This window comes from Limnohabitans sp. Bal53, assembly GCF_003063355.1.
Lineage (GTDB): Bacteria > Pseudomonadota > Gammaproteobacteria > Burkholderiales > Burkholderiaceae_C > Limnohabitans_A.
Genome location: NZ_NESH01000003.1, coordinates 1 through 219,375 on the forward strand (window position 1 = coordinate 1; position 219,375 = coordinate 219,375).

The window sequence follows — 219,375 nt, forward strand, 5'->3', positions numbered from 1 at the left end:
TGGTGACAACGTGTCGATCACTGTGAAGTTGATCAACCCCATTGCGATGGAAGAAGGCTTGCGCTTTGCCATCCGCGAAGGTGGCCGCACCGTTGGCGCGGGCGTCGTTGCCAAGATCATTGCTTAATTCTTTTGTGGCGCAGCAGCGCATTGGCCTGGCCAATGCGTAACTGCAAGCAGAAACTCACCACAAGGAATTGACATGTCATCCAAGCAAAAAATCCGCATCCGCCTGAAGGCGTTTGACTACAAACTGATCGACCAGTCCGCTGCCGAGATCGTTGACACCGCCAAGCGCACCGGCGCGATTGTCAAGGGCCCCGTGCCTTTGCCAACACGCATGAAGCGTTTTGACATCCTGCGCTCACCGCACGTCAACAAGACCAGCCGTGACCAGTTGGAAATCCGTACGCACCAGCGTTTGATGGACATCGTGGACCCCACAGACAAGACTGTGGACGCCCTGATGAAACTCGATCTGCCCGCTGGCGTGGACGTCGAAATCAAGCTGCAGTAATGCGGTTTGGGGTGGTCGCTAGGCCATCCAAAACTTGAAACAAGGCCCGATTTGCCAGAAATGGCAAGTCGGGCTATAATTTCAGGCTCACCTCTTTTGGGGTGAGATTTATTAACAGTCTTTCACACACCAAACGGGGCTGCCAATTGAAGTGGCCTCGGTGAAAGTTTTGGAGAAAACAATGAGTCTGAGCAACTCCCTCGGGTTGCTGGGTCGCAAGGTGGGCATGATGCGTCTGTTCACTGATGATGGGGATTCAGTTCCTGTCACAGTGTTGGATGTGTCTAACAACCGTGTATCCCAGGTCAAAACCCAAGAGAACGATGGCTATGTCGCTTTGCAAGTGACATTTGGTGCCCGCAAGGCATCGCGCGTGACCAAGCCCATCGCTGGTCACCTGGCCAAAGCCGGTGTGGAAGCCGGTGAAATCATTCAAGAATTCCGCGTGACCGCTGACACGGCCGCCCAGTACGCCGCTGGCGCCACTGTGCCCGTGGCTGCTGTGTTTGCTGTGGGCCAGAAAGTGGACGTGCAAGGCACTTCCATCGGTAAAGGCTTCACCGGCACGATCAAGCGTCACAACTTCAAGTCGCAGCGCGCATCGCACGGTAACAGCCGTTCGCACAACGTGCCTGGTTCGATTTCGATGGCGCAAGATCCCGGCCGCGTGTTCCCTGGCAAGAAAATGTCGGGCCACCTCGGTGACGTGACTTGCACTACGCAGAACCTCGCCGTGATCCGCGTTGACGAAGCCCGTGGTCTGTTGATGATCAAGGGTGCCATTCCCGGTTCCAAAGGTGGTTTCGTGACAGTGCGTCCCGCCGTTAAAGTTAAAGGAGCGAACTGATGCAGCTCGAACTCCTGAACGACCAAGGTCAAGCCGCTTCCAAAGTGGACGCGCCCGAGACTGTGTTCGGTCGTGAATACAACGAAGCCCTGATTCACCAGATCGTGGTGGCTTATCAGGCCAATGCCCGTCAAGGCACCCGCGCTCAAAAGGACCGTGAACAAGTTCACCACTCCACTAAGAAGCCTTTTAAACAAAAAGGCACTGGTCGCGCTCGTGCTGGCATGACTTCCTCGCCTTTGTGGCGTGGCGGTGGTCGGATTTTCCCGAACATGCCCGACGAAAACTTCACCCAGAAGATCAACAAGAAGATGTACCGCGCGGGTATGGCTTCGATCTTCTCCCAGTTGGCCCGCGAAGGCCGTCTGGCTGTGGTGGATTCCTTCAAAGTTGAGACACCCAAAACCAAGCAGCTCGCTGCCAAGTTCAAGGCCATGAGTCTCGACAACGTGCTGGTGATCGCCGACGAAGTCGACGAAAACCTGTACTTGGCATCGCGCAACCTGATCAACATCCTGATTGTTGAGCCGCGTTACGCTGATCCCGTGTCTTTGGTGAACTTCAAGAAAGTCCTCGTGACCAAAGGTGCCATGGACAAACTCAAGGAGATGTTTGCATGAGCGCCGTGAAGTTTGACGAAGGTCGTCTGATGTCCGTGCTGGTTGCGCCCATCGTGTCCGAAAAGGCCACCATGGTTGCTGAAAAGTCCAACACCGTGACATTCAAAGTGCTGCAGGACGCTACCAAGCCTGAAATCAAAGCCGCTGTGCAATTGATGTTCAAGGTTGAGGTCAAAGGCGTGTCTGTGGTGAATACCAAGGGCAAGACCAAGCGTTTTGGCAAGACCATTGGCCGTCGCGACAACGTTCGCAAGGCTTATGTCACGCTGCAACCAGGTCAAGAGCTGAACCTGTCTGGGGAGGCTGCGTAATCATGGCTGTCATCAAGATCAAACCGACATCCCCAGGCCGTCGTGGCGTGGTGAAGGTCACCCGTGACCACCTGCACAAAGGTGAAGGCTACGCTCCGTTGCTGGAACCCCAGCACCAGAAGTCGGGCCGTAACAACAACGGTCACATCACAACGCGCCACAAAGGCGGTGGTCACAAGCACCACTACCGCGTGGTCGATTTCAAGCGCAACAAAGACGCGATCCCGGCGAAAGTCGAGCGCATCGAGTACGACCCAAACCGTACTGCGCACATTGCTTTGCTGTGCTACGCCGATGGCGAGCGCCGTTACATCATTGCCCCTCGTGGCATTGAGACCGGTGCAACCCTGATGTCGGGCCCAGAAGCGCCGATCCGCGCTGGCAACACTTTGCCAATCCGCAACATCCCCGTGGGTTCGACCATCCATTGCATCGAGCTCAAGCCCGGTGCTGGTGCACAGATCGCCCGCTCGGCTGGTGCTTCGGCCACATTGTTGGCTCGCGAAGGCATCTACGCTCAAGTGCGTATGCGCTCCGGTGAAGTTCGCAAGATCCACATCGAGTGCCGTGCAACCATTGGTGAAGTCGCCAACGAAGAGCACAGCCTGCGCCAATTGGGCAAGGCCGGTGTCAAGCGTTGGATGGGTATCCGCCCAACCGTTCGTGGCGTGGCCATGAACCCAGTGGATCACCCGCACGGTGGTGGCGAAGGCCGTACCGGCGAAGGCCGTCATGCAGTAGACCCGTGGGGCAACCTCACCAAGGGCTACCGTACCCGTAACAACAAGCGCACACAGGTCATGATCGTGTCGCGTCGCAAGAAGTAAGGGTTAGACAATGACACGCTCTCTCAAAAAGGGTCCATTCGTTGACCACCACTTGTTGGCCAAGGTTGAAAAAGCCGTTGCCACCAAAGACAAAAAGCCCGTCAAGACATGGTCGCGTCGCTCCATGGTTTTGCCCGATTTCATCGGTCTGACCATCGCCGTTCACAACGGCAAGCAACACGTTCCTGTTTATGTGACCGACCAAATGGTTGGCCACAAATTGGGCGAATTCGCATTGACCCGGACATTCAAGGGTCACCCTGCGGACAAAAAAGTCCAGAAGAAATAAGGAAAGACCATGGAAACACGTGCAGTCCTCCGGGGCGTCCGTTTGTCGGTCGATAAAGGCCGCCTGGTCGCCGATTTGATTCGCGGTAAAAAAGTGGATCAAGCTCTGAACATTTTGACTTTCACGCAGAAAAAAGCTGCGGGCATCGTCAAGAAGGTTCTCGAGTCCGCCATCGCCAACGCTGAACACAACGACGGCGCCGACATCGACGAATTGAAGGTGAAAACCATCTACGTCGAACAAGGCACCACGCTCAAGCGTTTCACCGCCCGCGCCAAAGGCCGTGGCAACCGCATCAGCAAACCCACATGCCATGTGTATGTGACGGTCGGCAACTAAGCCAGGGAAGAAACATGGGACAAAAAATCCATCCTACCGGCTTCCGTTTGGCCGTCAGCCGTAACTGGTCCAGCCGTTGGTACGCCAGCAACAAAGACTTCGCCGGCATGCTGGCCGAAGACATCAAGGTGCGTGAGTACCTCAAGGCCAAGCTCAAGAACGCTGCGGTTTCCCGCGTGCTGATCGAGCGTCCAGCCAAGAGCGCCCGCATCACCATCTTCTCGGCTCGTCCAGGTGTGGTGATCGGCAAAAAAGGCGAAGACATCGAGTTGCTCAAGAAAGAACTCGCTGCGCGTCTGGGCGTGCCTGTTGCGGTCAACATCGAAGAAGTGCGCAAGCCTGAAATCGATGCCCAACTGATCGCTGACAGCATCACCCAACAGCTCGAAAAGCGGATCATGTTCCGCCGCGCCATGAAACGCGCCATGCAAAACGCCATGCGTCTGGGTGCCCAAGGCATCAAGATCATGTCGGCTGGCCGTCTGAACGGCATCGAAATTGCGCGTACTGAGTGGTACCGCGAAGGCCGTGTGCCATTGCACACCCTGCGCGCTGACATCGACTACGCCACTTCGGAAGCCAAGACCACCTACGGCGTCATCGGCGTCAAGGTATGGGTCTACAAGGGCGACACTTTGGGTCGCAACGATGCGCCAGCTTTGGCTGAGCCTCGTGCCGAAGAAGAGCGCCGTCCGCGTGGTCCACGTCGTGATGCCCGTCCTGGTGAGCGCCCCGCAGGCGATCGCCGTGGCGGTCCACGTCGCCCCGCTGGCACCAACACAGCACCCACCGACGGCAGCGACAAGCCTGCCGGCGCGGGTGGTGATGCCAAACCCGCCGTTAAGCGCGTACGCACAGTCGCCGCGCCAGCTGCAGCAGCTGACGGTCAATAAGGAGTAACAACATGCTGCAACCTGCTCGCAGAAAGTTCCGCAAGGAACAGAAGGGCCGCAACACCGGCGTCGCTACCCGTGGCAACACGGTGGCGTTCGGTGACTTCGGTCTGAAGTCCACTGATCGCGGCCGTCTGACGGCCCGCCAGATCGAAGCCGCACGTCGTGCGATTTCCCGTCACGTCAAACGTGGTGGTCGTATCTGGATTCGTGTGTTCCCTGACAAGCCGATTTCCACCAAGCCTGCTGAAGTGCGTATGGGTAACGGTAAAGGTAACCCCGAGTACTACGTGGCTGAGATCCAACCCGGTAAGGTGCTCTACGAAATCGTAGGCGTGCCAGAAGAGTTGGCCCGTGAAGCCTTCAAATTGGCCGCTGCCAAGTTGCCTCTGCGTACCACTTTTGTGGCCCGCATGATTGGCCAATAATTCAGGAGAAATAAGAAATGAATGCTGCTGAATTGCGCCAAAAAGACGTTGCTGGTGTGAAAGACGAAATCAAAGCGCTGCAAAAAGCCCACTTTGGCCTTCGTATGCAAAAAGCCACACAACAACTCGGCAACACCGGTACGCTGAGCGAAACTCGCCGTGCCATCGCCCGTGCCAAAACCATTCTTGCCCAAAAGCAAGCCGCCAAGTAAGGAGTGACCATGACGGAAGCTAAAACATCCCTCAAGCGCACCTTGATTGGCAAGGTGGTCAGCGACAAGCGCGCCAAGACCGTGACCGTGCTGGTTGAGCGTCGTGTGAAACACGCCCTCTACGGCAAGATCGTGGCCAAGTCGAGCAAGTACCACGCGCACGACGAAACAGGTGAGTTCCACCTGGGCGACACCATCGAAATCACGGAAAGCCGTCCGATTTCGAAGACCAAAAACTGGGTTGCTACGCGCCTGGTTCAGAAAGCTGCTGCCGTTTAAGCCCTTCAGGCCAACTGCTGCAAACTTTTTGAAAACGACCCACAATGGTGGGTCGTTTTTTTTTACCCAGGCCATTTCGCCACATCACAACAAGGAGCACAACATGATCAAAGTCGGAGATACATTACCCGCAGCCACACTGATGGAATACGTCGAAGTGGAAGGCAACGGTTGCAGCATTGGCCCCAATCCCGTCGATGTGGCCAAGGCCACAGCCGGCAAGACCATCGCCCTGTTTGCTTTGCCAGGTGCTTTCACGCCCACCTGCTCGGTCAAACACGTACCAGGCTATGTGGAAAACCATGATGCCTTGAAGGCCGCTGGCGTGGATGAGATCTGGTGCGTGAGCGTGAACGACGCTTTCGTGATGGGTGCATGGGCACGCGAACAAAAGACGGGCACCAAAGTGCGCATGTTGGGAGATGGCAGTGGCGACTTCAGCAAAGCTACAGGCTTGACGCTGGACCTGACAGCACGTGGCATGGGTGTGCGCAGTAACCGTTATTCCATGCTCGTCAAAGACGGCAAGGTGGCTACTTTGAACGTGGAAGGCCCTGGTAAATTTGAAGTCAGCGATGCAGGAACACTGCTGGCGCAAGCCAAGGCTTGAGCCTTGTCAAGCCGATCAAAAAGGGACCTTGGGTCCTTTTTTTATGGATGCACGTTGACTGGATGCCTCACGACAGATCGATTAGATAATGTCTACTTTGAGGTAATGAGCGCCAGCGTGAGGGTTGTGGTAATAGGGTGGAATCTCGAAAAAGCCTAAATCCTCGTACAAGGCGCGAGCGGCTTCCATGTCGTCTAAGGTGTCGAGCAAAACACAGTGATAGGCCGCAGCGCGTGCTGCATCCAGGATCGCTTCGGTCAGCAGGCGGCCCAATCCCAATCCCCGATAGGCTGGGCGCACATACAGGCGTTTCATCTCGGCGGCATTGGCGTAATCGCTGGCATCGAAGGGTCGCAAGGCGCAGCACCCTGCCACTTCGCCGTCGACCCAGGCCAGAAGCAAGGCGCCACGGGGGTCGGTGTACTCACCGGGTAGGGCATCCAGCTCCTGCTCAAAATCCTGAAAACACAAATCCACATTCAGACTGGCCGCGTATTCCATGAAGATGGAGCGCGTAGCCAGCAGGTCGGCGGTGTGAGCGGGGCTGCGCAGCACAATGACAGGTGAATCAGGTGATGAATTCAAGGGGGTCTTCCTCCGCAGATACACAGTGTATAGGCAAGATCAAGTACCCCATAACAGCAGGCCATAAACGGACAAGGCCGACAGGCCCAAGATCAACAAGGCGACAAGACGATGAGGCCAATGGTCGCGAGAGGCAGGCACGGGTTGCGGCAGTGTTTTGTCACCGTGCAGCATGGCGGGCACCAAGGGTGGGTGCTTTTTAAAGCGATGCCAAAGCAGAGCCAGGAGGTGCAAGACCACCAAGGCCAAAATGATCAGCTTGCCCCAATGTTTGTGCCAAGCCGAGGCCCATGACACCCAGCTACCAGAGACCAGTGCAGTCAAAGGCCCGGAATTGGCGATCTCGTCATCACTGATCAAACCAGTAGAGACTTGAAACAAAACAAAAAACAGCATGGCAAGAATGGACCAAGAGCCCAGCGGGTTGTGCCCGGCTTCAGTCCGTTCGTTGGCGCGTGTTTGCAAATAGGCCAAGGCATGTCGTGGGTGCAAGGACAAACTGGACCAGCGTGACCAGTGCCCACCTACAAACCCCCAAGCCAGCCTGAAAAGCACCAAAGTCAATACGGCATAGCCCAAGCGGAAATGCCAAACCATGGCATTGCCCCCGACATTGCCCGTGATGAACAAACCAACCACACAAGCGGCCAAAGCCCAATGAAAAAAGCGGGTGGGCAGATCCCAAATGCGAACGGTGAACATGAACACTTTCAAAGCTGCGGGAATCAGAAAACTATGAGAAACTGAATGAAGGATAAATCCTTTTAACCCGTAAACCATGATGTGAGTCAAACATGAAATACACAACGAGCTGCGCAAGTGCTTTGTTACTGCTGGCGATGGGCTTGCCCGCACAAGCGCAATTTGCCAAACCGGAAGATGCCATCAAATACCGAAAGGCCAGTTTCACGGTGATGGCAGCACATTTCGGCCGAATCGGTGCCATGGCCAATGGACGAGTACCCTACGACGCCAAGGCCGCAGCCGAAAACGCCGACGTGGTGGCCACCCTGTCCAAGCTGCCTTGGGCTGCTTTTGGTGAAGGCACAGACAAGGGTGACACCCGCGCGAAGCCCGAGATCTGGAAAGAAGCTGGCAAGTACAAAGAAGCGGCTGACAAAATGCAAGCCGAGATCGTGAAGCTCAACACCGCAGCCAAAGCGGGCAACATCGATGCTTTGAAAGCCGCTTTTGGCCCAGCCGCCGCCTCGTGCAAAGCCTGCCACGACAACTTCCGCAAGGATTAAAAGCAGCGCAGTCAAGCCGCTGGATTTCCAAAAAACAACCGGGTCAGCGCGGCCCGGTTGCAGGTGTGAGGGACAAGTGAATCAGGATTCTGCCAACAGCTTGTCGATCAACTGGTGCAATTCGACAAAATTAGGCGTCCCGACAAACCGTTTCACAACTTCGCCACGTTTGTTCACCAAAAAGGTGGTGGGTGTGAGTTTGACATCGCCCCAAGCGCGCGCTACGCCCCCAGTGTTGTCAATCGCCACTTTGAAGGGCAATTGACGTGACTGGGCAAAATTGACCACATAGCTGGGTGGGTCGTAGCTCATGGCCACGGCCACGGTTTCATAGCCCCGGTCCTTGAACTTGTTGTAAGTGGAGACCAGCTCGGGCATTTCGGCCACGCACGAAGTGCAACTGGTGGCCCAAAAATTAACCAAAGATACTTTTCCTTGCAATTGCTGAGTGCTGACGGTGCTGCCGTCGAGTAAAACAAAGGAAGATTCGGGCGCACGCTCACCCGCGCAGCCCCACAGGGCCAGCAGCAAGCCGAGCGCGCAAGCACCCTTCAACATACGACGGCCCACAGGCTGCACATTCCAGGGAGTATTCAGATGGTTCTTCATCGCAGAAAGTTTAATACGTTCGCCATGTCCTCGGGTATTTTGGCCATTGTCCCCGCGCATGGCTTCAGTTTGAGGGACTTGAGTGATGGGGATGCCTCACAAGGCTTGAAACTGGCCTTGGAAAAAGGCACCAGAGCCGCAATCGGTTTACTCGGTGTGGAGGACGGTTTCATGGGCAACGACAAAGTGCGCATTGGCTTGCCGAAGGCCTTGAACAAGGGCGCGAGAATGCTCAAAACGCTGGGCATGGGCCAGCAACTCGATGCTTTGACCTTGCAAATGAACCGCGCCGCAGAACAAGCTGTGCCATTGGCCCAAAAGGCCTTGATGCAGTCAATACAGGCCATGTCGGTGAAAGATGCCAAGACCATTTTGAGGGGTGGCGATACTGCGGTCACACAGTTCTTTGTGGACAAGACACGTGCGCCCTTGAGTGCGCAATTTCTGCCCCAGGTCAAACAGGTTCTGGGGCAATTGGGCGTGGTGGAGCAGTTCAATGCAGTGGCGGGCAAGTTGTCCGGCATGGGTCTGGTGCCCAAAGACAAGGCATTGTTGGAAAACCACGTCACCGATAAAGCCCTCGATGGGCTTTATTTCATGATCGGCGAAGAGGAAAAGAAGATCCGCCAAAACCCGGCTGAGGCCGGCAGTGCCTTGCTCAGCAAGGTGTTTGGCGCTTTGCGTTGAATGTGCCGCGCAGGGGCAAAACGTAAAAGGCTTTAGAGCAAAGACAACAAGTGTTGGACCAAGCCATCCGGGTCACTGACCATGGGGTCATGACCGGTGTGCATCTCCAGCACTTGTGAGCCTGGCAGCCAAGCGCCATCCCAAAACTTGGGGTCTGCCATGCGCAATCGGCTGACGTCGATGGTGCCCAATGGCGGTGTGGTGCAGTTGATGAATGTGCGCGGTACACGGGCCACGCGTTGGGGATCAAAGTCGAGGACTTGGGTGTAGGGGCCGCCTGGGTGCGGGGTTTGGCGTCTTTGGACCCAGGCGTGGTCAGCATCACTCAGGCCAAAAACCGACGGGTCAGGCGCAGGAAAGGCGTGCAAGGGATGGGCTTGCGCCGCAGCGATTCGGGCGTTTCGGGTGACGCTGGCGTGGGTGCTGCTCCAGCTTTCTCCGGGTTTGGGGAGCACCGCATCCAAATAAACCAGGTGGCGCAGCCTTTCGGGCCTGCGGTCGGCCACGGCGGTGCCCAGCATGCCGGCATACGAGTGCACCACCAGTACCACGTCATCCATCTCTTCGGCGTCCATGGCGGCCATCACGTCGGTGATGTGCGTTTCAAGATCAATACCCGGCTGCAACAGGTGCGAGCGCTCACCCACGCCTGTCAGGGTGACGGCATGGACGCGGTGACCCGCACCGATGAGGCCCGGCACCACACGCTGCCAACACCAGGCCCCATGCCAAGCGCCATGCACCAGCAAAAAGTTAGCCATCAGATGACCCCTTTGCCGCGAAGATGGCCGAGTTGTTCAGCATTCAAGCCCAGCACTTCGCCCAAGACTTCGGCGGTGTGCTGGCCCAGCATGGGAGGCGGCAAGTCCTGACGCACTGGGGTGCGGCTCATTTTGATCGGACTGGCCACCAGTTTCAGGTCGGGTTTGATCGGATGCTGCCAATCCTGCACCATGCCACGGGCCTGAATTTGCGGGTCCACAAAGACTTCGCTCAGGGTGTTGATGGCCCCGCAGGGCACCTTGGCCGCTTCGAGGGCCGCCAACCAGTCGGCTTTGGTGCGGGTTTTGAGGATGCCCTCCAGCAAGGGCACCAAAGTGTCGCGGTGGCGAACACGTTGGGTGTTTTGCGCGTAGCGCGGGTCTTGCGCCAGTTCGGGGCAGCCGGCGACGGTACAAAACTTGACAAACTGACCGTCGTTGCCCACGGCCAAAATCAAGTGGTCGCGGCTGCCAGGGGCAGCGCCCGGTGGGGCCATGACCTCGAACACCTGGTAGGGCACGATGTTTTGGTGCGCGTTGCCAGCGCGGCCCGGCGTTTTGCCGCTGACCAGGTAATTGGAGCCCAAATTGGCCAGCATCGCGACTTGCGTGTCCAGCAAGGCCATGTCGACCTGCTGGCCTTCACCCGTGCGCTCGGCGTGGCGCAGGGCCGCCAAAATCGCCACGGTGGCGTACATGCCGGTGAACAGGTCGGCCACCGCCACGCCCACTTTTTGGGGGCCGCCACCCAAGTCGTCGCGCTCACCGGTCACGCTCATCAGGCCGCCGATGCCTTGCACGGCATAGTCGTAACCCGCTCGCTCACGGTAAGGGCCGGTTTGGCCAAAGCCGGTCACGCTGCAATAGACCAGCTTGGGGTTCAGGGCGATCAGGCTGGCGTAGTCCAAGCCGTAACGGGCCATGTCGCCGACCTTGAAGTTCTCCACAAACACATCGCAGTGGCGAACCAGTTCGCGGATCAATGCTTGGCCCTCGGGCTGGGCGATGTCGCACGTCACCGATCGCTTGTTGCGGTTGGCGCCCAGATAGTAAGCGGCCTCAGCGCTGTCTTGGCCTTGGGCGTCTTTCAAAAAGGGTGGCCCCCAGGTGCGGGTGTCGTCGCCTGTGCCAGGGCGTTCGATCTTGATGACATCGGCCCCCAGATCGGCCAAGGTCTGGGTACACCAGGGGCCCGCCAGAACGCGGGAGAGGTCGAGAACGCGGATGCCGTCGAGTGAATTCATGGAGCACATTGTCGCCAAAACCCAATGCGTCCGCTGATCAGGATAATCACCCCATGCGAATCCATTCTTCGGCCTTGGTGGCCTGTCTTTTCGGGGCCCTGACTTTGAGCGCTTGCAGCCCTGCCCAAAACTGGCGCGATGTCGCTTTTGAGGGCACTGCCCTCAAAGCGCAATTGCCCTGCAAACCCGACCGCACCACCCGCAGCGTGCCCATGGGGGGCGTACCTGTGGACTTGCAAGTGGTCGGATGCGAAAGCGGCTCGGCCATCGTGGCGGTGATGAGTGCGGCCTTGCCTGCCGGCTCTGATGCCAGCGCGGTCATGGCCGCTTGGCAAAAGGCCACCTTGGACAATGCCCGTGTGGCTCAGCCCTTGGCGGCCGGGCAGCAGCAGGCTTGGCCGCGACCGGGCCAGTTGCCCTTGGCGACGGCTGTGCGGGTGCAAGCCCCGGGCCTGCGGGCCAGCGGCGAGCCGGTGAACATGGACGCCGTGTGGGGTGCTGTGGCCGAAGGTGAGCGGGTGCGGCTGGTCCATGCCGTGGTCTACGACGACAAAATCACGGCGCAATTGGCCAGCACGTTGTTTGAAAGCATCCGACCATGAGCTCCACCTTGAGCGGCAACACCTTGGCGCATCCTGACCACTTGCCGCGCCGCATGGCGGTGGTGGTGTTTTTGGCTTTTGCGCTGGCCTATTTCTTCTCGGCCCTGGTGCGGGCCATCACCGCCACCTTGTCGCCCACCCTGACCACCGAATTCAGCTTGAGTGCGCAAGACCTCGGCCTGCTGGCAGGGGGGTACTTTTTAGGCTTTTCGCTGACGCAGCTGCCTTTGGGGCGCTGGTTGGACCAGCACGGTCCGAAAAAAGTCATCCTGGCTTTTTTGAGTTTTGCGGTGCTCGGTTGTCTGGCCTTTGCTTGGGCCGACAGTTTTCATGGCCTGCTGGCCGCACGCGTGTTGTGCGGCATGGGCGTGAGCGCTTGCCTCATGGCGCCGCTGACGGGTTACCGCCGCTGGTTTGATGCCAGCACCCAACTGCGAACCAACTCCTGGATGCTGATGACCGGCTCTTTGGGCATGCTGGCGGCCACCTTGCCGGTGCAATGGCTCATGCCCATCTGGGGCTGGCGCGCCCTGTTTGTGATGTTGGGCGTGATGATCGCCATCGCGATGCTCTTGATTGCTCTGTTGGTGCCGGTGTGGAAAACAGCCACGCAGACGGCCGCTGCGGCGCAGACGCCGCCCGACGACGACGGCAGTTACCGCGAGATCTGGCGCAGCGCTTATTTTTGGCGCATGATGCCGATCGGCTTTTTCAGCTACGGCGGCATGGTGGCCATCCAGACTTTGTGGGCGGGGCCCTGGATGACGCAGGTGGCGGGCTGGACGGCGGCGGAGGCTGCATCCGGCCTGTTCCTCATCAACTTGGCCATGTTGGTCACCTTTTGGGTGTGGGGCCTGATCACGCCGGGTCTGGCACGCCGGGGCATTCCGGTCGAGCGGCTGATTGCCTGGGGCTTGCCCTTGAGTTTCGGGGTCATCGGGGCGCTGGTCTGGATGGGGCCAAGCGTGGGGGCTGGTGCTGCCGTGGGCGTTGCGCTGTTGTGTGTGACCAGCACCTTTGTGGCGCTGGCCCAACCCGCTGTGGGCATGGCTTTCCCCTCGCATTTGGCCGGTCGTGCCTTGTCGGCCTACAACTTGGTGATTTTTGCGGGCATTTTTGTGGTGCAGTGGGGCATCGGCCTGTTGGTCGATGCCGGGCGTGGCTTGGGGCTTGCCAACACGCAGGCATACCAAGTGGCATTGGCCTGTTTTGGACTGAGTTCGGTCGCATCGTGGGCCTATTTTTTGCTCAAAAAACCAGTCCAGAGTCGATAATCGGATCCCACCATGATCGGCATCCTCATCATCGCCCACGCACCGCTTGCCACGGCCTTGCGCGAGTGCGCCCTGCACGTCTTTCCCGATTGCGCTAATGGCGTGCTGGCGCTGGACGTGTTGCCCCATGACGCGCCTGAAGACAGTCTGGCTCAGGCCCGAGCCGCCATGGCCGCACTGAACACGAGCGATGTACTGCTGCTCAGTGACGTGTTTGGCGCCACGCCCTGCAACGTGGCCCAGCAGCTCGGTGATGGACTGCACACGCGCTTAGTGGCCGGGGCCAACTTGCCCATGCTGCTGCGCAGCGTGTGCTATCGCCACGAAAGCCTGGAAGCCTTGGCCGCACGCGCCCATGCAGGCGGCACCCAGGGCGTGATGCCCGTGGGCAGTACCGCCCCCCAAAATCAAACCGGACAGAGACATGCCCCAAGCCACCGTGACCATCAGCAATAAATTGGGCCTGCACGCCCGCGCTTCGGCCAAATTGACCAAGTTGGCAGGCAGCTTTCCGTGCGAAGTTTGGATGAGCAAAGGTGAACGCCGGATCAATGCCAAAAGCATCATGGGTGTGATGATGTTGGCGGCCGGACTGGGCAGCGAGGTGATGGTCGAGACCTTGGGCGAACGCGAGGCAGAGGCCTTGACGGCCCTATTGGTGCTGATCAACGACAAGTTTGGCGAAGGCGAATAAGCCATGACCTTCAGCATCCATGGCTTGGCGGTTGCGCGTGGCATCGCCATCGGGCGTGCCGTTCTGGTGGCCTCCAGCCGCGTCGATGTCGCGCACTACTTCGTCAAGCCCGACCAAGTCACCAGCGAGATTCAACGCTTGCGCGTGGCCCGCGAAGCGGTGGTCGACGAGCTGCAGCGCCTGCAAAAAGACATGCCCAAGGACGCCCCCCACGAGTTGGCGGCTTTGCTGGATGTGCACCTGATGCTGCTGCAAGACGAGGAACTGACCTCAGGGGTGGTGCACTGGATCAAGACACGCCTGTACAACGCCGAGTGGGCGTTGACCAGTCAACTCGACATCATCGTGCGCCAGTTCGAGGAAATGGAAGACCCTTACTTGCGCGAACGCAAGGCCGACATGGAGCAAGTGGGCGAGCGGGTGCTGCACTGCCTCAAGGGCACCGGAACCTTGGTGGCGCAAGCCAAGCGGCCCCAAAGACCTCAACAAGAGTTGCAATTGGGCGATACCGATGTGCCCTTGGTGCTGGTGGCGCATGACCTGTCGCCCGCCGACATGCTGCAGTTCAAACAAAGCGTGTTCACCGGCTTTGTGACCGATGTCGGCGGCAAGACCTCGCACACAGCCATCGTGGCGCGCAGCCTCGACATTCCTGCGGTGGTGGGTGCGCGCACTGCCAGCCAGCTGGTCAAACAAGACGATTGGGTCATCATCGATGGTGATGCGGGCGTGGTCATCGTGGACCCTTCGCCCATCATCCTGGCCGATTACGGGTTCAAACAGCGTCAGGGCGACCTGGAGCGCGAGCGCCTGGCGCGTTTGCGCCACACCCCGTCTGTCACGCTCGACGGTCAAAAAATCGAGCTGCTGGCCAATATTGAAATGCCCGAAGACACCGCAGCAGCCCTCACCGCTGGTGCGGTCGGCGTGGGTTTGTTCCGCAGTGAATTCCTGTTCATGGGCCGCCAAGGCCATTTGCCTGACGAAGAAGAGCAGTACCAGGCCTACCGCCGTGCGGTGGATGGCATGAACGGTTTGCCCGTGACCATCCGTACGGTGGATGTGGGGGCCGACAAGCCGCTCGATGAAACCCGTCACGAAGCTTCACACCTGAACCCAGCCCTGGGTTTGCGTGCCATCCGCTGGTGCTTGGCCGATCCGGCCATGTTCCTCACGCAGCTGCGCGCCATCTTGCGCGCTGCTGCCCATGGGCAGGTGAATTTGCTGATTCCCATGCTGGCCCACGGCAGCGAAATACGCCAAACATTGGCCTTGGTCGATCAGGCCCGACAGGAGTTGGATCGGCGCGGACAGGTTCACGGCCCGGTCCGGTTGGGCGCGATGATCGAAATCCCGGCGGCCGCTTTGTCTTTGCGCCTGTTCCTCAAGCACTTTGACTTCTTGTCCATTGGCACCAACGACCTGATCCAGTACACCTTGGCGATTGACCGGGCCGATGAGTCGGTCGCCCATCTTTACGACCCGCTGCACCCGGCCGTGCTGCGCCTGATCGCCGACACCATTGCCGAGTGCCAGCGCCAGGGCAAGAGTGTGTCGGTGTGCGGCGAAATGGCAGGCGATGTGGCCATGACCCGTTTGCTGCTGGGCTTGGGCCTGCGCAGCTTTTCCATGCACCCCTCGCAAATTCTGGCGGTCAAGCAACAGGTGCTGCGCTCGGACAGCAGCAAACTTGCCCCTTGGGCTGCACAGGTGCTGGACAGCGAAGAACCGGCCGCTTGCCTGAACCCTTAAGTCGGCTGCGGGACACCGGGCAGGGCCTGCCCGGTGGCGGTTTCACTGGGCTTTGATTTTGTCTTGCGTGCGGGTGTCGAAATCGCTCGGGTCATGGCGTTCGTGCAGCTGAGACTCGGGCGCACCCATCACTCGGTTGACCATGCGCCCTCGTTTCACAGCAGGGCGTTGTGCCAGCTCTTCTGCCCAGCGCTGAACATGGGCGTATTCCTGAACCTGCAAGAATTCGCCGGCTTCATACAGGAGACCTTTGGCCAAGGCGCCATACCAAGGCCAGATGGCGATGTCGGCGATCGTGTAGTCGTCGCCTGAGATGAACCGGTTCTCGGACAAGCGGCGGTCCAGCACATCCATCTCGCGCTTGACCTCCATGGCAAAACGGTCAATGGCGTATTCGATCTTGAATGGGGCGTAGGCATAAAAATGTCCGAAACCACCGCCCAAATAAGGGGCGCTGCCCATTTGCCAAAACAGCCATGACAAGCACTCGGCACGTTTTGCTGGATCGGTGGGGACCAAAGCGCCAAATTTTTCGGCCAGGTACAGCAAGATGGCGCCTGACTCGAACACCCGCACGGGCTGTTCGCCACTGCAATCGAGCAGTGCTGGAATCTTGGAGTTGGGGTTCACGCCCACAAAGCCGCTGCTGAATTGTTGACCCTCGTGGATGCGGATCAACCAGGCATCGTATTCGGCGCCCGCATGTCCCAGGGCCAACAATTCTTCGAGCATGACGGTGACCTTGACGCCGTTGGGCGTGCCCAGCGAATACAGCTGCAAGGGGTGTTTGCCGCGCGGCAAGTCTTGTTCGTGTGTGGCCCCCGAGATGGGGCGATTGATGTTGGCAAATTGTCCGCCATTGGCCTTGTTCCAAGTCCAGACTTTGGGGGGCGTGTAGACGGTGGTGTCAGCGGTGTTGTCGGTCATGGGGGGCCTTGGATGAAGTCGGGTGGGCGAGGGCGGGTCAGGATTTTTCTGCCAAGCTCAGATTTGCCGAATGCGCTTGCTGGTCGGCGTGGTAGCTGGATCTGACCATCGCGCCCACTGCAGCGTGGCTGAATCCCATTTCGTAGGCCTTGGCCTCGAACATTTTGAAGGTGTCGGGGTGCACGTAGCGACGCACCGGCAGGTGGCTGTTGCTGGGGGCGAGGTACTGCCCAATGGTCAGCATCTCGATGTTGTGCGCACGCATGTCGCGCATGACTTCGAGGATTTCTTCGTCGGTCTCGCCTAAGCCGACCATCAGGCCGCTCTTGGTTGGGACATTCGGGAACAGTGCCTTGAATTTTTTCAGCAGGTTCAGCGAGAACTGGTAATCGGAGCCGGGGCGGGCTTCTTTGTACAAGCGCGGCACGGTTTCCATGTTGTGGTTCATCACATCGGGCGGCGCGGCCTTCAGGATCTCGAGGGCGCGGTCGTCGCGGCCGCGGAAGTCGGGCACCAGCACTTCGATTTGGGTGGTGGGCGAGAGCTCACGGGTTTTGCGGATGCATTCCACAAAGTGTCCAGCGCCGCCGTCGCGCAGGTCATCGCGGTCCACACTGGTAATCACCACGTATTGCAGTTTGAGCTGCGAAATGGTCATGGCCAGGTTGTCGGGTTCGTTCACATCCAGGGGGTCGGGGCGGCCGTGGCCTACATCGCAAAACGGGCAGCGCCGTGTGCATTTGTCGCCCATGATCATGAAGGTGGCCGTGCCCTTACCAAAGCATTCGCCGATGTTGGGGCAACTGGCCTCTTCGCAGACGGTCACCAGTTTGTTGGCGCGCAGCACGTCTTTGATTTCGTAAAAACGGGTGGTGGGCGAGCCCGCTTTGACGCGGATCCAATCGGGCTTTTTCAGCACCTCGGCCTGCTCCACCTTGACCGGGATGCGCGAGAGTTTGGCTGCGGCCTTTTGTTTGGCCATGGGGTCGTAGTTTTCAACGCTTTGCGCTTCGCGCACCACGGAGCGTTCGGTGGGGGTGTTGCTCATCGGATTCTTTCGGTCGCCGTTCGGCGGCAGGTCAAAGGGGCGTTTCACAGTCGGGCGGCGAGTTGGCCTGCCAGCACTCGGGCAGCATCTTCCCAGGTGGTTTCAACACCGATTGTAAAAAGGTCCACGGTTTTTAAGCCGGCATAACCACAGGGGTTGATACGCTCAAAGGGTTGAAGGTCCATGGCCACGTTCAGGGCCGCGCCGTGGTAGGTGCAGTGGCGGCTGACTTTGATGCCCAAAGCGCTGATTTTTCCCAGCCCCTTGAACGGGTCGCCCGCCGGGGCCGGGCCTACCAGGGCCGCGTGGCTGAAAGGGTCGTCCAGTCGCACATAAATACCCGGGGCACCCGTGACGCGGTGGCCCGTCACGCCGAAGTGCGCCAGGGTGCGGATGACCGATTCTTCCAGCTTGAAGACGTATTCCTTGACGTAGTACCCGGCCCGTTGCAGGTTGACCAGAGGGTAAGCCATGACTTGGCCGGGGCCGTGGAAAGTGACTTGCCCGCCCCGGTTGGTTTGAACCACCGGAATGTCGCCGGGCATCAACAGGTGCGAGGCCTGGCCCGCCAGCCCTTGGGTGAACACGGGCGGGTGCTCGCACAGCCAAAGTTCATTGGGCGTGTCCGGGGTGCGGTTGGCCGTGAAGGCCTGCATGGCTTCGTAGGTCGGCCAGTAGTCCACTTGCCCAAGAAGCCGGATGTCCATGCTCAAAGCACGATTTTGACCATGGGGTGCGAGGTCAAGGCACGGTAAAGGTCGTCAAGTTGTTCGCGGCTGGTGGCCGTGATGTTGAGCGTCACGCCCAGGTAGTTGCCGCCTTTGCTGGGGCGCAACTCGATCGTGGCGGGGTCAAATCCGGGGTCGAACTGCAGGGCCACTTGGCACAGGGCTTCGGCAAAGCCGTCGACCATGGCACCCATGACCTTGATCGGAAAGACCGAGGGGTACTCGATCAGGGTGTCTTTGCGCGGGTCGATGTCTGCGGGGGGTGTGATGGAAGCGCTCATAAAAAAGTCCCTTGGGCCCGCTAGCTTAACGCCAGACGATGACCGCCAAAACCGCCAGCCAGCCCAAGGCAAAATTGGTCAGCACCAGAGGGTGAATTTGCCCCAAAGCCTTGCCGGCTGCAGGCCAATCCGAAGCTGCCACGGCAGCTTTCAAGCGGCGAAAGGGCGCAAACCAGATGTGGGCAAAAATCAGGCACATCAACAGACCCAGGGCGGACATGGCGTGCCAACCTGTCGGGGCGAGCTTCATGTCGGCCATCGACAGCATCCAGAAACCGGTGGCCAGAATCAGGGCGATCGAGATCCAGACCATGGTGAAAAACCGTGTCAGGACAGCGCACATCAAGCTCAGGCGCTCGGGTGGTGCCATCTGGGCAATGACCACCGGGCGCAGCGCCAGAATGACCAGGGCCATCCCGCCCAGCCAGACAATGCCCGCTGCCAAGTGGAAAAATTTGAACCATTCGTACATGTTGAGGCCAATAAAAAAGGGTGAAACAGGGGTGTTCCCGATGGGGCGAAGGCCGATTGTCGCTGCTGCACATGGCCGCACCGACAGTGGGCCTATTGAGGTGTGCTCAAAAAAAGTCAGGACGCACGGGTTTCTACGTATAATCGTAGGCTTTGCAGGATTTGCCGTGTTCGTAACCCCGGTGTAATTTGAGATGACCAAAATCGCCTCAACCCCTAAAACGGGTGTTCAACCAGGTTTGCATCCAGATACGCCAGATGCTGCAGATGAAGGTCTCGAACCCGAATTCAAGCCCCTGAGCGCACAAGAGGCGCAGATCTGGCGACGACACAACCCTCAGGCTTCGCCTTGGCGTGTGTTGTTCTTGCAGGTGGGGGTGGGTGCTTTGATGGCGCTCTTGACGGGGCTGTTCACGGGTAAGTGGGCACTCGCCGCGTCGTTGGCTTGGGGTTCGGTGGCTGTGGTGGTTCCTGCTGTGGTGTTTGTGCGGGCCTTGAGCCGGCAAATGCGGCGCACCCAGCCAGGCTCAGCTTTGATGGGCCTGATGGTGTGGGAGTTGGTCAAGATTGTCTTGACCGTGGCGTTGCTTTTGGCAGCGCCCAAAGTGATTTCTGATTTGAGCTGGCTTGCCTTGGTGGCCGGTTTCGTGGTGACGATGAAGGTGTACTGGCTGGCCATGGCGCTGGGCTGGATGCAACGCAAATCTAAACCGACCCTTTTTTGAACTGATTGGTGATTTATGGCTGCTGAAAACGCTGGCGCACACGCCCCAACGGCTGGAGAGTACATCCAGCATCACTTGCAACACCTGCAAATGAACTTCTCATTTGAAGGCGTCAAGCAGACGAGCATCGTGGACTTCAGTTTGTTCAACCTTGACTCGGTGGTTTATTCCATCCTGATGGGTGTGATCGGCTGCTGGTTTTTGTGGGCAGGTGCCCGCAAAGCCACTTCGGGTGTGCCCGGACGCTTTCAAGCTGCTGTCGAAATCTTGTCTGAAATGGTTGAAAACCAGGCCAAGGGCGTGATCCACAACGCCAAAAGCCGCAAACTCATTTCTCCCTTGGCGTTGACGGTGTTCGTCTGGATTTTCCTGATGAACTTCATGGACATGATCCCTGTGGACTTGATTCCACAAATCTGGCATTCGGCCGGTCCTGCTTTGGGCTTCAAGGATTACATGCGTGTGGTGGCCACCGCTGACCTGTCCACCACTTTGGGCCTGTCGTCTTCAGTGCTGCTCATCTGCCTCTTTTACAACATCAAAATCAAGGGCTTGGGCGGCTGGGCTCATGAACTGATCGCTGCACCTTTCGGTAACCACTGGGCCCTGTGGCCAGTGAACTTCCTGATGCAGATGATTGAATATCTGGCCAAGACGGTCTCGCACGGCATGCGACTGTTTGGCAACATGTTTGCGGGTGAGTTGGTGTTCATGTTGATTGCCCTCATGGGTGGCGGCTGGGCATTGTCAGCAACCGGTGTGGGCTTGGCCATTGGTCATGTCATCGCTGGTACCGTGTGGACACTGTTCCACATCATGGTCATCACCTTGCAAGCCTTCATCTTTATGATGTTGACGCTGATCTACACAGGTCAAGCGCACGACGCACATTGATGACTCTTTTTCCCTCGTTTCTCGTTTCTTTTTCTCTTCACTTTTAGGAGCTTCTCATGGAAAACATTCTCGGCCTGGTGGCATTGGCATGTGGTTTGATCGTTGGTCTGGGTGCTATCGGCGCTTCCATCGGTATCGCTTTGATGGGCGGCAAATTCCTCGAGTCTTCTGCTCGCCAACCTGAGTTGATGAACGAACTGCAGACCAAGATGTTCATCTTGGCCGGTCTGATCGACGCTGCGTTCCTGATCGGTGTGGCCATCGCTTTGCTGTTCGCATTCGCCAACCCCTTCGTTCTGTAATCCACGGACCTCTTCCAACAGAAGAAGGAAACAACCGTGAACATTAACGCTACGCTGTTCATTCAGATGGTCGTTTTTGGGGTTCTGGTGTGGTTCACGATGAAATTCGTGTGGCCCCCGATCACAAAAGCGCTCGACGAAAGAGCACAAAAAATCGCTGACGGCCTCGCTGCCGCCGACAAAGCCAAAGCCGAACTCTCCAGCGCCAATGCGCGTGTCGAGTCCGAGTTGGCCAAGTCGCGCAATGAGACGGCTTCGCGCTTGGCTGACGCCGAGCGCCGTGCAAATGGCATCGTTGACGAAGCCAAAGCACGCGCCACCGAAGAAGGCAACAAGATCATCGCCGCTGCCAAGGCCGAAGCCGAGCAGCAAACAGTCAAGGCCCGCGAAGCTCTGCGTGAGCAAGTCGCTGCCCTGGCTGTCAAAGGTGCCGAGCAGATTCTCCGCAAGGAAGTCAATGCCGGTGTCCACGCTGATCTGCTGAGCCGCCTCAAGACCGAGCTGTAAAAAGCTCCAGCCAGAGAAGACCATGGCAGAACTTGCTACCATCGCCCGCCCTTATGCCGAAGCGCTGTTCAAGGCGCAGGCATCCGATCTTGCTGGCACGGCCACTTGGCTGGATGAACTTGCCGCCGTTGCCGACAACGCGCAACTGCAGCAATTCATCGACAGCCCCAAAGTGTCCGATGAGCAGGCGTTTGACCTGATCTCTGGTGTGGTGCGCACAGCACTGCCCGAGGCTGGCAAGAACTTCCTGCGCCTGGTGATCGAAAACCGCCGTCTCAGTGCGCTGCCTGTGGTTGCACAGCAGTACCGAGCCCTCATGAATGCACAAGGTGGCACCGCTGACGCGGTGGTCTACAGTGCATTTCCCATCGACGCCTCGGCTTTGGCCGACTTGTCGTCCACGCTCGAAAAACGCTTTGCGCGCAAGCTCAATGTGAGCGTCGAGCTCGATGCAGCCTTGATTGGCGGCATCCGTGTGGTGGTGGGCGACGAGGTACTCGATACCTCTGTCAAGGCCCGACTGGAACAAATGAAATCGGCCCTCACCGCTTAAGCGGGTGAGACCGGACATATTTAAAGAAAGAAGGAAAGAGTCATGCAACTCAATCCCGCAGAAATTTCTGAACTGATCAAGAGCCGCATTGAAGGGCTGTCCGCCAGCGCCGATATCCGCAACCAGGGCACCGTGGTGTCCGTGACCGACGGTATCGTTCGCGTGCACGGCCTGTCCGATGTGATGCAGGGCGAGATGCTCGAATTCCCGGCTACCGCTGACGGTGCAGCCACTTACGGTTTGGCCCTGAACCTCGAGCGTGACTCGGTGGGCGCCGTGATTTTGGGCGAGTACGAGCACATCTCTGAAGGCGACACGGTCAAGTGCACCGGCCGCATTCTGGAAGTGCCCGTTGGCCCTGAATTGATTGGCCGCGTGGTGAACGCTTTGGGTCAGCCCATTGACGGCAAAGGCCCGATCAACGCCAAGATGACCGACGTGATCGAAAAAGTCGCCCCTGGCGTGATCGCACGTAAATCGGTTGACCAACCCATGCAAACCGGCCTGAAGTCGATCGACTCCATGGTACCCGTGGGCCGTGGTCAGCGCGAATTGATCATTGGTGACCGTCAGACTGGCAAAACAGCCGTCGCGATTGACGCGATCATCAACCAAAAAGGTCAGAACATGACCTGCGTTTACGTCGCGATTGGCCAAAAAGCCTCGTCGATCAAAAACGTGGTGCGCGCTCTGGAACAAGCTGGCGCGATGGAATACACCATCGTGGTGGCCGCTTCCGCCTCCGAATCCGCTGCCATGCAGTACGTGTCGGCCTACTCTGGCTGCACCATGGGCGAATACTTCCGTGACCGTGGCGAAGACGCTTTGATCGTTTATGACGATCTGTCCAAGCAAGCCGTGGCTTACCGTCAAGTGTCGTTGCTGCTGCGCCGTCCACCAGGCCGCGAAGCCTATCCTGGCGACGTGTTCTATCTCCACAGCCGTTTGCTCGAGCGCGCAGCACGCGTGAACGCCGACTACGTCGAAGCCTTCACCAAAGGTGCTGTGACAGGCAAAACAGGTTCTTTGACAGCTTTGCCTATCATTGAAACCCAAGCCGGTGACGTGTCTGCTTTCGTGCCCACCAACGTGATTTCGATCACCGACGGTCAGATCTTCTTGGAAACCTCGTTGTTCAACGCCGGCATCCGCCCTGCGATCAACGCCGGTGTTTCGGTGTCCCGCGTCGGTAGCTCGGCTCAGACCAAGATCATCAAAGGCCAGTCCGGCGGTATCCGTACCGACTTGGCCCAGTACCGTGAATTGGCTGCGTTTGCACAGTTCGCTTCCGATCTGGACGAGTCCACACGCAAGCAACTCGACCGTGGTGCCCGTGTGACCGAATTGCTCAAGCAAGCCCAGTACAGCCCACTTTCCATCAGCCTGATGGGTGCCAGCCTGTTTGCAGTGAACAAGGGCTACATGGACGACATCGATGTCAAGAAAGTCTTGGCCTTCGAGCACGGCTTGCACGCTTACCTGAAGGACTCGTGCGCCGCATTGCTGGCCAAGATCGAAAGCTCCAAAGCGCTGGACAAAGAGGCAGAAGCCGAATTGAACACTGCCGTGGCCGCTTTCAAGAAAAGCTTTGCTTAATTTCTACCTGATCAAAAGGAGCCTCTGATGGCATCGGGCAAGGAACTACGCACCAAGATCAAATCGGTGGAAAACACCAAGAAGATCACCAAGGCCATGGAGATGATTTCCGTCTCCAAAATGCGCAAAGCGCAGGAGCGTATGCGCACGGCCCGGCCTTACAGCGAGAAGATTCGCACCATTGCGACCCATCTCGGTCAGGCCAACCCTGAGTACGTGCACCCCTTCATGCAGCGCAACGACGGCAAGTCGGTGGGCTTCATTGTGGTGACAACGGACAAGGGTTTGTGCGGTGGCTTGAACACCAACTTGTTGCGCGCGGTGACAGCTCAACTGCGTGAAACACAAGCCCAAGGCAAAACGCCCATGGCGGTGGCCATCGGCGGCAAAGGCCTCGGTTTTCTGAACCGGGTCAATGCCAAGGTGGTGGCGCATGTGACGCAATTGGGTGACAAGCCACACCTGGACAAGCTGATTGGCCCCGTCAAGGTGCTGCTCGATGCTTACGCTGCCGGTGAAGTGAGCGCTGTGTACCTGTGCTACAACAAGTTTGTCAGCACGATGGCGCAAGAGCCCACCATCGACATGCTGCTGCCTTTGTCTGCGGCTGACATGCAGGCCGAGACAAAAGCAGCGGGTCACACGCACGCTTGGGATTACATCTACGAGCCCGATGCCCAGACGGTCATTGATGAGCTGTTGGTCCGCTATGCAGAAGCTTTGGCTTACCAGGCCGTGGCTGAAAACATGGCTTCCGAGCACGCCGCCCGTATGGTGGCCATGAAGGCAGCGACCGACAACGCCGGCAATGTGATCGGCGAGCTCAAGCTCGTCTACAACAAGACCCGTCAAGCCGCCATCACCAAAGAACTGTCGGAAATCGTCTCTGGCGCAGCCGCGATCAGCGGTTGATTCCCAGTTCTGCAAATTCAAATTATTTGGAGCGAAAAATGCAAGCCCAAGGAAAAATTGTTCAGTGTATTGGCGCTGTGGTCGACGTGGAATTCCCACGCAACCAGATGCCCAAAGTTTATGACGCGCTCAAAATGGAAGGCTCCGCGCTGACCCTGGAAGTGCAGCAGCAACTCGGCGACGGCATCGTGCGCACCATTGCGCTCGGTTCTTCCGACGGCTTGCGTCGTGGTTTGATGGTGTCCAACACCGGCAACCCCATCACCGTCCCCGTGGGCAAAGCCACATTGGGCCGCATCATGGACGTGTTGGGTGCGCCCATCGACGAGCGTGGTCCTGTGAGCCAGGAACTGACGGCTTCCATCCACCGCAAGGCCCCAGCCTATGACGAGCTGAGCCCATCACAAGAGCTGCTGGAAACCGGCATCAAGGTGATTGACTTGGTGTGCCCCTTCGCCAAAGGCGGTAAGGTCGGTTTGTTCGGTGGTGCCGGTGTGGGCAAGACCGTGAACATGATGGAACTCATCAACAACATCGCCAAGGCGCACAGCGGTTTGTCCGTGTTCGCTGGTGTGGGTGAGCGTACCCGTGAAGGTAACGACTTCTACCACGAGATGGCCGACTCCGGCGTTGTGAACCTCGAGAACCTGCCTGAGTCCAAAGTGGCCATGGTGTACGGTCAGATGAACGAGCCACCAGGCAACCGTTTGCGCGTCGCTTTGACCGGCTTGACCATTGCCGAATCCTTCCGTGACGAAGGCAAAGACGTGTTGTTCTTTGTGGACAACATCTACCGTTACACATTGGCCGGTACCGAAGTTTCCGCCTTGTTGGGTCGTATGCCTTCTGCTGTGGGTTACCAGCCCACACTGGCCGAAGAGATGGGCCGTCTGCAAGAACGTATCACTTCGACCAAAGTCGGTTCGATCACATCGATTCAGGCCGTTTACGTGCCAGCCGATGACTTGACCGATCCATCGCCAGCGACCACTTTCGCTCACTTGGATTCGACCGTTGTGTTGTCCCGTGACATCGCATCGCTCGGTATCTACCCCGCTGTGGATCCTTTGGACTCCACCAGCCGTCAGCTCGATCCATTGGTGGTCGGTCAAGACCACTACGAAACAGCCCGCGCTGTGCAAGGCACATTGCAGCGTTACCGTGAACTGCGCGACATCATTGCCATCATGGGCATGGACGACTTGGCACCTGAAGACAAGTTGGCCGTGGCCCGTGCTCGTAAGATCCAGCGTTTCCTGTCGCAGCCGTTCCACGTTGCGGAAGTGTTCACTGGCTCACCCGGCAAGTACGTCACGCTGGCCGAAACCATCCGTGGTTTCAAGATGATTGTGGCTGGCGAGTGCGATCACTTGCCAGAGCAAGCTTTCTACATGGTCGGCACCATCGACGAAGCTTTCGAGAAGGCCAAAAAGGCCGCTTAAAGCTGTGCTTCGGGGGGGTATCACCCCCTCGATGCCTGCTTCAAAGCACCTTTTTAAGGAGTAAACATGAACACCATCCACGTTGATGTGGTCAGTGCCGAAGAGTCCATCTGGTCGGGTGAAGCCCGCTTTGTGGCTTTGCCCGGTGAGTCTGGCGAGCTGGGAATTTACCCACGCCACACACCGCTGATCACCCGCATCAAGGCCGGGTCGGTACGCATCGAGAAGGCTGACGGCGGCGAAGAGTTCGTTTTCGTGGCCGGTGGCATTCTGGAAGTGCAGCCCGACTGCGTGACCGTGATGTCGGACACCGCGATTCGCGGCAAAGACCTCGACGAAGAAAAAGCCAACGCCGCCAAGCAATTGGCCGAAGAAGCGCTGCGCAGCGCCAAGAGCGAGATCGATTTGGCTGTGGCCCAATCTGAATTGGCTGTTCTGGCGGCCCAGTTGTCGGCCCTTCGGAAATACCGCAAAAAATAATTTTTTGGCTGAACAACGGTCTGTTTTTGGAAACCTGAAGCAGACGCATAACCCGGCGCAGTTCACTGTGTCCGGGTTTTTTTGTCTGTTGAATCAGCGGTGGCAAGGTAAGTCAACACACATGGCAGGGCCAGCTAAACAAGGCAAAATGAAGTGATGCATTTTTGGAACAAGACAAGCCCATGAAACGCGCCAAATTTCAGGCAGCCGTGCTTGGCGGCACGCCCGATGACATCGAACAAGCCTTTTACGAAGCTCTGCACAACGCCGACATCGAGCAGCTCATGTCGTGCTGGGCGGAAGAGGATGACATCGTGTGTGTGCACCCAGGCGGCGCACGCATGATCGGTGTGGGGGCGATTCGGGCCACATTTGAAGCCATGTTCAACAATGGCAGTGTGCAAGCCTTTCCGGAGCGTGTGCACAAAGTGGAGTCCTTGGCCAGTTCGGTGCACCACTTGATCGAAAGGGTGGAGGTCATCACGCCACAAGGAGCGAGGCAAGCCTATGTGATTGCCACCAACGTGTACCACAAGACCCCACAAGGCTGGCGCATGGTGGCCCATCACGCCAGTCCTGGCACGCCCAACGACGCGGCCGATGTGAGTGCCAAGCCCACGGTTTTGCACTGAGGACTGCATGCTGTATCAAGCTCCCGCCTGGCTTCCAGGTGGACACGCCCAAACCATCTGGCCTGCCCTGTACGCTCGAAGAAACCGGGGGCCCCTCAAGCCTTTGATGCGAGCGCGATGGACCACACCCGACGGCGATTTTTTGGATGTCGACATGCAAGGTGCCAGCCGACCTGATCGGCCCTTGTTGGTCCTGTTTCATGGTTTGGAGGGCTCTTCGGGTAGCCACTATGCACAGGCTTTTGCAGACTGGGCTGCAGAGCACGACTTGAATTGGGCATTGCCGCATTTTCGAGGCTGCAGTGGCGAATTGAACCAAGCGCCGCGCGCTTACCACTCTGGTGACCATGAAGAGATTGACTGGATACTTCAGCGGCTTCGCCATGAACACCGAGCGCAGGGTGGGCAAACACTGGTCGCAGCAGGTGTGTCTTTGGGCGGTAATGCTTTGATGCGTTGGGCAGCTGAGCACGGCCAGCAAGCATGTCGGCAAGCAGATGCGGTGGCCTGCATCTGCTCGCCATTGGACTTGATGCAAAGCGGTCTGGCGATTGGGCGTGGGCTGAACCGTTTCATTTACACACCGATGTTTTTGCGCAGCATGAAACCTAAAGCGCTGGCCAAGTGGGCGCAATACCCGGGCTTGTTCGACAAAGATGCCCTATTGGCCGCCAAAGACCTGTTCAGCTTTGACAATGTTTTCACAGCGCCTTTGCATGGATTCAAAAACACCGAGGATTACTGGCGCCGCGCATCGGCCAAAGCCTTGATGCGTGACATCCGCGTGCCTGCGTTGGCGCTCAATGCTTTGAACGACCCCTTTGTGCCGGCGCAAAGTTTGCCGGGACCGGGTGATGTGTCCTCCAGCGTGTGTTTGTGGCAGCCAGCACAGGGTGGCCATGTGGGCTTTGCGCAAGGCAGCTGGCCAGCCCACGTCAGGGGCATGCCCGATGCGGTGGGTGCGTGGTTGTTGCAAGCTGGAGGACTGCAAGTGAAACAAGAGGAATCAAAAAATGGATGACATGGTTCGTCAAGCCATGGCCAAGTGGCCTGATGTGCCAGATTGTTTCGGATGGTTGGGCCTCGACAGCCGAGGGCACTGGTGGATGCGCGATGACAGGGCGCAGTCGTTGGGTTCGTTTCAGAGCGGACTACCCGGTGCAAAGGGCTCTTTGTTGAGGCACGAAAAACTGATTGATTTCATCCACCGCAACTACGAAGCCGATGCACAGGGACGCTGGTATTTTCAGAATGGACCACAGAGGGTGTACATCGAGCTTGAAGCAACCCCCCACGTTTGGCGATTGAGCGACCAGTTTGAAGTGCATTCACACACGGGTGTTGGGGTCAAAGCAGACCTATGCCTTGTGGATGAAACAGGCCGGGTGTACCTGGACACAGCACAAGGTCTGGGTTTGGTGCACAGCCTCGATGTGGAACGTGTGGCCAATGCTTTGGACTTGAATTTATGGCCTTTACGCGATTGCGTCGCTAGCGAATTGCCGAAAATCTACGGCTACGTCACGAGTCCGCAAGAGGCGTGGTTGGGACACCAACAGACATAAAAAAACCGGCTGATGAAGCCGGTTTTAAAGTGTCTGCCCAGGGGGCTTACTTGGCCGCTTCGGGCGCTTTGGGCTCATCGAATTTGCCGCCACCAGCGTTGCTCAGGTAAACCACAGCACGTGCAATTTCGGTGTCATTGAAATCACCGCCGCCTTGTGCACCCATGGCACCTTTGCCTTTGAGGGCTGAAGTGACGAGACCTTCCAGGCCTTGGCCCAAGCGAGCACCCCAAGCTCCGGCATCGGCAAATTTGGGGGCACCAGCGGCACCGGCGGCATGACAGGCAGCGCATTGAGCTTTGTAAACTTCTTCGCCAGATTTGAGGGGGCGATTGGCATCACGCACTTCAACAGCACCCACCTTCTGGATGCGCATGGCCGTGGCTTTTTCGGTATCAACCGCACCTGCGGCAGGTTTGTTGGCCGAAGTCACGTAGTACACCAAGCCAATGATGATGAACACGGGGATGACGAAAGAGGCCAAACTCAGCAAAAGCATCTGCTTGGGGGTTTTGACCGGGCCGGTGTGGGCTTCGTGTTGATCGTGGCTGTTGTCGCTCATGAGGTCCTCTGTAAGGGCGTGGCCACAGGGGCCAATGTGTTGATCGAAATCAACCGCAGATTATAGCGTTCCACCCTTCATCGAGCTTGCAAAAACGAACAAGCACAGACGCAGGCGTGAGATAATTCGGCTCTGCCAAGTGCGGCTGTAGCTCAGTGGATAGAGTATTGGCCTCCGAAGCCAAGGGTCGTGGGTTCGATCCCCGCCAGCCGCACCAAGCAACCACCAGGCACTAGCGTCAGACTTTTCTGATCAGCTGCCTTAAGCCTTGCAAGAAGCGATCACCCCGGTCAAATAAGCATGCAACCATATCGGTGACATGGGGCCAGAGACCACTTGGATCAAAGAACTTGCGCCGGCAGGCATGCTGGCCTTCAGATCCTTCTCTGAGGTGATCAAAACCACTGACAGCGGCGCGTTGCCGCGTTGGTTGAAGTTCTCAAGTGCTTGTAGAGTTTTTTCCTGTTGTCCTCTGGGCATGGACATTTCCACCACCATCATGTCGGGTTTGTTGCTCGACAATTCCAGCAGCGCCTCGGTCACCGAATCGAAAAACTGCACATCGAGTTCCAAATTCCACTGTGAGCACTCGGCAGTCAGCGATTGGAACAAAGCGGGAGTTTCAACCACAACAGTGACATTTGGCTTGTGGGAAGCTTTGGCGTGAGAACCCACCACATGCCGAGAAAAGTTTTGGTAATCCAGAATCGAATCCAAGGAAATGCGGCGGTGTCCACCGCGTGTTTTCCAGCCTTTCAAATCACCTTGGTCAACCAGGGTCTGCACCAAAGTGGTGGATAAACCGAGCATGCGTGCAGCCTCAGCCGTACTCAAGAACTGGGGTGTTGGCGAGGCCTTTTTGCTTGGCATCGTCGATTTGGCTTGATCCTGTTTGCGATCTGCTTCGATCACATCGGAGGTGACATTGGACATATGGAGATCCTGCTGTGGGTGATGGGATTAACGTTCGCGCAAAGCTTGGGTAACGTTTTGAAGAGGTCGGAAAATGTATTCAAGAACTGTTTTGTAACCCGTGCGAATTTCCACCGAAGCGGTCATGCCTGGTGAAGGTGTCAAGAGCAAACCGTTGCGCAAATCCGTGGGCTCTTTCACGCGAACGATGATCCGATAGAAGCCTTCTTCGAGCTCAACGGGGTTCCCCGGTTTTTTTTGCTTTTCATCGCGCAAAGTGTCTGGACTCAAATGTTCCAGCACCCCTTCAAGGCCTCCATACTTGTTGAAGTCGTATGCAGACAGCTTCACCACGGCAGCTTGTCCGACTTTCAAAAACGCGACTTCGGAGGGCTTGACGTAGGCTTCCACCAGCATTTCGTCTTCGGTCGGAACAATTTCCAAAATGGGTTGACCAGCTTGAACAACACCGCCAACGGTGGTGATTTGTACGTTCTTGACCACCCCCTTCATCGGAGAGCGAACTGTGGTTCGGCGAAAGGCATCCTCTCTCGCAGACGCGTTTTCCTTGGTTTGAGAGAGCTCTGATGCGACCCGTGTCAGCTCGTTGTTGGCATCTGTGAGGTAACGGTTTTGGCGTTCAGCCCGTTGTCCCATCAGGTCCGACTGTTGGCGCTTGAGGCGCAGCAACTCGACTTCTGACATCACACCCTGGCGCACCATGGGTTCGGTGATGGTCAATTCCCGGGTGACTGCAGCCAGCGAGGAGTCCAGCGCGTGCAGTGACTGTGTCAAAGAACGCTTGCGGGCATTGAACGCCTGCAATTCTTGATGCATCAAGTCTGGGTGTTCATTGAGCTCTGGAGGGAAAACCAGCGCAGTGCCATATGCTTCAGCCTTGAGGCGAGCGGCCAATGCCGTTAAGGCCAGTAACTTTTCCTGAGCCTCGCGGAAAACAGCGCCCGAGCGTGCATCGTCGATGCGCAAAAGAATTTGGTCTTTCTCCACCACGCTGCCTTCGCGCACAAACATTTCGCTCAAGACGCCAGAGTCAAGACTCTGGATCACTTGCTCACGGCTGGAAGGGATCACTTTCCCTTGGCCTCGGGTGATCTCATCGAGCTCAAAAACGGCCGCCCACACCAAAGCCAAGAGCAAAGTCAGACCGGTCGCCCAGACCAAGGTCTGGCTGGCACGTCGCTCATCGTCCTCCACGGTGTTGACACCAAAGCCTGCGCGGCTGGCCCTGTACTTGATCATGCAGATACTCCCTGATTTTTGACGCCATTGACATCAATGCCGCGGGATAACTTGTCAATCATTTCCTGTTTAGGTCCGATCGCCACACATTGGCCGCTGTCAACCACCGCGATCAAATCCACCCACTCCAAGAGTTGAGGTCTGTGGGTGGCCATCAAAAGAGTTCGACCGCGCAACCAGTCCTTGAGGACAGCAATGACGCGTGCTTCGGTGTTCTGATCCATGTTCGAGGTGGGCTCATCCATGAACACCAATTGCGGGTTGCGCAGCATCATGCGCGCGATGGACAGCAACTGGCGCTGGCCACCAGACAAACCGCCGCCAGCTTCTGTCACAGGCATGTCCAGACCCAAGGGGTGACTGGCCACGATGTCATAGATGTTCAAGGCTTTGAGGACGTCAATGATCTTGACATCGGTGATCCAGCTGTCGGCCAAGATCAAGTTATCTCGAACTGTGCCCATGAATAATTGGGGGTCTTGACCCACATAGCCCATGCGGCTGCGCACTTCGGTCGGCTCGATTTGCTGTAAATCCACACCGTCCAAACGAACATTGCCAGCGCCGGGCGCATACAGACCCGCCATCAGCCGCAGCAAGGTGCTTTTGCCGCTGCCAACCCGACCGAGCAGGGCGACCTTTTGACCCGGCGAGATTTGCATCGACAGTTTTTTGATGACCGGTATCTTGTGCTCGCCAGGATAGGCAAACTCCAGAGCGTCGGCCTGCAAACCGCCTTGGATGCTTTCGGGGACGAGGTAATTGCGCCCATGGCTGCGATCGCGTGGGCGTTTCATCAAACCATCGAGTGTTTCCAGCGAAGTGGCCGCTTGTTGGTAGCGTGACGCCAGCGACATGACGCTGGCCAAAGGTGCAATGGCACGGCCCGACAAAATCACAGAGGCGATCAGGCCGCCCAGAGTCAGTTGGTTGGCGTGAATCAGGTACACACCACCGACCACCATGGCCACGGTGATCAGTTGTTGGATGGAGGTTGTGAAACCCATGATCCAATTGGTCAGACTGCGGATGCGTTTGTAGGACTCTGCACCCGCGAGGTTGGACATCTCCCAGCGACGCTGCAAATAGCTTTCGGCGTTGTGCGCCTTGAGCAACTCCAGGTTGAGGACGGACTCCACCAAAACGCTTTGCTTGTCGCCCGATTCCTTCATGTTTTCGCGCATGGCGGTCATCAAAGGTTTTTGTGCCACCAAACCGATGATGATCAGCAAGGGAACAGCCAAGGCAGGTATCCAGACCAGGGGCCCGCCCACCATGGCGATCAACACCAGAAACATCAAGACAAACGGCATGTCGGCCAACAGCACCAAGGAGGCCGATGAAAAGAAGTCGCGCAAAGATTCGAAGTCGCGCATGGAGCTGGCAAAAATACCCACCGATTGCGGGCGGTGCTCCAGCCGAATGGCCATGATCTCGCGCAGCAAAGTGGCATTGATGGCCAAGTCGGCTTTTTTGCCACCCAAATCCACCAGGCGAGCTTTGAGCCAGCGCATGATGAATTCCAGAAAAATCGCCACCGTGGTGCCAATCGCCAAGGTCCACAAAGACGTGTAGGCACCCGTTGGGACCACGCGGTCGTAGACGTTCATGGTGAAAAAGATGGTGGCCAGCGTGAGGATGTTGGCCACCACCGTGGCGACCATGGACTCCACATAAAAAGCCCGAAAACGCCACAAAGTGCCCCAAAACCAATTGAATGCAGAGCCTTGCATGGGGGTCAAGGTCTGGTCATGGCGTGTGGGCGGCAACTTCAGGGCCAAAACCTCTGGGCGTGCCAAAGCTTGCAATTCGGCCAAAGGAATGCGTTGGTCTTCCATGCCTTGATCGGCCCACATGACGATCGCATCGTTGCCCTGGATGTTGCGCAGCACACAGGCGCGTCCATCGATCAAAGGCATCAGCACGGGCAAAACGTAATGTGGAATCTCGGACAAACGCACCCGTGACCAAGCGGCCATCAGGCCGTTTTTGTGGGCCATATCAGGGTAGGCGGCCAAGGGCACACGCCCACGGTTATCCAAGGCAAAGCCAGCCCGCATCACTTGATAATGAACCGGGCGACCCAGCAATTTGGCGGCCATGGTCATGCACAGCAACAAGGGGTCCGCCATCGCGTCGGATTTGGAGACGGGCGGGGTCGGCCCCTGCACCGAGGTCGCAGAGGACGTGCCGCCCGAAGTTGGCATGGGAATCAATTTAGCCATGGGGAATCAAGGGTGTGTCGGGGCGTTGATCATTGGGCGGGCGTGGGAACCAAACCAGGTTCGGCTGCAAAACGCTTGGCCAATTCGCCTGTTGACGCGAGCAAGCGCACGCGCGCAAGGCGTTCATCATGAAAAGCTGCACGGGCTGCAGTGCGGTAATTGAAGGTGTCCGCTTGGATGTTCAAGAGATCGAGCAAAGAGCGACGCGCCACGCGAAATTGCTGACGGTAAGCATCCACCAGTTTGTCGCCCACCAGTGACTGGGCGTTGCCGGTGTCAGCGCGCGCTTTGGCCGAAGCCCACTCTTGCCAAGCCAAAGCGGCTTTTTCGCGGGCCAAAAGACGCGCCTCTTCCAGTGCAAACTCGGCAGATTTGACTTGGTTGACAGCACCCTCGACCAATGCAGCGGTGCCACCGCCGTTGTACAAAGGGGCAGTCATTTGGAGTTGGGTCAAGGCATCTTGTTTGCCCGTGATGGTGTTGACCTGACGTGAAACGGTCAGATCGATGGTGGGCCAAAATTGCCCCTTGGCCTGACGAACACTCGCTTGTGCGGCCTGCAGTTGTGCACGCGCTTGCGCAATCGGGGCCAAATCTTCAGAGACCAGAGCCATGGCTTGGGTCAAGGAGTGGGGGATACGACCCAAGACACCCGTGTCCGAAACGGCGGCGTCCAGACCCATGGGCCTTGCAGCCATGTCATCTTTCCAGAAGCGGCGCACCCGCTGAATGGCTTGAGCAAAGTCGGACTTGCGCTGTTGCAAGGCCAAAGTCGCGTTTTCCATGCGGACCACCGCTTGCTCGTAGTCCACTCTGCGGCCTGTATCAGCTTGTGCAATTTTCTGGATGTCGCTCAAGGTTTCGCGGTGCGCGTTCACATTGCGAACAGCCAGGCTATACAAGTCGGCGGTTTTCGCCCAATTGAGATAGGCCTCCGCGGCCAACTGTGCCACTTCATCGAGTGTGTTGGCTTGTAGATGTTCCGAGGCCAATGCCAAAGCTTCAGCGCGCTGGGCCTCTGCTTCAATGCGGCCACCCGACCATAAATTGAGCCGTGCCGTTGGGGAAGTTGCGGTCCGCTCAGTGCCCGGCGGCATGTTGCCAGATGAAAACGCATTGGCCGTGATGCTGACACCCAGCTGTGGGTAGTGGGCGCTGCGAACTTTGGTGATCTCACTTCGGGTCGATGCGGTCCGTGCTGATGCGGACAAGACGGCGGGGTAGGTTTGCAAGGCTTGATTCACCACCTGTGTCAAGGTTTGTGCGTGCACTGCAACAGGCGCGAGCAACGCTGTCAGGATCAGGCAAGCGGTCTGGGATGCGGCAAAAAAACCCATAGACGACCTCTCTTGACGGGAAGATCGAAAAATGTTTTTTTGACATTCAGAGTGAATCATGGAGGTCGAAATACCAACTACGTTAAAAATGAAATTCTCACGAAATAATTTGGTTTGCGAATCCACCAATTGGCGTACCCCTGCCCCAAAAATGCCGAGAATGTTGATTCAGTGTGGAAAAGGTTGGGCCATCCAGGCCCGGATGAAAACGGTCTGCTGAACTGGAAACAGGCTTCAAAAGCAGACCTGTGCACCTGTGCGCGCATCGGCGCTGTACCTAAAGGCTTAGGCGGTGTGCTTTTTCAATGGGATCGAGGCAATTGCTTGGGGTGTTTCGCAATTTCATGAATTTTTGGTTATAAATATAAAATTATAAACAAAAATACTTAATTTTTAGTTAAGCAAGTAGCTATCGACAAAATACATAAGTATTTAGAACGCGGAAATTCAGGAAGCGCTGTGCAAGCGCATTCCACAGCGCTGTGAAATGCGCCCTATCCAACCGTCAAGACCTTGTCGTGCGCAAAGCACCCAAGCGGCTCAGACCCCGTAGCGATCCCGGTAAGCCTGTACATGGCCCAGGTGGGCCTGCAACTCGGGTTGGCTTTGGCGGGCCAAGAAGGCCAGCAAGTCCGACAATTGGGCAATGGTGCACACCTGCATGCCCAAAGAATGGCGCACATATTGAACCGCGCTGTGCGGCACATCCTTGACCGAGCCGTCCGCTTGCTTTTCGGTGGCCATCTCCTGGCGGTCCAGCGCAATGGCGATGGCGTGCGGCGTAGCCCCTGCGGCCCGGATCAGGGCAATGGATTCACGCGCAGCAGTGCCCGCGCTCATCACATCGTCCACGATCAGCACGCGGCCTTGGAGGGGGGCACCCACCAAAGAGCCGCCTTCGCCGTGGTCCTTGGCTTCTTTGCGGTTGTAGGCAAAGGGCACGTTCTTGCCCAGGCGGGCCAGTTCGATGGCCACCGCCGCGCCCAGTGGGATGCCCTTGTAGGCCGGGCCGAAGATCATGTCGAACTCGATGCCGCTGGCGAGCAGGGCTTGTGCATAAAATTGCGCCAGTCGGCTGAGCTTGGCGCCGTCGTCAAACAGACCGGCGTTGAAGAAATAAGGACTCATGCGCCCCGCTTTGGTCTTGAATTGCCCAAAGCGCAAGACGCCCGAATCGACCGCAAACTGCACAAATTCCTGAGCGAGCGCCTGTGTATCGGCGCTGCTTGCCTGTCCTGTCACCATGGGGAAATCCTTGTTCAAACTCACCAGCCTCAACCTCAACGGCATCCGCTCGGCCACGACCAAAGGCGTTGAAGCCTGGCTGGCACAAGAAAAACCCGATTGTATTGGCGTACAAGAGGTCAAGGCCCAGGCTCCGGACGTCGCGGGCAAATTTGAGGCCTTGGCAGGCCTCAAGGGGTATTTCCACTTTGCCCAGAAAAAAGGCTACTCGGGCGTGGGGGTCTACACCCGTCACGAACCCAGCGATGTGGTGGTCGGCTTTGACGGTGGCGAGTTCGATGCCGAGGGCCGGTATGTGGAGCTGCGCTTTGACACGCCCACACGCAAGATGTCCATCATCAGTTGCTACTTCCCCAGCGGCTCATCGGGCCCGGAGCGGCAGGAAGCCAAATTCAGATTTCTGAGCGTGATGTACCCGCACCTGATGGCACTCAAGGGCGAGCGCGAATTCATCGTCTGCAGCGACGTGAACATCGCGCACCAGCAAGCCGACCTGAAAAACTGGCGAAGCAACCAGAAAAACAGCGGCTTCCTGCCCGAAGAGCGCGCCTGGATGACACAACTGACCACCGAAGGTGGCTTGGTGGATGTGTACCGCCGATTGCAGCCACACACCACCGACGATTGCTACACCTGGTGGAGCAACCGGGGCCAAGCCTATGCCAACAACGTGGGCTGGCGTCTGGACTACCACCTGGCCACCCCCGCTGTGGCCGAGACGGCCCGCACCGAGCACATTTACAAAGGCCAGAAGTTCTCTGACCACGCCCCCATCACGATCGGCTACGACATGAGCTTGTGAGGCGCAGTCTGCTTCAAGCGTTGCCGTGCCTCTGGCGCGTGTACGTCAGCATGCGCCCCTTGTAAGCGTCTAAGCCGTCATGTGCGGTCTGGTCCAGCACCTGTTCGTGCATCGCAAAACCCAGTTGCGCCATGTGTTTGTGGAAGGTGGCGCGGTTGCCCCGGTTGGGGTCGATCACCCAGACCTCTGAAGTACGGGCAGCGTGTTCACCGATGAATTGCGCCAGCGTGCCGGCGTCGTCGCGTTCGTAAAGGATGTCGCTGCCCACGATCAGGTCGAACAGACCGGACAAGGGTGCATCATGCGGCCGTGTGAGCACCGGCAGCCCATCTTCACGGGCGACTGCCGTACCCCACAGCCCATGGCAGTAAGGCATGGGCGTCAAACCATTGAGTCGGGTGTTTTCGTCCAAAAAAGCATGTGCCAGCGGGTGGCAGTCGCTGGCCGTGACCTGTGCACCCCGGCGGTGCGCGACCAAACTGGCCAGACCCAAACCACAACCAATTTCCAAAATGCGCTCGCCCGTCACGGGCCGGCGTGCCATGCGCTCGGCCAGACGCATGCCCGAGGGCCAAAGCAGGCCAAACAAGGGCCAGGTGGCCGATGAAATACCCAGATTCAGGGCTTCATCCAGAGGGTCGTGGAACTGTTGTTTGTCAAGCAGGGAGCGGATGAGCAGGTCGTCCACGCCTAAGACCGCAATGCTTTCCTGTTTGGTCAGGTAGCCGGGTGAAGAGGGGTTCAAAAAAGCAATCTGTGCAGCGCGCGTGCAAAAGACCAAAAGGCGCTGGCTGGTTGGACTGTACACCGCGTTGATCAAGGCGACATGCTTGGCCGCAGCGCAAGGCGTGTGTTTTGTGTCGCAGCGAACCGACAAAGCCGACCCTGTCCGCCATGCTGGGCCAGGTGTTCCCCAATCTCGGGGTCTGTCCAGGAAAGACTTTCAATGCTCAAAAAACAATCGACGCTGTGGATGCTCATCTGGGTGGCGCAGGTGTCGTGGGCACAAACCTTGCCCAGTGCGGGCTCGCAGTTGCAACAACTGCCCACGCTGCCCACCCAGCCAGGCAACCTGGAGCCAACGGTTTTGCCCTCAGAAAACTATATATAAATCAGACATGTTCAACACTTTGACTTTAGCGCTCCAGCAAGAGATTTGCATGAATTTCAAACTGTCTTCGTAAGTTCTAAACATTGTTATCACGCTCCATATAATTTGCCCATGCTTCAATACCAAACCATTCCCGTCACGCCCTTTCAGCAAAACTGCTCACTCGTGTGGGACGACCAGAGCCGCCAGGCGGCAGTGATTGATCCGGGGGGGGATCTGGACTTGATTTTGGACGCTGTGCGCCGGCATGGCGTCAAGCTGGAGCAAATCTGGATCACCCATGGTCACCTGGACCACGCCTCGGGCACGGCCGATTTGGCCGAGCAGCTCGGGGACTTGCCCATCATCGGGCCGCACCCTGCAGACCAGTTCTGGATCGACGGTTTGCCGCAGGCCGCTGCAGCGTATGGTTTTCCGCCTGCGCGGGTGTTCAAGCCCACGCGCTGGCTGGCCGATGGCGACACCGTCACGCTGGGGGCGCACACGTTGCAGGTGCGCCACTGCCCGGGCCACACGCCAGGTCATGTGGTGTTTTATTCGCCCGACATCAAGCGCGCTTTTGTAGGGGATGTGCTGTTTGCCGGCAGCATTGGCCGCACCGACTTTCCACAGGGCAACCACGACGACCTGATCGCCAGCATCACCGAGCGTTTGTGGCCCATGGGCAACGACACGGTGTTCATTCCTGGGCACGGGCCTGAGAGCACCTTTGGGCGTGAACGCCAGTCCAACCCCTACGTCGGCGGGACCTGATCTGACTTAACCCTTGCGGGCTTGTTCGTAGAGGTGCTGCACCTTGGGCAGATTGGCCTGCAGCTCTTCGATGCGGTTGTTGCCACTGGGATGGGTCGACAAAAACGACGGCCCGCCATTGCCGCTGGCCGCCTGCATCTTCTGCCACAAGGTGACGCTGGCTTCGGGGCGGTAGCCACCGCGCGCAGCGATCTCCAGGCCCACCAGATCGGACTCGGTCTCGTCGTCGCGGCTGTACTTCAAGGTCAGCAGCTGTGTGCCCAGGTTGGCCGCCGCATCACCCAATGAACCCAGCCCCAACAATTGCGACGCGATCGACAGGCCCAAACCAGTCGCCTGGGTTTTGGCCAGGCGCTCACGGGCATGCTCGCGCAGGGCATGCGCCATCTCGTGTCCCATGATCATGGCCACTTCGTCGTCGTTTAGGCGCAGCTGCTCCAAGATGCCGGTGTAAAAAGCGATCTTGCCGCCAGGCATGCACCAGGCATTGATCTGCTTGCTGCTGATCAGGTTGACCTGCCACTTCCAGTTGCGCGCACGTTTGTTCCAGGGCGTGGTGTGCGGGATGAGTTTTTGGGCGATGGTGTGCAGGCGTTGCAGCTGCGGGTGACCATCGGGTGCCAATGCGCCTTGGGCTCGGGCCTCGCTCAGCACCTGCGTGTATTGTTGGCGGGCCGAATTTTCCAGTGTCTCGGCCGGCACCAGTTTGCGCAAACCCGAGGCCGAGCCCACATCCACCTGGGCCAGGGCCGAGCCTGCCGCGCCAGCGCCTGCTGCCAGCAGGAAAGCCCGCCGGGCTTGCCAGCGAGGCGATGAGGGGGCCACGGCCTCGGTTGGGGCGTGGGCGGAGGCGGTTTTGAGGTTGCAGATCAAGCACATGGTGAACAAATCATAACGAATGCAGCAGGTTTTAACGCCTTGTCGCCAAGCGATGCGTGAGCAAATGTCAACGGCGACAGCGGGCACAGCCGCTGCACGCGCTGCAGTTGATAATTCGTGGATGTCCGAACCTGTTCTTTCAGCTGCTCCCAACAACAACGCGCCGCCCGCCACCGTGCGCACCTGGCGTGAGGCGCTGCGCTTGTATTTGCAGCCGGCGAGCCTTCGCATGCTGGCGCTGGGTTTTGCGGCGGGCTTGCCGCTCTTGCTGGTGCTGGGCACGCTCAGTTTCAGGTTGCGCGAGGCGGGCATTGACCGCAGCACCATCGGTTACCTCAGCTGGGTGGGTCTCGCGTATGGCGTCAAGTGGATGTGGGCCCCGTTGGTGGACCGCATGCCCATTCCCTGGCTCACACGGCAGCTCGGCCGCAGGCGCAGTTGGCTGCTGGTGTCGCAGCTGGTTATTGCGCTCGGGCTCGTGGGCATGGCCCTGAACGACCCATCGCAGTTGCTGGGCCCCTTGGTGGCTTGTGCTTTGGCTGTGGCCATCGCTTCGGCCACACAAGACATTGCGCTGGACGCCTACCGCATCGAGTCCGCCGAGGTGAACGCCCAAGCCGCCTTGGCGGCCAGTTACCAGACGGGTTACCGCCTGGCCATGATCTGGGCCGGGGCGGGTGTTCTGTGGGTGGCAGCCTGGGCCCAGGGCGAGCAAGCCACGGGCTACTCACAATCAGCCTGGCAAGCGGCTTATCTGGTCATGGCGCTGAGCATGCTGCCGGGCATGTGGGTGGTGCTGGCTTCTCCCGAGCCAGTGCCCGCGCCCTTTGCCCCAGCGCGCAACGTAGCCGAGTGGATCAGGGGCGCGGTGGTCGAGCCCTTTGCTGATTTTTGGTTGCGTTACCGCTGGCAGGCGGTGCTGCTGCTGGCGCTGATCGCGGTTTACCGCATCTCCGACGTGGTGATGGGCATCATGGCCAATCCGTTTTATGTGGATATGGGCTTCACCAAAAGCGAAGTGGCCAGCGTGACCAAGGTGTACGGCGTCATCATGACTTTGGTGGGGGCGTTTGTGGGGGGGCTGCTGTCGGCGCGGTTGGGCGTCATGCGTGTGCTCATGCTGGGCGCAGCGCTCAGTGCAGCCAGCAATTTGCTGTTTGTCTGGCTCAGCGGCGTGGGCCACGATGTGCAGGCCCTGGTCTGGGTCATCTCGGCCGACAACCTGGCCAGCGGCATTGCGTCTGCCGCCTTCATCGCCTATTTGTCCTCGCTCACCAACATCAGCTATTCGGCCACGCAATACGCGCTGCTGAGCTCCATGATGCTGCTGCTGCCCAAGTTCATCGCCGGGTTTTCGGGGGAGTTTGTGGATGCCCATGGCTACGCCAGCTTCTTCACCGCCACTGCCTGGCTGGGCTTGCCTGTGCTGGTGCTGGTGGCACTGGCGTCTAGGGTGCACGCGCTCGCGCCGGAACATGGATCGCTTCGTTCCTTGCGATGACGGCGCTCTCGTTACTGCTTGCTAAGTACGCCAGTCCATGGATTGCTTCGTGCCTCGCAATGACATCGGTTTATTGTTTCGTGCCACGCAATGACATCGGACAATTGCTTCGTGACTCGCAATGACACCAATCAATTGCGCCTTGCCTCGCCATGGCCACTGTTTTGTCAAGGCGAGGAGCGAAGCGACGCGGCCATCCATGTTTCGTTTACCAAACTTTACCGTTTGGATATCCCGTGACCCAGAACCAGGGTGGATGATCCAACCATGAATCAACTTTTGATGATCGAAGACGATGTGCGCCTGGCGGGCATGGTGGCGGACTACTTGGGACAAAACGGCTTTGCCGTGGCCCACGCGCCCGATGCCCGCAGCGGCCTGGACCGTTTGCAAACGCCGGGCATCGATTTGGTGGTCCTGGACCTGATGCTGCCTGACATGGACGGCCTGCAGGTGTGTCAGCGCATCCGCGCCTTGCCCGGCAGCATGGGCCAAGTGCCGGTGCTCATGCTCACGGCCAAAGGTGACCCGATGGACCGCATCATTGGTCTGGAGATGGGGGCCGACGACTATTTGCCCAAACCCTTTGAGCCGCGCGAGTTGCTGGCCCGCATCAAGGCCATCTTGCGGCGCAAAAACACGGTGAATGACACGCCCTCGCAGCTCATGCAGTTTGGCTCGCTGGAAATTGACCGCGATGCCCGCCGCGTCAGCGTCAAGGGCCAGGACTGCGAGTTGACCTCTTACCAATACGACCTGTTGGTGGCGCTGGCCGAACGCGCAGGCCGCGTGCTCACACGCGACCAGATCATGGAAGCGGTGCGGGGCCGAGAACTTGAAGCCTTTGACCGCTCGATCGACGTGCACATGGGCCGCATCCGCGCCGCCATCGAGGCCGACCCCAAAGCCCCCCAGCGCATCCTGACAGTGCGCGGTGTGGGCTACGTGTTTGCCCGCCAGCAAGACTGACACCCAGACAAACCATGCCGATTCGCCGCCTGTCACGCCACTGGTCACGCCACCTTTACCTGCGCATCTGGCTGGCCGTGGTGGCGGGCGTGGCGCTGCTCATGTTGGTGGTGGGCTGGGCTTGGCGTGTCACGGTCGAGCAGCATGCCGCCCCGCCCGCGCCGCGAGAGTGGGTGGTGCTCAACGCCCAAGGCGACGTACTGGACAGCACGACCCGGGCCGGGCCGGGTGCGCCTTTGGTTTTTGAGGTGCCCTTGGCCGACGGCCAAACCCTGCCGCTGCAAGTGCAGCGCGGTGAGCGGCCTGCCGAGCGCCCCCATGCCTCCGCGATGCAAGGCATGCCGGGCATGCCCGGTGTGGGGCCTGGCCCTGAAGGCCGCTTGCCGCCCCATTTGCGCAAAGACATGCCCTGGTGGGCCAAGCCCTCCGGTTTTTTCTGGATGTTGGGCCTCATTGGCCTGGCTGTGGCACTCGGCCTGTACCCCGTGGTGCGCAGGCTCACGCAGCGCCTTGAAGGTTTGCAGCGCGGCGTGCAGCGCTGGGGAGAAGGCGATTTGACGGTGCGCGTGCCAGTGCAAGGCGACGATGAGGTGGCCGACCTGTCCGAGCGCTTCAACGCGGCGGCCGAGCGCATCGAAGGCCTGATGGCCTCGCAAAAGTCTTTGCTGGCCAATGCCTCGCACGAGTTGCGCTCGCCACTGGCCCGCATACGCATGGGCCTGGAGCTGATGGACGTCCCCCTTGTCGACAATTCGGTGCAGCAACGCACCCGCGCCGAAATCCTGCGCAACATGGCCGAACTCGACCAACTGATTGACGAAATCTTGCTGGCCAGTCGCTTGGACGCCAAAGAAGCCGACATCGGCACCATAGAGCCCGTGGACTTGGTGGGCCTGTGCGCCGAAGAGTGCGCGAGGGTTGGAGCCAAACTGGAGGTGCCCCCGGGCATGACCACCCTTGAAGTGCCCGGCGTGGCCAAGTTGCTTCGCCGAATGGTGCGCAACCTGTTGGAGAACGCCAAGCGGCACGGCACTGACTCCCCCATCGATGTCCCTGTCTTGCACCTGCTGATCGGTTCAGACCAAGCGACCCTGACCGTCAGTGACCGAGGCCCTGGCGTGCCTGAGGCCTGGCGACAACGCATTTTTGAGCCATTTTTTCGACTGCCTGGCGCGAGCGAACGCCAGGGCAGTGTTGGCCTGGGCCTGGCCTTGGTCAAAAGCATTGCCGAGCGTCATGCCGGTCAGGTGGAGTGCACAGGCCGTCCCGGGGGCGGCGCTTTGTTTGTCGTCAAACTGCCGATTCAAAATTACTAAATTTACTTTTTTATTGCCAGTACAGTCATGCTTGTCAGTGTCGAATGGGTGCGTAACCTTTAAAATCTGACAAAATTGGGCCTATTTTCTTAAAGCCAAAAGCCCCTTTTTTCTTGAAAGCTTTGATGTGTGGACTCCAAATCATCCAGGCCGTTTCCCGTACATGTCGACGCAAGGGCAGCGCTAGCCTGAGCATCATTCCTTTAACTCAAGCTTGAGTTTTGCTAGGTTGGCCTTCCCTCAAGCGACATTTGTCCTATGACCCAACGCAAAGGCATCATCCTCGCAGGCGGCTCCGGCACCCGTTTGTACCCCGTCACCCAAGCCGTGAGCAAACAGCTCATGCCGGTGTATGACAAGCCCATGGTGTACTACCCGCTGACCACGCTCATGTTGGCCGGCATCAAAGACGTGTTGCTCATCAGCACACCGCAAGACACCCCGCGTTTTACCGAGCTGTTGGGCGATGGCAGCCAATGGGGCATGAACATCCAATATGCCGTGCAACCCAGCCCCGATGGCTTGGCGCAAGCCTTCATCATCGGCAAAGACTTTGTGGGCCATGACCCCAGCGCTTTGGTCTTGGGTGACAACATCTTTTATGGCCATGACCTGGTCAAGCTGCTGGGCAGCGCCAACCAGCGCACCAGCGGCGCCAGCGTGTTTGCCTACCATGTGCACGATCCCGAGCGCTACGGTGTGGTCGACTTCGATGGCCATCAACGAGCCCTGAGCATTGAAGAAAAACCCAAAGTGCCCAAGAGCAACTACGCTGTCACGGGCCTGTACTTCTATGACCAGCAGGTGTGTGACATCGCCGCCGACATCCAGCCCTCTCACCGTGGCGAGCTCGAAATCACCGACGTCAACAAACACTATCTGGCGCTCAACCAGCTCAACGTCGAAATCATGGGCCGTGGCTACGCCTGGCTCGACACGGGCACGCACGACAGCCTGCTCGAAGCCGCGGGCTTCATTGCCACCCTTCAAAAGCGCCAAGGCCTGATGGTTGCCTGCCCCGAAGAAATCGCTTTCCACCAAAAGTGGATCAGCGCCGAGAACCTGCAAAAGCTGGCCCAGCCGCTGGCTAAAAACGGCTACGGGCAATATTTGCTGAACTTGCTCAAGTGATTACAATGCAATCATTGCAATCATCCTAAAGAGACTCAGTATGAGCAGCATCACCATACGCAACCTCGACGACAAGCTCAAAGCCAGCCTGCGCTTGCGTGCTGCGCGTCATGGTTTGTCGATGGAGCAGGAAGTTAGAAACATTCTCCAAAACACCTTGGCAGCCGAGGCGAGACCAGCCAGTGGACTCGAGTTTGCGATGCGCATCAACCAGCGTTTCAAAGGCCTGGGTGCCAATGAACTTGCCCTGCCTGAGCGCCTGCCTCCACGCCCCGTGCCGAACTTTGACCCAGCATGAGCGCGGGATTCCTCATCGATACCAACGTGCTTTCTGAGTTGATGCGCGAAAACCCAGCGCCACAAGTGCTGGCTTGGTTTGCAAGCCAGAACGCCAATTTGATGCAAACCAGCGCCATCACCCATGCAGAAATCTTGGCCGGCATCGCACTCTTGCCCGCGGGCAAACGGCGCGAAGCCATCGCGCAAGCAGCAGGCCAAATCTTTGACGAAGACTTTTCGGGCAGATGCATCGATTTTGGGGGCCAAGCTATAGGCCACTATGCCTTGGTCAGAGCACAACGTCAGTTAGCAGGCCGCCCCATCGATACCGCTGACGCGCAAATTGCCGCTATTGCATTGGCAGCCCAGTTGACACTGGTCACACGCAACACCAAAGACTTTGAAGGCATCAACGACTTGCAAGTCATCAATCCGTGGTTACACCACTGAATCCCCTGCTGGGCGGGCCCACAGGGCCCCTCAAAAAAAGACATGCCCTACACCGTCATCCCCACCCACATCCCCGACGTCCTGATCCTCGAGCCCAAAGTCTTCGGCGACAGCCGGGGTTTCTTTTTTGAAAGCTTCAACCAGCAAGACTTCAACCAAGTCACCGGCCTGGATGTGAACTTTGTGCAAGACAACCACAGCCGCAGCGCCCAAGGCGTGCTGCGTGGCCTGCACTACCAGCTGCAACAAGCGCAAGGCAAACTGGTGCGCGTGGTGCGCGGTGCAGTGTTTGACGTGGCCGTGGATATTCGCAAAAGTTCGCCCACCTTTGGACAATGGACCGGGGTGGAGCTGAGCGAAGACAACCACAGACAGATGTGGGTTCCGCAGGGCTTTGCGCACGGCTTTGTTGTCCTGTCAGACATGGCTGACTTTCTGTACAAAACCACCGATTACTACGCACCTGCGCACGAGCGCTGCATTGCTTGGAACGATCCGGCTATTGGCATCACCTGGCCTCAAGGGCTGACGCCACAACTGTCGGCCAAAGATCAAGCGGGTGTGAGCTTGTCGCAAGCCGAGGTCTTTGGTTGAGTACCAAATCCGTGCAGATCAATGGTGGTGCCCCACCACCTCCCCAGCTTTCAGCTTGTACACGGTGCCGCAATAAGGGCACTTGGCTTCGCCGGTTTTGGCCACATCCAAATACACCTTGGGGTGGCTGTTCCAGAGTTTCATGTCGGCTTTGGGGCTGGGGCAAAAAACGCCGCCTTGGGGGTTCAGGTCGGCGGCCAGCAGTTCAACAGCTTGGGTGCTCATGGTGGTGTGTTCCTCAGACCAAAGTCAGCCAGTGGGCGTACTTGGGGTTGCGGCCGTTGACGATGTCAAAGAAGGCGCTTTGGATTTTTTCGGTGATGGGGCCGCGGCTGCCCACGTAGTCGTCTTTGCCCAAGGCGATGCGGTCCAATTCGCGAATCGGAGTGACTTCGGCTGCAGTGCCGGTGAAGAAGGCTTCGTCGGCAATGTAGACCTCGTCGCGGGTGATGCGCTTTTGCACGATTTCCAGACCCAGGTCCTTGGCGATGTGGAACACCGTGTTGCGGGTGATGCCGTTCAAGGCACCGGCCGACAGGTCGGGCGTGTAGATCACGCCGTTTTTCACCACAAAGATGTTCTCGCCCGCGCCCTCAGACACAAAGCCCGATGTGTCGAGCAGCAGGGCTTCGTCGTAGCCCTCGTCGGTCACTTCCATGTTGGCCAAAATGCTGTTGGTGTAGTTGCTCACCGCCTTGGCTTGCGTCATGGTGATGTTGACGTGGTGGCGGGTGTAGCTGCTGGTTTTGACGCGGATGCCGCGCTTCATGCCTTCTTCACCCAAATAGGCACCCCATGTCCAGGCGGCCACCATCAGGTGGATGGTGTTGCCCTTGGGGCTGACGCCCAGCTTTTTGTCGCCAATCCAAGTCAGCGGGCGGATGTAGCCGCTTTCCAAGTTGTTCTCGCGCACCACGGCGCGCTGGGCCTCGTTGACCTGCGCTTGGGTGAAGGGGATGTTCATGCGCAGGATCTTGGCGCTGTTGAACAGGCGCTCTGTGTGCTCGGCCAGGCGGAAGATGGCGGTGCCTTGCTCGGTTTTGTAGGCGCGCACGCCTTCAAAAGCGCCGCAACCGTAGTGCAGGGTGTGGCTCAGGACGTGGATCTTGGCATCGCGCCAATCGACCATCTGGCCGTCCATCCAGATTTTGCCGTCACGGTCTGACATGGAGGGGATGACAACGCTCATGAAAGTGTCCTTTGAAGAAGGGGCATTAAACAATGCAAAGGGGAGATTTTAAAGGCTGAGCTGCTCGGGCCGCTGCAGTGACCACTCGGTCAGCTTGCCGCCCACAAAGGTGCAGGTCACCACCGATTCGCTGGTGTCGGTCCAGGTGTAGACCTCGGGCTGGGTGTCTTTTTCGGATTGAAGCAGTCCCAAAGAGCGGGTCATGGCGATGACGTGCATCAGCGTGGCCCCTTTTTGCAGCTTGGCGTTGAGCATCACAGCGCTGGCCACATGGCCAATGGGGCGGTCGGCGGCTTTCTTGAGGATGGAGACCATGCGGGTGAAGTGCAGCAGCACCCACATGACAATGCCGCCCACGGCCAAGGCAATGCCTGGCCAGCCAAAGGCTTGCCAGGCGCCGAGGGTCAAGATGACGATCGCGGCAAGGGTAAGGAGTCGGGTGAAATTCATGGGGGCAAATTGTGCCTTGAGCGGCCAAGTAGGCCGGGCCTCAGCCTTGTTTTTTCAGGGCCAGTGCTTGCTCGTACAGGGTGTTTTTGGATTCGCCCGAAATCTCGGCCGCCAATTTGACTGCCGTTTTGAGTGGTAGCTCAGGCAGCAAAAGTTGCAAAACCCGCAGGCCTTCACCTGTGGTCGCGTCGACGGGGGCGTCGTGCAGCACCAGCACAAATTCACCCCGCAGGCGCTCGGGTTTCTCGGCCAGCCAGGCGCTCAGATCGTGTGCGGGCAAGGTCTCGATTTGCTCAAACTGCTTGGTCAGCTCGCGCCCCAGCGTGACGCGGCGCGGGCCCAGTGCAGCCAAGGCCTGAGCCAAGGCCTCGATGCGGTGTGGTGCTTCAAGCAGCACCACGGCGCGGCTTTCTTGCGCCAGGTGTTGTACGGCCAATTGCCGCTCGGTGGCTTTGCTGGGCAAAAAACCGGCAAAAACAAAGCCGTTGTCACCGGTCATGCCCGATGCGCTCAGCGCTGTGGTCACGCTGCTGGCGCCGGGCAGGGGCATGACCCGAAAACCAGCTTGGCGTACAGCCGCCACCAGCCGAGCCCCCGGGTCGCTGATGGCGGGGGTGCCTGCATCGCTGACGTAGGCCACGCGCTGACCTTGGCCCAAGCGCTCGAGCACGCTGTGCGCCGCCTCGGCTTCGTTGTGCTGATGCACGGCCAAGAGCTGGCTGCCCGGCCGGTCAAGCCCGTAGGCACGGAGTAACTGCTGCGTGTGGCGGGTGTCTTCGCAGGCCACCACGTCCACGCGGGCGAGCAGATGCAGGGCCCGCAGGCTGATGTCGGCCAGGTTGCCAATGGGGGTCGCCACGACATACAGTGTGCTGGCCGGGTGGCTTTGTGATCCGGCAGCCTCGTGCGCGGCGGCAAGGGCGTTGGCAAACGAGGCAGACAAGGGAGACGGAGTCAATGCAATTCCTCAAAAAAGACAAACCTGGCCCCAGCACGGCCAAAGCCCGGGGTGATGCGGGCGAAGACGAGGCGCTGGCCTTTTTGCAAGCGCGCGGCTTGCGGCTGCTGCAGCGCAATTATCGGACCCCGGGCCGAGGCGGGGGTGAGATAGACCTGATCATGCAATGTCCGGACGGGACGGTGGTGTTTGTGGAGGTGCGCCATCGCAGCCGCAGCGACTTTGGGGGCGCCGCCGCCACGGTCGGTGTGCACAAGCAGCGGCGCATCATTTTTGCGGCCCGGCATTACCTGCTGACTTGGCGGCAATTGCCGCCGGCGCGCTTTGATGTGGTGACGCTGGAGGGCCAGGGTCCGCAATGGCTGCAGGCTGCCTTTGACGCCAGTTGACGTGGGTGGATGCCCCGCAGTGAAGTGAATGAGCACACACAAAGCGGGCAAACCCAGCTTGCACAGGGCTGGCGGGGTTATCATGCCGCCCTATGTTAGACCTGCGCATTCAACAGCATTTCATTGACAGTGCCGACCTTCATTACCAGGTGGCCGAAGGTTTGGCCAAACCGGTTGATGCCGCCGTGCAAGCTGTGCTCGCTTGTGTCACGGGCGGCGGTAAGGTGCTCACCGCCGGGCAAGGTGCGTCGGCTGGCCTGGCCCAGTATTTGGCGGGCTTGCTGGTGGGCGGTTTTGAGCGTGAGCGGCCGGGCCTGTCGGCCATGGCCTTGTCGGCCGATGCCCAGATGGCCAGTTTATGGCCCGAAGACCAAGGTTTGGCCAGTCAGGTGCGTGCCCTGGGTCATACGGGCGATGTGCTCTTTCTGATCAGTGCCCAAGGGGCAGAGCCGGCCTTGGTGCAGGCCGTGCAAGCCGCGCATGAGCGTGAAATGAGTGTGGTATTCCTCAATGGGCAGCAAGGAGGCGCTGTGGCACGGCAGTTGCGCGAGACGGATGTGAACGTCTGCGTGCCCCACGAGCGCGTGGCTCGAATTCGCGAGGTGCAGCAGTTGGTGCTGCATTGTTTGTGTGATGGCATTGACACCCAATTGTTGGGTGAACAGGAGTCTTTTTAAATGAAACGTCAACTTCAAACAGTTGTTTACGGTGCTGTATTGCTGGCATCTTTGGCCAGCCTGAGTGCTTGCGCACCTTTGATTGTGGGCGGCGCCGTCATGACCGGCGTTGTGGCCACGGATCGCCGCACCGCGGGCACCCAGGTCGAAGACGAGAGCATTGAGATCAAGGTGGCCAGCGCTGTGCGCAGTGAGATGGGCGATCGCATTCACTTGAACGTGAGCAGCTTCAACCGACAGGTTTTGCTCACGGGTGAAGTGCGCACTGCCGCTGACAAAGAGCGTGCCGAAAAACTGGCTCAGAGCCAAGAAAACGTCAAGGCGGTGGTGAACGATCTGGCCGTGATGCCCATCAGCTCGCTCACGCAGCGGTCCAAGGACGTCGTCCTCACAAGCCGGGTCAAAGCCGCCTTTGTGGATGCCAAAGATTTGCAGCTCAACGCTTTCAAAGTGGTGACCGAGCGAGGCACCGTCTACCTGATGGGTCGCGTGACTTCGCGCGAGGCCAAACGTGCCACCGACATCACGCGCAGCATGAGCGGTGTGACCAAAGTGGTGCGCGTGTTTGATGAAATTTCTGAGGAAGATTTGCAGCGACTGAGTCGCCCGACCAAGTAATCGGTCGCCTGCGAGCAGGCGCGCCGTCGCACGGGGTCTGCGGCGGAGGGCGCCCGTCTCACCAAGTGTCTATTGCCAAGCGGCCATCAGAGGGCTTCACGCGCCCTGCTTCCAGTCCTGCCACCAGCCATTCACGGGTTTGAGCGGGGTCGATCACCGCGTCGATCTCCAGTGTGGCGGCCATGTTGATGGCGCTGCCGTTGTCGTATTGCTGTGCCAGCAGCCGCTCGAACAGGGCCTCTCGCTCGGGACCTTCGGGCAGGGCCTCGAGTTCTTTGCGGTAACCCAAACGCACCGCACCCTCCAGGCCCATGCCACCAAACTCGCCTGTGGGCCAGGCCACCGTGGCCAGGGTTTCGTGAAAGCCCCCGCCGGTCATGGCCATTGCGCCCAAGCCATAGCCCTTGCGCAGCACCACGCTGAGCAGCGGCACCCGCAGATGCGCCGCAGCTACAAACAGGCGTGAGACATGGCGCACCTGCGCCGTGGCTTCGGTGTCGGGCCCCACCATAAAGCCGGGTGTGTCCACCAAACTCACGAGGGGCAAACCATGCGCGTTGCACAGCTGCATGAAACGCGCGGCTTTGTCTGCCGCATCGGCGTCGATCGCGCCACCCAAGTGCAGCGGGTTGTTGGCCATCAGACCGACCGGGCGGCCCGCGATGCGCGCAAGGGCCGTGTGGATGCCGATGCCAAAACCAGTGCGCAAATGCAGCAAGCTGCCCTCGTCGGTCATGCCCTGCATGGCAGCGCGTGTGTCGTACACGCGCAAACGGTTTTCGGGCACCACATGGCGCATGGCCTCGGCAGGCGGCGCTTGCCAGCTCGGGGTGGACCCTTGGAAAAAAGACAGGTAATGCCGTGCCTGCGCCACGGCCTGGGTTTCGTTTTCGACCAGCACGTCGATCACGCCGTTGCCGTGCTGCACCTCGCTCGGGCCGATCTGTTCCGGTTTGAACACGCCCAAGCCCCCGCCTTCGACCATGGCGGGGCCGCCCATGCCGATGTTGCTGTCCTGCGTGGCGATGATCACGTCCGCACAGCCTAGCAGCGCCGCGTTACCGGCAAAGCAGCGCCCGGCCACCACACCCACCACCGGCACCCGGCCGTTGAGGCGAGCGAACGATGCGAACGTGGCCAGGTTCAGACCGGCCACGATGGCGACATCGACATCGCCGGGTCTGCCGCCACCACCCTCGGCAAACAGCACCACGGGCAACTGGTGGTGCAGGGCGATGCCCAGCATGCGGTCGGTCTTTTGGTGGTTGCGCATGCCTTGTGTGCCGGCCAGCACGGTGAAGTCGTAGGCCATGACCACCACGCGCTGACCGTTGATGCAGCCGATGCCCGTGACCATGCCGTCGGCGGGCGTGTTGCGCATCAGATCATCGGCGCTGCGGCGGCGACTTTGTGCGGCCACAGCCAGCGCCCCGTATTCGACAAACGAGCCCTCGTCGCACAGGTCGGCTATGTTTTCTCGGGCCGTGCGCAGCCCCAAAGCGTGGCGCTTGGCGATGGCTTCGGGGCGTGCAGCGTCCTGAGTGAAGGCCAGACGGGCCTGCAGTTTTTGCAGGTCAGCGCGGTCCTGCCCCGGGACGGAAGCTGTTTTGCTGGCGGCTGCAACCACGGGCGACGAAGCCGCATCAGCAACAGCCATGAGCGAGCACAAGACGTCGCCTTCGGCCACCGTTTCACCCGCTTGGTAAAACGTTTCACCCACACAGCCTGCCTGAGAGGCACGGATTTCGTGCTCCATCTTCATGGCTTCCAGAATCACCAGAACGTCGCCTGGGCGCACGTTCGCACCGGGGGAGACCAGCCACTGCACCACCTGCGCTTGAAGGGGGGATTGAATGTTTTGCATCTGGGCATTGTGCGCGGCCGCTCAAGCGACACCCGGTCAAGTCCGGGACAATTTAAACTGGTTTTTTCTTGTCACCAAAAACCCAATCCATGAACTTTGAACCCCTGATTGAGCTGACCCGTAACGGTGTGCAAGAGTGCGTGCACATGGGCGCGCTGGCCGTGACCGACACCGAAGGCCGCGTATTGGCGCAAGTGGGCAACCCGCACTGGCTGTGCTTCACCCGCTCCACCCTCAAGGCGATGCAGGCTTTGCCGCTGATCCAGTCGGGTGGGGTGGCGCATTTTGGGTTCACGCCGACCGAGTTGGCCCTGATGTGTGCCAGCCACAACGGCGAAGACATGCACGTCGAGCAGGTCACGTCCATTTTGCGCAAAAGCGGCAGCAGCACGCGCCAGATGCGCTGCGGCTGCCATGTGCCGTACCGCTTCACGTTTTTTGACCGCCCCATGCCCGAAGGCTTTGCCTACGATGAGCGGCACCACAACTGCAGTGGCAAACACAGCGGCTTTTTGGCGTATTGCGTGCAGCACGGCCTGCCCACCGACAGCTACACCGAGGTGGACCATCCCCTGCAACAAAAAATTCGCCAAGCCGTGGCGCACCTGGCGGGCCTGGGTGAGCAAGAGCTGGCGCTGGGCATCGACGGCTGCTCGGCCCCCAACTACGCCATGCCCTTGTCGCGTCTGGCCCGCAGCTATGCCCGTCTGGCTCAGCCGGAGTCGGACGGACTGTATGGCGAGAGCCTCAAACAGTTGGGCGAAGCCATGAGCGCCCACCCGGAATTGGTCTCGGGCACGGGCCGCAACGACGCTGATTTCATGCGTGTCGGCCGCGGTGACTGGGTGACCAAAGTGGGCGCGGACGGCGTGCAGGTGGTGGGCAGTCGCTCCCGCGGGCAAGCCCTGGCCATCAAGATCATGGACGGCAACAAGGCCGCCTTGTTCGCCGCCACCGTGGAGGCGCTCGACCAATTGGGTTGGCTGGACGATGCGCAGCGCCTGGCACTGGAACCTTGGCGCGCGCAGGTGCTGCTGAATGTGGCCGGGGTGCCGGTGGGCGAGCGGCGCAGCGTGTTCAAGCTGCGCATGGGCGAGGGCGCCTGAAACTCAGGTTTTGAGCGATCAGCGTTGGCCAAAGATCGCCGTGCCCACCCGCACCAAAGTGCTGCCTTCGGCAATCGCGGCGGCCATGTCACCGCTCATGCCCATCGACAAGGTGTCCAGCGGCAGGCCTTGCTGGCGCAGGGCTTCAAACAGGGCCTGGGCTTGGGCATGCACCGAGCGCATCTGCGCTTGGCTGGGTGCGGGCTCGGGAATGGTCATGAGACCGCGCAACTGCAGGCGCGGCAAAGCTGCCACGGCTTGTGCCAGCGCGGGCAGCTCCTGCGGGCTCACGCCCGATTTGGTCTGGCCGCCATCCACATTCACCTGAATGCACACCTGCAAGGGCGGCAGATGGGCCGGGCGCTGCTCGGACAGGCGCTGGGCAATTTTGAGGCGGTCCACGCTGTGCACCCAGTCAAAGTGTTCGGCCACCAAACGGGTCTTGTTGCTTTGGATGGGCCCAATGCAATGCCACTGCAGCGGCAAGTCGTGCAGGGCGGTGATCTTGTCCACCGCCTCTTGAATGTAGTTTTCGCCAAAGGCCGTGAGTCCGGCCGCATGGGCCTGACGCACCGCATCGGGCCCCCAGGTTTTGGACACGGCCAGCAAGTGCACGCTGCCCGGTGCGCGGCCAGCGGCTTGGCAAGCGGCCCAAATTTGCGCCTGCACGTGGGCGATGTTGTTGGCAATCGAGGAGTTCATGGCTTGAGCGTACCAAAAGCGCATCTGTCACCCTTTGGTCAGCCCAAAGCACCCGTTGCGCACCCGAACACCCACAGGCTGCCAAAATAGCCCTTTTTCTACTCCACGACGAGACACCCATGAGCCAAATCGCTGCCAAAACCTACGACGCCACCCCCGCCAAAAAAGTCGCCTTTTTGGGCTTGGGCGTGATGGGCTACCCCATGGCGGGCCACTTGGCGCGCGCCGGGCACCACGTGACGGTGTACAACCGCAGCGCCGCCAAGGCCGCCGCTTGGGCCGCTGAGTGCCCTGGCAACGCCACCGCACCCACACCGCGTGAGGCGGCAGCCGGTGTGGACATCGTGTTTGCCTGCGTGGGCAACGATGCCGATTTGCGCAGCGTGGTCTTGGGACCAGACGGTGCGTTTGCCGGCATGAAGCCCGGCGCGATTTTTGTGGACCACACCACGGCGTCCGCCGAAGTGGCCCGCGAGCTGTACGCCGAGGCCCAAAAACTGGGTCTGCACTTTGTGGACGCCCCCGTCTCGGGCGGCCAAGGCGGCGCACAAAACGGCCTGCTCACCGTCATGTGCGGTGGTGATGCGGCCGCTTTTGATGCCGCCAAGCCTGTGGCCATGGCGTTTTCGCGCGCCTTCACCTTGCTGGGTGCTTCGGGTGCAGGCCAATTGGCCAAGATGGTCAACCAGATCTGCATTGCGGGTCTGGTGCAAGGCTTGTCCGAGGCCGTTGCCTTTGGCCAGCAAGCCGGGTTGGACATGCACCAGGTGCTGGACGTGATCGGCAAGGGCGCAGCCCAAAGCTGGCAGATGGACAACCGCGGCAAGACCATGGCCGACGACAAGTTCGAGTTTGGCTTTGCCGTGGACTGGATGCGCAAGGACCTGGGTCTGGTGCTGGACGAAGCCAAGCGCAACGGTGCCCGCCTGCCGGTGACGGCTTTGGTGGACCAGTTTTACGCCGATGTGCAAAAAATGGGCGGTGGCCGCTGGGACACGTCCAGCCTGATCCGCCGCCTGCGTTGATTTCGCGTTGAACTTCAGGGCTTGCGCAAGCCCAGCCACATCACCGTGCACACCACCACGGCCGCCCCCAGCAATTGCATGGGGGCGATGGCTTGGCTCAGCAGCGCCCAGGCCAGCACCAGCGCAAAGATGGGCTCCACATTCATGATGGCCGAGTTGCCCACCACGCCCAGTTTGGGCAGCACGGTGAACATGATGGTGAAAGCGGTGCCGTACAAAAACGTCAGTGCGGCCAGCCCCCACCAACCGGGCACAGCCTGAGGCCACTGAAACCCGCCTTGCGTGAGCGCCACGCTGGCGGCCAGCACGCCCACGGTGGCCATGGTGGTGAAAGTGCGCAGACGCCCATCCACGCCCACCGTTTCGTGTTGGGTGAGCACCAAGGCCAGGCCAAAGGTGGTGGATGCCGCCAGGGCAAAACCCACGCCTGCCCCGATTTCTGCCCAGTGACGCGCCGCGCCCAGGCCCGAGGCCGCGCCCAACACGTCCAGCGCCAGGGCCAGCCCAGCCATCATCACCGGCATGGCCCACAGCACGGCGCGTTCGGGTCGATGGCCGTACAGCATCCTGGCCCACAGGGCGGTGGTCAGCGGGTAAGTGTTAAAAGCGAGCAAGGCTAGGGCCACCGGCAAACGCGCCACTGCCGAGTACAGGCACACGCTTTGCACCGCGATCAGCAGGCCCACCGCACCCAGGTATTTGCGCTGCCCGGGCAAGACACGCAAGGCCACCTTTTGCTGCCACAGGATCAACGCCACCACGGTGGCCGTGATGACACTGCGCACCGTCACCGCCGTCACCACATCCAGTCCGTGGTTGAAAGCGGTGCGGGCGGCCACATGGTTGGCCCCCATCATGAAGGCGATCAGCAGCAAGGTGCCAAAGGCCGCGCCGCTCAAACCCGGTTTGGCGGGTGCGTTCATGGGTACAGACCCAGGCCCCGCGCATGCAAGCGAGACAAGCCCAGCAAAGCATCGGTGAAGGGTGTGGCCACGCCGGTCAGCTGGCCCAGCTCGCGCACGGCGGCCACCAGGGCGTCGAGCTCGACCGGTTTGCCCGCGTCCACGTCTTGCAGCATCGAGGTGCGAAAGGCACCCAGCTTGCGCGTGACGGCGTGGCGGTCTTCGGGCGTTTGCGCAATGGGAATGCCGATGTGCTCACCAATGGCCTTGGCTTCGAGCATGATGCGCGAGACAAAATCGCGCACCAGCGGGTCGTCCAGGATCACGTCGGTGGTGGCCCCTGTGAAGGCGCTGATCGGGTTGATGGTCATGTTGCCCCAGAGCTTGTACCAGACGTCTTTCTGGATTTGGGGGGAGACCGTGGCGTTGAAGCCCGCTTGCACCAACAAGGCGGCCAGCGCCTGAATGCGAGGCGAATCTACCCCACTGGGCTCACCCACAATCAGCCCGTTGCCAAAGTGGTGCCGGATCACGCCCGGCACATCGACTGAGCAGCTGGCGTGCACCACGCCACCCACAATGTGCGCCGCCGGGATGTGCTGCGCGATCACGCCGCCCGGGTCCACCGAGTCCAGATGGGTGGCCGACAACGCACCCCCAAAGCCCTGCAAAAACCACCACGGCACGCCGTTCATGGCCGTCAGCACCACGGTGTTGGGGCCGATGAGTGGTCCGATGCGTCGGGCCACGTCGGCCATGGCGGGGGCTTTCACGGCCACGATCACCAGGTCTTGCACGCCCAGATCGGCCGGGTTCTCGCGGGCGACCAAAGAGGTGTGGATTTCCTGTCCGGCTTGCAGCAGCACCAGGCCGTTTTGTTGCAGGGCTTCGAGTGTGGCGCCTCGTGCCACCGCGCTCAGGCTGCAGCCTTGCTGCGCCAGGTGCGCCCCGATCCAGCCGCCAATGGCGCCTGCGCCATAAATACAGACTTTCATGCGCGCCACCCTGTGTCTTGCCGATCGATCTGACGCACCAGGGCCTGGAATACATCTTCGCCTGCGCCGTGGTGAGGGTTGAACTGCAAGGCATCCTGGGTGCATTTGTCGGCAATCGCTTCGGGCACCACAATGGGTTGGCCCATGCTCAGCGTGGCCTGCTGAATTTCGCAGGCGCGCTGCAAAGTCCAAAGCACCGCAAAGGTCTGTGCCAAGGTGTGGCCCCAGGCCAGCAGACCATGGTTGCGCAAAATGACGGCCTGCTTGTCGCCGATGCTGCGCAGCAGGCGCGGCGCTTCGTCGGCGTGGATGGTGATGCCTTCAAAGTCATGGTAGGCCACCATGTTGTGCAGCTGGGCGCTGTAAAAATTGGTCTGCTGCAAGCCGCCTTGCAAGCAGGCCACCGCCACGCCTGCTGTGGTGTGGGTGTGCATCACGCAGTGGGCCCCGGCCAGACCTTCGTGCACAGCAGCATGCACCGTGAAACCCGCCGGGTTGACGGGGTAGGGCGAGCCATCGAGCACGCGCCCTTGCACGTCGATCTTGACCAAATTGCTGGCCGTCACCTCGCTGTAGTGCAGCCCGAAGGGGTTGATCAAAAACTGTTTTTCGCCCGCTGTCACGCTGTCCGGCAGGCGCAGCGTGATGTGGTTGTAGATCATCTCGGTCCAGCCAAGCAACGCGAACACCCGATAGCAAGCGGCCAGCTGCAAACGCGCTTGCCATTCGTCAGGGTGCACCCGCGCTTGCAGCGAGGGCACCAAGGGTTGGGGGGTGGGGAACATCAGGGTCTCCTTTTGGGTTTGTGGGAGGCAGTGGTTGGCGAGTGATGGACTGCCACGTCGCTGCGCTCCTCGCAGTGACGGGGTAAAGGCGTCCTCGAAGCGACGAGGTACAGACGTCCACGAAGCGACGAGGTATGGACGTCCTCGCAGTGACGGAGAGTAGACGTCATCGCGAGGAACGAAGCGATCCATGTTGAGACCATTGAATGGGCATGACGGCGGTCATTGGGGCAGTTAATTGGGGTCAGATCCCCATTAATAAGTCGCACCTTTGTTGGGGGCGATGGCAGAGACTTCGGCCTTGAAGTGTGCCGCCAGATCGGTGGTGTGGCGCATCAAGAGTTGGGTGTCCAGACCCACGGCCACAAACACCGCCCCCAGCTTCAGGTAATGGGCGGCCAGGGTGCGGTCGGGTGTGAGGATGCCCGGCGCCTTGCCGGCCTTCAAGATGCGGGCGATGGCGTCCTCAATGGCCGCTTGCACGTCGGGGTGCGCAGCGTTGCCCACATGGCCCATCGAGGCCGAGAGGTCAGCCGGGCCGATGAACACACCATCGACCCCGGGCGTGGCGACGATGGCATCGAGGTTCTTCAGGGCTTCGCGCGATTCCACTTGCACCAACAGGCAGACCTCTTCGTTGGCACGCTTGAAGTAATCCGGGAAATGCCCCCAGCGTGAGGCCCGCGCCCCCGCCATGCCGCGCACACCGCCTTGCCCATCGTCCTGCGGGTAGCGCATGGCTCGCACCAATTGCGCGGCTTGCTCGGCCGTGTCGACCATGGGCACCAGGATGTTTTGTGCACCGAGGTCGAGGTATTGCTTGATCAGCGCCGTCTCGCCCACAGGGACGCGGCACACCGCGTGGCTGGCGGGGTAAGCGGCCACGGTTTGCAGTTGGGCCTGGATGCTGCGCAGGTCGTTGGGCGCGTGTTCGCCGTCGATCACCAGCCAGTCAAATCCGGCCAAGGCGCAGATTTCGGCGGTGTAGGCGCTGGCCAAGCCCATCCACAGGCCAATTTGGGGCTGTTGGTTTTGCAGGGCCTTTTTAAAAAGATTCACTGGCGTATTCATGGGATGTTTCCTCGTTTTAAAGGGATGAAGGCTCAAAGGATGTTGGGGTCGGGGTGGCGGCTCGGGCGATGTGGCAAAGCGGAGCGCCTCTGAGCCCGGGCCGCCACCCTGGCCCCAGCAGCCTCCCGCTATCGCAAGACGAAGCCACTGCAGACGCTTCCAAACGCTCAAACAAACCGAAACTCCAGTTTGCCCAGAGGCCCGTAGTCCACATCAAACACATCGCCCACTTTGGCCAAAGCCGGTTTGGTGAACGAACCCGCCAAAACAATTTCACCGGCTTGCAGGTGCTCGCCCCAGGGCGCGAGCTTGTTGGCCAACCACGCAATGCCCACTGCGGGGTGCCCTTGTACGCCCGCAGCCAAACCGGTTTCTTCGACCACGCCGTTTTGGCGCAACACCGCACCACACCAAGGCAAGTCGGTGGTGAGCGGGTCGACCCGCTTGGCCCCGAGCACGATGCCCGCATTGGCCGCGTTGTCGCTGATGGTGTCGTAGACCTTGCGCATCACCTTGGTGTGGCGGTCGAACTGCTCGATGCGCGAATCGATGATCTCAATCGCAGGGGTCACGTACTCGGTGGCCTCCAAGACTTGCTGCACCGTCACGTTGGGGCCGCGCAGTTCTTTCTTGAGGATGAAGGCCAGCTCTACCTCGACACGCGGTGCGATGAAATCGGTGAAAGGAATGTCCAGCACTTGGCCGGGTGTGCAGTCGTAGCGCATGTCATCGAGCAGCGTGCCGTAGTCAGGCTCGTCGATCTGGCTGGAGACCTGCATGGCGCGGCTCGTCAGGCCAATCTTGTGGCCGATCATGGTGCGCCCTTCGGCCAGCCTGAGTTGCATCCAGGCGCGGTTGATGCGGTAACCGTCTTCGATCGTCATGCCCGGGAAGCGCTTAGAAAAGTGCTCGATCTGCACGCGTGATTTTTGGGATTGGTTGAGCTCTTGGGCGAGCTGCTGGATCAAGGTGTCGTCAAACATGGTGTGCCTTCGTAGGAGCGGTCTCTGACCGCGATGGGGGGTGTTGTTGTGGCAAGGCAGATCGCGGTCAGAGACCGCTCCCACAAAATGTTCTGCCGAATCAAGGCGTGACCTTCTGAAACAGCGGGTGAAGGTTGCTGTGCTTGGCGTCAAACACCTCGGGGCCGACGTCGATTTGCAGCGTGATGCCGATGTGGCGCTGGGCCATGACCGGAGCAAAAGAATCTTGGGCGACTGCAAGCAGCGTCTGCCCTGCACGCTGCTGCGTGGCCTCGCTGCGGCCGCGGCCCATGCGCAGGTTCAGGTACACAAAAGCGTAGTCGCCAGTGCCGCCGGCCTCTCGCCCTGCTGCGCCGCCATCGGCCACCGCGTAATGTGGTGCAGGGTAGGCCAGCACACGGGTGCCGCCTGTGGGGAAAACTTGTTTGGCTTCTTCGTCCCTGACCGTCAGCATGGCGTCCGCCATTTGGCGGCACAGGGCGGTCATGTTGACTTCAGCGTCCAACTGACTGGTGTAGAGGATCACAAGATGGGGCATGGGTCGCTCTCCTCAAAGGCGGGTGCTGATGGCCGTGTAGCCCTCGGCACGGCTGGCCACGGCGGCGGGCACTTGGCTGCCGTCCTGCGGGGTCACTTCAAAAATCGCGTTGAGCTGGCCCGTGCCGCTGGCGCCGAAGTACGGTGTCACCATGTCCACACCGCCGTCATACCCGGTCCAGCCCAAAGCGCCCATGAGCATGGCGGTGTCGTGCATAAAGCCTTCGCCGTGGCCTTTGCTGGCGTACTCGGGCAGCATCTCGCAAAAGGCTTTCCATTCGCGGTTGCCCCACATCTGCAGCACCTGCTTGTCGAGTTGCTCCAAAAACGGGCTCCAGATTTTGTGCGCGAACTCGGGCGCCAAACCGTTTTGGGCAAAGCGGTGCGAGAGCGAACCACTGGCCAAGAAGGCCACCTTGCCGTCGTAATGCTTTTCCACCGCTTCGCGCATGGCCCAGCCCAGGCGGGCGCTGTCGTTGAGGTAATGCACCATGCACAGGGCCGAGACCGAGACCACCTTGAAGTGCTGGTCTTCGTTCATGTAGCGCAGTGGCACCAGCGTGCCGTATTCGGGGTCCAGCGTGGTGTTGTCGTGTGCCAGCGTTTCCACGCCATGCTCGTTGGCCACACGGGCCAGCAGGTGGCCCAACTCGGGGTTGCCAGGTGACTCGAAAGCCATGTGGTGGATGAAGTGCGGCAACTCGTTGCTGGTGTAGTCGCCCTTGAAATGCGGCGCGCAGTTGATGTGGTAATTGGCGTTGACGAGCCAGTGCGTGTCAAAAACCACCAGCGTGTCCACCCCCATGGCACGGCAGCGGCGGCTGATTTCCTTGTGGCCGTCAATGGCGCTTTGGCGCGTGCCAAAGCGCGGCCCGGGGATCTCACTCAAGTACATGCTGGGCACGTGGGTGATTTTGGCGGCGAGTGCAAGTTGGCCCATGGGGTGTCCTGTGGTGACGTTTAGGGGCAGATCAGATCAATGCCTGGAAAGTAACTGCGGTAGCGCCCTGCATCGCGGGTGAGCAATTGAAAGCCCTCGGCTTGTGCATGCGCGCCAATGAAGAAGTCGGGCAAGACGCCGGTTTTGGTGCCACCTTGTCGACGGTATTGACGAAAAGCCTGCCCAGCCAGCCTGGCTGCAGGACGCGATATTTCAGCCAGGCGGATGCCCAGTGTGTCCAGAAAAGTATCCAAATGCGCAGGCTCGCCCGGGTGTCCAGCCAGTTCGGCATAGACCACCATGTTGGTGCCCAGTTCTCCGGCTTTGGCGCTGCGCAGTTGCTGCAAAGACCAGGACATCCAGATGGGGTCGGCCTTGTAGATGTCGAGCAGGACGTTGGTGTCGACCAAGATCATGGTTTGTTCCAGTCCTCGCCGCGGGTGATGGCCATCCATTCGTCTGTACTGGGGCCATCCTTCACGATGCCAATGAACTGCCGAATCGGGTCGTCCGGCGCGAGAAAGGACAAGTCGGGCTCGGGCACAGCATGCGGGCTGGATGGCGTTTTGGCCGCCACCAAATACTCGGCAAGGGCTTCTTGCACGACGTGCGATTTGCTCAGCTTGCGCGCGGCGCAATACTGGGTCAATTCGCGTTCAACGATTTCTGGCAAGCGGACAGACAACATGGCGCACTCCTTGTCATACACATTCGAAATGAATGTATGGCATCAAGTATGACAGATGGTGGTGATTTGTCATACACCCCAATGCGGAATGTGGTGACCGCCCAGCGACACGGCCACGTTTTTGGGCTCGCAGAACACTTCGTAACTCCAGGTGCCGCCTTCGCGCCCAGTGCCGCTGGCCTTGGTGCCGCCAAAGGGCTGGCGCAAATCGCGCACGTTCTGGCTGTTCACAAAGCACATGCCCGCCTCGACCGCAGCGGCCACACGGTGGGCGCGGCCGATGTTCTCGGTCCACACGTAGCTGGACAGGCCATATTCGATGTCGTTGGCTTTTTCAATCGCATCCTGCTCGTCCTTGAAAGGAATCAGGCAGGCCACGGGGCCGAAAATTTCTTCTTGTGCGATGCGCATGCGGTTGTCCACGTCGGCAAACACGGTGGGCCAGACGAAGTTGCCGTGCTGCACATGCGCGGGCAAGTCGGCGGCGTAGCCGGGTTGGCCCAGTCCGCCGCACAGCATCGTGGCACCCTCCTTGGGGCCCAGCTTGATGTAGCTGCGCACCTTGGCCAAGTGGGCCTGGCTGATCATCGGGCCAACGATGGTTTTTTCATCCAGCGGATCGCCCACGGTGATGCGTTTGGCGCGCTCGGCAAACTTGGCGGCAAAGTCGGCGTAAATGCTTTGCTGCACCAGAATGCGGCTGCCGGCGGTGCAGCGCTCGCCGTTGTTAGAAAAGATCATGAAGATGGCTGCATCCAGTGCGCGGTCCAGGTCAGCGTCTTCAAAGATCACAAACGGACTCTTGCCGCCGAGTTCCATGCTGAATTTTTTCAGGCCCGCGCTCTGGACGATGCGGTTGCCGGTGACGGTGGAGCCGGTGAACGAAATGGCGCGCACATCGCGGTGCGAGACCAGCGGTTCCCCCGCTTGCTTGCCATAGCCGTGTACAAGGTTCAGCACGCCTGCAGGCACGCCGGCCTCCAGCGCCAGTTCGCCCAAACGGGCTGCGCTCATGGGTGAGAGTTCGCTCATCTTGAGCACGGCGGTGTTGCCAAACGCCAGACACGGCGCGACCTTCCAGGTGGCGGTCATGAAGGGCACGTTCCAGGGGCTGATCAGTGCGCACACGCCCACCGGGTGGAACAAGGTGTAGTTCAGGTGTGTGGGCGTGGGGTAGGTATGGCCGTCCACACGGGTGCACATCTCGGCAAAGTAGTGAAAGTTGTCGGCCGCACGCGGCACCAACTGCTTGCCGGTTTGGCTGATGGTCTGGCCGCAGTCGCGGGTTTCGGTCTCGGCAATCTCGGGTACGTGCTGCGTGATCAGATCGCCCAGCTTGCGCATGATCTTGGCGCGCTCAGTTGCAGGGGTTGCAGCCCACTTGGGGAAGGCGGCTTTGGCAGCGGCCACGGCAGCGTTCACTTCCGCTTCGCCGCCCGAGGCGACTTCGGCCAGCACTTCTTGTGTGGCGGGGTTGAGGGTCTCGAAATAGTCGCTGCCTGCGACTTGGATGCCATTGATCAGGTGGTCAATCTTCATGGTGTTTTTTCGTCTGGTTGGCTCGGCATTTCGAGCGATGTGGCAAGTTCGTCATTGCGAGCGAATGGCAAGGTCGTCATTGCGAGCGCAGCGCGGCAATCCATGGATCGCTTCGTTCCTCGCGATGACAGGGAAAGGGGATAGGTCGCGTCTTTCCTTGCGATGACAGTGAAAGGGGATGGATCGCTTCGTTCCTTGCGATGACAGGGAGAGGGAATGAATCGCTTCGTTCCTCGCGATGACAGGCAAAAGGGGGGGCGTGTTCATGCTTTCACGAGGGTGTTGATCAGCGCCCCGATGCCTTCGATCTCGGTGACGATCACGTCGCCCGGGTTCACGTTGACGATGCCGTCGGGCGTGCCGGTCAATATCAGGTCGCCGGGGTTCAGCGTCATGAAGCTGCTGAAGTATTCGATCAGGGTGGGCACGTCGAACACCATGTCGGCGGTGTTGCCGCTTTGTGTGACTTGGCCGTTCACAGTGGTCTGCAGTTTGAGCGCCATGGGCCCACCTTGACCTTGGTGTACATCGGCCGCATCGACCAGCCAGGGGCCGATCGGCGTGCAGGTGTCGCGGTTCTTCACGCGCAGATTGGGGCGGTACCAGTTTTCCAGGTAGTCGCGGATGGCGTAGTCGTTGGCCACGGTGTAGCCGGCAATGAAGTCATAGGCGTCGGCCTTTTTCACGCGGCGGGCGGTGCGCCCGATCACCACTGCCAGCTCGCACTCGTAATGCATGTACTTCACATCGACTGGGCGATGGGTCAAGCCTTTGTGCCCGATCAAAGAGGCCTCGCCCTTCATGAAGGCCAGTGGCTCTTCGGGCGCCTTGAAGGCGAGTTCTTTGGCGTGGTCAGCGTAGTTCAGGCCCAGCGCGATGACGGTGCGAGGCTGTGGCACGGGCGTGAGCGGCGGCAACCAGACGACGTCGTCAAAACCCACACGCTGGCCTTTGTGCGGGCCTTGGGTGATGAGCAACTGGCCTTCTGACTCGACGGCTTGCTGGATGGCGCCTGACCAAGCGATGCGTGCGTGTTTCATGCGGCCTCACTTTGCACAGTTTGAATCAAGGGGGCAAAGCCTGGAGCGCTCAGGCACACCGTGTCCCCCGCACGGGCACGGGGTCTTTGGCCATTGGCCAGCACATCGGTGCCCAGCATCAGCACATCGCCCGCTTGCAGGCTCATGAATTCGCCCACATCGGCCAGCAGGCGCTCGACCGGGCGCACCAGCTCCGACAGGCGAACCGTCTGCACCCGCTGGCCATTGAGTTGCACGTTGATGCTCAACGAGGCCAGGTCCATAGGGGCCCAAGGCACAGGGGGTGATCCGCAGCCTAAAAAACCGTCGCGGCACCGGAACTTGACGGGTGGGCGGAAATAACTTTGGTGTGGCACGGACCAGTCGTTGAGCAGGACTGCGCTGTCTGGTGCGCCATGGGCGCCGATGACCAATCCCAGCGTGGCGCCTATGTCCACCTCATTGACCCCGTCTTGCAGCATCAAGGTGCCACCCGGGTTGAAGGTATTGGCCGATTTGACATACAGCACGGGCGCTCGGGGCGGGCCTTTGTAAGGGTCTTGTGCCATGCGCGGGCTCCACAGGTCCCATTCACGCTGAAAATTCAGCAGGCAGCCGTACGCGGTGCCTGCAGGTTGCCAATGTTTCATGGTGCAGCTTTCTTTTTGCGGATGGATTGCGGTGGTTCTGCAGGTCCATCGTGCTCCAGGGCAATCAACTGGTCGAGCAAGGCATACAAATCTTGCAAGGCGGTTTTGCCCAGTTGTCCTTCCATCCAGGCGTAGTGGGCTTCAATGCTTTGCGACAAGGCTTGCACTTTGGCCAGTCCAAGTGATGTCGCACGCACCACCGTCCTGCGTGCGTCTTGTGGGCAGCGATGGCGCTCTATCAAGCCATCACGCGCCATGCGGGTGAGCACACCCGTCAGGCTGGGGCCCAGCAAGAAAGCTTCTTTGGCCACTCGCCCGGTTTCCACCCCTGCGCTGTCGTCGGCGTGTTCGCCCAGAACCCTCAGCACACGCCACTGTTGGTCGGACAGGCCGTGTGCGCGCAGATTGGGCCGGGTATGCCCCATGACCGATTCGCGCGCCTGCAAAAGCAGGCGCGGCAAGTTTCGGTGAACAAAGGGGTTGGGTTGCATTTATTTAACATGTTAATTGATTGGGTGGGGTTTCATCTGCGTGTTTTCCCTTGTCATGGCAATGGGGCCTGCGAATGGGTGGGGCGCTAGGACTTCTTGGGGTACCTATAAATCCATAAAAATGAATGATTTGGTATTTAAATAAATGATGCAAGACTAGAATCGGGCGCAATGCGACCTCTTGGCTGTCATGCGGCAGGCCAAGTACGCGAATTTATCCATGGCCAGTCAGACAACACACCGCATCTCGCCGCAGGCTTGAACGATCGATGAAAAACCTCAGCCTCAAGTTACAACTGTCACTCAGTGCCATGGCCTTGGCCGTCGCACTGCTGCTGGCCCAATTTGCATTGCAATTTCAGGTCATGCGAACAGACATTGTTCAAAGGATCGAAAAGCACGAGTTTCGCCAGTTGAGCGAGCTGGCCAGTCAACTGGATGAAAAACTGGAAGACAGTGTCAACATGTTGGACATGGTGGCACGCCATGTGCCCATGGCGTCGATGGGGGATTTGGACCGTCTGGAGCAATTCTTGCGCGACGAGCAGGCCTTGCTGACGGTGTTTGACGACCTCTACGTCTTCGACGCCAAGGGGGTGCTCTTGGTGGACTGGCCTGTCAAACCGGGACGCAGGACACTGGACATGTCTGGCCGGGACTATATTCAGGGCGTCATCCATACCGGCCTGCCTGTCATTTCTGCGCCGATTCTGGGGCGCGCTACCCAGCAGCCCATCGTGGTTGTGGCTGCCCCCATTAGGGATGCGAACCAGCAGCTGGTGGGCATCATGGGGGGGGTGCTCAATCTGTACAAACCCAATTTGTTGGGCGCGATTGCCAACCGCAAGAATGGCGAGGCGGGGTATTACTACTTGGTCAGTCAGGACCGTCTGCGCATTGCCCATCCCGATCCGGCGCTGATTTTGAAGACCGTCCCCCAAGACAGCGGTAGCGTCCCTTTTGAAAACGCCATGAAAGGCTTTGAGGGGACACAAGAGGGTTACAACACCCGGGGTCTCAAGGGCTTGTTCACCTTCAAAAAACTGGCGACCACGGGCTGGATTGTGGCTTCGGTGGTGCCCTCTGCGGAGGCCTTTGCGCCTGTAGAAAGCCTCTATCGGAAAATGTTGGGGCTCAGTGGCCTGTTGTTGTTGGTGATGGCACCTTTGCTGTGGATTTTTCTGGCACGGGTGGTGCGGCCTTTGGACGTTTTGGCGCGGGCCATGCACCAGACGGCCGCCAGAATGCGCGAGGGTCAGGTGGTCGCCCCTATTGCCCAAGTGGGTGGCCATGAGATCCAAATGGTCACGCACGCGTTCAATGAATTCGTGGATGCGCGGATCCATGCCGAACAGGATTTGGCCATGGCACGAGATGCCGCGCAAGCGGCCAACGCTTCCAAAAGTGACTTTCTGGCCAACATGAGCCATGAAATCCGCACGCCCATGAACGGCATTTTGGGCATGACCGAGTTGTGCCTGCAAACCCGTTTAACGGCCGAGCAACGCAGCTATCTGGACATGGTCTCGACATCGGCACACTCTTTGCTGGCCGTGATCAATGACATCCTGGATTTTTCCAAAATCGAAGCGCGCAAACTCAGTCTGGACCCGCACCCGTTTTCTTTGCACAGCCTGATTCGGCAAACCACACGCACCCTGTCTTTGCGGGCCAGTGAAAAAGAGCTCGAACTGGTTTGCGACTTGGGCTGCGACGTGCCCGATGAGGTCATTGGTGACCCCTTGCGCCTGCAGCAGGTGATCACCAATTTGCTGGGCAATGCCATCAAATTCACGGCGCGAGGCGAAATTTTGCTGTGCATCAAAACCATGGTTTCCCCGCCTAACCGCGATGGTGTTTGGTTGCAGTTCACCGTGAAAGACACCGGGATCGGCATTGCGCCCGACAAGCAGGCCCTGATTTTTGATGTGTTCACCCAAGCCGACTCCAGCACGGTGCGCCGATTTGGCGGCACGGGCTTGGGCCTGGCCATCAGCCGCAGTCTGGTGCGCATGATGGGGGGTGACATCAGCGTGAGCAGTCAGCTCGGGCATGGCAGTGCTTTCAGTTTTAACGTGCAGTTGCACACCCTGGTCGATACGCCCGCCAGCGCGCAAAACTTGGCCGCATCGTGGGCCGGGCAAACGCTCTTGCTGGTGGATGACAACGCCAGCAGCCGCAAGGTGCTCAGTCACCAATTGCAAACCTTGGGGCTGAACACAGCTGCTGTGGACGGCGCTGCACAGGCGCTGCATTCGCCGCAGTTGCGCCAAGCCCGGTGTGCCCTGATCGATGTGAACATGCCCGACATCGATGGTTTTGCGCTCGCCGCGCAGTTGCGGCAGCTGTTTTCTGCAGCCCAAATGCCCATCATCATGATGGGGGCTCTGAGTGAGCAAATCAGCCAAGAGCAACTCGACCCGCAAGGCATTCAGGGCTTTCTGGTCAAACCGATTGACGTCAACGAATTGGCGAGTGTTTTGAACGGGTTGACGAGCACCATGAGCACGCCAGTGCCGCTCCCACCTTGCGCACCAGAGTCGTCTTTTAAATCTCAGCGCATTTTGCTGGTCGAAGACACGCCGATCAACCAGACGCTGGAGACCATTTTGTTGCAGCGCATGGGTTATGAGGTCAGCCTTGCCAGCAATGGCATAGAGGCCATCGAAGCTTTTTCAACCCGTGAATTTGACCTGATCATGATGGACATCCACATGCCCGAAATGGGCGGTGTGGAGGCCGCTGAAATCATCCGCATGCTGGAAAAAAATCAGCAACTCAAACGCACGCCGATCATCGCTGTGACAGCCAATGCGCTCAAGGGTGACAAGGAGCGTTATCTGGCCGCAGGCATGGACGGTTATGTGTCCAAGCCCATTGCCGTGGATGCGCTGCGCCATGAAATCAAGTCGCTGCTGCGCGAAGAGTATCCCCGCCAACTCGCTGCCTGAGGGCTTTGGGGGGTGCAGACACTCGGCGCAAGCATTAAAGTGCGCCCATGTCACAACCCTTTCAACACTTGGGCCTGAAAGCGCCTATTTTTCAGGCCCCTATGGCGGGCGCACAAAACCACCGCTTGGCTTTGGCCGTGTGCCAGGCCGGGGGGCTGGGGGCATTGCCTGCCGCCATGCTCAGCCCGGACGCCCTGCAGGCCGAACTCCAGGCGCTGACGGCGGCCACGGGTGCACCCTACAACGTCAACTTTTTTTGCCATGAGCCGCCCGCGCCAGCGCCTGAGCGTGAAGCCGGGTGGCACAAGGCACTGGCGCCGTATTACCGCGAGTTCGGCCTGGACGGATCCCCCATCCCCGGCGGCCCAGGACGGGTGCCCTTCGGGCATGAGAGTGCCGATGTGCTGGAGGTGTTTCGCCCCGCGGTGGTGAGCTTTCATTTTGGCTTGCCCGCGCCCGATTTGTTGGCGCGCGTCAAAAGTTGGGGGGCGTTCGTGCTGTCATCGGCCACCACGGTGGCAGAAGCGCGCTGGCTGCAGGCGCACGGCGCCGATGCGGTCATCGCCCAGGGACTGGAAGCCGGTGGGCATCGGGGCATGTTTTTGACGGACGACCTGAGCACGCAAATGGGCACTTTCACCTTGCTGCCCCAAATCGTCCAGGCTGTGGATGTGCCGGTGATGGCTGCGGGAGGTGTGGGCTCGGCCCAGGCCGTGGCAGCAGCCCGGCGGTTGGGCGCCTCGGGCGTGCAAATCGGCACGGCCTATTTGTGCAGCGACGAAGCGACCACCAGCGCGCTGCACCGCGCCGCTTTGCAGTCACCGGCGGCCCAACACACGGCCTTGACCACCTTGTTCAGCGGCCGCCCGGCGCGCGGCATTGTCAACCGCCTGATGCGCGAATTGGGGCCTTTGAGTGAAGCGGCTCCCGCATTCCCATTGGCCACAGCGGCCATCGCGCCTTTGCGGGCAGCCGCCGAAGCGCAAGGCCTGAGCGACTTCACCCCCCTGTGGTCTGGCCAAAACGCATCCAGCGCGCGCAGCCTCAGTGCGATCGACATCACGCGCGAGTGGGTACAAGCCTGGCACCAAGCATCCGTGGTGGAGGGGTTGGGCGTTGGAGGCTGAACGCCAAGCAGCTCAAAGGCACAATCTCCCCCCATGGCCAAAGACAAATCGATATTCACCTGCACCGAATGTGGCGGCACCAGCGCCCGTTGGATGGGCAAATGCCCCAGCTGCAACGCTTGGAACACCCTGATCGAAGCTTCAAGCGAACCCGCAGCAGGCAAAAACCGCTTTGGTTCGGTGCATGCCTCGCTGGCCCCCACGTCTGAAGTGCTGCCCCTGGCCCAGATCGAAGCGGCCGATTTTGAACGCCACCCCACCGGCATCGACGAGCTCGACCGGGTGCTGGGCGGCGGCATGGTCGAAGGTGGCGTGGTGCTGATCGGCGGTGACCCGGGCATCGGCAAATCCACCTTGCTGCTGCAAGCGGTGGATGCGCTGCAGCGCAGCGGCATGAACACCTTGTATGTGACGGGTGAGGAAAGTGGCGCACAAGTGGCCATGCGCTCGCGTCGCCTGGGCCTGCCCGACTCGCAGGTGCCGGTGCTGCCCGAGATCCAGCTCGAAAAGATTTTGCACACGCTGCAATCGCGCCAGCCGGGCATCGCCATCATCGACTCGATCCAGACGGTGTATTCGGACCAACTCACCAGCGCCCCAGGCTCGGTGGCGCAGGTGCGCGAATGCGCAGCGCACTTGACGCGCACCGCCAAATCCACCGGCACCACCATCGTGCTGGTCGGCCACGTCACCAAAGAAGGGGCCCTGGCCGGCCCCCGCGTGTTGGAGCACATGGTGGACACGGTGCTTTACTTTGAGGGCGACACGCATTCCAATTTCCGCCTGATCCGCGCCATCAAGAACCGCTTTGGTGCGGTGAACGAAATTGGGGTGTTTGCCATGACCGAAAAAGGTCTCAAGGGCGTGAGCAACCCCAGCGCCATCTTTTTGAGCCAACATGCCGAGCCCGTGCCCGGCAGCTGCGTCATGGTGACGCTGGAGGGCACACGCCCGCTGCTGGTGGAAATTCAGGCCCTGGTGGACAGCGGTGGCCCCAGCCCGCGGCGCTTGAGCGTGGGCTTGGACCGGGACCGCTTGGCCATGCTGCTGGCGGTACTGCACCGCCATGCGGGTGTGGCCTGCATGGACCAAGACGTGTTTGTGAATGCGGTGGGCGGCGTGCGCATCAGCGAACCGGCGGCCGATTTGGCGGTCATGCTGGCCATCACCAGCAGCCTGCGCGGCAAAGCTTTGCCCAAGGGCTTTATCGCTTTTGGCGAAGTGGGTTTGGCCGGTGAAGTGCGCCCCGCGCCGCGTGGGCAAGACCGCCTGAAAGAAGCGGCCAAGCTGGGCTTCAAGGTGGCGGTGGTGCCCAAGGCGAATGCCCCCAAGAAGAACGACAAGGCCTTCGAGGGCCTGACGATTTACCCCGTGGAGCGCATCGAAGAGGCCATGCAGGTGGTGCGCGGGCTGGACTGAGGGCGAAGACCTCGGCGGTCACCGCCCAGGGCTCAGAAGCGTTCCAACTCCGGGTGCTTGATGGCCCCCGCCCGCACCAGCATGCGGCCGTACTCGGCGCACCGGTTGAGCGTCGGGATGACCTTGCCGGGGTTGAGCAGGCTATTGGGGTCAAAGGCGCGTTTGACGGCGAACATCTGCTCGTTTTCTTCGGCGCTGAACTGCACACACATGCTGTTCACTTTCTCGATGCCCACGCCGTGCTCGCCCGTGACGGTACCGCCCATGGCCACACTGGTTTCCAGGATCTCGGCACCAAACAGCTCGCAGCGGCGCAGCTGGTCGGGGTCGTTCGCATCGAACAAGATCAGCGGGTGCAGGTTGCCGTCACCGGCGTGGAACACGTTCAGGCAGCGCAGCGCGTATTTGGTTTCCATCTCACTGATGGCTTGCAGGATGTCGGCCAGGCGCTTGCGCGGGATGGTCGAGTCCATGCACATGTAGTCGGGGCTGATGCGGCCTGATGCCGGGAAGGCGTTTTTGCGGCCGCTCCAGAATTTCAGGCGCTGGGCTTCATCGCGGCTCACGGTGATGGCGGTTGCGCCGCAGCCCCGCAGCACTTCGCTCATGCGACCGATTTCTTCCTCCACCTCTTCGGGTGTGCCATCGCTCTCGCACAACAAAATCGCCGCCGCGCTCAGGTCGTAGCCGGCGTGCACAAAGTCTTCCACCGCAATCGTCATGGGCCCGTCCATCATCTCCAGCCCGGCCGGGATGATGCCGGCCGCAATCACGGCCGCCACCGCGTCGCCTGCTTTGCGCACGTCGTCAAAGCTGGCCATGATGCAGCGCGCCAGTTGCGGCTTGGGCACCAGCTTGACGGTGACTTCGGTGGTCACGGCCAGCATGCCTTCGCTGCCCACCAGCACAGCCATCAGGTCGTAGCCTGAGGTGTCGAGCGCGTCGCTGCCAAATTCAATCGGGTCACCCTCGATGGTGAAGCCGCGCACTTTGAGCACGTTGTGCACGGTGAGGCCGTATTTGAGGCAGTGCACACCGCCCGAGTTTTCGGCCACGTTGCCACCAATCGTGCAGGCGATCTGGCTGGACGGGTCGGGCGCGTAGTAAAGGCCGTAGGGCGCAGCCGCTTCGCTGATGGCCAGGTTGCGCACGCCGCATTGCACCACCGCCGTGCGGCTCACCGGGTCCACGGTTTTGATCTGGTTGAAGCGGGCCATCGACAGCGTCACACCCATGCGGTGCGGCATGGCGCCGCCCGACAGCCCAGTGCCCGCACCGCGTGCCACCACCGGTACTTGCAGGGCGTGGCAGGTTTTGAGCACAGCCTGCACTTGGGCTTCGGTCTCGGGCAAGGCCACCACCAGCGGCCGCTCGCGGTAGGCGGTCAGACCATCGCACTCGTAAGGCGTGGTGTCTTCGGGGGTGTAAAGGATGGCGTCGGCGGGCAGCACCAGGCCCAAGGCCTGCACCACAGCGCTTTGGCGCTCGGCGCGTTCGAGGCTGAAGAGGAGTTCCGGGTTGGCGATGCTGTTCATGTCGACATTCCTATCAATAGGGGCTTGACTGTAAACCGAGATCGATTTTTCGGCCATGAAGAATCTTTCATGCATCGTTGAATTGGTATCCCAGTAGCAACTTCCTCGCAGGGTAGCCAGCACCTCATCCAGGCAGTCCATTGCAAGGTCGCTGGGGTGGTGGTCATAAAGTTTTGACAAAATACATTTGTACAAATACAATTGCCAAGTGCAGCACAACTCCAGACCCTGCGTCGTCGTGAGTCCCGTGATCTTCTGTATGCGCTTGAAGCGACTCGCTTCAAGCTTTTTTGGCCCAGTTGCCAGGTTTACTGCCTGATTCAAACCGCAACGCTGATGGGCTGTCACCACAATTGATGGGAGAAACCATGAAGCGAATTGCTTTTCTTTTGACATCCACCGCCGCCGCATTGGCATTGACCGCCTGCGGTCAAAAAGAGGCTGCACCACAGGCTGCAGCTACCAATGCGCCGACGACAGCGCAGTGCGGCAAAGTCAAAGTGGCCAATATGACATGGCAATCGGCCGAAGTGTTGGCCAATGTGGATCAAATCATCCTGAGCAAGGGTTACGGCTGTGATGTGGAGCTGGTGCCCGGCGACACCATGCCCACACTCACCTCCATGATGGAAAAAGGCCAGCCCGATGTGGCCCCTGAGGCCTGGGTCAACGCGGTGCGCCAGCCGCTGGATGCGGCCGTCAAGGAAGGTCGTTTGCACTATGCAGCCCAGTCCCTGCCCGATGGCGGTGTCGAGGGTTGGTGGATTCCCAAATACCTGGCCGATGCACACCCTGAAATCAAAACCATTGAAGACGCCCTCAAGCAGCCCAAATTGTTTCCTTCTGCAGAAAACAAAGGCAAGGGCGCTGTGCACAACTGCCCGTCTGGCTGGAACTGTCAGTTGACAACCGGCAACGCCTTCAAAGCCTGGAATGGTGAAGCTCAAGGTTTTGTGCTGGTGGATACAGGCTCTGCGGCTGGCTTGGATGGCTCCATCGCCAAAGCGTACGAACGCAAGCAAGGCTGGCTCGGCTATTACTGGGCACCGACTTCCATTTTGGGTAAATACGAGATGGTCAAATTGGATGCGGGTGTGCCGCATGACAAAGCTGCTTGGGAGGCTTGCAACAGCAAACAAGAGTGCGCCAACCCGGTCAAGAGCGACTGGGCACGCTCCGAGGTCTACACCGTGGTCACCGATAACTTCAGGAAGAACGCGGGCGAGGCCATGGCCTACCTGGACAAGCGTGGCTGGAGCAACAACACGGTGAACGGTTTGCTGGCGTGGATGAGCGAAAAACAAGCCAACGGCAACGACGCAGCCCTGCATTTTTTGCGCACCCAACCAGAACTTTGGACAACCTGGGTCAGCGCCGATGTGGCGGCTAAAGTGAAAGCGAGCCTTTAAAAAATGGCTGACCTGAGTTGGCTCCAGCGCTTTCCGGCGTTGGGCGAAGAGACTTTGCGTGAGATTCGGCAGACGATTGACGGAACCTTTCGGAGTTTCACTCGTGAACACGGTGAAATGATGGAGCGCCTATTCGATCCGCTGCGCGACTTCTTGCTGGCCTCGGAGCATTTGTTGACCCAGTCGCCATGGCCATTGGTCATGGCGGGGATTGCCGCCGTATCGTGGTTGGCCAGTCGTTCTTGGAAAATCGTGCTGGCAGCCATGTTGGCGCTGCTGTGGGTAGGCGTGTTTGGCATGTGGCAAGACCTCATGAAAACCTTGTCCATGATTTTTGTCTGCACGGTGGTCGCCATCGTTGTGGGCGTGCCCATTGGCATCTGGATGAGCTACTCCAACCGCGTGCAAGGCACCATCAATCCTGTGCTGGACGTGATGCAAACCTTGCCAAGCTTCGTGTATCTGATCCCAGTGGTGATGCTGTTGGGCATTGGGCGAGTTCCGGGCTTGATTGCCGTGGTCATCTACGCTGTGCCGCCCGTGATTCGGTTCACCAACTTGGGTATCCGGATGGTGAGTGCTGAATTACTGGAAGCGGCCGATGCCTATGGCTCGGCACGTTGGCAAAAAATGGTGCAAGTCCAATTGCCGCTGGCGCTGCCTACCATCATGGCAGGCATCAACCAGACCATCATGCTGGCGCTTTCGATGGTGGTGGTGGCGTCAATGATTGGTGTGCAAGGCTTAGGTCAACCTGTGTTGCGTGCCATCACCAACCAGTACTTTGCCATGGGCTTGCTCAATGGCTTGGCCATTGTGGTGATTGCCATCTTGTTCGACCGCTTGTCGCAGGCGTATGGCCAGCGCTTGCAAAAGCACCGGGAGATGCAGCATGGCTGAGGCTTTGGGCATTGAGATACGCCATCTCTACAAAATCTTTGGCCCTCACCCCGACAAGTGCATGGCACTGGTGGCGCAAGGCATGGGCAAAGACGAGCTGCGTGATGTACACGGCCACGTGCTCGGCTTGCGCGATGTGAGCCTAAGCATTGCGCCCGGACAAATCCAAGTGGTGATGGGCTTGTCCGGTTCTGGCAAGAGCACCCTGATTCGGCACATCAACCGCTTGATCGAGCCCACTGCTGGTGAAGTCTGGGTGGGTGAGCAAGATGTGCTGAAAATGCGGCCCTCCAGGCTGCGGGCGTTCAGGCGCAAACAGGCGGCCATGGTGTTTCAGAAGTTTGCGCTGTTTCCTCACTTGACCGTGCAGGAAAACGTGGAATACGGTTTGCGCATTCAGGGCGTTCGCAAATCCATGCGCCAGGACGAAGCATTGCGATGGATCGAGCGCGTGGGGCTTAAGGGATATGAAACACATTTTCCCAACCAGCTCTCAGGGGGCATGCAGCAGCGTGTGGGTTTGGCGCGGGCTTTGACCAACGACGCCCCAATTTTGTTGATGGACGAAGCGTTTTCGGCATTGGACCCACTCATTCGCAGCGACATGCAAAGTGTGTTGCTTGACTTGCAGCAGGACCTGGGCAAGACCATTGTGTTCATCACCCACGACCTGGACGAGGCCTTGCGCCTGGGGGACCGCATTGCTATCTTGCGCGATGGCGAAGTGGTGCAACAAGGCACGGGGCAAGAGATTTTGCTCAAGCCTGCTGACGATTACATCAAAAGCTTTGTGCGCGAGGTCAATCGTGGGCGGGTGATCCGTTGCAGAACCTTGCTGCAAGCGGGGCCGCCCACGGATGGGCCCAGCGTGGACTCGCAGTTGGTGATCGAAGAAGTGGCACGACTGCTCAGTGCCGAAGGCAAAGAAGCTGCCAATGTGACCAATGTCAAAGGCAAGCATCTGGGCGTTGTGACGATGACCGACATCATTGCCGCCATGGTGCCGCCAAGGGACTGACCATCCCAGGTTTGCTGGTTGTCAGGCCAATGCTTTCTTGAGCCAATCGGCAAAGGTGGCGCATTCCCAGCGCTCCATGGTGCCGGTGCGCCAGCACAGGTAATGGGCGTGTGGGCTGGGCACGCTGCGCTCGAACAATCGCACCAGTTGGCCGCTTTCGACCCAAGGCGCGCCGAGTTTGGTTCGGATCAAGCCGACGCCCAGGCCTTGGGCTGCGGCGTCGCACATCAAGCCGATGTCGTTGAAGGACGAGCCGTCCAGGGGTTCGGGCCAATCCAGGTCGTGGGCCGCAAACCAGGTCCGCCATGGCTCCAGGGGGCTGCGCAACAAGGGCACGCGCTGCAGATCTTCTACGCTGGTGAAGGGGCCGTTTTCTCGCAACCAGGCCGGTGATGCCAAGGGGGTGACGTCGTCCTTGGCCAGGCAAATGTGCTCCACATCGGAGTAGCGCCCTGTGCCAAACCGCACCGTGAGGTCCGCGTCTTCGGCCACAACGTCCAGCAGGGGAATGCTCACTTGCAGCGTGATGTCGATCTCGGGGTAGGCGTCCAGGAAATGCTTGAGCCTGGGCATCAACACCGAGCGCGCAAAAGTGGGCGTGACCGCCAGGCGCAGCTTGCGCCGGCCCGGCGTGTTGCTGGCGCTGGGAAAGCGCTGCAGCGACACCAGGCCCTCACGCACATGGGCCAGGTATTCATTGCCTTCGGTGGTGAGCGAAAAGTCGGCCCGGCCAAACAGCTTGGTGCCGATGATTTGCTCCAGCTGTTTGACCCGGTGGCTCACGGCGCTGGGCGTCACGCACAGCTCTTCGGCCGCCTGGGTCACGCTGCGCAACCGTGCCAGCGCCTCAAAAGTCAAGAGGCACTGGATGGGCGGGATGCGTGAGGCTGCGGACATATTGAATCAGTTGGGGACAGCGCTAAAGATCTGTCCTGCAAAGTTTGATCTGTTATTTGAAAATCACGGTTTTGTGGCCGTTGATCAGCACACGGTGTTCGCTGTGCCATTTCACGGCGCGGGCCAGCACCTGGCTTTCGGTGTCACGGCCTTGGGCCGTGAGGTCTTCCACCGTCTTGCTGTGGTCCACGCGGGCCACGTCTTGTTCGATGATCGGGCCTTCGTCCAGATCGGCCGTCACATAGTGGGCGGTGGCGCCGATCAGCTTCACACCCCGGTCATGCGCCTGGTAGTAAGGCTTGGCCCCTTTGAAGCTGGGCAAAAACGAGTGGTGGATGTTGATGGCGCGGCCGGCCAACTTGCGGCACAGGTCGTCCGAGAGGATTTGCATGTAGCGGGCCAACACCACCAGCTCGGCGCCTTCGGCCTGGATGATCTCGTGCTGCTTGGCTTCGGCCTGCGCCTTGTTGTCCTTGGTCACCGGGATGTGGTGAAACGGCACGTTGTAACTGGCCGCCAGTTGGTAGAACTCGCGGTGGTTGCTGACGATGGCGCGGATATCGAGCGGCAGCAGACCGCTCTTCCAGCGAAACAGCAGGTCGTTGAGGCAATGGCCTTCCTTGCTGACCATGATCACGGTGCGCATGGGCTGGGCGGTCGCGTGCAGGTCCCATTTCATGCCGAATGTTTGGGCAAATTCGCCCCACTGGGTTTCCAGCGTCGTGGCATTGGCCATGTCACAGGCAAATTGCACGCGCATGAAAAACAAACCGGTGTCGTGGTCGTTGTACTGGGCCGCTTCTTCGATGTTGCCCCCGCGCTCGAGCAAAAAGCCAGAAACCGCATGCACGATGCCGGTGCGGTCGGGGCAAGACAGGGTCAGGATGTAGGTGGACGAGGCAAGTGGATTCATGGGGTGGGATTGTCGCCCATCTTGCCCACTTGCCAGTGGACTCAGGTCGGCACGCGAAGCACCTGTCCGGGAAAGATGTGGTCGGGTGCCGCAAGAACGCGCGGATTGGCGTCAAACAGGCGTTTGTACTGGTGGGGGTCACCGTAAATTTGTTGGGCAATGGCCCACAGTGTGTCGCCTGGGCGCACCACATAGGTTTTGCCTTCGGCTTCGCGAACGGCGGCTTCGGCTTCGAGGGCACTGGTCATCGCATCATGGGCGGGCGCTTGCAGGGCTTTTTGTGAAGCCAGAACGGCTTTCACCAAATCGGTGGGCGGCGCAGGGCTGGCGTTGGCGGTGACGCGGTTCATGACCGAGCGGTTGTGTGCATCCAGTGCCTTCGGGTCGGCTGCCAGGCGGTCCAGCCGGGCTTTGACTTGTTCGGGCGTTTCCCGGTTTTGCCGCAGGTAGTCTTGTTGCGCCTCCACAAATTTCTTTTCGTTGTCTGAGCCGGGGGGCACCTCTTTGAGGGACGCCGACACGGCCGCTTGCAGTGACTGCGTGGCCTCGGGCATCACGCTGGGGGCTGGGGGGCTGGAGGCGACGATGGTCGAAGTGGAAGAGGTTGCCTCCACGCCAGCGGGATCATCCTTTGCCTGAGGGGCGAAAGCCGCTGACGGTTGCTGGGCGCTCGACTGACCCACGATGTAACCGCCAAGGCCTGTGGCGACCAAGGTGGCCACAATGGCCACACCCGCGTAAATCCGTGTAGGCGGGGTGGGGCTGGCGGTGACGATGCGCCCGTTTTTGATGACAACGTCAGGAATGCTGGTCATGTTGATTCTCCAGAAAAAAACGGTGATGGATGTGTACGGTTCACGAGCGTGGTGCTGCAGGCACCACCGTGGTCAGCCCCATGAGCTTCCACATCTGCATGCCACCCCGGTAGTACTTGAGCTTGGCGGCGGGGTAGCCCAGGTTGAGCAGGGCTTGAATGGCGCGTGAAGACTGGTCGCACCAAGGACCGTTGCACCACAGGGCCAACGACTTGGCTTTTTGGTAGTTCCAGCGTTGGTTGGGGCCCATTTCAGCGCCTAAGGCGATCAGGATCTGGCCGATGTGCGGGTTGTCGGCCTTGATGACGGTGAAGGGGATGTTGATGGAGGTGGGGATGGTTTCGATTTTGTGGAAGTCGACCAGCCGGGCATCGATGACCAGACCTTGGCCGCTGGACACCTGGCGGGTCATGAAGTCGAGCAACTCCAGCTCTCCCAGTGTTTCAACACCCGGGGCAACCACCATGGCATGGATGCAAAACTCCGGGCAAGGGCGCGAGGTTTTGGCAAAGTCATCAATGATCTTGTTGCCTGTGTCCTGGATGCGCTGAATCCGGACCTTCTGCCCCGCATGAACCACGTCCACCGCGCTCAAGGTGGGGGTGATCTTGACTTTGAGCTCTTGAGCCCCAAGCCCTGCGCCTGCCCATAACCCCCAGCACATGGCAAACCCGATTCGAGACCACTTGCGCATGATGAATCCTTTGTGAGTTAAAAAGAGTTCATTCATTCTGAAAATACTTTGGTCGCAGTCAATCAGCGCATTGGCGTGGTCAAACCGGAAAAAACACCAAAGCCATGTCCTACAAAGCGACATTCACCCTGCGGTCGGCCTCACAAAAGCGGGTGGGCCTGTCATGCATGCGCGGTTTGGCAAGCGGGTGCTCCTTTAAACTGGCTGTTATTCAGACCCATACGCAAGGAGATCGCCTGTGAGCCCCGCCCAGATTCCCATGGACAACCAGTGGTTGCCCTTCACGCCCAACCGCACTTTCAAACAAGACCCCCGGGTGTTTGTAGGGGCTGAGGGCATGCACTTCACCACGCACGACGGCAAAAAGGTCATTGATGGCATCTCCAGCCTGTGGTGTGTGGGTGCGGGCCACAACCGCCGCCCGATCAACGAGGCCATCAAAAAGCAGCTGGACACGCTGGACTACGCCACGGCCTTTCAGGCCAGCAACGACAAGGCATTCAAAGCGGCGCAGATGATTGCCGACATGGCCCCGGGTGACCTGAACAAAGTGCTGTTTTGCAATTCAGGCTCTGAAGCGGCTGACACGGCCTTGAAAGTGGCGCTGGCCTACCACCGCGCCCGTGGTGAAGGTCACCGCACGGTGTTCATTGGCCGCGAAAAGGGTTACCACGGCGTCAACTTTGGTGGCATGAGCGTGGGCGGCTTGCCCGCCAACCGCAAAGCTTTTGGCGCGCAACTGCTGCCCCGGGTGGACCACATGCGCTTCATTCACGACCCGGTGAACCACGCCTACATCCACCACGAGGAACCCGTGTGGGTCGAAGACCCCCTGCTCGAGCTGGAAAACCGCATTTTGGTGTTGCACGACCCCAGCAACGTGGCCGCCGTGATCGTCGAGCCGATTGCGGGCAGCGCAGGCTGGTACATCCCGCCCAAGGGCTATGTGAAGCGCCTGCGCGAGATTTGCGACAAGCACGGCATCTTGCTGATTTTTGACGAGGTCATCACCGGCTTTGGCCGCTTAGGTGTGAACTTTGGGGCCGACCACTATGGCGTGGTGCCCGACATGCTCAACTTTGCCAAGGCGGTGACCAACGGCGTGATCCCGCTGGGCGGGGTGATTTGCCGCGATTTCATCTACGACGCGATGATGAACGCCAACTCACCGCAGCACGCCATCGAGTTCTTCCATGGCTACACCTATTCCGGCCACCCCGTGGCGTGTGCCGCCGCCATTGCCACGCTCGATTTGATGAAGGAAGAAAACCTGTTTGCCCGCGCGGGCCAACAAGGCAAAGTGTTGGGCGACGCGATGCACAGCGCTTTAAAGGGCCTGCCCAACGTGATCGGCATCCGCACCCTGGGCCTGGCCGGCGCTGTGGAGCTGGCCAGCATCCCTGGCACACCTGGCAAAAGGGCTTACGACATCTTCATGGACTGCTTCCACCACGGCGTTTGGGTGCGCCCGGCTGGCGAGAACATCGTCATTTGCCCGCCCTACATCGTGGAAGATGCACACATCGACCAGATCGTGCAGACGGTGGCCGACAGCATCCGTCGCCACACTTGAAACCACAGTCTTTGACTTGACATCGGCCGCCCGCGAGGGCGGTCTTTTTTTGGTCCGATGAACCTTCTTGAAATCCGTCGCATCGCGTTGACCTTGGTTGCGGCTTGGGCGGGTGCGCTCGTGTGTGTGGCGCTGCACACGCCCATTCCGTGGATGTTGGGGCCTTTGCTGGTCACGGCGGTGGCTTCTGTGATGGGCATCCCCACGCGCAGTGCGCCGCAGTTGCGCAATGCGGGGCAATGGGTGATTGGCGCGGTCTTGGGGCTGTACTTCACACCGCAGGTGGGGGCTTTGGTGCTGGGCTTGTGGTGGGCGATTGTGTTGGCCGTTGTATGGGCCTTGGCCTTGGGGGCATTGTTCGGTGCATGGCTCAAGCACAGGCATGCGAAGGAGTTGGCGCATTTGTCCCCCCGGGCTCGGCGGGCGACCACTTACTTTGCCAGTGCGATTGGTGGCGCTTCAGAGATGACCCTGATGGCCGAGCGCCACGGTGCACGCACCGACTGGGTAGCTGCAACGCACAGCCTGCGCTTGGTCTTGGTGGTGATGAGCGTGCCCTTTGCCATGCAGTGGGCGCAAAACCATTGGGGCTTGCAAGTGGACAGACGTTTGCTGCCCAGCCCTGTGGCGTTCCATGGTCCGGGCTTGCTGATGCTGGCGCTGGCCACCGCCTGTGGGGCGGCGGTCATGGTGTGGCTCAAACGCACCAACCCATGGTTCATGGGGGCTTTGCTGGTGTCCATGGGCATGACGCTGGCGGGCCTGGAGGGCTTGGCGGTGCCCGTGGTTTTGTCGAATGCGGCGCAGTTGGTGATTGGTGTCAGTCTGGGCGTGCGGTTCCAACGCGAGTTTGTGCATACTGCGCCGCGCTGGCTGGCCTCGGTGGTCCTGGGCACGCTGGTCATGATGCTGTTGTCGCTGGGCTTTGGCTGGTTGTTGGCGCACGCCACGGGGCTGCATCCGGCCACCCTCATCCTGGGCACATCGCCGGGTGGCATTGCCGAGATGGCCATCACGGCCAAGGTCTTGCAGTTGGGGGTGCCGGTGGTCACGGCCTTTCAGGTGTGCCGTCTGGTGGCGGTGCTGATCTTGGTGGGGCCGATTTTCCGATGGTGGGTGGAGCCCGATCAAGCCCGCTGACGCAGGCAAGTGGCCGTTGCATGCGCGGCGAAACAGCACCGTGGCCTTGCACGGGCCATCCAGCGCCTCTTTCGCCGTGTGAATTCAAGCGCCGGGCCAGCCCTTGGGCAGCCCAGCTTCGGGTGTCATGCCATACAGCGGCTCGCCAGGCAGTCCGGCTTGGAGTGGCTCGCGTGCGGCCATGAGCCGGCTCAGATCGACCCCGGTGGACACGCCCATGGCTTCGAACATGAACACCAAGTCTTCGGTGACCACATTGCCCGAAGCGCCCGGCGCATAGGGGCAGCCACCCAGCCCGCCCAGAGAGCTGTCGAATGTGCGCACGCCCGCCTCGTAAGCGGCCAGGCAATTGGCCAGGCCCAGGCCCCGGGTGTTGTGCATGTGGGCTGCGCCCGTCAAGTTGCCAATCTCGCTGAACAGCGCTTTGAACAAGCGTGTCACCTGCGCCGGGTTGCCCATGCCGGTGGTGTCCGACAGGCCAATTTCGTCCACACCCGCCTGCGCCAGTTGCGTCGCCAAGCGCAGCACATCGCTCTCGGGCACCTGGCCTTGCAAAGTGCAACCAAAGGCGGTGGATATGCCCACTTCGACCGGCACGCCGGGCGCGAACTCGTCACGCAGGCGCAAAACCGCTTTGACTTCTTCGACCATGGCCTCGGGCGTTTTGCGCACATTCGCCATGGAGTGCGCGGGGCTGGCCGATACCGGCAGGGTGAGCTTTTGCGCCCCGGCCTGCAGCGCCGCTTGGGCACCGCGCAAATTGGGCACCAGCGCCATCACCCTAACGCCGCTGTGGCGCAGCGCGTGCTGCACCACCTGCGCGGCATCGGCCATTTGGGGCAGCAGTTGGGCGGGCACAAACGAGGCGACTTCGATTTCGCGCAGGCCTGCTGCGGCGAGCGCGTCGATCCAGCGCAGCTTGTCGGCAGTCGGCATGGTGGCCTTGACCGATTGCAGGCCATCGCGCGGGCCGACTTCGCTGATCAGGATTTCTGGACTTGGCAGACGTGTCATGCCTGAATTAAACCGCAGTGCGCGGCGGCGTTGGGATCAGGCCAAATGGGCCTGCATTTGTGCATAAAAGTCATGGGTCTATGAAGATCTGGCGGGTTTATCGGCGTCTAAATTTAGAATAGAGTGTTTGATTCCTTGGGCTCCACAGCAGCACGCCTGCTTTGAACAGAGGCCCCACCCCATTTTTTTGACTTGACCCCAGAGGTTTTCATGACTGCACGCACCGCGATTCACAACCTGCAAGTGGCCAACCCACTGCTGAGTTTCATCAACGACCAGATGCTGCCCGCCACCGGCGTGGACAAAGACAAGTTCTGGAAAGGCTTCAACGACATCGTGGCTGACCTGGCCCCGAAAAACATCGCTTTGCTGGCCGAGCGTGACCGCATCCAGACCGCCATGGACGAGTGGCACACCGCCAACCCTGGCCCCGTGGCAGAAGGCAAGGCCATGAAGGCCTACCGCAAATACCTCGCGCAAATTGGCTACCTGGTGCCCGAGCCCAAAAACGCCCAAGCCACGACCGCCAACGTGGACGCCGAGCTGGCCAAACTGGCCGGCCCTCAGTTGGTCGTGCCCATTTTGAACGCCCGTTACGCCCTGAATGCGGCCAACGCCCGTTGGGGTTCTTTGTACGACGCGCTGTACGGCACCGACGCCATCTCTGAGGCCGACGGCTGCGAAAAAGGCACGGGCTACAACCCCAAGCGCGGCGCCAAAGTCATCGACTACTGCCGCAACGTGCTCGACCGCACAGCCCCTCTCAAGACCGGCTCGCATGTGGGCAGCAAGGGCTACGCCGTCAAAGCGGGCAAGCTGGTGGCGACCCTGGCCAATGGCAAAAACACCAGCTTGGCCAATGACAAGCAATTCGTGGGCTACACCGGCGCCGCATCAGCCCCAGCTTCGGTGCTGTTCGTGCACAACGGCATCCACCTCGATCTGCAAATCAACAAGACCACCGCCATCGGCCAGACCGACCCCGCAGGCGTGTCCGACCTGATCGCTGAAAGCGCCTTGTCCACCATCCTCGACCTGGAAGACTCGGTCGCCGCAGTGGATGCCGACGACAAAGTGCTGGCCTATGCCAACTGGCTGGGCATCTTGCAAGGCACCTTGAGCGAAGAAGTGCAAAAGGGCGGCAAGACCTTCACCCGCACCATGAACGGTGACCGCGAGTACACCAAGCCTGCGGGCAAAGGCACCGTCAAGCTGCATGGCCGCTCGCTCATGTTTGTGCGCAACGTCGGTCATCTGATGACCAACCCCGCCATCCTCTACAAAGCCGCCGACGGCAGCACCAAAGAGATCCCTGAAGGCATCCTGGACGCTATGATCACCGTGACCTGCGCCTTGGTGGACTTGCAGAAAAAGTCTTCGCACCCCCTGCGCAACAGCCGCACCGGCAGCGTCTACATCGTCAAGCCCAAGATGCACGGCCCCAAGGAAGTCGCGTTTGCCGACGAGCTGTTTGGTCGCGTGGAAAAAGTCATCGGCATGAAGCCTTCCACCGTCAAGCTGGGCATCATGGACGAAGAGCGCCGCACCAGCGCCAACCTCAAAGCCTGTATCGCTGCTGCCAAGAGCCGCGTGGCCTTCATCAACACCGGCTTCCTGGACCGCACCGGCGACGAGATGCACACCTGCATGCTGGCCGGCCCCGTCATGCGCAAGGGCGATATCAAAAACAGCACCTGGCTGGGCGCGTACGAGAAGAACAACGTCAACGTGGGCCTGGCCTGCGGCCTGCGCGGCCGTGCCCAGATCGGCAAAGGCATGTGGGCCATGCCCGACCTGATGGCCGACATGTTGAAAGCCAAGATCGGCCACCCCATGGCCGGTGCCAACACCGCCTGGGTGCCCAGCCCCACTGCCGCCACACTGCACGCCATGCACTACCACCAGGTGGACGTGCCCGCCCTGCAAAAGCAGATGGAAAAAGCGGTTGCCAAGCAAGACCCGAAACAACTGCGCGAAGACACGCTCAACGCTTTGCTGCAGTTCCCTGTGGTCGCCAAAGACGCGGCCAACTGGTCTGAAGAAGACAAGCAAAAAGAACTCGACAACAACGCCCAAGGCATCTTGGGTTATGTGGTGCGCTGGGTCGACCAAGGTGTGGGCTGCTCCAAGGTGCCCGACATCAACGGCGTGGGCCTGATGGAAGACCGTGCAACCTTGCGCATCAGCAGCCAGCACATGGCCAACTGGATGCAGCACGGTGTCGTGACCGAAAAGCAAGTCAAGCAAACCATGGAGCGCATGGCCGCCGTGGTGGACGCGCAAAACGCGGGCGACGCGGCTTACCAGCCCATGGCCGGTAACTTGGCCAAGTCGGCGGCGTACAAAGCGGCGTGCGACCTGGTCTTCAAAGGCAAGGCGCAACCCAGCGGTTACACCGAGCCATTGCTGCACGCCTGGCGTTTGAAGGTCAAAGCGGCCTGATTTTGGGCAGGTCTGACACTTGAAAAACGGCTCCTTTGGGAGCCGTTTTCTTTGATAGACGTCGTGGCCACGTTCTTGCAAATGCCTTTTTTAGGAGCCTACCCCTTGGGCGATGGCTTGAGGGCGTGAGCCACGCCCATCGCCCACAGGTGGGCTCCTGCGATGGTGCAAAAAGTGCAGACCTCAGGGACGCCATTGGACATGCCTGAAAATAGGGGTTTTCAGGAGGGCGCGATGCGCTGGATAGACCGGATTCCGATGTTGTGGTTGGTGGGCATCGCCCTGTACTTGGCGGGGGCCCCCTTTGTGCCCGAGCCGCACTTGACCGAAAAATGGCGCATGTTGTTGGACGGTACGTTGAGCAAACCCATCGACATCTTTGACTTCTTGTTGCATACCGTGCCCATGGTGGTGCTGGCCATTCGCCTGTGGCGTGACGCACAGCGCCGCCGTCAGGGCAAGGACTGAGCCCCGCCGCCATGACACAGCCTGTCCTTGACCCTTGCCGCTGCCCCTTGTGCGGGATGCCCAACGCCTGCGCCATGGCCTGCGGTGACCAAGTGGCCACAGGGCCCTGCTGGTGCACGCGGGTGCAGTTCAGCGCCGATTTGCTGGCGCAGGTGCCCGAAGCCGCTCGCAACCGGTCTTGTATTTGTCAACGCTGCGCGACCCCTGAACCGGCGCTGAAGGACTGAACCATGTGCCAACTGCTCGGCATGAACTGCAACACCCCCACCGATGTGACCTTCAGCTTCAGCGGCTTTGCGCAGCGCGGAGGCATCACCGACCACCATGGCGACGGCTGGGGCATTGCTTTTTTTGAAGGGCAGGGTGTGCGCCACTTTGTGGACCACCAAAGCGCCAGCACCTCGCCGATTGCCGACCTGATTCGGCGCTATCCGATCCAAAGCCAAAACGTCATCGCCCACATTCGCAAAGCCACGCAGGGCGAAGTGAGCCTGGAAAACTGCCACCCCTTTGTGCGTGAGTTGTGGGGCCGCTACTGGGTTTTTGCGCACAACGGCAACTTGGTGGATTACGCGCCGCGCCTGCACGGCAGCTTCAAGCCCGTGGGCCAGACCGACAGCGAGCGCGCGTTTTGCTGGCTCATGCAAGAGTTGGCCAAGTCACATGCCAGTGTGCCCAGTGTGCAAGAGTTGTCACTGACGCTGCGCGAGTTGGTGCCGCAGATCGCCCGGTATGGCACCTTCAATTTCTTGCTGTCCAACGGCCAGGCACTGTGGTCGCACGCCAGCACCAACTTGCACTACGTGCTGCGCAGACACCCGTTCACCCGCGCGACCCTGAGTGACGATGACCTGAGCGTGAACTTTGCCGAACACACCCGAGAGACCGACCGTGTGGCGGTGGTGGTCACGCAGCCACTCACCACCGATGAAAGCTGGGTAGCGTTTGAGCCAGGTCGGGTTTACACCTTTGAAGGCGGTAGTTTGACCGCGACCCGTTGATGCTTCCCTGTAGGAGCGGTCTCCGACCGCGATCGGCCACGCCGCCCCCGTCTAGTAGGAGCGGTCTCTGACCGCGAAAAACCTGACCAAACCCGATCGAGGTCAGAGACCGCTCCTACATAGGCACCCAAGGCATTTGCGCGCAGAAACTCACCCCGTGCGCGATGGTTTGTTGGGCGTGTCCTCCCAATCGCCCACAGGGCGCTTTACAGCGCCGCTTCCACCGCGTCCCAAAACAGCGCTGCCACATCACACCCCATCTGGTCGGTGATTTCCTGAAAGCATGTCGGGCTGGTCACGTTGATCTCGGTCAGGCTATCGCCAATGATGTCCAGGCCCACCAGCATCAAACCGCGTGCGAAGAGGATCGGGCCCAGCGTTTCAGCGATTTCTCGGTCACGCGCCGAAATCGGTTGCGCCACGCCCTTACCACCCGCCGCCAGGTTGCCGCGCACTTCACCGCCTTGCGGAATACGGGCCAGGCAAAACGGCACGGGCTTGCCGCCGATCAGCAGCACGCGCTTGTCGCCTTGCGCGATCCCAGGCAAGAACTTTTGCACCATGATGGTTTGTGCGCCGCCCTGGTTCAGTGTTTCGATGATCGCCCCCAGGTTCAGGCCGTCAGCGCCCACCTTGAAGATGCCTGTGCCGCCCATGCCATCCAAAGGCTTCAAGATGATGGTGCCATGCTCGGCATGGAAGGCGCGGATGTCGGCCTCGCTGCGCGTGACCAGGGTCGGCGCGATGAACTGCGGGAACTCCAAGATGGCCAGCTTTTCGGGGTGGTTGCGCAAGGCAGCAGGGCTGTTGAAGACCTTGGCGCCTTCACGCTCGGCTTGGCTCAGCAGGTGCGTGGCGTAAAAGTATTCGCTGTCAAAGGGCGGGTCGGTGCGCATGATGACCGCGTCAAAGTCCTTGAGGTTGGCGCGGCGCGTGGCGGTCTGGGTGAACCAGGCGTCTGGCTGGCCGGTGAGCGTGATGTCGCGCACCTGGGCAGAGACCGCTTGGCCTTGCTGCCAGCGCACATCGGTCATCTGGCAGGCCACGACCTGGTGGCCGCGTTTTTGCGCTTCGCGCATCATCGAAAACGTGGTGTCCTTGTAAATCTTGAAGGACTCGAGGGGGTCGGCAATGAAGAGGATGTGCATAGGTTCATTGTAGGAGGTGATCATGTTGGCTCAAACATCAATGTCGGTGAAGGCTCAAACGTCAACGGCCACAAGGACCAACCGTCATTGCGAGCGAAGCGCGGCAATCCATGGATCGCTTCGTACCTCGCGATGACGGCCTAAGGGCAATGGCGAGGACGGCCCAAAGGGCAATGGCGGTGACGGCTCAAACGTCAACGGCCATAAGGACCAACCGTCATTGCGAGTGAAGCGCGGCAATCCATGGATCGCTTCGTACCTCGCATTGAAGCCCTCGTGACCATCATTATTGAAACGCCACCTCCGCAAAGCTGCGCAGCTTTCGGCTGTGCAGTTGCTCGGGGCCAGCGTCGCGCAGCAGCGTCACGGCACGGATGCCGATTTGCAAGTGCTGGTTCACCCGCTCGCGGTAAAAGTGGTTGGCCATGCCGGGCAGCTTGATCTCGCCGTGCAGCGGCTTGTCGCTCACGCACAGCAAGGTGCCGTAGGGCACCCGAAAACGGAAACCGTTGGCGGCAATGGTCGCGCTCTCCATGTCCAGCGCCACGGCGCGGCTTTGGCTGAAGCGCCGCTGTGGTTTGTTGTCAGGCAACAGCTCCCAGTTGCGGTTGTCGGTGCTGGCCACGGTGCCGGTGCGCATCAGGCGTTTGAGGTCTGAGCCATGACAGCCCGTGACCTCGGACACAGCCCGCTCCAGCGCCAACTGCACCTCGGCCAGCGCCGGAATGGGCACCCACAGCGGCAGCTCCTCGTCCAGCACATGGTCTTCGCGCACATACGCGTGGGCCAGCACGTAGTCACCCAGCTGCTGCGTGGTGCGCAGGCCCGCGCAGTGGCCCAGCATCAGCCAAGCGTGCGGGCGAAGCACCGCAATGTGGTCGGTGATGGTCTTGGCGTTGGCCGGGCCGACGCCGATGTTGACCATGGTGATGCCGCTGTGGCCCTTGCGTACCAAGTGGTAGCCGGGCATTTGCGGCAGTCGCGGCGGCGTTTGGCCCAGGGCGTCCACGTCCTCAGGGTCTAGGCCCACACGGCGCGTGACCATGTTGCCGGGCTCGACAAAGGCAACGTACTCGCTGTCCGGGTTTTGCATTTCGGCGCGGCCCAGGGCAATGAACTCGTCGATGTAGAACTGGTAATTGGTGAACAACACGTAGTTCTGAAACCAGCGCGGCGAGGTCCCGGTGTAGTGGCGCAGGCGCTGCAGCGAGTAATCGATGCGGGGCGCGGTGAACAGTGACAGCGGTCGACCTTCTGCCGCAGTGGGCTCGTGTGTGCCATTGGCAATGCCGTCGTCCATGGTGGTCAGGTCCGGCAGGTCAAACACCTCGCGCATTTGCGCCTGGCGCTCGGGGCTCAGGCTGCCTTCCATGTGCTCGTCGTCGGCAAACGAAAAGTGGATGGGGATGGGCTGGTTGCTGGTGCCCACTTGCAGGCTTACGCCGTGGTTTTGCAGCAGCAGCGCCAGTTGCTGTCGGATGTAGAAGGCGAACAGGTCGGGCCGAGTCAAGCTGGTTTCAAACCGGCCGGTCTCGGCCACAAAGCCGTAACTCAAGCGGCTGTTCAGACCTTCATGTTTGCGGCTGGCGCTGGTGATCTGCACCCGCACAAAGGGGTAAAACGCCCGCACTCGGGTGTCTGTCATGTCTGCGCCCGCCACAAATTCGCGCATGGCTTGGCGCAGGTGGGTCACGCTGTGCTGGTAAATGTGCTGAATTTGTGCCAAGGCGCTGTCGGCATCGTGGTGCTCGGAGGGGGCAATAAAAGCGGGCAGATGCTGCATTGAGTGTCTTTCGTCTGTTGTTTCAGTGGAGTGGCTCCAGGCGCGCATCCATCGGCGTCACGGTTTTGGAGTCCGAAAGTGCCAAGCCTTTTTAATTTGAACAACCACTGCCAAGTATTTTTGCAGATCAGGGGTAAGGGTCGAACCGCTTGGGCAGTGCTGCGCTTGGTTTCAGTTTGTTCGGTTGCTCTGAAGTACAGGTCGTCATGACCATGTTCAGCCGCATCCATTTTTTCCCGGTGATAAGTCCGTTGTACACGATTTCAATGACACATCACACCCTTGGTCATACCTCAAGGGTTGAGTTTCCCAATTTCCTTATGGCCTTCACTTCAGCCCTGCGCGGCGCCCGCGGAATAGCCCGTGCTTTTTTGTAACAAAAATAAACAGTTGATGGTTTTGATGAATTAAACCCAATTAAATATTTAGAATTCATCGAAATTGAATCTTTTAATATTCTTTTGATTGGTTGACCGAGTAATTTTGAAACGTCATTGGACTCACTTTGCACCCTGATCCATCTCATTTTTGATGATTGATCAGTTTGCCTCTGTTTTTTGCAAGCTTTGTCTAACCACGTCGTTGCCTTGTGACCTGTCTGCAAAACCGCCTGCGCTGGAGTGGTCTTAATTGTTTCATTTATTACAAATTAAAACCACAAAGAACTTAATTTTTGAATATCGACTGATAAAGTGAATACCAAAACATTATTTTTTAAGATGATGAACCACCACCTCTTGCCCCCTTACTTGTCGCTGCTGCAGCGCTCCTTTCTTGTTTCACGTGGGCGTACTGGCACGCTTGGCCGCTGGGCACGCTGGGCTGTGCTAGGTGTGTGCCTGGCCTTACCGGCCGTGCAGGCGCAAATGGCCCCCAGCTTGCAAACTGGTCAAGACGGCCCCAACGCCCGCATTGAAGTCCTGGGCGCTGCCTTTGAGCCGCTGGGGGCGGTGGCAGCGCACCAAAGCCGTTTGGTGCTGTACCGCCAGGCTTCGCAGCAAAGCTTGCCGGGGGTGACGGCGGCCTTCATTGAGGGGCGGTACCACACCTCTTTGGTGGCGGGTGGCTTTACGGCTTTGTGCCTGGCGCCGGGCCAGTTGCAGGTGGGTGCGCGTCAGAGCTGGGTGGGGCGCACGGCGCGCGACGTGTACGACGCGATCACGCAGCTGGAGTTGTTGCCCGGGCAAACCCATTACATGTCGGTGCATGTCGATGGCGGGCGTGCGCTTTTTAAGCCCGTCTCCTCGGCTCAGGCACTCAAAGAAATGGCCTCTACGCGGGCGCAGATGCACGCTGTCTCGCGCGTTATAGGGGCGCAAGAGTGCGAGCGCCCGGCGCAGGCGCAGGCGCAGGCGCAGGCGCCCATGCCCGAGCAGGACGAGCCTTTCATGTTGTTGGCGGACATGGCCTTTGAGTTTGGGCAGTCTGCGATGGAGGGCATGACGCAGCAGGGCAAGGTGGCGCTGCAGACTGTGTTGGTCCAGGCGAAACGCGAATTTGAGCAGGTCCAGCGCGTGCTGGTCACGGGCCACGCCGACCCGCTGGGCTCTGCGCCGTTTAACGAGCGCTTGTCGCTGCAGCGGGCGCAGACGGTCGGCCAATACCTGCAAAGCACGGGGCTGACGCAAGGCCCCATTGCGGTGCGGGGCGTGGGCTCGAGCCAATTGCTGGTGAGCGACTGCCCCAGCGCCGTCTCTGCGCGCAGCGTTGCGTGCAACGGCCCCAACCGCCGAGTCGTTATTGAGCTGTTTGGCCAACGCCGCTGAACACCACTGGCGGTGCACTGCAGACCAGGCACAGCCGAACAGATACATCAAGACAGGGAGAGATCACCATGGCCAAAAAATTCAAAATCCTCGCCAGCACGGGCAAAGCCGACACGGACAAGACCTATGAAGTCGAGCAGGGCCAGGGGGCTGGCGCCAAGCCTTTGCGCATTCAGGCCCAAGCCGGGGAGAAGTACCAGTTGCAGGAGTTGGACCAGGCGCAACCAGCGGCGCCCAACTACATCAAGGTCAAGCGGGTGGGCAAGCACTTGCACATCTTGCTGGAGGGCAGTCAAGAGGCAGATCTCATCTTGGAGGACTACTACGAGGTGATGCCTGAGGGCTACAACGGTGTGGTCGGTCAGGACCAAAGCGGGGCATTTTATGAATACATTCCGGAAGATCCCGATGTCAAGGGCCTCATTGGCTCCTTGAGCGATGGGGAGCCTGCGGTCAGTGTGGTGTTGGGGGGGGCAGAGGTCTCGGGGACGGGCGCTGAGCCGCAGGGAGCCGCTGCTTTGGCGGTGCTGGCCTTCAATCCTTTGCTGGCGGCAGCGGGTGTGCTGGGTGCGGGGGCTGCGGCTGCGGCTGCGGCGGGCACAGCGGGTGCAGCCGGTGCAACGGGCGAGACCGGTGCTGTGGCCGATGCCTTGGCGGCCATTGCCGCTGCGGCAGAAAACAACACGGCAGGCACGCTCACGCCGCAAAGCTATGCGGCAGCGGGCATCACCGGGGTGGACGCGGGCAACGTGGCGGCCATCAACAGCGCCTTGAACTCGGGCGTGCCGGGCCAGGCGCCAGCTGCTGGCGGCATCAGCGGCGCAGAGGCGGACACCGCAGCCAAAGTGCAAGCCATTGTGGACGCCTATCGCGCCATCTTGACCGAAGCCAACGACACCAACGCCAACGCGGGTGACACCACCCCTGACGCCACGCCGAGCGTGGACCCGACAGCGGCGCAATACGCCGCCATGGGCGCGAACATCGGTACTGCTGCGACAGATGCAGAAAACCTCGCACTCTTGAACTACATCGTGGGCGCAAGCCAAGCCACTGACGTGGACACGGTGGCCAAGCTCAACGACTTGGCGCGCATCGCCAACGCCATCCAGGCCACTGCAGCGGGCCAAACGCCCAATCCAGCCTTGACCCCTGCCGACTTCGCCAAAGCGGGCATTGCAGGCGTGACAGCGCAAAACATCGCTGCCATCAACGCTGCCATTGCCGCCAAGAACGACAACGGCACAGAAACCGACACCTTGGCCAAAGTGCAAACCGTGGTGGATGCGGTCAACGCGGACACCACGCCAGTGCCCGAGGGCATCAAGACCACGCTGAGCTTGGAGCCGATCACGGGTGACAACCTGATTGATGCGACCGAGGGGGCCGCTCCTGCGCTGAGCGTCACGGGCCGGGTGGGTGGCGCGTTTGCAGCCGGTGACCTGATCACCTTGAGTCTGAACGGGCGCACCTACGTGGCCATTGCCGCCGCTGACGGGCGCTTTAGCGTGAACGTGGCGATGGTCGACCTCAAGGCCGACCCCGACACACAAATCGAAGCGAGCGTGCGCGGCACGGGTGGCGACACGGCCACCGCCAGCCAAGACTACGTGGTCGACAGCGCCACGACCCCCACGCAAACTGCCTTGGTGCTCGATGCGGTCACGGGAGACAACTTCATCAGCGGCGCAGAGCGCACGGGCAGCGTGGCCATCACGGGCAAAGTGGTGGGCAAATTCAGCGCGGGCGACACCGTCACGCTCAGCCTGAACAACAAGACCTTCAGCGGCCCCGCGCAAGCCAACGGTCAGTTCAGCATCAACGTGCACGCAGAGGACTTGTTGGCTGACGCCGACACCCGCATCGAAGCGCGCGTGAGCGGCACGGGCGGCACGGCAGCGACCGCGTCGCAAGACTACGGCGTGGATGCCAGCACCACGCCAGTGCCCGAGGGCATCAAGACCACGCTGAGCTTGGAGCCGATCACGGGTGACAACCTGATCGATGCGACCGAGGGGGCCGCTCCTGCGCTGAGCGTCACGGGCCGGGTGGGCGGCGCGTTTGCGGCCGGTGACCTGATCACCTTGAGCCTGAACGGGCGCACCTACGTGGGCATTGCCGCCGCTGACGGGCGCTTTAGCGTGAACGTGGCGATGGTCGACCTCAAGGCCGACCCCGACACACAAATCGAAGCGAGCGTGCGCGGCACGGGGGGCGACACGGCCACTGCCAGCCAAGACTACGTGGTCGACAGCGCCACGACCCCCACCCAAACGGCCCTGGTGCTCGATGCGGTCACGGGTGACAACTTCATCAGCGGCGCAGAGCGCACGGGCAGCGTGGCCATCACGGGCAAAGTGGTGGGTAAATTCAGCGCGGGCGACACCGTCACGCTCAGCCTGAACAACAAGACCTTCAGCGGCCCCGCGCAAGCCAACGGTCAGTTCAGCATCAACGTGCCGGCAGAGGACTTGTTGGCTGACGCCGACACCCGCATCGAAGCGCGCGTGAGCGGCACGGGCGGCACGGCAGCGACCGCGTCGCAAGACTACGGCGTGGCGCAAGACAGCGACAACGTGGCACAGGCGCTTGTGGCCATTCGGGATGCAGCGCAAAACAACACAGCCAGCGCCACATCGCCCAGCCTGGCCCAATACACCCAAGCGGGTGTGGCTGGGGTGACGGAACAAAATCTTGCTGCTGTCAATGACGCGCTCAACAGCGCCGCCATCACCGGCGCGCAAGTGGACACGCCCGCCAAAGTCCAGACCTTGGTCGACGCCTACAGAGCCATCTTGGCCGAGGCCAACGACACCAACGCGAATGTGGGTGACACCACTCCCGACGCCACACCGACAGTGGACCCCACAGCTGCGCAGTACGCCGCTATCGGTGCGAACATTGGCCAAGCGGCCATAGACGCCGACAACCTGGCGCTTTTGAACGACATCGTGGGTGCAAGCCAAGGGTCGGACGTGGACACGGTGGCCAAGCTCAACGAGTTGGCACGCATCGCCAACGCGATCCAGGCCACCGCAGCTGGCCAAACGCCAAGCCCTGCGCTGACCCCAGCAGACTTTGCCAAAGCCGGCTTTGCAGGCGTGACGCCCGCCAACATCGCCGCTGTGAACACCGCCATTGCCACTAAAAACGACAACGGTAGCGAAACCGACAGCTTGGCCAAAGTGCAAACGGCGGTGGACGCAGGCGTAGCCGCGCAAGCAGCTAACCAAGCCGCCCAAACAGCGGCTTTGAACGTGATCGCCACTTACGCCGAAACCGGCGTCACAGCGCCCGCAGTTACGGACTACGCCACAGCTGGCGTGACGGGTGTGGACGCGAACAATTTGGCAGCGGTCAACAGCGCCATCAACGCCCAAGCGGGTGCGGACGGCACAGCGGGCAACGCAGACGACCGAGGCGCAGCGGACACCACACCCGAAGTGCAAGCGATCGTCGATGCCTATAGAGCCATCTTGGCCGAGGCCAACGGACTTGCAGCCGATGCCACACCGAGCGTTGACCCGACAGCGGCGCAGTTCGCCGCCATTGGCGCGAACATTGGCGCTGCGGCCACCGATGCAGAAAACCTCGCACTTTTGAACGAGATCGTGGGCGCAAGCCAAGTGTCGGACTTGGACACCGTTGCCGAAATCAACAACTTGGCGCGCATCGCCAACGCGATCCAGGCCACAGCAGCGGGCCAAGCGCCAAGCCCTGCGCTGACTCCTGCCGACTACGCCAAAGCGGGCATTGCAGGCGTGACAGCGCAAAACATTGCAGCAGTGAACGCCGCGATTGCTGCCAAGAACGACAACGGCACAGAAACCGACACCCTGGCCAAAGTGCAAGCAGCGGTGGACGCTGGCATCAGTGCGCAAGCAGCGACCCAGGCCGCGCAAGCCGCAGCATTGAACGTCATCGCCAATTACGCCGAAAGCGGCGTCACAGCGCCCACAGTTACCGACTACGCCACGGCAGGCGTGAGTGGTGTGGACGCGAACAACTTGGCAGCTGTCAACAGCGCCATCAATGCCCAAGCTGGGGCTGACACCACCGTGGGCACCCCAGACGACCGAGGTGCAGCGGACACCACGCCCGAAGTGCAAGCGATCGTGGACGCCTACAAAGCCATCTTGGCCGAAGCCAACGACACGGCCGCCACAAGCGGCAACAACACGAGCGATGCAACGCCTGGCGTCAACCCGACAGCGGCGCAGTACGCCGCCGTTGGCGCGAACATTGGCCAAGCCGCCACCGATCCAGAAAACCTGGCCCTGCTCAACGAGATCGTGGGCGCCAGCCAAGTGTCGGACGTCGACACCGTTACAGAAATCAATGACTTAGCGCGCATCGCCAACGCCATTCAAGCCACAGCAGCAGGCCAACCCCCAAGCCCAGCTTTGACTCCTGCAGACTTTGCCAAAGCCGGCTTTGCAGGCGTGACAGCCGACAACCTGGCAGCCGTCAACGCTGCCATTGCAGCCAAGGCCAACGATGGCACTGAAACCGACACCCTGACCAAAGTGCAAACGGCGGTGGACGCAGGCATCACTGCGCAAGCAGCGGCCCAGGCCGCACAAGCTGCAGCATTGAACGTCATCGCTGACTATGCCGAAACAGGCGTCACAGCTCCGGCAGTCACCGACTACGCCACAGCTGGCGTGAGTGGTGTGGACGCGAACAATTTGGCCGCAGTGTTGATTCACTTACCAAACAGAGCCAGACTTCACGTTCAAATATGAGCCACTTGGTTATTGATGTTTTATTTCAAGATTGTGGATAAGTCTGGTGATAAAGCTGTTTCCTCGTCTCCTTTCGATTGCTTTGTTCTACTTGTCTTAGCTCCTTTAACCTTAGCGGTAGAGCTCCTGAATCGCCAACTTTGATTGCCTGTTTCAACACTTTGAGCACCAGTGGGAGCGTGAGCACCTGGAAAAGAGCCGCGACTTGGTGTTCAAAAACACCTACAACGACATCGAAACCATTTTGCGTTTGGGCACAGAAAACGGCACCCGCTTCGAGTTTGAGTGCTACGACATCAGCCACCTGTACAACCTGGCGCACTTTCGCGACCGGGGGCTGGTCACGGGGCCTTTGTTTGTGCAGTCGGTGTTTGGCATTTTGGGTGGCATTGGCCCGCACCCCGAAGACCTGATGCACATGCGCCGCACGGCCGACCGCCTGTTTGGCAACGATTACCAGTGGTCGATTTTGGGCGCAGGCAAAGGCCAGATTGCGTTGGCCAGCATCGGTGCGGCCATGGGCTCGAACGTGCGGGTGGGTCTGGAAGATTCGCTGTGGATTGGCCCCGGAAAATTGGCCGAGTCCAGCGCTCAGCAGGTCCAGCGCATCCGCACCGTGCTTGAAGCCCTGAACCTTGAGATCGCCACCCCCGATGAGGCGCGCAGCATGCTGGCGCTCAAGGGTGGGGATCGGGTGAACTTCTGAGGTTCAGTGGGCGTTGACCCAGTTTTCGATGCACAGACTGAGGTGACGCTCAAAATCAACTCAAGGTTTGCTCAGGAGCATGGGGATGTCCAGAGGTGAGACGACTTGGACATCCTTGGCCATGGCCCATCCTTCTTGTACTGGGGCCATGACGTAGGCTTTGTGGACCCCGATGTCCTCGCAGGCCTGCCAAAAGCCTTTGGACACTTTGGGGGCAGACGAAAACTTGATTTCAAACCCAGTGGTTTCACGGCCTGTCTCGACCACCACATCCAGCTCGGCGCCCGCAGCGGTGCGGTAAAAGGAGACGCTTGCACCTGCGGGCAAGTGGTTGCAGATTTGCTCGATACAAAAGCCTTCCCACGATGCGCCTGTGTTGGGGTGGCCCATCAAATCATCGACGTTTCGCATGCCCAGCAGGTAATGCAGCAAACCGCTGTCTCGCACATAGATTTTGGGCGACTTCACCAGCCGCTTGCCCAAGTTGGCATGGAACGGCTCCAGCCGGCGCAGCATGAGCGACTGCACCAAATGGTCCAAATAACGGGTGACTGTGGGTGATGAGACGCCCAAGGACGCTGCGATGCTGGACGCGTTGAACAGCTGGCCATGCAGGTGCGCCACCATGCGCCAAAAGCGCCGCATCAATTCAGGCTCGACGTTGATGCCCAGGCCTGGCAGGTCGGTGTGAAGAAAGTGCCTGACAAAAGCATCGCGCCAGAGCCAGGATGCGTCGTCGTGGGGGGCGGTGTAGCTGCCCGGAAATCCGCCCCGCAACCAAAGGGTTTGAATATCGGGAAAGCTTTGATGCACTTCGCTCAGCAACAGGGGGGCCATGTCCACCAAGGCCAAACGCCCCGCCAGGGATTGCGATTGCTGGAGCAATTTGAACGAGGCTGAACCCAGGATCAGAAACCTGCCAGGGCGCCGGTCTGCATCAATTTCCCCGCGCATGGTGTTGAACAGCTCAGGCGCATTTTGGATTTCATCCAAAACCACCAAGCGGTGGCGGTTGGCTTGAAAAAACACATCGGCTTGGTCGAGCTTGGCGCGTGCTTGGGCGTTTTCCAAGTCAAGGTAAATCGAGTCTGGAAACTCGGCGGCGATTTGCTTGGCCAGTGTGGTCTTGCCGATTTGACGGGCACCCAAAATGGCCACAGCGGGGCTCAAGCCCAACTGCTGGCGGATTTCAAGTGCCGATTTTCTTTCAAACATCCTTGTATTTTAAATATGGCATGTTAAAAATACAAGGATGATTTGAGAACTCTGGCGCTCAAGGGCGCAGATCGGGTGAACTTTCGAGGCTCAGTGGGCGTTGACCCAGTTTTCGATGCGAAGGCCCGTGAACCCTTTGAAATCGGCCTCGTTGTTGGTCACCAAGGTTGTGCCCAGCGACAGGGCGTGCGCAGCGATCAGTTTGTCGAGCGCATCTTTTTGGCGTTCTTTGTGGGCGGCACGCAGCGGCCCATAAATGCGAGCGGCTTGGCCTTCAAAAGGAGCTGCTGGAATGTCTTCGAGCAGGCTGCTCAGCAAAGCCTGGTTGTGGGCCTGCGCATCCCCAGAGCAAGCCACACCGAATTCCAATTCAGCCAGTGTGATGGCCGACATCACCACGTCACCCACGAAGCATTTGGCAAATCGCGCTTGCACTTGCGGTGGCTGGTGCTTCATCAAGTAGATGCAGATATTGGTGTCCAGCATGTACTTGGGTTTCATAAAGCCTCGCGTTCGTTTTCGGTGCTGATGCCTCGACCTTCTGCCATGAAATCGGGTGAAAACCGGGCCAGCTTGCCCAGCACGTCGCCCATGCGCTTGCGGGCCGGGCGAATACGCAATTCGTCGCCGATGCGCTCAATGTCCAGGTCGATGTCCCAGCTGCCGTAGGCCAGCTCGGCCGGAATGCGAACGGCTTGGGAGTTGCCGTTTTTGAAGAGTTTGGTGTTGGCCATGTTTGCCCTCTTTTGGGATGTACGTGTGCATCCTAGCAAAAAAGGGCTGACTTGTACATCCGTGGATGTACAAGTCTTCTGGCTTCATTGGGGATAAAACCGCTGAGTTCCTTACATGTTGCGCCGGTACTGACCACCCACCTCAAACAGCGCGTTGGTGATCTGGCCGAGCGAGCAGACCCGCACCGCGTCCATCAGCACCTCGAACACGTTGCCGTTGTCAATCACCGCTTGCTGCAGGCGTTTGAGCATGGCGGGTGATTCGGCGGCGTGCAAGGCGTGGAAGTCGTTCAGGCGCTTGAGCTGCGACTGCTTTTCTTCTTCGGTCGAGCGGGCCAGCTCCAGGCTTTCCAGCACTTCGTCGCCCTTGGGGTTGCGGAAGGTGTTGACGCCGATGATGGGCAGCTCGCCGGTGTGCTTGAGCATATCGTAGTGCATGGACTCGTCTTGGATCTTGCCGCGCTGGTAGCCGGTTTCCATGGCACCCAGCACGCCGCCACGCTCGGCGATCTTTTCAAACTCGGCCAACACGGCTTCTTCGAGCAATTCGGTCAACTCTTCGATGATGAGGGCACCTTGGCTCGGGTTCTCGTTTTTGGCCGTGCCCTACAGCTAAAAAAATATTTATCGAGAAGCGTATTAAAGAATGCATTTTTAAGATGCAAAATTGCCAGCTCACACCATTTTCATTGTTGAGTGCGGAGGTTTTTGTGGCAGACAGCAAATCGTATCCATTGAGTTTCAACGGTCGCGGCAGCGAATATTTCAAAATCTGGATTGTCAACATCCTGCTGAGCATCGTGACGGTGGGCATTTATTCGGCATGGGCCAAAGTGCGCACCCAGCGATGGTTTTATGGTCACACGGTGCTGGATGGCCAGCCGTTCACTTATCTGGCGACCCCCATGCAGTTGCTCATGGGGCGTTTGATCGCGCTGGTCGTGATCGCGGTTTATGCACTGTCCAGTCATTTCATGCCAGCATTGGCTGTGGCGATCATGTTGGCGCTGCTCATCGCGACCCCTTGGCTGGTGATTGCAGGTTTGCGTTTCAATGCCCGGATGAGTGCTTATCGCGGCATCCGCTTTGACTTCACGGGTGACGTGAAAGAGGCGGCTATTCTTTATCTGTTGTTGCCATTGCTGCTGCCCTTCACGCTCGGCCTGATTCTGCCTTATATGACCTATCGCCAGGTCCGTTTTGTGATTGCACACACCCGCTTTGGGAATACGCCCGCTCAGTACCAAGGGCAGCTCAAACCGTTCTGGCGAATTTATCTGATCGCGCTGGGCATGCTGTTGGTGCCTGCCGCATTGATGGGTGTAGGTGTCCTGCGCGTGGCCTCTAACCCCGAGCTGGGTGCCAGCTTGTTGGGCGTTGGGGTCGTGCTCTTTTATGCCGCCCTACTGATGATTTCCGGCTATGTCATGGCCCGTGTCGGCAATCTGTATTTCAACCACAGTTCGTTGGGTGCGGTGGGTTTCGAAAGCCGTTTGCGCGCACGCAGCCTGATCTGGATTTTTGTCTCCAACGTTTTTCTCTTGGTCATCACTTTGGGGCTCTTTTACCCTTGGGCGCGGGTTCGTCTTGCCCGCTACCGCGCAGCGCAATTGACGGTGCAATCGGCACAAGCTTTGGACATCTTCACCGGTTCGCGTGTGCAAGCTCCGGGCGCAACAGGGTCTGAAATGGCCGATGCCCTGGATGTGGGTGCAGGATTCCTATGAGTGGTTTTGAGGCCGATTATTTCGATGGTCTCAGTGCACGCAACCATTTGGTGCAGCTGACGATCAGCCAGGGTCATCTGCATTGGTCCTCCAACGACGTGGTCGGGTCTGCACCCTTGGATCAGCTGCGCTGGGACCCTGCAGTGGGGCAGACCCATGCCCTCATTCATCTGAGCGATGGTGGTTTGTTTCGGCTTCACGACCGGTCCTTGGGGGCGCACTGGGCGCAGGCCGATGGCATAGGCATGGAGCGATGGGCACGGGTGCTGGAATCGCGCATGCTCTATGCCCTCGGTGCGTTGCTGGTGGCATGCGCCTTGGTGTTTTCAGGCTTGCGCTGGGGAGTGCCAGTAGCCGCTAAAGCTGTGGCCGCTGTCGTTCCGGATGCGCTGGTGCAGATCATGGGGGAGCAAAGCCTGCAGGTTCTGGAGGGTGTGTGGCTGGCCCCATCGAAACTACCCGAGCAGCGGCAGCAGGCCTTGGCGAAGCAGTTGCAGGACTTGTGTGCACGCACGGACTGCCCGCTATACAAGCTCTTGTTTCGGCAAGGCAAGCGCATCGGGGCCAATGCCATGGCGCTGCCGGGCGGGTCGATGGTGGTGACTGATGAGCTGATCTTGCTGGCACAGCACGATGAGGAAATCATGGCCGTGCTGGCGCATGAACTGGGCCACGTACATGCGCAGCATGGTTTGCGTTTGGCACTTCAGTCGCTGGGGGCTGGGGTGATTTTGGTGGCCATCACCGGTGATGTGGGCAGTGTGTCTGATGTGGCTGCGGGTTTGCCTGCCTTGCTGTTGCAAACGGGCTATTCACGGATAATGGAGCGTGAAGCGGATGACTTCGCCTTGGAATGGCTGCAAAGCGTCTGTGTGACGCCGCAACGGTTTTCCGACATCCTGCGACACCTGGACCAACAACCCGGGGAAACCGGTTTGATGGACAGTCACCCAGGCACAGCCGAACGCATGCGTCGATTCAGCCAAGCATCGGCCTGTTGATTTCGGCTAGTTTGTCGCTACCGATTTACATGTGGGTTTGTAGGTCGGCCGCTTCATCGGCGACCTGTTGGTTCACATGTTCCGTCGGTACTGACCGCCCACCTCGAACAAGGCGTTGGTGATCTGGCCCAGGGAGCAGACCCGCACCGCGTCCATCAGCACCTCGAACACGTTGCCGTTGTCGATCACGGCTTGCTGCAGGCGTTTGAGCATGGCAGGGGACTCTTTGGCGTGTTGGGTGTGGAAGTCGTTCAGGCGCTGGAGTTGGCTCTGCTTTTCTTCCTCGGTCGAGCGGGCCAGCTCCAGGCTTTCCAGCACTTCGTCGCCCTTGGGGTTGCGGAAGGTGTTGACGCCGATGATGGGCAGCTCGCCGGTGTGCTTGAGCATCTCGTAGTGCATGGACTCGTCTTGGATCTTGCCGCGCTGGTAGCCGGTTTCCATGGCACCCAACACACCGCCGCGCTCGGCGATTTTTTCAAACTCGGCCAGCACCGCTTCTTCGACCAACTCGGTCAGCTCGTCAATGATGAAAGCACCTTGGTTGGGGTTTTCGTTCTTGGCCAGACCCCATTCGCGGTTGATGATCATCTGGATCGCCATGGCGCGGCGCACCGAGTCTTCGGTGGGTGTGGTGATGGCTTCGTCAAACGCGTTGGTGTGCAGGCTGTTGCAGTTGTCGTAAATCGCAATCAATGCTTGCAGCGTAGTGCGGATGTCGTTGAACTGGATCTCTTGCGCGTGCAGCGAGCGGCCCGAGGTCTGGATGTGGTACTTGAGCTTTTGGCTGCGCTCGTTCGCGCCGTATTTCTCTTTCATGGCCACAGCCCAGATGCGGCGTGCCACACGGCCCAGCACCGTGTATTCCGGGTCCATGCCGTTGCTGAAGAAGAAGGACAGGTTGGGCGCGAAGTCGTCGATGTGCATGCCACGCGCCAGGTAGGCTTCCACAAAAGTGAAGCCGTTGCTCAGTGTGAAGGCCAGCTGGCTGATCGGGTTGGCCCCGGCTTCGGCGATGTGGTAACCCGAGATGGACACGCTGTAGAAATTGCGCACGTCGTGGTGCACAAAGTATTGCGCGATGTCGCCCATCACCTTCAATGAGAACTCGGTCGAGAAGATGCAGGTGTTTTGGCCTTGGTCTTCTTTCAAAATATCGGCCTGCACCGTGCCGCGCACATTGGCCAGCACCCATTCCTTGATTTTTGCAGTCTCGGTTTCGGTGGGCTCGCGGCCGTTCTCGGCTTTGAATTTGTCGATGTTCTGGTCGATGGCCGTGTTCATGAACATGGCCAGGATCGAGGGCGCGGGGCCGTTGATGGTCATCGACACGCTGGTGGTCGGGTTGCACAGGTCAAAGCCCGAGTACAGCACCTTCATGTCGTCGAGTGTGGCCACGTTCACGCCCGAGTTGCCGATCTTGCCGTAGATGTCGGGGCGCAGGTCCGGGTCGTTGCCGTACAGCGTGACCGAGTCGAACGCGGTGGACAGGCGCTTGGCGGGCAGGCCCTCAGACACCAGCTTGAAGCGGCGGTTGGTGCGGAAAGGATCGCCTTCACCGGCGAACATGCGGGTCGGGTCTTCGCCCTCGCGCTTGAAGGCAAAGGTGCCTGCGGTGTAGGGGTAGCTGCCGGGCACGTTGTCCAGCATCAGCCACTTGAGCACTTCACCGTCGTCTTCGTACTTGGGCAACGCGACCTTGCGGATGGTTGTGCCTGAGAGGCTCTTGGTGGTGAGTGCCGTGCGGATTTCCTTGTCGCGGATCTTCACCACGTACTCGTCGCCCGCGTAGGCTTTTTGCATGTCGGGCCATTGGGCCAGCAGCTTGCGGGCCGTGGGGTCTTGCGTTTGCTCGCGGCTCACAGCCAGGTCTATCGCGGCTTCGGCGGCCTTGGCGCGACCGGATTTGCCCACTTCGAGCATGCGTGCCGCAGCACGCAGTTGCTGGATCTCACGGGCCAGGCGCGACTGCTCGATGGCGCGCTTTTTGTAGCCGCGCACCGTGTCACTGATCTCGGCCAAGTAGCGGGTGCGCGAAGACGGCACCACCGGGTTTTGGTGGGTGCTGTAGCGCACATTCACCACCGGCAAACGGCCTTCGGTGGTGTGCATGCCCAGCTCGGCCAAGCGGGTTTTGAGCGCTTGGTACAAGGCGGTCACGCCGTCGTCGTTGAAGCGGGCGGCCATGGTGCCAAACACCGGCATTTGTTCGGTGGGGGTGGTCCAGGCTTCTTTGTTGCGCTGCACTTGCTTGGCCACGTCGCGCAAAGCGTCCGATGCGCCTTTGCGGTCGAACTTGTTGATCGCCACGAATTCGGCGAAGTCGAGCATGTCGATTTTTTCGAGCTGGCTGGCCGCGCCAAATTCGGGCGTCATCACGTACATGGGCACATCCACATGGGGCACGATGGCCGCATCGCCCTGGCCAATGCCCGAGGTCTCGACCACGATCAAGTCAAAGCCCGCCACCTTGCAGGCGGCCACCACGTCGGGCAGGGCGGCCGAAATTTCACTGCCAAAGTCTCGCGTGGCCAGCGAACGCATGAACACACGGGGGCCTTGTGACCAGGGGCTGATGGCGTTCATGCGGATGCGGTCGCCCAAGAGGGCGCCACCGCTCTTGCGGCGCGAGGGGTCGATGGAGATCACGGCCACACGCAGCGCGTCGCCCTGGTCCAGACGCAGGCGGCGGATCAGCTCGTCCGTCAGACTCGACTTGCCTGCACCACCGGTGCCGGTGATGCCCAGCACGGGCACTTTCTTTTGCGCAGCTTGTTCCCGCACAGCTTTGACCACGCTGGCATCGGCCTTGTCGTTTTCTAACGCGGTGATCAGTTGCGCCAGTGCGCGCCAGTTCATCTCGCCGTGGCCTTGAATCGCTGCCACGTCTTTGGGGGCCAGGGGGCTCACGTCTTGGTCGCAGCGCATGACCATCTCGCCGATCATCCCGGCCAAGCCCATTTTTTGGCCGTCTTCGGGGCTGAAAATGCGCACGCCTTTGTCTGCCAAAGCGCGAATTTCGGCCGGCACGATCACGCCGCCACCACCGCCAAACACTTTGATGTGCTCGCCGCCCCGGGCTTTGAGCAGATCGACCATGTAGCTGAAATATTCGTTGTGCCCGCCTTGATAAGAGCTGATGGCGATGCCCTGGGCGTCCTCTTGCAGCGCAGCCGTCACCACCTCGTCGACCGAGCGGTTGTGGCCCAGGTGGATGACTTCGGCGCCCATGCTCTGCAAGATGCGGCGCATGATGTTGATGGCGGCGTCGTGGCCGTCAAACAGGGATGCAGCGGTGACAAATCGCACCTTGTTCGTGGGGCGGTATTCGGCCAAGGCTTTGAATTCAGAGGACAAGTCGGTCATGGGGTGTCTCCGGGTGCAGGCGTTCTTCGCGGTTGAGTTGGGCTCGACTTTGACGTTGACGTAAACGTCAACCAAAACCCGCATCTTAGCCGCTGTGGCCTGTCCTGTCACTGACACCCGGGCAGGCCAGGGCTTTGGTGCAAAAAGCTATCATTCAAGCCCCATTGAAGCCACAACCAGGACGACACGCCATGACCTCTCCCGCCACCCCCCAAACCGCCGCTGCAAACGGTTATGCCGGTGATGTGTCGCCAGAGCAGGCATGGGCTTGGGTGCAGTCGGGCGAGGCAGAGTTGGTCGATGTGCGCACCGATGCCGAGCGGGCTTGGGTGGGTTTTGTGCCCGGCGCGCACGCCTTGGCCTGGAAGCAGTGGCCCGGCATGGCCATGAACCCCGGCTTTGACGCGGGTGTTCAGGCCTTGGGCGCGGAGGGCAAAAAATTGGTGCTGCTGTGCCGCAGCGGCGTGCGCTCAATTGCCGCTGCGCAGCGCGCCACCGAGCTGGGCTTGCAGGCCTACAACATTCTGGAAGGCTTTGAGGGTGACCCGGACGATCAGGCGCACCGGGGCCAAAAGGGCGGCTGGCGTTACCGCGGGCTGCCCTGGCAGCAAAACTGAGTGCGCAGTCGGGTGCTTTAAAGCATCACACGCCAGCCAGCCGATGGGCCTCATCGCGCACTTGGCAACCCGTGGGGCCTTCGGTGCCGATCTGGGCCATGCACACGTCTTGCGCTGCAGGTCTGTGTGACGCCGTGCCCAGATGCTTCATGGTGAATTGACTTAAGGAATACTTTTGGTATAAATAACGTTTTTTTGAATCGGGTTGTGACCTGTTGGAGCACGCATGCAATTGATTTGGGTAGCAGGTCCAGCGGACAAAGTGGTCACACTGTCCATCACCACCCGCACCGTGTTGACCGCCTTGGCCGCCGTGTCCAGCTTTTTGGTGCTCTTGGGGTTTTTGTTCCACTTGATCGGGCTGCGGGTGGCGGTTGAATACGTGCCCGAGTTGGCCCAACGCATGGGTGGCGTGACCAGTCAAAGTGAACAGCAAAGAATGGAGGCTGTTTACCGAGAAAAACTGGAGGTTCTGAATCAGCACCTGAGCGGTGTGTCCGAACGGCTGCACGAGCTCGAAACCATCAAAAACCAGGTTCTCGGCAGGTTGGGCATCGAAAAACTGCTGTCTTTTTCAGGTCCGACCGGGCGTGGTTCCGAGGCTGGCCGGGGTGGCCCCATGAACCTCTTGCCAACCTGGGGCCTTTCTTCCAGAAAATTGAACCACCAACTCGACCAGTCCCTGCGGAAAGTACTCGATTACGACCATGCTATGGCAGACATGCAAGTGAGCTGGCAAAGTGATTTGGGGCGACTGGATCGGTTGCCGACCGCTTTGCCGCTTTCTGGCAACTTTTTGCTAACCAGCTCTTTTGGCGTGCGAAGCGATCCCATCACCCACTTGCCCAGCATGCATGAAGGCATTGATTTTGTGGCGCCGGTGGGCACCCCAGTGCTGGCCACGGCGGCCGGTGTGGTGCTTCGTGCGGAATATGCAGGTGCTTATGGCCACATGGTGGAGGTGGCCCACGCCGACGGTTTCGTGACGCGCTACGCACACCTCAAGACCATCCGGGTCAAACCCCAGGATGTGCTCGAGCGTCATGATGCTGTGGGAACTTTGGGAAATACGGGGCGATCCACTGGACCTCATTTACATTACGAAGTGATTTACAAAGGACGTGCCATGCACCCCGCCAAAGCCTTGGCCGCATGGGCACAGTCCTGACGCTCATGAATTCGACAAAAGGAGACGCGCATGTTTGGCAAAAAGAAAACCGCCCACACCCCCTTGGTGATGAGTCAGGAAAAGTTTGACACCCTGATTGGCCGCCATGCCGAAATCCATGGTTGCCTGCGTTTACAGGAAAGTGTGCGCATCGATGGCAAGGTGGTCGGCAACATTGAAGCCCCCAGAGACTTGGCGATCTCTGTGGTGATTGGCCCCAACGGTGAAGTGCAAGGCGATGTGTTGGCAGGTCGCATCATTGTTGCGGGCAAAGTGGCGGGCAATATCCATGCTTTTGAGCGGGTGGAGTTGATGGCCAGCGCTTTGGTCCAGGGCGACATCAAATACGCTTCTATGGCGGTTGAGCATGGGGCCAGGCTCTTGGGCTTGCTCCTGCAAGTGGATGGGTCTGACACACCCACGCGGTCGGACAAAGATGCCCAAGACGCTATTCGCAAAGCACAAAACGCTGGCATCAACGGCTAAGAGATCGGTCGGGTGAACCGCTGAGCGCCCCGCCCGTTTCGGTGACTGAAATTCATTATCATCGGCAGATGACATTTTTAGCCATCGATGTGGGCAATACGCGCCTGAAATGGGCGCTGTACGACCAACCGAGCCCCCAGGGCCAACTGCTGGCGCACGGCGCCGAATTCCTTGAAAACATCGATCGCCTGTCGGAAGGCCCGTGGTCCAGCTTGCCCAAGCCCGACCAGATGCTGGGCTGCGTGGTGGCCGGTGACGCCATCAAGCGCCGCGTACAAGAGCAAATGGAGTTGTGGGACTTTACGCCCCAGTGGGTGGTGCCCAGTGCGCAGGAGGCTGGCCTGATCAACGGCTACGACCACCCCTCTCGGCTGGGTTCAGACCGCTGGGTGGCCATGATTGGTGCACGTCACCGCATGTTGGCCAGTGGGCAGTTGCGCCCCTTGGTGGTGGTCATGGTTGGCACGGCGGTGACGGTCGAGGCCATCGATGAGCAGGGCCGTTTTCTAGGCGGTCTGATCTTGCCTGGCCACGGCATCATGTTGCGTGCGCTGGAGTCTGGCACCGCCGGTTTGCATGTGCCCACAGGCGATGTCAGGCCCTTTCCGACCAATACCAGTGACGCTCTGACCAGCGGCGGCACCTATGCCATTGCCGGGGCCTGCGAGCGCATGGTGCAGCACCTGCGTGAGCATACCGGTCAAGAGCCCGAGTGCATCATGACCGGTGGTGCAGGCTGGAAAATGGCCCCCAGCATGTCGGTGCGTTTTGAGTTGGTGGACAACCTGATCTTTGATGGTTTGCTGGCGCTGGCCGCGCAGCGTTTTGCCTGAGCCAGAGGTCTGGGCTCAGCGCGTTTCAGGCGCGCTGTAAGCCGCTGTCAATGCCTGCAGGTGCTGTTGAACTTGCTGGTCGGCCATGTAAGGTGTCAACAGCGCCAACACATGCTGAGCCCCCCGTGTCAAAGCCAGTCCGGCGCTGGCTGGCTCCATGGCTTGGCGCGGGTTGCGAACATATTCATAACTGAGCCAATAGGTCACCATCACCGACAGACTGGCCGAGAGGGTCTCGATGTTGTCGGCATCCATGCGCATCAGGCCCACGGCCACCAAGGATTCCAGCATCTGGCGGAAAGCCAAGGTTTTGCGTTCCAGCACCGCATGGAAGTGCGTTTCCAGGTGGCGATTGCCAGACAACAAGTTGTTCAGGTCGCGGTACAAAAAACGGTGGTTCCACACCTGTTCAAACAGCGAGTGCAGGAAAAACCAGGTGTCCTCCACGTCACGCACATCGGGCGCGGCATCGAGCAAAGACAACATGGCCTCTTCGTACTGGTCAAACAGCTGGTTGACCAGGGCGTCTTTGGATGGGAAATGGTAGTAAAGATTGCCCGGGCTGATGCCCAGCTCGGCCGAAATCAGCGTGGTCGAGACATTGGGCTCGCCAAAACGGTTGAACAGCGCCAGCGTCACCTGCGCTATGCGCTCGGCGGTGCGGCGGGGGGCTTTTTTGGCCATGTGCAGCTTGCGTGATGGGAGTCAGGCAGATTTTTTGCGCGAACGCGTGCCGGGTGCAGAAGTCGTGGCAGGAGCTGCAGACGGTGTGCGCGGCTTGGTCAACTTTGAGGTGGCTTTTTTGACCGCGGTGTTTGTTTGGGGTGGGCTGTCGGGGGGAGTCGTCGCGCTGCGACCGGATCGCAAAGCCTGTAACTGAGACTCCAGTTGCGCCACGCGTTCGCTCAGCATCTGGATGTCCAGCAAGGAGGGCATGCCCAGTCGGTGCAAGGCTTTGGCCACGCGGTCTTCAAACAGATGCTCCAATTTGTCCACACGACCCGAAGCGTTGTGCCCAAAGTCGCTGGCCAGATGGCCCAGTCGTTCGGTCGCTTCTTGCAAGCGTTGCTGGGCTTCGGCTTGGCTTTTGCGTTGAAACGCCAGGCCGTCGTTCAGCAAGGCTTCCATGGCTTTGCTGCCTTGCTCCTGTGCTTTGGCCATGGCCCCCAAACCCGCCAGCCACACCTGTTGTGCGGGTGGCGCAAAGGCTTGATTTGTCGGAGGTGTAGGGGCGGCTTGGCTTTTGGACGTCTTCGATGTGGCCATGATCATTTCCTCAATCAGGCCATCACTTTAACCTGAGCGTGTCGAAAATCGAAAGCCTTGAAGGCGAGGGCGAAGAACGTTTCAAAGCTTCTAAAATCCAGTCTTGTTGGTGCAGCGCCCGTTGCACCCGGAATTTTTCATTTCCCATGACCCTTCTGGTGACCGGTGGTGCAGGTTTTATTGGCGCCAACTTTGTGTTGGACTGGCTGGCCGCCAGCGATGAGCCCATCATCAACCTTGACAAGCTCACCTACGCGGGCAACCCTGAAACACTGGCCAGCTTGCAGGGCGATGCGCGCCACCAATTGGTGCAAGGCGACATCGGCGACACCGCTTTGGTCAGCCGCCTGCTGGCCGAACACCAACCGCGTGCTGTGGTCAATTTTGCGGCCGAAAGCCATGTGGACCGCTCGATTCACGGCCCAGGCGAGTTCATCGAGACCAACATTGTGGGCACCTTTCGCCTGCTGGAGGCGGTGCGGGCTTATTGGCTACAACTGCCCCAAGAAAACATGGATCGCTTCGTGCCTCGCGATGACGGGGCAGTTGTCATTTCGAGCGAAGCGCGGCAATCCATGGTGACCCAACAAGGTTTCCGGTTTCTGCACGTCTCCACCGACGAGGTGTACGGCTCTTTGGCCAAGGGTGATCCGGCTTTCAGCGAAACCCACCGCTACGAGCCCAACAGCCCCTACAGCGCGAGCAAGGCGGCATCTGACCACTTGGTCCGCGCCTGGCACCACACCTATGGCCTGCCGGTGCTCACCACCAACTGCAGCAACAACTACGGGCCGTACCACTTCCCCGAAAAACTCATCCCGCTGATGATCGTCAACGCCTTGGCCGGCAAGCCCCTGCCCGTGTATGGCGATGGCATGCAAATCCGCGATTGGCTTTACGTCAAAGACCACTGCAGTGCGATCCGCCGTGTGCTTGAAGCCGGGCGCTTGGGCGAGGTCTACAACGTGGGCGGCTGGAACGAAAAGCCCAACATCGAGATCGTGCAGACCATCTGCCGATTGCTCGACGAGATGCGCCCCAAGGCCGACGGCGGCACTTACGCTAGCCAGATCACCTACGTGACCGACCGCCCCGGTCACGATCGCCGCTACGCCATCGACGCCCGCAAACTCGAAGCCGAGTTGGGCTGGAAGCCCGCCGAAACCTTTGACACCGGCATCCGCAAAACCGTGGAGTGGTACCTGGCCAACCCCGAGTGGGTGCAGCATGTGCAAAGCGGCGCGTACCGCGAGTGGGTGAACAAGCAATATGCGTGAATACGGCCTGGCAAATCTGGCACCCCAGGCCATGGATCGCTTCGTACCTCGCGATGACGGCGGTGTGCCTCGCGATGACGACGGTATGTTGAGTGCGGCTCAACAGATTGTCATTGCGAGCGAAGCGCGGCAATCTATGGATCGCTTCGTGCCTCGCGATGACGGCGGTCTGTTGAGTGCGGCTCAACAGATTGTCATTGCGAGCGGAGCGCGGCAATCCATGGATCGCTTCGTACCTCGCGATGACTTTGGGAGCTTAATTTGAAAATTCTGCTTTTGGGAAAAAATGGCCAAGTCGGCTGGGAGCTGCAGCGCAGTCTGGCCCCCTTGGGCGAGGTGCTGGCGCTGGACAGGCACAGCCACGACTTTTGTGGCGACTTGACCCAGCCCGCGCGCTTGGCGCAAACGGTGCGCGACTGGCGGCCTGACGTGGTCGTGAATGCCGCCGCCCACACTGCCGTGGACAAAGCCGAGTCTGAAGCCGATCTGGCCCGCTGCCTGAACGCCACGGCGCCCGCCGCGCTGGCGCAGGCAGCCGCGCAAACCGGGGCCTTGCTCGTGCACTACTCCACCGATTACGTGTTCAACGGGCAGGGCGACCAGCCTTGGCAAGAAGAAGACGCCACCGGGCCGCTCAGCGTGTACGGTCAGACCAAGCGTGAAGGCGAGCAAGCCATCGTGGCCAGCGGCTGCGCCCACCTGATCTTCCGCACCAGTTGGGTGTATGCCGCACGGGGCGGCAACTTTGCCAAGACCATGCTGCGCCTGGCTGCCGAACGCGAACGCCTGACCGTCATCAACGACCAGTTTGGCACCCCCACCGGGGCCGATCTGATTGCCGATGTGACCGCGCACGCCATCCGGGCCAGTTTGCAGCAGCCCACGCTGGGCGGGCTGTACCACTTGGTGGCCGCAGGTCAAACCACCTGGCACGGTTACGCCAGCCATGTGATCGCGCAGGCCCGGCTCATCCAGCCCGACTTGGTCCTGAAGGTCGGTGAGATCGCCCCCGTGCCCACCTCGGCCTTCCCAACGCCTGCACAGCGCCCGCTCAACTCGCGCCTGGCCACGCACAAGCTGCAAAAGGCCTTTGGCCTGGTGCTGCCTGCCTGGCAGCAGGGTGTGAACCGCATGCTGGCCGAGGTCCTCTGATGCGCCATTCGCTTGCGGCACAATTGCCCGAGCGGGCGAGCGTGTGATCGCCCGGATTTTTTTTCATCTGTCCCTTAGCCGAAGTTTTCTGCCATGACCGACACCACTGTTGCCCCTACCGTTGCGCCGCAAGACCAGGCCCAGATCCTGGCCCAGGCCATGCCCTACATCCGCAAGTTCCACGGCAAGACCCTGGTCATCAAATATGGCGGCAACGCCATGACCGACCCGGCCTTGCAGCAGGCCTTTGCCGAAGACGTGGTGCTGCTCAAGCTGGTGGGCATGAACCCCGTGGTGGTGCACGGTGGCGGCCCACAAATCGAAACCGCCTTGAAGCGTCTGGGTAAAACCGGCGAATTCATCCAAGGCATGCGTGTGACCGATGCCGAAACCATGGAAGTGGTCGAGTGGGTGCTGGGTGGTGAAGTGCAGCAAGACATCGTGGGCATGATCAACCGCGCAGGCGGCAAGGCGGTGGGCCTGACGGGCCGCGATGGCGGCCTGATCCGTGCCAAAAAACTGCGCCTGGTGGACAGTCAGGACCCGAGCAAAGAACACGACGTGGGCCAGGTCGGTGAGATCGAAAGCATCGACCCGTCCATCCTCAAGTGCTTGCAGGACGACGCCTTCATCCCGGTGGTCAGCCCTATTGGCTTTGGCGTCAACAACGAAAGCTACAACATCAACGCCGACGTGGTGGCGGCCAAGCTGGCCACCGTGCTGCAGGCCGAAAAGCTGCTCATGCTCACCAACATCCGAGGGGTGCTCGACAAACAAGGCCAGCTGCTGACCGAATTGACACCCAGCCGCATTGACGAGTTGTGCGCCGACGGCACCATCAGCGGGGGCATGATTCCCAAGATCGCAGGGGCCTTGGACGCGGCCAAGAGCGGCGTGAATGCGGTGCACATCATCGATGGCCGCGTGCCGCACGCCATGCTGCTCGAAGTGTTGTCGGAGCAAGCCTTCGGCACCATGATCCGCAGCCGGTAAAGCAGCACCGCCAACTCGGGCGGCTCGAACAACAAGGGGATGACATGTCAGATCAAGTACAACACGAGCCCATGGCCGACGAAGAGTTGGCCTCCACACGCAAACGCCCTAAACCGGGTGAGCGGCGTTTGCAAATTTTGCAAACCTTGGCGGCCATGCTGGAGCAGCCAGGTGCCGAGCGCGTCACCACCGCAGGCCTGGCCGCCAAAATCGGCGTGAGCGAAGCGGCCCTATACCGCCACTTCGCCAGCAAGGCGCAGATGTTCGAGGGGCTGATTGATTTTGTCGATCAGTCCGTCATTGGGTTGATTCGGCAAGTCACCGACCGTGAACCCCCAGGTCCTCAACAAGCGGCGCGCATTGTCGCCTTGCTGTTTCAGTTCGCTGAAAAAAACCCGGGTATGAGCCGCGTCATGATCGGTGACGCGCTGGTGCTTGAACACGAGCGCCTGCAAGAGCGCATCAACTTGCTGTTTGACAAGATCGAAGCGCAACTGCGCCAGTCCCTTAAGGCCAGCGATTCGGATGCCCCCGCAGCCGACGCGCAAGTGGCCGCTTCCGTGCTTGTGGCCTTCATGTTAGGGCGCCTGCAGCGCTTTGCCCGTACGGGCTTCAAACGCTTGCCGTCCGAGCATTTGCAGGCGGCGTTGGCGCGGATGTTGTAACCCTCACCAACTCCACAAGGTTCCATCGTGCTGCAGCCGGTTCACCGGCAAATAAGCCCTTTGGTACGGATATTTCGCGGCCAGCTGCTCGTCGATGTCCACCCCGTGACCGGGTGACTCGCCGCAGTGCATCATGCCGCGCTCGAAGCGGTAATCGTGCGGGAAGACCGAGAGCATTTCTTCGCTGTGGGGCATGAACTCTTGCACGCCAAAGTTGGGCACCCAGGTGTCAAAGTGCAGGGATGCGCCCATGCACACGGGTGACAAATCGGTGGCGCCGTGGCAGCCGGTGCGCACTTGGTAGAGGCTTGCCAAATCGGCGATGCGCCGCAGGTGTGTGATGCCGCCCGCGTGGACCACGGTGGTGCGGATGTAGTCGATCAACTGTTTTTCGATCAGCGTCTTGCAGTCCCAGATGCTGTTGAAAATTTCGCCCACCGCAATGGGGGTTGTGGTGTGGTGGCGTATCCACTGAAACGCCTCCTGGTTTTCGGCGGGCGTTGGGTCTTCCATCCAGAACAGGCGCATGGGCTCCAGCGCCTTGCCCAGCTGGCCCGCTTCGATGGGCGTTAAGCGGTGGTGCACGTCGTGCAGCAAATGGGTGTCAGGGCCCACGGCTTCGCGCACGGCTTCAAACAGTCCAGGCGTGTGGCGCAAATACTTCTCGGTGCTCCAGTCGTGTTCGCTGGGCAAGGTGCCATCAGCGGGTTCGTACAGACGGTTGCTGCCACTCACGCCATAAACCTTGTTCAAGCCAGGCACGCCGCTTTGTGCGCGGATGGCCAAGTAGCCTTCTTCTTTGTGCCGTAAGACTTCGTCCACCGTCTCGGCGGTGTCGCGGCCGTTGGCGTGGCCATAGACCATCACCCCGGTGCGGCTGCGCCCACCCAGCAGCTGGTACAGCGGCATGTTCGCCATCTTGGCCTTGATGTCCCACAGCGCGGTGTCCACAGCGGCAATGGCGCTCATGGTCACCGGGCCGCGCCGCCAGTAAGCGCCTTTGTAGAGGTACTGCCAGATGTCTTCGATCTGCTGCGGGTCGCGCCCGATGAGACAAGGGACGACATGGTCCTCAAGGTAGCTGACCACGGCCAACTCGCGGCCGTTGAGCGTGGCGTCGCCCACGCCGTACACGCCTTGGTCGGTTTCGATCTTGAGGGTGACGAAGTTGCGGCCGGGGCAACAAACGATGACGCGGGCGGCGGTGATTTTCATGGCTCAGGCCTCGATCAGTTGCTGGACTGCGGCGTCCACGCCATGCTGCAAAACTTGTTGATGCCAGTGCGTGACACGCTCGATCCAGGAGGCGTGTTGGGGCAAAGCGCTGCCCCACAGGTCTTCGCGCGCCAGCAGGGAACGAACGCAAGTCTCGGGCTCTGTGCGTTGCGCGGCGCCCTGGGCCATCAGGCTCTCGGCCTGTGGGTCGTTCAAGGCATAGGCTTGGCCTTGCTCGTCGATGGCCAGCGTGTAGCGCACGAACACGGCCGCCGCCAGCGCGTGGTGTTCAGTCGAAGCGCCTTGGTCGATTTGCCCCAGCACGGAAGGGGGCCAGCGCTGCGGTATTTTTTGCGAGCTGTCGGTGGCAATTTGGTGCACGCTGTGCTTCAAATAAGGGTTGCCAAAGCGTGCAATCAAGGCGGTACGGTAATCGGCCCAGTCGCTGCGGCTCAGGTGCGGCGCGACTTCTTGACCCATCAAGCGGAATACAAATTCCCGGATGTGGGGCTCAGCAATGCAGCTGGCAATGAAGGGCCTGCCCGTGACTGCGCCCATGAGTGCCATGGCCGTGTGGCTGCCGTTGAGCATGCGCAGCTTGGCCTCTTCGTAGCTGTGCACATCACGCGTGACGCGCACGCCTGCGCTTTGCAGCAAGGCGGCGTCAGACGGGTCCGCAAAGCGGTCTTCGATCACCCATTCCCAAAAGCCTTCGGTGCTGAGCGACGCATCGTCGCGCAGGCCCAGCGCCTGGCTGGCTGCGGCCAGCACTTCGGCGGTGGCAGCGGGCACGATGCGGTCGACCATGCTGCACGGAAAAGCGCATTGCGCGTCCATCCAGCGCAGCAGCTCGCCGTCTTGCGCTGCAGCGGCGGCCTTGACCAAGGCCAACAACTTGTGGCCATTGCCTTGGAGGTTGTCGCACGAGGCCACTGTGATGCCGGGCAAGCCGTTTTGCTGGCGCAGACGCAAGCCGTCCAGCAGCAGCTGGCCTAAAGCGGGGGTGTAACCTTTTTCTGTGACGGTGAGTGTGACCCAGCGCGTGGCGGGCGCGGCCATCGCCTGCACCACCGCTTCGCGCTCGGTGGTGGCCACACTCATGCGCCACAGGGCCCCGGGCACTTGCCACTTCACACCCGTGCCATCGGCCACGCGCACAGCGTACAAGCCGTCTTGCGCACGCAGCTGGTTCACCAGATCGGGCCGCGTCATGCCGATGCCATAAATGCCCCAACGTGTGTCACCCGTGGCCAGCAAGTGGTCAAACACCATGGCTTGGTGGGCCCTGTGAAAAGCGCCCAGACCCAAATGCACCACGCCAGGGGCGTAACGGCGTCGGTCGTAGGTGGGGGTGTGGATGTCAGTGGGCAGCGATGCCAGGGTGAGTGCGCAAAGGTGCATGGTGTCAGAGGGGTAAACAGTTCATGGGGTTGTAGGAGCGCACCCCTGTGCGCGAAGGGTTTGGGCGTTGGTCAGTCATGTGTGCCGCAAGCGCCCCAATCGCCCACGGGGTGGGCTCCTGCGAGGGCGGTCTTGGACTGGCAACGCTCAACGCCCTGTCAACTTCTGCTCTGATGCTTCAATTTCGGCCCAGGTCGTGTCGTCGATCCAGATGCCGTTTTGTTCGCGCTCGGCGCGCGCAGTGCGTTCGGGCTCACCCGCCAGCTTCACGCCGTCGCTGCCCGGTGCATCGGGGCTTTGGCGCAGCCAGTCGGCAAAGGCCAGGGCTTCTTGCTCGAACATGGCTTGAGTGCCCAAGCGCACCGGGTCGATCAGCATCGTCAACATGCCGTTGAGCACGGCCCGTTGGTGGTCGGCTTCGCGGTGCCAGGTGCCACTGCCGGTGAGCGCCCCACCCAGCAGTTCGCAGGCCATGGCCATGCCAAAGCCTTTGTGATCGCCAAAGGTCATGAGTGCGCCAAACAAACCATTGGACTGGGGTACCACCACCACGCCAGGGTTGGTGGTGGGGTGGCCGTGTTCGTCGATCAAATAACCGGGCGGGACTTGCTCGCCCTTGTTGTGGGCCACACGCATCTTGCCCTGCGCCACGCGGCTGGTGGCAAAGTCCAGCACAAAGGGTGCACGGTTGCCCATGGGCACACCAATGCAGCAGGGGTTGGTGCCAAAGCGGCCGTCACCTCCGCCAAAAGGCGCGACCACGGGGCGCGAGAGCACGTTCACAAAATGCACCGACACCAGACCTTGCGCCATGGCCATTTCGGCAAAGTGGCCGATGCGGCCCAGGTGGTGTGAGCGACTGAGCGCCACGGTGCACACGCCGTGCTGCTTGGCGCGCTCGATGCCCATCTGCATGGCTTGCACACCGGTGATCTGGCCGTAGCCGCGTTGGCCATCCAGGTTCAAAAGGGGCCCGGTGTCGAGCAACACCTTCACGCCCGTGTTGGGATTCAGGCCGCCTTCGAGCACCGCGTCCACATAGCGCGGCACCATGCCCACGCCATGCGAGTCGTGCCCACTCAAGTTGGCCATGACCAGGTTGTCGGCCACTTGCGCAGCCTCGGCGGGGGCGCTGCCCGCTTGTTCAATGATGCGTGCGACTTTGTCACGCAGCGCTGCGGCTTGGATGAGTTGGCTCATGAGGGGGCTTTCAAGACGATGAGTTTGTGTCGCTATTAACCGCTGTGCGCGATCGTTTTGGGGCGTGTGCCACGCCCATCGCCCACGGGGTGGGCTCCTAAATGGAGGATGTGAGCCTTTGTAGGAGCGGACCCCGTGCGCGATCTGGGGTGGGCTGTCAGGCGGGCCGCAAGGCGGGCCAATGGGCTCACATCACCGCGCCGACTTGCCATGGCACAAACTCGTTTTGGCCGTAGCCGTGGCGCTCGCTCTTGGTGGGCTCGCCCGATGCAGCGGCCAGGATCATCTCGAAAATGCGTTGACCCATCTCGGCGATGCTCACACCGCCATCCACGATCTCGCCGCAGTTCAGGTCCATGTCTTCTTCCTGCTTTTTCCACAGCGCCGTGTTGGTCGAGAACTTGAGGCTGGGTGAAGGGGCGCAGCCATAAGCGCTGCCGCGCCCGGTGGTAAAGCAAATCAAGTTGGCGCCACCCGCCACCTGGCCCGTGGCGCTGACGGGGTCGTAGCCGGGGGTGTCCATGTAGACAAAGCCTTTGGCGGTGACGGGCTCGGCGTATTCGTACACCGCTTGCAGGTTGCTGGTGCCGCCCTTGGCCACCGCGCCGAGTGACTTTTCCAAGATGGTGGTCAGTCCGCCGGCCTTGTTGCCGGGCGAGGGGTTGTTGTTCATCTCGCCGCCGTTGATGGCGGTGTAGTTTTCCCACCATTTGATGCGCTCGATCAGTTTGTGCGCCACTTCAGGCTTCACGGCCCGGCGCGTGAGCAAATGCTCCGCCCCATAAATTTCGGGTGTTTCACTCAGGATGGCGGTGCCGCCGTGCTGCACCAGCAAGTCCACTGCCACGCCCAAAGCTGGGTTGGCGCTGATGCCCGAGTAACCATCGGAGCCGCCGCACTGCAGACCCACGGTGATGTGCTCGGCGCTGCAAGGCTCGCGGGTGATGGCGTTGGCCCGGGGCAGCATTTCTTCGATCAAGGCAATGCCTTTTTCGACCGTCAGACGCGTGCCGCCCGAGTCCTGGATGTTGAAGACCTTGAGCGTGTCGCCCACGCGCAGGCTGCTGTGCGCCAGCCAGGTGCTGAGCTGGTTGGCCTCGCAGCCTAAGCCCACCACCACCACGCCCCAGAAGTTGGCGTGCGTGGCGTAACCGGCCAGCGTGCGCTCGAGCAGTTGGATGCCCAGCCCCTCGGTGTCCATGCCGCAACCGGTGCCGTGGGTCAAAGCCACCACGCCGTCGACGTTCGGGAAGTTGGCCAGCGCTTGTGGGTTGTTGCGTTTGGAAAAGTGGTCCGCAATGGCGCGTGCGGCGGTGGCCGAGCAGTTCACGCTGGAGAGCACCCCGATGTAATTGCGCGTGGCCACGCGACCGTCACTGCGTTTGTAGCCCATGAAGGTGGCTTGTTGGCGGGCGGGCTCGGGCTTGACGTCTTGGCCAATGGCATAGTCGCGCTCGAAGTTGCCTTTTTCTGCGCCCATGTTCAGGTTGTGTGTGTGCACATGCTCGCCTGGCGCGATGGGCTGGTGTGCAAAGCCAATGATTTGGTTGTAGCGGCGCACCGGCTCGCCCACGGCGATGGCGCGCGTGGCCACCTTGTGGCCTGGTGGAATCAGGCCGCGCACGGGCACGCCTTCGACGGCGCTGCCGCTCATGAGTTGACTGCGGGCAATCACCACGTCATCGGAGGGGTGCAGGCGGATGAAACTGCTCATGATGAGACCTCAATAAAACTGGCTGGGCAGCCACAAAACAATCTGCGGAACATAGGTGATGACCGCCAAGCTCCCCAACAGTGGAATGAACCAGGGCAACAAGGCCACGATGGTGCGTTCGATGCTGATTTCAGCAATGCGGGCCATGATGAACAACACCAGCCCCACCGGGGGCGTGATCAGGCCGATCATCAGGTTGAGCACCATCACCAGCCCGAAGTGGATGGGGTCAATGCCCAGTTGAGTCACCACGGGCAGCAAAATTGGCACCAAGATGGTGATGGCCGCGACCGGCTCCAAAAACAAACCGATGAACAGCATCAGCGCATTGGCCAGCAACAAAAACAGCCAAGGCTCGTTGGTCACGCCCAAAATCCAGCCCGCGATGTCGGCGGTGATGCCCTCGGCCGTCAACATCCAGCTGAAAATACTCGACGCTGCCACGATGAACATCACCACGCTGGTGGTCTCTACGGTGTCGAGCATGACCTTGATGGTGCGTTTGAGGGACAAGGTTTTGTACCAAAACAAGCCCAGCACCAAAGCCCAGATACAGGCTGCAATCGCACCCTCGGTAGGTGTGAACAGGCCCACCGTCATGCCGCCAATCAGCAGCACGGGCGTCATCATGGGCAGCACCGCCACAAAGCGGAATTTCCAATCGGCCAAAAACAACAGGATCAGGCCGGCAAACACCGTCGTGCGGGGTGGAAAGTTCAGTTGTGTGATCAGCAGCCACAGCAAAGCGGGCCAGCCGATCACGATGGCCAATTCCAGCAGGCCTTTGGCAAAGCGGCTGAGCTTGAAAGCCTCGTCTGCGCCCCAGCCGTTTTTCCATGCGAAATAGCTGACGGTCATCATGATCAAGGCCGCGATCATCAGGCCCGGCAAAATGCCGCCTAAAAACATGGCCCCCACGGACACGTTGGCCAGCATGGCGTAGATCACGATGGGCAAGCTGGGTGGAATGATGGGCCCCAGCGTCGCCGATGCGGCTGTGACGCCGACGGCAAACTCCGTGGAGTAGCCTGCATCTTTCATGGCCTTGATCTCGACTGTGCCCAGACCCGCCGCATCGGCGATGGCCGTGCCGCTCATGCCCGAGAAGATGATCGAGGCCGTAACGTTCACGTGGCCGAGGCCTCCTTTGAGCCAACCCACCAAGGCCATGGCGATTTCAAAGATGCGGTTGGTGATGCCGGCGTTGTTCATCAAGTTACCCGCCAAAATGAAAAACGGCACCGCCAGCAGAGGAAAGCTGTCAATGCCGCTGATCATGCGGTGGATCACCACAAACGAGGGTAAATTGCCGCTGACCATGATGTAGATGATGGCGGCAGCTGACATCGCGATGGCGATGGGCACGCCCGCAATGGTCAAAAATAGAAACAGGGATTGGAGCATGTCAGACCTGCGAGAGTAAGTGAGTGGACAAGGACATGAATGGCTTGGTTTTAAAGCTCATCTACACCGGCGTAGTCACTGCGCCAATGCGCCAACATCACCTTCACCGAGCGAACCGCTGCCAGCGCAAAGCCCGCTAGGCAAATGCCATAAATCAAGTTCATGGGCAGATCAACAACGGTCATTTGGTAGTTGCCCAGTTTTTGCATCATCAAACCTGTGAGCACGGTGCACAGTGCGTAGTAAACAGTGCACAGAACATCCACAGTCAAGGCCAGGCCTCGGCCCATCTGGCGCGGCAAAAAGCGGTAGAAAAAGTCCACCCGCACATGGCTGTGCTTCATCGTCCCAATGCCCAGCGCCAGAAAAACGCAGGCAATCAGCAAGTAGCGGGCAATTTCTTCGGTCCAAGCAGCCGAATCATTGAGCGCATAGCGTGTGAAAAATTGGTAGAAAACCGTGATACCCAGCAGTAAAAAAAATGCCAGCGACAGCCAACCTTCCAGCGTCACGGGCCGAAGATCAATGTCCTCGTCCTCGGTGTGAAATGCATGGGTGATTTTGGGCTCAATCTGGTTCGCAGAAGGGGTTGTGGGCGTTGGCAAAATCGACTCCTAGGGCGGTGCAAGAAGCCGCCACAGCAAAGGCTTGGATAAAGCTCTGCTGCGGCGCCTTGTGCTCGCGCATCCGATGGTGAGGCCATAAGGTGCGTCAGAAAGAAGCCAGCCGCAGTGCGGCCGGATGGACAACTGAGGGTTCAGCTGCGTTGGTGGCTTACTTGGCAGCCTGGATCTTGTCGAAGTCAGACTGCGTGAAACCCATCGATGTCAGAGGCGCGTTTTTCAGCACGGCATCTTGGAACGACTTGCGGTCGACTTCCACAATTTGCAGGCCTTTTTTCTTGAACTCGCCAACCAATTCCGCTTCACGGGCTTTGATTTTGGCTGTGGCGCGAACTGCGGCTTCCTGAGTCACTTCTGTGAACATTTTCTTCTCGGCATCGCTGAGCTTGTTCCAGACGTGGGGCGCAATTTGAGTGGTCAGGCCGTCCACGATGTGGCCGGTGAGCATGATGGCCTTTTGCACTTCAAAGAACTTCTTGGCTTCGATGGTGGTCAAGGGATTTTCCTGCGCTTCCACGGTGCCGTTTTGCAGGGCCAAATACACCTCGGCAAATGCAATCGGGGTGGGGTTGGCACCGCAAGATTTGGGTGTGGCGGTGTAGGCCGGTACATCGGGCACGCGGATCTTCAGGCCCTTCATGCCAGCGCAGTTGGTGAAGGGTTTTTGGGCCGTAGTATGGCGGGCACCATAGTAGGTGTAGGCCGTGACCTGAATGCCGGTTTTGCCGCGGAATTCATTGACCATCTCTTGGAACACGGGGCTCTTGGAGTAGGCAATCAGGTGGTCACCGTCACGGAAGATGAAGGGGTAGTAAGCAATGCCAAAACGCGGGTAGGAGCGGGCCGCGAACGATGGACCACTGATGATCATGTCCACTGTACCCAGCGTCAGGCCTTGGTTGATGTCGGTTTCTTTGCCCAGGCTGGAAGCGGGAAAAACCTGGATGTCGAACTTGCCGTTGCTGCGTTTTTTGATTTCTCCAGCAGCCCACACCGATTCGGTGTGGTAGGGCTCTGAGGTCTCGTAGACGTGGGCCCACTTGAGTTTTTGCTGGGCCTGCACCGCAGTGCTGCCGAGCACGGTCATGGCGCCTACGGCAAAAGCGCCGACGGTGGCCAGGGTCTTCAGGGTCAATCGTTTGCTCATCAAAGTCTCCTCGTTGGTATTGAAAAAAAGTGCTGACGCGGGAAAACTGCATGCCTTCAACGGACCGTGTCACTGGTGCGCTATCGGGCAGGGGCGCGGCGCCAGCTCGCGCTGTATCTTTTGTAAGCTTGTCTCAGGTGTTTTTGCATGGCCTTCCTGGCTGCGCTGGCATCGTGCGCCTCAATGGCCAGCAGCACCTGTTGGTGCTCGCCAATGGCCGCTTGCCAGGACTCGGGGTGTTCAAAATAGTCGCCCAATCTCTCAAAAAGTGGGCCGTTTCGGGCTTGCCAGTAGCGCTGCACGGTGTCGAGCAACACGCTGTTGCCACAAGCCTGGGCAATGGCTTCGTGAAACGCTTCGTCGCCCTCGCGCGGCACCTGGTCGCGGGCGGCTTCGAGCTTCATTTGTTGCAATCCTGCTTTGATGGCTTTGAGATCGGATTTGTGGGCCTGGGTGGCGGCCAGCGCAGCCACTTCGGCTTCGACCAACAAACGGGCACTCATCACTTCCAGCGGACCCCACTCGGCGGGGGTGTTGGCATCTGCTTCAGTGACAACAGACTTGCTGGGCGGCTCAATTCGCTGCACATAAATGCCCGAGCCCGTACGCACCTCGATCATCCCCTCGACCTCGAGCGCGATCAGGGCTTCTCGCACCGAAGGGCGACTCACGCCAAGTTGCATGGCCAGGTCGCGTTCGGCAGGCAGCCGCGAGCCCAAAGCGAACTCGCCGGACACCATCAATTGCCGAACTTGTTCGGCAATCTGACGGTACAGGCGCTGCGGAGCCACGGTTTGCAAGGGCATGAGAGGTGATCAGGGATAACGTGAATTGGACAAGTGGTCAGACCAGTTGCAGAATCATCACATGTTTAAAAGGTAATGCAACTCCGCACAAACCCGCATGGCGGCTGTCACGCAAACGACCTGCGGCGCACCGCCTGTGCCGCATGCTGCAAAGCCCTGAAGGCTTGGGTGTTGTTCGTGGCGCCTCTTCCTATTTCTTGGTTTTTATTTCATCACCCCTGCTCCCCTACATGACCTCCGTCACCATTGAGCGCGTGAGCATTCGGCAAGTGAACTTGCCGCCCAAGGTTTTGCGCACCGACGCCATTCAGTCCTTTGTGACACAAGAGACCCTCTTGCTCACGCTGCACTGCAGCGACGGCATTTCAGCTACCGGTTACGCCTACACGATTGGCACCGGCGGCTCGTCGGTCATCGCCTTGCTTAAGGATCATTTGGCTCCGCGCCTGATCGGCCGCGACCCGGTCATGGTCGAAGCCATTTGGAAGGATTTGTTTTTTCACACCCATGCCACCGCGGTGGGGGCCATGACCAGCTTGGCGCTGGCCTGCGTGGACACGGCTTTGTGGGATTGGCGTGCCCAAAGCCAGGGCCTGCCACTGTGGCAGTTGCTGGGCGGTGCGCAGGCGCGTGTGCCGCTCTACACCACCGAAGGCGGCTGGTTGCACCTGTCGCCCGAGGCGCTGGTGGACCAAACGCTGGAGGCGCAAGCGCAAGGCTTCAAAGGCGCCAAGATCAAGATCGGCCGCCCGCATGTGAGTGAAGACGTGGCGCGGCTGTCTGCCGTGCGCGACGCGGTGGGTCCGGGCTTTGACTTGATGACCGATGCCAACCAGGGCTTCAACCGCGCCGAGGCCGTGCGCCGTGCGCGGGCTTTTGACGGCCTGGGCTTGGCGTGGATGGAAGAGCCCTTGCCCGCCGAAGACGTCTCTGGCCACCGCCAGCTGCGCGAGCACACCGCCATTCCCGTGGCGGTGGGTGAGTCGATGTACCACCCGATGCAGTTCCGCGAATATCTGGAGCAAGGTGCGTGCGCCATCGTGCAGCCCGATGTGGCGCGCATTGGCGGCATCACGCCTTGGATCAAAACCGCGCACTTGGCCGAAACTTTTGATGTGGCGGTGTGCCCGCACTTCTTGATGGAGCTGCATGTGAGCCTGTGTGCGGCCGTTCCCAACGCCACCTGGGTCGAATACATCCCGCAGCTGGACGACATCACCACTTCGCGCATGCGGGTGCAGGATGGTTTTGCCCTTCCACCCGAGACCCCTGGTTTGGGCATCGCCTGGGACTGGGCCGCCATCGCAGCAAGACAGATCACCCAACTGGAGATAAAAGCACCATGAGACTCAAAGGAAAAATTGCGCTCGTCACCGCAGCCGGTCAGGGCATTGGCCAGGCGGCAGCTCTGGCCATGGCGGCAGAAGGTGCCACCGTTTACGCCACCGATGTGAACGCCGAATTGCTCAAAAGCTACCGGGGCGTGGCGAATGTACACACCGCCGTTTTGAATGTGCTCGACAAGCAAGCGATTGCAGCCCAAGTGGCCAACTTGCCTCGCATTGACATCGTCTTCAACTGCGCGGGTTTTGTGCACAACGGCAACATCGAATTGGCCACCGACGACGATTGGGAATTTGCCTTCAACCTGAACGTGCGCTCGCAGTTCTGGATGATCCAGGCGGTCATTCCCAAGATGGTGGCGCAGTTTGCACAAACCGGTCACGGCGGCAGCATCATCAACATGGCCAGCGTGTGCTCCAGTGTTCGAGGTTTGCCCAACCGCTTCATTTACGGCACCAGCAAGGCGGCCGTGATTGGTCTCACCAAAAGCGTGGCAGCCGACTATGTGCGCCAAGGGGTGCGGTGCAACTGCATCTGCCCCGGCACGGTGGACACGCCTTCGCTGCAAGACCGCATCAACAGCTATGCCGACCCTGTGCAGGCGCGCCAGGACTTCATCAATCGCCAGCCCATGGGCCGTTTGGCGCAAGCCCACGAGATCGCGCCCATCGTCACCTTCCTCGCATCCGACGAGTCCATCTTCGCCACCGGCAATGCCTACATGGTCGACGGTGGCATGACCATTTGATTTTTTCCAGAAAGACACACATGAACTTGCTCGACATGAAAGGCCGCCACGCGGTCATCACCGGCGGTGCCACCGGCCTGGGTTTTGCCATTGCGCAGCGCATGCTGGCCTCGGGTGCCCGCGTCACCATTTGGGACCGCGATGCCGCAGGCATGGTCCAAGCCGCTGAGCTATTGCGCCAAGGTCAGTTGGGCGCCGTGGTCAACACGGTCCAGGTGGATGTGGCAGACCACGCCTCGGTGGCGCAGGCCACTGCGCAAACCACCGCGCTGGCCGGCGTGGATGTGCTGGTCAACAGCGCGGGCATCACCGGCCCCAACGTCAAAGTGTGGGACTACCCGGTGGACGCCTGGAAGCAGGTGTTCGATGTGAACGTGCATGGCCTGTTCCATTGCTGCCGCGAACTCAGCGCCCACATGAAGGCGCGCAATTACGGCCGCATCGTCAACATCGCCTCGGTGGCGGGCAAAGACGGCAACCCCAATGCCAGCGCGTACAGTGCGAGCAAGGCGGCGGTGATTGGCCTGACCAAATCGCTGGGCAAAGAGCTGGCCGATACCGGTGTGCGCGTGAACTGTGTCACCCCGGCGGCTGTGAAGACGGCGATCTTTGATCAAATGACGCCCGAGCACATCCAGTTCATGCTCTCCAAGATTCCGATGGCCCGCTTTGGCGAGCCCGAAGAAGTCGCCGCCATGGTGACCTGGCTGAGCACGGAAGAATGTTCCTTCTCCACCGGCGCGGTCTTTGACCTGTCGGGTGGCCGTTCCACTTATTGATTTTGTTCAAGCACTGAAAGGTATTTATGAAACTCGTTCGTTATGGCCAACCCGGCAAAGAGAAACCCGGTCTGATCGACGCCGAAGGCCGCTTGCGCGACTTGAGCGGTGTGGTCAAAGACATCTCGCCTGATCTGCTGAACGACAAGGCCTTGGCCAAGCTGGCCAAAGTCAAAACCGACAAGCTGCCTTTGGTGCGCGGCAAAAAGCGTTTTGGCACGCCCATCTCTTACACCAGCAAATTCATTGCCATTGGCCTGAACTACGCCGACCATGCGGCCGAGTCGAACATGCCCATCCCGGCCGAACCCATTGTGTTCACCAAGGCCATCTCCTGCATCCAGGGTGCCAACGACGACGTGATGCTCCCCAAGGGCTCCAAAAAATCCGACTGGGAAGTGGAACTGGGCATCGTCATTGGCACCCGCGCCCGTTATGTCACGCAAAAAGATGCGCTCAACCATGTGGCTGGTTATTGCGTGGTGAATGACGTGAGCGAGCGCGAATACCAACTCGAGCGCGGCGCCACCTGGGACAAGGGCAAGGGTTGCGACACCTTCGGCCCCGTGGGGCCTTGGCTGGTCACACGCGACGAAGTGCCCAACCCCCAAGCCTTGGGCATGTGGCTCGATGTGAACGGCGTGCGGATGCAGACCGGCAGCACCAAGACCATGATTTTTGGCGTGGCCAAGCTGGTCAGTTATGTGAGCCAGTTCATGACGCTCGAGCCTGGCGACATCATCACCACCGGCACCCCACCGGGTGTGGGCATGGGCATCAAGGTGGACGGCAAGCCCGCGCCGGTGTTCTTGAAGCGCGGCGACGTGATGCGTTTGGGCATCGATGGCCTGGGTGAGCAAACCCAAAAAGTGGTGGCCTTCAAACTCTGATGCACACGTCTGGACACATGGCCAGGGCGGCAAGCTCTGCCATGTGTCCAAACGTCACCCCAAACCCCTACACTTGGGGGCATGTCTGAGACCACATCCTCCCCCCAAACCGCTCCTGTTCAAACGGTCGCCATTTCGCTGGACGACCGCAGTTACGACATCCAGATTGGCCAAGGCCTGCTGAGCCGCCCTGACACTTGGGCCGGTCTGCCCAAGGCGACAACGGCCATGATCGTGACCAACGACACCATTGCCCCGCTGTACGAGGCCGCTTTGCGCAGCGCGATTGCCCCGCATTACAAACAGGTGCACACCGTGGTGTTGCCCGATGGCGAGGCGCACAAAGACTGGCCCACCCTGAACCTGATTTTTGACGCATTGCTCGGTCAAGGCTGCGACCGCAAGACGGTGCTGTTTGCGCTGGGCGGCGGTGTGGTGGGCGACATGACCGGCTTTGCGGCGGCGAGCTATATGCGTGGTGTGCCCTTTGTGCAGGTGCCGACCACGCTTTTGTCGCAGGTCGACTCGTCGGTGGGCGGCAAGACCGCCATCAACCACCCGTTGGGCAAAAACATGATCGGCGCGTTCTACCAACCCGTGCGCGTGGTCTGCGACCTGAACACCCTGACCACTTTGCCCCCGCGCGAGTTGAGCGCGGGCCTGGCCGAAGTCATCAAATACGGCCCGATCGCCGACATGGCCTTCTTCGATTGGATCGAGGCCAACATCGACGCGCTCATCGCCCAAGACCCGGCCGCATTGGCGCACGCCGTCCAACGCAGCTGCGAGGTCAAGGCCTGGGTGGTGGGTCAAGACGAGCGCGAAGCGGGCCTGCGGGCCATCCTGAATTTTGGGCACACCTTCGGCCACGCCATCGAGGCGGGTCTGGGCTTTGGCGTTTGGTTACACGGCGAAGCCGTGGGTTGCGGCATGGTCATGGCAGCAGAACTTTCGCAGCGCCTGGGCAAAGTCGACGCCGCTTTTGTGGCGCGTTTGCGGGCCTTGATCGCGCGTGCGGGCTTGCCGGTGCGCGGCCCGGTCATTGATGCGGCCGACAACGCGGGCCATTACATCGAACACATGCGCCTCGATAAAAAAGCCATCGGCGGCGACATCCAGTTTGTGGTGATCGATGGCCCCGGAAAAGCCACCGTGTGTGGTGCGCCCGACGCCTTGGTGCGCGAGGTGATCAACGCCTGCTGCGCCTGAACCATGTTGGCCGAGTCATTGGATTTGCCTGTGGGTTCAAGCCAGCCACTGGCCAGCTTGTCGGCGCTGGCCTGCGATCCGGCGAACAGCCGGGGCCGACGGTTTGCTGAAGCTCCCGCGCCCACGCGCAACGCTTTCCAGCGTGACCGCGACCGCATCGTGCACTCCACCGCATTCCGGCGGCTGGTCTACAAAACACAGGTGTTTTTGAACCACGAAGGTGACCTGTTTCGAACGCGGCTCACGCACTCCATTGAAGTCGCCCAGCTGGGTCGCTCCATCGCTCGGGCGCTGGGGCTCAATGAGGATTTGGTCGAAGCCGTGTCGCTGGCGCACGACCTGGGCCACACGCCTTTCGGACACGCTGGGCAGGACGCGCTGAACGAATGCATGGCCGAGCACGGCGGCTTTGAACACAACCTGCAAAGCCTGCGTGTAGTGGATAAGCTTGAAGAGCGCTACCCGGCGTTTGACGGCCTGAACCTGAGCTTTGAAACCCGCGAGGGCGTGCTCAAACATTGCTCGCGTACGAATGCCGAGCATCTGGAGCGTACCGAGCCGAGCGGGGTGGGGCGGCGCTTCATCGACCGCACCCAGCCCAGCCTGGAGGCGCAGCTGTGCAACCTGGCCGATGCGATTGCCTACAACGCACACGACATCGACGACGGCGTTCGCTCGGGGCTGATCAGCATCGAGCAACTGCTGGAGGTGGAGCTGTTTGCGCATTACCACCAACAAACGCTGGCCGAGCACCCGGGCTTGTCAGAAAAGCCGCGCCGCGTTTTGTACGAAACCATTCGCCGCATGCTGAGTGATCAGGTGTACGACGTGATCGACACCACCCGCCGGGCCGTGTTGCGGGCGGGCGTTGCTTCGTTGGAAGAAGCCCGCTTGGCTGGGCCTTTGGTGGCTTTCAGCCCCGGCATGAAGGCCCGCAGCGGCGAGCTCAAAAAGTTTTTGTTCGCGCAGCTCTACCGCCATCCGCAGGTCATGCACACCACCGGGCAGGCGCAGCAGGTGGTGCGTGAGTTGTTCGCCGCTTACGTGGCCCAGCCCGCTGAGATGTCCGCCGACTTCGCCGCCAATACCGACCTGCATCGCTCGGTGGCCGACTACATCGCTGGCATGACCGACCGCTTTGCCCTGCGGGAGCACGAACGCCTGACCGGGCGCAAGTTGTTGTGAGCCCGGTGAGCGCCCACCGCGCCGCTTGGCTGGTCGTCCTCGCGGGCGGCGTGGCGGCTTTGCAGGTGGGCAAGTTGCCGCCCGCCTTGCCCGCGCTGCAGGCCGAGCTGGGCCTCACGCTGGTGCAGTCCGGTTTCCTGTTGTCCATGGTGCAACTCGCTGGCATGAGTTTGGCGGTGTTCATGGGCCTGCTGGCCGATGGCATGGGGCTCAAGCGCAGCATGGTGCGCGGGTTGTGCTTGCTGGCGCTGGCCAGTGGTTTGGGCGCATTCGCCACGTCGGTCACGGCTTTGCTTTTCTTGCGAGCGATGGAAGGGTTGGGTTTTTTGCTGGTGGCATTGCCCGCGCCCGCCTTGATCCGCCGCTTGGTGCCGCCCGAGCAGCTGCCCGGCATGCTGGGCGTGTGGGGCGCCTACATGCCCACCGGCACTGCGCTGGCTTTGCTGGCCGGTCCGCTGTTCATTCCGGCCTGGGGCTGGGGGGCTTGGTGGTGGCTGTTTGCTGCCGTGTCGCTGGCCATGGCCGCGTGGTTGTGGCGCAGCGTGCCCGCTGACCCCGTGGCCCACACAGCCGCAGCGGGGCTTGGTGCCTGGCAGCGCCTGCGTCGCACTTTGAGTGCCCGAGGCCCCTGGCTGGTGGCCCTCACTTTCGGCATGTATTCGGGCCAGTGGCTGGCGGTGGTGGGTTTCTTGCCGTCCATTTACGCAGCCGCTGGGGTGAGTGGTGCGCTGCTGGGCGTGCTCACGGCCTTGGCGGCGGCCGTCAACATTTTGGGCAACATGGCCTCGGGCCGCTTGCTGCAGCGCGGCTGGGCACCCCGCAGCACGCTGTGGCTGGGCTTTGGCGCCATGGCGCTGGGCAGCACGGTGGCTTTTGCGCCCTTCACTGAAAGTCTGCCTTGGTTGCGTTTTGCCGGGGTGCTGTTGTTTTCGGGCATGGGCGGCTTGGTGCCGGGCACGCTGTTCAGCTTGGCGGTGCGCCTGGCCCCGGGGGAGCAGCAAGTGGCCACCACGGTGGGCTGGGTGCAGCAACTCTCGGCCCTGGGGCAATTTGTGGGGCCCCCCGTGGTGGCGGCCGTGGCCGCTCGGGCAGGCGGCTGGCAGCTCACGCCGCTGTTCACGGTGGGCTGTTGTGTGGTGGGGGCGGTGCTGGCCTGGCTGGCTGGGCGCGAATTGGCGCGACGTGTCGAACTGCAAAACAAACCTGCAAGTTGAGAGCGGCTGCGTTTGTTAAGCTGATAGATTCATTCTTCAAAAAATGCATGTCTCAGATATTTTGAAGCCGACTGGCTTGATCGAGTAATGCTGCAGGCCAGCCAGCGTGATGCGTTGACAATGTGAGTCATACTTTTGTGCGAAGCACGAGATGTTCAAAATAAGGAGAAGGTTCAATGGTTTGGAGCGACGTTTCAAGGGGCACATTGTCGCGTGCATCTTCAGTGCTTGGGCTGGGTTGCGGTTGTCTTTTTGTGTCGTCTGTAAGCGTTGCTCCAGTCATTGACTGGGCGGAAACAAGAAATCAAAAAGCAGTGAGCGGGTTGACATCATGACCAAATTTGGCCAAGAGAACAGCACCACCGAATTCAAACGACAGCTCAGCGATGCGCTGGAAAAAGAAGTGGTGGCGTTTCTCAATTCAGCCAAGGGCGGCGATCTGTACATCGGTGTGGATGACGATGGTGAAGTGCTGGGCGTCAGCGATGTGGATGCCCAGATGCTGGCGATTTCTGACCGCATCCGCAACAACATCTTGCCCTCTTGCCTCGGGTTGTACGACGTGTATGCGCAGGAACACGAGGGAAAAACCGTGATTCATGTGGTGGTGACGCGCGGCACCGAAAAACCGTATTACCTCAAACGCTACGGTCAATCACCTGCAGGTTGTTTCACTCGGGTTGGCAGCGGCGTGCAGCCCATGACCTCGGGCATGATTGACCAACTCTATGCCGGGCGGGTGCGCAACTCGCTGCGCAACATTCCCGCGCCGACCACGCTCAAACTCACGTTCCAGCAGTTGAAGATTTACTACCAGGAAAAAGGCTTCGAGATCAACGATACCTTTTTGCACAACCTCGACCTTTACGTGCCGGACAGCGAACGCCTGAATTACGCCGCCTACTTGCTGGCGGACACCAACAGCATTTCCATCAAGGTCGCCAAATATGCCGGAGCCGACAAATGCGACCTGATCGAAAACCAGGAATACGGCTACTGCTCACTGCTCAAGGCCACCCACCGTGTGCTCGACAAGCTCGAAATCGAAAACCGCACCCTGACCCGCATCACCGGCGCCGCAGAGCGCGAGCAGCGCCGCTAGTTCAACGCCCGCGCCCTGCGCGAAGCGCTGATCAACGCCATCATTCACAACGACTACACCGCCGAGGTGCCGCCGCTGGTGGAGATTTATGCTGACCGCATCAGCATCACCTCATATGGCGGACTGTTGAGTGGTTTGAGTCTGGAGGAATGCCTGAGTGGCCGATCCATGCCGCGCAACCGCGAACTGATGCGGGTGTTTCGCGACATGGAGCTGGTCGAGCACCTTGGCTCGGGCATGCGGCGCATCTTGAATGCCTACGACAGTGACATCGTTCACATCAGCGAGCACTTTTTTGAGCTGCGTTTTCCGATGGCGTCTGAGGCCCTGGCGCTTATTCCCGAAGTGGCAGAGTCAGGGGCAGAGTCAGGGGCAGAGTCAGGGGCAGAGTCAGGGGCAGAGTCAGGGGCAGAGTCGTTATCAAAAAAAATCCTGCATCTTCTTCGCGAGGCAGCTTTATCCAAGTCTGAACTCTCAAGCCAGTTGGGCCTCAAGTCCGTCACTGGCGCACTGAACCGCGCAGTCAACGCGCTGTTGGAGGCTCATTGGATTGAAAGAACCCTGCCTGATAAACCCCAAAGCCGCCTGCAAAAATACCGGCTGACGCAGGCGGGGTGGCTGGGGATGGACTCATCAAGGAATCACGATGCCGTTGATGGGCGTGGTTGATGAGTAAGTGGTCCGTTTCTTCACTTAAGGATGGACTGAATAACTTAATTGCAGCTGCTGTACAAAGCCTGATTGTTTGATGCAGTGATTTTTGAGTGTCTGCCGATTACGCTGCCCTGCTAACGAGACCCAGCAACGCGTACGCCATGGGCAAACCTCGGCCATGTTGGCTGTCAATGCGAGCGCATTCGCCTGTATTGGGACATTGGCGCGCTGATCCACGCTCGCCAGCAGCAAGAGGGCTGGGGGGCCTGGGTGATTCCGCATTTGGCGCGTGATTTGCACAACGAACTGCCGGAGGAAAAAGGCTTTTCCGAGCGCAACATCAAGCGGATGTTGGCGGTTTATCGCGAATACCCCCACCTTCAATTTGTGCCACAAGCTGTGGCACAAATTGAGCCAGACACCAAAGTGCCACAGGCTGCGGCACTTTTCCCGTCGGACTTGGTTCAGTCCATACCCTGGGGACTCCACACCGAGCTCATGGCCAAGGTCAAAGACTTGGCTGCCCGCCTTTGGTCTTCATCGCTGCCAGCGGGCAGGGCGGTGTGCATTTAAAAACGACAATACACAGGCTGCATGACCGAGGATGTGTCTTCCTGATAAGACCCTGTATCAGCAGGCACAATCTCGCCCATGACTGACATGAACACCCCCGAAATTGCTGACACCGTGCGCTGGCTCGAACGTGCCGTGATTGGCCTGAACCTGTGCCCCTTTGCCAAAGCCCCGCACGTCAAGGGCCAGATCCATTACGTGCTGAGCGAGGCCAAAGGCCTGGAAGGCTTGCGCGACGAGCTGATTGAGCAGCTGCAGGCGCTGGCCGCCACGCCTGCCGAAGAGCGCGAAACCGTGCTCTTGATCGTGCCGCAGATGCTGCAGGATTTTCTGGAGTTCAACGACTTTCTGGACGAAGCCGATGCCGTGTTGCAAGAGCTCGACATGGAAGGCGTGTTCCAGGTGGCGAGCTTTCACCCGCAATTCCAGTTTGCGGACACCGAGCCGGACGACATCGGCAACTTCACCAACCGCTCGCCTTATCCCACGCTGCACTTGCTGCGCGAGGAAAGCATCGACAGGGCGGTGGATGCTTTCCCTGAGGCCGAGATGATTTACGAAACCAACATCGAGACCATGGACAAGCTGGGCGTTGAAGGCTGGAAAAAGCTGGATGTGGGGCCAACCCCATGAAAAAGCAAAAGGCCAACGACAACGCCGCATCGCAGCTGCCGCCTGAAGTGCGCCCCGGTCAGTCGGTCGAGCTGCTCAAAGAACTGCACATCCTGACCCGCGAGGGCAAGCTCAACCAGGATTCGCGCCGCAAGCTCAAGCAGGTTTACCACCTGTTCCAGTTCATCGAAAAGTTGCTGCTCGAATTACCCGCCTGCGACACCGGACCCACGCTGGCTGATCATGGCGCTGGCAAGTCGTATCTGGGCTTCATCATTTACGACCTGTTCTTCAAGGCGCTGGGCCAAGGCACGATTTACGGCATCGAAACGCGCAGCGAGTTGGTGGAGTCGTCCAAAGCGTTGGCCCAAAAGCTGGGCTTTGAGCGCATGCGCTTTTTGAATGTGAGTGTGGCCGAATCGACGCAAAGTGATCAGCTGCCCGCGCAAATCGACGTGGTGACGGCCTTGCACGCCTGCGACACCGCCACCGACGACGCCATCGCCTTTGGCCTGCAAAAGAAAGCCAAGTACATGGTGTTGGTGCCCTGCTGCCAGGCCGAATTGGCCCGAGCGCTCAACCAAAATAAGGCCCTTAATTTGCAGCGCACGCCTTTGGCCGAGCTGTGGCGTCACCCCCTGCACACCCGCGAAGTGGGCAGCCAGCTGACCAACGTTTTGCGCTGCCTGTATCTGGAGTCACAGGGCTATGCCGTGACGGTGACTGAGCTGGTGGGCTGGGAACACAGCATGAAAAACGAGCTGATTCTGGCCAGGTACACCGGCCAGAAAAAACGCGCCTCCGGCGAGCGCCTGCTGGCGCTGCTGCAAGAGTTTGGGGTGGAGGCGCCGATGGGCAGTAGGTACCCGCTGGTCGCCAGATCAGAAGCGGTCTGACCTGGCGCTCAGCAGACACCAAGCGCCTTATTGCGGCTCAATCTTCGCGTCGCGAATCGCCTTGGCCCATTTGGCGGTTTCGGCTTTGGAGCGTTGTTAATTGGGGTCAGATCCCAATTAAACTGCGGCTCTCAAACAGGGAGTTTCCATGGCCCGCCAACCCCGTCTCACCGTTGCCGGTTACCCGCACCACGTCATTCAGCGCGGCAATGACCGCCAGGCCATCGTGCGCGACGATGTGGACCGCGAGCGTTTGCTGGCGCTGTGGCAAGAGCATGCGCAAACTTTCAAGGTGGCCATCCATGCGTATGTGATCATGGACAACCACTTCCATTTGCTGCTCACCCCCGAAACCGACGAGGCCTTGCCCCAAATGATGCAGGCGGTGGGGCGGGCCTATGTGCGCTACTTCAATTTGCGGCACCAGCGCACGGGAACTTTGTGGGAAGGGCGCTACCGCAGTAACCTCATTGAGAGTGAGCGCTATCTTTTGGCCTGCATGGTCTACATCGACCTGAATCCCGTGCGGGCGGGCATGGTGGGGCAAGCTGCCGACTTCAAATGGTCCAGCCACAGGCACTGTATTGGGCAGATGAGCGACAAGTTGGTGACGCCGCATGCCCTGTTTTGGGGCTTGGGCAATACGCCGTTCGCACGCGAGGCGGCTTATGCCGAGTTGGTGCAGACGGGCCTGGCGCAGCGAGAAAAGGACCAACTCACCCAAAGCGCCTTGTCGGGCTGGGCTTTGGGTTCGGCTGGTTTTGTGGGTGACTTGCAGCAAACCACCCAGCGTCGTTTGGTGCCTGGCAAGGCTGGCCGACCTGCCAAAAAGACACCCGTTTGAATCTGTCCCCAATTTATTTGAAGCCAAGTCAAAAGCTGAATTAATTGGGATCTGACCCCAATTAAAAAGTTTGGCATGGATGCTGCTGTGCACTACACTCTTCGGTCTGCGTGAAAACCCTTAGGAGCGCCCATGACTTCGGCCAGTGCAAAAGAACATTTCCAATCGACCGGTCTGTATGACCCCGCCAACGAGCACGATGCTTGTGGTGTCGGCTTTGTGGCCCACATCAAAGGGCACAAGACCCACGCCATCGTGACCCAGGCGCTCAAGATCCTAGAAAACCTGGACCACCGGGGTGCGGTGGGCGCGGACGCGCTCATGGGCGACGGTGCGGGTATCTTGATCCAGCTGCCCGATGCGCTGTACCGCGACGAGATGGCCAAACAAGGTGTGGCGTTGCCACCTTTTGGCGAATACGGCGTCGGCATGGTCTTCTTGCCCAAAGAGCACGCCTCGCGCATGGCTTGCGAGCAAGAGCTCGAGCGCGCCGTCAAGGCCGAAGGCCAAGTGGTGCTGGGCTGGCGCGATGTGCCGGTGAACCGTGACATGCCTATGTCGCCCACCGTGCGCGAAAAAGAGCCGGTCATGCGCCAGATCTTCATTGGCCGTGGCGCCGATGTGATCGTGCAGGACGCCTTGGAGCGCAAGCTGTACGTGATCCGCAAGACCGCCAGCGCCGCCATCCAGAACCTGCGCCTGAAGCACAGCAACGAGTACTACATCCCCAGCATGTCCAGCCGCACTGCGGTCTACAAGGGCTTGCTGCTGGCCGATCAAGTGGGCACCTATTACCTCGACCTGCAAGACGAGCGCTGCGTCTCGGCTTTGGGCCTGGTGCACCAGCGTTTCTCCACCAACACCTTCCCAGAGTGGCCATTGGCTCACCCCTACCGCTATGTGGCGCACAACGGCGAGATCAACACCGTCAAAGGCAACTACAACTGGATGAAGGCCCGCGAAGGCGTGATGTCTTCGCCCGTTTTGGCCAACGACCTGCAAAAGCTCTATCCCATCAGCTTCGCTGGTCAGTCCGACACCGCCACCTTTGACAACTGCCTGGAACTGCTGACGATGGCGGGTTACCCCATCAGCCAGGCCGTGATGATGATGATCCCCGAGCCTTGGGAACAGCACACCACCATGGACGAGCGCCGCAAGGCCTTCTATGAATACCATGCTGCCATGCTCGAGCCATGGGACGGCCCCGCCTCCATCGTGTTCACTGACGGCCGCCAGATCGGCGCCACGCTCGACCGCAACGGCCTGCGCCCTTCGCGCTACATCATCACCGACGACGACATGGTCATCATGGGCTCCGAGACCGGCGTGCTGCCGATTCCTGAGAGCAAGATCGTGCGCAAATGGCGTCTGCAGCCCGGCAAGATGTTCCTGATCGATCTGGAACAAGGCCGCATGATCAACGACGAAGAGTTGAAGGCCGGTTTGGCCAGCGCCAAACCCTACAAGCAGTGGATCGAAAACCTGCGCATCAAACTCGACGACGTGGCAGACGCCCCTGTGCAAGCAGCCGCATCCGACGTGCCTTTGCTCGATCTGCAACAAGCCTTTGGCACCACACAAGAAGACATCAAGTTCTTGCTGGCCCCCATGGCCTCTGCCGGTGAAGAAGCCATTGGCTCCATGGGCAACGACAGCCCGCTGGCCGTGCTGTCCGACAAAAACAAGCCGCTGTACAACTACTTCAAGCAGTTGTTTGCGCAGGTGACCAACCCGCCGATCGACCCGATCCGCGAAGCGATCGTGATGTCGTTGGTGTCCTTCATCGGCCCCAAGCCGAACCTGCTGGACATCAACCAGGTCAACCCGCCGATGCGCTTGGAAGTCAGCCAGCCCATCCTGGACTTCGCCGACATGGCCAAGCTGCGCAACATCGAGCAAGCCACCAAGGGCAAGTTCAAGAGCGCAACACTCGACATCACTTACCCCGCCATGTGGGGTCGTGAAGGCGTGGAAGCCAAGCTGGCCTCGCTCTGCGCCGAAGCGGTGGACGCCATCAAAGGCGGCCACAACATCCTGATCATCAGCGACCGTGGCGTGAGCGCCACCCAGGTGGCCGTGCCCGCCTTGCTGGCGCTGTCAGCCATTCACCAGCACCTGGTGACCGAAGGCCTGCGCACCACGGCCGGCCTGGTGGTTGAGACGGGCACCGCCCGCGAAGTGCACCACTTTGCTGTGCTGGCCGGTTACGGCGCAGAAGCCGTGCACCCCTACTTGGCGATGGAAACCCTGGCTGCGCTGCACAAAGAGCTGCCGGGCGACTTGTCGGCCGAGAAAGCCATCTACAACTACGTCAAGGCGATTGGCAAGGGTCTGTCCAAGATCATGTCCAAGATGGGCGTGAGCACCTACATGTCGTATTGCGGTGCGCAGTTGTTTGAAGCCATCGGCATCAACACCGAAACCATCAACAAGTACTTCACCGGCACCTCCAGCCGCGTGGGCGGTATCGGCGTGTTCGAGATCGCTGAAGAAGCTTTCCGCATGCACACCACCGCCTTTGGCGACGACCCGATCCTGGCCACCATGTTGGATGCCGGTGGCGAATACGCTTGGCGTGCCCGTGGTGAAGAGCACATGTGGACGCCCGACGCGATCGCCAAGTTGCAGCACTCCACCCGCGCCAACAACTTCAGCACTTACAAGGAATACGCGCAGATCATCAACGACCAAAGCAAGCGCCACATGACGTTGCGCGGTCTGTTCGAGTTCAAGATCGACCCGTCCAAAGCCATCCCGCTGGAACAGGTCGAGCCTGCGGCCGAGATCGTCAAGCGTTTCGCTACCGGTGCGATGTCGTTGGGTTCGATCTCCACCGAAGCGCACGCCACCCTGGCCGTGGCCATGAACCGCATTGGCGGCAAGAGCAACACCGGTGAAGGCGGCGAAGACTCGGCGCGTTACCGCAACGAACTCAAGGGCATCCCGATCAAGTTGGGCGATTCCTTGAAGAGCGTGATCGGTGAAGAAAACGTCGAAGTCGACATGCCTTTGGCTGCCGGTGACTCTTTGCGTTCGCGCATCAAGCAAGTGGCTTCGGGCCGCTTTGGCGTCACCGCCGAATACCTGTCGAGCGCCGACCAGATCCAGATCAAGATGGCCCAGGGTGCCAAGCCCGGTGAAGGCGGCCAGTTGCCTGGCGGCAAGGTGTCCGACTACATTGGCAAGCTGCGCCACTCGGTGCCCGGTGTGGGCCTGATCTCGCCACCACCGCACCACGACATCTACTCCATCGAGGACTTGGCCCAGCTGATCCACGACCTGAAGAACGTGGCCCCACACAGCGACATCAGCGTCAAGCTCGTGTCCGAAATCGGCGTCGGCACCATCGCCGCCGGTGTGGCCAAGTGCAAGGCCGACCACGTTGTGATCGCGGGCCACGACGGCGGCACGGGCGCATCGCCTTGGTCGTCGGTCAAGCACGCAGGCTCGCCATGGGAAATCGGTCTGGCCGAAACCCAGCAGACCCTGGTGCTCAACGGCTTGCGCGGTCGTATCCGTGTGCAGGCCGACGGTCAGATGAAGACCGGCCGTGACGTGGCGATTGGCGCCTTGTTGGGTGCTGACGAGTTCGGCTTCGCCACCGCACCGCTGGTGGTTGAAGGCTGCATCATGATGCGCAAGTGCCACCTGAACACCTGCCCGGTGGGCGTGGCCACACAAGACCCCACACTGCGCAAAAAGTTCACCGGCAAGCCCGAGCATGTCGTGAACTACTTCTTCTTCATCGCCGAAGAAGTGCGCCAGATCATGGCCCAGCTGGGCATCGCCAAATTTGACGACCTGGTGGGCCGTGCCGACCTGCTCGACATGAATAGCGGTGTGGAGCACTGGAAAGCCAAGGGCCTGGACTTCGGTCGCTTGCTGGCTGTGCCACAAGTGGCTTCCACCGTGGCTGTGCGCCATGTGGACACACAAGACCACGGCTTGGAAAAAGCCCTGGACAACGTGCTGATCGCCAAGAGCCGCGCTGCCATCGACAAGGGCGAAAAAGTGCAGTTCATGGAAGTTGCCCGCAACGTGAACCGCTCGGTCGGCGCCATGTTGTCCGGCGCGGTGACCAAGGTGCACCCCGAAGGCTTGCCTGACGACACCTTGCGCATCCAACTGGAAGGTACCGGTGGTCAGTCATTCGGCGCGTTCCTGGCCAAGGGCATCACGCTGGACCTGATCGGTGAAGCCAACGACTACACCGGCAAAGGTTTGTCGGGTGGTCGCGTGGTGGTGCGACCGAGCCTGGAGTTCCGTGGCGTGCCCTCGCAAAACATCATCGTGGGCAACACCGTCATGTACGGCGCGACCACCGGTGAGGCCTTCTTTGCTGGCGTGGCCGGCGAGCGCTTTGCGGTGCGTCTGTCCGGCGCCACCGCCGTGGTGGAAGGCACAGGCGACCACGGTTGCGAATACATGACCGGCGGCACCGTCGCGGTCTTGGGTAAAACCGGCCGCAACTTCGGCGCGGGCATGAGCGGCGGTATCGCTTATGTGTACGACGAAGACGGCGAATTCGCCTCGCGCTGCAACACCGCCATGGTCAGCATGGAAAAAGTGCTGACGGTGGCCGAGCAAGAGGCGCAAGTCGACCGCAAGGTCTGGCACCGTGACCAAGCCGACGAGGCGCAATTGAAGAAACTGCTGGAAGACCACCACAAGTGGACTGGTAGCCAGCGTGCTCGCGAGTTGTTGGACAACTGGGCCACGGCCCGCCCCAAGTTCGTGAAGGTGTTCCCGAACGAATACAAGCGCGCCTTGGGTGAAATCAATGCCAAGAAAGCCGCCAAGGCTGCTCAGCCCGTCGCTGCCTGAGCCCCACGTTAAGAATCGAAGGAAACATCATGGGAAAAATCACAGGTTTCATGGAATTTGAGCGCATCGAAGAGGGCTACAAACCCGTTGCCGAGCGCTTGAAGAACTACGGCGAGTTCGTGATCGGTTTGACACCCGAGCAGTCCAAAACCCAAGCAGCCCGCTGCATGGATTGCGGCACACCTTTTTGCAACAACGGCTGCCCTGTCAACAACATCATCCCGGACTTCAACGACCTGGTGTACCAGGGCGACTGGAAGAACGCGATCGAGGTGCTGCACAGCACCAACAACTTCCCCGAGTTCACCGGCCGCATCTGCCCAGCACCTTGCGAAGCCGCTTGCGTGGTCAACTTCAACGACGACGCCGTGGGCATCAAGTCCATTGAGCACGCCATCATCGACCGCGCTTGGGCCGAAGGTTGGGTCACCCCCCGTCCTGCCAAGGTCAAGACCGGCAAGACTGTGGCCATCATTGGCGCAGGCCCCGCAGGCCTCGCCGCCGCACAGCAGCTGGCACGAGCCGGCCACGACGTGACCCTGTTCGAGAAGAACGATCGCGTGGGCGGCTTGCTGCGCTACGGCATTCCTGACTTCAAGATGGAAAAGACGCACATCGACCGTCGCGTTCAGCAGCTTGAAGCCGAAGGCGTGAAGATCCGCACCAGCGTGCTGGTGGGCGAATGGCCCAAGGATTCCAAGGTCACCAACTGGGCCAAGGAAACCGTCAGCGCCGAACAGCTCAAGAAAGACTTTGACGCCGTGCTGCTCACAGGTGGTTCCGAGCAGTCGCGTGACCTGCCCGTGCCCGGCCGGGATCTCGACGGCATCCATTTCGCGATGGAATTCTTGCCCCAGCAAAACAAGGTCAATGCCGGCGACAAGCTCAAAGGCCAACTGCGCGCTGACGGCAAAAACGTCATCGTGATCGGCGGCGGTGACACCGGCAGCGACTGCGTGGGCACCAGCACACGCCACGGCGCTGTGAGCGTCACCCAGTTCGAAGTGATGCCCGAGCCGCCCGAAAAAGAAAACAAGGCGATGATCTGGCCCTACTGGCCCATGAAGCTGCGCACCAGCTCCAGCCACGACGAGAGCGCTGAGAAGGGCCTGTTGCAACGCGAGTTCGCCATCTCCACCAAAGAGTTCATCGGCGAAAAGGGCAAAGTCACAGGTCTGAAAACCGTTCACGTCGAGTTCAAAGACGGCAAGATGGTCGAGGTGCCCGGCACTGAGAAGGAATACAAAGCCGACATGGTTTTGTTGGCCATGGGCTTCACCAACCCAGTTGCCACCGTGCTCGACGCTTTTGGCATCGACAAAGACGCCCGAGGCAACGCCAAGGCCAGCACCGACTTCACAGGCGGCTATGCCACCAACGTGAACAAGGTGTTTGCTGCAGGTGACATGCGCCGGGGTCAGTCCCTCGTTGTTTGGGCGATTCGTGAAGGCCGTCAGGCTGCTCGCGCAGTCGACGAATTCCTGATGGGTCAAAGCGACCTGCCACGTTAAGGTCACCCTGTTCTAGGTAAAATCCCTAGAAGACCAAGGTTTACAAAGCGTATACCTTGGTTGATTAACATCACAAGAGCCGGACCCTTCCGGCTTTTGTTTTTCATGAACAGCCCTTCCATACCTCCTCCACTTGTTGAACTGCGCGACCTGACCTTTGGGTACGGCGACCGTGTCATCTTGAAGAACCTGAGCTTCAATGTGCCGCGTGGGCAAGTCACGGCCCTGATGGGCGTGTCGGGGGGTGGTAAGACCACGGTGCTGCGCCTCATTGGCGGGCAGATCCGCGCCAGCCAAGGGCAGCTGTTGTTTGATGGTGCTGACATCACACCCATGCGCCAGGCCGAGCTGTATGCAGCCCGCCGCCGCATGGGCATGCTGTTTCAGTTTGGTGCCTTGTTCACCGACATGAGTGTGTTCGACAACGTGGCCTTTCCCTTGCGGGAACACACCCGTTTGTCCGAAGACCTGATCCGCGACATCGTGCTCATGAAGCTCGATGCGGTGGGCTTGCGCGGTGCGCGGGACCTGAAGCCTTCAGAGATCTCAGGCGGCATGAGCCGCCGCGTGGCCCTGGCCCGAGCCATCGCGTTGGACCCTGACCTCATCATGTACGACGAGCCCTTTGCCGGTCTCGACCCGATCTCGCTGGGCACGGCGGCCCGTCTGATTCGCCGCCTCAATGACAGCTTGGGCATCACCAGCGTGGTGGTCTCGCACGATGTGACCGAAACCTTTGAAATCGCCGACCATGTGGTCATCCTCGCGCATGGTGGTGTGGCGGCGCAGGGCACGCCAGCCGAGCTGCGGGTCAGCACCGATCCGTTGATCCACCAGTTTGTACACGCGTTGAGCGATGGTCCGGTGCCCTTCCATTACCCGGCCCCTACGGCTGCGCAAGACTACGACGGGAGGTCGGCATGATCACCGCCATGTTGGGCGCTTTGGGCGCATCGACCCGTCAGCTGCTGGCCGATTGGGGCTTTGCTGCGCGTTTGTTTCTTAAGCTGGTGGTCATGTCGGGTGCGGCGTTCAAGCGTTTTGGCCTGGTGCGCGACCAGATTCACTTTTTGGGCAACTATTCGCTGGCCATCATCACCGTGTCGGGTCTGTTTGTCGGCTTTGTGTTGGGATTGCAGGGCTACTACACGCTGCAGCGCTACGGCTCGGCTGAGGCGCTGGGCCTGCTGGTGGCTCTGAGCCTGGTGCGCGAGTTGGGGCCGGTCGTGGCGGCTTTGCTGTACGCCGGGCGTGCGGGAGCATCACTGACGGCAGAGATCGGCCTGATGCGTGCGGGTGAGCAACTCACGGCCCTTGAGATGATGGCGGTGGATCCGCTGCAACGCATTTTGGCGCCGCGCTTTTGGGGTGGCATCATCGCCTTGCCCTTGCTGGCGGCGGTGTTCAGCGCCGTGGGCATTTTGGGCGGTTACGTGGTGGGCGTGCTGCTCATTGGCGTGGACGCGGGTTCGTTTTGGAGCCAGATGCAAGGCGGCGTGGATGTGTTCAAGGACGTGGGCAACGGCATCATCAAGAGCGTGGTGTTTGGTGTGGCCGTGACCTTCATTGCCTTGCTGCAAGGCTATGTGGCCAAGCCCACGCCTGAAGGTGTGGCCAGCGCCACGACCCGCAGTGTGGTGGTTTCTTCTTTGTCGGTGTTGGGACTGGACTTCATCCTGACCGCGATGATGTTCAGCATTTGAGGAGGACGGCATGCAACGTTCAAAAAATGATGTGTGGGTCGGTTTGTTTGTGTTGCTCGGTGCAGTGGCCGTGCTGTTTCTGGCCCTGAAGGCCGCCAACTTGCTGACTTGGAGTTTCAACCAAGACTACGAGGTCACGGCCAAGTTCGACAACATTGGCGGGCTCAAGCCTGGTGCTGCGGTCAAGAGTGCCGGCGTGGTGGTCGGGCGCGTCAAAAAGATCGAATTTGACGGCGAATCCTTTCAGGCCAAGGTCACTTTGGGCATGCAAACCGAGCACGCTTTTCCGCAAGACAGCTCTCTGAAAATCCTCACCAGCGGTTTGCTGGGTGAGCAATACCTCGATGTCGCGCCTGGCGCTGACGAGAAAAACCTGGCCGCCGGAGACCGCATTGGCTCCACCCAGTCGGCCGTCATCCTGGAAAACCTGATCAGCCAGTTCTTGTTCAGCCAGGCCGAAAAAACTTCTTCTGAAGGAAGCAAACCATGATGACATCTGTGAAACGCTTGGCACTGTGGGCCAGCATGGGTGTGTTGCTGGCTCTCCAAGGCTGTGCCACAGTCAAAAGCGCTGATGCGCGAGATCCTTGGGAGCCCATGAACCGCAGTGTGTTTGAGTTCAATCAGGTGGTTGATCAGGTGGCCATCAAGCCCGTTGCGCAGGCCTATGTGCAGGTGGTTCCCGGTTTGGTGCGCACGGGCGTGGGCAACTTCTTTGGCAACCTGAGCGATGTCTGGTCTTTTGCCAACAGTGCGATGCAACTGAAAGGCCAAGCTGCGGCAGAGTCCTTCATGCGGGTCACGGTCAACACGTATTTGGGACTGGGTGGTGTGCTGGACGTGGCCACCGAGATGCGCCTTGAAAAGCACAAAGAAGACTTCGGGCAGACCTTGGGATATTGGGGTGTGAATCCCGGCCCTTACGTGGTGCTGCCATTGTTGGGTCCATCGACTTTGCGTGACACGGCCGCTTTGCCGCTGGACATGCGGGGTGATGCTTCGCAGCTGATTTCTGACGAGGCCACGCGCAACGCCTTGACGGTGACCCGCGTAGTCGACCTGCGTTCTCGCTTGCTGCAAACGGTGGATGTGGTGATGAGCGCGTCGCTCGATCCCTACAGTTTTGTGCGTGATGGCTACCTGCAAAAGCGCCAAAACGATATCTATGACGGCAATGCACCCAGCAACTTTGATTACGGCGACTCTGCAAAGAACTGAAGAGCTCGCTCGTTACAGTTTTTCACAAGCGCATATGGCGCTCGACCTATAGTTGCACCATGAATACTTTGACTCAATTTTCAAATTTGAACAGACGCCACTGGCTGACTGCTTTGGCTTTTGCCGGGCTGTCGTCCTTGCCGGTCTTCGCTGTGGCTGCCGATGAGGCGCCTGAGGCCTTCATTCAGCGTATCACCACAGAAACGTTGAACATCATCAAATCGGACAAGGCGCTGCGCACAGGCGATGTCGCCAAAATCATGCTGCTGGTTGACAGCAAGCTGATGCCGCATGTCAACTTTCGCCGAATGACCGCCTTGGCCACGGGCCCGGCCTGGCGCAAAGCCACGCCCGAGCAGCAAAAGCGCTTGCAAGACGAATTCAAAATTTTACTGGTGCGCACCTATTCGGGCGCCCTGAACCAGATCACCGACCAGGTGGTGGTGGTCAAGCCCTTGCGGGCGGGTCAGGAAGACAAAAACCTGGTGGTGAACACCGAAGTGCGTGGCAAAGGTGACCCGATCCAGCTCGACTACCGCCTCGAAAAAACCCCGGGCCAAGGCTCGGGCTGGATGATTTTTGACTTGAACGTGCTGGGCGTGTGGCTGATCGAGAACTACCGCAACCAGTTCACCAAAGAGATCAATGCCGGTGGCATCGATGCGCTGATTGCCAGCTTGGCCGCACGCAACAAGTCCAACGCCAAAGCCTCTTGATTCGGTTTGACATGATTGCCTTGAAGCTGCCCGTCACCTTGCTGCACGACCAAGCCGACGCTTGCTTGGCGCAGTGGGAGTTGCAATTGGCGCAAGGGACCGCCCCCTTGCCAACAGAGGTGGTGTTGGATGCCTCTGCTTTGGTTGAATTTGATTCCTCTGCGTTGGCCGTTCTTTTGGGCTTGCGGCGGGTGTTGACTCAAAAAGGCCGAGCGTTGCGTGTCGAGGGCATGACGCCGCGCTTGCGCGAATTGGCCAGTCTTTACGGGGTGATGGACCTGCTCCAACCCGCCTGAGTGTTGGGTTTTGAGGCTTTTTAAGGTCGATCTGCAGCTTGCACGCCAGCATCTCGGGCCAGCACTTAAAATAGCCCTCTCCCATGCCAGCGCTCTCTTTCCAATCCGTCTCCAAGATCTACCCTGCCAAACAGGCGGGCGCAGCCGCGTTCAAAGCGCTCGACCAAGTCAGCTTTGATGTGGAGGAGGGCGAATTCTTCGGCCTGCTTGGCCCAAACGGCGCAGGCAAAACCACCCTGATCAGCACCTTGGCCGGTCTCAGCCGCCCCACCACCGGGCGCGTGTTGGTGCATGGCCACGATGTGCAAACCGATTACGCCGCTGCCCGCCGCTTGCTCGGCGTGGTGCCGCAAGAGCTGGTGTTTGACCCGTTTTTCACGGTGCGTGAGGCGCTGCGCATCCAGTCGGGCTATTTCGGTGTCAAGCACAACGACGCCTGGATCGACGAGTTGCTGGACAGTCTGGGTTTGGCCGACAAGGCGGGCGCCAACATGCGCCAACTCTCGGGCGGCATGAAGCGCCGCGTGCTGGTGGCGCAAGCCCTGGTGCACAAACCCCGCGTGATCGTGCTCGACGAGCCCACCGCCGGGGTCGATGTCGAGCTGCGCCAGACCCTGTGGGCCTTCATCGCCAAACTCAACAAGCAAGGCCACACCGTCTTGCTGACTACCCATTACTTGGAAGAAGCCGAAGCCCTGTGCGGCCGCATTGCCATGCTCAAGCGCGGGCAGTTGCTGGCCTTGGAGCGCACATCCGACTTGCTGCGCTCGGCCACCAGCCAGGTGCTGCGTTTCAAGCTCGACGGTGACTTGCCGCCTGCCGTGGCGGCCATCGCCCGCGTCACAGGCCGCATCGTGCAGTTGCCCGTGCACAACGCGGTCGAGATCGAAAATTATCTGGCCACCCTGCGCACTGCAGGCTTGGTGGTGGAAGACGTGGAAATCCGACAGGCCGACCTCGAAGACGTGTTTCTTGAAGTCATGAACCGCAAACAAACCGCCTCGGGAGCCCTGGCATGACCGGCTGGCAAACCCTGCTCTACAAAGAGGTGCTGCGTTTTTGGAAAGTCGCTTTCCAGACGGTGGGCGCACCTGTGCTGACCTCGGTGCTGTACATGCTCATCTTCGGCCATGTGCTCGAAGACCATGTCAAGGTGTATGACAACGTGCCCTATACCTCGTTTTTGTTGCCGGGCCTGATGATGATGGGGGTGCTGCAAAACGCTTTTGCCAACAGCTCGTCGAGCCTGGTGCAAAGCAAGATCATGGGCAGCTTGGTGTTTTTGTTGCTCACGCCCTTGTCGCAACGCAGCTGGTTTGTGGCCTATGTGGGCTCATCGGTGGTGCGTGGTCTGGCTGTGGGCTTGGGCGTGTTCGTCATCACGGGCTGGATGGTCAACATCACGTTTGTGAACCCGCTGTGGATTTTGGTGTTTGCCGTCATGGGCGCTGCCATGATGGGCGCATTGGGCGTGATCGCCGGCCTGTGGGCTGAAAAGTTTGACCAGATGGCCGCTTTCCAGAACTTCATCATCATGCCCATGACGTTTTTGTCGGGCGTGTTTTATTCCATCCATTCGCTGCCGCCGTTTTGGCAAAAGCTCAGCCACCTGAACCCGTTTTTCTACATGATCGACGGCTTTCGCTACGGCTTTTTTGGCCAAAGCGATGTCTCCCCTTGGCTCAGTCTGGCGGTGGTGGGCACTGCCTTGGCCGCCATCAGTGCCTTGACCCTTCACCTTTTGCGCATCGGCTACAAAATCCGAAGCTGAAACCCCATGAACGCTGAGCAACTCCAAGCCATCATCGCCGCAGGCCTTTCGTGCACCCACCTCACGGTGGAGGGCGATGGTCGCCATTGGAGCGCGGTGGTCGTGTCCGAGGCCTTTGCCGGCCTGCGCCCTATTGCACGCCACCAACGCGTTTACGCCACGTTGGGCCAAAAAATGCACACCGATGAGGTGCACGCCTTGTCGATGAAGACCTACACGCCCGCCGAATGGGCTGCGCAAGCGAAATGAACCGAAGGCCTTTGGGCCGCAACGCACAGACCTGATTCATGGACAAACTGAAAATTCGCGGCGGCCACCGCCTGCAAGGCACGCTTGATGTGTCGGGTGCCAAAAACGCCGCCCTGCCGGAGTTGTGCGCCGCTTTGCTGAGCGCCGAACCCGTCACGCTGGCCAATGTGCCGCGTCTGCAAGACGTGTCGACCATGCTCAAGCTGATCCGCAACATGGGCGTGACGGCCGAGCACCACGAAGACGGTCGCGTCACGCTGGATGCTGGGGCTTTGAAGAACCCTGAAGCACCTTATGAGTTGGTGAAAACCATGCGCGCCTCGGTGCTGGCGCTGGGCCCCTTGCTGGCCCGTTTTGGCCACGCCAAAGTGTCTTTGCCCGGCGGTTGCGCCATTGGCTCGCGCCCGGTCGACCAGCACATCAAAGGCCTGCAGGCCATGGGTGCGGTCATCACGGTGGACCACGGTTACATGCTGGCCAGCTTGCCCGAGGGCCGCACGCGCCTCAAAGGTGCGCACATCACCACCGACATGGTCACCGTCACCGGCACTGAAAACTTCATGATGGCCGCGGCCCTGGCCGAAGGCGAGACGGTGCTGGAAAACGCCGCCCAAGAGCCCGAGATTCCCGACCTGGCCGAGATGCTCATCAAAATGGGTGCCAAGATCGAAGGCCACGGCACTCGCCGCATCCGCATTCAGGGTGTGGACCGTCTGCATGGTTGTGAGCACCAAGTGGTGGCCGACCGCATCGAGGCGGGTACCTTTTTGTGCGCGGTGGCGGCCACGGGCGGTGATGTGGTGTTGCGCCACGGACGCGCCGATCACCTCGAAGTCGTGATCGAAAAGCTGCGCGATGCCGGTGCCACCATCGAGGCGGGCGAGGGCTTCATTCGTGTCAAGGCCGATGGCCGCTTGAAAGCCCAGAGCTTTCGCACCACCGAATACCCGGGCTTCCCGACCGACATGCAGGCGCAGTTCATGGCGCTCAACTGCATCGCGCAAGGCGCGAGCAAGGTGACCGAAACCATTTTTGAAAACCGTTTCATGCACGTCAACGAGTTGGTGCGCCTGGGTGCCCACATCCAGATCGACGGCAAGGTGTCGGTGATCGAGGGCGTGGAAAAGCTCTCGGGTGCGACGGTCATGGCGACGGACTTGCGGGCCTCGGCCAGCTTGGTGATTGCCGGCTTGGTGGCCGAAGGCGAAACCATTGTCGACCGCATTTACCACCTGGACCGCGGCTATGACCGCATGGAATTGAAACTGCGCGGCCTGGGGGCCGACATTGAAAGAGTGAAATGATCACGCTGGCCCTGTCCAAAGGACGCATCTTTGACGAAACCCTGCCGCTGCTCAAGGCCGCTGGCATCGAGGTGCTGGAAGACCCTGAAAAATCCCGCAAGCTGATCTTGCCCACCAACCAAGCCAACGTGCGCGTGGTGCTGGTGCGGGCCAGCGATGTGCCCACCTATGTGGAATACGGCGGCGCCGATCTGGGTGTGACCGGCCTCGACACCCTCATCGAGCACGGCGGCCAGGGTCTGTACCAGCCGTTGGACCTGAACATCGCCAAATGCCGCATGAGTGTGGCCGTGCGGGCCGATGACGACTACGCAGCGCTCGTGCGCACCGGGGCACGCCTGAAAGTGGCCACCAAATACACGACCATTGCCCGCGACTTCTTTGCCACCAAGGGCGTACACGTCGACCTGATCAAGCTCTACGGCAGCATGGAGTTGGCACCACTTACGGGCCTGGCCGATGCCATTGTGGACCTGGTGTCGACGGGCAACACGCTCAAGGCCAATCATCTGGTTGAAGTCGAACGCATCATGGACATCAGCTCGCGCTTGGTGGTGAACCAGGCTGCGCTCAAGCTCAAGCAAGCGCCGATTCGCGCCATCATCGACGCCTTTGCGGGCGCAGTGAAGAAAGACTGAACATGGGATTGCACGCCAAACCTTTGCAACTGAACACGGCCGACGCCGGTTTTGAAGCGGCCTTCGCGGCGCGCCTGCATTGGTCTGCCGACACCGACGCCGCCATCGAGCAGCGTGTGGCCGACATCCTGGCCGATGTGCAAAAACACGGCGATGCCGCCGTGCTGGAATACACCCAGCGCTTTGATGGCCTGCAAGCGCCCGACGTGCAGGCGCTGGAGATCACCCAAGCCGAATTGCAAGTCGCTTTGGACAGCTTGCCCGCCGTGCAGCGCGAAGCCCTGCAAGCCGCAGCAAGCCGGGTCCGCCAATACCACGAAGCGCAAAAGAAAGCCTCGGGCGAGAGCTGGAGCTACCGCGACGAAGACGGCACGCTGCTGGGCCAAAAAGTCACGCCGCTCGATCGCGTGGGCATTTACGTGCCCGGTGGCAAAGCCGCTTACCCCTCATCGGTGTTGATGAACGCGATACCCGCTCACGTGGCGGGTGTGCAAGAGATCATCATGGTCGTGCCCACGCCTGCTGGTGTGCGCAACCCGCTGGTGCTGGCCGCTGCCTGTGTGGCGGGCGTGAGCCGCGCCTTCACGGTGGGTGGCGCGCAAGCCGTGGCCGCGCTGGCTTATGGCACGGCCACCATTCCCAAGGTGGACAAAATCACCGGCCCCGGCAACGCCTACGTGGCCAGCGCCAAAAAGCGTGTGTTTGGCACCGTGGGCATCGACATGATCGCGGGCCCCAGCGAAATTCTGGTCTTGGCCGATGGCAGCACGCCCGCCGAATGGGTGGCGATGGATTTGTTCAGCCAGGCCGAGCACGACGAGCTGGCGCAAAGCATTTTGTTGTGCCCCGATGCGTCCTACATTGCCGAAGTACAGGCCGCCATTGACCGCCTGCTGCCCACCATGCCCCGCCGCGAGATCATCGCCAAGTCATTGAACGACCGAGGCGCTTTGATCTTGACCCGCAACATGGAAGAAGCCTGCGCCATCAGCAACCGCATCGCGCCCGAGCACCTGGAGGTGTCGAGCAGCGAGCCGCACCGCTGGGAGCCCCTGTTGCGCCACGCGGGGGCGATCTTTTTGGGCGCTTTCACCAGCGAGTCTCTGGGCGACTACTGCGCAGGCCCCAACCATGTGCTGCCCACCAGCGGCACAGCGCGCTTTTCCTCGCCTTTGGGTGTGTACGACTTCCAAAAGCGCAGCAGCCTGATCGAGGTCAGCGAAGCAGGTGCGCAGCCTCTGGGGCGTATTGCTGCCGAGCTGGCTTATGGTGAAGGCCTGCAAGCGCACGCCCGTGCCGCCGAATTGCGCTTGAACCCTGTTCCCCCCATGCGAGAGCCGACATGACCGTGAGCCCCCAACTGATGCAACGCATCCGCCAGGACGTGCAGTCCATGCACGCCTATGCCATCCAGGATTCGGTGGGCATGGTCAAGCTCGACGCGATGGAAAACCCACACCGCTTGCCCGCTGAGCTGCAAAAAGCGCTGGGCGAGCGACTGGGCGCCTTGGCGCTGAACCGCTACCCCGATGGCCGCGTGAACGAACTGCGCCATGCTTTGGCCCAGCACGCCGGCATGCCCGAAGGCTTCGACATCATGCTGGGCAATGGCTCGGACGAATTGATCTCTTTGCTGGCCATGGCCTGTGATGTGCCCGGTGCCAGCATCCTTTCGCCCTTGCCCGGCTTTGTGATGTACGCCATGAGCGCCCAGCTGCAAGGTCTGGCCTTTCACGGCGTGCCGCTCACCGCCGACTTTGAACTCGACGAAGCCGCCATGCTGGCCGCCATTGCCGAGCACAAGCCGTCCATCGTCTACCTGGCTTACCCCAACAACCCCACGGGCAACCTGTGGAACGACGAGGTGATCGAGAAGATCGTGCTCGCGCAAGGCGCACAAGGCGGCTTGGTGGTCATGGACGAGGCTTACCAGCCCTTTGCCAGCCGCAGCTATATCGACCGCATCACGCGCCATTCGCACGTCTTGCTCATGCGCACGCTGTCCAAGTTTGGCTTGGCCGGGGTGCGCTTGGGCTACATGATTGGCCCCAAGGCTTTGGTGGCCGAGATCGACAAGGTGCGCCCGCCTTACAACATCAGCGTGCTGAATTACGAGTGCGCTCTGTTTGCGTTGGAGCACACCGAGGTGTTTGCAGCCCAAGCGAAAGACCTGCGCGAGCAGCGCACCCGTTTGCTGAATGAACTGGCCGCCATGCCTGGTGTGACCCCGTTCCCGAGCGAAGCGAACATGATCTTGGCCCGCGTGCCCGATGCAGCCAAAACCTTTGACGGCCTGAAGGCCCACGGCGTGCTGATCAAGAACATTTCTAAAATGCACCCATTGCTGGCCAACTGCTTGCGCCTGACGGTGGGCACCGCCGCAGAAAACGACCAACTCCTTGCTGCTCTGAAAGCCTCCTTATGAACCGCACAGCAAACGTGACCCGCAAGACGGCCGAGACGAACATCCGTGTTGCCATCAACTTGGACGGCACGGGCCAAGCCAAGCTGGCCAGCGGCATTGGTTTTCTGGACCACATGCTCGACCAGATCGCCCGCCACGGTTTGATTGATCTGGACATCGCCTGTGAAGGTGACTTGCACATCGACGGCCACCACACGGTGGAAGACATTGGCATCACCTTGGGCCAGGCGTTTGCCCAAGCCATTGGTGACAAAAAAGGCATCCGCCGTTATGGTCACGCCTACGTGCCGCTCGACGAAGCCTTGAGCCGCGTGGTGGTGGATTTTTCGGGCCGCCCTGGTTTGCACATGGACGTGAAGTTCACTTCTGGTTCGCTGGGCTCGCTCGATACGCAACTGGTTTATGAGTTCTTCCAGGGCTTTGTGAACCACGCGCTGTGCACGCTGCACATTGACAACCTCAAGGGCGTGAACGCACACCACCAGTGCGAGACGATTTTCAAGGCCTTCGCCCGCGCCGTGCGTGCCGCGCTCGAACTCGATCCGCGCTCGGCGGGCGTGATCCCTTCCACCAAAGGAAGTCTCTGAGCATGAGCGTCAACCGCGTCGCCGTTGTGGACTACGGCATGGGCAACCTGCGCAGCGTGGCGCAGGCGGTGATGCATGCCGCCTCCAGCGTGGACCATGCCGAAGTCACCGTTACCAGTGATCCGCAAGTCGTGCGCGACGCGCACCGTGTGGTTTTGCCGGGGCAGGGCGCCATGCCCGATTGCATGCGCGAGCTGCGCGAGTCGGGCCTGATGGACGCCGTGCTCGAAGCTGCTGCCAGCAAGCCTTTATTTGGTGTGTGTGTGGGCATGCAAATGCTGCTGGACCACAGCGACGAGGGCGACACGCCTGGCTTGGGTCTGATCCCCGGGCGCGTGGTCAAGTTCGATTTGGCCGGACAAATGCAGCCCGACGGCACCCGCTACAAAGTGCCGCAAATGGGCTGGAACCAAGTCTGGCAAGACAAGCCAGCACATGCCTTGTGGCAGGGCGTTGAGGACGGCAGCTGGTATTATTTTGTGCACAGCTTCTATGCCCAGGTGGCCAACCCGGCGCACAGCGCGGCCCAGACCGACTACGGCGGCCGCTTTGCTTGTGCCATTGCCCGTGACAATATATTTGCCACTCAGTTTCACCCCGAAAAAAGCGCGGCCCAAGGTTTGGCTTTGTTCCGCAACTTCCTCCACTGGCAGCCTTGAGAAGTTTTCACTGCCGTTTCTCAGCCCCTCAGTCTTTTTTTAAATCGCCATGATTCTGATCCCCGCCATTGACCTCAAAGACGGCCACTGCGTTCGCCTCAAGCAAGGCGATATGGACCAAGCCACGACCTTTGGCGAAGACCCCGCCGCCATGGCCCGCACCTGGCTCGAAAAAGGCGCACGCCGCCTGCACCTGGTGGATCTGAACGGCGCGTTCGCGGGCAAGCCGCAAAACTTCAGCGCCATCAAGTCCATCCTCAAGGAAGTCGGCCATGACATCCCGGTGCAGCTGGGCGGCGGTATCCGCGATCTGGACACGATTGAAAAATACATCGACAGCGGACTGCGGTACGTCATCATCGGCACTGCCGCCGTCAAGAACCCCGGCTTTTTGAAAGACGCCTGCACCGCCTTTGGTGGCCACATCATCGTCGGGCTGGACGCCAAAGATGGCAAAGTCGCCACCGACGGCTGGAGCAAGCTCACCGGCCACGAAGTGGTGGACCTGGCCAAGAAGTTCGAAGACTGGGGCGTCGAGTCCATCATCTACACCGACATCGGCCGTGACGGCATGCTCAGCGGCATCAACATCGACGCCACCGTCAAACTGGCTCAAGCCCTGACCATCCCCGTGATCGCCTCGGGTGGCCTGTCCAACATGGCCGACATCGAGCAGCTGTGCGCTGTGGAAGATGAAGGCGTGGAAGGCGTGATTTGTGGCCGCGCCGTGTATTCGGGTGACCTCGACTTCGCGCTGGCGCAGCAACGCGCCGACGAACTCAACGGCTGATCCATCCCCTCGCGATTGCACATGAGCGCTCAGGCCACTTGTCGCGACACCGCGTTCGCGGGCCTGCCCGCTTGCGAATTGACGCTGCCGCAAGGCGACCGCCTGCTGGTGGCGCTGCACGGTGCGCATGTGCTGTCTTGGGTGTCGGGCGGGCAAGAGCGCCTGTACCACAGCCCCCAAAGCATATTGGACGGCCAAGCCGCCATTCGCGGCGGTGTGCCGGTGTGTTTTCCGCAGTTCAACCAACGCGGTCCCATGGCCGAGCGCCTGCCCAAACACGGTTTTGCCCGCAATGTGGCCTGGTTGGCCGATGCGCCCGAACTGGGTGCCGAGCATGCCCGCCTCACGCTGCGCCTGAAGGACAACATCCAAACCCGCGCCTGGTGGCCCCAAGCCTTTGCCTTGGCGCTGCACATCGACCTGAGCCCAGGTGCCGTGCAACTGACGCTGGACGTGCACAACACAGACACCCAAACGCTCGCGTTCTCTGGCGCACTGCACACCTATTTGGCCGTGCCCGACGTGACGCAGGCCACGCTGCAGGGCCTGGGTGGTCAGCCCGAGTGGGATTCACTGACCGACACCCATGCGCCTGCGGCCGACACGATCCGCTTTGCCGCCGAGTTTGACCGCGTCTACGAAGCCGGGCAACAGCCCTTGACGCTGAACGATAGCTTGCAGATCAGCCAAAGCCCCAGCTGGGCCAACACCGTGGTCTGGAACCCCGCACAAGACCTGTGCAGGCGCCTGGCCGACATGCCCGAAGACGGCTGGCGGCACATGCTGTGCGTCGAAGCCGCGCAGGTCTACACACCCATCACTTTGCCTGCAGGTGGACGATGGGTGGGCTGGCAGCGCTTGCAAGTGCTGAAACCCTGAACCCATTCAACAAGAGAAGTCTCCATGCTCGCCAAACGCATCATCCCTTGCCTCGACGTGACCGGCGGTCGCGTGGTCAAGGGCGTCAACTTTGTCGAACTGCGCGACGCCGGAGACCCGGTCGAAATCGCGGCCCGCTACAACGAGCAGGGCGCCGATGAACTCACATTCCTGGACATCACTGCCACCAGCGACGGTCGCGACGTGATCCTGCACATCATCGAAGCCGTGGCCAGCCAGGTCTTCATTCCGCTCACTGTGGGCGGCGGTGTGCGCACGGTGGAAGACGTGCGCCGATTGCTCAACGCCGGGGCCGACAAAACCAGCTTCAACTCGGCCGCCATTGCCAACCCGCAAGTCATCCGCGAAGCGTCGGCCAAATACGGCGCACAGTGCATCGTCGTCGCCATCGACGCCAAGCGCCGCAGCGCAGAGGACGAACAGCGCATCGGCACCCACGGTCTGCCCATGGGCCCAGGCTGGGACGTGTACAGTCACGGCGGCCGCAAAAACGTGGGCCTGGACGCGGTGGCCTGGGCCACCCAAATGGCCGAATACGGCGCGGGCGAAATCCTGCTCACCAGCATGGACCGCGACGGCACCAAAAGCGGCTTTGACCTGCAGCTCACCCGCGCCGTGAGCGATGCCGTGAGCGTCCCCGTGATCGCGTCAGGCGGCGTGGGCAACCTCGACCACCTGGCCGACGGCGTGAGCATTGGCGGCGCCGACGCCGTGCTGGCGGCGAGCATCTTCCACTATGGTGAATACACCGTGCAGCAGGCCAAAGCGCGGATGCGGGAGCGCGGGATTCAGGTTAGGCTATGAGCATGAACTGGCTCGACAAAATCAAATGGGATGACAAAGGCCTGGTGCCGGTCATCGCCCAAGAACAAGGCTCCGGCGACGTGTTGATGTTCGCTTGGATGAACCGCGAGGCGCTGCAAAAGACGGCCGAGCTGAAAAGGGCGGTGTATTTCAGCCGCTCGCGCAACAAGCTGTGGTTCAAGGGCGAGGAGTCGGGCCATGTGCAGACGGTGCACGACATCCGCATCGATTGCGACAACGATGTGGTGCTGCTCAAAGTCACGCAGCTGGGGCACGAGCCCGGCATTGCCTGCCACACGGGCCGGCACAGCTGCTTTTTCCAGAGCCTGCAAGCCGACGAGTGGCAGGCGGCCGATCCGGTCCTCAAAGACCCTGAAACCATTTACAAGTGAACGCCCCAAGCCTATGAGCAACCAAGACATCCTTGACCGCCTCGCGGCCGTGGTCGAAAGCCGCAAACCCGCCAATGGTGGCGACCCCGAAAAAAGCTATGTGGCCCGCCTGCTGCACAAGGGGCCGGACGCCTTTTTGAAGAAGATCGGCGAAGAAGCCACCGAAACCGTGATGGCCGCCAAAGACGTGGACCATGGTGGGGACAAAACCAAGCTGGTGGGCGAGGTGGCCGACCTGTGGTTCCACAGCATGATCGCGTTGGCGCACTATGGCCTGACGCCCGCCGACGTGGTCAACGAGCTGGCCCGCCGCGAGGGCCTGAGCGGCCTGGAAGAAAAAGCTTTGCGCAAAGTCCAAGAGCGCGAGCGCTTGGGGGAGTAAGCTGCGCTCATGAACACACCGCCCGTCGATGACAGCACCCACACCATCAGCTGGGTCAGCTACATCCTGCACCTGATCGTGGCTGTCAGCGCGGTCATTCCTGGGGCGCAGATGGGGCCAGCTTTGTTGGTGGTGGCACTGATAATCGACCTGGTTAAAAAGGGCGATGCCAGTGGGTGGGAAGCCACGCATTTCAGCTACCGCATCCGCACGGTGATCTGGGCGGCCGTGCTGTACCTGGTCACTGCGCCTTTGTGGCTGTTCTTTTTCTTTCCGGGTTGGATGGCCTGGGTGGCCATTTCCATCTGGTTTTTGTACCGCATCGTGCTCGGCATGGTGCGCCTGAATGGCCAGCGCCCTGTGACCGACTGACTTCTTTGACTTTGAAACCGATCAAGCCATGACCGACGCTAACTGTATTTTTTGCAAAATCATCGCGGGCAAAATCCCTTCACGCAAGGTTTACGAGGACGAGCATGTCTATGCTTTCCACGACATCAACCCTTGGGCCCCCATCCATTTCCTGATCATTCCGAAGCTGCACATCCCCTCGATGGTGCAACTGGCGCCCGAGCACGCCGCTTTGATGGGCCACATGATGACCCTGGCTCCCAAGTTGGCCGCGCAGGAGGGGTGCAACCCTTACCCGGACGGCGGTTTCCGCATCGTGGTCAACAACGGCAGCGAGGGCGGGCAAGAGGTGCACCACCTGCACATGCATGTCATGGGCGGTCCTCGCCCCTGGCTGCGGGGTTGAAACGGCGCTTTTGCCCCCCAAATCCTTCCTTCCTCAGGGCCGATCCGAAACCGGGTGTCGATCCCCTTAGAATCCTTAGATCTTTAGGAGATATTCATGGGTACTTTTTCCATTTGGCACTGGTTGATCGTGCTGCTGATCGTGGTCATGGTGTTTGGCACCAAAAAGCTCAAAAACATGGGCTCTGACTTGGGTGGTGCCGTCAAAGGCTTCAAGGACGGCATGAAAGAGGGCGGCACCAAGGATGAGGCTGCAGCCCCTGTGGCCGGTCAGGTCACGTCGTCGACCACGGCTCAGGCCGAAAAGACCACCATCGACGTCGAAGCCAAGACCAAGTCTTGATCGCTTGCACCTTTGAACGACTGAACGCCGCACTGTGTTGGATTTAAGCTTTTCGAAAATGGCCCTGATCGGGGTGGTGGCGTTGATCGTCATCGGCCCCGAAAAACTGCCCAAAGTGGCCCGCACGCTGGGCACTTTGTTGGGCAAGGCGCAGCGCTACGTGTCAGACGTCAAGGCCGAGGTCAACCGGTCCATGGACCTGGAAGAGCTCAAGAAGATGAAAGAGACCATGGAGACGGCGGCTCGCGATGTCGAGCAGACCGTTCAGACCACGGCCTCTGATTTTGAGAAGGACTGGGCCGAAACGACGGCTGGTTTGACCAGCGATTTGCCCTCGATCGAACCCTCCGCGCCTGAGTACAAACGGCCAGAGAAAAACTGGCGTCTCAAACGTGGTGCGGTACCGCAGTGGTACAAAGCCCGCTCAGGGGTGCGCACCAAAGCCCTGTCGGGTGCCGCGCGTGTGGCCCGTTACCGGCCCAAAAAGTCCATCCATTCTGTGTGACGATGGCGCACCTCCGGTGCGCTCCGTCCAACCGACCCCCTCATGTCTGATACCCCTTCTCAGCCCGAAGACGAACTCAAAGGTACCGAGCAACCTTTTGTGGCGCACCTGATCGAGTTGCGCGACCGCCTGATCTGGGCCGTGGCGGCAGTGGCTTTGGCGGCGGCGGCTTTGGCCATCTACCCTGGTCCTGGCGAGCTGTATGACATTTTGGCCGCTCCTTTGGTGGTGCATTTGCCCAAAGGCGCAACCTTGATCGCCACTTCGGTCATCTCGCCGTTCATGGTGCCGCTCAAGATTTTGCTCATGACGGCCTTTTTGATGGCTTTGCCTGTGGTGCTCTATCAGGTCTGGGCCTTCATTGCCCCTGGCCTCTACACGCACGAGAAAAAGCTGGTCATGCCCTTGGTGGTGTCGAGCACGCTGCTGTTTTTTGTGGGCGTGGCCTTCTGTTATTTCTTTGTGTTTGGCCAAGTGTTCAGCTTCATCCAGAGCTTTGCGCCCAAAAGCATCACCGCCGCGCCAGACATTGAGGCTTACCTGAGCTTCGTTTTGTCCATGTTCTTGGCCTTTGGCTTAGCGTTTGAAGTGCCTGTGGCCGTGGTCGTGCTGGCCCGCATGGGCATTGTCAGTGTGCAAAAGCTCAAGGATTTTCGGGGTTACTTTGTGGTGCTGGCTTTTGTGATCGCCGCTGTGGTCACCCCGCCCGATGTGGTGTCGCAGTTGGCTTTGGCCATTCCGATGTGCCTGCTCTACGAACTGGGCATCTGGGCCGCGCAAATTTTCATTAAAAACACCCAAGCCCCCGATGCACCGGCCGATGCGGCTTGAAGTGCTTGAGTTGGGGGAATAAAAAAGGGCCGTAAGGCCCTTTTTTCATGGAGGTTCAAAAGCCTGGGTGAGCTTTAAGGCGCCTGCCTTTTGGGTGCGGGTCTCTCCGCTGGCGTCAGTCGCAGGGACATTGAGGCTTGTTGTCGCCAGATCAGCAATTCGGCAGGCTCGCCAGGCGTGAGGCTGGCGACTTGGTTGAGCAGGTCAGACACACTGCCCACAGGTTGCTTGGCCACTTGCAAAATCACATCGCCTGGGCGCACCCCGGCTTTGGCCGCTGGGCCGTTTTGCAGCACGCCAGCAATGACCACGCCCTGACGGCTTTGATCGGATTTCAAGGGGGGCAGATGGAAGCTTTCGGCAAGTTCCGGCGACAGGTCTTGCGGCTCGACCCCGATCCAGCCTCGGACCACTTTGCCGTTTTGCAGCAAATCCTGCATGACTTGCTTGGCGGTCGAGATTGGGATGGCAAAACCAATGCCCATGCTGCCGCCCGAGCGGGAATAGATGGCGGTGTTGATGCCCATCAGGTGGCCGTTCACATCGACCAACGCCCCGCCGGAGTTGCCGGGGTTGATTGCGGCGTCGGTCTGGATGAAGTTCTCAAAGGTGTTGATGCCCAACTGGCTGCGGCCCAGGGCGCTGACGATGCCCGAGGTCACCGTCTGGCCCACGCCAAAGGGGTTGCCAATGGCCAGCACCACGTCGCCTACTTGCAGGTCTTGCAGTTGGCCCAGCACGATCGCGGGCAAGTTGATCAAAGGCACCTGCAGCAAGGCCAAGTCGGTATCCGGGTCGGTGCCGATCACTTTGGCCAGAGTTTTGCGACCATCGCTGAGCACAACCTCGATGTTGTCAGCGTCTTCAATGACGTGGTGGTTGGTCAGGATGTGACCTTCGGGGCTGACGATCACGCCACTGCCCAGTCCGCCCGGATTTTGCTCTTCTTGCTCGCCATAGAAAAACCGGAACCAAGGGTCCTGGCCGTGTGGGTTTTGGCTTTTGCCTTGGCGCGTGTTGATGCTCACCACTGCAGGCGAGGCTTTTTGTGCCGGAGCGCTCAGGCTGCCGATGGGGCGGTTGCCGCCGACGGCAGGGGGCGCTTGCAGCAGCGTCATGCCGTCCACCGAGCGCTGGGCACCGCGCAGCCATTCGGGTTGCAGCGTGGCCACCACAAACCATATGGCCACCAAAACGGTGACCCATTGGGAAAATAAAAGCCAATAACGTTTCATGGTTTCCGATTGTCCTTGATTCGGTCGCTGCGCACCTCGGTCTTTGAATATCAGGCCATAGGTAAGAGGCTGTGACCAGGGCCTACCTGCGCCACAATCGAGCACTGACGCCAATACCTACGATCCTCTATGACCGATGCCAAAACCTTGGGCCAGGCTTTTGATGCCTTGCTCCAACCCGAAAAGTTCCGCGACTACGGCCCCAATGGCTTGCAAGTCGAAGGCGATCGCCCGGTGCGACTTCTGGTCAGTGGCGTGACGGCCAGCCGCGCCTTGATCGAGGCGGCTATTGAGGCCCAAGCCGACGCCATCGTGGTGCACCACGGTCTGTTCTGGCGTGGCCAGGATGGGCGCGTCACGGGCTGGATGCGTGAGCGGCTGCGCTTGCTCTTGGCGCATGGCATTCACTTGTTTGCCTACCACCTGCCGCTGGACGCCCACCCTGAGTTGGGTAATAACGCCCAGCTGGCCCGTGTGTTGGGCTTGCAGGCCGATGGCCGTTTTGGCGAGCAAGACCTCGGTTTTGTTGGGGCGGGCCAACATGTGTGGGCGCAGGCCCAAGCGCTGGCCGAGCATGTGGCCGCTGTGCTGGGGCGTCCGGTGACCTGCGTGGGCAGCAGCGAACGTCCGGTTCGGCGGGTGGCCTGGTGCACGGGCGGTGCCCAAAGTTACTTCGAGTCCGCCATTGCCCAAGGTGTGGACGCTTTCATCACCGGCGAAATTTCCGAGCCGCAGGCCCATCTGGCACGTGAAACCGGCGTGGCCTTTTTGGCCTGTGGCCACCATGCCACGGAGCGGTATGGCGCCCCCGCTTTGGGCGCGCATGTGGCGCAAGCCTTGGGCATTGCGCACCGTTTCATCGAGATCGACAACCCGGCCTGATGCCATCTTTTTTGTCTTATGAACCTGCCTGAACTGACGCGCCCCATCGCCATCACCCCCGGGGACCCCTGCGGCATTGGCCCTGAAATCATCGCCCGGGCTTGGTGCACCGCGCCTGCGCTGACCCGGGGCTGCTTTGTGGCGGGCGATGTGGGTCTGATGCGCCGCGCCATGGCCTTGGTTCAACCGGCTGTGCGCCACCCAATTTGCGAAATCGAAACGGCAGCGCAAGCCCTGCAGGTGCCCCCAAGGTGTTTGCCTGTGCTGCAGGTGGTGCCGGTGGCGCCCGAGATGCCCTGGGGCCAAGTCGATGGCCGGGCCGGTCAATTGGCGGGCGAGGCTGTGCTCTGGGCTACGCGTGCCGCCTTGCGGGCCGAGGTGGCTGCACTCGTCACTGCGCCCTTGCACAAAGAGGCCTTGCACGCGGCAGGCGCACCTTACGACCAATACCCGGGCCACACCGAGTTGCTGCAAGCCGAGGCGGCCCGGCATGCAGGCGTGACGCTCGCGCAAATGCCGGTGCGCATGATGCTGGCCAACGAGGAGCTGCGCACGGTGCTGGTCAGCATCCATGTGTCCTTGCGAGAGGCGCTCGACGCGATCACGGTGGACCGGGTTTTGGAGACCTTGCGCATCACCCATACAGCATTGACGGCTTTGTTGGGCCGCCGGCCCCGCATGGGGGTGGCAGGTGTCAACCCGCACGCAGGCGAGGGGGGCTTGTTTGGACGCGAAGAAATCGAGGTGCTTGAGCCTGCCTTGTTGCAGGCCCGCCAACAGGGCTTGGATGTGCACGGCCCCTTTGCGCCTGATACGGTCTTCATGCGGGCCCGCCAAAAACCGAATGGCCAGCGTGAGTTCGATGTGGTGGTGGCCATGTACCACGACCAAGGCTTGATTCCCGTCAAGTATTTGGGCGTGGAGCAGGGGGTGAACGTGACCTTGGGCCTGCCCTTGATCAGGACCAGCCCCGATCACGGCACCGCCATGGACGTGGCCGGTCAGGGCGTTGCAGACCCCTGCAGCATGGTCCAGGCCATACGCATGGCCCGCCAGTTGGTGGTGGGCGTGGTCAGCGCCTCGGCTTGAAACGGGCTGGTCAGGCTTTGTTTTTCAGGCTGTCACGGATTTCACGCAGCAGCAGTACGTCTTCGGGCGTGATGGGCGCAGCCTCTGGCGCTGCTTCTGGCTTTTGGGTGGTCTTGAGGCGGTTGATTTGCCGCACCATCACAAAAATAACAAAGGCCAAGATCAAGAAGTTCAAGGCCACCGTGACGAAACTGCCGTATGCAAAAACGGCGCCCAGTTTTTTGGCTTCTGCCAAGGGCAAGCTGGTCGCCTGACCGGCCAGTGGCAGGTAGTAATTGGCGAAATCCAGACCGCCGAACACCAGGCTCACCAAAGGCATGATCATGTCCGCCACAAGGGAGTCGACGATCTTGCCAAAAGCAGCCCCAATGATCACGCCCACAGCCAGGTCCATGACATTGCCTTTCAAGGCAAAAGATTTAAATTCTTGAGTAAAAGACATCTAAAAAATCCAAAAAGTTAAAGGCGATGGCTATTGTGACCTATGTCAAAGGAAGCTTATCCATTTGTAAGTCACCAGCTTGTTTCAGTCCGCTACAATCCCGGGTTGACCCTGATAACGACCCGCTAGAGGATTCCCATGAGTGACACCCCAGTCGACAGCAGCAAGCGGACCTGGCTGATAGCCTCCACTTGCGCAGGTGCCGTAGGCGCTGGCTTTGTGGCCACCCCCTTCGTCAGCAGCTTCCAACCCTCCGAGCGGGCCAAAGCGGCCGGTGCGGCCGTCGAGGTGGATATTTCCGCCTTGAACCCGGGCGAAAAGCTCACGGTCGAATGGCGTGGCAAGCCCGTTTGGATCATGAAGCGCTCGCCTGAGCAGCTCGAATCCCTGAAAAAAACCGAATCTCAGTTGGCCGATCCGGCCTCTGACCGCACCGCGTATCCCACACCCGAATACGCCAAGAACAGCCACCGCTCGATCAAGCCAGAGATCATGGTGGCTGTGGGCATTTGCACCCACTTGGGTTGCTCGCCAGCTGATAAGTTCGCCGCAGGCCCTCAGCCATCGCTGCCAGATGATTGGAACGGCGGCTTTTTGTGCGCTTGCCATGGCTCCACCTTCGATCTGGCTGGTCGGGTGTTCAAGAACAAGCCCGCACCCGACAACCTCGAAGTGCCACCTCACATGTACCTGTCCGACACCAAGCTGCTCATTGGTGAAGACAAGAAGGCCTGATGGAGAACAACATGGCTCAATTCAAAGAAATTTCTCCAAACGCCCCCGCTGGCGAGAAGCTGCTCAATTGGGTAGACAACCGCTTTCCTGCTTCCAAGCTGTACAAGGAACACCTGTCCGAGTATTACGCGTCTAAAAACCTGAACTTTTGGTATGTTTTCGGCGCGCTGTCCTTGTTGGTGCTGGTGATCCAGATCGTGACCGGCATCTTCCTGGTCATGCACTACAAACCAGATGCTGCATTGGCGTTTGCTTCGGTCGAGTACATCATGCGCGATGTGCCCTGGGGTTGGTTGATCCGCTACATGCACTCCACAGGCGCTTCGGCCTTCTTTGTGGTGGTGTATTTGCACATGTTCCGGGGTTTGATGTACGGCTCGTACCGCAAGCCGCGTGAGTTGGTCTGGATTTTCGGCTGCGCCATTTTCTTGGTGCTCATGGCCGAAGCCTTCATGGGTTATCTGCTGCCTTGGGGCCAGATGTCCTATTGGGGCGCCCAGGTGATCGTGAACCTGTTCTCGGCCGTGCCCGTCATCGGTCCTGACCTGGCTTTGCTCATCCGTGGCGACTTTGTGGTGGGCGATGCCACCTTGAACCGCTTCTTCAGCTTCCACGTCATTGCTGTACCTTTGGTGCTGCTGGGCTTGGTGGTGGCGCACATCATTGCGCTGCACGAAGTCGGCTCCAACAACCCCGATGGCGTGGAAATCAAGGCTGCCAACGCCCCCAAAGACGCCAAAGGTAATCCTTTGGACGGCATCCCTTTCCATCCTTACTACACCGTTCACGACATCTTCTCTGTGAGCGTGTTTTTGATGGCATTCAGCGCGGTGGTGTTCTTTGCCCCCGAATTCGGTGGTTACTTCCTCGAATACAACAACTTCATTCCAGCGGATCCGCTGACCACGCCGCTGCACATTGCACCTGTGTGGTACTTCACCCCGTTCTATTCCATGCTGCGTGCCATCACCACCGAGATGATGTATGTGCTGGTGTTGTGCGTGGTGGTTGGCGCTTTCTTGGCTGTCGCCAAAGGCAAACTGCCCAGCGTGCTCAAAGCCGGCTTGGTGGGCGCAACGGTCGTGATCTGCGCTTTGCTCTTGACCATTGATGCCAAGTTCTGGGGCGTGGTGGTCATGGGCGCTGCTGTGATCATTCTGTTCTTCTTGCCATGGTTGGATTACAGCCCTGCCAAGTCGATCCGCTACCGTCCTGATTGGCATAAATATGTCTACGCCGTGTTTGTGATCAACTTCCTGATCCTGGGTTACCTGGGCGTCAAGCCGCCCTCACCCATCGGTGAGCGCGTGTCCCAAGTGGGTACCCTGTTCTATTTCGGCTTCTTCTTGCTGATGCCTTGGTGGAGCAAGCTGGGCACGTTCAAACAAGTGCCTGACCGCGTGACCTTCACGCCTCACTGAGATCACGGAGATTCAAGAACATGAAAAACCTCAAGAAACTCGCATTGAGCTTTGTGATGGCGCTGGGCCTGGTGGCCGGTGCCCACGCTGCAGGCGGCGGTATTGCCTGGGACAAGGCGCCTCAAAAGACCAACGATTTGGCTGCCTTGCAAAATGGCGCCAAACTGTTTGTCAATTACTGCCTCAACTGCCACTCGGCAGCCTTCATGCGCTACAACCGCCTGCGTGACATTGGCTTGACCGATCAGCAGATCAAGGACAACTTGATGTTCGCCACCGACCGTGTGGGCGACACCATGAAGGCCGCGATCGATCCCGTGCAGGCCAAAGAGTGGTTTGGTAAGAACCCACCCGATCTGACCTTGATGGCTCGTTCGCGTTCAGGCCCAGGCGGTACAGGTGCTGATTACCTCTACACCTACATGCGCACCTATTACCGAGACGACACCAAGCCCACGGGCTGGAACAACTTGGCCTACCCTAACGTGGGCATGCCGCATCCTCTGTGGGAACTGCAGGGTGAGCGTCAGCCGATCTTCGAAGAAAAAGAAGAGCACGGTCACAAGGTGCAGATCTTCAAGGGTTGGAACCAAGTCAAGCCTGGCACGATGACACCCCTGCAATACGACCAAGCCATTGGTGACCTGGTGGGCTACATGCAGTGGATGGCAGAGCCCGCCCAAAACACCCGAGTGCGTATTGGTGTTTGGGTCCTGATTTTCTTGTCCTTCTTCACTTTCATTGCCTGGCGTCTGAATGCCGCGTATTGGAAAGACGTCAAGTAATTGATCTTCCACCTGGCCGCATGGCCGGGTTCTTTGGAGTGGCAGGCCCTTGCGGCCTCCCACTCTTTTTGATTTTTTGAGGAGCCTCCGCCATGATGGTGCTTTATTCCGGTACGACTTGCCCTTTTTCACACCGCTGCCGCTTTGTGCTGTTCGAAAAAGGCATGGACTTCGAGATTCGCGATGTGGACTTGTACAACAAGCAAGAAGACATCAATGTGATGAACCCCTACGGTCAGGTGCCGATTCTGGTCGAGCGTGACTTGATCCTGTATGAGTCGAACATCATCAACGAGTACATTGACGAGCGCTTTCCGCACCCTCAATTGATGCCCGGCGACCCGGTGGACCGTGCCCGCGTGCGCTTGTTCCTGCTCAACTTTGAAAAAGAGTTATTTGCTCACGTGCTGACGCTGGAAAACCGAGCCCTCAAGGGCAATGACAAGGCCTTGGAAAAAGCACGCGCGCACATCCGTGACCGCTTGACCCAATTGGCACCTGTTTTCCTGAAAAACAAGTTCATGCTGGGCGACAACTTCTCCATGCTGGATGTGGCCATTGCCCCATTGCTCTGGCGTTTGGACTATTACGGTATCGAGTTGAGCAAAAATGCGGCCCCTCTGCTCAAGTACGCTGAGCGTATTTTTTCTCGCCCTGCCTACATTGAGGCGCTGACGCCCTCCGAAAAGGTCATGCGCAAATAAGGGCGGGTGTTTTCGGTAGAACAATGGCGATGGAGGACAAAGCATGATCAGCAACACCGAACTGCCATCAACCAGGCCTTACCTGATTCGCGCCCTGTACGATTGGTGCTCCGAAAACGGCTTCACACCCTATGTGGCTGTCAAGGTGGACAACACGGTGCAGGTGCCGCGTGAGTATGTGCAGGGTGGCGAGATTGTGCTGAACGTCAGCATGGACGCCACCAGTTCATTGAAGTTGGGCAACGACTTCATTGAGTTCAAGGCCCGCTTTGGCGGCAAGCCGCGTGAAATCATGGTGCCGATCCACCGGGTCATGGCCATTTATGCGCGAGAAAACGGACAAGGCATGGCTTTTCCAGTCAGCGATGAAGAAACGGCCCCTGCTGCTTTGTCATCGATCGAAGGCCAAGCTCTTGACAGTGCCGACAGCCATGAAAAGCCAATAACGCCCAGTCCGAGCAGCTCTGGCAGGCCCGCACTCAAGCGGATCAAATAAAAAAAACGAGGTCCTGCGCAAAGTGGGCCTCGGAGCACGTTAGAATTCAGCCCGTGCCGCTTTAGCTCAGTTGGTAGAGCACCCGCCTTGTAAGCGGTAGGTCGTCAGTTCGAATCCGACAAGCGGCACCAAAATATCAGCCCTGACCGTCAAAAGTCAGGGCTTTTTTGTGCCCAAAAATTGGTGGCTGAAAAGGGCGATGCCTTAACGGTTTTGTACCTTGATGCGGATCGAGGTCACACCCATACTTTTGCTGTTGAGGTGGGCTTGGAGTGCTGGCAGCAACTGCCGCAGTTTGGCGGCCACGGCATTGGAGCTCACCAACAAGCACCATGTACCGTCTTCAATAGGGCCCGCCTGGATACCCGCTCGCAAAGGCGCAGGCAGCAAGCTGCGAATGGCTAGCAGTCGCTCGGAAGACTCTTTCACCCGACCCATGAGCAGGGCAAAGGTGGGTGATTCTTGAGCGGCTTGTTGCAGTGGGATTGCTTGGTGGCGTCTTTGCATGGCGTGTCTTTGGCGTTGATTATCTGGCAAGGCCTAAGGCTTGGGCTCTGCGCCTTGAAAAGGCCATCGAGGAGGGTTAGTCAAGCGGCTAAAATGGTCCGGTTATGCAGATCGCCCTGAGGCGGACTGCCGAGTTGCTGGGGCCATGGCTCCGCCAACCTGGAATTCATGAAACTTTTAAAGACAGGATAGACGGTCTGTTTTTCAGTCCTTGTGCTGAAAGTGGATCTAATTGACATGGCCATCCCATTCCTCACCAAAATTTTCGGCAGTCGCAACGATCGCCTGCTCAAAACTTACCGCAAAACCGTCGAACGCATCAATGCCTTGGAAGCAGGACTCGAAAGCTTGAGTGACGACGAGCTGAGAGTCAAAACCCAGACATTCCGGGACCGTGCTGCCGCAGGTGAGAGCCTGGACGCCTTGCTGCCCGAAGCATTTGCCGTGGTGCGCGAGGGCTCCAAGCGCGTCATGAAGATGCGTCACTTTGATGTGCAGCTCGCCGGTGGCATTGCGCTGCACAACGGCAAGATCGCCGAGATGCGCACGGGTGAGGGCAAAACCCTGACGTCCACGCTGCCCGCCTACCTCAATGCCATCGCAGGCAAGGGCGTGCATGTGGTCACGGTGAACGACTACTTGGCCAGCCGGGACGCCACATGGATGGGCAAGCTCTTTAACTTCCTGGGTCTGACGGTCGGCATCAACTTGCCGCAACTGCCGCGCGAAGAAAAGCAGGCCGCCTACAACGCCGACATCACCTACGGCACGAACAACGAATACGGTTTTGACTACCTGCGCGACAACATGGTCTACGAAGCCCATGACCGTGTGCAGCGCCCCCTGAACTATGCCATCGTGGACGAGGTGGACTCGATCCTGATCGACGAGGCCCGCACACCGCTGATCATCAGCGGTCAGGCCGAAGACCACACTGCCACATACCTGGCGATGAATCAGGTGGTGCCTTTGCTGACCCGACAGGAAGGTGAGGCCGATCCGCGAACTGGCGAGGGCATCATCACCCCCGGTGACTTCACGGTGGATGAAAAATCGCACCAGGTCTTCTTGACCGAAGACGGCCATGAAAAGGCCGAAGCAGTGCTCTCGCAAATGGGCCTGATCCCTGAGGGCGCAAGCCTTTACGACCCGGCCAACATCACGCTGATGCACCACCTTAATGCCGCTTTGCGTGCGCAGCACCTGTACCACCGCGACCAGCACTATGTGGTTCAGGACGGTGAGATCGTCATCGTGGACGAATTCACCGGCCGCCTGATGACCGGTCGCCGCTGGAGCGATGGTTTGCACCAAGCTGTGGAAGCCAAAGAAGGCGTTCAGATCCAAGCTGAAAACCAGACGCTGGCCTCGATCACCTTCCAAAACTATTTCCGCCTGTACAACAAGATCGGCGGCATGACGGGCACGGCCGACACCGAGGCTTATGAGTTCCAGGAGATCTACGGTCTGGAGACCGTGGTGATTCCTCCGCACCGCAAAAGCCAACGCGACGACCAGCTCGACCGCGTGTACAAGACCTCACAGGAGCGCTACAACGCAGCCATCGCTGACATCCGCGAATGCCATGAGCGTGGCCAGCCGGTGTTGGTGGGGACCACCTCGATTGAAAACTCGGAGCTCATTGCCCAGCTGCTGACCCAGCAAAAGCTGCCCCATCAGGTGCTCAATGCCAAGCAGCACGCCCGTGAGGCGGACATCGTGGCCCAGGCCGGTCGCCCCGGCATGATCACCATCGCGACCAACATGGCCGGTCGTGGCACCGACATCGTGCTGGGCGGCAACATCGAAAAAGATGTGCAGGCCATCGAAGCCGATGAGAGCCTGTCTGAAGCAGCCCGCCAGGACAAAGTGGTCCAGTTGCGCGAGCAATGGAAAGTGGTGCACGAGCAAGTCAAGGCCTTGGGTGGCTTGCGCATCATCGCCACAGAGCGCCACGAGTCGCGCCGCATTGACAACCAGCTGCGCGGCCGTTCGGGCCGCCAGGGTGACCCCGGATCTTCACGGTTTTATCTGAGCCTGGACGACCCGTTGATGCGCATTTTTGCGGGCGATCGCGTGCGCTCCATCATGGACCGCTTGAAGATGCCCGAGGGCGAGGCCATTGAGGCGGGCATCGTCACACGCAGCATCGAGAGCGCTCAGCGCAAAGTTGAGGCCCGCAACTTTGACATCCGCAAGCAGCTGCTGGAATACGACGATGTGTCCAATGACCAGCGCAAGGTGATTTACCAGCAGCGCAACGACATTCTGGATGCGCAGGACATGCACGCCCAGATCACGGCGCTGCGCGAAGGCTGCTTCACTGATTTGGTGCGTCAGTTTGTGCCGGTCGAATCGGTGGAAGAGCAGTGGGACTTGCCCGGCTTGGAAAAAGTTTTGGCCGAAGAGTGGGGCATGACACTGGACTTGCAAGGCAAGGTACAGGCCTCGAGCGCCATTGCAGACGAAGACCTGCTGGAAATGGTAGTCACAGCAGCCCATGCGCAATTCCAAACCAAGCTCGACCAAGTGGGAGCCGAGAATTTTGTGTCCTTTGAGCGCATGATTTTGTTGCAAAGCATCGACACCCACTGGCGTGAACACCTGAGCGCTTTGGATTACTTGCGGCAGGGGATTCACCTGCGCGGCTATGCCCAAAAGCAGCCCAAGCAAGAATACAAGCGCGAAGCTTTCGAATTGTTTGGCCAGTTGCTCGATGCCGTTAAAAACGAAGTGACCAAAACCTTGATGCTGGTGCGCATCGATTCGGGTGACCAGATGCAGCAAGCTGCCCAAGCCATTGAAGAGCGGGCCGAGCAAATCAGCAACGTGACCTACAGCGCCCCGGATGAGACCGGGCAGCCGCAAACCGTGGCGGCCGACCTGGCAGGCTTGCAGCAAGCCTTTGGACCTGTGGGCCGCAATGAGCCTTGCCCCTGCGGCAGTGGCAAGAAGTTCAAGCAATGCCACGGCAAGCTCGCCTGAGTGCGACGAACGAACAAAGCGGGCTTCGGCCCGTTTTGTCCTTGTGCCGTCTGAATACCGTTTGTTTTCCTGAAGGATGTTTATGCCCGTGAATTTGCCCCCACTGGACCCCGCACAACTTCAGCCCATCGCGGGCGTGCGCATCGGCATCGCCCAAGCGGGTGTGCGCAAAGCTAACCGCAAGGACCTCACGGTGTTCTTGTTGGATGAAGGCGCCAGCGTGGCAGGTGTGTTCACCCGCAACCGCTTTTGCGCCGCACCTGTTCAGGTCTGCCGTGAGCACCTGGCTGCAGGTCCTGCCATACGGGCTTTGGTCATCAATACCGGCAACGCCAACGCGGGCACGGGTGTACCGGGACTGGCCCATGCGCGCCAAACCTGTGAGGCTTTGGCCAGCTTGCTGCAGTGCATGCCCGCGCAAGTACTGCCTTTTTCGACCGGCGTGATCATGGAGCCGCTGCCTGTGGACCGCATCGTGGCGGGTTTGCCTGCCGCCTTGGCCGACGCACAAGCTGCCCACTGGGCCACGGCGGCCGAAGGCATCATGACCACTGACACCGTGCCCAAAGCGGCCAGCGTACAGGTGCAAGTGGGTGGCAAGACCGTGAGCATCACTGGCATCAGCAAGGGCGCGGGCATGATCCGCCCCAACATGGCCACCATGCTTGGCTTTGTGGCCACCGATGCATGTATTGCCCCATCTCTGCTGCCAGAACTGGCCAAGCGCCTGGCCGATGGTTCGTTCAACCGCATCACCATCGACGGCGACACATCGACCAACGACTCCTTCATGCTGATCGCCACCCACAAGGCAGGCAACACACCCATTACCTCACTGGACAGCGCCGACGGCCAGTCCTTGGTGCAGGGCTTGATGCAAGTGGCCCGCCAACTGGCGCATGCCATCGTGCGCGATGGCGAGGGCGCGACCAAGTTCATCACGGTGCAGGTCGAAGGCGGCCGCACGGGCGAAGAGTGCCGCCTGGTGGCTTATGCCATCGCGCACTCGCCCTTGGTCAAAACCGCTTTCTTTGCCAGCGACCCGAACTTGGGTCGCATCTTGGCCGCTGTGGGATACGCCGGTATTGAAGACCTGGACCAGGGCCTGATCGAGTTGCACCTGGACGATGTGCATGTGGTTTCGCAAGGCGGCCGCCGCGCCGAGTACCGCGAAGAAGACGGTCAGCGCGTCATGAAGGGCAGCGAGATCACCGTGCGTGTGGGCCTGGGCCGTGGTACCGCCAGCGACACCGTGTGGACCTGCGATCTGAGCCACGATTACGTCACCATCAATGCGGACTACCGTTCATGAACACGCCTGCAAGCTCAGCCTTGGACCAACTGCTGGCCAAAGTCAGTCAGTTGGTGGACCGCATCGAATCGGTCTTGCCCCAGCCCCTGTCGGCCCCCGATTGGACCCAGGCCATTGCTTGGCGCTACCGCAAGCGTTCGTCTGGCCACGGCGTGCTCGAACCTGTGCGCCATGTGGCGGCCATGACGCTGGATGACCTCAAGGAAATCGACGACCAAAAAGAAAAGCTGCAACGCAACACCGAGCAGTTTGTGCACGGCCGCCCGGCCAACAATGTGCTGCTGACTGGCGCACGCGGCACCGGCAAGTCCTCGCTCATCAAGGCGTGCCTGAACACCTACGCGCCGCAAGGTTTGCGATTGATTGAAGTGGACAAGGAAGATCTGACCGATTTGCCCGACATCATCGAAGTGGTGGCGGGCCGCCCCGAAAAGTTTGTGGTTTATTGCGATGATTTGAGCTTTGAAGACGGCGAGCCGGGCTACAAGGCGCTCAAGTCCATTTTGGATGGCACCGTGGCGGCCTCGACTCCCAATGTGCTGGTGTACGCCACCAGCAACCGCCGCCATCTGCTGCCCGAGTACATGAGCGAGAACCTCACCTACAAACACACCGAGGATGGCGAAGTCCATCCGGGTGAGGGCGTTGAAGAGAAGATTTCCTTGTCGGAGCGCTTTGGCTTGTGGATCAGTTTCTACCCCTTCTCACAAGACGAGTACTTGACCATTGCCGGCCAGTGGCTCAACGCTTTGGGTGCCACGCCCGCGCAGATCGAGGCTGCTCGCCCCGATGCATTGCTCTGGGCTTTGGAGCGCGGCTCGCGCAGTGGCCGCGTGGCCTACCAGTTTGCGCGGGACATGATGGGCCGCCAAGCCGACCTCGCATGAGCACAGGCCTGCTGGTCGCCGATGGTGAACGCGAGCGGGAAGACCTGAACGCAGGCCAGGCCGAGCGTGCCGTGGTCGATGTGGCGGTGGGTGTGCTGATGCAAGGCGAAGCGTTCTTGCTGACCTCGCGCCCCGAAGGCAAGGTCTATGCGGGCTACTGGGAGTTTCCGGGTGGCAAGCTGGAGGCTGGCGAATCGGTCGAGCAAGCGCTGCGCCGTGAGTTGCAGGAAGAACTCGGCATCACCATCGGTGCAGCCCAAGTCTGGAAAACCCAGATGGTCGATTACCCGCACGCGCTGGTGCGTCTGCACTTTTGCAAGGTGTGGGACTGGCAGGGTGAGTTGCAGATGCGCGAAGCGCAATCACACGCTTGGCAGTCTCTGCCTGTGGCCGTGGTGCCTGTGTTGCCGGGCACTGTGCCCGTGTTGGCTTGGTTGGCGCAAGAGCGCGGCTTCAGCGGCCCGACGCACGCCTGAGCACCACCTCACTGCAAACGCGGATCGCCAAAGGTCTCGTCGGGTGGGGTGTCGTCAGGCAGTTTGAATTCTTCGCTCGCCCAGGCGCCCAAATCCACACCTTTGCAGCGTGCGCTGCAAAACGGGCGGTAAGGGTTGGCGGGGCTGTAAAAGCTGTTGCCTGCGCAGGCCGGGCAGCGCACTTGGCGGGGCGCGAAGTCTTGGGACTGGTTCGAGTTGCTCATGCGCACAAAGTCATCTCAAAGGGCACGTCGTCGGTGGTGGCCACCAATTTGCCATCGCTTTGCTGACGCATCATTCGGATCACCACCAACAAACGGTTGCAGCTGATCTCGGGCGTGATGCCCAAAGAGGGGTCGATTTTCAGGCGAAGCAACTGAAAGGTGCGCCCTTGGGGCAGGTTCTGTTGCAGCTGTCCGCCTGTGGCCATGACTTTCTGGCTTGCACCGGATTCACGCAGCATTTGCAGCAATTGCTGAATGGCTTGAGCCCAGGGTGCCAATGGCAGAGTCCATTGGGCCAAATCCTGGGTGCGGCTGGCTGCATCGTGGTGCCGCCATGCATGGTAGGCAGGGAGGTCAAACTCGCAAGTGCCACCGGGGATGGCCACCCGGCTTCTGAGGGCCATCAGGAAATCGTGTTCCGTCAGGCTTTGGCCCATTTTCCCGACCACTTCATTGAGGGCTTCAAAGTGGTGGTCAAGTTGAGCGATCAGTCCGTCTAACGCTTTTTCAGAAATCGCAGGATTGCCCCGGTAAGCACTGAAGACTTGCTTTTGCCGCTCCAGGTCCTTGAGTACTTCGGACTTGAGTTCCGAGCGCGCACCCACCTCCATGATTTCAAACAGGGTGGTGAGGGCGAAATGGTGGTCCAGCGCCTGATCTCGTCCGATCAGTTGACCCAGACGAGAAAACAGCTGTTGCAGACGCAAATAGGTGCGAATGCGTTCATTTAGTGGGTATTCGTACAGGATCACGCGGCATTTTCCAATGCCCCGATCATAGCCCGAAGTCAGCGGCCACTTGGCCAATGAGCGAATCCAAACCATCAAAACTGAGGTCTTGATTGAACACCACCAGGTCGGCACAGGCCAGGCGTTGGGCGCGTGAGGCCTGTTGTGCCACGATGCGTTCGACCTCTTCGGCATTCAGACCGCTGCGGGCCATGACCCTTTGCTTTTGGGTTGACACGTCGCAGTCCACCACGATCACCCGGTCTACCTGTTTGCGCCAACGCTCACCTGACTCCACCAGCAAGGGCACATCAAAAACCAGCACACGATGACCCGTTTTCAGGGCTGCTTGCGCCTGTTCGGCCGTGACCTGACTGACCAAGGGGTGGATGATGTGTTCGAGTTGGCGCTTGGCTTGCGGGTCTTGGAAGATGCGCTCGCGCATGGCCTGGCGGTTCATGGCGCCGTCTGGGCTGATCATGGACTCACCGAAGGTGCTGGCAATGGCCGCCATAGCCCGCCCGCCCGGGGTTGTGAGGCTGCGAGAGATCGCATCGGCATCGATGATGGCGGCACCGCGTCGGGCCAAAAAGCCCGCCACTGTGCTTTTGCCGCTGCCAATGCCGCCGGTCAGGCCAATGCGCCAAGTGCGTTGTGTCATGGACGATCAGATCAAAAACCAGGGCAGGGGGCCAAAAGCCATGACCCACAAACCCGCCAACACCAAAAAAGGCCCAAAAGCCAGTTGGCCATTGTCGTCCAATTGACCTCTTAGCTTGAGCCAAACGCCACCGATCACCCCTGAAATAGACGCGATCATGACCAAGGACAGCAGCGCGGGCCAGCCCAGCCAAGCCCCTAAAGCAGCCAGGAGCTTGAAGTCCCCCTGGCCCATGCCTTCTTTGCCGGTTACGGCTTTGAACAACCAGTACACCATCCACAAAAACAGGTAGCCACCCGCGGCGCCCCAGAGGGCTTTGTTCAGGTCAATGCCCGTCAGCTCCAGGCTGGCGGCCAGCAAACCCGCCCACACCAGGGGTTGGGTGATGGCGTCGGGCAGCAATCGTGTGTCCGCGTCAATGGCGGCCAGCGCCACCAAGGCGGCGGCAAACCCCGCCCAAACGAGCGCCTGAATACCCAAACCGTGCTCGGCCGCGGCCCACATGAACAGACCTGCAGTGGTCAGCTCAATGGCCGGATAGCGCCAGCCAATCGGGGTATGGCAATGGGCGCATCGCCCGCGCAATCGGATGAAGCTCATCACAGGGATGTTCTCGTGCCAACCTAAGGGGTGCTGGCAGTGGGGGCAGTGCGAGCGAGGCACTGCCAGATTGAAGGCGGGGGCGCTGGTCTTTACATCTTCCAATGGGGCGTCCCACTGTGCTTGCAGTATGAGCGGCAGGCGGTAGATCACCACGTTCAGAAAACTGCCGATCATCAGGCCGAGCAATGCCGCCAGACCGAGTGCCAATACGCTGTCGTTCATGTCAGAAAACTTGCCCCAAACTGAAAATCGGTAAATACATGGCCACCAAGATGGCCCCTATGAAGCCGCCGAGCACCACAATGATCAGCGGCTCCAGCAAACTGCTCAGGCCATTGACCTGGTCATCAAGTGCACTTTCCATCAGGCTGCCCGCCCGGCCCAGCAATCCATCCAAGGCCCCTGTTTCCTCGCCCGTAGCGCACAGTTGCACGATCATCGCCGGGAAGTGACCACTTCGGAACATGGCCTCACTCAAACTGCTGCCTTGAATTACCTGACGCTGAATGTGTGTGGTGGTGAGTGCATAGACAGGATGATCGCACGCCTGGGCGGTCGGCCCAAGGGCTTCGGGTAAGGGGACACCTGCAGCCAGCAAGGCCGACAGGGTCTGTGCCCAACGCGCCACCACGGCCGTGGTCAAGAGCGGCCCGAGCACCGGCCAGCGCAACCACCACTGTGCCAGCCATTGCCGCATCCGGCTGGCTGCCGGTGTGCTTTGCTGCGCAGCCCAAAACATCAACAAGGCCAAGGGCAGGGCCACTGGCCAGGCCCGTACCAGCGCATCGCTCATGCCCACCACCACTTGCGTGGCCAGGGGCAATTCGGCTCCAAAGGACTGGAACACGTCCTGGAAAACCGGCACCACCAACACCAGGATCAGCACCAAAATGCCCAAGGCCACCGCCATCACGGCGATGGGGTACATCAAGGCCGAGCGGATTTTGGAGCGCATGGCCTCGTTTTTCTCGAGCGTGAAAGACAGCCGCTCCATCATCGTGTCGAGAATCCCGGCGGCTTCGCCTGCTTGAACCATGTGCACATAAAGGCCGCTGAAATGTTTCGGGTGTTTGGCCAAAGCGTCGTGCAAAGCCAGACCGGCTTCCACATCGCTGTGCACCTGTTGCATCACGGCCACCAGGCCTTTGGCGCTCATGCTGCGACACAGCATGCTCAAGGCTTGCACGACCGGCACACCAGCGCGCAGCATGGCTGCCCATTGACGCGTCATGATGGCCAGGTCTTTGGCTTTCACGGTGTCTGGCGGCGACCACCACAGGCGCTGAAGCTGCACTTGTTGGAGCCCTTGCCTGCGCAGTTGCACTCGGGCCAGATCGGCATTCAGGGCCTGAATGTGCCCGCTTTGTGCCTGTCCCTGACGGTCTCGGCCGCGCCAACGGAACTGGGCGGTGGCACGGGCAGGCGGCTGGGCGCTCATGTGCTTTCCCGTGTGGCGGCCAGCACCTCGTCCAGCGAGGTGGTGCCCTGCAGCACTTTGCGCAAGCCGGCCATGCGCAAGCTGCTGACCCCTTCGTTACGAGCTTGGCGCGCGATCTCCTGAATCCCCGCTTCTTGCAAGACCAGTTGCTGCATCTGGGCGCTCACGGGCATGACCTGGAAAATCCCGGTCCGCCCAGCAAAGCCTTTGTGGCATTGTGGGCAGCCCACAGGCTCGAATACGGGCACGGGATCTGCAAGGTCCATAGTTGGGGGCCACCCCGCTTTGAGCCATATGTCGGCGGGCACGCGGGCCGCGCGCTTGCAGTGCGGGCACAGGCAGCGCACCAGGCGTTGCGCCGTGATCAGGCTCACACTGGCCGCGATGTTGTAAGGCGCCGTGCCCATGTTGCGCAAGCGCACCAAGGTGGCTGGGGCATCGTTGGTGTGCAAGGTCGAGAGCACCAGGTGCCCGGTTTGTGCGGCCTGAATGGCGATGTTGGCGGTTTCCAGATCGCGCACTTCGCCCACCATCAAAATGTCTGGGTCCTGGCGCAAAAAGGCCCGCAAGGCCACAGCAAAGCTCAGGCCTGGTTTGTCCTGGACATTGACCTGGTTGATGCCCTTGAGCTGAATTTCGCAAGGGTCCTCCACCGTGGCGATGTTCACCTCAGGTGTGTTGAGCAGGTTCAGGCAGGCGTAAAGGGATTGCGTCTTGCCCGAGCCGGTGGGGCCCGTCACCAGCACCAGGCCGTGAGGTGCACGGATCGCCGCAAGCAAGCGCTCCAAATCTTCGGGCTCGTAGCCCAAGCGGCCCAGGTCCAATTGGGCCTGCGCCGAGTCCAACACACGGATCACCAGCTTTTCCCCAAACAAGGTGGGCAAGGTGCTGACACGCAAGTCCAGCTCCCGACCTTGGGCCAAGGGCAGCTTCATGCGCCCGTCTTGCGGCAAGCGCTTTTCGGCGATGTCCAGGCGCGACATCACTTTGATGCGCGATGCCAAGCGGTCCTTGAGGGCCATGTGCGGGGAGGCCACTTCGCGCAGCTCTCCATCGATGCGCATGCGCACACGGTATTGGTGTTCGTAAGGCTCAAAGTGCAAATCCGAAGCTTTGAGCGCCACCGCTTGCTCCAGCAGTTGTTGCACATAGGCCACCACCGGGGCATCGTCGGCGTTTGGCGAAAGGCTTTTGGACTGTACTGTGGTTTGCATGGCAATCCCTGAAGTGAACAATTAAGCGCTCACATCATGGCGTTTTGACCTGAATTTGTAAATCACGCCAGCCGTCAAGGGGCGGCTAAAGGGGCAGGTCTCACATTGACCCTGCGAATCAGGCGGCAGATCGCATTTGAACTGCAGGGGCCGTCGAAGGACTGCCCGCCTCAACCGATTCAGGTGCGTCGGTCCAGCAGCTGTGTGGCCAGCGCCACCATGGCCGTGCGGTATGCGTTGTCGGGCAGTTGCATGGCCGCGTCGATAGCGCGTTGAGCTTCTGCTGCTGCGGCGCTGCGGGTGGCGGCCAAGGCCCCGGTGCCGCGCACGATGGCCACGATGTCGTTCAGGCGGTCCACGCTGCCGGTTTCAATGGCTTCACGCACGGTGCGGCTTTGTTCTGCATTGCCGCGCTGCATGGCCAAAATCAGCGGCAAGGTGGCTTTGCCTTCACGCAGGTCATCGCCCAAGTTTTTGCCCATCTCAGCACTGTTGCCGTCATAGTCCAGCACATCGTCGATCACTTGGAATGCGGTGCCCAAGGATTGGCCGTAATGGGCGCAAGCGGTCTCGATTTCGGGTGGACTGCCCGCCAAAATCGGACCCAGGCGGGCGCTGGCTTCAAACAGTTTGGCCGTTTTGGAGCGAATGACACGCAAATAGCCTTCTTCATCCAGCGAGGCATCGTGCATGTTCATCAGTTGCAGCACCTCGCCTTCGGCGATCACGTTGGTGGCATCGGCCAAGGTTTGCATGACGCGCATGCTGCCCGCGTCCACCATCATCTGGAAGGCGCGGGAATACAAAAAATCACCCACCAGCACGCTGGCCGGGTTGCCAAAGCTTTCGTTGGCGGTAGGTCTGCCGCGCCTCAATGTGGACTCGTCGACCACGTCATCGTGCAGCAAAGTGGCGGTATGGATGAATTCGACCACGGCCGCCAAGTTGTGGCGCTGCGCTCCGGTGTAGCCCAAGGCGCCACAAGTGAGCAGCAGCAAAACCGGGCGCAGCCGCTTGCCTCCGGCTGAGATGATGTAGCGGGCCACCTCTGCGACCAAAGGCACTCCCGAATCGAGCCGCTGGGCGATGACATGGTCGACCTGGGCCATGTCCGGGGCCACCAATTCAAGAACTGCGGCGGTGCTGTTTTCTGAGGCAGACAAATGGAGGATCCGGCTGGGAGGCTCGGTAGAGCCGAGGCAATTGGGACAAGCAGCGCATCACGTGCGCCGCCCAATTATAGAGACCTGCCGTATCCTGACCCCTGCAGGTGGCTGTTAGGCGAATGCGATGGATTTGCCGTATGAAGGATAGCCGTGCTAGAATCGTCGGTTCCTTGGGGATCAGCCCTTGGAAACTTCCATTCAAGAGGTCTAATATGTACGCGGTCATAAAAACCGGTGGCAAACAGTATCGTGTTGTCGCTGGCGAAAAAATTAAAGTAGAACAGATTGCTGCGGACGTTGGCCAGGAAATCGTGATTGATCAAGTTCTCGCAGTCGGCAACGGCGCAGACCTGAAGATCGGCACGCCCCTGGTGTCCGGCGCCACAGTCACAGCCACAGTGTTGGCTCATGGCAAGCACGACAAAGTGCACATCTTCAAGATGCGCCGTCGCAAGCACTATCAGAAACGTCAGGGTCACCGTCAGCAGTTCACCGAACTGCAAATCGGCGCGATCGCTGCCTGAGGAGAATAGGTCATGGCACAGAAAAAAGGCGGCGGCTCTACGCGCAACGGTCGTGATTCCAAGCCAAAAATGCTCGGCGTCAAGGCTTTCGGTGGTGAACTGATCAGCGCAGGCTCGATCATCGTTCGTCAACGTGGCACCAAGTTCCATGCTGGCAACAATGTCGGCATCGGCAAGGACCACACTTTGTTTGCCCTGGTTGACGGCCACGTGTCGTTCTCCACCAAAGGCGAACTGAGCAAGCACATGGTCAACGTGACGCCGGCTGTTTAAGCCCGTCCCGCCCATGGCGCAGAGGAGCCCCGCAAGACGGGGCTTTTCGCATTCTGGCCCGCTGACCTTTTGACGGCGGGCCCACCGCTAAACTGGACACCTCATGAAGTTCGTAGACGAAGCCTATATTGACATCGCCGCAGGTGACGGCGGGAACGGCTGCGTCTCGTTCCGCCACGAAAAGTACAAAGAGTTCGGCGGCCCCAACGGGGGAGATGGCGGACGCGGCGGACATGTGTTCGCCTATGCCGACATCAACCTGAATACCCTGGTCGACTACCGCTACTCACGGCGCCACGAGGCCAAGCGCGGTCAGCACGGCATGGGTTCTGACATGTTCGGCGCCGCAGGTGATGACGTCACCCTCAAAATGCCGGTAGGCACCATCATCACTGACGCCGAAACCGGCGAAGTGCTGTATGAATTGCTGGTGCCGGGTGAAACCATCATGATCGCCAAGGGCGGTGACGGTGGTTTTGGCAATATGCGTTTCAAGAGCGCGATCAACCGCGCCCCGCGCCAGAAAACACCGGGTTGGCTCGGTGAGAAGAAAGAGCTCAAGCTCGAGTTGAAGGTGTTGGCCGACGTGGGGCTGCTGGGCATGCCCAACGCGGGCAAGTCCACTTTCATCGCGGCCGTCTCAAACGCCCGCCCCAAAATCGCCGATTACCCCTTCACCACCTTGCACCCCAACCTGGGCGTGGTCCGCGTGGGCCCTGAGCAAAGCTTTGTGGTGGCCGACGTGCCGGGGCTGATCGAGGGCGCCTCTGAAGGTGCGGGTCTGGGCCATTTGTTTTTGCGCCACTTGCAGCGCACGCGTTTGCTCTTGCATGTGGTCGACTTTGCACCCTTTGACGAGAACGTCGACCCGGTGCAGCAAGCCAAGGCCATCGTGGCCGAGCTCAAAAAATACGATCCCGGTCTTCACAACAAGCCGCGCTGGCTGGTCCTCAACAAGCTGGACATGGTGCCCGCCGATGAGCGCGAAGCCCGCGTCAAGGACTTCATCAAGCGCATGCGCTACAAAGGTCCGGTTTTCCAGATCTCGGCCCTGACGCGAGAAGGCTGTGAGCCGCTGATCAAAGAGATTTACAAGCATATTCGCGCGCAGCAAATCATCGAGCAAGGTGTGGTGGACATTGACCCCCGCTTCAAAGAGCAGGACAAGCCGCAAGAGCCCGATGCCGATGATCCGCGCTTCAAGCCTTTGCCTTCGGATGGCGACTGACACCGTCAACCTCGCGCCCTTTTGAGCGCTGTTCCAACCAGAAGCCAATATTTCAGCATGACCTCAGCCGCCGTTTCCACTCTGCTGCGTGATGCGCGCCGCATCGTCGTCAAAGTCGGCTCCAGCCTGGTGACCGACGAAGGCCGGGGCTTGGACGAAGGCGCGATTGGCGAATGGTGCCGCCAAATGGCCCTGCTCAGCGCCCAGGGTAAAGAGGTGGTCATGGTCTCCAGTGGGGCCATTGCCGAAGGCATGAAGCGCTTGGGCTGGACCACTCGCCCGAGCGAAGTGCCTGCGCTGCAAGCGGCCGCTGCGGTGGGTCAGATGGGCCTGGCGCAGATGTACGAGACCAAATTGCGTGAGAACGGCATGGGCAGCGCGCAGGTGCTGCTCACGCACGCTGACTTGGCCGACCGCGAGCGTTACCTCAATGCTCGCTCGACCTTGCTCACTTTGCTGCAGCACCGCGTGCTGCCCGTGATCAACGAAAACGACACGGTGGTCAACGACGAGATCAAGTTTGGCGACAACGACACTTTGGGTGCTTTGGTGGCCAACCTGATCGAAGCCGACTTGCTGGTCATCCTGACCGATCAAAAAGGCCTGTACACCGCCGACCCCCGCAAAGACGCCTCAGCCACTTTTGTCGACGAAGCCCGTGCCGGTGACCCGGCCTTGGAGGTCATGGCGGGTGGTGCGGGCTCCAGCATTGGCAAGGGCGGCATGATCACCAAGATACTGGCGGCCAAGCGGGCCGCGGGTTCGGGCGCGTCCACCGTGATCGCCTGGGGTCGCGAACCCGATGCGCTGCTGCGCCTGAGTCAAGGCGACAACATGGGCACTTTGCTGGTGGCCCAGACCGCCAAACAGCAAGCCCGTAAGCAATGGATGGCTGACCACCTGCAACTGCGGGGCTCGGTCACGGTCGATGCGGGGGCCGCCCACAAAGTGCTGACAGAAGGCAAGAGCCTGCTGCCCATAGGCATGACGGGTGTGGCGGGTGATTTTTCACGCGGCGATGTGATTGCCATTCGAGATGAACAAGGCGCAGAAATCGCCCGGGGTCTCGCCAATTACGCCAGCGCCGAGGCCCGTTTGCTGTGCCGCAAGCCCTCGCACGACTACGAGGCTTTGCTGGGCTACACCGCCGAGCCCGAGATGGTGCACCGAGACAACCTGATCCTGAGCCGCTGAAGCCCAAGGCCCCAGAGGCCAGGCGCCGCAGGGTGGGTCACCCTTGCGGGTTCGGGTCGAAGCTGGCCCCAGGGGGCAATTCCATGTGCAAAGGAGGCTGCATCTCGACGTGGCCGTGGTCGTGGTCCATGACTTGATCGCGCGGACCGCGGCTGCCTCCGCGCAAATAGCGGTTTTGACGTTCCTGGCGCGGCAAAAAACGGGACAACTCGGTCAGCGCCATTTCGTAAACGCCGCGTTTGAATTCCACCACCACATCCAGCGGCACCCAGTAATCGTTCCAGCGCCAAGCATCGAACTCAGGGTGGTCGGTGGCGCGCAGGTTCAGATGGTGGTCGTGCGTGACCAATTGCAGCAGGTACCAGATTTGTTTCTGGCCCTTGTAAAAGCCGCGAGCATCCCTGCGGATGAAGCGGTCTGGCACCTCATAGCGCAACCAGTCACGGGTCCGGGCCACGATGCGCACATGCTCCGGGTGGAGCCCCACTTCCTCATGCAGTTCCCTGAACATCGCCTGTTCAGGACTTTCGCCCCGGTCGATGCCGCCTTGCGGAAACTGCCAGCTGTGGGTACGTATGCGCTTGCCCCAGAAAACCTGGTTTCTCTGGTTGAGCAGAATGATGCCGACGTTCGGCCTAAAGCCTTCACGGTCAAGCATAATCAACCTCAAATTTTTAAATTGTGTCCATTATGCACGCCGCACCAGTGCTCGCTCTTGGATGTTTCCCTGATGCCCTTGTCTATTTAGTCTGCCGCGATGAAAGCCTCCCAGTTCCTGATTTCCACCCTCAAAGAAGCCCCTGCGGATGCAGAAGTCGTCAGCCACAAGCTGATGACCCGTGCCGGCATGATCAAGAAGTTGGGCGCAGGCATTTACAACTACATGCCCATGGGCTTGCGCGTGATCCGCAAGGTCGAGGCCATCGTGCGCGAAGAGATGAACCGCGCAGGGGCCATCGAAATGACCATGCCCGTGGTGCAGCCCGCAGAGCTTTGGCAAGAGACGGGCCGCTTTGACAAGATGGGCCCCGAACTTTTGCGCATCAAGGACCGCCATGGGCGTGATTTTGTGATCCAGCCGACCAGCGAAGAAGTGGTGACCGACGTGGTGCGCCAAGAAGTGCGCAGCTACAAACAGCTGCCCAAGAACTTTTACCAAATCCAGACCAAGTTCCGCGACGAGCGCCGCCCCCGCTTTGGCCTGATGCGTGGCCGCGAGTTCATCATGAAAGACGCCTACAGCTTTGACCGTGACGTGGTCAGCGCCAAGGCCAGCTACCAAGTCATGGCCGGGGCTTACCGCAAGATCTTTGACCGCTTTGGCCTGACCTACCGCGCAGTGGCCGCTGACAGCGGCGCCATTGGTGGCGATTTGAGCGAAGAGTTTCAGGTGATCGCCGCTACAGGCGAAGACGCTATCGTGTATTGCCCCACCAGCAACTACGCCGCCAACATCGAAAAAGCCGAGGCCTTGGCCCCGAGCCAGCCACGCGGTGCAGCCTCGCAAGCCCTGACTAAAACCGCCACACCCGGCAAGAGCACCTGCGAAGACGTCGCCGCCTTGCTGAACGTGCCCCTGTCCACCACCGTCAAATCGCTTGTGCTGGCCACCGACACCCTGAACGAGCAGGGTGAGATCGTCAAATCACAAGTCTGGCTTTTGCTCTTGCGTGGTGACCACGACATGAACGAAGTCAAGGTTGGCAAGCTGCCCGGTATGGAAGGCGGTTTCCGCTTTGCCACCTTGAGCGAAATCGAAGACCACTTCGGTTGCAAGCCGGGTTACCTCGGACCGCTGAACCTGAAGAAGCCCGTGCACCTGGTGGCCGACCGCGACGTGGCCGTGATGGCCGACTGGATTTGTGGTGCCAACGAAGAAGACTTCCACATCACCGGTGTGAACTGGGGCCGCGACCTGCCCGAGCCCGCCTTGGTGGCCGACATCCGCAACGTGGTCGCAGGCGACAAATCGCCCGACGGCCAGGGTGAGCTGGCCATTGAGCGCGGCATCGAAGTGGGCCATGTGTTCTATCTGGGCACCAAATACTCCAAGGCCATGAACGCCACCTTCCTCGATGAAACCGGCAAGCCACAGTTTCTGGAAATGGGTTGCTACGGCATTGGCGTGACACGCCTGCCCGCCGCCGCCATCGAGCAAAACCACGACGAGCGCGGCATCATCTGGCCCGACGCGATTGCCCCCTTCACCGTGGTGGTGTGCCCCATCGGCATGGACCGCAGCGAAGCCGTCAAGCTTGAAGCCGAGCGCATCTACGCCGCCTTGTTGGCCGACGGCGTCGATGTGATCCTGGACGACCGCGGCGAGCGCCCCGGTGCCATGTTTGCCGACTGGGAGCTGATCGGTGTGCCGCACCGCGTGACCATTGGCGACAAGGGCCTCAAAGACGGTCAGGTCGAGTACCAACACCGCCGCGATGCCGAATCCAGCAAAGTGGCGGTAGCCGACATCCTGGACCACATCCGGGCGCGACTGGCCGCCTGAATAGTGGGGGCCTGATGGCCACAAAGTCTGGCATCCCTGATTTTGACGGCAGGTCTGACCTGCCCGCCATGCCCTCAGTTTTGACCATGCCCAGCCGCCGCCGGGCACTGCGTCATTGGGCTGCCGGGTGTGGCGCCAGTCTCTGGGGTGCGGGCGTTTGGGCAGGCCCGCAGATCGAAGAACCTCTGTCGCATGCCGTGCGCACCGCGCTGAGCGCAGCAGTGGTCGCTGCGGCCCCGCCTGAGCCGGTACTGCCCCATGCCCAAGCGCAAAAAACTTATGACGATTGGCTTCACCATGCCAGTCAGCGCCTAGCGCGTTACAAAAAACACGCCGCTGAACGGCAAGAATTCCTGCAAACCCTCTGGTACGAGGCCCGCCGGGCCGGATTGCCGCTGTCTTTGGTGCTGGGCATCGTGCAGGTCGAGAGCGGTTTTCGCAAATACGCCATCTCCAGTGCCGGAGCGCGTGGCTACATGCAGGTGATGCCGTTTTGGGCGCGCCTGATTGGCGATGGCGACGATGGCCGCCTGTTTCACATGCAGACCAATTTGCGCTTTGGCTGCGTGATCCTGCGCCACTACCTCGACCGCGAACGCGGTGACTTGTTTCTGGGCCTGGGCCGCTACAACGGCAGCCGGGGGCATGCCGTTTACCCGCAGGCGGTGCTGGCGGCGCAGCGGCAGTGGGTGCATGCGGCGGATTGAAGCCGTAAAAAAGCCACCCGAAGGTGGCTGTTGGCTTGGGGTGCAGGTCGATCAGGCTTGGCCGTTGATCACTTGCTGCAACTCGCCCGATTCGTACATTTCCATCATGATGTCCGAGCCGCCGATGAATTCGCCCTTGACGTAGAGCTGGGGAATGGTGGGCCAGTTGCTGTATTCCTTGATGCCCTGGCGGATTTCAGCGTCGTCCAGCACGTTCACGGTCTTGACCGTCTTGGGGTCCACGCCGACGGCTTTGAGGATCTGAATGGCACGGCCGGAAAAGCCGCACATGGGGAAGCTGGCGTTGCCCTTCATGAACAGGGTGATCTCGTTGCCTTTGACGAGTTCGTCGATGCGTTGCTGGGTGTCGCTCATGGTGTTGCTCCAAATGGGGTCGGTGTCGAATGGGGTGAATTATGTCTCTGATTGAAAGTCTGCCATTTTCACAGGGATGTTGTTGTCACTTCGGCATGGCCGCGCCCGTGCAGCGCTCGATGCCACCCAGATCGCGGCGCGACTGCACTTGCTCAAACCCGGCCTCGCGCAGCAGGGCCTGAACCGGGGCTGCCTGGTCCCAGCCGTGTTCGAGCAGCAGCCAACCGCCCGGGGCCAGATAAACAGGGGCTTGGGCGATGATTTGGCGGATGTCGTCCAGGCCGTCGGGGCCGCTGGTCAAGGCCTGCAGGGGCTCGTGCATCAGGGCGGCCAAGTGCGGGTCGCCCTCGGCCACGTAGGGTGGGTTGGAGACGATGAGGTCAAAACGGCCCGTGTGCTGAACATCCACCGCGTTCAGCCAGTCGCTGGCGATGAATTGCACGCCCAACTGCAAGCGGGCAGCGTTGGCGCGGGCCACGGCCAGGGCGTCTTCGCTCGCGTCCACGGCCCACACCGAGGCATCGGGCCGGGCGTGTTGCAAGGCCAAAGCCACCGCGCCGCTGCCCGTGCCCAAGTCCAGAATGCTGGGCGAGCGGGTTTCTGGGACGGATTCAGGCAGACACGCCAGAGCCCATTCCACCAACGTTTCGGTATCGGGGCGCGGGTCCAGCACACGCGCATCCACGGCCAGCGTCAGTCCAAAAAAGTCTTTGCGCCCGGTGATGTAAGCGACGGGCTCACCTTGCAAGCGGCGCTGCAGCGCGTCTTGCCACGCGGCGGCTTGCGCTGGCATCAAGGTGTCGCTGTCGTGGGCCAGCAGCCAGGCGCGGTCGTGTTGTGGGCGCTGCAGGCTGTGCAGCAGCAAGATCTGCGCGTCCACCCGGGCCAAGCCATTGGCTTGGGCTTGGCGCAGACACTCGGCCAGGGTGGTGTGCATCAGGCGGTGGCTCCGATTTCCAGCGCGGCCAGCTGTTCGGCCGCTTCGTAGCTTTGCAGCGCATGCACCACGTCCTGCAAATCGCCTTCCATGATGGTGAGCAGCTTGTACAAAGTCAGGTTGATGCGGTGGTCGGTCAGTCGCCCTTGCGGAAAGTTGTAGGTGCGGATGCGGTCCGAGCGGTCGCCGCTGCCGATCAGACTCTTGCGCTCGGCCGCGTCTTTGGCGGCGCGTTCGGCCCGGTCTTTTTCCTGAATTCGGGCCGTCAGCACCTTCAGAGCTTGGGCCTTGTTGCTGTGCTGGCTGCGGCCGTCCTGGCATTCGGCCACGATGCCGGTGGGCAAGTGGGTGATGCGCACAGCCGAGTCGGTTTTGTTGATGTGTTGCCCACCCGCCCCGCTGGCGCGGTAGGTGTCAATCCGCAAATCCGACGGATTGATCTTGATGGCTTCGGCCTCGTCCGGCTCGGCCAACACCGCCACGGTGCAGGCGCTGGTGTGGATGCGGCCTTGGGTTTCGGTGGCGGGCACGCGTTGCACCCGGTGACCGCCGGATTCGAACTTGAGTGCGCCATACACGCCATCGCCCGATGAGCTGCCGTCGATGCGCACTACGACTTCTTTGTAGCCGCCCAGCTCGCTCACCGATTCCGAGACGATCTCGCATTTCCAGCTCTGGCTCTCGGCATAGCGGGTGTACATGCGCAGCAGGTCTCCCGCAAACAGGGCCGACTCGTCGCCCCCAGTGCCGGCGCGGATTTCGACAAAAGCCGGGCGGGCATCGTCCGGGTCTTTGGGCAGCAGCATGCGTTGCAGCTCAGCCTCCAGACTTTGTAGCTCGGCGCTGGCGCTGGCCGCCTCTTCTTTGGCCATCTCGTGCAGGTCTTCGTCGGCCAGCATGTCTTGCGCGGCGGCCAGGTCGGCGTTGCGCTGCTGAAAGCGGGCAAAACGTGAAGCCACAGCGCTGACCTCGGCGTGCTCGCGCGAAAGCTTCAGGAACTGCGTCATGTCGGCCATGATGTCTTCGCGTGACAGCAAAAAGTCCAGCTCGGTCAGGCGCAGGGCGTAGCGTTCAAGTTGTTGGATGAGGAAAGGTTTCATGCGGGCGGGAACGGTTTAGGGCTTGGGTTGCGGCGCTGGCCCTGACTCGGGGCAGACGCGGCAGGCAGCAGGGACAGCTAAGGTGTCGGCGCGCAAGCCCCGACCTGCCAAGTCAGCCGCTAACGCTCTTTGCGCAAGAAAACGCGCTGCACCGTCTGCATGGTCTGCTCGCGGTGCTCGGGTGCCGCCCCGCGCAGCTCGGCCAAGGCGCCGTGCAGCATCTTCTGTGTCAGGCCCTTGGACAGGGCTTCCATCACGGCGATCGGGTCATCACCCCGGGCCAGCAGCTTGCGGGCGCGGGCCAGTTCGGCTTCGCGCCATGCGTCGGCCTGGTTTTGCAGTTGCTGGATCAGGGGCACGGTGCCACGCTGGCCCATCCAATGCATGAAGCTTTGCACGCCGGCATCGATGATGACTTCGGCTTCGGCCACGGCCGCTTGGCGGTGGGCCTGGCCGGTTTGCACGACGCTGGCCAAGTCGTCCACGGTGTAGAGGTAGACGTCTTCCAGCGACTTGACTTCGGGTTCGATGTCACGGGGCACGGCCAGATCGACCATGAACATGGGTCGGTGTTTGCGTTTTTTCAGGGCCCGCTCGACCGCGCCCAAGCCAATCAGGGGCAGGGTGCTGGCGGTGCAGCTGATGACGGCATCGAATTCGTGCAAGCGCTCGGGCAGGTCGGCCAGGGGCATGACATCGGCCCCAAAGCGGTGGGCCAGCAATTCGGCCCGGTCCAGGCTGCGGTTGGCGATCACCATGCCTTTGGGCTGCTTGGCTGCAAAGTGGGTGGCCACCAACTCGTTCATTTCACCCGCGCCGACAAACAGAATGCGGATGTCTTGCAGGTTTTCGAACAGCTGACTGGCCAAGCGCACCGAGGCGGCGGCCATGCTGATGGAGTGAGCCCCGATTTCGGTGGAGCTGCGCACTTCCTTGGCCACGGCAAAGCTGCGCTGGAAAAGTTGGTTCAGAGTGCTGCCCAGAGCACCTGCTTGTTCGGCGGCGCGCACGGCATCTTTGAGCTGACCCAGAATTTGGGCCTCGCCCAAGACCATGGAGTCCAGCCCGCTGGCCACACGGAAGGCATGGCGGGCGGCTTCGTTGCCTTCGAGCAAATAGGTGTGGGCGTGCAGCTCGGATGCGCTCACGCCGCCGGTTTGGGCCAGCCAACGCAGGGTATCGTTCGTGGCGGCCTGGTCGGCAGCGCAATAGATTTCGGTGCGGTTGCAGGTCGACAAAATAGCCGCTTCGGGCTCTTGCGAAATGCGTTGGGACAGGTCACGGCGCAGGCCTTGCAGGGTGGGGACCAGTTTGTCCACGGCGAACGCAAACCGACCGCGCAGATCCAGCGGTGCAGTGGTGTGGTTCAAACCCAGGGTCCATACAGCCATGAGGGGCATTATAGGCACGACCTGTCAACTTTGCTTGACACAATCGCAGCAGGGAAAGTAGACGTGGTTTTGCATGCACAATTTCAGGCTCTGGGGGCACTTGTGGCCAACCCGGACCACTCGGAGCGAGACTTCATGACGTTTTGGCAATTGGTTTTGCACCTGTTCAATTTTGCCTTGCCTGCTTTGGCCATGGCGCTGTTCATGCCTTGGGCCGGGCGCTGGGTCGTGGGGCCAGGCCGGGCCAGCCTGCGCCGCCGCATGGGGGTGCAGGCCCTGTGCGGGCTGGCGGTGCTGGTGGGTGGGCTGTTGCTGCACGGCCAGGACGGCAAGATGAGCACTTACATCGCCATGGTGCTGGTGGCCGCGACGGCCGAGTGGTTGATGCAGCGCGGCTGGGCCACCAAATAAGACTGCCCAGAGACCGCCTTCAAGACCGTCTTGAGTGGGTCCACGCCCCTTGGTTTCAGATGGCCCCTGGTTTTAAACCGGGCTGAACAGGTCCACCCGGTCGGTGATGATGCCGTCGGTACCCAGAGCCAACAGGTGCTGCGCGGCCCAGTCGTCGTTGACGGTGTAGCTCAGGCACCGCATGCCAGCGCCATGGACTTGGGCCACGGTGGCCGCGTCCCACAGCGCATAGTTGGCCACCACGGCCACGCAGCCGAGTTCTTGGGCTTTCTCAAACCAGCCGGTCCAAAGCGTGTCGACCAGCAGGCCGCGTGGCAATTCGGGGGCTGTTTGCTGAGCCGCTGCTAAGGCCTCGGGTTTGAACGAGGTCAAGAGCGGTGGCACGGCAGCGCCTTGCCAGAGTTGGGCGGCCAGACGCGCCACGGCCTCGCCCGTGGCGGCCTCGGTGCCCGGCGTGGGCTTGATCTCGATGTTCAACAAGTAGCTGTTGGCCAAGCAAAACCGCACCAAAGCCTCGAGTGTGGGCAGGGCCTCGCCCGCAAAAGTGCGTGAATGCCAACTGCCCGCGTCCAGTTGCGACAGGGCATGCCAAGGCAGGTCACCACCGATGCCTTGGCCGTTGGTGGTGCGCTCCAGCGTGGCGTCGTGCATCAGGAACACCACGCCGTCGGCGCTGAGCTTGGCGTCGCATTCAAACATGCGGTAGCCGTGCGCCGCACCCAAGCGAAAGGCGGCCAAGGTGTTTTCGGGGGCGAGCTTGCCCGCGCCCCGGTGTGCGATCCAAAGCGGGTAGGGCCAGTGTTGGAATGTTTGCATCAGCATATTAGTAGCAGCATAAAACAAGCAACAAATCACCATTTGTCAGTTCCGTCAGGTGCCCCCACCCCCGGCGCGTGTTTGCTGCACTGCGGTAACATCTCGCCTCAGCCGGTTAGACGCCTCCGTCCAGGTCTGGCTGAACGCGTTTTTACCCACGCATTTGACCGCGCACCCTCCATGAATGCTCCCACCACGCTCCAACTTTTGATGCAAGCCGACGCCGATGCGCCGCGTTTGCGAGAGATTCCCTACAACTACACCAGCTTTTCAGACCGTGAAATCGTGCTGCGTTTGCTGGGCGAGTCGGCTTGGGATCTACTGAACCAGTTGCGCCAGGAACGCCGCACGGGTCGATCGGCCCGCATGCTTTACGAAGTGTTGGGCGACATTTGGGTGGTCGAGCGCAATCCCTACCTGCAGGACGACCTGCTGGACAACCCGGCCCGCCGTAAATTGCTGGTCGAGGCCTTGCAGCATCGCCTGGGCGAGGTGCAAAAGCGCCGCACGCCGGGTGTGGACGCCGCCCGCGACGCATTGGTGGGCCAACTGCTGGTCATGGCGACCCAGGCGGTGACGCAGTTCAGCGAGCGCTTCACCCGCATGGCCAAGCTGCGCAGCCAGGTGCAAAAGACCTTGGGCCGCCTGACGGCCAAAGACAACATCAAGTTCGATGGTCTCTCGCGCGTGAGCCATGTGACCGACGCGACCGACTGGCGTGTGGAATACCCGTTTGTGGTGTTGACGCCCGACAGTGAGACCGAAATGGCCGGGCTGGTCAAAGGCTGTATCGACTTGGGCCTGACCATCGTCCCACGCGGCGGCGGCACGGGCTACACCGGTGGCGCAATCCCGCTGACCTGGAAGAGCGCGGTCATCAACACCGAAAAGCTCGAAGCCATGACCGAGGTCGAAATGGTCGACCTCCCCGGCATCGTGCACAAAATTCCGACCATCTACACCGAAGCTGGTGTGGTGACCCAGCGCGTGGCCGATGCGGCCGAGCGCGGAGGTTTTGTCTTTGCGGTGGACCCGACTTCGGCTGAAGCCAGCTGCGTGGGCGGCAACATCGCCATGAACGCGGGTGGCAAAAAGGCGGTGTTGTGGGGCACGGCGCTCGACAACCTGGCCAGCTGGCGCATGGTCACGCCCGATGCCGAATGGCTGGATGTGGTGCGCATGGACCACAACATGGGCAAGATCCACGATGCCGAAGTGGCCACTTTTGAGCTGCGTTACTTCAAGGCCGACGGCAAAACCCCGATCCGAACTGAAACTCTGGTCATCCCCGGCAAAACCTTCCGCAAAGAAGGCCTGGGCAAGGACGTGACCGACAAGTTTTTGAGCGGCCTGCCCGGCGTGCAAAAAGAAGGCTGCGACGGCCTGATCACCAGCGCCCGCTGGGTGGTGCACCGCATGCCCACCCACACCCGCACCGTGTGCATGGAGTTCTTTGGCCACGCCCGCGAGGCCGTGCCCAGCATCGTCGAGATCAAAGACTTCATGTTTGCCGAGCAAAAGCGCACCGGCACCGTGATGGCGGGTCTGGAGCACCTGGACGACCGCTATTTGCGCGCAGTGGGTTATTCCACCAAGTCCAAGCGCGGCGGTTTCCCCAAGATGGTGCTGATCGGTGACATTGCCGGTGACAACGCCGACGATGTGGCCAAGGCGACCAGCGAGATCGTGCGCATCGCCAATTCGCGCAGCGGCGAAGGCTTCATCGCCATCAGCCCCGAGGCGCGCAAAAAGTTCTGGCACGACCGCAAAAAAACAGCGGCTATCTCGCGCCACACCAACGCCTTCAAAGTCAACGAAGACGTGGTCATTCCGCTGCCACGCATGGCCGAGTACACCGACGGCATCGAGCGCATCAACATCGAGCTGAGCCTGCGCAACAAGCTCAAGCTGTGCCGCGAAATCGAGGCCTTTTTGGAGCGCGGCAACTTGCCTCTTGGCAAACAAGACGACGCCAGCGACATCCCTTCGGCCGAGTTGTTGGAAGACCGCGTGGCGCAAGCCCTGGCCGTGGTGCGCGAGGTGCAGGCGCAATGGCAAGGCTGGTTGAACGATGTCGACGCCCTGTTCCCGCAACTGCAAGAGCACAGTTTGCGCGCCAGCTGGAAGACACAAATTCGCCCGGCTTTCCAGAACATCTTCTCGGGCTCGGCCTTTTTGCCGATCCTGACCGAGGTCTCGGCCATCCACCAGCGCGTGCTCAAGGGTCGCGTGTGGGTGGCGCTGCACATGCATGCGGGTGATGGCAATGTGCACACCAACATCCCGGTCAACTCTGACAACTACGAGATGCTGCAAACCGCGCACGAAGCGGTGGCCCGCATCATGGTGTTGGCGCGCAGCCTGGACGGCGTCATTTCGGGTGAACACGGCATTGGCATCACCAAGCTGGAGTTTTTGACCGACGCGGAGTTGGCGAACTTCACCGCCTACAAAGCCAAAGTGGATCCCGAAGGCCGCTTCAACAAGGGCAAGCTGCTGCGCGGCGCGGCACTCTCCGGCTTGGGTGACGATGTGCATGCGGCCGACCTGACGCACGCCTACACCCCCAGCTTTGGCCTGATGGGCCACGAGTCGCTGATCATGCAGCAGTCGGACATTGGCGAGATCGCTGCCAGCGTCAAGGACTGCCTGCGCTGCGGCAAGTGCAAACCCGTGTGCGCCACCCATGTGCCGCGTGCCAATTTGCTCTACAGCCCACGCAACAAGATTTTGGCGACCTCTTTGCTGGTTGAGGCTTTCCTCTACGAAGAGCAAACCCGCCGCGGCATCTCGATCAAGCACTGGCAGGAATTCGAAGACGTGGCCGACCACTGCACCGTCTGCCACAAGTGCCTGACGCCTTGCCCGGTGAACATCGACTTCGGCGATGTGTCCATGAACATGCGCAACCTGCTGCGCAAGATGGGGAAAAAGAGCTTCCGTCCCGGCAACGCTGCCGCCATGTTCATGCTCAACGCCACCAATCCTGAAACCATCAAACTGGCTCGCATGGCCATGGTGGGCGTGGGTATGAAGGCGCAGCGTTTTGTGGCCGGTTTGCTCAAGGGTGTGGCCCGCAAACAGACCATTGCGCCGCCTGCATCGGTGGGCACTGCGCCCATCAAAGAGCAGGTGATCCACTTCATCAACAAAAAGATGCCGGGCAACCTGCCCAAGAAAACCGCGCGGGCTTTGCTGGACATCGAAGACAACGACTACGTGCCCATCATTCGCAACCCGAAGGCCACCACTTCTGAGTCTGAAGCGGTGTTTTACTTCCCCGGTTGCGGCTCTGAGCGTCTGTTCAGCCAGGTGGGGTTGGCCACTCAGGCCATGCTCTGGCATGTGGGCGTGCAGACGGTGTTGCCACCGGGCTACCTTTGCTGCGGTTACCCGCAAAAGGGCTCGGGCCAGTTCGACAAGGCCGAGAAAATCATCACCGACAACCGCGTGCTGTTCCACCGCGTGGCCAATACGCTCAACTACTTGGACATCAAGACCGTGGTGGTGAGCTGCGGCACATGCTACGACCAGCTTCAGGGCTACCAGTTCGACAAGATCTTCCCGGGCTGCCGCATCATCGACATCCACGAGTTCCTGCTGGAAAAAGGCATGAAGCTCGATGCGGGTGGTGCTTATCTGTACCACGACCCTTGCCACAGCCCCATGAAGCAGCAAGAGCCCATGAAGACCGTCAAAGCCTTGATGGGCGACAACGTGCTGGAAAGCAAGAGTTGCTGCGGTGAGTCGGGCACGCTGGGCGTGACGCGCCCAGACATCTCGACCCAGGTGCGCTTTCGCAAGGAAGAAGAGCTGCTCAAAGGTGAAGCAGCATTGCGCAGCAGCGGTGCGCTGGCACCCCAGGCCAACATGAAAATCCTGACCAGCTGCCCCAGCTGCCTGCAGGGTTTGTCGCGCTTTGGGGACGATATGAAAAACGGCCTGCTCGAAGCCGACTACATCGTGGTCGAGATGGCCAAACACATCCTGGGTGAAGAATGGATGCCCGAGTATGTGAGTGCGGCCAATGCAGGCGGCATCGAGCGCGTGCTGGTGTAAGCCAAGCGCGCAACCCGACAGCAAGATTTCGAAAGCAAAAGATGGCTGGATTGAAAAAAGACATGCCCCACCCCGAGTCGCTGACCCTGCACGGTCAGACCCGGGTGCTGGAGATCGGGTTTTCTGACGGTGCCCAGTTCCGCATCCCGTTCGAGCTGATGCGCGTGTACTCGCCTTCGGCCGAGGTGCAAGGTCACGGCCCCGGCCAAGAAGTGTTGCAAACCGGCAAGCGCGAGGTGGGAATTCAAGAGATCGAACCTGTGGGCAATTACGCCGTGAAACCGACCTTCTCCGATGGCCACGAGTCGGGCCTCTTCACATGGGAATACCTGTATTTTCTAGGTGACCAGCAAGACGCCTTGTGGCAGCAGTACGAGGACCGCCTGGCAGCGGCTGGCATGAGCCGCGATGCACCCATGGTCGAAGCCGCTGCGGGCGGCAGCTGCGGTCACAAGCATTGAGAAAGTTGTCATGAGCAGCACCCACTTCGGTTTCAAAACTGTCGACGAGAGCGAGAAAGCCAAGCATGTGCGTGGCGTGTTCGACTCGGTCGCGTCCAAATACGACGTGATGAACGACCTGATGTCCATGGGCTTGCACCGCGTGTGGAAGGCTTACACCGTGCAGGTGGCCAACCTCAAAGAGGGCGATCAGGTGCTGGACATCGCAGGCGGCACGGGTGACTTGTCCATGGCTTTCGCCAAAAAAGTGGGTGCCATGGGCCGCGTGGTGCACACCGACATCAACGAAGCCATGCTGTCCACTGGGCGTGACCGCTTGGTTGACCATGGCCTGGCCTTGCCCACCTTGGTGTGTGATGCCGAGAAGCTGCCGTTTCCCGACAACCATTTCAATGTGGTCAGCGTGGCCTTTGGCCTGCGCAACATGACGCACAAGGATGTGGCGTTGAAGGAAATGTGCCGAGTGCTCAAGCCGGGCGGGAAATTGTTGGTTTTGGAGTTTTCCAAAGTGGCCAAACCCTTGGAAAAGGCCTACGACTGGTACAGCTTCAAGATCCTGCCTCAATTGGGCAAATTGGTGGCGGGCGACGCCGACAGCTACCGGTATTTGGCCGAATCCATTCGCATGCACCCCGGGCAAGAAGACCTGAAAACCCTTATGAAAAATGCCGGATTTGGCCATGTGGATTTTCACAATTTGTCGGCTGGGGTGGTAGCCTTGCACATGGGTATCAAATGTTGAAGCCCGAAAACTGAATTTCCTGAGTTGGAGACACCATGAACAGCAAGTTGATGACACTGATGCTCGCAGGCGTGATGGCCTTGGGCAGCTTGAACGCCGAGGCCGCACGCCGCATGGGTGGTGGCAAGTCGTTTGGCCAGCAGTCAAACCAGGTCACCAAGCGCGACGCCGCGCCGCAAACCCCTGCAGCACCAGCACAAAACGCCGCGCCCACCAATGCGGCCAAACCCGCTGCTGCACCTGCAGCTGCTGCGCCCAAGAAACCTTGGGGTGCCATGTTGGGCGGTTTGGCCGCAGGTTTGGGGCTGGCTTGGTTAGCAAGCTCACTGGGCTTGGGCGAAGCCTTTGGCAACATCCTGATGGCTTTGTTGATCGGCGTTGCTGTCTTGGCCGTCATCGGCATGATCATGCGGGCACGACGCGGTGGCGCCTCGCAGATGGGTGGAAACGGTGGCTTGGCTTACCAAGGCGCTGGTGCCTCGGCAGAAAACCCCGCCACCTACAAACAGTACAGCCCCCAAAACGTGGGCAACGATGCATCGGCCCGCCCATGGGAAGGACAAAACACCCGCTTCGATAGCTCGGCTGCGTCGGCCTCGACTGGCTCCATGATCGGCTCAGGCATCGGCTCTGGCCTGACGGGCTCTCAAACTTGGGGCATCCCGGCTGGTTTTGACGTGGACAACTTTGTCACCGCTGCCAAGCGCAACTTTGTGACCCTGCAAGACGCTTGGGACCGCTCGGACATCAGCGCATTGCGTTCCATGATGACGGACGCCATGGTGGTGGAGATCCGTAACCAGCTGTCTGAGCGCGAAGCACAGTTCCCCGGTCAACCCAACAAGACCGAAGTCGTCATGCTCGACGCCCAGCTGCTGGGCATTGAAGAGCAGGCCGATGCTTACTTGGCCAGTGTCGAATTCAACGGCATGATCCGTGAAGACGCGGCTTCTGGCCCCAGCCCATTCCGTGAAGTCTGGAACATGACCAAATCCAAGCAAGGCGGCGGCTGGTTGGTGGCTGGTGTGCAAGCACTGCAATAAAGACCGGGCCATAAAGCCCGAACCATAAAGCCCTGAAGCTTGGGGGCTGGCACTTTCGGGAATAATCGGGGACTATGGCAACACAGTCCCCTTTTTCATGGGCCGCTCAGGCGCTACCCGACATGGTCAACCGGCTCGCAGCCAACATCCAGCCTCCGGCTTGGGTGGTGGATGAGGGGGTCAATCGCCTTGTTTTGTTCCTCAACCATGTGCTGATGAGCGAGCCCGAGGCCATGGCCCGATTGGCACGCCAAAAAGGCCAACGCATCGAGCTGGTTTGGGACCGCGTGCAACTTCAACTGATGCCCACCCCTGCAGGCCTGCTCGAACGCGGCCGCTTTGAAGGTTTTGACTTGCGTCTGACGGTGACCGAAGACTCACCCGTCTCCATCGCTTCGGCCTTGGCCCGAGGGGACAAGCCCAAGGTCCGCATCGAAGGCGATGTGCAGCTGGCTGCTGAAGTCAATTGGCTGATTGACCATGTGCGCTGGGATGCCGAAGAGGATCTGGCCCGCCTGATCGGTGACGCCCCCGCGCACACCCTCGCACAAGCTGCCCGCCAGGCCATGACGGCTTTGCGCAGTTTTGTCGCCCAACGACCCGGCACTGGGTTGCGCACGGGCAGCGCAGCATGATGCGCTGGGGCCGTTTCGGGCGCGGTGCCTTCATCGTCTTCATCGTCTTGCGCTACGGCCTGGACGAGTTGGTGCTCTCGAGCTTTCAGAAGCCCTGGATTCGCCTCTTGGCTCGCATCCTCTCGGTGGGCCGCGACTTGCGCTCACCCCGGGCCGTACGCCTGCGCGAAGCGCTCGAGCGCCTGGGGCCGATCTTTGTGAAGTTTGGCCAGGTGCTGTCCACCCGGCGCGACCTGCTGGCCCCCGACATCGCCGAAGAATTGGCCAAACTGCAAGACCGGGTGCCACCCTTCAGTTCGGCCATCGCGGTGGCGTCGATCGAGCGGGCGTTCAACCGCCCGGTGGACGACATCTTTGAAACCTTTGAGCGCGAACCGGTCGCAAGCGCTTCGATCGCTCAGGTTCACTTTGGCACTTTGCGCGGCAAATCGGGCGAAGTGCGTGAAGTGGCTGTGAAAGTGTTGCGCCCAGGCATGCTGCCTGTGATCGACAAAGATCTGAGCCTCATGCGCATGATGGCCGGTTGGGTGGAGAGCCTGAGCGCCGACGGCAAACGACTCAAGCCCCGCGAGGTGGTTGCCGAGTTCGACAAATACCTGCACGACGAGCTGGACCTGGTGCGCGAAGCGGCCAACGCCGCACAGCTGCGCCGCAACATGCAGGGCCTGGATTTGGTGTTGATCCCTGAGATGATCTGGGACTTTTGCCACCCCGAGGTCATCGTCATGGAGCGCATGCACGGCGTGCCCATCAGCCAGGTTGACCGTTTGCGCGAAGCGGGCGTGGACATTCCCAAGCTGGCCCGCGATGGTGTGACGCTGTTTTTCACGCAGGTGTTTCGCGACGGTTTTTTCCACGCCGACATGCACCCGGGCAACATCCAGGTGAGCCTGGCTCCCGAGACCTTTGGCCGCTACATCTCCTTGGACTTTGGCATCGTGGGCACGCTCACCGAGTACGACAAGGAGTACCTGGCGCAAAACTTCACAGCGTTTTTCCGCCGCGACTACAAGCGCGTGGCAGAACTCCACATCGAGTCCGGTTGGGTGCCGCCAGAAACGCGGGTGGACGAGCTGGAGTCGGCTATCCGTGCGGTCTGCGAGCCTTACTTTGACCGCCCGCTCAAGGAAATCTCGCTGGGCATGGTGCTCATGCGCCTGTTCCAGACCTCGCGCCGCTTTCAGGTCGAGATTCAGCCACAACTGGTGTTGCTGCAAAAAACCCTGCTCAACATCGAAGGCTTGGGCCGCGACCTGGACCCTGAACTGGACCTGTGGAGCACGGCCAAGCCATTCCTAGAGACCTGGATGCTGGAGCAAATCGGGCCCAAAAAGCTCTGGGAAGAGCTCAAGGCCCAGGCCCCGCATTACGCCAAACTGCTGCCGCAGTTGCCACGTTTGCTGCATGAGTACCTGAAACAACCGAGTCAAAACGATGCCAGGCAGATAGAGCAGTTGCTGGTCGAGCAGCGCAGAACCAACAGACTGCTGCAAACCTTGATTTACGCAGGGTTGGGCTTTGTGGCCTCTTTGGTGCTGCTTCAGCTGTGGAGTCACCTGTCCTGGCGAATTTAAGTCAGCAACGGGTGCTGTCCGCTGGTCTGAATCTGCCAACGATGCGTATGCCCAGCAGCAGAGGTTGGGCGCCGTCACTGGTGCGGCCATCATTGGCGTGATTTTCGGGCTTGACGCGCGGTGTAAATGCCAAAAGCCACCACCGCCAAGGTGACGACCAACATGAGCAAGGTGGCCGCAGCGTAAATTGACGGGTTCACACCGCGCCTTGCATAGCTGAAGATCACCTGTGGCAAGGTGGTCACGCCAGGACCAGACAAAAACTCGGACACAACCACATCGTCAAAAGAAAGTGTGAAGGTCAGCAACCAACCCGCCAGCAATGCCTGGGAGATATTGGGCAAAGTCACCAAAAAGAAGACTTGCCCAGGGCGACAGCCCAGGTCCATCGCGGCCTCCTCTAGCGAGCGGTCCATGTCCTTGAGTCGTGATTGGATCACCACCGTGGCGTAAGCCATACCCAGCAGAACATGCCCCAACACAATGGTGGTCATGCCGCGGTCAGGCCATCCCAAGCTCCGTTGGGCGCTGACCGACAACAACAGCAGCGACAAACCAATGATGACCTCGGGCATGATCAAAGGCGCATTCAGCATGGCCGTGAAGACGTTTCGGCCTCGAAATTGCGTGTATCGCACCAGGGTGTAGGCTGCCAGTGTGGCGAGCACCACGGACAAAGTAGCGCTGACGAAAGCGACCTTCAAGGAGACCAGAAAACCCTCTAGCAAGCGTGAATCATTGGCCAGTGCTTCGTACCAGCGCAAAGAAAAGCCCGTGAACCGACTGTCCTGACGGGTGCTGTTGAAGGAAAAAACCACCAGGAACAACAGAGGCGCGAACAAGAATCCATAGACCAAACCCATCCAGAGTTTGCCGATGTGAGCATGCATCCAGCGTTTCATGAATGCTCCTTTTCGGCTTGACGGGCCACTTTGGCGTTGTACCAAGCCAAAGGCACGACCACCCCCAAAATCATGATCACAGCCAACGCAGAGGCACGCGGCCAGTTGTTGCTGCTGAACATCTCGTCCCAGACCACCCGTCCAATCATCACGTTTTCTGCCCCACCGAGCAAAGAGGGGATCACAAACTCACCCAAACAGGGGATGAACACCAACATGGAGCCTGCAACGATGCCCGAACGGCTCAGGGGCACGGTCACCAACCAGAAGGATTTCCAAGGACTGGCACCCAAATCATGCGCAGCTTCGAGCAGTCGTGGGTCCAGTTTGACCAGGTTGGCATACAAAGGCAGAACCATGAAGGGCAAGTAAACATAGGTCATGCCCACCAGCATGGAGACATCGGTGTAGAGCATTTGAATAGGCTCGTGGATCAAGCCCAGTGCCATCAAGACGTTATTGACGATGCCTTGGTCGGCCAAGATCCCTTTCCATGCGTAGACACGCAGTAAAAATGAAGTCCAAAAAGGGAGCATCACCAACATCAACAAAATTGGCCGTATGGTGGCGCTGGAGCGTGCCAGAAAATAAGCGAATGGATAGCCCAAAAAGAGGCAAAAAACGGTGGTCCAAAAGGCGTACTTGAGCGACAGCAGGTACGAGTTGATATAGAGCGTGTCGCCCCACCGGCCGTCGCTGTCGACAAAAAGACTGAGGTAGTGGCTGAGTTTGAGGTTCAGCTTCCAGCCGCCTGGCTCCGTGTGGCTGAGCAGCGGTGCAAAAGGGTTGAGTTGCTCGCCCATGTCGGTGACGCTCAAGCGCAGCAAGATCAAAAAGGGCGCAGCAAAAAACACCCATAACCAAACCGTGGGAATGCCCACCACCGTGCGTCGACCCAGTCGCAAACGCTCGACCATGCGGGACAAAAGTTGGATCATGTGGTCAAGAGCACACCAGCTTGTGTGTCCCAAAAACAAGAAACCCTGTCACCCCAGACGATGTCGTCCTCATGGTTGCGGCTTCTGTTGGTTTGGGTGACTTTGATCACGCTGTCATCGGGCAGTTTCACCACATAAGTGCTGTAACTGCCCATATAGGCGATCTCGCTGACCACACCCGAGACGACGTTGGCAGAGCCCGCAGAGCCCGAGTCGGGTGGGCGTTTGTCGATGCGGATTTTTTCAGGTCGAACGGCCAGAGATACGGCCATACCTGCCGGGTGTGAGGAGCCGTGGCCCAGGGTGAAATGGCCTTGGGGCGTCTGGACCTCGGATTGGCTGGCGTTGGCCAGGGTCAGCTGACCGTCAAACAAGTTGATGTTGCCAATGAAGTCAGCTACGAAGCGGCAATTGGGGGCTTCGTATATTTCGGTGGGGCTGCCCAATTGCAAAATTCGGCCATGGCTCATGACTGCAATGCGCGAGGCCATGGTCATGGCCTCTTCCTGGTCGTGTGTGACCATGACACAGGTCACACCAATGGACTCGATGATGTTGACCAATTCAAATTGTGTTTGTTCACGCAGTTTTTTGTCCAGCGCACCCAGGGGCTCGTCCAGCAGCAACAGTTGGGGTTTGCGTGCCAGGCTTCGGGCCAAGGCCACGCGTTGTTGTTGCCCTCCAGACAGTTGGTGGGGTTTGCGGGATGCGAACTGTTGCAGCTGCACCAATTCGAGCATGGCAGTCACCCGTTCGGCCATCGCGTCCTTGTCCATGCCCATACGGCGCAGTCCAAAGGCGATGTTGTCCCAAACTGTCAAGTGGGGGAACAAGGCATAGGACTGGAACATCATGTTGATGGGCCGCTCGTAAGGGGGCAGCAAACTGATGTCCTGGCCGCCCAAGAAAATTTGTCCGGATGACGGTGACTCGAAACCCGCCAGCATGCGCAGCAAAGTGGATTTGCCGCAGCCTGAGCTGCCCAGCAAGGCAAAAATTTCACCTTTACCAATGTCCAGTGAGACATCATCCACGGCCAGGACGCTGTCATAACGCTTACTCAGATTCTGAATGCGAAGGAAGCCAAGCGGGTCGGGCGGGGTGAGGGTCATGGAAGGATCTTTCGGGTCAAAACAAAAGGCTGTGCACGCGCTCGTCACAGCCTTTTGTCAGGTGCCAGCCAGATGGGCGGGCGTCACTTGCCTTGTTTGAAGGCCGTGTAGACCGAAGTCAGGGACTCGCGGGTCGCGTTGGACAGGCTCGAAGGCGAGACCGCGAGTTGCAGATTGGCTTCATCTAGAAAGACGCTCTTGTTTTGACCGACTTCGGGTGTCACTTGGGCCACGCTGGCTTTGTTGGCCGTGGGATAGCTCAGTTCATTAGTCAAAGAGGCAGACACTTCTGGCTTCAGGAAGTAATTGATGAACGCCATGGCGTTGTTGGGGTGTTTGGCATCTTTGGGGATGGCCAAGTTGTCAAAAAACAGCAAACCGCCTGTTTTGGGCAACATGGCCTCGATGTCGTGACCGCTTTTGTTTTCGATGGCACGGCTGCGGGCGATGTTGATGTCGCCAGCCCAGCCCAGCGCAACGCAAGCTTTGCCGCCGGCCAAGTCATCGATCATGGTGCTAGAAAAGAGACGGATGTCCTTGCGCACCTTGGCCAGCATCTCGCCAGCCGCCTTGTGATCGGCTGTCTCAGCCGAATAAGCGTCCTTGCCGATGTAGTGCAAAGCAGGAGGCATCACCTCCGTGGGGGAGTCCAGGTAGGCAATGCCGCAAGATTTGAGTTTGCTGGTGTAGGTCGGGTTGAAGACCAAGTCCCAGGCGTTCTCAGGCATGGGTGTGTTGCCCAAAGCCTTGGTCACTTTGCCTTTGTTGATACCCACTGTGGTGAAACTCCAAGCCCAGGGCACCAAATGGGCGTTGCCGGGGTCGACTTTGTCGAGCTTGGCCATGATGGCGCCGTCCAGATTGGCCAAGTTTGGGATTTGAGACTTGTCCAATGGTTGCAACAAACCTGCATCGATTTGGGACTTGGCAAACACTGCGCCCGGCACCACGATGTCATAACCTGAGTTGCCTGCGATCAACTTGGCTTGCAGAGCTTCGTTGTTTTCAAAGGTCTGGTAATTGACTTTGATGCCACTTTCTTTCTCAAAGTTGGCCACCATGTCTTCTGTGATGTAGTCAGGCCAGTTGTAGATGTTCAGCAGCTTCTCTTCGGTGTTGGTGGGGGCCGCTGCCGCTGCCGCCACAGGCGCCTGGGGTGCCTCTTCTTTTTTCCCGCAGGCAGTCAAGGTCAGTGCACACAAAGCGGTCAGTAGAAAACGTTTGTTCATGATCGTGAAAGCTCCTAAAAGTGTTGGGGCTGGTTTGGGCAGAAATAACTCAAAATTGACCTGCGCGCGATTGTATAAGAAGGCGCTTGGACCCGTTTTATTCGGGTAACCAAGGGTGGCAGAAGTCGTTTGAGCCTCTAGAGCGGTTGAAGGCTAGTGCGCTGAGAGTTCAAAAGACACTGGTGCGAGGGGTTCGAATTACAATCGAGGGTTGATATTTTTCTCTCTAGGAACCCTCACATGCCCATTTACGCCTACAAATGCGACGCCTGCGGCCATGCCAAGGATGTTCTGCAAAAAATGAGTGACGCCCCGCTGACCGACTGCCCGGCTTGCGGCGCTCCGAAATTCAACAAACAGCTCACCGCCCCGGGTTTTCAGCTCAAGGGCACAGGCTGGTACGCCACCGACTTCAAGGGCGGTGGTGCGGCCGCAGTGCCGGCCGCAGCGGGCACCGCAGCAGATACCGTCGCCGCACCGGCACCTGCCTCAGCACCTGCCAGCGACAGTGCAGCACCTGCCTCAACGGCCAGCGCTGCAGGCTGCGCCGCTTCTTGCGCTTGCCATTGATTTTTCTGAACGCTGACTTCACCGTTTTCCCCACCCCATGAAACACCGCAGCTTCAAACAGTATTTCGTCACCGGCTTGCTGGTGTGGCTGCCCATGGGAATCACCGTCTGGGTGATCATGTGGCTGGTGGGTATGCTCGACGCCATCTTTTTGGCGGTGCTGCATGCGGCCGACACCTTGATCCCGGGCGTGCACGCCAGCGCCGAATACCTGCGTGGCGTGCCGGGCTTGGGCGTGGCCATTGTGGCCGTGTTCATTTTTGCCACGGGCGTGTTTGTGGCCAACATGTTTGGCCAATGGTGGCTGCGCAAATGGCACGGTCTGATGAACCGCATACCTGTGGTGCGCAGCATCTACACCAGTGTCAAGCAGGTGGCCGACACCTTGTTTTCGGGCAGTGGCCATGCATTTTCCAAAGCTTTGTTGGTCCAGTACCCGCGTCAGGGCTCGTGGACCATTGCTTTTTTGACCGGCACGCCTGGTGGTGAAGTGGCCACGCACCTGAACCAGCCCATGGTCAGTGTCTACGTGCCCACCACGCCCAACCCCACCTCGGGCTTTTTCCTGATGATGCCCAAAGCCGATGTGGTGGAGCTGGACATGAGCGTGGATGACGCGCTCAAATACATCATCTCTATGGGGGTGGTCGTGCCCGGCACGCCTGCACCCAAACCCATTGCAGCCCAGCCCAAGTTGGGCTGAAGCCTTTTCCGAACCCCGCTCCTGCGAATCCAGAAAGTCCTACAACATGTCCATGCGTTCCCACTATTGCGGTCTGGTGACCGAAGCCCTGATCGGCCAAACCGTGAGCCTGTGTGGCTGGGTCAACCGCCGCCGTGACCACGGTGGTGTGATCTTCATCGACCTGCGCGACCGCGAAGGCTATGTCCAGGTGGTGTGCGACCCCGACCGCCCTGACATGTTCAAAGTCGCTGAAGACGTGCGCAACGAATATTGCGTGCAGATCAAAGGCATCGTGCGTGCGCGCCCAGACGGCACCAGCAACGAAGGCCTCAAAAGCGGCAAGATCGAAGTGCTGTGCCACGAGCTGATCGTGCTGAATGAATCGGTCACGCCACCGTTCCAGATTGACGAAGACAACCTGTCCGAGACCACCCGTCTCACGCACCGCGTGCTGGATCTGCGCCGCCCCTACATGCAAAACAACCTGATGCTGCGCTACAAGGTGGCCATGGAAGTGCGCAAGTACCTCGATGAAAACGGCTTTGTGGACATTGAAACCCCGATGCTCACCAAGAGCACACCCGAGGGCGCGCGCGACTATCTGGTGCCCAGCCGCGTGCACGACGGACAGTTCTTTGCACTGCCCCAGTCGCCCCAGTTGTTCAAGCAGCTGTTGATGGTGGCGGGCTACGACCGTTACTACCAGATCACCAAGTGCTTCCGCGACGAAGATCTGCGCGCCGATCGCCAGCCCGAATTCACCCAGATCGATATCGAAACTTCCTTCCTGACCGAAGAAGAAATCCGCGACATGTTCCAGGGCATGATCAAACGCGTGTTCCAAAAGACCATTGGTGTGGACCTTGGCGAGTTCCCGGTCATGACCTACCAGGACGCGATGCACATCTACGGCTCGGACAAGCCTGACCTGCGTGTGAAGTTGCAGTTCACCGAAGTGACCGACGTGATGGGCGATGTGGACTTCAAGGTGTTCTCCGGTGCTGCCAACATGAAAGGCGGCCGTGTGGTCGCCCTGCGCGTGCCTGGCGGCTCGGTCGAAGGCGGCGGCATCAGCCGTGGCGAAATCGATGCCTACACCGAGTTCGTCAAGATCTACGGTGCTAAGGGCTTGGCCTACATCCGCGTCAACGACCTGTCCAAAGGTCGTGACGGTTTGCAGTCCCCCATCGTCAAGAACATCCATGACGCCGCATTGAACGCAGTGTTGGAGCGTTCAGGCGCGCAAAACGGCGATTTGATTTTCTTCGGCGCAGACAAAGCCAAGATCGTGAACGACGCCATCGGCGCATTGCGAATCAAGATTGGTCACAGCGAGTTCGGCAAGAAGAATGGTTTGTTCGAAGACCGTTGGGCCCCCATGTGGGTGGTCGACTTCCCGATGTTCGAGTTCGACGACGAAAGCCAACGTTACACCGCCGTTCACCACCCCTTCACTGCGCCCAAAGACGGTCATGAAGACTGGATGGTCACTGCGCCCGAGAAGTGCATCTCTAAGGGCTACGACATGGTCCTGAACGGCTGGGAAATGGGCGGCGGCTCTGTGCGTATCCACCGCGCCGACGTGCAGCAAAAAGTGTTTGACGCCTTGAAGATCACGCCCGAAGAAGCCCAGCTCAAATTCGGCTTTTTGCTCGACGCCCTGCAATACGGCGCGCCACCACACGGTGGCCTGGCCTTCGGCCTGGACCGCATCGTCACGCTCATGACCGGTGCCGAGTCGATCCGCGATGTGATCGCCTTCCCCAAGACCCAACGTGCCCAGTGCCTGCTCACGCAAGCGCCAAGCCCAGTGGACGAGAAGCAATTGCGTGAATTGCACATCCGTCTGCGCAATGTGGATGCGGTCAAAGCCTAAGCGGCTCTGAGCCCTTCCCAACAGCAACGCCACCTTCGGGTGGCGTTGCTGTTGGTGGGGTTGCATTGTCTTGCCGACGCCGTCATCGCGCAGCAGCCTCAAGTCCAAAGCTTTTGTCGAGGATGGCGAAGGGCCCACAAAAAAGGCTTCAAAACCGAGGTCTTGAAGCCTTTGATGCCTGTATTCAACCTGACGCTGAACCAGAAATTTTGCAACGGCATTGCTGCCGTTTGCGGGGTTTGCAGGGCTTAGTAGCCGCCGCGACCGCCGCCGCCGTAGCCGCCACCGCCGGAGCGATCGCCGCCACCGCCGTAGCCGCCGCCACCGGAACGGTCACCGCCGCCGTAGCCGCCGCCACCGGAACGGCCACCGCCGCCGTAACCGCCACCACCACCGAAACCACCGGTGCGTGGAGGACGTGCCTCCATCGGACGGGCTTCGTTCACGGTGATGCTGCGACCACCCAAAGATTGGCCATTCATGCCGTTGATCGCGGCTTGGGCTTCGGCATCGCTGCCCATTTCCACAAAACCGAAACCTTTGGAGCGACCGGTGTCGCGTTCCATCATGACTTTGGCGCTGGTGATGGCGCCGAATTCGCCGAATGCCTGCTGCAGGTCTTCATCGCGAACGGTGTACGGCAGGTTGCCGACGTAAAGTTTATTGCCCATGGGGACTCCTGAAAAACACATGAAAACAAAAGCGATGGGGTCCCGAAAGCACAACAAACCTGAAAAGTGCCGCCGTAGCGCGCGAAACTGACCGATCACCTCAAATGTGACGTTTTATGGACGCGCACCATCAGATTATGGGGCATAGCATCCCGATAGCACCAAATATCGTCAATGTTTCGTGATAGACCTTGTTTTAATGGGCCCTCTTGTGCCGTTAACCAACACGAGACCCAATGCGCAGAGCGTGGGTTCATGAGAAAACTGCTTAACACCGAGCTTCAGCGCCAAACGCCTGTGCGCACCAACTCTTGCCGCAGCAAAGCCTGATAGCGCTGGTTGTGGACTGGGGTGGCCGAGTGGTAGGCGGCCACCCCAAACCAAGTGTTGCCGTGGCGCAGCATGACGCGTTTGAGGTGCCAGGCCGCCACATGTGTGGCTATGCAGGGGTCCAGCAGCCGATCGGGTGTGATGCCCCATTGCGCCAGTTCGCGAAAGTGGATTGAATTGATTTGGGCCATGCCCACATCGATGCTGCCATTGCGGTTGCGGCTCACCACATGGGGGCGCATGCCCGACTCCACTTGCAAAATGGCCCGCAGGATGTGCGGGTTCACGCCATGGCGCTGAGCGGCTGGCATCAGGCAGGGGTCAGCTGCGAGGCTGGCTGAAGGTATGACCCGGGCTGGTGCTTGGCGGTGAGCTGAGGCCTGCGCCCATGACAACATGCAAAGGCCAATCGCCGCAAGGGGCAGACGGTTGAAGCGCAACAAGGTGGGGGGCTGGCGAGTTGCGTTGCGGCTGGGTCGGCGGCTGTTCATGGGTTTGAATTTTGGGGGTGGGTCGCCAGGTTGCGGCTGAACCCTCTGGCTAGAGCCCATCACTGGTTTCCAGGTTCCGCCAGCCAGTAGAGTCAAAAATACTTGTTCTGAACATCGGCACGGTGATGGTTTTCTTGAATGCCATGCCTGCAAGGGGCAGCGGGTCCGTCACCTAACCTCAGAGCTGCAGGACTGAGACCAGCGGCAGATGGGCGGGTTGTTCGTAGTCGGCGATCAGCCAGGCGCGCTCGGTGTTTTGACCCTGTTGCGCCAAAAACGTTTGAAGGCTGCGGATGGAGGGCTGGTCCAGCGAGACAAAAGGCTGGTCGAGCAAGGTAACCATGGCTCCGCTGGCCAGCGCGGCTACCAGGCCCACTTTGCGGCGGCTGCCGGTCGAGAGCATGTTCAGCCGTTTGTCCAGATGGGGCGCCAACTGCAAGGCTTCGATCAGCTCGTTTTGCGTTTCATTGGACCAAGCAGGTAAAGACGCACGAAGCTGCGCCCAGCATTGCACGGGTGTGTTGTTGTCATGCAGCGGCAAACGCAGGTCGATCCAGAAAACCGCCGACGGCTGCGGCAGGCTCAAAGAGTGGGCCTGACTCGCCAAGCGCAGCTGCCCAGCCGAGGCGACCAGATCGCCGCTGAGCAAGCGCATCAAACTGGTCTTGCCCACGCCCTCGTCACCCAGCAAGGCCGACACACCTGCGGGCAGTTGTAGATCAAGATCGCAAAAAAGCGGTAGATCGCCCGGGCCACCGCTCAGGCCTGTCACGCTCAGCACGGGGTTGGCTGTTTTGTGCAGGGGGTCAAAAGTCTGTTTCAGCATGTCTTGAATGCTAGCAGCAGGCCCATTGAAGCCTTGTTTATGGAAGATGGATGCATTTGGTAAACACTTTTACACTTTGAAACAAATTATTTTTAGTGTTTTTAATTGTGAAATATAATTCTTAATATTTCAATTGGCTAATAACGGAAAACGAACATGTGCACAAGTAATTTGTTGGAGGTCAGCGAAAAGACAAATTCGGTCTTGGCCAGTTTGCATCGCAAGATCGGCGTGCTCTGCGTCATGGCGGGCATGTTGACTGGGGCTGCTGCATGGGCCCTGGATGCGCCAAAAGGGCCTGTGGTTCTGCAAGTGACGGGCTTGATTGAGGCACACAACCAGGGCAAAGTGGCTGCCTTGGACATGAAGGCCTTGCAGGCTTTGCCGCAAAAAAGCTTCACCACTCAGACCCCGTGGGATCAAAAACCCGTGACATTCAGTGGTCCCTTGCTGCGCGATGTCTTGCAGCTGGTCAAGTCCAAAGGTCAGCACATTCGGGCAGTGGCCCTCAACGATTACCGTGTGAAGCTGCCCGTGTCCGATGCGCTTGAGCACGATGTGGTGGTGGCTGTGCAAATGAATGGCCAGGCGATACCGGTGCGCACCAAAGGGCCTTTGTTCGTTATTTACCCCTTTGATTCCAAAAAAGAACTTCAGCACAAGACCTACTACGAGCGCTCCATTTGGCAGCTCAAGGCCATTGAGGTGGAGTGATGCAAGCGCGTGAGGCTGTGCCCGAGCGAGAAGGGTCGCAACACCTGGCACCGTCCCGATTCTTCTGGGGGCTGACCTTGGTGGCGGTCCTGGTGATCACGGCCTTGGTGGTGGCCACCACCGTGCAATGGCGTCAGGCCCAGGCCCTGGAGGCCGCAGCACGGCTGCAGGAAGACTCGCTCACGGCCATGACCACGAATCTGGAGCGTGAGGTGTGGCGTTTCGATGCAGCCATGAACCTGGCAGACCTTGCCCAACCAGACACGACGCAGTCAGACTTGGATGCGGAGCGGTCTTTGCGCTTTGATATTTTGGTCAGCCGCGTCAATTTGCTCCTCAACAGCCCCAGCCTTGCGCGGGTGCATCACCGTGAGGAATACACCTCATTGACCCCCCGATTGCTCGACTGGGTGGTCAGAGCCACACCTTTGGTTGACGGGCAAGACTGGGCATCGAACGCGTGGCCTGGACTCATGAAAGAGTTGCAGCAAATGGCTCCCGAGGTCCAGGCCCTGAACTCCGCCTCAGACATGGTGTTGGGTGAATGGGTGCAAAAACAAGTGGCCACCGTACGCGAACAAAGCCAATGGATCGCTTGGCTCACGTTGGCGCAAATCCTGGGTTTGGTGCTGGGCTCGGTGGGCCTGTACGTGCACGAGCGCAAGCAAAACCAGGCCCAAAGGGCGCAGCAGCGCTTGCATGCGCAGTTGATGCAAGCCAAGGAACAAGCCGAAAGTGCCAATCAGGGCAAAAGTCGATTCCTGGCCAATATGAGCCATGAGTTGCGTACACCTTTCAACGGCATATTGGGCATGCTGGGCTTGCTGGAAAAAACACAAAACGGCTCAGAACAAGCCGATTTGATTCAGACCGCCAAAGTCAGTGCCTCGCATTTATTGGCGGTGCTCAACGATGTGCTGGAGGTCTCGGCCCTGGAGGCAGGCAAAATCCAGGTGCATCCAGAGTCCACAGACATGGGCGATTTTTTGCAGGAAGTGCACCGATTCATGCGGGTGCAGGCACAGAACAAGGGCTTGCAATTGCATCTGACGGGGGACCTGCACAAGCCTTGTACGGTGATGGTCGACCCATTGCGTTTGCGGCAAATCTTGTTCAATGTGCTGAGCAATGGCATCAAGTACACCGATCAGGGGCAGGTCGATATCCGTGTGCGACGCGAGTCACTGGACGATGGTGTGCAATGGCAGATCGAGATCGCTGACACCGGCATCGGCATGAGTGAGGCCACCCAACAAGGTTTGTTTGAGCGCTTTCACTGGGGCGATGCTTCGCTCACGCGCAAACAATCAGGCTCGGGTCTGGGTCTGGAAATCTCCAGATCCTTGGCCCGCCTGATGGGCGGCGAGTTGAGTGCGCGCAGTCAACTGGGACAAGGTTCGGTGTTCACCCTGAGCTTGAAAACCCCTTGGGCGACTTTGTCTGTGGCCCATGTCACGGCACCTGAAATGAGTCAAGGTGTCCATCCTGTTGCGCAGCCACTCGATGCTGCAACCGTCAGTGAGTCCTTGCGTGTTTTGGTAGCGGAAGACCATCCGGTCAACCGTAAAGTGGTGGGCTTGTTGTTGCAAAGCATGGGCCACCAAGTCAGTTTTGCCGAAGACGGTCAACAAGCGCTCACGCAGGCCAGCCAGTCTGATTTCGATCTGGTGCTGATGGACATCCACATGCCGGTCATGGATGGCCTGAGCAGCGCTCGCCACATTCGTGCCTTGCCGGGTGAGCGGGGGCAGGTGCCCATCGTGGCGCTCACGGCCGATGTGATGAACGATGTGGCTGACCAATCGATGGCTGCGGGCATGAACGCGTTTTTGTCCAAACCCTTACAAAAAACACAGCTGCAGGCCGTCATGCCGCTCAAGCGGCGCCAGGCTTGATGCGCTAAACGGCGCGCATCGACGCATTCATCAGAGGGCTGACTACAATGAATTGATCTGCTGGTCTTTCATTTCGAGTCTGCCCCGTCCATGACGCAACCGCTCTGCCCATCGCCTGCGCCCTTCAAAATTCCGGAGTCGGTGCTGGTGGTCATTCACACGCCCGAGCAAGACGTCTTGCTGATCCGGCGTGCTGACTGGGGCACCTGGCAATCGGTCACGGGCAGCAAAGACCACCTCAAAGAAAGCTGGCTGGAGACGGCCATCCGCGAGGTGCAGGAAGAAACCGGCATCGATGCCCGGCACCCGAGCTGCCACTTGCGAGACTGGCAACTTGAAAACGTGTACGACATTTACCCTGCCTGGCGCTGGCGCTATGCGCCCGGTGTGAGCCGCAACACCGAGCGGGTGTTTGGTCTGTGTGTGCCGCATCGCATCGACGTGGTGCTCAGCCCCCGCGAGCACACCGACGCGCAGTGGCTGCCCTGGCATGCTGCGGCTGACCAGTGCTTTTCCCCCTCGAACGCCGAAGCCATCTTGATGTTGCCGCGTTTCGTAACGACCGCTCCGTCATGAAGCCCGAACGCCACGAACACCCGGTTTTGCGGGTGGCCACCTACAACATCCACAAAGGCGTGCAGGGCCTGGGACCGGCGCGGCGTCTGGAGATCCACAACCTGGGCCACGCGGTTGAGCAACTTGACGCCGACATCGTATGCTTGCAAGAGGTGCGTCGCGAGCACCGTCGCGAGGCGGCTTATTTCAGGCACTGGCCCAGCCAGCCGCAAGCCGAGTATTTGGCCCCAGAGGGTTACGAGGCCATTTACCGCACCAATGCCATCACGCGCCATGGCGAGCATGGCAACGCCATGCTTTCGCGCTGGCCAGTGCTCTCGCACCAGCACCGTGACATTTCGGACCACCGCTTTGAGCAACGCGGTTTTTTGCATACCCAGGTCGAGGTGGTGGACCGTGTGGTGCATGTGCTGGTGGTGCACCTGGGGCTGGTGCCGGCCAGCCGTGTACGTCAAGTGGGTTGGCTGTTGGCACACATTGCGCAAGACATTCCGGTCCACGAGCCGGTGCTGGTGGCGGGCGACTTCAATGACTGGGGTACGGGCCTGGGTCGACGCATGGCGCAGGCCGGGTTTCGGGAGTGGCGCGAGCAACCCACGCCCACCTACCCCTCGCGCTTGCCCTTGAACCAGCTCGACCATGTGTACGCCCGAGGCCTTACGCCTGTGCATGCCATGGTGCCTTCGGGGCGCATCTGGCAGCGCATGTCCGACCATTTGCCGCTGGTGGCCGAATTTGCGTGGAACGACTGAGCATGCGGCACAACCCTGCGCTGCGTGACGGTCATCAGATCCGGCTCATCGAGGGGGGGCAGCATTACTTTGAAACACTGGTGGCGGCCCTGGATCAGGCGCGCTCTCACGTGTTGCTCGAGACTTACATTTTTGATGTGCATGGTGCTGCCGCCATGGTGGCCGAAGCGCTGGAGCGGGCGGCCTTGCGTGGTGTGCGGGTGTGGCTGGTGGTTGACGGTGTGGGCACCCCCCAGCTGCCCGAGGTTTGGCGCACCCGCTTTGCCCAAGCGGGGGTCGATTGGCGGGTGTATGCGCCTTTGGGCACCTTGGGTTTGCTCATCCCCAGCCGTTGGCGGCGGCTGCACCGCAAACTGTGTGTGGTGGACGGGCACACCGCCTTTTGCGGCGGCATCAACATTCTGGATGACTGGTACGACCCCCACCACGGCCACTTGGTCCGGCCCCGGTTGGATTTCGCTGTGGTTGCGCAGGGGGAGCTGGTGGGCCACATTCAAAACAGCATGATCCAGCTTTGGTGGCGCTTGCAGGGCGCACAGCATGCCCGTGAACGAAAAATTCCACAGGCGCTGCGATCCTTCAAAACCGCAGGCCTGCCCCTGCCATGGAAACAACCCTTGCCCCTGCCTGATGGTTCTCCGCCACCGAGCCGGGCCGCTTTGCTTCTGCGCGACAACGTCCTGCATCGCAGTCAAATTGAACGCGCTTACCTCAAGGCCATAGGACTGTCCCGGCACGAGGTTTTGATCGCCAACGCCTACTTTTTGCCGGGTCGCAGGTTGCGTCAGGCCTTGATTCATGCCGCACGGCGCGGCGTGCGCGTGCGCTTGCTGTTGCAAGGCCGTTATGAATACTTCATGCAATACCACGCAGCCCGCCCGGTTTATGGCGCTTTACTGGCCGCTGGGGTTGAAATTTACGAATACAACGCGAGTTTCTTGCACGCCAAAGTCGCCGTGGTCGACCCGGATGCTGAACGACCCTGGGCCACCGTCGGGTCGTCCAATCTGGACCCGCTGAGTCTTTTGCTCGCCCGAGAGGCCAATGTGGTGGTGGCTGACCGCTTGTTCGCGCAGCAACTGCACCAGCGGTTGAGTCAGCTGATCGACGCGCAAAGTACCCGTGTTTCAGCCACTTTCAGCCAAAGACATTGGCACCAGCATTTGCGGGACCGGTTGGCGTTTGGCCTGATGCGCTTGGCGCTTTTCCTGACAGGCCACCGCTACTGAAGTGCATTTGATGGGGCTGCAAAGGTGTGAAAAGGGGCAAACCCCTGATCCGTGTGCGCTGATCAATCGCTGTTACGATCATTGCCATGTTAATGAAAACTCCAGACGCCATGAAAGCTTCTGCTACATCACCCGAAGACGAAGGCGTTCCCGTTTCCGTCAAGATCCGCGAGCGCATCCAAGCTGCCCGCAAACGCTTCCATGCCAACGACAACATCGCCGAATTCATCGAGCCCGGTGAGTTGGAGAAGCTGCTGGACGAAGTCACAGGCAAAATGGCCGGCGTGCTCGACAGCCTGGTCATCGACACCGTGAACGACCACAACACGGGAGATACCGCCCGCCGTGTGGCCAAGATGTACCTCAAAGAAGTGTTCAAGGGCCGTTATGTTGAAGGCCCCGAGATCACCGAGTTCCCCAATGCAGAGCACCTCAATGAGCTGATGATCGTCGGCCCCATCACCGTGCGCAGCGCCTGCAGCCACCACTTTTGTCCTGTGATCGGCAAGATCTGGATCGGCGTGTTGCCCAACGAACACACCAATGTGATCGGCTTGTCCAAATATGCCCGCTTGGCCGAATGGATCATGGGCCGCCCCCAGATTCAGGAGGAAGCCGTGGTTCAACTGGCCGACCTGATCCAGCGCAAAACCCAACCCGACGGCCTGGCCATCGTGATGGAAGCGAGCCACTACTGCATGGGCTGGCGTGGCGTGAAGGACATGGACAGCAAGATGATCAACTCGGTCATGCGCGGTGCTTTCCTCAAAGACCCCAACCTGCGCCGTGAATTTTTGTCATTGATTCCGAAAAAGGACTGACCATGTTGGTACGCCTGCTTTACGCCAGCCGTGCGGTGGACACGCGCCCCGATACGATCGAATCCATTTTGGCCCAGTCTCGCCAGTTCAACCCGACCAGCGGCATCACCGGCATTCTTTGTTACGGCGGCGGCATCTTTTTACAAGCCATTGAAGGCGGTCGCAACGCGGTGAGCGAGTTGTACGGCCACATTCAGAAAGACGTCCGCCACAAGGATGTGGTGTTGCTGCATTACGAAGAAATTTCCGAACGCCGTTTTGGCGGCTGGACCATGGGGCAAGTCGATGCGTCGCGCGTCAACACCAACATCTTGCTCAAGTATTCCGAGCGTGCTGAGCTGGACCCGTACAACGTGTCTGGCAAAGTCTCGTTGGCCTTGCTCGAAGAGCTGATGGCCACGGCCTCCATCATCGGGCGCGCCTGAAAGCATGCAGCTCATCGGCTGCGATTTCTCCAGCAGCCCCAGCAAGCGCAAACCCATTGTGCTGGCGCTGGGCCAGGCCCGGCAGAGTAGGGTGCAGCTGCAAGCCCTGCAGACCTTTGACACCTTGAACGCTTTGGGTGACTGGCTGGCTCAGCCCGCTGATTGGGTGGGTGGTTTTGACTTGCCATTTGGCTTGCCGCGAGAGTTGGTTGAGACCCTGGTCTGGCCTACCAACTGGGCCGCCTGCATGGACCATTACTGCGCCTTGGAGCGTGCCCAAATTCGCGAGCAGTTTGCAGCGTTTTGTAACGCTCGCCCCGTAGGCGGCAAGTTCGCTCACCGCGCCGCCGACCACCCCGCAGGCTCCAGCCCGTCCATGAAATGGGTCAACCCGCCCGTGGCCTACATGCTGCACACGGGCGTGCCGCTGTTGCGGCAAGCCGGTGTTCACCTGCCTGGTTTGCATGTGGGTGACGCCCGCCGCGTGGCGCTGGAGGCCTACCCTGGCTTGCTGGCGCGTGAGGTGCTGGGCAACACCAGCTACAAAAGCGACGACAAAGCCAAACAAACCCCCGAGCGCCTGCTGGCCCGGCGCGAACTGCTGAGCGCCCTGGAGCGCGGCCAGACCCGCTTGGGCCTGCGCCTGGTGGCCAGCAACGCGCTGCTGGGGCGTCTTGCCGATGACGCCAGCGGCGATGCCCTTGACGCCACCTTGTGCCTGATGCAAGCGGCCTGGGCGCAGCAACAGCACGAGGCTGGGCACCCTCAATATGGATTGCCACCCTGTGATCCTCTGGAAGGCTGGATCGTGACGGCGTGATGGGCACCTTGCAGTGGTCTTATCATCCTGCACTTATCCATCTTGCCGTCACAACATGAATACCACGACCATCTTGCAGCTTGCCAAGGCCACCCAGTCTGGTTCATTGCCCTTTCCCGAGATCGTGGGCCGGTTGATTCAGGAGCAGGTCGAGTACTACCTGGTGGATTACCGGTCACAAGAGTTCAGGTTTTACGGTGTTCATGGCGGTGTCGTGACCGCACCTTTGGTCTTTGAATGCCTGCCCGATGTGCTCGACAGCTTCGACTTGCCGTCCCTCAAGCTTTCGATTCACGATAGTCAAGTCAATGGACAAAGCTTCCGTGACTTTTCTTCTCGAGCTATGCGCGCAGGTGTGCAGTCGTATTGCGCATTTCTCAGAGGTCAGCGTGTCCTGTATCTGGGGCGTCAAGGGGATCATCATGTTGAGTGGTTTCCCGGGGCGGTCCCGGTGGACCAATCTTCCTTAACGAATCGGTAAGCAAGCGCATTCTTTTCTTTCTGAATTTCAATGTCCTGCATCAATGAATCTGTCCGCGAAGCCGCCCGCAATAGCGTGCTTTGCTGGCTGGCCACAGTGGATGCCCAGGCCCAGCCCAATGTCTCACCCAAAGAAGTCTGGGCCATCGCGGACGAGCAGCATGTGGTGGTGGCGAACATCGCATCACCCATGTCAGTCCGCAACATCGCGCATCAGCCGCAGGTGTGCTTGAGCTTTGTCGATGTGTTCGTGCAAAAGGGCTTCAAGCTGGTGGGCACCGCCCATGAGGTTCAAGTTGAAAACCCAGCGTTTGCCGCTTGGGCTGCCCCGCTGCTGGCCATGGTGGGGCAGCGCTTTGTCATCCACAGTGTGCTGGTCATTCGTGTCACTTCCGTGGGCGCTATCGTGGCGCCCAGCTACCGGTTTTTCCCGAATGAAACCAGCGAGGCTTCGCAAATCGAAGCGGCCATGCGCACCTACGGGGTTCGGCCCATGGCCTGAGGCTGCATGCTGACACGTCGCCAGGGTACAAGCCGTTACGATAGCCACACCCATTCAGGAGTTGCAGATGACAACACAAGGTTTCGTGGTGACCCATGCCAAGGACGCGCAGTTTGACAAAGGGCTACGCTCTTTTTTTGAATACCGTGACTTGGGTCTCAAGCAGGCCACGGGAGGGCGGGTGACGGCCAGCGTGATCCGGGCGGCTGGGGGACAAGATTTTTCGAGCCAAGCGCATTTTCACAAGACGCAGTTCCAACTGGTTTATGTGCTCAAGGGCTGGATCGAGTTCGAGTACGAGGGCCAGGGCGTGGTGCGATTGGAGGCGGGTTCGTGTGTGCACCAGCCGCCTGAAATTCGCCACCGCGAACTGGGGCACAGCCACGACGTGGAGCTGCTGGAGGTGGTGTTGCCCGCCGACTTTGACACCGTGACGGTGGACGACGTGAACCCGAAAGAGGCTTGAGCCGATGTTCCGCAGCTTCTTTCTCTCTCGCCGCTGGGCCTTGTGGGCCTGGGGTGGTTTGTTGGTGTTGGTGGCGCTGGTGTTCATCACGGTGCAGCAGACGGTGCGGCTGAACACCTGGTACGGCGAGTTTTATGACCTGCTGCAAAAGCCCGAGCAGGCGGGGGGGCTGGAAAAGTTCTGGGGCTTCATGCTGCAATTTGCGTGGATCGCTTTTCCATTTATGCTGCTGCGCAGCCTGGAGACGTATCTGGCCTCGCACTACGCATTCCGTTGGCGTCAGGCCATGACCGAGGATTACCTGCCGCGCTGGCAGGGCACCGATGCCAACGTAGAGGGTGCGTCGCAGCGAATTCAGGAAGACTGCATGCGCTTTGCCCGCCAGACCGAAAACCTGGGCCTTGGGCTGGTGCGTGCGCTGCTCACGCTGGTGTCCTTCATTCCGATTTTGTGGGCCTTGTCTGCGGGCATGGCCATTGCCTGGTTGCAGTTTGAGGGTTCGCTGTTTTGGGTCGCCTTGATCACGGCTGTGGGGGGGACGGTGCTGTCGTGGTTTGTGGGCATTCGTCTGCCAGGGCTGGAGTACAACAACCAACGCACCGAAGCCGCGTTGCGCAAGGATTTGGTGTACGCCGAAGACGAACGCAATCGCATGGATTTGCCCACGGTGCTGGAGTTGTTCATGGGGGTGCGGCTGAATAATTTCCGGTTGTTCAACCATTACGCCTACTTCCATTTGTGGAGCAATTTTTACGGTCAAACGATGGTGATTTTTCCCTTTTTGCTGATGGGGCCATCTTTGTTCACGGGTTTGATCACCTTGGGGGTGATCCAGCAGGTGAGCAACGCCTTTGGCAAAGTCAATGACGCGTTTTCTTACCTGATTGACCGTTGGACTGACATCACGGAGCTGCGCTCGATCTACAAACGCTTGTCGGAGTTTGAAAAGGCGTTGATATAAAACCTCGCTTGAAAATCAATATTGAGCTATTTGGTTTAAATTTTTTGGGTGTGTGGGTACACTTGAAGACCGTTTCAACCTTTATGGCAGGTCTCACATGGAATCCGCTTCACGCTTTTTTCGCCGTACCTCCCCGGTTCAGGGTCTGCAACACGTCACGCTAATCTGTGCCGTGGGGTGTTTGCTGGCCTGGGCCACGCCTGTTGGGGCGCAAACCGGCAGGGGCGCCATCCCGCCTGCTTCGTCTGGCCCCGCAGTGGTGGTGACGCCAATTCCTGAGGCCGTGGCGCACGAGCCCCAAGCCCAAGCACAGGCCCCAACCCAAACCCCGGCTGAAGGCGGTTTGCAACTGTTTGGCGTGACCTTGAGCACGGCCACACGTGCCGACGTGCGTCAAGCCATCCGACATGAGGACTTGAAGCCCCAGCGTGAGGACGATGCCTTCCAGGAAGACATTTACGAAGCCCTCAACTGGATGCCTGGTTTGCTCCAGATGAAATTCAGTTATGCGCCACAGGGGCAAAGGCTGGCGCGGGTGGACTACGTGTTCATGACCTTCTCTGACAACGCCCATGTGGAGGATGTGAAACTGCGCATCGAGGGCCGGTTTGGCCGCCCCCAGCGCGTGACGGGCCGCGAGCAAAGCGGACCGTATCAAGCAGTGTGGCGCTTGCCAGACCAGATGGAAATCTTCGTGGCGCGTGAATGGCCCCAAAAAACCACCCAGCTGCGTTTCACCAACCTGCCGGTTTGGGCTCAGATGCAGTCGGATTCGGTCCGAGAGGGAGGACAGGTGGTTCGGCGTGAGAAAAACCAGAACAATCAAGCTTTGCCTGTTTGGGTTTCACGCTGATGGTGGTTTTCGCAGCCCTAGAGCCTCAGCTGCACGCTCATGTGGCCTGAAAGCTCTCAAATGGCCGCTGCCGCGATGTCGTCCGGCAACGGCGTCAATTGCGCCAGGGCTTGCAGGGCTTCGGCATCGGTGCGATAGAGCTGCAGGCAGGGGCTCTCGGCCAACTCTCCTGCTCGGCGCAAGGTGGTTTCTACGGGCAGCTTGATCCCGCTGATGTGCAGCGTGATGCCGCGACTGCTCAGTTGGCGGTGCAGCTGCCCAAAGGTCTCCACGCCCGTCACGTCGATGCGGTTGATGGGTTGAGCGAACAGACAAACATGCAACACATCAGGGTGGCGGGCCAAGTGGTCGGTGATGGCGCGGTCAAAGTCGCTGGCGGCAGCAAAATCGAGTTCGGCGTCCATGCGCAGCGCGTACAACTGGGGGGCCAAGGGGGGCAATTTCCACAGATGCCGATCGCGCAGGCTGCCGTCAGGGTGCAGGCCTACCTCAATGATGCGCGGGTGCAAGCGGGTGTGCAAAAAGTGGCTCAGGCCCACCAGCACCCCGGTCATCACGCCCCAGTA

The 219,375-nt window shown here is 59.9% G+C and carries 234 protein-coding genes, 2 tRNA genes and 4 pseudogenes (1 of these 240 only partly in view); 155 read left to right on the top strand and 85 right to left on the bottom strand.

All coding sequences use genetic code 11. The features are described 5' to 3' along the window. The 13 genes and pseudogenes from B9Z50_RS09465 to B9Z50_RS09525 all read left to right on the top strand — a co-directional run. A pseudogene (locus B9Z50_RS09465) lies at nt 1-127 on the top strand (elongation factor Tu); the annotation flags it as partial. Between the two features lie 75 nt (nt 128-202). Beyond that, nucleotides 203-517, top strand: a complete 315-nt coding sequence (rpsJ, locus tag B9Z50_RS09470; protein WP_019426908.1) for a 30S ribosomal protein S10 — start codon at nt 203-205, stop codon at nt 515-517. 181 nt (nt 518-698) lie between these two features. Beyond that, a complete protein-coding gene (rplC, locus tag B9Z50_RS09475; RefSeq protein ID WP_062406804.1) occupies nt 699-1,364 on the top strand; it encodes a 50S ribosomal protein L3 in 666 nt (221 codons plus the stop codon). Then, on the top strand, nt 1,364-1,984 hold the full coding sequence (rplD, locus tag B9Z50_RS09480) for a 50S ribosomal protein L4 (RefSeq protein WP_019426906.1): 621 nt from the start codon (nt 1,364-1,366) through the stop codon (nt 1,982-1,984). Before rplC ends, rplD begins: the two co-directional genes overlap by 1 nt. After that, entirely contained in the window at nt 1,981-2,295 is a 315-nt protein-coding gene (gene rplW / locus B9Z50_RS09485; protein ID WP_089952296.1) for a 50S ribosomal protein L23, read from the top strand. The genes rplD and rplW overlap by 4 nt, the downstream gene beginning before the upstream one ends. A gap of 2 nt (nt 2,296-2,297) precedes the next feature. Beyond that, on the top strand, nt 2,298-3,122 hold the full coding sequence (gene rplB, locus B9Z50_RS09490) for a 50S ribosomal protein L2 (RefSeq protein WP_090044295.1): 825 nt from the start codon (nt 2,298-2,300) through the stop codon (nt 3,120-3,122). Nucleotides 3,123-3,132: 10 nt separating this feature from the next. Further along, nucleotides 3,133-3,411: a 30S ribosomal protein S19 gene (gene rpsS / locus B9Z50_RS09495; RefSeq protein WP_007847809.1), complete on the top strand. Its 279-nt coding sequence runs from the start codon at nt 3,133-3,135 to the stop codon at nt 3,409-3,411. Between the two features lie 9 nt (nt 3,412-3,420). Further along, nucleotides 3,421-3,750, top strand: coding sequence for a 50S ribosomal protein L22 (gene rplV, locus B9Z50_RS09500; RefSeq protein ID WP_019426902.1), 330 nt, complete (start codon nt 3,421-3,423; stop codon nt 3,748-3,750). Nucleotides 3,751-3,764: 14 nt separating this feature from the next. Continuing rightward, the gene (rpsC, locus tag B9Z50_RS09505) at nt 3,765-4,643 is read left to right on the top strand and encodes a 30S ribosomal protein S3 (protein ID WP_090142387.1); all 879 of its coding nucleotides are present in this window, start codon (nt 3,765-3,767) and stop codon (nt 4,641-4,643) included. Between the two features lie 11 nt (nt 4,644-4,654). Next, nucleotides 4,655-5,071: a 50S ribosomal protein L16 gene (gene rplP, locus B9Z50_RS09510; RefSeq protein ID WP_019426900.1), complete on the top strand. Its 417-nt coding sequence runs from the start codon at nt 4,655-4,657 to the stop codon at nt 5,069-5,071. Nucleotides 5,072-5,088: 17 nt separating this feature from the next. Beyond that, nucleotides 5,089-5,283, top strand: a complete 195-nt coding sequence (gene rpmC / locus B9Z50_RS09515; RefSeq protein WP_108363754.1) for a 50S ribosomal protein L29 — start codon at nt 5,089-5,091, stop codon at nt 5,281-5,283. A 9-nt stretch (nt 5,284-5,292) separates the two neighbouring features. Continuing rightward, nucleotides 5,293-5,562, top strand: a complete 270-nt coding sequence (gene rpsQ / locus B9Z50_RS09520; RefSeq protein WP_019426898.1) for a 30S ribosomal protein S17 — start codon at nt 5,293-5,295, stop codon at nt 5,560-5,562. 103 nt (nt 5,563-5,665) lie between these two features. Further along, on the top strand, nt 5,666-6,172 hold the full coding sequence (locus B9Z50_RS09525; RefSeq protein WP_108364342.1) for a peroxiredoxin: 507 nt from the start codon (nt 5,666-5,668) through the stop codon (nt 6,170-6,172). Between the two features lie 81 nt (nt 6,173-6,253). Here B9Z50_RS09525 and B9Z50_RS09530 read toward each other — a convergent pair whose 3' ends face one another. Further along, nucleotides 6,254-6,730, bottom strand: a complete 477-nt coding sequence (locus B9Z50_RS09530; RefSeq protein WP_370463076.1) for a GNAT family N-acetyltransferase — start codon at nt 6,728-6,730, stop codon at nt 6,254-6,256. 66 nt (nt 6,731-6,796) lie between these two features. Further along, nucleotides 6,797-7,459, bottom strand: a complete 663-nt coding sequence (locus B9Z50_RS09535; RefSeq protein WP_108364346.1) for a cytochrome b/b6 domain-containing protein — start codon at nt 7,457-7,459, stop codon at nt 6,797-6,799. Nucleotides 7,460-7,551: 92 nt separating this feature from the next. Here B9Z50_RS09535 and B9Z50_RS09540 point away from each other — a divergent pair, with 92 nt between their 5' ends. Then, on the top strand, nt 7,552-8,004 hold the full coding sequence (locus tag B9Z50_RS09540; protein ID WP_108363756.1) for a cytochrome c: 453 nt from the start codon (nt 7,552-7,554) through the stop codon (nt 8,002-8,004). Nucleotides 8,005-8,085: 81 nt separating this feature from the next. Here the strand turns inward: B9Z50_RS09540 and B9Z50_RS09545 are convergent, their stop codons facing one another. Further along, nucleotides 8,086-8,562, bottom strand: coding sequence for a TlpA disulfide reductase family protein (locus B9Z50_RS09545; protein WP_108363758.1), 477 nt, complete (start codon nt 8,560-8,562; stop codon nt 8,086-8,088). Between the two features lie 75 nt (nt 8,563-8,637). Between B9Z50_RS09545 and B9Z50_RS09550 the strand changes: the two genes are divergently transcribed. Further along, nucleotides 8,638-9,300, top strand: coding sequence for a DUF4197 domain-containing protein (locus B9Z50_RS09550; RefSeq protein WP_108363760.1), 663 nt, complete (start codon nt 8,638-8,640; stop codon nt 9,298-9,300). Between the two features lie 32 nt (nt 9,301-9,332). On the opposite strand, the gene B9Z50_RS09555 is transcribed toward B9Z50_RS09550, so the two are convergent. Further along, nucleotides 9,333-10,061: an alpha/beta fold hydrolase gene (locus B9Z50_RS09555; RefSeq protein ID WP_108363762.1), complete on the bottom strand. Its 729-nt coding sequence runs from the start codon at nt 10,059-10,061 to the stop codon at nt 9,333-9,335. Continuing rightward, the gene (locus tag B9Z50_RS09560) at nt 10,061-11,305 is read right to left on the bottom strand and encodes a CaiB/BaiF CoA-transferase family protein (RefSeq protein ID WP_108363764.1); all 1,245 of its coding nucleotides are present in this window, start codon (nt 11,303-11,305) and stop codon (nt 10,061-10,063) included. The genes B9Z50_RS09555 and B9Z50_RS09560 overlap by 1 nt, the downstream gene beginning before the upstream one ends. A 53-nt stretch (nt 11,306-11,358) precedes the next feature. On the opposite strand from B9Z50_RS09560, the gene B9Z50_RS09565 reads away from it, so the two are divergent. From B9Z50_RS09565 to ptsP, 5 genes are read left to right on the top strand one after another with little or no spacing between them, the layout of a single operon-like run. Continuing rightward, entirely contained in the window at nt 11,359-11,907 is a 549-nt protein-coding gene (locus B9Z50_RS09565) for a hypothetical protein (RefSeq protein WP_108363766.1), read from the top strand. Beyond that, complete coding sequence (locus B9Z50_RS09570; RefSeq protein ID WP_108363768.1) at nt 11,904-13,181, top strand: MFS transporter; 1,278 nt, start codon at nt 11,904-11,906, stop codon at nt 13,179-13,181. Before B9Z50_RS09565 ends, B9Z50_RS09570 begins: the two co-directional genes overlap by 4 nt. A 12-nt stretch (nt 13,182-13,193) precedes the next feature. Beyond that, nucleotides 13,194-13,637 (top strand): PTS sugar transporter subunit IIA, encoded by a 444-nt coding sequence (locus tag B9Z50_RS09575; protein WP_108364348.1) that lies wholly within the window; start codon nt 13,194-13,196, stop codon nt 13,635-13,637. Further along, complete coding sequence (locus B9Z50_RS09580) at nt 13,606-13,875, top strand: HPr family phosphocarrier protein (RefSeq protein WP_108363770.1); 270 nt, start codon at nt 13,606-13,608, stop codon at nt 13,873-13,875. The genes B9Z50_RS09575 and B9Z50_RS09580 overlap by 32 nt, the downstream gene beginning before the upstream one ends. A gap of 3 nt (nt 13,876-13,878) precedes the next feature. Next, entirely contained in the window at nt 13,879-15,627 is a 1,749-nt protein-coding gene (ptsP, locus tag B9Z50_RS09585) for a phosphoenolpyruvate--protein phosphotransferase (RefSeq protein WP_108363772.1), read from the top strand. 42 nt (nt 15,628-15,669) lie between these two features. Here the strand turns inward: ptsP and yghU are convergent, their stop codons facing one another. Genes yghU through B9Z50_RS09610 form a run of 5 tightly spaced genes read right to left on the bottom strand, consistent with a single transcriptional unit; the run spans nt 15,670 to nt 19,083 of the window. Next, complete coding sequence (yghU, locus tag B9Z50_RS09590) at nt 15,670-16,554, bottom strand: glutathione-dependent disulfide-bond oxidoreductase (RefSeq protein WP_108363774.1); 885 nt, start codon at nt 16,552-16,554, stop codon at nt 15,670-15,672. 37 nt (nt 16,555-16,591) lie between these two features. After that, the gene (gene lipA / locus B9Z50_RS09595; protein WP_108363776.1) at nt 16,592-17,602 is read right to left on the bottom strand and encodes a lipoyl synthase; all 1,011 of its coding nucleotides are present in this window, start codon (nt 17,600-17,602) and stop codon (nt 16,592-16,594) included. A 44-nt stretch (nt 17,603-17,646) separates the two neighbouring features. Next, the gene (gene lipB, locus B9Z50_RS09600; RefSeq protein WP_108363778.1) at nt 17,647-18,309 is read right to left on the bottom strand and encodes a lipoyl(octanoyl) transferase LipB; all 663 of its coding nucleotides are present in this window, start codon (nt 18,307-18,309) and stop codon (nt 17,647-17,649) included. Between the two features lie 2 nt (nt 18,310-18,311). Then, nucleotides 18,312-18,611, bottom strand: coding sequence for a DUF493 family protein (locus B9Z50_RS09605; RefSeq protein ID WP_108363780.1), 300 nt, complete (start codon nt 18,609-18,611; stop codon nt 18,312-18,314). A gap of 25 nt (nt 18,612-18,636) precedes the next feature. Then, nucleotides 18,637-19,083 carry a CopD family protein gene (locus B9Z50_RS09610; protein WP_108363782.1) on the bottom strand — a complete coding sequence of 149 codons (447 nt, stop codon included), beginning with the start codon at nt 19,081-19,083 and terminating at the stop codon, nt 18,637-18,639. 193 nt (nt 19,084-19,276) lie between these two features. Here B9Z50_RS09610 and B9Z50_RS09615 point away from each other — a divergent pair, with 193 nt between their 5' ends. The 12 genes from B9Z50_RS09615 (at nt 19,277) to B9Z50_RS09670 (ending at nt 28,690) form a co-directional block, all read left to right on the top strand. Further along, complete coding sequence (locus B9Z50_RS09615; RefSeq protein ID WP_108363784.1) at nt 19,277-19,807, top strand: ATP synthase subunit I; 531 nt, start codon at nt 19,277-19,279, stop codon at nt 19,805-19,807. 15 nt (nt 19,808-19,822) lie between these two features. Then, on the top strand, nt 19,823-20,701 hold the full coding sequence (gene atpB, locus B9Z50_RS09620; protein WP_108363786.1) for a F0F1 ATP synthase subunit A: 879 nt from the start codon (nt 19,823-19,825) through the stop codon (nt 20,699-20,701). A gap of 56 nt (nt 20,702-20,757) precedes the next feature. Further along, complete coding sequence (gene atpE, locus B9Z50_RS09625) at nt 20,758-21,003, top strand: F0F1 ATP synthase subunit C (RefSeq protein WP_108363788.1); 246 nt, start codon at nt 20,758-20,760, stop codon at nt 21,001-21,003. 36 nt (nt 21,004-21,039) lie between these two features. Further along, nucleotides 21,040-21,510, top strand: a complete 471-nt coding sequence (locus tag B9Z50_RS09630; protein WP_108363790.1) for a F0F1 ATP synthase subunit B — start codon at nt 21,040-21,042, stop codon at nt 21,508-21,510. 22 nt (nt 21,511-21,532) lie between these two features. After that, nucleotides 21,533-22,063 (top strand): F0F1 ATP synthase subunit delta, encoded by a 531-nt coding sequence (locus tag B9Z50_RS09635; protein WP_108363792.1) that lies wholly within the window; start codon nt 21,533-21,535, stop codon nt 22,061-22,063. 42 nt (nt 22,064-22,105) lie between these two features. Beyond that, nucleotides 22,106-23,659: a F0F1 ATP synthase subunit alpha gene (atpA, locus tag B9Z50_RS09640; RefSeq protein WP_108363794.1), complete on the top strand. Its 1,554-nt coding sequence runs from the start codon at nt 22,106-22,108 to the stop codon at nt 23,657-23,659. Between the two features lie 27 nt (nt 23,660-23,686). Next, nucleotides 23,687-24,571, top strand: coding sequence for a F0F1 ATP synthase subunit gamma (gene atpG / locus B9Z50_RS09645; protein ID WP_108363796.1), 885 nt, complete (start codon nt 23,687-23,689; stop codon nt 24,569-24,571). A 38-nt stretch (nt 24,572-24,609) separates the two neighbouring features. Beyond that, nucleotides 24,610-26,013, top strand: coding sequence for a F0F1 ATP synthase subunit beta (atpD, locus tag B9Z50_RS09650; RefSeq protein ID WP_090142414.1), 1,404 nt, complete (start codon nt 24,610-24,612; stop codon nt 26,011-26,013). A 66-nt stretch (nt 26,014-26,079) separates the two neighbouring features. Next, nucleotides 26,080-26,493 carry a F0F1 ATP synthase subunit epsilon gene (locus B9Z50_RS09655; RefSeq protein ID WP_108363798.1) on the top strand — a complete coding sequence of 138 codons (414 nt, stop codon included), beginning with the start codon at nt 26,080-26,082 and terminating at the stop codon, nt 26,491-26,493. Nucleotides 26,494-26,675: 182 nt separating this feature from the next. Then, on the top strand, nt 26,676-27,125 hold the full coding sequence (locus B9Z50_RS09660) for a nuclear transport factor 2 family protein (protein WP_108363800.1): 450 nt from the start codon (nt 26,676-26,678) through the stop codon (nt 27,123-27,125). 7 nt (nt 27,126-27,132) lie between these two features. Then, entirely contained in the window at nt 27,133-28,146 is a 1,014-nt protein-coding gene (locus B9Z50_RS09665) for a YheT family hydrolase (RefSeq protein ID WP_108363802.1), read from the top strand. Then, nucleotides 28,139-28,690 carry a DUF2946 family protein gene (locus B9Z50_RS09670; protein WP_108363804.1) on the top strand — a complete coding sequence of 184 codons (552 nt, stop codon included), beginning with the start codon at nt 28,139-28,141 and terminating at the stop codon, nt 28,688-28,690. Before B9Z50_RS09665 ends, B9Z50_RS09670 begins: the two co-directional genes overlap by 8 nt. Before the next feature lie 46 nt (nt 28,691-28,736). On the opposite strand, the gene B9Z50_RS09675 is transcribed toward B9Z50_RS09670, so the two are convergent. Next, the gene (locus B9Z50_RS09675; RefSeq protein WP_108363806.1) at nt 28,737-29,252 is read right to left on the bottom strand and encodes a cytochrome c5 family protein; all 516 of its coding nucleotides are present in this window, start codon (nt 29,250-29,252) and stop codon (nt 28,737-28,739) included. 141 nt (nt 29,253-29,393) lie between these two features. On the opposite strand from B9Z50_RS09675, the gene B9Z50_RS09680 reads away from it, so the two are divergent. Beyond that, nucleotides 29,394-29,469: transfer RNA gene (locus B9Z50_RS09680), tRNA-Arg, on the top strand. A gap of 44 nt (nt 29,470-29,513) precedes the next feature. Here B9Z50_RS09680 and B9Z50_RS09685 read toward each other — a convergent pair. The 5 genes from B9Z50_RS09685 to pyrE form a co-directional block, all read right to left on the bottom strand. Next, nucleotides 29,514-30,185 carry a helix-turn-helix domain-containing protein gene (locus B9Z50_RS09685; protein WP_108363808.1) on the bottom strand — a complete coding sequence of 224 codons (672 nt, stop codon included), beginning with the start codon at nt 30,183-30,185 and terminating at the stop codon, nt 29,514-29,516. Nucleotides 30,186-30,212: 27 nt separating this feature from the next. After that, nucleotides 30,213-31,424: an HlyD family efflux transporter periplasmic adaptor subunit gene (locus tag B9Z50_RS09690; protein WP_108363810.1), complete on the bottom strand. Its 1,212-nt coding sequence runs from the start codon at nt 31,422-31,424 to the stop codon at nt 30,213-30,215. Next, nucleotides 31,421-33,649, bottom strand: coding sequence for a type I secretion system permease/ATPase (locus B9Z50_RS09695; RefSeq protein ID WP_108363812.1), 2,229 nt, complete (start codon nt 33,647-33,649; stop codon nt 31,421-31,423). Before B9Z50_RS09695 ends, B9Z50_RS09690 begins: the two co-directional genes overlap by 4 nt. Before the next feature lie 29 nt (nt 33,650-33,678). Beyond that, nucleotides 33,679-34,986: a TolC family protein gene (locus tag B9Z50_RS09700; protein WP_158270659.1), complete on the bottom strand. Its 1,308-nt coding sequence runs from the start codon at nt 34,984-34,986 to the stop codon at nt 33,679-33,681. Nucleotides 34,987-35,526: 540 nt separating this feature from the next. Beyond that, nucleotides 35,527-36,231 (bottom strand): orotate phosphoribosyltransferase, encoded by a 705-nt coding sequence (gene pyrE / locus B9Z50_RS09705; protein WP_108363815.1) that lies wholly within the window; start codon nt 36,229-36,231, stop codon nt 35,527-35,529. On the opposite strand from pyrE, the gene B9Z50_RS09710 reads away from it, so the two are divergent. Then, nucleotides 36,230-37,033 carry an exodeoxyribonuclease III gene (locus B9Z50_RS09710; protein WP_233249828.1) on the top strand — a complete coding sequence of 268 codons (804 nt, stop codon included), beginning with the start codon at nt 36,230-36,232 and terminating at the stop codon, nt 37,031-37,033. The two genes, pyrE and B9Z50_RS09710, sit on opposite strands and share 2 nt — an antisense overlap. A 13-nt stretch (nt 37,034-37,046) precedes the next feature. Here B9Z50_RS09710 and B9Z50_RS09715 read toward each other — a convergent pair whose 3' ends face one another. Beyond that, the gene (locus B9Z50_RS09715; protein ID WP_108364352.1) at nt 37,047-37,778 is read right to left on the bottom strand and encodes a methyltransferase; all 732 of its coding nucleotides are present in this window, start codon (nt 37,776-37,778) and stop codon (nt 37,047-37,049) included. Nucleotides 37,779-37,979: 201 nt separating this feature from the next. Between B9Z50_RS09715 and B9Z50_RS17600 the strand changes: the two genes are divergently transcribed. Beyond that, a complete protein-coding gene (locus B9Z50_RS17600; RefSeq protein ID WP_158270660.1) occupies nt 37,980-38,144 on the top strand; it encodes a hypothetical protein in 165 nt (54 codons plus the stop codon). Nucleotides 38,145-38,255: 111 nt separating this feature from the next. Further along, nucleotides 38,256-38,897: an MBL fold metallo-hydrolase gene (locus B9Z50_RS09720; protein ID WP_108363817.1), complete on the top strand. Its 642-nt coding sequence runs from the start codon at nt 38,256-38,258 to the stop codon at nt 38,895-38,897. Between the two features lie 6 nt (nt 38,898-38,903). Here the strand turns inward: B9Z50_RS09720 and B9Z50_RS09725 are convergent, their stop codons facing one another. Then, nucleotides 38,904-39,776 (bottom strand): M48 family metallopeptidase, encoded by an 873-nt coding sequence (locus tag B9Z50_RS09725; protein ID WP_108363819.1) that lies wholly within the window; start codon nt 39,774-39,776, stop codon nt 38,904-38,906. A 121-nt stretch (nt 39,777-39,897) separates the two neighbouring features. Between B9Z50_RS09725 and B9Z50_RS09730 the strand changes: the two genes are divergently transcribed. From B9Z50_RS09730 to rfbC, 7 genes are all read left to right on the top strand, one after another. After that, complete coding sequence (locus tag B9Z50_RS09730) at nt 39,898-41,277, top strand: MFS transporter (RefSeq protein ID WP_108363821.1); 1,380 nt, start codon at nt 39,898-39,900, stop codon at nt 41,275-41,277. Nucleotides 41,278-41,544: 267 nt separating this feature from the next. Beyond that, nucleotides 41,545-42,246, top strand: a complete 702-nt coding sequence (locus B9Z50_RS09735; protein WP_108364354.1) for a response regulator — start codon at nt 41,545-41,547, stop codon at nt 42,244-42,246. A gap of 14 nt (nt 42,247-42,260) precedes the next feature. Further along, the gene (locus tag B9Z50_RS09740; RefSeq protein ID WP_108363823.1) at nt 42,261-43,562 is read left to right on the top strand and encodes a HAMP domain-containing sensor histidine kinase; all 1,302 of its coding nucleotides are present in this window, start codon (nt 42,261-42,263) and stop codon (nt 43,560-43,562) included. A 258-nt stretch (nt 43,563-43,820) separates the two neighbouring features. After that, nucleotides 43,821-44,693 carry a glucose-1-phosphate thymidylyltransferase RfbA gene (gene rfbA, locus B9Z50_RS09745; RefSeq protein ID WP_108363825.1) on the top strand — a complete coding sequence of 291 codons (873 nt, stop codon included), beginning with the start codon at nt 43,821-43,823 and terminating at the stop codon, nt 44,691-44,693. A 40-nt stretch (nt 44,694-44,733) separates the two neighbouring features. After that, nucleotides 44,734-44,991 (top strand): pantothenate metabolism flavoprotein, encoded by a 258-nt coding sequence (locus B9Z50_RS09750; protein ID WP_108363827.1) that lies wholly within the window; start codon nt 44,734-44,736, stop codon nt 44,989-44,991. Next, complete coding sequence (locus B9Z50_RS09755; RefSeq protein ID WP_108363829.1) at nt 44,988-45,422, top strand: type II toxin-antitoxin system VapC family toxin; 435 nt, start codon at nt 44,988-44,990, stop codon at nt 45,420-45,422. Before B9Z50_RS09750 ends, B9Z50_RS09755 begins: the two co-directional genes overlap by 4 nt. Nucleotides 45,423-45,464: 42 nt before the next feature. Beyond that, the gene (rfbC, locus tag B9Z50_RS09760) at nt 45,465-46,016 is read left to right on the top strand and encodes a dTDP-4-dehydrorhamnose 3,5-epimerase (RefSeq protein ID WP_108363831.1); all 552 of its coding nucleotides are present in this window, start codon (nt 45,465-45,467) and stop codon (nt 46,014-46,016) included. A gap of 18 nt (nt 46,017-46,034) precedes the next feature. On the opposite strand, the gene B9Z50_RS09765 is transcribed toward rfbC, so the two are convergent. The 4 genes from B9Z50_RS09765 to rsmI are packed head-to-tail and all read right to left on the bottom strand — an operon-like array spanning nt 46,035 to nt 48,598. Next, entirely contained in the window at nt 46,035-46,241 is a 207-nt protein-coding gene (locus B9Z50_RS09765) for a zinc-finger domain-containing protein (RefSeq protein ID WP_108363833.1), read from the bottom strand. Nucleotides 46,242-46,254: 13 nt separating this feature from the next. Beyond that, nucleotides 46,255-47,205 (bottom strand): branched-chain amino acid transaminase, encoded by a 951-nt coding sequence (locus tag B9Z50_RS09770; protein WP_108363835.1) that lies wholly within the window; start codon nt 47,203-47,205, stop codon nt 46,255-46,257. Between the two features lie 48 nt (nt 47,206-47,253). Next, nucleotides 47,254-47,655, bottom strand: a complete 402-nt coding sequence (locus tag B9Z50_RS09775) for a glycerate kinase (protein WP_108363837.1) — start codon at nt 47,653-47,655, stop codon at nt 47,254-47,256. A 40-nt stretch (nt 47,656-47,695) separates the two neighbouring features. Next, complete coding sequence (gene rsmI, locus B9Z50_RS09780; RefSeq protein WP_108363839.1) at nt 47,696-48,598, bottom strand: 16S rRNA (cytidine(1402)-2'-O)-methyltransferase; 903 nt, start codon at nt 48,596-48,598, stop codon at nt 47,696-47,698. Nucleotides 48,599-48,612: 14 nt separating this feature from the next. Here rsmI and B9Z50_RS09785 point away from each other — a divergent pair, with 14 nt between their 5' ends. The 3 genes from B9Z50_RS09785 to B9Z50_RS09795 all read left to right on the top strand — a co-directional run bounded on the left by B9Z50_RS09785 (nt 48,613) and on the right by B9Z50_RS09795 (nt 50,297). Beyond that, complete coding sequence (locus B9Z50_RS09785) at nt 48,613-49,002, top strand: YraN family protein (protein WP_108363841.1); 390 nt, start codon at nt 48,613-48,615, stop codon at nt 49,000-49,002. Between the two features lie 92 nt (nt 49,003-49,094). Next, a complete protein-coding gene (locus B9Z50_RS09790) occupies nt 49,095-49,679 on the top strand; it encodes an SIS domain-containing protein (protein WP_108363843.1) in 585 nt (194 codons plus the stop codon). Next, a complete protein-coding gene (locus tag B9Z50_RS09795) occupies nt 49,680-50,297 on the top strand; it encodes a BON domain-containing protein (RefSeq protein ID WP_108363845.1) in 618 nt (205 codons plus the stop codon). It abuts the gene before it with no gap. Nucleotides 50,298-50,355: 58 nt separating this feature from the next. On the opposite strand, the gene B9Z50_RS09800 is transcribed toward B9Z50_RS09795, so the two are convergent. Beyond that, nucleotides 50,356-52,152 (bottom strand): carboxyl transferase domain-containing protein, encoded by a 1,797-nt coding sequence (locus tag B9Z50_RS09800; RefSeq protein WP_370463077.1) that lies wholly within the window; start codon nt 52,150-52,152, stop codon nt 50,356-50,358. Nucleotides 52,153-52,250: 98 nt separating this feature from the next. Between B9Z50_RS09800 and B9Z50_RS09805 the strand changes: the two genes are divergently transcribed. Continuing rightward, on the top strand, nt 52,251-53,267 hold the full coding sequence (locus tag B9Z50_RS09805) for an asparaginase (RefSeq protein ID WP_108363849.1): 1,017 nt from the start codon (nt 52,251-52,253) through the stop codon (nt 53,265-53,267). Between the two features lie 18 nt (nt 53,268-53,285). Here the strand turns inward: B9Z50_RS09805 and B9Z50_RS09810 are convergent, their stop codons facing one another. Next, a complete protein-coding gene (locus B9Z50_RS09810) occupies nt 53,286-53,969 on the bottom strand; it encodes a YggS family pyridoxal phosphate-dependent enzyme (protein ID WP_108364356.1) in 684 nt (227 codons plus the stop codon). Between the two features lie 119 nt (nt 53,970-54,088). Between B9Z50_RS09810 and B9Z50_RS09815 the strand changes: the two genes are divergently transcribed. Next, nucleotides 54,089-54,994, top strand: coding sequence for an NAD(P)-dependent oxidoreductase (locus B9Z50_RS09815; protein ID WP_108363851.1), 906 nt, complete (start codon nt 54,089-54,091; stop codon nt 54,992-54,994). A 14-nt stretch (nt 54,995-55,008) separates the two neighbouring features. Here the strand turns inward: B9Z50_RS09815 and B9Z50_RS09820 are convergent, their stop codons facing one another. The 13 genes from B9Z50_RS09820 to hpaR form a co-directional block, all read right to left on the bottom strand. Further along, nucleotides 55,009-55,917 carry a DMT family transporter gene (locus B9Z50_RS09820; protein ID WP_108363853.1) on the bottom strand — a complete coding sequence of 303 codons (909 nt, stop codon included), beginning with the start codon at nt 55,915-55,917 and terminating at the stop codon, nt 55,009-55,011. After that, on the bottom strand, nt 55,914-56,891 hold the full coding sequence (locus tag B9Z50_RS09825) for a 2-dehydropantoate 2-reductase (RefSeq protein ID WP_108364358.1): 978 nt from the start codon (nt 56,889-56,891) through the stop codon (nt 55,914-55,916). Before B9Z50_RS09825 ends, B9Z50_RS09820 begins: the two co-directional genes overlap by 4 nt. Beyond that, on the bottom strand, nt 56,888-57,676 hold the full coding sequence (locus B9Z50_RS09830; RefSeq protein ID WP_108363855.1) for a class II aldolase/adducin family protein: 789 nt from the start codon (nt 57,674-57,676) through the stop codon (nt 56,888-56,890). Before B9Z50_RS09830 ends, B9Z50_RS09825 begins: the two co-directional genes overlap by 4 nt. Before the next feature lie 255 nt (nt 57,677-57,931). Next, nucleotides 57,932-58,747, bottom strand: a complete 816-nt coding sequence (locus B9Z50_RS09835; protein ID WP_108363857.1) for an aldolase/citrate lyase family protein — start codon at nt 58,745-58,747, stop codon at nt 57,932-57,934. Nucleotides 58,748-58,914: 167 nt separating this feature from the next. Next, nucleotides 58,915-59,730, bottom strand: coding sequence for a 2-oxo-hept-4-ene-1,7-dioate hydratase (gene hpaH / locus B9Z50_RS09840; RefSeq protein WP_108363859.1), 816 nt, complete (start codon nt 59,728-59,730; stop codon nt 58,915-58,917). A gap of 100 nt (nt 59,731-59,830) precedes the next feature. Further along, the gene (locus tag B9Z50_RS09845) at nt 59,831-60,268 is read right to left on the bottom strand and encodes a 5-carboxymethyl-2-hydroxymuconate Delta-isomerase (RefSeq protein ID WP_108363861.1); all 438 of its coding nucleotides are present in this window, start codon (nt 60,266-60,268) and stop codon (nt 59,831-59,833) included. Between the two features lie 12 nt (nt 60,269-60,280). Beyond that, a complete protein-coding gene (gene hpaD, locus B9Z50_RS09850) occupies nt 60,281-61,207 on the bottom strand; it encodes a 3,4-dihydroxyphenylacetate 2,3-dioxygenase (protein WP_108363863.1) in 927 nt (308 codons plus the stop codon). Nucleotides 61,208-61,227: 20 nt separating this feature from the next. Continuing rightward, on the bottom strand, nt 61,228-61,623 hold the full coding sequence (locus B9Z50_RS09855) for a type II toxin-antitoxin system VapC family toxin (protein ID WP_108363865.1): 396 nt from the start codon (nt 61,621-61,623) through the stop codon (nt 61,228-61,230). Next, nucleotides 61,620-61,895, bottom strand: coding sequence for a CopG family transcriptional regulator (locus B9Z50_RS09860; protein ID WP_108363867.1), 276 nt, complete (start codon nt 61,893-61,895; stop codon nt 61,620-61,622). The genes B9Z50_RS09855 and B9Z50_RS09860 overlap by 4 nt, the downstream gene beginning before the upstream one ends. A gap of 69 nt (nt 61,896-61,964) precedes the next feature. Continuing rightward, complete coding sequence (gene hpaE, locus B9Z50_RS09865; protein WP_108363869.1) at nt 61,965-63,434, bottom strand: 5-carboxymethyl-2-hydroxymuconate semialdehyde dehydrogenase; 1,470 nt, start codon at nt 63,432-63,434, stop codon at nt 61,965-61,967. 263 nt (nt 63,435-63,697) lie between these two features. Further along, entirely contained in the window at nt 63,698-64,474 is a 777-nt protein-coding gene (locus B9Z50_RS09870; RefSeq protein ID WP_108363871.1) for a fumarylacetoacetate hydrolase family protein, read from the bottom strand. Further along, nucleotides 64,471-65,103, bottom strand: coding sequence for a fumarylacetoacetate hydrolase family protein (locus tag B9Z50_RS09875; RefSeq protein WP_108363873.1), 633 nt, complete (start codon nt 65,101-65,103; stop codon nt 64,471-64,473). The genes B9Z50_RS09870 and B9Z50_RS09875 overlap by 4 nt, the downstream gene beginning before the upstream one ends. Then, the gene (hpaR, locus tag B9Z50_RS09880; RefSeq protein WP_108363875.1) at nt 65,100-65,594 is read right to left on the bottom strand and encodes a homoprotocatechuate degradation operon regulator HpaR; all 495 of its coding nucleotides are present in this window, start codon (nt 65,592-65,594) and stop codon (nt 65,100-65,102) included. Before hpaR ends, B9Z50_RS09875 begins: the two co-directional genes overlap by 4 nt. 269 nt (nt 65,595-65,863) lie before the next feature. On the opposite strand from hpaR, the gene B9Z50_RS09885 reads away from it, so the two are divergent. The 3 genes from B9Z50_RS09885 to radA are packed head-to-tail and all read left to right on the top strand — an operon-like array spanning nt 65,864 to nt 71,091. Beyond that, nucleotides 65,864-68,545: a response regulator gene (locus B9Z50_RS09885; protein WP_108363877.1), complete on the top strand. Its 2,682-nt coding sequence runs from the start codon at nt 65,864-65,866 to the stop codon at nt 68,543-68,545. A gap of 47 nt (nt 68,546-68,592) precedes the next feature. Further along, the gene (locus B9Z50_RS09890) at nt 68,593-69,672 is read left to right on the top strand and encodes a nitronate monooxygenase family protein (protein ID WP_108363879.1); all 1,080 of its coding nucleotides are present in this window, start codon (nt 68,593-68,595) and stop codon (nt 69,670-69,672) included. Between the two features lie 33 nt (nt 69,673-69,705). Further along, nucleotides 69,706-71,091, top strand: coding sequence for a DNA repair protein RadA (gene radA, locus B9Z50_RS09895; protein ID WP_108363881.1), 1,386 nt, complete (start codon nt 69,706-69,708; stop codon nt 71,089-71,091). Nucleotides 71,092-71,123: 32 nt separating this feature from the next. Here radA and B9Z50_RS09900 read toward each other — a convergent pair whose 3' ends face one another. Beyond that, entirely contained in the window at nt 71,124-72,626 is a 1,503-nt protein-coding gene (locus B9Z50_RS09900) for an FAD-linked oxidase C-terminal domain-containing protein (RefSeq protein ID WP_108363883.1), read from the bottom strand. Between the two features lie 368 nt (nt 72,627-72,994). Here B9Z50_RS09900 and B9Z50_RS09905 point away from each other — a divergent pair, with 368 nt between their 5' ends. From B9Z50_RS09905 to B9Z50_RS09915, 3 genes are read left to right on the top strand one after another with little or no spacing between them, the layout of a single operon-like run. Next, complete coding sequence (locus B9Z50_RS09905; RefSeq protein ID WP_108364360.1) at nt 72,995-74,035, top strand: ABC transporter substrate-binding protein; 1,041 nt, start codon at nt 72,995-72,997, stop codon at nt 74,033-74,035. Between the two features lie 3 nt (nt 74,036-74,038). Beyond that, entirely contained in the window at nt 74,039-74,935 is an 897-nt protein-coding gene (locus tag B9Z50_RS09910; RefSeq protein WP_199221720.1) for a proline/glycine betaine ABC transporter permease, read from the top strand. Further along, on the top strand, nt 74,928-75,953 hold the full coding sequence (locus B9Z50_RS09915) for a glycine betaine/L-proline ABC transporter ATP-binding protein (RefSeq protein ID WP_108363885.1): 1,026 nt from the start codon (nt 74,928-74,930) through the stop codon (nt 75,951-75,953). Before B9Z50_RS09910 ends, B9Z50_RS09915 begins: the two co-directional genes overlap by 8 nt. A 21-nt stretch (nt 75,954-75,974) precedes the next feature. On the opposite strand, the gene B9Z50_RS09920 is transcribed toward B9Z50_RS09915, so the two are convergent. Genes B9Z50_RS09920 through B9Z50_RS09935 form a run of 4 tightly spaced genes read right to left on the bottom strand, consistent with a single transcriptional unit; the run spans nt 75,975 to nt 79,272 of the window. Then, complete coding sequence (locus B9Z50_RS09920) at nt 75,975-76,850, bottom strand: LysR substrate-binding domain-containing protein (RefSeq protein ID WP_108363887.1); 876 nt, start codon at nt 76,848-76,850, stop codon at nt 75,975-75,977. Nucleotides 76,851-76,902: 52 nt separating this feature from the next. Then, nucleotides 76,903-77,763 (bottom strand): formyltetrahydrofolate deformylase, encoded by an 861-nt coding sequence (gene purU / locus B9Z50_RS09925; RefSeq protein ID WP_108363889.1) that lies wholly within the window; start codon nt 77,761-77,763, stop codon nt 76,903-76,905. Nucleotides 77,764-77,804: 41 nt separating this feature from the next. Next, nucleotides 77,805-78,578 (bottom strand): LysM peptidoglycan-binding domain-containing protein, encoded by a 774-nt coding sequence (locus B9Z50_RS09930; RefSeq protein WP_108363891.1) that lies wholly within the window; start codon nt 78,576-78,578, stop codon nt 77,805-77,807. A 40-nt stretch (nt 78,579-78,618) separates the two neighbouring features. Continuing rightward, on the bottom strand, nt 78,619-79,272 hold the full coding sequence (locus B9Z50_RS09935) for a rhodanese-like domain-containing protein (protein WP_199221721.1): 654 nt from the start codon (nt 79,270-79,272) through the stop codon (nt 78,619-78,621). 259 nt (nt 79,273-79,531) lie between these two features. Here B9Z50_RS09935 and B9Z50_RS09940 point away from each other — a divergent pair, with 259 nt between their 5' ends. Further along, entirely contained in the window at nt 79,532-80,845 is a 1,314-nt protein-coding gene (locus B9Z50_RS09940) for an aminotransferase class III-fold pyridoxal phosphate-dependent enzyme (RefSeq protein ID WP_108363893.1), read from the top strand. Between the two features lie 57 nt (nt 80,846-80,902). Beyond that, nucleotides 80,903-81,985 (top strand): AbrB family transcriptional regulator, encoded by a 1,083-nt coding sequence (locus B9Z50_RS09945; protein ID WP_108363895.1) that lies wholly within the window; start codon nt 80,903-80,905, stop codon nt 81,983-81,985. Between the two features lie 84 nt (nt 81,986-82,069). Here the strand turns inward: B9Z50_RS09945 and B9Z50_RS09950 are convergent, their stop codons facing one another. Continuing rightward, complete coding sequence (locus tag B9Z50_RS09950) at nt 82,070-82,999, bottom strand: hydroxymethylglutaryl-CoA lyase (RefSeq protein WP_108363897.1); 930 nt, start codon at nt 82,997-82,999, stop codon at nt 82,070-82,072. Between the two features lie 210 nt (nt 83,000-83,209). On the opposite strand from B9Z50_RS09950, the gene B9Z50_RS09955 reads away from it, so the two are divergent. The 4 genes from B9Z50_RS09955 to B9Z50_RS09970 all read left to right on the top strand — a co-directional run bounded on the left by B9Z50_RS09955 (nt 83,210) and on the right by B9Z50_RS09970 (nt 86,910). Continuing rightward, entirely contained in the window at nt 83,210-85,441 is a 2,232-nt protein-coding gene (locus B9Z50_RS09955) for a malate synthase G (protein ID WP_108363899.1), read from the top strand. A 234-nt stretch (nt 85,442-85,675) separates the two neighbouring features. Next, complete coding sequence (locus tag B9Z50_RS09960) at nt 85,676-85,909, top strand: hypothetical protein (protein ID WP_108363901.1); 234 nt, start codon at nt 85,676-85,678, stop codon at nt 85,907-85,909. Nucleotides 85,910-85,920: 11 nt separating this feature from the next. After that, nucleotides 85,921-86,136, top strand: a complete 216-nt coding sequence (locus B9Z50_RS09965; protein WP_108363903.1) for a cysteine-rich CWC family protein — start codon at nt 85,921-85,923, stop codon at nt 86,134-86,136. A 3-nt stretch (nt 86,137-86,139) separates the two neighbouring features. Continuing rightward, the gene (locus B9Z50_RS09970; RefSeq protein ID WP_108363905.1) at nt 86,140-86,910 is read left to right on the top strand and encodes a class II glutamine amidotransferase; all 771 of its coding nucleotides are present in this window, start codon (nt 86,140-86,142) and stop codon (nt 86,908-86,910) included. Between the two features lie 206 nt (nt 86,911-87,116). Here B9Z50_RS09970 and gshB read toward each other — a convergent pair whose 3' ends face one another. Both gshB and B9Z50_RS09980 read right to left on the bottom strand, forming a co-directional pair. Next, nucleotides 87,117-88,058: a glutathione synthase gene (gene gshB / locus B9Z50_RS09975; RefSeq protein WP_108364366.1), complete on the bottom strand. Its 942-nt coding sequence runs from the start codon at nt 88,056-88,058 to the stop codon at nt 87,117-87,119. A 286-nt stretch (nt 88,059-88,344) separates the two neighbouring features. Further along, the gene (locus B9Z50_RS09980) at nt 88,345-89,841 is read right to left on the bottom strand and encodes an AMP nucleosidase (RefSeq protein ID WP_108363907.1); all 1,497 of its coding nucleotides are present in this window, start codon (nt 89,839-89,841) and stop codon (nt 88,345-88,347) included. 722 nt (nt 89,842-90,563) lie between these two features. Between B9Z50_RS09980 and B9Z50_RS09985 the strand changes: the two genes are divergently transcribed. The 3 genes and pseudogenes from B9Z50_RS09985 to B9Z50_RS09995 all read left to right on the top strand — a co-directional run. Further along, on the top strand, nt 90,564-91,607 hold the full coding sequence (locus tag B9Z50_RS09985) for an OmpA family protein (protein ID WP_158270661.1): 1,044 nt from the start codon (nt 90,564-90,566) through the stop codon (nt 91,605-91,607). A gap of 68 nt (nt 91,608-91,675) precedes the next feature. Further along, complete coding sequence (locus B9Z50_RS09990) at nt 91,676-96,352, top strand: Ig-like domain-containing protein (RefSeq protein ID WP_108363911.1); 4,677 nt, start codon at nt 91,676-91,678, stop codon at nt 96,350-96,352. A 166-nt stretch (nt 96,353-96,518) separates the two neighbouring features. Continuing rightward, a pseudogene (locus tag B9Z50_RS09995) lies at nt 96,519-97,058 on the top strand (3-keto-5-aminohexanoate cleavage protein); the annotation flags it as partial. 60 nt (nt 97,059-97,118) lie between these two features. On the opposite strand, the gene B9Z50_RS10000 reads toward B9Z50_RS09995, so the two are convergent. From B9Z50_RS10000 to B9Z50_RS10015, 4 genes and pseudogenes are all read right to left on the bottom strand, one after another. Then, nucleotides 97,119-98,273: an ATP-binding protein gene (locus B9Z50_RS10000; RefSeq protein ID WP_108363913.1), complete on the bottom strand. Its 1,155-nt coding sequence runs from the start codon at nt 98,271-98,273 to the stop codon at nt 97,119-97,121. A gap of 90 nt (nt 98,274-98,363) precedes the next feature. Next, on the bottom strand, nt 98,364-98,774 hold the full coding sequence (locus B9Z50_RS10005) for a type II toxin-antitoxin system VapC family toxin (RefSeq protein WP_108363915.1): 411 nt from the start codon (nt 98,772-98,774) through the stop codon (nt 98,364-98,366). Beyond that, nucleotides 98,771-99,007, bottom strand: coding sequence for a type II toxin-antitoxin system VapB family antitoxin (vapB, locus tag B9Z50_RS10010; RefSeq protein ID WP_108363917.1), 237 nt, complete (start codon nt 99,005-99,007; stop codon nt 98,771-98,773). The genes B9Z50_RS10005 and vapB overlap by 4 nt, the downstream gene beginning before the upstream one ends. 111 nt (nt 99,008-99,118) lie before the next feature. Further along, nucleotides 99,119-99,613: pseudogene (locus tag B9Z50_RS10015) on the bottom strand (methylmalonyl-CoA mutase family protein); the annotation flags it as partial. A 104-nt stretch (nt 99,614-99,717) separates the two neighbouring features. On the opposite strand from B9Z50_RS10015, the gene B9Z50_RS10020 reads away from it, so the two are divergent. Then, on the top strand, nt 99,718-100,734 hold the full coding sequence (locus tag B9Z50_RS10020) for a YjgN family protein (protein ID WP_108364368.1): 1,017 nt from the start codon (nt 99,718-99,720) through the stop codon (nt 100,732-100,734). Continuing rightward, nucleotides 100,731-101,735, top strand: coding sequence for a M48 family metallopeptidase (locus B9Z50_RS10025; RefSeq protein WP_108363919.1), 1,005 nt, complete (start codon nt 100,731-100,733; stop codon nt 101,733-101,735). Before B9Z50_RS10020 ends, B9Z50_RS10025 begins: the two co-directional genes overlap by 4 nt. Before the next feature lie 72 nt (nt 101,736-101,807). On the opposite strand, the gene icmF is transcribed toward B9Z50_RS10025, so the two are convergent. Next, nucleotides 101,808-105,098: a fused isobutyryl-CoA mutase/GTPase IcmF gene (gene icmF, locus B9Z50_RS10030; protein ID WP_108363920.1), complete on the bottom strand. Its 3,291-nt coding sequence runs from the start codon at nt 105,096-105,098 to the stop codon at nt 101,808-101,810. A 191-nt stretch (nt 105,099-105,289) separates the two neighbouring features. Here icmF and B9Z50_RS10035 point away from each other — a divergent pair, with 191 nt between their 5' ends. After that, nucleotides 105,290-105,715 (top strand): rhodanese-like domain-containing protein, encoded by a 426-nt coding sequence (locus tag B9Z50_RS10035; RefSeq protein WP_108363922.1) that lies wholly within the window; start codon nt 105,290-105,292, stop codon nt 105,713-105,715. 25 nt (nt 105,716-105,740) lie between these two features. On the opposite strand, the gene B9Z50_RS18080 is transcribed toward B9Z50_RS10035, so the two are convergent. Continuing rightward, nucleotides 105,741-105,866 (bottom strand): hypothetical protein, encoded by a 126-nt coding sequence (locus tag B9Z50_RS18080; protein WP_255418370.1) that lies wholly within the window; start codon nt 105,864-105,866, stop codon nt 105,741-105,743. Nucleotides 105,867-105,941: 75 nt separating this feature from the next. Here B9Z50_RS18080 and B9Z50_RS10040 point away from each other — a divergent pair, with 75 nt between their 5' ends. The 3 genes from B9Z50_RS10040 (at nt 105,942) to B9Z50_RS10050 (ending at nt 108,202) form a co-directional block, all read left to right on the top strand. Next, a complete protein-coding gene (locus tag B9Z50_RS10040; protein WP_108363924.1) occupies nt 105,942-106,883 on the top strand; it encodes a M23 family metallopeptidase in 942 nt (313 codons plus the stop codon). 30 nt (nt 106,884-106,913) lie between these two features. Beyond that, nucleotides 106,914-107,369 carry a polymer-forming cytoskeletal protein gene (locus B9Z50_RS10045; RefSeq protein WP_108363926.1) on the top strand — a complete coding sequence of 152 codons (456 nt, stop codon included), beginning with the start codon at nt 106,914-106,916 and terminating at the stop codon, nt 107,367-107,369. Between the two features lie 68 nt (nt 107,370-107,437). Continuing rightward, nucleotides 107,438-108,202 carry a type III pantothenate kinase gene (locus B9Z50_RS10050; protein ID WP_108363928.1) on the top strand — a complete coding sequence of 255 codons (765 nt, stop codon included), beginning with the start codon at nt 107,438-107,440 and terminating at the stop codon, nt 108,200-108,202. Between the two features lie 15 nt (nt 108,203-108,217). Here the strand turns inward: B9Z50_RS10050 and B9Z50_RS10055 are convergent, their stop codons facing one another. Together B9Z50_RS10055 and B9Z50_RS10060 are read right to left on the bottom strand one after the other, a co-directional pair. Next, nucleotides 108,218-108,886 carry a TetR/AcrR family transcriptional regulator gene (locus B9Z50_RS10055; RefSeq protein ID WP_108363930.1) on the bottom strand — a complete coding sequence of 223 codons (669 nt, stop codon included), beginning with the start codon at nt 108,884-108,886 and terminating at the stop codon, nt 108,218-108,220. A gap of 21 nt (nt 108,887-108,907) precedes the next feature. Beyond that, the gene (locus B9Z50_RS10060; RefSeq protein ID WP_108364370.1) at nt 108,908-109,468 is read right to left on the bottom strand and encodes a phasin family protein; all 561 of its coding nucleotides are present in this window, start codon (nt 109,466-109,468) and stop codon (nt 108,908-108,910) included. 146 nt (nt 109,469-109,614) lie between these two features. Here B9Z50_RS10060 and rfbB point away from each other — a divergent pair, with 146 nt between their 5' ends. The 5 genes from rfbB (at nt 109,615) to slmA (ending at nt 113,555) form a co-directional block, all read left to right on the top strand. Then, nucleotides 109,615-110,745 carry a dTDP-glucose 4,6-dehydratase gene (rfbB, locus tag B9Z50_RS10065; protein WP_108363932.1) on the top strand — a complete coding sequence of 377 codons (1,131 nt, stop codon included), beginning with the start codon at nt 109,615-109,617 and terminating at the stop codon, nt 110,743-110,745. Beyond that, a complete protein-coding gene (locus B9Z50_RS10070; RefSeq protein WP_146183192.1) occupies nt 110,738-111,010 on the top strand; it encodes a hypothetical protein in 273 nt (90 codons plus the stop codon). Before rfbB ends, B9Z50_RS10070 begins: the two co-directional genes overlap by 8 nt. Then, nucleotides 111,007-111,897: a dTDP-4-dehydrorhamnose reductase gene (rfbD, locus tag B9Z50_RS10075; protein WP_108363936.1), complete on the top strand. Its 891-nt coding sequence runs from the start codon at nt 111,007-111,009 to the stop codon at nt 111,895-111,897. The genes B9Z50_RS10070 and rfbD overlap by 4 nt, the downstream gene beginning before the upstream one ends. 93 nt (nt 111,898-111,990) lie before the next feature. After that, nucleotides 111,991-112,890 carry an acetylglutamate kinase gene (gene argB, locus B9Z50_RS10080; protein WP_108363938.1) on the top strand — a complete coding sequence of 300 codons (900 nt, stop codon included), beginning with the start codon at nt 111,991-111,993 and terminating at the stop codon, nt 112,888-112,890. A 44-nt stretch (nt 112,891-112,934) separates the two neighbouring features. Next, nucleotides 112,935-113,555 (top strand): nucleoid occlusion factor SlmA, encoded by a 621-nt coding sequence (gene slmA / locus B9Z50_RS10085; protein ID WP_108363940.1) that lies wholly within the window; start codon nt 112,935-112,937, stop codon nt 113,553-113,555. Between the two features lie 3 nt (nt 113,556-113,558). Here slmA and manD read toward each other — a convergent pair whose 3' ends face one another. The 8 genes from manD to B9Z50_RS10125 all read right to left on the bottom strand — a co-directional run bounded on the left by manD (nt 113,559) and on the right by B9Z50_RS10125 (nt 123,065). After that, on the bottom strand, nt 113,559-114,770 hold the full coding sequence (gene manD / locus B9Z50_RS10090; RefSeq protein WP_108363942.1) for a D-mannonate dehydratase ManD: 1,212 nt from the start codon (nt 114,768-114,770) through the stop codon (nt 113,559-113,561). 3 nt (nt 114,771-114,773) lie between these two features. Next, nucleotides 114,774-116,171, bottom strand: a complete 1,398-nt coding sequence (locus B9Z50_RS10095) for a mannitol dehydrogenase family protein (protein WP_108363944.1) — start codon at nt 116,169-116,171, stop codon at nt 114,774-114,776. 147 nt (nt 116,172-116,318) lie between these two features. Next, the gene (locus B9Z50_RS10100; RefSeq protein WP_108363946.1) at nt 116,319-117,371 is read right to left on the bottom strand and encodes a malate/lactate/ureidoglycolate dehydrogenase; all 1,053 of its coding nucleotides are present in this window, start codon (nt 117,369-117,371) and stop codon (nt 116,319-116,321) included. Nucleotides 117,372-117,558: 187 nt separating this feature from the next. After that, entirely contained in the window at nt 117,559-119,085 is a 1,527-nt protein-coding gene (locus B9Z50_RS10105) for a UxaA family hydrolase (RefSeq protein ID WP_108363948.1), read from the bottom strand. A 9-nt stretch (nt 119,086-119,094) separates the two neighbouring features. Then, nucleotides 119,095-120,489, bottom strand: a complete 1,395-nt coding sequence (locus tag B9Z50_RS10110; RefSeq protein WP_108363950.1) for a TRAP transporter large permease — start codon at nt 120,487-120,489, stop codon at nt 119,095-119,097. 50 nt (nt 120,490-120,539) lie between these two features. Further along, the gene (locus B9Z50_RS10115; protein ID WP_233249829.1) at nt 120,540-121,094 is read right to left on the bottom strand and encodes a TRAP transporter small permease; all 555 of its coding nucleotides are present in this window, start codon (nt 121,092-121,094) and stop codon (nt 120,540-120,542) included. A gap of 169 nt (nt 121,095-121,263) precedes the next feature. Next, nucleotides 121,264-122,259 carry a sialic acid TRAP transporter substrate-binding protein SiaP gene (locus B9Z50_RS10120; protein WP_108363952.1) on the bottom strand — a complete coding sequence of 332 codons (996 nt, stop codon included), beginning with the start codon at nt 122,257-122,259 and terminating at the stop codon, nt 121,264-121,266. Between the two features lie 80 nt (nt 122,260-122,339). Further along, complete coding sequence (locus B9Z50_RS10125; RefSeq protein WP_108363954.1) at nt 122,340-123,065, bottom strand: FadR/GntR family transcriptional regulator; 726 nt, start codon at nt 123,063-123,065, stop codon at nt 122,340-122,342. 230 nt (nt 123,066-123,295) lie between these two features. On the opposite strand from B9Z50_RS10125, the gene B9Z50_RS10130 reads away from it, so the two are divergent. From B9Z50_RS10130 to tatC, 40 genes are all read left to right on the top strand, one after another. Continuing rightward, nucleotides 123,296-124,411, top strand: a complete 1,116-nt coding sequence (locus B9Z50_RS10130; protein ID WP_108364374.1) for a mandelate racemase/muconate lactonizing enzyme family protein — start codon at nt 123,296-123,298, stop codon at nt 124,409-124,411. After that, a complete protein-coding gene (locus tag B9Z50_RS10135; protein ID WP_108363956.1) occupies nt 124,408-125,157 on the top strand; it encodes an SDR family oxidoreductase in 750 nt (249 codons plus the stop codon). Before B9Z50_RS10130 ends, B9Z50_RS10135 begins: the two co-directional genes overlap by 4 nt. A 20-nt stretch (nt 125,158-125,177) precedes the next feature. After that, entirely contained in the window at nt 125,178-125,936 is a 759-nt protein-coding gene (locus B9Z50_RS10140) for an SDR family NAD(P)-dependent oxidoreductase (protein WP_108363958.1), read from the top strand. A 26-nt stretch (nt 125,937-125,962) separates the two neighbouring features. After that, nucleotides 125,963-126,826: a fumarylacetoacetate hydrolase family protein gene (locus tag B9Z50_RS10145; protein WP_108363960.1), complete on the top strand. Its 864-nt coding sequence runs from the start codon at nt 125,963-125,965 to the stop codon at nt 126,824-126,826. An 81-nt stretch (nt 126,827-126,907) separates the two neighbouring features. Continuing rightward, nucleotides 126,908-128,035, top strand: coding sequence for a 3-dehydroquinate synthase (gene aroB / locus B9Z50_RS10150; protein WP_108363962.1), 1,128 nt, complete (start codon nt 126,908-126,910; stop codon nt 128,033-128,035). A 3-nt stretch (nt 128,036-128,038) separates the two neighbouring features. After that, on the top strand, nt 128,039-129,220 hold the full coding sequence (locus B9Z50_RS10155; protein ID WP_108363964.1) for a deoxyguanosinetriphosphate triphosphohydrolase: 1,182 nt from the start codon (nt 128,039-128,041) through the stop codon (nt 129,218-129,220). After that, nucleotides 129,217-130,434: a CynX/NimT family MFS transporter gene (locus B9Z50_RS10160; RefSeq protein ID WP_108363966.1), complete on the top strand. Its 1,218-nt coding sequence runs from the start codon at nt 129,217-129,219 to the stop codon at nt 130,432-130,434. The genes B9Z50_RS10155 and B9Z50_RS10160 overlap by 4 nt, the downstream gene beginning before the upstream one ends. A 331-nt stretch (nt 130,435-130,765) precedes the next feature. Further along, the gene (locus B9Z50_RS17775) at nt 130,766-131,536 is read left to right on the top strand and encodes a helix-turn-helix domain-containing protein (RefSeq protein WP_199221722.1); all 771 of its coding nucleotides are present in this window, start codon (nt 130,766-130,768) and stop codon (nt 131,534-131,536) included. Nucleotides 131,537-131,602: 66 nt separating this feature from the next. Next, nucleotides 131,603-132,205: an ATP-binding protein gene (locus B9Z50_RS17780; protein WP_199221723.1), complete on the top strand. Its 603-nt coding sequence runs from the start codon at nt 131,603-131,605 to the stop codon at nt 132,203-132,205. Nucleotides 132,206-132,421: 216 nt separating this feature from the next. Continuing rightward, complete coding sequence (locus tag B9Z50_RS10170) at nt 132,422-132,763, top strand: DUF1016 N-terminal domain-containing protein (RefSeq protein ID WP_233249837.1); 342 nt, start codon at nt 132,422-132,424, stop codon at nt 132,761-132,763. A gap of 78 nt (nt 132,764-132,841) precedes the next feature. Next, complete coding sequence (locus B9Z50_RS10175) at nt 132,842-133,396, top strand: DUF1415 domain-containing protein (RefSeq protein ID WP_108363968.1); 555 nt, start codon at nt 132,842-132,844, stop codon at nt 133,394-133,396. Then, a complete protein-coding gene (locus tag B9Z50_RS10180) occupies nt 133,393-134,271 on the top strand; it encodes an SAM-dependent methyltransferase (protein ID WP_108363970.1) in 879 nt (292 codons plus the stop codon). The genes B9Z50_RS10175 and B9Z50_RS10180 overlap by 4 nt, the downstream gene beginning before the upstream one ends. A 148-nt stretch (nt 134,272-134,419) precedes the next feature. Further along, nucleotides 134,420-135,115 (top strand): transposase, encoded by a 696-nt coding sequence (locus B9Z50_RS10185; protein WP_108363972.1) that lies wholly within the window; start codon nt 134,420-134,422, stop codon nt 135,113-135,115. Between the two features lie 132 nt (nt 135,116-135,247). Continuing rightward, a complete protein-coding gene (locus B9Z50_RS10190; protein WP_108363974.1) occupies nt 135,248-139,942 on the top strand; it encodes a glutamate synthase-related protein in 4,695 nt (1,564 codons plus the stop codon). 29 nt (nt 139,943-139,971) lie between these two features. Then, nucleotides 139,972-141,453: a glutamate synthase subunit beta gene (locus tag B9Z50_RS10195; RefSeq protein WP_108363976.1), complete on the top strand. Its 1,482-nt coding sequence runs from the start codon at nt 139,972-139,974 to the stop codon at nt 141,451-141,453. Nucleotides 141,454-141,558: 105 nt separating this feature from the next. Beyond that, complete coding sequence (locus B9Z50_RS10200; protein WP_108363978.1) at nt 141,559-142,377, top strand: ABC transporter ATP-binding protein; 819 nt, start codon at nt 141,559-141,561, stop codon at nt 142,375-142,377. After that, entirely contained in the window at nt 142,374-143,156 is a 783-nt protein-coding gene (gene mlaE, locus B9Z50_RS10205) for a lipid asymmetry maintenance ABC transporter permease subunit MlaE (protein WP_108363980.1), read from the top strand. The genes B9Z50_RS10200 and mlaE overlap by 4 nt, the downstream gene beginning before the upstream one ends. Before the next feature lie 10 nt (nt 143,157-143,166). Continuing rightward, on the top strand, nt 143,167-143,646 hold the full coding sequence (gene mlaD / locus B9Z50_RS10210; RefSeq protein ID WP_108363982.1) for an outer membrane lipid asymmetry maintenance protein MlaD: 480 nt from the start codon (nt 143,167-143,169) through the stop codon (nt 143,644-143,646). After that, nucleotides 143,643-144,374 (top strand): VacJ family lipoprotein, encoded by a 732-nt coding sequence (locus tag B9Z50_RS10215; protein ID WP_370463070.1) that lies wholly within the window; start codon nt 143,643-143,645, stop codon nt 144,372-144,374. The genes mlaD and B9Z50_RS10215 overlap by 4 nt, the downstream gene beginning before the upstream one ends. 59 nt (nt 144,375-144,433) lie before the next feature. Beyond that, a complete protein-coding gene (locus B9Z50_RS10220) occupies nt 144,434-145,090 on the top strand; it encodes a phospholipid-binding protein MlaC (RefSeq protein ID WP_108363984.1) in 657 nt (218 codons plus the stop codon). Between the two features lie 11 nt (nt 145,091-145,101). Then, on the top strand, nt 145,102-145,386 hold the full coding sequence (locus B9Z50_RS10225; protein WP_108363986.1) for a lipid asymmetry maintenance protein MlaB: 285 nt from the start codon (nt 145,102-145,104) through the stop codon (nt 145,384-145,386). Nucleotides 145,387-145,469: 83 nt separating this feature from the next. Next, nucleotides 145,470-146,405: an ABC transporter ATP-binding protein gene (locus B9Z50_RS10230; protein WP_108363988.1), complete on the top strand. Its 936-nt coding sequence runs from the start codon at nt 145,470-145,472 to the stop codon at nt 146,403-146,405. Continuing rightward, the gene (locus B9Z50_RS10235; RefSeq protein WP_108363990.1) at nt 146,402-147,157 is read left to right on the top strand and encodes an ABC transporter permease; all 756 of its coding nucleotides are present in this window, start codon (nt 146,402-146,404) and stop codon (nt 147,155-147,157) included. Before B9Z50_RS10230 ends, B9Z50_RS10235 begins: the two co-directional genes overlap by 4 nt. Before the next feature lie 6 nt (nt 147,158-147,163). Beyond that, nucleotides 147,164-147,406: a BolA family protein gene (locus B9Z50_RS10240; RefSeq protein WP_108363992.1), complete on the top strand. Its 243-nt coding sequence runs from the start codon at nt 147,164-147,166 to the stop codon at nt 147,404-147,406. A gap of 38 nt (nt 147,407-147,444) precedes the next feature. Further along, entirely contained in the window at nt 147,445-148,710 is a 1,266-nt protein-coding gene (gene murA / locus B9Z50_RS10245) for a UDP-N-acetylglucosamine 1-carboxyvinyltransferase (protein ID WP_108363994.1), read from the top strand. Next, nucleotides 148,707-149,348 (top strand): ATP phosphoribosyltransferase, encoded by a 642-nt coding sequence (hisG, locus tag B9Z50_RS10250; RefSeq protein ID WP_062406349.1) that lies wholly within the window; start codon nt 148,707-148,709, stop codon nt 149,346-149,348. Before murA ends, hisG begins: the two co-directional genes overlap by 4 nt. 2 nt (nt 149,349-149,350) lie before the next feature. Continuing rightward, entirely contained in the window at nt 149,351-150,694 is a 1,344-nt protein-coding gene (gene hisD / locus B9Z50_RS10255) for a histidinol dehydrogenase (protein WP_108363996.1), read from the top strand. Beyond that, on the top strand, nt 150,691-151,773 hold the full coding sequence (hisC, locus tag B9Z50_RS10260; RefSeq protein ID WP_108363998.1) for a histidinol-phosphate transaminase: 1,083 nt from the start codon (nt 150,691-150,693) through the stop codon (nt 151,771-151,773). Before hisD ends, hisC begins: the two co-directional genes overlap by 4 nt. Continuing rightward, entirely contained in the window at nt 151,770-152,360 is a 591-nt protein-coding gene (gene hisB / locus B9Z50_RS10265; protein ID WP_108364000.1) for an imidazoleglycerol-phosphate dehydratase HisB, read from the top strand. The genes hisC and hisB overlap by 4 nt, the downstream gene beginning before the upstream one ends. A gap of 2 nt (nt 152,361-152,362) precedes the next feature. Next, nucleotides 152,363-153,019, top strand: coding sequence for an imidazole glycerol phosphate synthase subunit HisH (gene hisH / locus B9Z50_RS10270; protein WP_108364002.1), 657 nt, complete (start codon nt 152,363-152,365; stop codon nt 153,017-153,019). A 49-nt stretch (nt 153,020-153,068) separates the two neighbouring features. After that, nucleotides 153,069-153,809 carry a 1-(5-phosphoribosyl)-5-[(5-phosphoribosylamino)methylideneamino]imidazole-4-carboxamide isomerase gene (hisA, locus tag B9Z50_RS10275; protein ID WP_108364004.1) on the top strand — a complete coding sequence of 247 codons (741 nt, stop codon included), beginning with the start codon at nt 153,069-153,071 and terminating at the stop codon, nt 153,807-153,809. Nucleotides 153,810-153,830: 21 nt separating this feature from the next. Then, nucleotides 153,831-154,688, top strand: coding sequence for a D-hexose-6-phosphate mutarotase (locus B9Z50_RS10280; protein ID WP_108364006.1), 858 nt, complete (start codon nt 153,831-153,833; stop codon nt 154,686-154,688). A gap of 24 nt (nt 154,689-154,712) precedes the next feature. Beyond that, nucleotides 154,713-155,513, top strand: coding sequence for an imidazole glycerol phosphate synthase subunit HisF (gene hisF / locus B9Z50_RS10285; RefSeq protein WP_108364008.1), 801 nt, complete (start codon nt 154,713-154,715; stop codon nt 155,511-155,513). 2 nt (nt 155,514-155,515) lie between these two features. Further along, nucleotides 155,516-155,905 (top strand): phosphoribosyl-AMP cyclohydrolase, encoded by a 390-nt coding sequence (gene hisI, locus B9Z50_RS10290; RefSeq protein WP_053171708.1) that lies wholly within the window; start codon nt 155,516-155,518, stop codon nt 155,903-155,905. Between the two features lie 13 nt (nt 155,906-155,918). Further along, nucleotides 155,919-156,287 carry a phosphoribosyl-ATP diphosphatase gene (locus tag B9Z50_RS10295; protein WP_108364010.1) on the top strand — a complete coding sequence of 123 codons (369 nt, stop codon included), beginning with the start codon at nt 155,919-155,921 and terminating at the stop codon, nt 156,285-156,287. A gap of 9 nt (nt 156,288-156,296) precedes the next feature. Then, nucleotides 156,297-156,659: a hypothetical protein gene (locus tag B9Z50_RS10300; RefSeq protein WP_108364012.1), complete on the top strand. Its 363-nt coding sequence runs from the start codon at nt 156,297-156,299 to the stop codon at nt 156,657-156,659. Nucleotides 156,660-156,687: 28 nt separating this feature from the next. Continuing rightward, a complete protein-coding gene (locus tag B9Z50_RS10305) occupies nt 156,688-157,044 on the top strand; it encodes a histidine triad nucleotide-binding protein (RefSeq protein WP_108364014.1) in 357 nt (118 codons plus the stop codon). Between the two features lie 96 nt (nt 157,045-157,140). Then, nucleotides 157,141-157,386, top strand: coding sequence for a Sec-independent protein translocase subunit TatA (gene tatA / locus B9Z50_RS10310; protein WP_108364016.1), 246 nt, complete (start codon nt 157,141-157,143; stop codon nt 157,384-157,386). A 34-nt stretch (nt 157,387-157,420) separates the two neighbouring features. Then, nucleotides 157,421-157,891, top strand: a complete 471-nt coding sequence (tatB, locus tag B9Z50_RS10315) for a Sec-independent protein translocase protein TatB (RefSeq protein ID WP_108364018.1) — start codon at nt 157,421-157,423, stop codon at nt 157,889-157,891. A 42-nt stretch (nt 157,892-157,933) separates the two neighbouring features. Continuing rightward, a complete protein-coding gene (gene tatC, locus B9Z50_RS10320; protein ID WP_108364020.1) occupies nt 157,934-158,722 on the top strand; it encodes a twin-arginine translocase subunit TatC in 789 nt (262 codons plus the stop codon). A gap of 74 nt (nt 158,723-158,796) precedes the next feature. Here the strand turns inward: tatC and B9Z50_RS10325 are convergent, their stop codons facing one another. Beyond that, a complete protein-coding gene (locus B9Z50_RS10325; protein WP_108364022.1) occupies nt 158,797-159,957 on the bottom strand; it encodes a S1C family serine protease in 1,161 nt (386 codons plus the stop codon). 129 nt (nt 159,958-160,086) lie between these two features. On the opposite strand from B9Z50_RS10325, the gene B9Z50_RS10330 reads away from it, so the two are divergent. Together B9Z50_RS10330 and pdxA are read left to right on the top strand one after the other, a co-directional pair. Further along, on the top strand, nt 160,087-160,839 hold the full coding sequence (locus B9Z50_RS10330; protein WP_108364024.1) for a Nif3-like dinuclear metal center hexameric protein: 753 nt from the start codon (nt 160,087-160,089) through the stop codon (nt 160,837-160,839). Nucleotides 160,840-160,857: 18 nt separating this feature from the next. Next, nucleotides 160,858-161,928 (top strand): 4-hydroxythreonine-4-phosphate dehydrogenase PdxA, encoded by a 1,071-nt coding sequence (gene pdxA, locus B9Z50_RS10335; RefSeq protein WP_108364026.1) that lies wholly within the window; start codon nt 160,858-160,860, stop codon nt 161,926-161,928. A gap of 10 nt (nt 161,929-161,938) precedes the next feature. Here the strand turns inward: pdxA and mscL are convergent, their stop codons facing one another. Continuing rightward, entirely contained in the window at nt 161,939-162,370 is a 432-nt protein-coding gene (mscL, locus tag B9Z50_RS10340) for a large conductance mechanosensitive channel protein MscL (RefSeq protein WP_108364028.1), read from the bottom strand. 138 nt (nt 162,371-162,508) lie between these two features. On the opposite strand from mscL, the gene petA reads away from it, so the two are divergent. The 6 genes from petA (at nt 162,509) to B9Z50_RS10370 (ending at nt 166,642) form a co-directional block, all read left to right on the top strand. Beyond that, the gene (gene petA, locus B9Z50_RS10345; protein WP_108364030.1) at nt 162,509-163,105 is read left to right on the top strand and encodes a ubiquinol-cytochrome c reductase iron-sulfur subunit; all 597 of its coding nucleotides are present in this window, start codon (nt 162,509-162,511) and stop codon (nt 163,103-163,105) included. A gap of 11 nt (nt 163,106-163,116) precedes the next feature. Further along, nucleotides 163,117-164,526 carry a cytochrome bc complex cytochrome b subunit gene (locus B9Z50_RS10350; protein WP_108364378.1) on the top strand — a complete coding sequence of 470 codons (1,410 nt, stop codon included), beginning with the start codon at nt 163,117-163,119 and terminating at the stop codon, nt 164,524-164,526. Between the two features lie 20 nt (nt 164,527-164,546). Then, nucleotides 164,547-165,311, top strand: coding sequence for a cytochrome c1 (locus B9Z50_RS10355; protein WP_108364032.1), 765 nt, complete (start codon nt 164,547-164,549; stop codon nt 165,309-165,311). A 92-nt stretch (nt 165,312-165,403) separates the two neighbouring features. Continuing rightward, complete coding sequence (locus tag B9Z50_RS10360) at nt 165,404-166,015, top strand: glutathione S-transferase N-terminal domain-containing protein (protein WP_108364034.1); 612 nt, start codon at nt 165,404-165,406, stop codon at nt 166,013-166,015. Between the two features lie 43 nt (nt 166,016-166,058). Further along, nucleotides 166,059-166,511, top strand: coding sequence for a ClpXP protease specificity-enhancing factor (locus tag B9Z50_RS10365; RefSeq protein WP_108364036.1), 453 nt, complete (start codon nt 166,059-166,061; stop codon nt 166,509-166,511). 55 nt (nt 166,512-166,566) lie between these two features. Continuing rightward, nucleotides 166,567-166,642, top strand: a tRNA-Thr gene (locus tag B9Z50_RS10370). Between the two features lie 73 nt (nt 166,643-166,715). Here B9Z50_RS10370 and B9Z50_RS10375 read toward each other — a convergent pair. Then, complete coding sequence (locus B9Z50_RS10375; protein ID WP_108364038.1) at nt 166,716-167,018, bottom strand: DciA family protein; 303 nt, start codon at nt 167,016-167,018, stop codon at nt 166,716-166,718. A gap of 237 nt (nt 167,019-167,255) precedes the next feature. Here B9Z50_RS10375 and secA point away from each other — a divergent pair, with 237 nt between their 5' ends. The 4 genes from secA to B9Z50_RS10395 all read left to right on the top strand — a co-directional run bounded on the left by secA (nt 167,256) and on the right by B9Z50_RS10395 (nt 172,678). After that, nucleotides 167,256-170,003: a preprotein translocase subunit SecA gene (secA, locus tag B9Z50_RS10380; protein ID WP_108364040.1), complete on the top strand. Its 2,748-nt coding sequence runs from the start codon at nt 167,256-167,258 to the stop codon at nt 170,001-170,003. A gap of 82 nt (nt 170,004-170,085) precedes the next feature. Beyond that, on the top strand, nt 170,086-171,315 hold the full coding sequence (argJ, locus tag B9Z50_RS10385) for a bifunctional glutamate N-acetyltransferase/amino-acid acetyltransferase ArgJ (RefSeq protein WP_108364042.1): 1,230 nt from the start codon (nt 170,086-170,088) through the stop codon (nt 171,313-171,315). After that, nucleotides 171,312-172,202 carry an ATP-binding protein gene (locus tag B9Z50_RS10390; RefSeq protein WP_108364044.1) on the top strand — a complete coding sequence of 297 codons (891 nt, stop codon included), beginning with the start codon at nt 171,312-171,314 and terminating at the stop codon, nt 172,200-172,202. The genes argJ and B9Z50_RS10390 overlap by 4 nt, the downstream gene beginning before the upstream one ends. Next, nucleotides 172,199-172,678, top strand: a complete 480-nt coding sequence (locus B9Z50_RS10395) for an NUDIX domain-containing protein (protein ID WP_108364046.1) — start codon at nt 172,199-172,201, stop codon at nt 172,676-172,678. Before B9Z50_RS10390 ends, B9Z50_RS10395 begins: the two co-directional genes overlap by 4 nt. 8 nt (nt 172,679-172,686) lie before the next feature. On the opposite strand, the gene B9Z50_RS10400 is transcribed toward B9Z50_RS10395, so the two are convergent. The 7 genes and pseudogenes from B9Z50_RS10400 to B9Z50_RS10430 all read right to left on the bottom strand — a co-directional run bounded on the left by B9Z50_RS10400 (nt 172,687) and on the right by B9Z50_RS10430 (nt 178,709). Next, nucleotides 172,687-172,902, bottom strand: coding sequence for a DNA gyrase inhibitor YacG (locus B9Z50_RS10400; RefSeq protein WP_108364048.1), 216 nt, complete (start codon nt 172,900-172,902; stop codon nt 172,687-172,689). Continuing rightward, nucleotides 172,899-173,654, bottom strand: coding sequence for a cell division protein ZapD (gene zapD / locus B9Z50_RS10405; RefSeq protein WP_108364380.1), 756 nt, complete (start codon nt 173,652-173,654; stop codon nt 172,899-172,901). Before zapD ends, B9Z50_RS10400 begins: the two co-directional genes overlap by 4 nt. A 22-nt stretch (nt 173,655-173,676) precedes the next feature. Continuing rightward, nucleotides 173,677-174,291, bottom strand: coding sequence for a dephospho-CoA kinase (coaE, locus tag B9Z50_RS10410; RefSeq protein ID WP_108364050.1), 615 nt, complete (start codon nt 174,289-174,291; stop codon nt 173,677-173,679). A gap of 6 nt (nt 174,292-174,297) precedes the next feature. Beyond that, the gene (locus B9Z50_RS10415) at nt 174,298-175,116 is read right to left on the bottom strand and encodes an A24 family peptidase (protein WP_108364052.1); all 819 of its coding nucleotides are present in this window, start codon (nt 175,114-175,116) and stop codon (nt 174,298-174,300) included. Nucleotide 175,117: 1 nt separating this feature from the next. Further along, nucleotides 175,118-176,332 carry a type II secretion system F family protein gene (locus tag B9Z50_RS10420; protein ID WP_108364054.1) on the bottom strand — a complete coding sequence of 405 codons (1,215 nt, stop codon included), beginning with the start codon at nt 176,330-176,332 and terminating at the stop codon, nt 175,118-175,120. Beyond that, nucleotides 176,329-177,531: pseudogene (locus B9Z50_RS10425) on the bottom strand (GspE/PulE family protein); the annotation flags it as partial. The pseudogene B9Z50_RS10425 and the gene B9Z50_RS10420, both read right to left, overlap by 4 nt. Before the next feature lie 194 nt (nt 177,532-177,725). Next, nucleotides 177,726-178,709, bottom strand: a complete 984-nt coding sequence (locus B9Z50_RS10430) for a polyprenyl synthetase family protein (protein ID WP_108364058.1) — start codon at nt 178,707-178,709, stop codon at nt 177,726-177,728. Nucleotides 178,710-178,924: 215 nt separating this feature from the next. On the opposite strand from B9Z50_RS10430, the gene rplU reads away from it, so the two are divergent. From rplU to proB, 4 genes are all read left to right on the top strand, one after another. Beyond that, nucleotides 178,925-179,236 (top strand): 50S ribosomal protein L21, encoded by a 312-nt coding sequence (gene rplU / locus B9Z50_RS10435; RefSeq protein WP_108364060.1) that lies wholly within the window; start codon nt 178,925-178,927, stop codon nt 179,234-179,236. A gap of 12 nt (nt 179,237-179,248) precedes the next feature. Next, the gene (rpmA, locus tag B9Z50_RS10440; protein WP_019430604.1) at nt 179,249-179,509 is read left to right on the top strand and encodes a 50S ribosomal protein L27; all 261 of its coding nucleotides are present in this window, start codon (nt 179,249-179,251) and stop codon (nt 179,507-179,509) included. 103 nt (nt 179,510-179,612) lie between these two features. Further along, nucleotides 179,613-180,737, top strand: coding sequence for an Obg family GTPase CgtA (gene cgtA / locus B9Z50_RS10445; protein WP_108364062.1), 1,125 nt, complete (start codon nt 179,613-179,615; stop codon nt 180,735-180,737). A gap of 57 nt (nt 180,738-180,794) precedes the next feature. Further along, nucleotides 180,795-181,931 carry a glutamate 5-kinase gene (gene proB / locus B9Z50_RS10450; RefSeq protein ID WP_108364064.1) on the top strand — a complete coding sequence of 379 codons (1,137 nt, stop codon included), beginning with the start codon at nt 180,795-180,797 and terminating at the stop codon, nt 181,929-181,931. A gap of 37 nt (nt 181,932-181,968) precedes the next feature. Here proB and B9Z50_RS10455 read toward each other — a convergent pair whose 3' ends face one another. Further along, a complete protein-coding gene (locus B9Z50_RS10455) occupies nt 181,969-182,589 on the bottom strand; it encodes an RNA pyrophosphohydrolase (RefSeq protein WP_108364066.1) in 621 nt (206 codons plus the stop codon). Between the two features lie 99 nt (nt 182,590-182,688). Here B9Z50_RS10455 and B9Z50_RS10460 point away from each other — a divergent pair, with 99 nt between their 5' ends. Together B9Z50_RS10460 and B9Z50_RS10465 are read left to right on the top strand one after the other, a co-directional pair. Next, a complete protein-coding gene (locus B9Z50_RS10460) occupies nt 182,689-184,434 on the top strand; it encodes a proline--tRNA ligase (protein ID WP_108364068.1) in 1,746 nt (581 codons plus the stop codon). A gap of 86 nt (nt 184,435-184,520) precedes the next feature. Next, nucleotides 184,521-185,141: a lytic transglycosylase domain-containing protein gene (locus tag B9Z50_RS10465; protein WP_370463078.1), complete on the top strand. Its 621-nt coding sequence runs from the start codon at nt 184,521-184,523 to the stop codon at nt 185,139-185,141. Nucleotides 185,142-185,192: 51 nt separating this feature from the next. Here B9Z50_RS10465 and grxD read toward each other — a convergent pair whose 3' ends face one another. The 4 genes from grxD to hemA form a co-directional block, all read right to left on the bottom strand. Beyond that, the gene (gene grxD, locus B9Z50_RS10470) at nt 185,193-185,516 is read right to left on the bottom strand and encodes a Grx4 family monothiol glutaredoxin (RefSeq protein ID WP_108364070.1); all 324 of its coding nucleotides are present in this window, start codon (nt 185,514-185,516) and stop codon (nt 185,193-185,195) included. 85 nt (nt 185,517-185,601) lie between these two features. Beyond that, nucleotides 185,602-186,453, bottom strand: coding sequence for a peptide chain release factor N(5)-glutamine methyltransferase (prmC, locus tag B9Z50_RS10475; RefSeq protein WP_199221724.1), 852 nt, complete (start codon nt 186,451-186,453; stop codon nt 185,602-185,604). Beyond that, entirely contained in the window at nt 186,453-187,553 is a 1,101-nt protein-coding gene (prfA, locus tag B9Z50_RS10480; RefSeq protein WP_108364072.1) for a peptide chain release factor 1, read from the bottom strand. Before prfA ends, prmC begins: the two co-directional genes overlap by 1 nt. 119 nt (nt 187,554-187,672) lie before the next feature. Then, nucleotides 187,673-188,944, bottom strand: coding sequence for a glutamyl-tRNA reductase (gene hemA, locus B9Z50_RS10485; RefSeq protein ID WP_062408096.1), 1,272 nt, complete (start codon nt 188,942-188,944; stop codon nt 187,673-187,675). A gap of 135 nt (nt 188,945-189,079) precedes the next feature. Between hemA and B9Z50_RS10490 the strand changes: the two genes are divergently transcribed. Continuing rightward, nucleotides 189,080-189,355 (top strand): hypothetical protein, encoded by a 276-nt coding sequence (locus tag B9Z50_RS10490; protein ID WP_108364386.1) that lies wholly within the window; start codon nt 189,080-189,082, stop codon nt 189,353-189,355. Nucleotides 189,356-189,427: 72 nt separating this feature from the next. Here B9Z50_RS10490 and ugpQ read toward each other — a convergent pair whose 3' ends face one another. After that, entirely contained in the window at nt 189,428-190,171 is a 744-nt protein-coding gene (gene ugpQ, locus B9Z50_RS10495) for a glycerophosphodiester phosphodiesterase (protein ID WP_370463071.1), read from the bottom strand. Between the two features lie 180 nt (nt 190,172-190,351). On the opposite strand from ugpQ, the gene B9Z50_RS10500 reads away from it, so the two are divergent. The 6 genes from B9Z50_RS10500 to ubiB all read left to right on the top strand — a co-directional run bounded on the left by B9Z50_RS10500 (nt 190,352) and on the right by ubiB (nt 198,685). Next, nucleotides 190,352-194,230 (top strand): DUF3683 domain-containing protein, encoded by a 3,879-nt coding sequence (locus B9Z50_RS10500; protein WP_108364077.1) that lies wholly within the window; start codon nt 190,352-190,354, stop codon nt 194,228-194,230. Nucleotides 194,231-194,271: 41 nt separating this feature from the next. Continuing rightward, entirely contained in the window at nt 194,272-194,691 is a 420-nt protein-coding gene (locus tag B9Z50_RS10505; protein WP_108364079.1) for a gamma-butyrobetaine hydroxylase-like domain-containing protein, read from the top strand. A gap of 10 nt (nt 194,692-194,701) precedes the next feature. Further along, nucleotides 194,702-195,433, top strand: coding sequence for a bifunctional demethylmenaquinone methyltransferase/2-methoxy-6-polyprenyl-1,4-benzoquinol methylase UbiE (gene ubiE, locus B9Z50_RS10510; protein ID WP_108364081.1), 732 nt, complete (start codon nt 194,702-194,704; stop codon nt 195,431-195,433). A 35-nt stretch (nt 195,434-195,468) separates the two neighbouring features. Further along, complete coding sequence (locus B9Z50_RS10515) at nt 195,469-196,476, top strand: Tim44 domain-containing protein (protein ID WP_108364083.1); 1,008 nt, start codon at nt 195,469-195,471, stop codon at nt 196,474-196,476. A gap of 74 nt (nt 196,477-196,550) precedes the next feature. After that, nucleotides 196,551-197,111 (top strand): hypothetical protein, encoded by a 561-nt coding sequence (locus tag B9Z50_RS10520; protein ID WP_108364085.1) that lies wholly within the window; start codon nt 196,551-196,553, stop codon nt 197,109-197,111. Continuing rightward, entirely contained in the window at nt 197,108-198,685 is a 1,578-nt protein-coding gene (ubiB, locus tag B9Z50_RS10525; RefSeq protein WP_370463072.1) for a ubiquinone biosynthesis regulatory protein kinase UbiB, read from the top strand. The genes B9Z50_RS10520 and ubiB overlap by 4 nt, the downstream gene beginning before the upstream one ends. Before the next feature lie 89 nt (nt 198,686-198,774). Here the strand turns inward: ubiB and B9Z50_RS10530 are convergent, their stop codons facing one another. From B9Z50_RS10530 to B9Z50_RS10545, 4 genes are all read right to left on the bottom strand, one after another. Continuing rightward, complete coding sequence (locus tag B9Z50_RS10530) at nt 198,775-199,587, bottom strand: ABC transporter permease (RefSeq protein ID WP_108364087.1); 813 nt, start codon at nt 199,585-199,587, stop codon at nt 198,775-198,777. Continuing rightward, nucleotides 199,584-200,525, bottom strand: coding sequence for an ABC transporter permease (locus B9Z50_RS10535; RefSeq protein ID WP_108364089.1), 942 nt, complete (start codon nt 200,523-200,525; stop codon nt 199,584-199,586). The genes B9Z50_RS10530 and B9Z50_RS10535 overlap by 4 nt, the downstream gene beginning before the upstream one ends. Then, a complete protein-coding gene (locus B9Z50_RS10540) occupies nt 200,522-201,637 on the bottom strand; it encodes an ABC transporter ATP-binding protein (protein ID WP_108364091.1) in 1,116 nt (371 codons plus the stop codon). Before B9Z50_RS10540 ends, B9Z50_RS10535 begins: the two co-directional genes overlap by 4 nt. Before the next feature lie 83 nt (nt 201,638-201,720). Next, nucleotides 201,721-202,866, bottom strand: a complete 1,146-nt coding sequence (locus B9Z50_RS10545; protein ID WP_108364093.1) for an extracellular solute-binding protein — start codon at nt 202,864-202,866, stop codon at nt 201,721-201,723. A gap of 240 nt (nt 202,867-203,106) precedes the next feature. On the opposite strand from B9Z50_RS10545, the gene B9Z50_RS10550 reads away from it, so the two are divergent. The 3 genes from B9Z50_RS10550 to aspS are packed head-to-tail and all read left to right on the top strand — an operon-like array spanning nt 203,107 to nt 205,997. Then, nucleotides 203,107-203,436 carry an FmdB family zinc ribbon protein gene (locus B9Z50_RS10550; protein ID WP_108364095.1) on the top strand — a complete coding sequence of 110 codons (330 nt, stop codon included), beginning with the start codon at nt 203,107-203,109 and terminating at the stop codon, nt 203,434-203,436. Between the two features lie 37 nt (nt 203,437-203,473). Continuing rightward, nucleotides 203,474-204,139: a DUF502 domain-containing protein gene (locus tag B9Z50_RS10555; RefSeq protein ID WP_108364097.1), complete on the top strand. Its 666-nt coding sequence runs from the start codon at nt 203,474-203,476 to the stop codon at nt 204,137-204,139. 46 nt (nt 204,140-204,185) lie between these two features. Further along, a complete protein-coding gene (gene aspS / locus B9Z50_RS10560; protein WP_108364099.1) occupies nt 204,186-205,997 on the top strand; it encodes an aspartate--tRNA ligase in 1,812 nt (603 codons plus the stop codon). A 248-nt stretch (nt 205,998-206,245) separates the two neighbouring features. Here the strand turns inward: aspS and B9Z50_RS10570 are convergent, their stop codons facing one another. From B9Z50_RS10570 to B9Z50_RS10580, 3 genes are all read right to left on the bottom strand, one after another. Next, the gene (locus tag B9Z50_RS10570; RefSeq protein ID WP_108364103.1) at nt 206,246-206,668 is read right to left on the bottom strand and encodes an RNA-binding protein; all 423 of its coding nucleotides are present in this window, start codon (nt 206,666-206,668) and stop codon (nt 206,246-206,248) included. 281 nt (nt 206,669-206,949) lie between these two features. Then, the gene (locus tag B9Z50_RS10575; RefSeq protein ID WP_158270662.1) at nt 206,950-207,489 is read right to left on the bottom strand and encodes a lytic transglycosylase domain-containing protein; all 540 of its coding nucleotides are present in this window, start codon (nt 207,487-207,489) and stop codon (nt 206,950-206,952) included. 178 nt (nt 207,490-207,667) lie between these two features. Next, a complete protein-coding gene (locus B9Z50_RS10580; RefSeq protein WP_108364107.1) occupies nt 207,668-208,315 on the bottom strand; it encodes an ATP-binding cassette domain-containing protein in 648 nt (215 codons plus the stop codon). Between the two features lie 156 nt (nt 208,316-208,471). On the opposite strand from B9Z50_RS10580, the gene B9Z50_RS10585 reads away from it, so the two are divergent. From B9Z50_RS10585 to B9Z50_RS10645, 13 genes are all read left to right on the top strand, one after another. Beyond that, a complete protein-coding gene (locus tag B9Z50_RS10585; RefSeq protein WP_233249831.1) occupies nt 208,472-209,029 on the top strand; it encodes a molybdopterin-dependent oxidoreductase in 558 nt (185 codons plus the stop codon). Beyond that, complete coding sequence (locus tag B9Z50_RS10590; protein ID WP_108364109.1) at nt 209,029-210,924, top strand: response regulator; 1,896 nt, start codon at nt 209,029-209,031, stop codon at nt 210,922-210,924. Before B9Z50_RS10585 ends, B9Z50_RS10590 begins: the two co-directional genes overlap by 1 nt. Before the next feature lie 90 nt (nt 210,925-211,014). Beyond that, nucleotides 211,015-211,500: a dihydroneopterin triphosphate diphosphatase gene (gene nudB, locus B9Z50_RS10595; RefSeq protein WP_108364111.1), complete on the top strand. Its 486-nt coding sequence runs from the start codon at nt 211,015-211,017 to the stop codon at nt 211,498-211,500. Further along, entirely contained in the window at nt 211,497-212,252 is a 756-nt protein-coding gene (locus tag B9Z50_RS10600) for an endonuclease/exonuclease/phosphatase family protein (protein WP_108364113.1), read from the top strand. The genes nudB and B9Z50_RS10600 overlap by 4 nt, the downstream gene beginning before the upstream one ends. Before the next feature lie 2 nt (nt 212,253-212,254). Next, on the top strand, nt 212,255-213,481 hold the full coding sequence (gene clsB, locus B9Z50_RS10605; RefSeq protein WP_108364115.1) for a cardiolipin synthase ClsB: 1,227 nt from the start codon (nt 212,255-212,257) through the stop codon (nt 213,479-213,481). Nucleotides 213,482-213,573: 92 nt separating this feature from the next. After that, on the top strand, nt 213,574-214,302 hold the full coding sequence (gene folE / locus B9Z50_RS10610; RefSeq protein WP_108364117.1) for a GTP cyclohydrolase I: 729 nt from the start codon (nt 213,574-213,576) through the stop codon (nt 214,300-214,302). A gap of 2 nt (nt 214,303-214,304) precedes the next feature. Continuing rightward, a complete protein-coding gene (locus B9Z50_RS10615; RefSeq protein WP_108364119.1) occupies nt 214,305-214,727 on the top strand; it encodes a BLUF domain-containing protein in 423 nt (140 codons plus the stop codon). Nucleotides 214,728-214,731: 4 nt separating this feature from the next. Further along, nucleotides 214,732-215,547 (top strand): DUF429 domain-containing protein, encoded by an 816-nt coding sequence (locus B9Z50_RS10620; protein WP_108364121.1) that lies wholly within the window; start codon nt 214,732-214,734, stop codon nt 215,545-215,547. Nucleotides 215,548-215,602: 55 nt separating this feature from the next. Further along, complete coding sequence (locus tag B9Z50_RS10625; RefSeq protein ID WP_108364123.1) at nt 215,603-216,028, top strand: DUF1398 domain-containing protein; 426 nt, start codon at nt 215,603-215,605, stop codon at nt 216,026-216,028. Between the two features lie 30 nt (nt 216,029-216,058). Next, nucleotides 216,059-216,529 (top strand): pyridoxamine 5'-phosphate oxidase family protein, encoded by a 471-nt coding sequence (locus tag B9Z50_RS10630; protein WP_108364125.1) that lies wholly within the window; start codon nt 216,059-216,061, stop codon nt 216,527-216,529. A gap of 67 nt (nt 216,530-216,596) precedes the next feature. Continuing rightward, nucleotides 216,597-216,995: a cupin domain-containing protein gene (locus tag B9Z50_RS10635; RefSeq protein ID WP_108364127.1), complete on the top strand. Its 399-nt coding sequence runs from the start codon at nt 216,597-216,599 to the stop codon at nt 216,993-216,995. Nucleotides 216,996-216,999: 4 nt separating this feature from the next. Beyond that, nucleotides 217,000-217,956 carry a putative transporter gene (locus tag B9Z50_RS10640; RefSeq protein WP_108364129.1) on the top strand — a complete coding sequence of 319 codons (957 nt, stop codon included), beginning with the start codon at nt 217,000-217,002 and terminating at the stop codon, nt 217,954-217,956. 97 nt (nt 217,957-218,053) lie between these two features. Beyond that, the gene (locus tag B9Z50_RS10645) at nt 218,054-218,809 is read left to right on the top strand and encodes a hypothetical protein (RefSeq protein WP_108364131.1); all 756 of its coding nucleotides are present in this window, start codon (nt 218,054-218,056) and stop codon (nt 218,807-218,809) included. Nucleotides 218,810-218,865: 56 nt separating this feature from the next. Here B9Z50_RS10645 and B9Z50_RS10650 read toward each other — a convergent pair whose 3' ends face one another. Further along, nucleotides 218,866-219,375: the end of a SulP family inorganic anion transporter gene (locus tag B9Z50_RS10650; protein ID WP_108364133.1), read on the bottom strand. Its footprint extends 1,176 nt past the window's final position; the window shows 510 of its 1,686 coding nt (coding positions 1,177-1,686); its start codon lies beyond the right edge, outside the window; it ends in the stop codon at nt 218,866-218,868.

What these genes read in the sequence shown, in the direction of transcription:
- rpsJ (WP_019426908.1), top strand. Translation starts at nt 203, where the DNA reads ATGTCATCCAAGCAAAAAATCCGCATCCGCCTGAAGGCGTTTGACTAC.
- rplC (WP_062406804.1), top strand. Translation starts at nt 699, where the DNA reads ATGAGTCTGAGCAACTCCCTCGGGTTGCTGGGTCGCAAGGTGGGCATG.
- rplD (WP_019426906.1), top strand. Translation starts at nt 1,364, where the DNA reads ATGCAGCTCGAACTCCTGAACGACCAAGGTCAAGCCGCTTCCAAAGTG.
- rplW (WP_089952296.1), top strand. Translation starts at nt 1,981, where the DNA reads ATGAGCGCCGTGAAGTTTGACGAAGGTCGTCTGATGTCCGTGCTGGTT.
- rplB (WP_090044295.1), top strand. Translation starts at nt 2,298, where the DNA reads ATGGCTGTCATCAAGATCAAACCGACATCCCCAGGCCGTCGTGGCGTG.
- rpsS (WP_007847809.1), top strand. Translation starts at nt 3,133, where the DNA reads ATGACACGCTCTCTCAAAAAGGGTCCATTCGTTGACCACCACTTGTTG.
- rplV (WP_019426902.1), top strand. Translation starts at nt 3,421, where the DNA reads ATGGAAACACGTGCAGTCCTCCGGGGCGTCCGTTTGTCGGTCGATAAA.
- rpsC (WP_090142387.1), top strand. Translation starts at nt 3,765, where the DNA reads ATGGGACAAAAAATCCATCCTACCGGCTTCCGTTTGGCCGTCAGCCGT.
- rplP (WP_019426900.1), top strand. Translation starts at nt 4,655, where the DNA reads ATGCTGCAACCTGCTCGCAGAAAGTTCCGCAAGGAACAGAAGGGCCGC.
- rpmC (WP_108363754.1), top strand. Translation starts at nt 5,089, where the DNA reads ATGAATGCTGCTGAATTGCGCCAAAAAGACGTTGCTGGTGTGAAAGAC.
- rpsQ (WP_019426898.1), top strand. Translation starts at nt 5,293, where the DNA reads ATGACGGAAGCTAAAACATCCCTCAAGCGCACCTTGATTGGCAAGGTG.
- B9Z50_RS09525 (WP_108364342.1), top strand. Translation starts at nt 5,666, where the DNA reads ATGATCAAAGTCGGAGATACATTACCCGCAGCCACACTGATGGAATAC.
- B9Z50_RS09535 (WP_108364346.1), bottom strand. Translation starts at nt 7,459, where the DNA reads ATGTTCACCGTTCGCATTTGGGATCTGCCCACCCGCTTTTTTCATTGG.
- B9Z50_RS09540 (WP_108363756.1), top strand. Translation starts at nt 7,552, where the DNA reads ATGAAATACACAACGAGCTGCGCAAGTGCTTTGTTACTGCTGGCGATG.
- B9Z50_RS09545 (WP_108363758.1), bottom strand. Translation starts at nt 8,562, where the DNA reads ATGTTGAAGGGTGCTTGCGCGCTCGGCTTGCTGCTGGCCCTGTGGGGC.
- B9Z50_RS09550 (WP_108363760.1), top strand. Translation starts at nt 8,638, where the DNA reads ATGTCCTCGGGTATTTTGGCCATTGTCCCCGCGCATGGCTTCAGTTTG.
- B9Z50_RS09555 (WP_108363762.1), bottom strand. Translation starts at nt 10,061, where the DNA reads ATGGCTAACTTTTTGCTGGTGCATGGCGCTTGGCATGGGGCCTGGTGT.
- B9Z50_RS09560 (WP_108363764.1), bottom strand. Translation starts at nt 11,305, where the DNA reads ATGAATTCACTCGACGGCATCCGCGTTCTCGACCTCTCCCGCGTTCTG.
- B9Z50_RS09565 (WP_108363766.1), top strand. Translation starts at nt 11,359, where the DNA reads ATGCGAATCCATTCTTCGGCCTTGGTGGCCTGTCTTTTCGGGGCCCTG.
- B9Z50_RS09570 (WP_108363768.1), top strand. Translation starts at nt 11,904, where the DNA reads ATGAGCTCCACCTTGAGCGGCAACACCTTGGCGCATCCTGACCACTTG.
- B9Z50_RS09575 (WP_108364348.1), top strand. Translation starts at nt 13,194, where the DNA reads ATGATCGGCATCCTCATCATCGCCCACGCACCGCTTGCCACGGCCTTG.
- B9Z50_RS09580 (WP_108363770.1), top strand. Translation starts at nt 13,606, where the DNA reads ATGCCCCAAGCCACCGTGACCATCAGCAATAAATTGGGCCTGCACGCC.
- ptsP (WP_108363772.1), top strand. Translation starts at nt 13,879, where the DNA reads ATGACCTTCAGCATCCATGGCTTGGCGGTTGCGCGTGGCATCGCCATC.
- yghU (WP_108363774.1), bottom strand. Translation starts at nt 16,554, where the DNA reads ATGACCGACAACACCGCTGACACCACCGTCTACACGCCCCCCAAAGTC.
- lipA (WP_108363776.1), bottom strand. Translation starts at nt 17,602, where the DNA reads ATGAGCAACACCCCCACCGAACGCTCCGTGGTGCGCGAAGCGCAAAGC.
- lipB (WP_108363778.1), bottom strand. Translation starts at nt 18,309, where the DNA reads ATGGACATCCGGCTTCTTGGGCAAGTGGACTACTGGCCGACCTACGAA.
- B9Z50_RS09605 (WP_108363780.1), bottom strand. Translation starts at nt 18,611, where the DNA reads ATGAGCGCTTCCATCACACCCCCCGCAGACATCGACCCGCGCAAAGAC.
- B9Z50_RS09610 (WP_108363782.1), bottom strand. Translation starts at nt 19,083, where the DNA reads ATGTACGAATGGTTCAAATTTTTCCACTTGGCAGCGGGCATTGTCTGG.
- B9Z50_RS09615 (WP_108363784.1), top strand. Translation starts at nt 19,277, where the DNA reads ATGACCAAAATCGCCTCAACCCCTAAAACGGGTGTTCAACCAGGTTTG.
- atpB (WP_108363786.1), top strand. Translation starts at nt 19,823, where the DNA reads ATGGCTGCTGAAAACGCTGGCGCACACGCCCCAACGGCTGGAGAGTAC.
- atpE (WP_108363788.1), top strand. Translation starts at nt 20,758, where the DNA reads ATGGAAAACATTCTCGGCCTGGTGGCATTGGCATGTGGTTTGATCGTT.
- B9Z50_RS09635 (WP_108363792.1), top strand. Translation starts at nt 21,533, where the DNA reads ATGGCAGAACTTGCTACCATCGCCCGCCCTTATGCCGAAGCGCTGTTC.
- atpA (WP_108363794.1), top strand. Translation starts at nt 22,106, where the DNA reads ATGCAACTCAATCCCGCAGAAATTTCTGAACTGATCAAGAGCCGCATT.
- atpG (WP_108363796.1), top strand. Translation starts at nt 23,687, where the DNA reads ATGGCATCGGGCAAGGAACTACGCACCAAGATCAAATCGGTGGAAAAC.
- atpD (WP_090142414.1), top strand. Translation starts at nt 24,610, where the DNA reads ATGCAAGCCCAAGGAAAAATTGTTCAGTGTATTGGCGCTGTGGTCGAC.
- B9Z50_RS09655 (WP_108363798.1), top strand. Translation starts at nt 26,080, where the DNA reads ATGAACACCATCCACGTTGATGTGGTCAGTGCCGAAGAGTCCATCTGG.
- B9Z50_RS09660 (WP_108363800.1), top strand. Translation starts at nt 26,676, where the DNA reads ATGAAACGCGCCAAATTTCAGGCAGCCGTGCTTGGCGGCACGCCCGAT.
- B9Z50_RS09665 (WP_108363802.1), top strand. Translation starts at nt 27,133, where the DNA reads ATGCTGTATCAAGCTCCCGCCTGGCTTCCAGGTGGACACGCCCAAACC.
- B9Z50_RS09670 (WP_108363804.1), top strand. Translation starts at nt 28,139, where the DNA reads ATGGATGACATGGTTCGTCAAGCCATGGCCAAGTGGCCTGATGTGCCA.
- B9Z50_RS09675 (WP_108363806.1), bottom strand. Translation starts at nt 29,252, where the DNA reads ATGAGCGACAACAGCCACGATCAACACGAAGCCCACACCGGCCCGGTC.
- B9Z50_RS09685 (WP_108363808.1), bottom strand. Translation starts at nt 30,185, where the DNA reads ATGTCCAATGTCACCTCCGATGTGATCGAAGCAGATCGCAAACAGGAT.
- B9Z50_RS09690 (WP_108363810.1), bottom strand. Translation starts at nt 31,424, where the DNA reads ATGATCAAGTACAGGGCCAGCCGCGCAGGCTTTGGTGTCAACACCGTG.
- B9Z50_RS09695 (WP_108363812.1), bottom strand. Translation starts at nt 33,649, where the DNA reads ATGGCTAAATTGATTCCCATGCCAACTTCGGGCGGCACGTCCTCTGCG.
- B9Z50_RS09700 (WP_158270659.1), bottom strand. Translation starts at nt 34,986, where the DNA reads ATGGGTTTTTTTGCCGCATCCCAGACCGCTTGCCTGATCCTGACAGCG.
- B9Z50_RS09710 (WP_233249828.1), top strand. Translation starts at nt 36,230, where the DNA reads ATGGGGAAATCCTTGTTCAAACTCACCAGCCTCAACCTCAACGGCATC.
- pyrE (WP_108363815.1), bottom strand. Translation starts at nt 36,231, where the DNA reads ATGGTGACAGGACAGGCAAGCAGCGCCGATACACAGGCGCTCGCTCAG.
- B9Z50_RS17600 (WP_158270660.1), top strand. Translation starts at nt 37,980, where the DNA reads ATGCTCAAAAAACAATCGACGCTGTGGATGCTCATCTGGGTGGCGCAG.
- B9Z50_RS09720 (WP_108363817.1), top strand. Translation starts at nt 38,256, where the DNA reads ATGCTTCAATACCAAACCATTCCCGTCACGCCCTTTCAGCAAAACTGC.
- B9Z50_RS09725 (WP_108363819.1), bottom strand. Translation starts at nt 39,776, where the DNA reads ATGTGCTTGATCTGCAACCTCAAAACCGCCTCCGCCCACGCCCCAACC.
- B9Z50_RS09730 (WP_108363821.1), top strand. Translation starts at nt 39,898, where the DNA reads ATGTCCGAACCTGTTCTTTCAGCTGCTCCCAACAACAACGCGCCGCCC.
- B9Z50_RS09735 (WP_108364354.1), top strand. Translation starts at nt 41,545, where the DNA reads ATGAATCAACTTTTGATGATCGAAGACGATGTGCGCCTGGCGGGCATG.
- B9Z50_RS09740 (WP_108363823.1), top strand. Translation starts at nt 42,261, where the DNA reads ATGCCGATTCGCCGCCTGTCACGCCACTGGTCACGCCACCTTTACCTG.
- rfbA (WP_108363825.1), top strand. Translation starts at nt 43,821, where the DNA reads ATGACCCAACGCAAAGGCATCATCCTCGCAGGCGGCTCCGGCACCCGT.
- B9Z50_RS09750 (WP_108363827.1), top strand. Translation starts at nt 44,734, where the DNA reads ATGAGCAGCATCACCATACGCAACCTCGACGACAAGCTCAAAGCCAGC.
- B9Z50_RS09755 (WP_108363829.1), top strand. Translation starts at nt 44,988, where the DNA reads ATGAGCGCGGGATTCCTCATCGATACCAACGTGCTTTCTGAGTTGATG.
- rfbC (WP_108363831.1), top strand. Translation starts at nt 45,465, where the DNA reads ATGCCCTACACCGTCATCCCCACCCACATCCCCGACGTCCTGATCCTC.
- B9Z50_RS09765 (WP_108363833.1), bottom strand. Translation starts at nt 46,241, where the DNA reads ATGAGCACCCAAGCTGTTGAACTGCTGGCCGCCGACCTGAACCCCCAA.
- B9Z50_RS09770 (WP_108363835.1), bottom strand. Translation starts at nt 47,205, where the DNA reads ATGAGCGTTGTCATCCCCTCCATGTCAGACCGTGACGGCAAAATCTGG.
- B9Z50_RS09775 (WP_108363837.1), bottom strand. Translation starts at nt 47,655, where the DNA reads ATGAATTTCACCCGACTCCTTACCCTTGCCGCGATCGTCATCTTGACC.
- B9Z50_RS09785 (WP_108363841.1), top strand. Translation starts at nt 48,613, where the DNA reads ATGCAATTCCTCAAAAAAGACAAACCTGGCCCCAGCACGGCCAAAGCC.
- B9Z50_RS09790 (WP_108363843.1), top strand. Translation starts at nt 49,095, where the DNA reads ATGTTAGACCTGCGCATTCAACAGCATTTCATTGACAGTGCCGACCTT.
- B9Z50_RS09795 (WP_108363845.1), top strand. Translation starts at nt 49,680, where the DNA reads ATGAAACGTCAACTTCAAACAGTTGTTTACGGTGCTGTATTGCTGGCA.
- B9Z50_RS09805 (WP_108363849.1), top strand. Translation starts at nt 52,251, where the DNA reads ATGAACTTTGAACCCCTGATTGAGCTGACCCGTAACGGTGTGCAAGAG.
- B9Z50_RS09810 (WP_108364356.1), bottom strand. Translation starts at nt 53,969, where the DNA reads ATGAACTCCTCGATTGCCAACAACATCGCCCACGTGCAGGCGCAAATT.
- B9Z50_RS09815 (WP_108363851.1), top strand. Translation starts at nt 54,089, where the DNA reads ATGAGCCAAATCGCTGCCAAAACCTACGACGCCACCCCCGCCAAAAAA.
- B9Z50_RS09820 (WP_108363853.1), bottom strand. Translation starts at nt 55,917, where the DNA reads ATGAACGCACCCGCCAAACCGGGTTTGAGCGGCGCGGCCTTTGGCACC.
- B9Z50_RS09825 (WP_108364358.1), bottom strand. Translation starts at nt 56,891, where the DNA reads ATGAAAGTCTGTATTTATGGCGCAGGCGCCATTGGCGGCTGGATCGGG.
- B9Z50_RS09830 (WP_108363855.1), bottom strand. Translation starts at nt 57,676, where the DNA reads ATGTTCCCCACCCCCCAACCCTTGGTGCCCTCGCTGCAAGCGCGGGTG.
- B9Z50_RS09835 (WP_108363857.1), bottom strand. Translation starts at nt 58,747, where the DNA reads ATGAATACGCCAGTGAATCTTTTTAAAAAGGCCCTGCAAAACCAACAG.
- hpaH (WP_108363859.1), bottom strand. Translation starts at nt 59,730, where the DNA reads ATGTTTGACGACACCTTGATCCAGCAGCTCGCCCAAGAGCTCAACCAA.
- B9Z50_RS09845 (WP_108363861.1), bottom strand. Translation starts at nt 60,268, where the DNA reads ATGCCCCATCTTGTGATCCTCTACACCAGTCAGTTGGACGCTGAAGTC.
- hpaD (WP_108363863.1), bottom strand. Translation starts at nt 61,207, where the DNA reads ATGGGCCAACTTGCACTCGCCGCCAAAATCACCCACGTGCCCAGCATG.
- B9Z50_RS09855 (WP_108363865.1), bottom strand. Translation starts at nt 61,623, where the DNA reads ATGATCTTGGTCGACACCAACGTCCTGCTCGACATCTACAAGGCCGAC.
- B9Z50_RS09860 (WP_108363867.1), bottom strand. Translation starts at nt 61,895, where the DNA reads ATGTTGTCTGTCCGCTTGCCAGAAATCGTTGAACGCGAATTGACCCAG.
- hpaE (WP_108363869.1), bottom strand. Translation starts at nt 63,434, where the DNA reads ATGAAGATTGACCACCTGATCAATGGCATCCAAGTCGCAGGCAGCGAC.
- B9Z50_RS09870 (WP_108363871.1), bottom strand. Translation starts at nt 64,474, where the DNA reads ATGAAACACGCACGCATCGCTTGGTCAGGCGCCATCCAGCAAGCCGTC.
- B9Z50_RS09875 (WP_108363873.1), bottom strand. Translation starts at nt 65,103, where the DNA reads ATGAAACATTGGCAACCTGCAGGCACCGCGTACGGCTGCCTGCTGAAT.
- hpaR (WP_108363875.1), bottom strand. Translation starts at nt 65,594, where the DNA reads ATGCAACCCAACCCCTTTGTTCACCGAAACTTGCCGCGCCTGCTTTTG.
- B9Z50_RS09885 (WP_108363877.1), top strand. Translation starts at nt 65,864, where the DNA reads ATGAAAAACCTCAGCCTCAAGTTACAACTGTCACTCAGTGCCATGGCC.
- B9Z50_RS09890 (WP_108363879.1), top strand. Translation starts at nt 68,593, where the DNA reads ATGTCACAACCCTTTCAACACTTGGGCCTGAAAGCGCCTATTTTTCAG.
- radA (WP_108363881.1), top strand. Translation starts at nt 69,706, where the DNA reads ATGGCCAAAGACAAATCGATATTCACCTGCACCGAATGTGGCGGCACC.
- B9Z50_RS09900 (WP_108363883.1), bottom strand. Translation starts at nt 72,626, where the DNA reads ATGAACAGCATCGCCAACCCGGAACTCCTCTTCAGCCTCGAACGCGCC.
- B9Z50_RS09905 (WP_108364360.1), top strand. Translation starts at nt 72,995, where the DNA reads ATGAAGCGAATTGCTTTTCTTTTGACATCCACCGCCGCCGCATTGGCA.
- B9Z50_RS09910 (WP_199221720.1), top strand. Translation starts at nt 74,039, where the DNA reads ATGGCTGACCTGAGTTGGCTCCAGCGCTTTCCGGCGTTGGGCGAAGAG.
- B9Z50_RS09915 (WP_108363885.1), top strand. Translation starts at nt 74,928, where the DNA reads ATGGCTGAGGCTTTGGGCATTGAGATACGCCATCTCTACAAAATCTTT.
- B9Z50_RS09920 (WP_108363887.1), bottom strand. Translation starts at nt 76,850, where the DNA reads ATGTCCGCAGCCTCACGCATCCCGCCCATCCAGTGCCTCTTGACTTTT.
- purU (WP_108363889.1), bottom strand. Translation starts at nt 77,763, where the DNA reads ATGAATCCACTTGCCTCGTCCACCTACATCCTGACCCTGTCTTGCCCC.
- B9Z50_RS09930 (WP_108363891.1), bottom strand. Translation starts at nt 78,578, where the DNA reads ATGACCAGCATTCCTGACGTTGTCATCAAAAACGGGCGCATCGTCACC.
- B9Z50_RS09935 (WP_199221721.1), bottom strand. Translation starts at nt 79,272, where the DNA reads ATGCGCAAGTGGTCTCGAATCGGGTTTGCCATGTGCTGGGGGTTATGG.
- B9Z50_RS09940 (WP_108363893.1), top strand. Translation starts at nt 79,532, where the DNA reads ATGGACAACCAGTGGTTGCCCTTCACGCCCAACCGCACTTTCAAACAA.
- B9Z50_RS09945 (WP_108363895.1), top strand. Translation starts at nt 80,903, where the DNA reads ATGAACCTTCTTGAAATCCGTCGCATCGCGTTGACCTTGGTTGCGGCT.
- B9Z50_RS09950 (WP_108363897.1), bottom strand. Translation starts at nt 82,999, where the DNA reads ATGACACGTCTGCCAAGTCCAGAAATCCTGATCAGCGAAGTCGGCCCG.
- B9Z50_RS09955 (WP_108363899.1), top strand. Translation starts at nt 83,210, where the DNA reads ATGACTGCACGCACCGCGATTCACAACCTGCAAGTGGCCAACCCACTG.
- B9Z50_RS09960 (WP_108363901.1), top strand. Translation starts at nt 85,676, where the DNA reads ATGCGCTGGATAGACCGGATTCCGATGTTGTGGTTGGTGGGCATCGCC.
- B9Z50_RS09965 (WP_108363903.1), top strand. Translation starts at nt 85,921, where the DNA reads ATGACACAGCCTGTCCTTGACCCTTGCCGCTGCCCCTTGTGCGGGATG.
- B9Z50_RS09970 (WP_108363905.1), top strand. Translation starts at nt 86,140, where the DNA reads ATGTGCCAACTGCTCGGCATGAACTGCAACACCCCCACCGATGTGACC.
- gshB (WP_108364366.1), bottom strand. Translation starts at nt 88,058, where the DNA reads ATGCACATCCTCTTCATTGCCGACCCCCTCGAGTCCTTCAAGATTTAC.
- B9Z50_RS09980 (WP_108363907.1), bottom strand. Translation starts at nt 89,841, where the DNA reads ATGCAGCATCTGCCCGCTTTTATTGCCCCCTCCGAGCACCACGATGCC.
- B9Z50_RS09985 (WP_158270661.1), top strand. Translation starts at nt 90,564, where the DNA reads ATGAACCACCACCTCTTGCCCCCTTACTTGTCGCTGCTGCAGCGCTCC.
- B9Z50_RS09990 (WP_108363911.1), top strand. Translation starts at nt 91,676, where the DNA reads ATGGCCAAAAAATTCAAAATCCTCGCCAGCACGGGCAAAGCCGACACG.
- B9Z50_RS10000 (WP_108363913.1), bottom strand. Translation starts at nt 98,273, where the DNA reads ATGTTTGAAAGAAAATCGGCACTTGAAATCCGCCAGCAGTTGGGCTTG.
- B9Z50_RS10005 (WP_108363915.1), bottom strand. Translation starts at nt 98,774, where the DNA reads ATGAAACCCAAGTACATGCTGGACACCAATATCTGCATCTACTTGATG.
- vapB (WP_108363917.1), bottom strand. Translation starts at nt 99,007, where the DNA reads ATGGCCAACACCAAACTCTTCAAAAACGGCAACTCCCAAGCCGTTCGC.
- B9Z50_RS10025 (WP_108363919.1), top strand. Translation starts at nt 100,731, where the DNA reads ATGAGTGGTTTTGAGGCCGATTATTTCGATGGTCTCAGTGCACGCAAC.
- icmF (WP_108363920.1), bottom strand. Translation starts at nt 105,098, where the DNA reads ATGACCGACTTGTCCTCTGAATTCAAAGCCTTGGCCGAATACCGCCCC.
- B9Z50_RS10035 (WP_108363922.1), top strand. Translation starts at nt 105,290, where the DNA reads ATGACCTCTCCCGCCACCCCCCAAACCGCCGCTGCAAACGGTTATGCC.
- B9Z50_RS18080 (WP_255418370.1), bottom strand. Translation starts at nt 105,866, where the DNA reads ATGAAGCATCTGGGCACGGCGTCACACAGACCTGCAGCGCAAGACGTG.
- B9Z50_RS10040 (WP_108363924.1), top strand. Translation starts at nt 105,942, where the DNA reads ATGCAATTGATTTGGGTAGCAGGTCCAGCGGACAAAGTGGTCACACTG.
- B9Z50_RS10045 (WP_108363926.1), top strand. Translation starts at nt 106,914, where the DNA reads ATGTTTGGCAAAAAGAAAACCGCCCACACCCCCTTGGTGATGAGTCAG.
- B9Z50_RS10050 (WP_108363928.1), top strand. Translation starts at nt 107,438, where the DNA reads ATGACATTTTTAGCCATCGATGTGGGCAATACGCGCCTGAAATGGGCG.
- B9Z50_RS10055 (WP_108363930.1), bottom strand. Translation starts at nt 108,886, where the DNA reads ATGGCCAAAAAAGCCCCCCGCCGCACCGCCGAGCGCATAGCGCAGGTG.
- B9Z50_RS10060 (WP_108364370.1), bottom strand. Translation starts at nt 109,468, where the DNA reads ATGGCCACATCGAAGACGTCCAAAAGCCAAGCCGCCCCTACACCTCCG.
- rfbB (WP_108363932.1), top strand. Translation starts at nt 109,615, where the DNA reads ATGACCCTTCTGGTGACCGGTGGTGCAGGTTTTATTGGCGCCAACTTT.
- B9Z50_RS10070 (WP_146183192.1), top strand. Translation starts at nt 110,738, where the DNA reads ATGCGTGAATACGGCCTGGCAAATCTGGCACCCCAGGCCATGGATCGC.
- argB (WP_108363938.1), top strand. Translation starts at nt 111,991, where the DNA reads ATGACCGACACCACTGTTGCCCCTACCGTTGCGCCGCAAGACCAGGCC.
- slmA (WP_108363940.1), top strand. Translation starts at nt 112,935, where the DNA reads ATGTCAGATCAAGTACAACACGAGCCCATGGCCGACGAAGAGTTGGCC.
- manD (WP_108363942.1), bottom strand. Translation starts at nt 114,770, where the DNA reads ATGAAAATCACCGCCGCCCGCGTCATCGTTTGTTGCCCCGGCCGCAAC.
- B9Z50_RS10095 (WP_108363944.1), bottom strand. Translation starts at nt 116,171, where the DNA reads ATGCACCTTTGCGCACTCACCCTGGCATCGCTGCCCACTGACATCCAC.
- B9Z50_RS10100 (WP_108363946.1), bottom strand. Translation starts at nt 117,371, where the DNA reads ATGAGCCAACTCATCCAAGCCGCAGCGCTGCGTGACAAAGTCGCACGC.
- B9Z50_RS10105 (WP_108363948.1), bottom strand. Translation starts at nt 119,085, where the DNA reads ATGAGCAGTTTCATCCGCCTGCACCCCTCCGATGACGTGGTGATTGCC.
- B9Z50_RS10110 (WP_108363950.1), bottom strand. Translation starts at nt 120,489, where the DNA reads ATGCTCCAATCCCTGTTTCTATTTTTGACCATTGCGGGCGTGCCCATC.
- B9Z50_RS10120 (WP_108363952.1), bottom strand. Translation starts at nt 122,259, where the DNA reads ATGAGCAAACGATTGACCCTGAAGACCCTGGCCACCGTCGGCGCTTTT.
- B9Z50_RS10125 (WP_108363954.1), bottom strand. Translation starts at nt 123,065, where the DNA reads ATGCCCTTGCAAACCGTGGCTCCGCAGCGCCTGTACCGTCAGATTGCC.
- B9Z50_RS10130 (WP_108364374.1), top strand. Translation starts at nt 123,296, where the DNA reads ATGACCTCCGTCACCATTGAGCGCGTGAGCATTCGGCAAGTGAACTTG.
- B9Z50_RS10135 (WP_108363956.1), top strand. Translation starts at nt 124,408, where the DNA reads ATGAGACTCAAAGGAAAAATTGCGCTCGTCACCGCAGCCGGTCAGGGC.
- B9Z50_RS10140 (WP_108363958.1), top strand. Translation starts at nt 125,178, where the DNA reads ATGAACTTGCTCGACATGAAAGGCCGCCACGCGGTCATCACCGGCGGT.
- B9Z50_RS10145 (WP_108363960.1), top strand. Translation starts at nt 125,963, where the DNA reads ATGAAACTCGTTCGTTATGGCCAACCCGGCAAAGAGAAACCCGGTCTG.
- aroB (WP_108363962.1), top strand. Translation starts at nt 126,908, where the DNA reads ATGTCTGAGACCACATCCTCCCCCCAAACCGCTCCTGTTCAAACGGTC.
- B9Z50_RS10155 (WP_108363964.1), top strand. Translation starts at nt 128,039, where the DNA reads ATGTTGGCCGAGTCATTGGATTTGCCTGTGGGTTCAAGCCAGCCACTG.
- B9Z50_RS17775 (WP_199221722.1), top strand. Translation starts at nt 130,766, where the DNA reads ATGACCAAATTTGGCCAAGAGAACAGCACCACCGAATTCAAACGACAG.
- B9Z50_RS10175 (WP_108363968.1), top strand. Translation starts at nt 132,842, where the DNA reads ATGACTGACATGAACACCCCCGAAATTGCTGACACCGTGCGCTGGCTC.
- B9Z50_RS10180 (WP_108363970.1), top strand. Translation starts at nt 133,393, where the DNA reads ATGAAAAAGCAAAAGGCCAACGACAACGCCGCATCGCAGCTGCCGCCT.
- B9Z50_RS10185 (WP_108363972.1), top strand. Translation starts at nt 134,420, where the DNA reads ATGGCCCGCCAACCCCGTCTCACCGTTGCCGGTTACCCGCACCACGTC.
- B9Z50_RS10190 (WP_108363974.1), top strand. Translation starts at nt 135,248, where the DNA reads ATGACTTCGGCCAGTGCAAAAGAACATTTCCAATCGACCGGTCTGTAT.
- B9Z50_RS10195 (WP_108363976.1), top strand. Translation starts at nt 139,972, where the DNA reads ATGGGAAAAATCACAGGTTTCATGGAATTTGAGCGCATCGAAGAGGGC.
- B9Z50_RS10200 (WP_108363978.1), top strand. Translation starts at nt 141,559, where the DNA reads ATGAACAGCCCTTCCATACCTCCTCCACTTGTTGAACTGCGCGACCTG.
- mlaE (WP_108363980.1), top strand. Translation starts at nt 142,374, where the DNA reads ATGATCACCGCCATGTTGGGCGCTTTGGGCGCATCGACCCGTCAGCTG.
- mlaD (WP_108363982.1), top strand. Translation starts at nt 143,167, where the DNA reads ATGCAACGTTCAAAAAATGATGTGTGGGTCGGTTTGTTTGTGTTGCTC.
- B9Z50_RS10215 (WP_370463070.1), top strand. Translation starts at nt 143,643, where the DNA reads ATGATGACATCTGTGAAACGCTTGGCACTGTGGGCCAGCATGGGTGTG.
- B9Z50_RS10220 (WP_108363984.1), top strand. Translation starts at nt 144,434, where the DNA reads ATGAATACTTTGACTCAATTTTCAAATTTGAACAGACGCCACTGGCTG.
- B9Z50_RS10225 (WP_108363986.1), top strand. Translation starts at nt 145,102, where the DNA reads ATGATTGCCTTGAAGCTGCCCGTCACCTTGCTGCACGACCAAGCCGAC.
- B9Z50_RS10230 (WP_108363988.1), top strand. Translation starts at nt 145,470, where the DNA reads ATGCCAGCGCTCTCTTTCCAATCCGTCTCCAAGATCTACCCTGCCAAA.
- B9Z50_RS10235 (WP_108363990.1), top strand. Translation starts at nt 146,402, where the DNA reads ATGACCGGCTGGCAAACCCTGCTCTACAAAGAGGTGCTGCGTTTTTGG.
- B9Z50_RS10240 (WP_108363992.1), top strand. Translation starts at nt 147,164, where the DNA reads ATGAACGCTGAGCAACTCCAAGCCATCATCGCCGCAGGCCTTTCGTGC.
- murA (WP_108363994.1), top strand. Translation starts at nt 147,445, where the DNA reads ATGGACAAACTGAAAATTCGCGGCGGCCACCGCCTGCAAGGCACGCTT.
- hisG (WP_062406349.1), top strand. Translation starts at nt 148,707, where the DNA reads ATGATCACGCTGGCCCTGTCCAAAGGACGCATCTTTGACGAAACCCTG.
- hisD (WP_108363996.1), top strand. Translation starts at nt 149,351, where the DNA reads ATGGGATTGCACGCCAAACCTTTGCAACTGAACACGGCCGACGCCGGT.
- hisC (WP_108363998.1), top strand. Translation starts at nt 150,691, where the DNA reads ATGACCGTGAGCCCCCAACTGATGCAACGCATCCGCCAGGACGTGCAG.
- hisB (WP_108364000.1), top strand. Translation starts at nt 151,770, where the DNA reads ATGAACCGCACAGCAAACGTGACCCGCAAGACGGCCGAGACGAACATC.
- hisH (WP_108364002.1), top strand. Translation starts at nt 152,363, where the DNA reads ATGAGCGTCAACCGCGTCGCCGTTGTGGACTACGGCATGGGCAACCTG.
- hisA (WP_108364004.1), top strand. Translation starts at nt 153,069, where the DNA reads ATGATTCTGATCCCCGCCATTGACCTCAAAGACGGCCACTGCGTTCGC.
- B9Z50_RS10280 (WP_108364006.1), top strand. Translation starts at nt 153,831, where the DNA reads ATGAGCGCTCAGGCCACTTGTCGCGACACCGCGTTCGCGGGCCTGCCC.
- hisF (WP_108364008.1), top strand. Translation starts at nt 154,713, where the DNA reads ATGCTCGCCAAACGCATCATCCCTTGCCTCGACGTGACCGGCGGTCGC.
- hisI (WP_053171708.1), top strand. Translation starts at nt 155,516, where the DNA reads ATGAACTGGCTCGACAAAATCAAATGGGATGACAAAGGCCTGGTGCCG.
- B9Z50_RS10295 (WP_108364010.1), top strand. Translation starts at nt 155,919, where the DNA reads ATGAGCAACCAAGACATCCTTGACCGCCTCGCGGCCGTGGTCGAAAGC.
- B9Z50_RS10300 (WP_108364012.1), top strand. Translation starts at nt 156,297, where the DNA reads ATGAACACACCGCCCGTCGATGACAGCACCCACACCATCAGCTGGGTC.
- B9Z50_RS10305 (WP_108364014.1), top strand. Translation starts at nt 156,688, where the DNA reads ATGACCGACGCTAACTGTATTTTTTGCAAAATCATCGCGGGCAAAATC.
- tatA (WP_108364016.1), top strand. Translation starts at nt 157,141, where the DNA reads ATGGGTACTTTTTCCATTTGGCACTGGTTGATCGTGCTGCTGATCGTG.
- tatC (WP_108364020.1), top strand. Translation starts at nt 157,934, where the DNA reads ATGTCTGATACCCCTTCTCAGCCCGAAGACGAACTCAAAGGTACCGAG.
- B9Z50_RS10325 (WP_108364022.1), bottom strand. Translation starts at nt 159,957, where the DNA reads ATGAAACGTTATTGGCTTTTATTTTCCCAATGGGTCACCGTTTTGGTG.
- B9Z50_RS10330 (WP_108364024.1), top strand. Translation starts at nt 160,087, where the DNA reads ATGACCGATGCCAAAACCTTGGGCCAGGCTTTTGATGCCTTGCTCCAA.
- pdxA (WP_108364026.1), top strand. Translation starts at nt 160,858, where the DNA reads ATGAACCTGCCTGAACTGACGCGCCCCATCGCCATCACCCCCGGGGAC.
- mscL (WP_108364028.1), bottom strand. Translation starts at nt 162,370, where the DNA reads ATGTCTTTTACTCAAGAATTTAAATCTTTTGCCTTGAAAGGCAATGTC.
- petA (WP_108364030.1), top strand. Translation starts at nt 162,509, where the DNA reads ATGAGTGACACCCCAGTCGACAGCAGCAAGCGGACCTGGCTGATAGCC.
- B9Z50_RS10350 (WP_108364378.1), top strand. Translation starts at nt 163,117, where the DNA reads ATGGCTCAATTCAAAGAAATTTCTCCAAACGCCCCCGCTGGCGAGAAG.
- B9Z50_RS10355 (WP_108364032.1), top strand. Translation starts at nt 164,547, where the DNA reads ATGAAAAACCTCAAGAAACTCGCATTGAGCTTTGTGATGGCGCTGGGC.
- B9Z50_RS10360 (WP_108364034.1), top strand. Translation starts at nt 165,404, where the DNA reads ATGATGGTGCTTTATTCCGGTACGACTTGCCCTTTTTCACACCGCTGC.
- B9Z50_RS10365 (WP_108364036.1), top strand. Translation starts at nt 166,059, where the DNA reads ATGATCAGCAACACCGAACTGCCATCAACCAGGCCTTACCTGATTCGC.
- B9Z50_RS10375 (WP_108364038.1), bottom strand. Translation starts at nt 167,018, where the DNA reads ATGCAAAGACGCCACCAAGCAATCCCACTGCAACAAGCCGCTCAAGAA.
- secA (WP_108364040.1), top strand. Translation starts at nt 167,256, where the DNA reads ATGGCCATCCCATTCCTCACCAAAATTTTCGGCAGTCGCAACGATCGC.
- argJ (WP_108364042.1), top strand. Translation starts at nt 170,086, where the DNA reads ATGCCCGTGAATTTGCCCCCACTGGACCCCGCACAACTTCAGCCCATC.
- B9Z50_RS10390 (WP_108364044.1), top strand. Translation starts at nt 171,312, where the DNA reads ATGAACACGCCTGCAAGCTCAGCCTTGGACCAACTGCTGGCCAAAGTC.
- B9Z50_RS10395 (WP_108364046.1), top strand. Translation starts at nt 172,199, where the DNA reads ATGAGCACAGGCCTGCTGGTCGCCGATGGTGAACGCGAGCGGGAAGAC.
- B9Z50_RS10400 (WP_108364048.1), bottom strand. Translation starts at nt 172,902, where the DNA reads ATGAGCAACTCGAACCAGTCCCAAGACTTCGCGCCCCGCCAAGTGCGC.
- coaE (WP_108364050.1), bottom strand. Translation starts at nt 174,291, where the DNA reads ATGACACAACGCACTTGGCGCATTGGCCTGACCGGCGGCATTGGCAGC.
- B9Z50_RS10415 (WP_108364052.1), bottom strand. Translation starts at nt 175,116, where the DNA reads ATGAACGACAGCGTATTGGCACTCGGTCTGGCGGCATTGCTCGGCCTG.
- B9Z50_RS10420 (WP_108364054.1), bottom strand. Translation starts at nt 176,332, where the DNA reads ATGAGCGCCCAGCCGCCTGCCCGTGCCACCGCCCAGTTCCGTTGGCGC.
- rplU (WP_108364060.1), top strand. Translation starts at nt 178,925, where the DNA reads ATGTACGCGGTCATAAAAACCGGTGGCAAACAGTATCGTGTTGTCGCT.
- rpmA (WP_019430604.1), top strand. Translation starts at nt 179,249, where the DNA reads ATGGCACAGAAAAAAGGCGGCGGCTCTACGCGCAACGGTCGTGATTCC.
- cgtA (WP_108364062.1), top strand. Translation starts at nt 179,613, where the DNA reads ATGAAGTTCGTAGACGAAGCCTATATTGACATCGCCGCAGGTGACGGC.
- proB (WP_108364064.1), top strand. Translation starts at nt 180,795, where the DNA reads ATGACCTCAGCCGCCGTTTCCACTCTGCTGCGTGATGCGCGCCGCATC.
- B9Z50_RS10455 (WP_108364066.1), bottom strand. Translation starts at nt 182,589, where the DNA reads ATGCTTGACCGTGAAGGCTTTAGGCCGAACGTCGGCATCATTCTGCTC.
- B9Z50_RS10460 (WP_108364068.1), top strand. Translation starts at nt 182,689, where the DNA reads ATGAAAGCCTCCCAGTTCCTGATTTCCACCCTCAAAGAAGCCCCTGCG.
- B9Z50_RS10465 (WP_370463078.1), top strand. Translation starts at nt 184,521, where the DNA reads ATGCCCAGCCGCCGCCGGGCACTGCGTCATTGGGCTGCCGGGTGTGGC.
- grxD (WP_108364070.1), bottom strand. Translation starts at nt 185,516, where the DNA reads ATGAGCGACACCCAGCAACGCATCGACGAACTCGTCAAAGGCAACGAG.
- prmC (WP_199221724.1), bottom strand. Translation starts at nt 186,453, where the DNA reads ATGCACACCACCCTGGCCGAGTGTCTGCGCCAAGCCCAAGCCAATGGC.
- prfA (WP_108364072.1), bottom strand. Translation starts at nt 187,553, where the DNA reads ATGAAACCTTTCCTCATCCAACAACTTGAACGCTACGCCCTGCGCCTG.
- hemA (WP_062408096.1), bottom strand. Translation starts at nt 188,944, where the DNA reads ATGGCTGTATGGACCCTGGGTTTGAACCACACCACTGCACCGCTGGAT.
- B9Z50_RS10490 (WP_108364386.1), top strand. Translation starts at nt 189,080, where the DNA reads ATGACGTTTTGGCAATTGGTTTTGCACCTGTTCAATTTTGCCTTGCCT.
- ugpQ (WP_370463071.1), bottom strand. Translation starts at nt 190,171, where the DNA reads ATGCAAACATTCCAACACTGGCCCTACCCGCTTTGGATCGCACACCGG.
- B9Z50_RS10500 (WP_108364077.1), top strand. Translation starts at nt 190,352, where the DNA reads ATGAATGCTCCCACCACGCTCCAACTTTTGATGCAAGCCGACGCCGAT.
- B9Z50_RS10505 (WP_108364079.1), top strand. Translation starts at nt 194,272, where the DNA reads ATGGCTGGATTGAAAAAAGACATGCCCCACCCCGAGTCGCTGACCCTG.
- ubiE (WP_108364081.1), top strand. Translation starts at nt 194,702, where the DNA reads ATGAGCAGCACCCACTTCGGTTTCAAAACTGTCGACGAGAGCGAGAAA.
- B9Z50_RS10515 (WP_108364083.1), top strand. Translation starts at nt 195,469, where the DNA reads ATGAACAGCAAGTTGATGACACTGATGCTCGCAGGCGTGATGGCCTTG.
- B9Z50_RS10520 (WP_108364085.1), top strand. Translation starts at nt 196,551, where the DNA reads ATGGCAACACAGTCCCCTTTTTCATGGGCCGCTCAGGCGCTACCCGAC.
- ubiB (WP_370463072.1), top strand. Translation starts at nt 197,108, where the DNA reads ATGATGCGCTGGGGCCGTTTCGGGCGCGGTGCCTTCATCGTCTTCATC.
- B9Z50_RS10530 (WP_108364087.1), bottom strand. Translation starts at nt 199,587, where the DNA reads ATGAAACGCTGGATGCATGCTCACATCGGCAAACTCTGGATGGGTTTG.
- B9Z50_RS10535 (WP_108364089.1), bottom strand. Translation starts at nt 200,525, where the DNA reads ATGATCCAACTTTTGTCCCGCATGGTCGAGCGTTTGCGACTGGGTCGA.
- B9Z50_RS10540 (WP_108364091.1), bottom strand. Translation starts at nt 201,637, where the DNA reads ATGACCCTCACCCCGCCCGACCCGCTTGGCTTCCTTCGCATTCAGAAT.
- B9Z50_RS10545 (WP_108364093.1), bottom strand. Translation starts at nt 202,866, where the DNA reads ATGAACAAACGTTTTCTACTGACCGCTTTGTGTGCACTGACCTTGACT.
- B9Z50_RS10550 (WP_108364095.1), top strand. Translation starts at nt 203,107, where the DNA reads ATGCCCATTTACGCCTACAAATGCGACGCCTGCGGCCATGCCAAGGAT.
- B9Z50_RS10555 (WP_108364097.1), top strand. Translation starts at nt 203,474, where the DNA reads ATGAAACACCGCAGCTTCAAACAGTATTTCGTCACCGGCTTGCTGGTG.
- aspS (WP_108364099.1), top strand. Translation starts at nt 204,186, where the DNA reads ATGTCCATGCGTTCCCACTATTGCGGTCTGGTGACCGAAGCCCTGATC.
- B9Z50_RS10570 (WP_108364103.1), bottom strand. Translation starts at nt 206,668, where the DNA reads ATGGGCAATAAACTTTACGTCGGCAACCTGCCGTACACCGTTCGCGAT.
- B9Z50_RS10575 (WP_158270662.1), bottom strand. Translation starts at nt 207,489, where the DNA reads ATGAACAGCCGCCGACCCAGCCGCAACGCAACTCGCCAGCCCCCCACC.
- B9Z50_RS10580 (WP_108364107.1), bottom strand. Translation starts at nt 208,315, where the DNA reads ATGCTGAAACAGACTTTTGACCCCCTGCACAAAACAGCCAACCCCGTG.
- B9Z50_RS10585 (WP_233249831.1), top strand. Translation starts at nt 208,472, where the DNA reads ATGTGCACAAGTAATTTGTTGGAGGTCAGCGAAAAGACAAATTCGGTC.
- B9Z50_RS10590 (WP_108364109.1), top strand. Translation starts at nt 209,029, where the DNA reads ATGCAAGCGCGTGAGGCTGTGCCCGAGCGAGAAGGGTCGCAACACCTG.
- nudB (WP_108364111.1), top strand. Translation starts at nt 211,015, where the DNA reads ATGACGCAACCGCTCTGCCCATCGCCTGCGCCCTTCAAAATTCCGGAG.
- B9Z50_RS10600 (WP_108364113.1), top strand. Translation starts at nt 211,497, where the DNA reads ATGAAGCCCGAACGCCACGAACACCCGGTTTTGCGGGTGGCCACCTAC.
- clsB (WP_108364115.1), top strand. Translation starts at nt 212,255, where the DNA reads ATGCGGCACAACCCTGCGCTGCGTGACGGTCATCAGATCCGGCTCATC.
- folE (WP_108364117.1), top strand. Translation starts at nt 213,574, where the DNA reads ATGAAAACTCCAGACGCCATGAAAGCTTCTGCTACATCACCCGAAGAC.
- B9Z50_RS10615 (WP_108364119.1), top strand. Translation starts at nt 214,305, where the DNA reads ATGTTGGTACGCCTGCTTTACGCCAGCCGTGCGGTGGACACGCGCCCC.
- B9Z50_RS10620 (WP_108364121.1), top strand. Translation starts at nt 214,732, where the DNA reads ATGCAGCTCATCGGCTGCGATTTCTCCAGCAGCCCCAGCAAGCGCAAA.
- B9Z50_RS10625 (WP_108364123.1), top strand. Translation starts at nt 215,603, where the DNA reads ATGAATACCACGACCATCTTGCAGCTTGCCAAGGCCACCCAGTCTGGT.
- B9Z50_RS10630 (WP_108364125.1), top strand. Translation starts at nt 216,059, where the DNA reads ATGTCCTGCATCAATGAATCTGTCCGCGAAGCCGCCCGCAATAGCGTG.
- B9Z50_RS10635 (WP_108364127.1), top strand. Translation starts at nt 216,597, where the DNA reads ATGACAACACAAGGTTTCGTGGTGACCCATGCCAAGGACGCGCAGTTT.
- B9Z50_RS10640 (WP_108364129.1), top strand. Translation starts at nt 217,000, where the DNA reads ATGTTCCGCAGCTTCTTTCTCTCTCGCCGCTGGGCCTTGTGGGCCTGG.
- B9Z50_RS10645 (WP_108364131.1), top strand. Translation starts at nt 218,054, where the DNA reads ATGGAATCCGCTTCACGCTTTTTTCGCCGTACCTCCCCGGTTCAGGGT.